190 protein-coding genes, 3 tRNA genes, 1 pseudogene and 1 riboswitch are annotated in these 219,398 nt (G+C 59.7%); of the genes and pseudogenes, 83 read left to right on the plus strand and 111 right to left on the minus strand.

Annotation, left to right across the window (positions count from 1 at the left end; all coding sequences use genetic code 11):
- The first annotated feature begins 588 nt into the window (after positions 1-588).
- The 4 genes and pseudogenes from hemB to ABD997_RS01415 all read left to right on the plus strand — a co-directional run bounded on the left by hemB (position 589) and on the right by ABD997_RS01415 (position 3,431).
- Complete coding sequence (gene hemB / locus ABD997_RS01405; protein WP_425557024.1) at positions 589-1,593, plus strand: porphobilinogen synthase; 1,005 nt, start codon at positions 589-591, stop codon at positions 1,591-1,593.
- Between the two features lie 118 nt (positions 1,594-1,711).
- Complete coding sequence (locus tag ABD997_RS01410; protein ID WP_345315226.1) at positions 1,712-2,263, plus strand: thioredoxin family protein; 552 nt, start codon at positions 1,712-1,714, stop codon at positions 2,261-2,263.
- Between the two features lie 323 nt (positions 2,264-2,586).
- Positions 2,587-2,772: pseudogene (locus ABD997_RS14955) on the plus strand (hypothetical protein); the annotation flags it as partial.
- A 308-nt stretch (positions 2,773-3,080) separates the two neighbouring features.
- Positions 3,081-3,431 (plus strand): DUF3718 domain-containing protein, encoded by a 351-nt coding sequence (locus ABD997_RS01415; protein WP_345315227.1) that lies wholly within the window; start codon positions 3,081-3,083, stop codon positions 3,429-3,431.
- Positions 3,432-3,538: 107 nt separating this feature from the next.
- Here the strand turns inward: ABD997_RS01415 and ABD997_RS01420 are convergent, their stop codons facing one another.
- From ABD997_RS01420 to rhlB, 4 genes are all read right to left on the minus strand, one after another.
- Positions 3,539-4,873: a CoA-disulfide reductase gene (locus tag ABD997_RS01420; RefSeq protein ID WP_345315228.1), complete on the minus strand. Its 1,335-nt coding sequence runs from the start codon at positions 4,871-4,873 to the stop codon at positions 3,539-3,541.
- Positions 4,874-4,945: 72 nt separating this feature from the next.
- Complete coding sequence (locus ABD997_RS01425) at positions 4,946-6,352, minus strand: L-cystine transporter (RefSeq protein ID WP_345315229.1); 1,407 nt, start codon at positions 6,350-6,352, stop codon at positions 4,946-4,948.
- Positions 6,353-6,541: 189 nt separating this feature from the next.
- A complete protein-coding gene (locus ABD997_RS01430; protein WP_345315230.1) occupies positions 6,542-7,474 on the minus strand; it encodes a Ppx/GppA phosphatase family protein in 933 nt (310 codons plus the stop codon).
- The gene (gene rhlB / locus ABD997_RS01435; RefSeq protein WP_345315231.1) at positions 7,449-8,729 is read right to left on the minus strand and encodes an ATP-dependent RNA helicase RhlB; all 1,281 of its coding nucleotides are present in this window, start codon (positions 8,727-8,729) and stop codon (positions 7,449-7,451) included. Before rhlB ends, ABD997_RS01430 begins: the two co-directional genes overlap by 26 nt.
- 166 nt (positions 8,730-8,895) lie before the next feature.
- On the opposite strand from rhlB, the gene trxA reads away from it, so the two are divergent.
- Positions 8,896-9,222: a thioredoxin TrxA gene (gene trxA, locus ABD997_RS01440; RefSeq protein WP_345315232.1), complete on the plus strand. Its 327-nt coding sequence runs from the start codon at positions 8,896-8,898 to the stop codon at positions 9,220-9,222.
- 205 nt (positions 9,223-9,427) lie between these two features.
- Positions 9,428-10,696 (plus strand): transcription termination factor Rho, encoded by a 1,269-nt coding sequence (gene rho, locus ABD997_RS01445; protein WP_345315233.1) that lies wholly within the window; start codon positions 9,428-9,430, stop codon positions 10,694-10,696.
- Between the two features lie 67 nt (positions 10,697-10,763).
- On the opposite strand, the gene ABD997_RS01450 is transcribed toward rho, so the two are convergent.
- The gene (locus ABD997_RS01450; protein ID WP_345315234.1) at positions 10,764-11,231 is read right to left on the minus strand and encodes a hypothetical protein; all 468 of its coding nucleotides are present in this window, start codon (positions 11,229-11,231) and stop codon (positions 10,764-10,766) included.
- A 118-nt stretch (positions 11,232-11,349) separates the two neighbouring features.
- Between ABD997_RS01450 and ubiD the strand changes: the two genes are divergently transcribed.
- From ubiD to ABD997_RS01465, 3 genes are all read left to right on the plus strand, one after another.
- Positions 11,350-12,831 (plus strand): 4-hydroxy-3-polyprenylbenzoate decarboxylase, encoded by a 1,482-nt coding sequence (ubiD, locus tag ABD997_RS01455; protein ID WP_345315235.1) that lies wholly within the window; start codon positions 11,350-11,352, stop codon positions 12,829-12,831.
- Between the two features lie 8 nt (positions 12,832-12,839).
- On the plus strand, positions 12,840-13,532 hold the full coding sequence (fre, locus tag ABD997_RS01460) for an NAD(P)H-flavin reductase (protein ID WP_345315236.1): 693 nt from the start codon (positions 12,840-12,842) through the stop codon (positions 13,530-13,532).
- A 347-nt stretch (positions 13,533-13,879) separates the two neighbouring features.
- A complete protein-coding gene (locus ABD997_RS01465; RefSeq protein ID WP_345315237.1) occupies positions 13,880-14,476 on the plus strand; it encodes a GNAT family N-acetyltransferase in 597 nt (198 codons plus the stop codon).
- A gap of 65 nt (positions 14,477-14,541) precedes the next feature.
- Here ABD997_RS01465 and ubiA read toward each other — a convergent pair whose 3' ends face one another.
- From ubiA to ABD997_RS01530, 13 genes are all read right to left on the minus strand, one after another.
- Positions 14,542-15,399: a 4-hydroxybenzoate octaprenyltransferase gene (ubiA, locus tag ABD997_RS01470; RefSeq protein WP_425557029.1), complete on the minus strand. Its 858-nt coding sequence runs from the start codon at positions 15,397-15,399 to the stop codon at positions 14,542-14,544.
- A 131-nt stretch (positions 15,400-15,530) separates the two neighbouring features.
- Entirely contained in the window at positions 15,531-16,046 is a 516-nt protein-coding gene (locus ABD997_RS01475; protein ID WP_345315239.1) for an aminoacyl-tRNA deacylase, read from the minus strand.
- Between the two features lie 50 nt (positions 16,047-16,096).
- Positions 16,097-17,080, minus strand: coding sequence for a glutathione S-transferase family protein (locus tag ABD997_RS01480; RefSeq protein ID WP_345315240.1), 984 nt, complete (start codon positions 17,078-17,080; stop codon positions 16,097-16,099).
- Between the two features lie 66 nt (positions 17,081-17,146).
- Positions 17,147-17,542 carry a DoxX family protein gene (locus ABD997_RS01485; RefSeq protein ID WP_345315241.1) on the minus strand — a complete coding sequence of 132 codons (396 nt, stop codon included), beginning with the start codon at positions 17,540-17,542 and terminating at the stop codon, positions 17,147-17,149.
- 189 nt (positions 17,543-17,731) lie between these two features.
- The gene (locus ABD997_RS01490) at positions 17,732-18,241 is read right to left on the minus strand and encodes a putative periplasmic lipoprotein (protein WP_345315242.1); all 510 of its coding nucleotides are present in this window, start codon (positions 18,239-18,241) and stop codon (positions 17,732-17,734) included.
- 197 nt (positions 18,242-18,438) lie between these two features.
- A complete protein-coding gene (locus tag ABD997_RS01495) occupies positions 18,439-19,371 on the minus strand; it encodes a formate dehydrogenase subunit gamma (RefSeq protein ID WP_425557030.1) in 933 nt (310 codons plus the stop codon).
- Positions 19,372-19,488: 117 nt separating this feature from the next.
- Positions 19,489-20,067, minus strand: a complete 579-nt coding sequence (gene fdh3B / locus ABD997_RS01500) for a formate dehydrogenase FDH3 subunit beta (RefSeq protein ID WP_345315244.1) — start codon at positions 20,065-20,067, stop codon at positions 19,489-19,491.
- Positions 20,068-20,085: 18 nt separating this feature from the next.
- Positions 20,086-22,950 carry a formate dehydrogenase subunit alpha gene (locus ABD997_RS01505; RefSeq protein ID WP_345315245.1) on the minus strand — a complete coding sequence of 955 codons (2,865 nt, stop codon included), beginning with the start codon at positions 22,948-22,950 and terminating at the stop codon, positions 20,086-20,088.
- 9 nt (positions 22,951-22,959) lie between these two features.
- Positions 22,960-23,157, minus strand: coding sequence for a twin-arginine translocation signal domain-containing protein (locus ABD997_RS01510; protein WP_345315246.1), 198 nt, complete (start codon positions 23,155-23,157; stop codon positions 22,960-22,962).
- Between the two features lie 125 nt (positions 23,158-23,282).
- Positions 23,283-23,906, minus strand: coding sequence for a TorD/DmsD family molecular chaperone (locus ABD997_RS01515; protein WP_345315247.1), 624 nt, complete (start codon positions 23,904-23,906; stop codon positions 23,283-23,285).
- A 13-nt stretch (positions 23,907-23,919) separates the two neighbouring features.
- Positions 23,920-25,626, minus strand: a complete 1,707-nt coding sequence (locus tag ABD997_RS01520) for a 4Fe-4S binding protein (RefSeq protein WP_345315248.1) — start codon at positions 25,624-25,626, stop codon at positions 23,920-23,922.
- Between the two features lie 120 nt (positions 25,627-25,746).
- Positions 25,747-26,286: a DUF3306 domain-containing protein gene (locus ABD997_RS01525; protein ID WP_345315249.1), complete on the minus strand. Its 540-nt coding sequence runs from the start codon at positions 26,284-26,286 to the stop codon at positions 25,747-25,749.
- Positions 26,283-26,738 carry a DUF3305 domain-containing protein gene (locus tag ABD997_RS01530; protein WP_345315250.1) on the minus strand — a complete coding sequence of 152 codons (456 nt, stop codon included), beginning with the start codon at positions 26,736-26,738 and terminating at the stop codon, positions 26,283-26,285. The genes ABD997_RS01525 and ABD997_RS01530 overlap by 4 nt, the downstream gene beginning before the upstream one ends.
- A 255-nt stretch (positions 26,739-26,993) precedes the next feature.
- On the opposite strand from ABD997_RS01530, the gene ABD997_RS01535 reads away from it, so the two are divergent.
- From ABD997_RS01535 to ABD997_RS01545, 3 genes are all read left to right on the plus strand, one after another.
- Positions 26,994-27,827, plus strand: coding sequence for a formate dehydrogenase accessory sulfurtransferase FdhD (locus ABD997_RS01535; protein WP_345315409.1), 834 nt, complete (start codon positions 26,994-26,996; stop codon positions 27,825-27,827).
- A complete protein-coding gene (locus tag ABD997_RS01540; RefSeq protein WP_345315251.1) occupies positions 27,824-28,729 on the plus strand; it encodes a substrate-binding domain-containing protein in 906 nt (301 codons plus the stop codon). Before ABD997_RS01535 ends, ABD997_RS01540 begins: the two co-directional genes overlap by 4 nt.
- Positions 28,730-28,838: 109 nt before the next feature.
- Positions 28,839-29,291: a glycine zipper family protein gene (locus ABD997_RS01545; protein ID WP_345315252.1), complete on the plus strand. Its 453-nt coding sequence runs from the start codon at positions 28,839-28,841 to the stop codon at positions 29,289-29,291.
- 122 nt (positions 29,292-29,413) lie between these two features.
- Here ABD997_RS01545 and ABD997_RS01550 read toward each other — a convergent pair whose 3' ends face one another.
- Both ABD997_RS01550 and ABD997_RS01555 read right to left on the minus strand, forming a co-directional pair.
- Positions 29,414-31,525 (minus strand): sensor histidine kinase, encoded by a 2,112-nt coding sequence (locus ABD997_RS01550; protein WP_345315253.1) that lies wholly within the window; start codon positions 31,523-31,525, stop codon positions 29,414-29,416.
- Positions 31,525-32,856, minus strand: a complete 1,332-nt coding sequence (locus ABD997_RS01555) for a sigma-54-dependent transcriptional regulator (protein WP_425557031.1) — start codon at positions 32,854-32,856, stop codon at positions 31,525-31,527. Before ABD997_RS01555 ends, ABD997_RS01550 begins: the two co-directional genes overlap by 1 nt.
- A 280-nt stretch (positions 32,857-33,136) precedes the next feature.
- Here ABD997_RS01555 and ABD997_RS01560 point away from each other — a divergent pair, with 280 nt between their 5' ends.
- From ABD997_RS01560 to ABD997_RS01625, 14 genes are all read left to right on the plus strand, one after another.
- Positions 33,137-33,970 (plus strand): ABC transporter substrate-binding protein, encoded by an 834-nt coding sequence (locus tag ABD997_RS01560; RefSeq protein WP_425557025.1) that lies wholly within the window; start codon positions 33,137-33,139, stop codon positions 33,968-33,970.
- A 9-nt stretch (positions 33,971-33,979) separates the two neighbouring features.
- A complete protein-coding gene (locus tag ABD997_RS01565; protein ID WP_345315255.1) occupies positions 33,980-34,690 on the plus strand; it encodes an ABC transporter permease in 711 nt (236 codons plus the stop codon).
- Positions 34,691-34,693: 3 nt separating this feature from the next.
- Entirely contained in the window at positions 34,694-35,368 is a 675-nt protein-coding gene (locus ABD997_RS01570; RefSeq protein ID WP_345315256.1) for an energy-coupling factor ABC transporter ATP-binding protein, read from the plus strand.
- A complete protein-coding gene (gene mobA, locus ABD997_RS01575; protein WP_345315257.1) occupies positions 35,365-35,955 on the plus strand; it encodes a molybdenum cofactor guanylyltransferase MobA in 591 nt (196 codons plus the stop codon). Before ABD997_RS01570 ends, mobA begins: the two co-directional genes overlap by 4 nt.
- Positions 35,956-35,970: 15 nt before the next feature.
- Positions 35,971-37,764 carry a bifunctional molybdopterin-guanine dinucleotide biosynthesis adaptor protein MobB/molybdopterin molybdotransferase MoeA gene (locus ABD997_RS01580; protein WP_345315258.1) on the plus strand — a complete coding sequence of 598 codons (1,794 nt, stop codon included), beginning with the start codon at positions 35,971-35,973 and terminating at the stop codon, positions 37,762-37,764.
- A gap of 9 nt (positions 37,765-37,773) precedes the next feature.
- Complete coding sequence (moaA, locus tag ABD997_RS01585) at positions 37,774-38,760, plus strand: GTP 3',8-cyclase MoaA (RefSeq protein WP_345315259.1); 987 nt, start codon at positions 37,774-37,776, stop codon at positions 38,758-38,760.
- A 359-nt stretch (positions 38,761-39,119) separates the two neighbouring features.
- On the plus strand, positions 39,120-42,041 hold the full coding sequence (locus ABD997_RS01590; RefSeq protein WP_425557032.1) for a VCBS domain-containing protein: 2,922 nt from the start codon (positions 39,120-39,122) through the stop codon (positions 42,039-42,041).
- Positions 42,042-42,057: 16 nt separating this feature from the next.
- A complete protein-coding gene (locus ABD997_RS01595; protein ID WP_345315261.1) occupies positions 42,058-44,253 on the plus strand; it encodes a type I secretion C-terminal target domain-containing protein in 2,196 nt (731 codons plus the stop codon).
- 7 nt (positions 44,254-44,260) lie between these two features.
- Entirely contained in the window at positions 44,261-46,405 is a 2,145-nt protein-coding gene (locus ABD997_RS01600) for a type I secretion system permease/ATPase (protein ID WP_345315262.1), read from the plus strand.
- Complete coding sequence (locus ABD997_RS01605; RefSeq protein WP_345315263.1) at positions 46,402-47,772, plus strand: HlyD family type I secretion periplasmic adaptor subunit; 1,371 nt, start codon at positions 46,402-46,404, stop codon at positions 47,770-47,772. The genes ABD997_RS01600 and ABD997_RS01605 overlap by 4 nt, the downstream gene beginning before the upstream one ends.
- A 31-nt stretch (positions 47,773-47,803) precedes the next feature.
- Positions 47,804-49,132 carry a TolC family outer membrane protein gene (locus ABD997_RS01610; RefSeq protein WP_345315264.1) on the plus strand — a complete coding sequence of 443 codons (1,329 nt, stop codon included), beginning with the start codon at positions 47,804-47,806 and terminating at the stop codon, positions 49,130-49,132.
- A gap of 10 nt (positions 49,133-49,142) precedes the next feature.
- The gene (locus ABD997_RS01615) at positions 49,143-49,736 is read left to right on the plus strand and encodes an OmpA family protein (protein WP_345315265.1); all 594 of its coding nucleotides are present in this window, start codon (positions 49,143-49,145) and stop codon (positions 49,734-49,736) included.
- A 20-nt stretch (positions 49,737-49,756) separates the two neighbouring features.
- Entirely contained in the window at positions 49,757-50,425 is a 669-nt protein-coding gene (locus ABD997_RS01620; RefSeq protein ID WP_345315266.1) for a transglutaminase-like cysteine peptidase, read from the plus strand.
- A 4-nt stretch (positions 50,426-50,429) separates the two neighbouring features.
- Positions 50,430-52,370 (plus strand): bifunctional diguanylate cyclase/phosphodiesterase, encoded by a 1,941-nt coding sequence (locus ABD997_RS01625; protein ID WP_345315267.1) that lies wholly within the window; start codon positions 50,430-50,432, stop codon positions 52,368-52,370.
- Between the two features lie 68 nt (positions 52,371-52,438).
- On the opposite strand, the gene ABD997_RS01630 is transcribed toward ABD997_RS01625, so the two are convergent.
- The 4 genes from ABD997_RS01630 to rep form a co-directional block, all read right to left on the minus strand.
- Positions 52,439-52,514: transfer RNA gene (locus tag ABD997_RS01630), tRNA-His, on the minus strand.
- 92 nt (positions 52,515-52,606) lie between these two features.
- Positions 52,607-52,682: transfer RNA gene (locus tag ABD997_RS01635), tRNA-His, on the minus strand.
- Positions 52,683-52,704: 22 nt separating this feature from the next.
- Positions 52,705-52,781, minus strand: a tRNA-Arg gene (locus ABD997_RS01640).
- Positions 52,782-53,110: 329 nt separating this feature from the next.
- Positions 53,111-55,123 carry a DNA helicase Rep gene (gene rep, locus ABD997_RS01645; RefSeq protein WP_345315268.1) on the minus strand — a complete coding sequence of 671 codons (2,013 nt, stop codon included), beginning with the start codon at positions 55,121-55,123 and terminating at the stop codon, positions 53,111-53,113.
- Between the two features lie 116 nt (positions 55,124-55,239).
- Here rep and ABD997_RS01650 point away from each other — a divergent pair, with 116 nt between their 5' ends.
- Positions 55,240-55,497 (plus strand): accessory factor UbiK family protein, encoded by a 258-nt coding sequence (locus ABD997_RS01650; RefSeq protein ID WP_345315269.1) that lies wholly within the window; start codon positions 55,240-55,242, stop codon positions 55,495-55,497.
- A 243-nt stretch (positions 55,498-55,740) separates the two neighbouring features.
- Here the strand turns inward: ABD997_RS01650 and ABD997_RS01655 are convergent, their stop codons facing one another.
- Together ABD997_RS01655 and ABD997_RS01660 are read right to left on the minus strand one after the other, a co-directional pair.
- Complete coding sequence (locus ABD997_RS01655) at positions 55,741-57,714, minus strand: BCCT family transporter (protein ID WP_345315270.1); 1,974 nt, start codon at positions 57,712-57,714, stop codon at positions 55,741-55,743.
- A gap of 224 nt (positions 57,715-57,938) precedes the next feature.
- Positions 57,939-59,924: a BCCT family transporter gene (locus tag ABD997_RS01660; RefSeq protein ID WP_345315271.1), complete on the minus strand. Its 1,986-nt coding sequence runs from the start codon at positions 59,922-59,924 to the stop codon at positions 57,939-57,941.
- A 450-nt stretch (positions 59,925-60,374) separates the two neighbouring features.
- Between ABD997_RS01660 and ABD997_RS01665 the strand changes: the two genes are divergently transcribed.
- Complete coding sequence (locus tag ABD997_RS01665; RefSeq protein ID WP_345315272.1) at positions 60,375-60,824, plus strand: hypothetical protein; 450 nt, start codon at positions 60,375-60,377, stop codon at positions 60,822-60,824.
- A 6-nt stretch (positions 60,825-60,830) separates the two neighbouring features.
- On the opposite strand, the gene ABD997_RS01670 is transcribed toward ABD997_RS01665, so the two are convergent.
- The 4 genes from ABD997_RS01670 to ABD997_RS01685 are packed head-to-tail and all read right to left on the minus strand — an operon-like array spanning position 60,831 to position 63,841.
- Positions 60,831-61,643 (minus strand): ATP-binding cassette domain-containing protein, encoded by an 813-nt coding sequence (locus ABD997_RS01670; RefSeq protein ID WP_345315273.1) that lies wholly within the window; start codon positions 61,641-61,643, stop codon positions 60,831-60,833.
- A gap of 9 nt (positions 61,644-61,652) precedes the next feature.
- Positions 61,653-62,342 (minus strand): molybdate ABC transporter permease subunit, encoded by a 690-nt coding sequence (modB, locus tag ABD997_RS01675; RefSeq protein ID WP_345315274.1) that lies wholly within the window; start codon positions 62,340-62,342, stop codon positions 61,653-61,655.
- Complete coding sequence (gene modA, locus ABD997_RS01680; protein WP_345315275.1) at positions 62,332-63,060, minus strand: molybdate ABC transporter substrate-binding protein; 729 nt, start codon at positions 63,058-63,060, stop codon at positions 62,332-62,334. Before modA (ABD997_RS01680) ends, modB begins: the two co-directional genes overlap by 11 nt.
- A gap of 16 nt (positions 63,061-63,076) precedes the next feature.
- A complete protein-coding gene (locus ABD997_RS01685; protein ID WP_345315276.1) occupies positions 63,077-63,841 on the minus strand; it encodes a Crp/Fnr family transcriptional regulator in 765 nt (254 codons plus the stop codon).
- A 299-nt stretch (positions 63,842-64,140) separates the two neighbouring features.
- Between ABD997_RS01685 and ABD997_RS01690 the strand changes: the two genes are divergently transcribed.
- The 4 genes from ABD997_RS01690 to ABD997_RS01705 all read left to right on the plus strand — a co-directional run bounded on the left by ABD997_RS01690 (position 64,141) and on the right by ABD997_RS01705 (position 68,323).
- Positions 64,141-66,603, plus strand: a complete 2,463-nt coding sequence (locus ABD997_RS01690) for a DMSO/selenate family reductase complex A subunit (RefSeq protein WP_345315277.1) — start codon at positions 64,141-64,143, stop codon at positions 66,601-66,603.
- A gap of 19 nt (positions 66,604-66,622) precedes the next feature.
- On the plus strand, positions 66,623-67,240 hold the full coding sequence (locus ABD997_RS01695; protein ID WP_345315278.1) for a DMSO/selenate family reductase complex B subunit: 618 nt from the start codon (positions 66,623-66,625) through the stop codon (positions 67,238-67,240).
- Positions 67,241-67,306: 66 nt separating this feature from the next.
- On the plus strand, positions 67,307-67,915 hold the full coding sequence (locus tag ABD997_RS01700; protein ID WP_345315279.1) for a TorD/DmsD family molecular chaperone: 609 nt from the start codon (positions 67,307-67,309) through the stop codon (positions 67,913-67,915).
- A gap of 144 nt (positions 67,916-68,059) precedes the next feature.
- On the plus strand, positions 68,060-68,323 hold the full coding sequence (locus ABD997_RS01705) for a hypothetical protein (RefSeq protein ID WP_345315280.1): 264 nt from the start codon (positions 68,060-68,062) through the stop codon (positions 68,321-68,323).
- A 42-nt stretch (positions 68,324-68,365) separates the two neighbouring features.
- On the opposite strand, the gene ABD997_RS01710 is transcribed toward ABD997_RS01705, so the two are convergent.
- Positions 68,366-69,274 carry a LysR substrate-binding domain-containing protein gene (locus ABD997_RS01710; protein ID WP_345315281.1) on the minus strand — a complete coding sequence of 303 codons (909 nt, stop codon included), beginning with the start codon at positions 69,272-69,274 and terminating at the stop codon, positions 68,366-68,368.
- Between the two features lie 182 nt (positions 69,275-69,456).
- Between ABD997_RS01710 and xapA the strand changes: the two genes are divergently transcribed.
- The 4 genes from xapA (at position 69,457) to ABD997_RS01730 (ending at position 73,399) form a co-directional block, all read left to right on the plus strand.
- The gene (xapA, locus tag ABD997_RS01715; protein WP_345315282.1) at positions 69,457-70,287 is read left to right on the plus strand and encodes a xanthosine phosphorylase; all 831 of its coding nucleotides are present in this window, start codon (positions 69,457-69,459) and stop codon (positions 70,285-70,287) included.
- 8 nt (positions 70,288-70,295) lie between these two features.
- Positions 70,296-71,558, plus strand: a complete 1,263-nt coding sequence (locus tag ABD997_RS01720; protein WP_345315283.1) for a NupC/NupG family nucleoside CNT transporter — start codon at positions 70,296-70,298, stop codon at positions 71,556-71,558.
- Positions 71,559-71,637: 79 nt separating this feature from the next.
- Positions 71,638-72,432, plus strand: coding sequence for a deoxyribose-phosphate aldolase (gene deoC / locus ABD997_RS01725; protein ID WP_345315284.1), 795 nt, complete (start codon positions 71,638-71,640; stop codon positions 72,430-72,432).
- Positions 72,433-72,493: 61 nt separating this feature from the next.
- Positions 72,494-73,399 (plus strand): DMT family transporter, encoded by a 906-nt coding sequence (locus tag ABD997_RS01730; protein WP_345315285.1) that lies wholly within the window; start codon positions 72,494-72,496, stop codon positions 73,397-73,399.
- A 56-nt stretch (positions 73,400-73,455) separates the two neighbouring features.
- On the opposite strand, the gene ABD997_RS01735 is transcribed toward ABD997_RS01730, so the two are convergent.
- The 7 genes from ABD997_RS01735 to ABD997_RS01765 form a co-directional block, all read right to left on the minus strand.
- Positions 73,456-73,821 (minus strand): nitrate reductase cytochrome c-type subunit, encoded by a 366-nt coding sequence (locus ABD997_RS01735; RefSeq protein WP_345315286.1) that lies wholly within the window; start codon positions 73,819-73,821, stop codon positions 73,456-73,458.
- Positions 73,822-73,831: 10 nt separating this feature from the next.
- Complete coding sequence (gene napA, locus ABD997_RS01740) at positions 73,832-76,312, minus strand: nitrate reductase catalytic subunit NapA (RefSeq protein ID WP_345315287.1); 2,481 nt, start codon at positions 76,310-76,312, stop codon at positions 73,832-73,834.
- Positions 76,309-76,578: a chaperone NapD gene (locus ABD997_RS01745; protein WP_345315288.1), complete on the minus strand. Its 270-nt coding sequence runs from the start codon at positions 76,576-76,578 to the stop codon at positions 76,309-76,311. The genes napA (ABD997_RS01740) and ABD997_RS01745 overlap by 4 nt, the downstream gene beginning before the upstream one ends.
- Positions 76,579-76,852: 274 nt before the next feature.
- The gene (modA, locus tag ABD997_RS01750; protein WP_345315289.1) at positions 76,853-77,563 is read right to left on the minus strand and encodes a molybdate ABC transporter substrate-binding protein; all 711 of its coding nucleotides are present in this window, start codon (positions 77,561-77,563) and stop codon (positions 76,853-76,855) included.
- Positions 77,564-77,654: 91 nt separating this feature from the next.
- Entirely contained in the window at positions 77,655-78,041 is a 387-nt protein-coding gene (locus ABD997_RS01755; RefSeq protein ID WP_345315290.1) for a nitrate reductase cytochrome c-type subunit, read from the minus strand.
- A gap of 10 nt (positions 78,042-78,051) precedes the next feature.
- Positions 78,052-80,532, minus strand: a complete 2,481-nt coding sequence (napA, locus tag ABD997_RS01760) for a nitrate reductase catalytic subunit NapA (RefSeq protein ID WP_345315291.1) — start codon at positions 80,530-80,532, stop codon at positions 78,052-78,054.
- Positions 80,529-80,792, minus strand: a complete 264-nt coding sequence (locus tag ABD997_RS01765) for a chaperone NapD (RefSeq protein WP_345315292.1) — start codon at positions 80,790-80,792, stop codon at positions 80,529-80,531. The genes napA (ABD997_RS01760) and ABD997_RS01765 overlap by 4 nt, the downstream gene beginning before the upstream one ends.
- Positions 80,793-80,999: 207 nt before the next feature.
- Here ABD997_RS01765 and ABD997_RS01770 point away from each other — a divergent pair, with 207 nt between their 5' ends.
- Positions 81,000-81,578 (plus strand): GNAT family N-acetyltransferase, encoded by a 579-nt coding sequence (locus ABD997_RS01770; protein ID WP_345315293.1) that lies wholly within the window; start codon positions 81,000-81,002, stop codon positions 81,576-81,578.
- 86 nt (positions 81,579-81,664) lie between these two features.
- Here ABD997_RS01770 and ABD997_RS01775 read toward each other — a convergent pair whose 3' ends face one another.
- The 6 genes from ABD997_RS01775 to ABD997_RS01800 form a co-directional block, all read right to left on the minus strand.
- The gene (locus ABD997_RS01775) at positions 81,665-82,795 is read right to left on the minus strand and encodes a pyridoxal-phosphate-dependent aminotransferase family protein (protein ID WP_345315294.1); all 1,131 of its coding nucleotides are present in this window, start codon (positions 82,793-82,795) and stop codon (positions 81,665-81,667) included.
- A 123-nt stretch (positions 82,796-82,918) separates the two neighbouring features.
- Entirely contained in the window at positions 82,919-85,984 is a 3,066-nt protein-coding gene (locus ABD997_RS01780; protein WP_345315295.1) for an efflux RND transporter permease subunit, read from the minus strand.
- A 9-nt stretch (positions 85,985-85,993) separates the two neighbouring features.
- Positions 85,994-87,076, minus strand: a complete 1,083-nt coding sequence (locus ABD997_RS01785; protein WP_345315296.1) for an efflux RND transporter periplasmic adaptor subunit — start codon at positions 87,074-87,076, stop codon at positions 85,994-85,996.
- 156 nt (positions 87,077-87,232) lie between these two features.
- A complete protein-coding gene (ilvA, locus tag ABD997_RS01790; RefSeq protein ID WP_345315297.1) occupies positions 87,233-88,825 on the minus strand; it encodes a threonine ammonia-lyase, biosynthetic in 1,593 nt (530 codons plus the stop codon).
- Positions 88,826-88,827: 2 nt separating this feature from the next.
- Positions 88,828-90,651, minus strand: coding sequence for a dihydroxy-acid dehydratase (gene ilvD, locus ABD997_RS01795; protein WP_345315298.1), 1,824 nt, complete (start codon positions 90,649-90,651; stop codon positions 88,828-88,830).
- Positions 90,652-90,660: 9 nt separating this feature from the next.
- Entirely contained in the window at positions 90,661-91,629 is a 969-nt protein-coding gene (locus ABD997_RS01800; RefSeq protein ID WP_425557027.1) for a branched-chain amino acid transaminase, read from the minus strand.
- 624 nt (positions 91,630-92,253) lie between these two features.
- Between ABD997_RS01800 and ABD997_RS01805 the strand changes: the two genes are divergently transcribed.
- The 9 genes from ABD997_RS01805 to prpF all read left to right on the plus strand — a co-directional run bounded on the left by ABD997_RS01805 (position 92,254) and on the right by prpF (position 103,246).
- Positions 92,254-93,777, plus strand: coding sequence for a YifB family Mg chelatase-like AAA ATPase (locus tag ABD997_RS01805; protein WP_345315299.1), 1,524 nt, complete (start codon positions 92,254-92,256; stop codon positions 93,775-93,777).
- Positions 93,778-93,842: 65 nt separating this feature from the next.
- Positions 93,843-94,316, plus strand: a complete 474-nt coding sequence (locus ABD997_RS01810) for a hypothetical protein (RefSeq protein ID WP_345315300.1) — start codon at positions 93,843-93,845, stop codon at positions 94,314-94,316.
- 81 nt (positions 94,317-94,397) lie between these two features.
- On the plus strand, positions 94,398-95,303 hold the full coding sequence (locus ABD997_RS01815) for a 1-acylglycerol-3-phosphate O-acyltransferase, YihG family (RefSeq protein WP_345315301.1): 906 nt from the start codon (positions 94,398-94,400) through the stop codon (positions 95,301-95,303).
- A gap of 11 nt (positions 95,304-95,314) precedes the next feature.
- Entirely contained in the window at positions 95,315-96,253 is a 939-nt protein-coding gene (locus ABD997_RS01820; protein ID WP_345315302.1) for a 1-acylglycerol-3-phosphate O-acyltransferase, YihG family, read from the plus strand.
- Positions 96,254-96,554: 301 nt separating this feature from the next.
- Complete coding sequence (locus ABD997_RS01825) at positions 96,555-97,220, plus strand: GntR family transcriptional regulator (protein WP_345315303.1); 666 nt, start codon at positions 96,555-96,557, stop codon at positions 97,218-97,220.
- Positions 97,217-98,104 (plus strand): methylisocitrate lyase, encoded by an 888-nt coding sequence (gene prpB, locus ABD997_RS01830; protein WP_345315304.1) that lies wholly within the window; start codon positions 97,217-97,219, stop codon positions 98,102-98,104. Before ABD997_RS01825 ends, prpB begins: the two co-directional genes overlap by 4 nt.
- Positions 98,105-98,144: 40 nt before the next feature.
- Entirely contained in the window at positions 98,145-99,266 is a 1,122-nt protein-coding gene (gene prpC, locus ABD997_RS01835; RefSeq protein ID WP_345315305.1) for a bifunctional 2-methylcitrate synthase/citrate synthase, read from the plus strand.
- Positions 99,267-99,332: 66 nt separating this feature from the next.
- The gene (gene acnD, locus ABD997_RS01840; protein ID WP_345315306.1) at positions 99,333-101,945 is read left to right on the plus strand and encodes a Fe/S-dependent 2-methylisocitrate dehydratase AcnD; all 2,613 of its coding nucleotides are present in this window, start codon (positions 99,333-99,335) and stop codon (positions 101,943-101,945) included.
- A gap of 110 nt (positions 101,946-102,055) precedes the next feature.
- Positions 102,056-103,246, plus strand: coding sequence for a 2-methylaconitate cis-trans isomerase PrpF (prpF, locus tag ABD997_RS01845; protein WP_345315307.1), 1,191 nt, complete (start codon positions 102,056-102,058; stop codon positions 103,244-103,246).
- 155 nt (positions 103,247-103,401) lie between these two features.
- On the opposite strand, the gene ABD997_RS01850 is transcribed toward prpF, so the two are convergent.
- Together ABD997_RS01850 and ilvC are read right to left on the minus strand one after the other, a co-directional pair.
- Positions 103,402-104,331 carry a cation diffusion facilitator family transporter gene (locus tag ABD997_RS01850; RefSeq protein ID WP_345315308.1) on the minus strand — a complete coding sequence of 310 codons (930 nt, stop codon included), beginning with the start codon at positions 104,329-104,331 and terminating at the stop codon, positions 103,402-103,404.
- Positions 104,332-104,496: 165 nt separating this feature from the next.
- On the minus strand, positions 104,497-105,978 hold the full coding sequence (gene ilvC, locus ABD997_RS01855; protein WP_345315309.1) for a ketol-acid reductoisomerase: 1,482 nt from the start codon (positions 105,976-105,978) through the stop codon (positions 104,497-104,499).
- A gap of 160 nt (positions 105,979-106,138) precedes the next feature.
- Here ilvC and ilvY point away from each other — a divergent pair, with 160 nt between their 5' ends.
- Positions 106,139-107,035, plus strand: coding sequence for an HTH-type transcriptional activator IlvY (gene ilvY / locus ABD997_RS01860; protein WP_345315310.1), 897 nt, complete (start codon positions 106,139-106,141; stop codon positions 107,033-107,035).
- A gap of 16 nt (positions 107,036-107,051) precedes the next feature.
- On the opposite strand, the gene ABD997_RS01865 is transcribed toward ilvY, so the two are convergent.
- Positions 107,052-107,825, minus strand: a complete 774-nt coding sequence (locus ABD997_RS01865) for a glutamine amidotransferase-related protein (RefSeq protein ID WP_345315311.1) — start codon at positions 107,823-107,825, stop codon at positions 107,052-107,054.
- A gap of 195 nt (positions 107,826-108,020) precedes the next feature.
- Here ABD997_RS01865 and ABD997_RS01870 point away from each other — a divergent pair, with 195 nt between their 5' ends.
- Positions 108,021-108,242: a cell division protein ZapB gene (locus tag ABD997_RS01870; protein ID WP_345315312.1), complete on the plus strand. Its 222-nt coding sequence runs from the start codon at positions 108,021-108,023 to the stop codon at positions 108,240-108,242.
- A 59-nt stretch (positions 108,243-108,301) separates the two neighbouring features.
- On the opposite strand, the gene ABD997_RS01875 is transcribed toward ABD997_RS01870, so the two are convergent.
- The 5 genes from ABD997_RS01875 to ABD997_RS01895 all read right to left on the minus strand — a co-directional run bounded on the left by ABD997_RS01875 (position 108,302) and on the right by ABD997_RS01895 (position 112,066).
- Positions 108,302-108,502: a DUF1107 family protein gene (locus tag ABD997_RS01875; RefSeq protein WP_345315313.1), complete on the minus strand. Its 201-nt coding sequence runs from the start codon at positions 108,500-108,502 to the stop codon at positions 108,302-108,304.
- A gap of 156 nt (positions 108,503-108,658) precedes the next feature.
- Complete coding sequence (locus ABD997_RS01880) at positions 108,659-109,267, minus strand: thiol:disulfide interchange protein DsbA/DsbL (protein ID WP_345315314.1); 609 nt, start codon at positions 109,265-109,267, stop codon at positions 108,659-108,661.
- A gap of 59 nt (positions 109,268-109,326) precedes the next feature.
- A complete protein-coding gene (locus ABD997_RS01885; RefSeq protein WP_345315315.1) occupies positions 109,327-110,322 on the minus strand; it encodes a serine/threonine protein kinase in 996 nt (331 codons plus the stop codon).
- Positions 110,319-110,642, minus strand: coding sequence for a DUF3630 family protein (locus ABD997_RS01890; RefSeq protein WP_345315316.1), 324 nt, complete (start codon positions 110,640-110,642; stop codon positions 110,319-110,321). The genes ABD997_RS01885 and ABD997_RS01890 overlap by 4 nt, the downstream gene beginning before the upstream one ends.
- The gene (locus ABD997_RS01895) at positions 110,606-112,066 is read right to left on the minus strand and encodes a protein adenylyltransferase SelO (protein ID WP_345315317.1); all 1,461 of its coding nucleotides are present in this window, start codon (positions 112,064-112,066) and stop codon (positions 110,606-110,608) included. The genes ABD997_RS01890 and ABD997_RS01895 overlap by 37 nt, the downstream gene beginning before the upstream one ends.
- Before the next feature lie 36 nt (positions 112,067-112,102).
- On the opposite strand from ABD997_RS01895, the gene ABD997_RS01900 reads away from it, so the two are divergent.
- The 3 genes from ABD997_RS01900 (at position 112,103) to ABD997_RS01910 (ending at position 113,714) form a co-directional block, all read left to right on the plus strand.
- On the plus strand, positions 112,103-112,462 hold the full coding sequence (locus tag ABD997_RS01900) for a DsrE/DsrF/TusD sulfur relay family protein (protein WP_345315318.1): 360 nt from the start codon (positions 112,103-112,105) through the stop codon (positions 112,460-112,462).
- A gap of 88 nt (positions 112,463-112,550) precedes the next feature.
- Positions 112,551-112,967 carry a nitrous oxide-stimulated promoter family protein gene (locus ABD997_RS01905; protein ID WP_345315319.1) on the plus strand — a complete coding sequence of 139 codons (417 nt, stop codon included), beginning with the start codon at positions 112,551-112,553 and terminating at the stop codon, positions 112,965-112,967.
- A gap of 210 nt (positions 112,968-113,177) precedes the next feature.
- On the plus strand, positions 113,178-113,714 hold the full coding sequence (locus tag ABD997_RS01910) for a porin family protein (RefSeq protein ID WP_345315320.1): 537 nt from the start codon (positions 113,178-113,180) through the stop codon (positions 113,712-113,714).
- A gap of 69 nt (positions 113,715-113,783) precedes the next feature.
- Here the strand turns inward: ABD997_RS01910 and leuD are convergent, their stop codons facing one another.
- The 4 genes from leuD to leuA are packed head-to-tail and all read right to left on the minus strand — an operon-like array spanning position 113,784 to position 118,467.
- Positions 113,784-114,386: a 3-isopropylmalate dehydratase small subunit gene (gene leuD, locus ABD997_RS01915; RefSeq protein ID WP_345315412.1), complete on the minus strand. Its 603-nt coding sequence runs from the start codon at positions 114,384-114,386 to the stop codon at positions 113,784-113,786.
- Positions 114,386-115,810 (minus strand): 3-isopropylmalate dehydratase large subunit, encoded by a 1,425-nt coding sequence (gene leuC / locus ABD997_RS01920; RefSeq protein WP_345315321.1) that lies wholly within the window; start codon positions 115,808-115,810, stop codon positions 114,386-114,388. The genes leuD and leuC overlap by 1 nt, the downstream gene beginning before the upstream one ends.
- A gap of 3 nt (positions 115,811-115,813) precedes the next feature.
- Positions 115,814-116,914: a 3-isopropylmalate dehydrogenase gene (gene leuB / locus ABD997_RS01925; protein WP_345315322.1), complete on the minus strand. Its 1,101-nt coding sequence runs from the start codon at positions 116,912-116,914 to the stop codon at positions 115,814-115,816.
- Positions 116,911-118,467, minus strand: a complete 1,557-nt coding sequence (gene leuA / locus ABD997_RS01930; RefSeq protein ID WP_345315323.1) for a 2-isopropylmalate synthase — start codon at positions 118,465-118,467, stop codon at positions 116,911-116,913. The genes leuB and leuA overlap by 4 nt, the downstream gene beginning before the upstream one ends.
- A 354-nt stretch (positions 118,468-118,821) precedes the next feature.
- Here leuA and ABD997_RS01935 point away from each other — a divergent pair, with 354 nt between their 5' ends.
- Positions 118,822-120,591: a tetratricopeptide repeat protein gene (locus ABD997_RS01935; RefSeq protein ID WP_345315324.1), complete on the plus strand. Its 1,770-nt coding sequence runs from the start codon at positions 118,822-118,824 to the stop codon at positions 120,589-120,591.
- A 16-nt stretch (positions 120,592-120,607) separates the two neighbouring features.
- On the opposite strand, the gene recQ is transcribed toward ABD997_RS01935, so the two are convergent.
- Entirely contained in the window at positions 120,608-122,440 is a 1,833-nt protein-coding gene (gene recQ, locus ABD997_RS01940; protein ID WP_345315325.1) for a DNA helicase RecQ, read from the minus strand.
- Positions 122,441-122,634: 194 nt separating this feature from the next.
- On the opposite strand from recQ, the gene rarD reads away from it, so the two are divergent.
- Positions 122,635-123,564, plus strand: coding sequence for an EamA family transporter RarD (rarD, locus tag ABD997_RS01945; RefSeq protein ID WP_345315326.1), 930 nt, complete (start codon positions 122,635-122,637; stop codon positions 123,562-123,564).
- Here rarD and ABD997_RS01950 read toward each other — a convergent pair.
- The 4 genes from ABD997_RS01950 to hemC are packed head-to-tail and all read right to left on the minus strand — an operon-like array spanning position 123,528 to position 127,765.
- Entirely contained in the window at positions 123,528-124,706 is a 1,179-nt protein-coding gene (locus ABD997_RS01950) for a heme biosynthesis HemY N-terminal domain-containing protein (RefSeq protein ID WP_345315327.1), read from the minus strand. The genes rarD and ABD997_RS01950 overlap by 37 nt on opposite strands.
- Positions 124,706-126,115, minus strand: a complete 1,410-nt coding sequence (locus tag ABD997_RS01955) for a uroporphyrinogen-III C-methyltransferase (RefSeq protein WP_345315328.1) — start codon at positions 126,113-126,115, stop codon at positions 124,706-124,708. The genes ABD997_RS01950 and ABD997_RS01955 overlap by 1 nt, the downstream gene beginning before the upstream one ends.
- Entirely contained in the window at positions 126,090-126,833 is a 744-nt protein-coding gene (locus ABD997_RS01960; RefSeq protein ID WP_345315329.1) for a uroporphyrinogen-III synthase, read from the minus strand. Before ABD997_RS01960 ends, ABD997_RS01955 begins: the two co-directional genes overlap by 26 nt.
- Complete coding sequence (hemC, locus tag ABD997_RS01965) at positions 126,833-127,765, minus strand: hydroxymethylbilane synthase (protein WP_345315330.1); 933 nt, start codon at positions 127,763-127,765, stop codon at positions 126,833-126,835. The genes ABD997_RS01960 and hemC overlap by 1 nt, the downstream gene beginning before the upstream one ends.
- A gap of 216 nt (positions 127,766-127,981) precedes the next feature.
- On the opposite strand from hemC, the gene ABD997_RS01970 reads away from it, so the two are divergent.
- Positions 127,982-130,306 carry a class I adenylate cyclase gene (locus ABD997_RS01970; RefSeq protein WP_345315331.1) on the plus strand — a complete coding sequence of 775 codons (2,325 nt, stop codon included), beginning with the start codon at positions 127,982-127,984 and terminating at the stop codon, positions 130,304-130,306.
- Positions 130,307-130,315: 9 nt separating this feature from the next.
- Here the strand turns inward: ABD997_RS01970 and ABD997_RS01975 are convergent, their stop codons facing one another.
- From ABD997_RS01975 to moaA (ABD997_RS02000), 6 genes are all read right to left on the minus strand, one after another.
- Positions 130,316-130,987, minus strand: a complete 672-nt coding sequence (locus tag ABD997_RS01975; RefSeq protein WP_345315332.1) for a TIGR01621 family pseudouridine synthase — start codon at positions 130,985-130,987, stop codon at positions 130,316-130,318.
- Between the two features lie 127 nt (positions 130,988-131,114).
- Complete coding sequence (gene moaE, locus ABD997_RS01980; RefSeq protein ID WP_345315333.1) at positions 131,115-131,561, minus strand: molybdopterin synthase catalytic subunit MoaE; 447 nt, start codon at positions 131,559-131,561, stop codon at positions 131,115-131,117.
- A 37-nt stretch (positions 131,562-131,598) separates the two neighbouring features.
- Entirely contained in the window at positions 131,599-131,847 is a 249-nt protein-coding gene (gene moaD, locus ABD997_RS01985; RefSeq protein WP_345315334.1) for a molybdopterin synthase sulfur carrier subunit, read from the minus strand.
- Positions 131,847-132,338, minus strand: a complete 492-nt coding sequence (gene moaC / locus ABD997_RS01990) for a cyclic pyranopterin monophosphate synthase MoaC (RefSeq protein WP_345315335.1) — start codon at positions 132,336-132,338, stop codon at positions 131,847-131,849. Before moaC ends, moaD begins: the two co-directional genes overlap by 1 nt.
- Positions 132,335-132,865, minus strand: a complete 531-nt coding sequence (moaB, locus tag ABD997_RS01995; protein WP_345315336.1) for a molybdenum cofactor biosynthesis protein B — start codon at positions 132,863-132,865, stop codon at positions 132,335-132,337. Before moaB ends, moaC begins: the two co-directional genes overlap by 4 nt.
- Before the next feature lie 47 nt (positions 132,866-132,912).
- Positions 132,913-133,893: a GTP 3',8-cyclase MoaA gene (gene moaA / locus ABD997_RS02000; RefSeq protein WP_345315337.1), complete on the minus strand. Its 981-nt coding sequence runs from the start codon at positions 133,891-133,893 to the stop codon at positions 132,913-132,915.
- Positions 133,881-134,039, minus strand: a riboswitch (molybdenum cofactor riboswitch). Its footprint overlaps the gene before it by 13 nt.
- Before the next feature lie 228 nt (positions 134,040-134,267).
- Between moaA (ABD997_RS02000) and ABD997_RS02005 the strand changes: the two genes are divergently transcribed.
- Positions 134,268-135,902 carry an electron transfer flavoprotein-ubiquinone oxidoreductase gene (locus ABD997_RS02005; protein ID WP_345315338.1) on the plus strand — a complete coding sequence of 545 codons (1,635 nt, stop codon included), beginning with the start codon at positions 134,268-134,270 and terminating at the stop codon, positions 135,900-135,902.
- Between the two features lie 53 nt (positions 135,903-135,955).
- On the opposite strand, the gene ABD997_RS02010 is transcribed toward ABD997_RS02005, so the two are convergent.
- The 8 genes from ABD997_RS02010 to ABD997_RS02045 all read right to left on the minus strand — a co-directional run bounded on the left by ABD997_RS02010 (position 135,956) and on the right by ABD997_RS02045 (position 147,188).
- Complete coding sequence (locus ABD997_RS02010) at positions 135,956-136,948, minus strand: GGDEF domain-containing protein (protein ID WP_345315339.1); 993 nt, start codon at positions 136,946-136,948, stop codon at positions 135,956-135,958.
- Positions 136,949-137,014: 66 nt separating this feature from the next.
- Positions 137,015-137,866 (minus strand): PfkB family carbohydrate kinase, encoded by an 852-nt coding sequence (locus tag ABD997_RS02015; RefSeq protein ID WP_345315340.1) that lies wholly within the window; start codon positions 137,864-137,866, stop codon positions 137,015-137,017.
- 93 nt (positions 137,867-137,959) lie between these two features.
- Entirely contained in the window at positions 137,960-139,312 is a 1,353-nt protein-coding gene (locus tag ABD997_RS02020) for a coproporphyrinogen III oxidase family protein (RefSeq protein ID WP_345315341.1), read from the minus strand.
- Between the two features lie 294 nt (positions 139,313-139,606).
- Positions 139,607-142,171 carry a TonB-dependent receptor gene (locus tag ABD997_RS02025; protein WP_345315342.1) on the minus strand — a complete coding sequence of 855 codons (2,565 nt, stop codon included), beginning with the start codon at positions 142,169-142,171 and terminating at the stop codon, positions 139,607-139,609.
- Between the two features lie 295 nt (positions 142,172-142,466).
- Entirely contained in the window at positions 142,467-143,453 is a 987-nt protein-coding gene (locus ABD997_RS02030; RefSeq protein WP_345315343.1) for a formate dehydrogenase subunit gamma, read from the minus strand.
- An 80-nt stretch (positions 143,454-143,533) separates the two neighbouring features.
- Positions 143,534-144,109 (minus strand): formate dehydrogenase FDH3 subunit beta, encoded by a 576-nt coding sequence (gene fdh3B / locus ABD997_RS02035; RefSeq protein WP_345315344.1) that lies wholly within the window; start codon positions 144,107-144,109, stop codon positions 143,534-143,536.
- Between the two features lie 17 nt (positions 144,110-144,126).
- Positions 144,127-146,985, minus strand: coding sequence for a formate dehydrogenase subunit alpha (locus ABD997_RS02040; RefSeq protein WP_345315345.1), 2,859 nt, complete (start codon positions 146,983-146,985; stop codon positions 144,127-144,129).
- A gap of 14 nt (positions 146,986-146,999) precedes the next feature.
- On the minus strand, positions 147,000-147,188 hold the full coding sequence (locus ABD997_RS02045) for a formate dehydrogenase (RefSeq protein ID WP_345315346.1): 189 nt from the start codon (positions 147,186-147,188) through the stop codon (positions 147,000-147,002).
- Between the two features lie 752 nt (positions 147,189-147,940).
- On the opposite strand from ABD997_RS02045, the gene ABD997_RS02050 reads away from it, so the two are divergent.
- On the plus strand, positions 147,941-148,231 hold the full coding sequence (locus ABD997_RS02050) for a hypothetical protein (protein ID WP_345315347.1): 291 nt from the start codon (positions 147,941-147,943) through the stop codon (positions 148,229-148,231).
- Between the two features lie 182 nt (positions 148,232-148,413).
- Here the strand turns inward: ABD997_RS02050 and uvrD are convergent, their stop codons facing one another.
- Complete coding sequence (gene uvrD / locus ABD997_RS02055) at positions 148,414-150,579, minus strand: DNA helicase II (RefSeq protein WP_345315348.1); 2,166 nt, start codon at positions 150,577-150,579, stop codon at positions 148,414-148,416.
- A 69-nt stretch (positions 150,580-150,648) separates the two neighbouring features.
- Positions 150,649-151,362: an HAD-IA family hydrolase gene (locus ABD997_RS02060; RefSeq protein ID WP_345315349.1), complete on the minus strand. Its 714-nt coding sequence runs from the start codon at positions 151,360-151,362 to the stop codon at positions 150,649-150,651.
- Between the two features lie 178 nt (positions 151,363-151,540).
- Between ABD997_RS02060 and ABD997_RS02065 the strand changes: the two genes are divergently transcribed.
- Positions 151,541-151,888, plus strand: coding sequence for a DUF2956 domain-containing protein (locus ABD997_RS02065; RefSeq protein ID WP_345315350.1), 348 nt, complete (start codon positions 151,541-151,543; stop codon positions 151,886-151,888).
- Between the two features lie 11 nt (positions 151,889-151,899).
- On the opposite strand, the gene xerC is transcribed toward ABD997_RS02065, so the two are convergent.
- From xerC to lptM, 5 genes are read right to left on the minus strand one after another with little or no spacing between them, the layout of a single operon-like run.
- Complete coding sequence (gene xerC, locus ABD997_RS02070; RefSeq protein WP_345315351.1) at positions 151,900-152,796, minus strand: tyrosine recombinase XerC; 897 nt, start codon at positions 152,794-152,796, stop codon at positions 151,900-151,902.
- 6 nt (positions 152,797-152,802) lie between these two features.
- Positions 152,803-153,462 (minus strand): DUF484 family protein, encoded by a 660-nt coding sequence (locus ABD997_RS02075; protein ID WP_345315352.1) that lies wholly within the window; start codon positions 153,460-153,462, stop codon positions 152,803-152,805.
- Positions 153,459-154,286 (minus strand): diaminopimelate epimerase, encoded by an 828-nt coding sequence (gene dapF, locus ABD997_RS02080; RefSeq protein ID WP_345315353.1) that lies wholly within the window; start codon positions 154,284-154,286, stop codon positions 153,459-153,461. The genes ABD997_RS02075 and dapF overlap by 4 nt, the downstream gene beginning before the upstream one ends.
- A 35-nt stretch (positions 154,287-154,321) precedes the next feature.
- Entirely contained in the window at positions 154,322-155,566 is a 1,245-nt protein-coding gene (gene lysA, locus ABD997_RS02085; RefSeq protein ID WP_345315354.1) for a diaminopimelate decarboxylase, read from the minus strand.
- A 31-nt stretch (positions 155,567-155,597) separates the two neighbouring features.
- Positions 155,598-155,768: an LPS translocon maturation chaperone LptM gene (gene lptM / locus ABD997_RS02090; protein ID WP_345315355.1), complete on the minus strand. Its 171-nt coding sequence runs from the start codon at positions 155,766-155,768 to the stop codon at positions 155,598-155,600.
- Between the two features lie 83 nt (positions 155,769-155,851).
- Between lptM and cyaY the strand changes: the two genes are divergently transcribed.
- A complete protein-coding gene (cyaY, locus tag ABD997_RS02095) occupies positions 155,852-156,169 on the plus strand; it encodes an iron donor protein CyaY (protein ID WP_345315356.1) in 318 nt (105 codons plus the stop codon).
- Between the two features lie 35 nt (positions 156,170-156,204).
- Here cyaY and moeB read toward each other — a convergent pair whose 3' ends face one another.
- Both moeB and moeA read right to left on the minus strand, forming a co-directional pair.
- Entirely contained in the window at positions 156,205-156,963 is a 759-nt protein-coding gene (gene moeB / locus ABD997_RS02100) for a molybdopterin-synthase adenylyltransferase MoeB (protein WP_345315357.1), read from the minus strand.
- Positions 156,963-158,189, minus strand: coding sequence for a molybdopterin molybdotransferase MoeA (gene moeA, locus ABD997_RS02105; RefSeq protein ID WP_425557033.1), 1,227 nt, complete (start codon positions 158,187-158,189; stop codon positions 156,963-156,965). The genes moeB and moeA overlap by 1 nt, the downstream gene beginning before the upstream one ends.
- Before the next feature lie 239 nt (positions 158,190-158,428).
- On the opposite strand from moeA, the gene ABD997_RS02110 reads away from it, so the two are divergent.
- The 3 genes from ABD997_RS02110 to ABD997_RS02120 all read left to right on the plus strand — a co-directional run bounded on the left by ABD997_RS02110 (position 158,429) and on the right by ABD997_RS02120 (position 160,379).
- Positions 158,429-159,109: a 7-cyano-7-deazaguanine/7-aminomethyl-7-deazaguanine transporter gene (locus ABD997_RS02110; RefSeq protein WP_345315359.1), complete on the plus strand. Its 681-nt coding sequence runs from the start codon at positions 158,429-158,431 to the stop codon at positions 159,107-159,109.
- A 131-nt stretch (positions 159,110-159,240) separates the two neighbouring features.
- Positions 159,241-159,924: an HD domain-containing protein gene (locus ABD997_RS02115; RefSeq protein WP_345315360.1), complete on the plus strand. Its 684-nt coding sequence runs from the start codon at positions 159,241-159,243 to the stop codon at positions 159,922-159,924.
- Positions 159,921-160,379, plus strand: a complete 459-nt coding sequence (locus ABD997_RS02120) for a GNAT family N-acetyltransferase (protein ID WP_345315361.1) — start codon at positions 159,921-159,923, stop codon at positions 160,377-160,379. Before ABD997_RS02115 ends, ABD997_RS02120 begins: the two co-directional genes overlap by 4 nt.
- A gap of 134 nt (positions 160,380-160,513) precedes the next feature.
- Here the strand turns inward: ABD997_RS02120 and elbB are convergent, their stop codons facing one another.
- On the minus strand, positions 160,514-161,170 hold the full coding sequence (elbB, locus tag ABD997_RS02125; RefSeq protein ID WP_345315362.1) for an isoprenoid biosynthesis glyoxalase ElbB: 657 nt from the start codon (positions 161,168-161,170) through the stop codon (positions 160,514-160,516).
- Between the two features lie 446 nt (positions 161,171-161,616).
- Between elbB and polA the strand changes: the two genes are divergently transcribed.
- Entirely contained in the window at positions 161,617-164,361 is a 2,745-nt protein-coding gene (gene polA / locus ABD997_RS02130; RefSeq protein ID WP_345315363.1) for a DNA polymerase I, read from the plus strand.
- Positions 164,362-165,117: 756 nt separating this feature from the next.
- Here the strand turns inward: polA and yihA are convergent.
- On the minus strand, positions 165,118-165,747 hold the full coding sequence (yihA, locus tag ABD997_RS02135) for a ribosome biogenesis GTP-binding protein YihA/YsxC (protein ID WP_345315364.1): 630 nt from the start codon (positions 165,745-165,747) through the stop codon (positions 165,118-165,120).
- Positions 165,748-165,918: 171 nt separating this feature from the next.
- On the opposite strand from yihA, the gene ABD997_RS02140 reads away from it, so the two are divergent.
- The 8 genes from ABD997_RS02140 (at position 165,919) to ABD997_RS02175 (ending at position 174,303) form a co-directional block, all read left to right on the plus strand.
- Positions 165,919-166,548 (plus strand): c-type cytochrome, encoded by a 630-nt coding sequence (locus tag ABD997_RS02140; protein WP_345315365.1) that lies wholly within the window; start codon positions 165,919-165,921, stop codon positions 166,546-166,548.
- A gap of 1,493 nt (positions 166,549-168,041) precedes the next feature.
- Complete coding sequence (locus tag ABD997_RS02145; protein ID WP_345315366.1) at positions 168,042-168,677, plus strand: class I SAM-dependent methyltransferase; 636 nt, start codon at positions 168,042-168,044, stop codon at positions 168,675-168,677.
- 36 nt (positions 168,678-168,713) lie between these two features.
- The gene (gene yihI / locus ABD997_RS02150; RefSeq protein WP_345315367.1) at positions 168,714-169,238 is read left to right on the plus strand and encodes a Der GTPase-activating protein YihI; all 525 of its coding nucleotides are present in this window, start codon (positions 168,714-168,716) and stop codon (positions 169,236-169,238) included.
- Between the two features lie 15 nt (positions 169,239-169,253).
- Positions 169,254-169,703, plus strand: coding sequence for a DUF2489 domain-containing protein (locus tag ABD997_RS02155; protein ID WP_345315368.1), 450 nt, complete (start codon positions 169,254-169,256; stop codon positions 169,701-169,703).
- Positions 169,704-169,869: 166 nt separating this feature from the next.
- Complete coding sequence (gene hemN / locus ABD997_RS02160; protein ID WP_345315369.1) at positions 169,870-171,240, plus strand: oxygen-independent coproporphyrinogen III oxidase; 1,371 nt, start codon at positions 169,870-169,872, stop codon at positions 171,238-171,240.
- A 104-nt stretch (positions 171,241-171,344) separates the two neighbouring features.
- A complete protein-coding gene (locus ABD997_RS02165) occupies positions 171,345-173,096 on the plus strand; it encodes a DUF885 domain-containing protein (protein WP_345315370.1) in 1,752 nt (583 codons plus the stop codon).
- Positions 173,096-173,401, plus strand: coding sequence for a DUF1244 domain-containing protein (locus tag ABD997_RS02170; RefSeq protein WP_345315413.1), 306 nt, complete (start codon positions 173,096-173,098; stop codon positions 173,399-173,401). The genes ABD997_RS02165 and ABD997_RS02170 overlap by 1 nt, the downstream gene beginning before the upstream one ends.
- Positions 173,398-174,303 (plus strand): alpha/beta fold hydrolase, encoded by a 906-nt coding sequence (locus tag ABD997_RS02175; RefSeq protein ID WP_345315371.1) that lies wholly within the window; start codon positions 173,398-173,400, stop codon positions 174,301-174,303. The genes ABD997_RS02170 and ABD997_RS02175 overlap by 4 nt, the downstream gene beginning before the upstream one ends.
- Positions 174,304-174,310: 7 nt before the next feature.
- On the opposite strand, the gene ABD997_RS02180 is transcribed toward ABD997_RS02175, so the two are convergent.
- Positions 174,311-176,815: a putative bifunctional diguanylate cyclase/phosphodiesterase gene (locus tag ABD997_RS02180; RefSeq protein WP_345315372.1), complete on the minus strand. Its 2,505-nt coding sequence runs from the start codon at positions 176,813-176,815 to the stop codon at positions 174,311-174,313.
- Positions 176,816-177,210: 395 nt separating this feature from the next.
- Here ABD997_RS02180 and ABD997_RS02185 point away from each other — a divergent pair, with 395 nt between their 5' ends.
- Together ABD997_RS02185 and ABD997_RS02190 are read left to right on the plus strand one after the other, a co-directional pair.
- Complete coding sequence (locus ABD997_RS02185; RefSeq protein ID WP_345315373.1) at positions 177,211-178,941, plus strand: zinc dependent phospholipase C family protein; 1,731 nt, start codon at positions 177,211-177,213, stop codon at positions 178,939-178,941.
- Positions 178,938-179,963: a hypothetical protein gene (locus tag ABD997_RS02190; RefSeq protein WP_345315374.1), complete on the plus strand. Its 1,026-nt coding sequence runs from the start codon at positions 178,938-178,940 to the stop codon at positions 179,961-179,963. The genes ABD997_RS02185 and ABD997_RS02190 overlap by 4 nt, the downstream gene beginning before the upstream one ends.
- Positions 179,964-180,352: 389 nt before the next feature.
- Here the strand turns inward: ABD997_RS02190 and ABD997_RS02195 are convergent, their stop codons facing one another.
- From ABD997_RS02195 to ABD997_RS02230, 8 genes are all read right to left on the minus strand, one after another.
- Entirely contained in the window at positions 180,353-181,357 is a 1,005-nt protein-coding gene (locus ABD997_RS02195) for a TniQ family protein (RefSeq protein WP_345315375.1), read from the minus strand.
- Positions 181,350-182,147, minus strand: coding sequence for a M48 family metallopeptidase (locus ABD997_RS02200; RefSeq protein WP_345315376.1), 798 nt, complete (start codon positions 182,145-182,147; stop codon positions 181,350-181,352). Before ABD997_RS02200 ends, ABD997_RS02195 begins: the two co-directional genes overlap by 8 nt.
- Positions 182,144-185,401: a type I restriction endonuclease subunit R gene (locus ABD997_RS02205; RefSeq protein ID WP_345315377.1), complete on the minus strand. Its 3,258-nt coding sequence runs from the start codon at positions 185,399-185,401 to the stop codon at positions 182,144-182,146. Before ABD997_RS02205 ends, ABD997_RS02200 begins: the two co-directional genes overlap by 4 nt.
- Positions 185,398-186,033 carry a retron system putative HNH endonuclease gene (locus ABD997_RS02210; RefSeq protein ID WP_345315378.1) on the minus strand — a complete coding sequence of 212 codons (636 nt, stop codon included), beginning with the start codon at positions 186,031-186,033 and terminating at the stop codon, positions 185,398-185,400. The genes ABD997_RS02205 and ABD997_RS02210 overlap by 4 nt, the downstream gene beginning before the upstream one ends.
- The gene (locus tag ABD997_RS02215) at positions 186,033-187,400 is read right to left on the minus strand and encodes an AAA family ATPase (RefSeq protein WP_345315379.1); all 1,368 of its coding nucleotides are present in this window, start codon (positions 187,398-187,400) and stop codon (positions 186,033-186,035) included. Before ABD997_RS02215 ends, ABD997_RS02210 begins: the two co-directional genes overlap by 1 nt.
- Before the next feature lie 105 nt (positions 187,401-187,505).
- Positions 187,506-188,738, minus strand: a complete 1,233-nt coding sequence (locus ABD997_RS02220) for a restriction endonuclease subunit S (protein WP_345315380.1) — start codon at positions 188,736-188,738, stop codon at positions 187,506-187,508.
- On the minus strand, positions 188,728-190,251 hold the full coding sequence (locus tag ABD997_RS02225) for a type I restriction-modification system subunit M (protein WP_345315381.1): 1,524 nt from the start codon (positions 190,249-190,251) through the stop codon (positions 188,728-188,730). Before ABD997_RS02225 ends, ABD997_RS02220 begins: the two co-directional genes overlap by 11 nt.
- A gap of 30 nt (positions 190,252-190,281) precedes the next feature.
- Positions 190,282-190,953, minus strand: coding sequence for a restriction endonuclease subunit S (locus tag ABD997_RS02230; RefSeq protein WP_345315414.1), 672 nt, complete (start codon positions 190,951-190,953; stop codon positions 190,282-190,284).
- 28 nt (positions 190,954-190,981) lie between these two features.
- On the opposite strand from ABD997_RS02230, the gene ABD997_RS02235 reads away from it, so the two are divergent.
- Both ABD997_RS02235 and ABD997_RS02240 read left to right on the plus strand, forming a co-directional pair.
- Positions 190,982-192,082, plus strand: a complete 1,101-nt coding sequence (locus ABD997_RS02235) for a ComEC/Rec2 family competence protein (protein WP_345315382.1) — start codon at positions 190,982-190,984, stop codon at positions 192,080-192,082.
- A gap of 5 nt (positions 192,083-192,087) precedes the next feature.
- A complete protein-coding gene (locus ABD997_RS02240) occupies positions 192,088-192,720 on the plus strand; it encodes a hypothetical protein (RefSeq protein ID WP_345315383.1) in 633 nt (210 codons plus the stop codon).
- On the opposite strand, the gene ABD997_RS02245 is transcribed toward ABD997_RS02240, so the two are convergent.
- From ABD997_RS02245 to ABD997_RS02280, 8 genes are all read right to left on the minus strand, one after another.
- Positions 192,721-194,127 carry a TnsD family Tn7-like transposition protein gene (locus ABD997_RS02245; protein WP_345315384.1) on the minus strand — a complete coding sequence of 469 codons (1,407 nt, stop codon included), beginning with the start codon at positions 194,125-194,127 and terminating at the stop codon, positions 192,721-192,723. It abuts the gene before it with no gap.
- 16 nt (positions 194,128-194,143) lie between these two features.
- The gene (locus ABD997_RS02250) at positions 194,144-195,598 is read right to left on the minus strand and encodes an ATP-binding protein (protein WP_345315385.1); all 1,455 of its coding nucleotides are present in this window, start codon (positions 195,596-195,598) and stop codon (positions 194,144-194,146) included.
- Positions 195,595-197,742, minus strand: a complete 2,148-nt coding sequence (locus tag ABD997_RS02255) for a transposase (RefSeq protein ID WP_345315386.1) — start codon at positions 197,740-197,742, stop codon at positions 195,595-195,597. The genes ABD997_RS02250 and ABD997_RS02255 overlap by 4 nt, the downstream gene beginning before the upstream one ends.
- Positions 197,732-198,532, minus strand: a complete 801-nt coding sequence (locus ABD997_RS02260; RefSeq protein WP_345315387.1) for a TnsA endonuclease N-terminal domain-containing protein — start codon at positions 198,530-198,532, stop codon at positions 197,732-197,734. Before ABD997_RS02260 ends, ABD997_RS02255 begins: the two co-directional genes overlap by 11 nt.
- A gap of 152 nt (positions 198,533-198,684) precedes the next feature.
- Entirely contained in the window at positions 198,685-199,881 is a 1,197-nt protein-coding gene (locus tag ABD997_RS02265) for a BaiN/RdsA family NAD(P)/FAD-dependent oxidoreductase (RefSeq protein WP_345315388.1), read from the minus strand.
- 92 nt (positions 199,882-199,973) lie between these two features.
- Positions 199,974-200,978, minus strand: coding sequence for an NAD(P)H-dependent glycerol-3-phosphate dehydrogenase (gpsA, locus tag ABD997_RS02270; RefSeq protein WP_345315389.1), 1,005 nt, complete (start codon positions 200,976-200,978; stop codon positions 199,974-199,976).
- A 14-nt stretch (positions 200,979-200,992) separates the two neighbouring features.
- Positions 200,993-201,487 carry a protein-export chaperone SecB gene (gene secB / locus ABD997_RS02275; RefSeq protein ID WP_345315390.1) on the minus strand — a complete coding sequence of 165 codons (495 nt, stop codon included), beginning with the start codon at positions 201,485-201,487 and terminating at the stop codon, positions 200,993-200,995.
- 133 nt (positions 201,488-201,620) lie between these two features.
- On the minus strand, positions 201,621-202,058 hold the full coding sequence (locus ABD997_RS02280) for a rhodanese-like domain-containing protein (protein WP_345315391.1): 438 nt from the start codon (positions 202,056-202,058) through the stop codon (positions 201,621-201,623).
- Positions 202,059-202,249: 191 nt separating this feature from the next.
- Between ABD997_RS02280 and gpmM the strand changes: the two genes are divergently transcribed.
- The 4 genes from gpmM (at position 202,250) to ABD997_RS02300 (ending at position 206,918) form a co-directional block, all read left to right on the plus strand.
- The gene (gene gpmM, locus ABD997_RS02285; RefSeq protein ID WP_345315392.1) at positions 202,250-203,785 is read left to right on the plus strand and encodes a 2,3-bisphosphoglycerate-independent phosphoglycerate mutase; all 1,536 of its coding nucleotides are present in this window, start codon (positions 202,250-202,252) and stop codon (positions 203,783-203,785) included.
- The gene (locus ABD997_RS02290; RefSeq protein WP_345315393.1) at positions 203,782-204,936 is read left to right on the plus strand and encodes a murein hydrolase activator EnvC family protein; all 1,155 of its coding nucleotides are present in this window, start codon (positions 203,782-203,784) and stop codon (positions 204,934-204,936) included. Before gpmM ends, ABD997_RS02290 begins: the two co-directional genes overlap by 4 nt.
- A 31-nt stretch (positions 204,937-204,967) precedes the next feature.
- Complete coding sequence (locus tag ABD997_RS02295; RefSeq protein WP_345315394.1) at positions 204,968-206,161, plus strand: S41 family peptidase; 1,194 nt, start codon at positions 204,968-204,970, stop codon at positions 206,159-206,161.
- A 76-nt stretch (positions 206,162-206,237) separates the two neighbouring features.
- Positions 206,238-206,918: a divergent polysaccharide deacetylase family protein gene (locus ABD997_RS02300; RefSeq protein WP_345315395.1), complete on the plus strand. Its 681-nt coding sequence runs from the start codon at positions 206,238-206,240 to the stop codon at positions 206,916-206,918.
- Here ABD997_RS02300 and ABD997_RS02305 read toward each other — a convergent pair.
- From ABD997_RS02305 to ftsY, 5 genes are all read right to left on the minus strand, one after another.
- The gene (locus tag ABD997_RS02305; protein WP_345315396.1) at positions 206,875-207,132 is read right to left on the minus strand and encodes a YkgJ family cysteine cluster protein; all 258 of its coding nucleotides are present in this window, start codon (positions 207,130-207,132) and stop codon (positions 206,875-206,877) included. The genes ABD997_RS02300 and ABD997_RS02305 overlap by 44 nt on opposite strands.
- A gap of 86 nt (positions 207,133-207,218) precedes the next feature.
- Positions 207,219-208,079, minus strand: a complete 861-nt coding sequence (rpoH, locus tag ABD997_RS02310) for an RNA polymerase sigma factor RpoH (protein ID WP_345315397.1) — start codon at positions 208,077-208,079, stop codon at positions 207,219-207,221.
- Positions 208,080-208,155: 76 nt separating this feature from the next.
- Positions 208,156-209,109 carry a permease-like cell division protein FtsX gene (ftsX, locus tag ABD997_RS02315; RefSeq protein ID WP_345315398.1) on the minus strand — a complete coding sequence of 318 codons (954 nt, stop codon included), beginning with the start codon at positions 209,107-209,109 and terminating at the stop codon, positions 208,156-208,158.
- Entirely contained in the window at positions 209,106-209,780 is a 675-nt protein-coding gene (gene ftsE / locus ABD997_RS02320) for a cell division ATP-binding protein FtsE (RefSeq protein WP_345315399.1), read from the minus strand. Before ftsE ends, ftsX begins: the two co-directional genes overlap by 4 nt.
- Positions 209,781-209,805: 25 nt before the next feature.
- Positions 209,806-211,173 carry a signal recognition particle-docking protein FtsY gene (ftsY, locus tag ABD997_RS02325; RefSeq protein ID WP_345315400.1) on the minus strand — a complete coding sequence of 456 codons (1,368 nt, stop codon included), beginning with the start codon at positions 211,171-211,173 and terminating at the stop codon, positions 209,806-209,808.
- Positions 211,174-211,288: 115 nt separating this feature from the next.
- Here ftsY and rsmD point away from each other — a divergent pair, with 115 nt between their 5' ends.
- Positions 211,289-211,912, plus strand: coding sequence for a 16S rRNA (guanine(966)-N(2))-methyltransferase RsmD (gene rsmD, locus ABD997_RS02330; protein WP_345315401.1), 624 nt, complete (start codon positions 211,289-211,291; stop codon positions 211,910-211,912).
- Positions 211,909-212,175 carry a DUF1145 domain-containing protein gene (locus tag ABD997_RS02335; protein ID WP_345315402.1) on the plus strand — a complete coding sequence of 89 codons (267 nt, stop codon included), beginning with the start codon at positions 211,909-211,911 and terminating at the stop codon, positions 212,173-212,175. The genes rsmD and ABD997_RS02335 overlap by 4 nt, the downstream gene beginning before the upstream one ends.
- 43 nt (positions 212,176-212,218) lie before the next feature.
- Here the strand turns inward: ABD997_RS02335 and ABD997_RS02340 are convergent, their stop codons facing one another.
- Positions 212,219-212,815: a YhgN family NAAT transporter gene (locus ABD997_RS02340; RefSeq protein WP_345315403.1), complete on the minus strand. Its 597-nt coding sequence runs from the start codon at positions 212,813-212,815 to the stop codon at positions 212,219-212,221.
- Between the two features lie 340 nt (positions 212,816-213,155).
- On the opposite strand from ABD997_RS02340, the gene ABD997_RS02345 reads away from it, so the two are divergent.
- Positions 213,156-213,923 carry a hypothetical protein gene (locus tag ABD997_RS02345; protein WP_345315404.1) on the plus strand — a complete coding sequence of 256 codons (768 nt, stop codon included), beginning with the start codon at positions 213,156-213,158 and terminating at the stop codon, positions 213,921-213,923.
- A 56-nt stretch (positions 213,924-213,979) separates the two neighbouring features.
- Positions 213,980-214,561: a lysophospholipid acyltransferase family protein gene (locus ABD997_RS02350; protein ID WP_345315405.1), complete on the plus strand. Its 582-nt coding sequence runs from the start codon at positions 213,980-213,982 to the stop codon at positions 214,559-214,561.
- A gap of 55 nt (positions 214,562-214,616) precedes the next feature.
- On the opposite strand, the gene ABD997_RS02355 is transcribed toward ABD997_RS02350, so the two are convergent.
- Positions 214,617-215,906, minus strand: coding sequence for a mechanosensitive ion channel family protein (locus tag ABD997_RS02355; RefSeq protein ID WP_425557028.1), 1,290 nt, complete (start codon positions 215,904-215,906; stop codon positions 214,617-214,619).
- A gap of 237 nt (positions 215,907-216,143) precedes the next feature.
- Here ABD997_RS02355 and mtnC point away from each other — a divergent pair, with 237 nt between their 5' ends.
- The gene (gene mtnC / locus ABD997_RS02360; protein ID WP_345315407.1) at positions 216,144-216,821 is read left to right on the plus strand and encodes an acireductone synthase; all 678 of its coding nucleotides are present in this window, start codon (positions 216,144-216,146) and stop codon (positions 216,819-216,821) included.
- Positions 216,822-216,879: 58 nt separating this feature from the next.
- Here the strand turns inward: mtnC and ABD997_RS02365 are convergent, their stop codons facing one another.
- Complete coding sequence (locus ABD997_RS02365; RefSeq protein WP_345315415.1) at positions 216,880-218,661, minus strand: AMP-dependent synthetase/ligase; 1,782 nt, start codon at positions 218,659-218,661, stop codon at positions 216,880-216,882.
- Between the last annotated feature and the right edge of the window lie 737 nt (positions 218,662-219,398).

Genomic DNA, 219,398 nt, shown 5'->3' on the forward strand with positions numbered 1-219,398 from the left:
TCTGCATGTTGTGCAGTCACTCAGTAGCATCGAGAAAATGATGATTTCTCAATCCTGCGTGAGTGCCCACACAGATTGTCTGACAAATTGTTAAAGAGCAGCCCGATTGGGCTTGGCTTCGTTGCCGAAGCAGGAGGCGTATATTACGCTGTTCTCCGTGGTCGTCAAGGCCGTTTTTCAACTTTCTCTCCAACCGTCTAGGTTTTAACCAATCGGGCCGAAACCCCTTTGGTGGCGCCGCTTAGCCTCTCACTGAGTGGCCCGCTGTGCCCCGTCGACAGGGAGCGCATTATAGGGAGAAGTTTCCCGGCCGCAAGAGGTTTTCGGTCGTTTTCTTTCAACCGCACAAACCCCCAGCAACTACCGGCTTATGTACAGAGTTATCCACAAAAGTTCGTACCTAAAGACAAGATCGAAGTGTAAATGGTCAACGTGACCACCAATTACCGCCTCACGTCGGCATACCCTTGGCGGGCCTGCAATTGTTTCTCTTGTGATGCACGACATTTCAGCGCAACAGCATTTTGCTAATATGCTGGCATCGGCAGTGAACCTCACTGCAACTTTATTCCATTCAAGGAGCGTATCGTGACTCTATCAGGAACCTTTCCCCGCCGCCGGCCCCGCCGTATCCGCAAACATGAGTTCTCCCGTCGTCTGATTGCCGAGCACACTTTGAGCAGCAGTGACCTTATCTACCCGGTCTTTGTGCTTGAGGGTAATAGTCGACGCGAAACCGTTCCTTCCATGCCAGGTGTGGAGCGTCTGTCGATAGACCTTCTATTAGAGGAGGCGGCAGAACTGGTCGCTTTAGGGATCCCTGCACTGGCGCTCTTCCCGGTAACCCCCTCTGAACTGAAATCGCTGCAAGCTGAAGAGGCATACAACCCAGACGGTCTGGCCCAGAAAGCGGTCAGAGCACTTAAACGCGCGCTCCCTGAGTTGGGCGTGATCACCGATGTGGCTCTTGACCCTTTTACCACCCATGGCCAAGACGGAATCATTGACGAATCAGGCTATATCCTCAATGACGTTACCACTGAGGTGCTGGTCAAGCAGGCCCTGTCACACGCCGAAGCGGGTGCTGATGTCGTTGCACCTTCAGACATGATGGATGGGCGTATCGGTGCCATCCGCGACGCGCTGGAGGCGGCGGGACACCACAATACACAGATCATGGCGTATTCCGCCAAGTACTCCTCCAGCTTCTACGGCCCATTCCGGGACGCTGTTGGTAGCTCTGCCAACCTCGGCTCTGGAAACAAACATAGCTACCAGATGGATCCTGCCAACAGCGATGAAGCTATCCACGAAGTGGCCATGGATATAGAGGAGGGCGCAGACATGGTGATGGTCAAGCCCGGCATGCCCTACCTGGACATCGTTCGCCGCGTTAAGAGTGAACTTCGCGTCCCCACCTTCGCCTACCAGGTCAGCGGTGAATACGCCATGCTCAAGGCGGCCAGTCAGAATGGCTGGCTGGATGAGCGCAAAGTTGTGCTTGAGTCCCTGCTCTGCTTCAAGCGTGCTGGCGCAGATGGGGTGTTGACCTATTTTGCGAAAGACGTGGCGCGCTGGCTGAAGCCGGAGTAATTCTCTTCAAACGCTCAGTACCAGCTAGATCACACTTTTGCATACCGGTTCGCACCCGTGCTGAGTTTCGTGGTCATATGCATGGCTTACTGCCTCGCTGAAATTTTAAGGAAAATCGATGAAAAAAGCGGTCTTGGCTGCCCTGCTCAGCCCTCTGATGTTCAACCCTGCCCTAGCAACGGAACACAATGGTGGCTGTGGCTTTGAAGAAGCCAGCGAGGGCAGCCTCTTTGCCACCTGCACCCAAAACGAAGAAAAGAAGGAAGTGATTTTGACCGGCATTCTTAGCTTCGATGACCTGCGCCAGCAGCCAGGTTATGACGATAACTTTGCGGCGTACGTCCCGGACGCAAACGCGGTCGCCCAACTCAAACAGATCACCACACCCACTGAGATCGTCGTGATTGTGGGCACTTGGTGCCCTGACTGCCACCGGGAAACACCACGCCTTGCCAAGATCCTGAACGAGGTGAACAATCCGGCGTTCACGATCACTTACATCGGTATCGATCGTACACGCACGGACCCCGAGGGTCTCTCCTCCTCGTACGACTTCCAGCGGATCCCCTCTATCCTGGTTCATCAAGAGCAGAAAGAGATTGGGCGTATCGTGGAATCTCCCGAGACCACGTTAGAACAGGACCTGCTGCGGATCCTCCAGGCCCAATAAAGGCTAATTGGAAGCCTGGCGGAGCGATACGGTCAGTAACCCCCTAAGGCACGCCTCCAGGCGTGCCTTTTTATGCGCGATTAACGTTTAGTGGCAACTGCTAACCTTGATCTTTAGGTAATGCCGCCTGAGTCGCCGTAAAGGTGAACGCCATGGTCAACCGCTCCTACTTTGTTGCTCTGCTGGTCGCGCTTCTCACCGTCCCGGCTTTCCCCCTCACTTTTGCCGAAACCTCTGTGGACAAGAAGTCAGTGAGACTCATCGCAGAGGATAATCAGCCTGCAACGCGCGTCGGTCTCAGTGCCGCTTGAGACAGCCCCAACCAATTTACCCGTACCCTACGCCGTGTTGGCCTCGGCTACTTAACCGCCGCTCGGGGAATCCGATGCAACGGTCAGTCACTTAATCAGTTTGCAGCCAAATACAACCCCAATACGGAAACCGTTCGTCGCCTAGATAGGTTTAGCCGCCCCAGTGAGCGGCAACGGCATCCCCTGAACAACCACTGATGCCCCCACGGACTGAGTCTTACGCCTGAGCCCAGCAACGGTCTCCGACACGTGGCTGAGGCTTTGCCTTTGCGACCGAATCAAGCGAATTTGTCCCGTTCAAGTTATGTCCATATGTGTCTGCGTGTGAATGCTTATGTTTGACGTCACAGGGCCGATTTCGTCACCCATATGGATAGTAAGGTCTTTTTGATATCCATCCATTCACACTCGTCTTACCCGCTTACATCCAAACACAGTTGCCTAACAGCATTTTTCCCCTCATGGGCAAAGCTTGATAGGCATTCCGACAAATAAGGATCGTTAAGATGAAATCCGTGATTTTTGCTTCTGTTTTGCTGGCTTCCGGCGCGGTTACCGCTACAGAGTTTGTTGCGGCCGACAACACTCGGGAAACCAAGCTCTGCATGGCTGCGGCAACTGGTACACCGCTCAAGATGATGACCACCATCAAGTATTCCGGCTACGATGATCGCAGCGTCGCTCGAGGCATTGCCTGCAACGACGAGCCAATCAACTTTTTCGCCGCGCGTTACAACGATGATGAGCGGGTAGTAAATCGCCTTAACCGATTCGCCCGGACTAAAGCCAATGTCAACATTATCGACCTGTCCCAGAACCAGAGCGGTACCTTGGTGATTGGAGGCCGTGCCAAGTAGGGTCCCTTTGAGATTCAGGTTCCTACGACAGTAATGACAACGCCGGCCTAGTGCCGGCGTTGCTGTCGTTTCGGGAGATGGACCTCTATATACGTCGTCACCTCGCCTTACTTGGCTACATTCCCGGCCACGTTAAGCGCATCCCAGGTTCGAGCAAAAGGAGGTGCATAACAGAGGTCCAGCATTCCCAGATCCTCTGTCGTCATGCCACCGTGAATGGCCGCAGCCAAAGTATCGACTCGCAGCACCGCTCCCAGCCCCCCGGCCACCTGGCCTCCCAGTATCACTTTGGTTTTGGCGTCATAGATCAACTTGATGCGTAGATCCTGCTGGTTCGGCACGTAATTAGTGGTGTTTTTATCGTTGATCACTACGGTCTTGGTATCGCGCCCCAAGGCTTTCGCTTCCTGCTCGCTCACACCGGTGCGCCCCGCTTCAACGCCCAGAACCTTGACTGCAGCACTGCCTAAAGTGCCGGGAAAACGTTTCTGGGCACCACAAAGATTCTCACCGATTAGCCGTCCCAACTTATTGGCAGTGGTCGCCAGTGGGATATAAACCGGCTGTTGGCGGATCCGGTGGAACACCGTGGCGCAATCTCCGGCGGCATAGATATCCGGCTCACTGCTTCGACCCTGGTCATCAATCACAATTGCGCCGTTCTCCAGCCTATCCAGACCACTGTCATCGAGAAACGCCGTCGTTGGCCGTACACCCGTGGCCACGATCACCAGGTCCGCCGGGTAGCTGCCTTTATCAGTGGTCACTTGTTCAACCGCCAATTGCCCCTTTAATGCGCGAACCTTTTCGCCTAGATGCATGGCGATCCCCTTCCGGGTCAGTTCCTGTTGGATCAGCTCGGACACCTCTTCATCAAAGGACTCCGCCAGGACCCTTTCAGCCAGCTCAATCAGGCGTACCCGCTTACCCTGCTCATGCAGCGCTTCGACCATCTCCAGGCCGATGTAACCCGCACCGATCACCACGACATCCTGGCACTCCTTCCGCTCGGCCAATCGACGCAGCGTGAGACCGTCCTCCAGTGTTTTGACAAAATGCACCCGCTCCAGATCCAAACCTTCTATGGGCGGTCGAACCACGGAAGCGCCGGTGGCGACCATTAATTTGTCGTAGGGCTGAACAAACTCCCTACCCTCGGACAGGTCCCGTACGGTAATTGCCTTGCGAGCCGGGTCGACCTTCAGCACCTGGTGGGCAGTGCGCAGATCGATACCAGACTCACGGAACTGCTCCACGCTGCGCTCTGCCATGTAGCTGGCGTCATCAAAAAAGCCGCCGACAAAATAGGGCAGGCCACAAGCGCCGAAAGAGACGACACTGCCCTGCTCAAAAACAGTTATATCGGCGTCGGGCGCCGTGCGACGGGCCTTGGCGGCGGCACTCATGCCTGCCGCTTCTGCCCCGATGATGACGATCTGCATCTGAGTTTCTCACTTAGCAAAAAAGAGAGAAGGCTGCACCCAGGCAGCCTTCGAGAACCACACTATGAACTCTTAGGATACGGATTCCATATCCAGTTCCAAGTCCTGCTCGCCATTGAACACCTCCATATCGGTTTGACCCAACAGGCGGCTGGTGACAAAACCGGTTGCGATGGCACCATTAACATTCAACGCGGTGCGCCCCATGTCGATCAGGGGCTCGATTGAGATCAGCAAGCCAATCAAGGCGATCGCTTCAGTGGGCAAGCCAAGGGCCGAAAAGACGATCAGAGCGGCGAAGGTGGCACCACCGCCAACCCCGGCAACACCGAAAGAACCGACGACGATAACCGCGATCAAGGTTGCGATGAATTCAAGACTCATCACGTCCAGTCCAATGACCGGCGCGACCATCACCACCAGCATCGCCGGATAGATACCGGCACACCCGTTTTGACCAATGGTGGCGCCGAAAGAAGCGGCAAAGTTTGCCACTCCATCAGAGACGCCCAGTTGACGGGTCTGGGTTTGGATGTTGAGCGGGATGGTCGCAGCGCTTGAGCGGCTGGTAAACGCAAAGGTCAGCACCGGCCAGACCTTCTTGATGTAGGTCATCGGATTACCACCCACCAGCGAGATCATCAGCAGGTGGACACCGAACATCAGTGCCAGCGCCACGTAGGAAGCCAGTACGAAATTGAACAGGTTGAGAATGTCCTGGAAGTTGCTGGTGGCCAGGACCTTAGTCATCAGGGCCAGTACGCCGTAGGGGGTAAGGCGCAAAACCAGGGTCACGATGCGCATCACAATGGCGTACGCCACTTGCATGAAAGCATCAAACTTCTCGGTCAACTCCGGCTGCTTCTTGTTGACGCCCAGGGCGGCCACGCCGATGAAAGCGGAGAAGATCACCACGGAGATGATGGAGGTATCTCGGGCCCCGGTCATATCCAGGAAGGGGTTTGCGGGAATGATTTCAACCAGTGTATTGGCAATGGAGATCCCCCCAGCCGTTCCTTCACGAGCCAGCAGGGCTGCCGCGCGCTCCGCTTCCCGGCCACCATGAACCAAACCTTCGGCGCTAAGGCCAAACAGGTGAGACACTACCAGGCCGATCAACCCGGCTATCGCGACAGTCACCAGCAGGATACCTATGGTCAGGGCACTGATCTTCCCCAGGGACTCCCCATCCTTGAGCTTCAGGATGGCACTGATGATGGACACCATCACCAGGGGAATGATGATCATCCGCAGCAACTGAACATAACCACGGCCGGCAATATCAAAATATTCAATGGACGCCTGCAGTGACGCGTTATCGCTACCGTAAACCAGTTGCAGCACAGCCCCTAGCCCAATACCCAGACCGAGTGCGACAAACACACGCCGGGTAAATTTCACATGGTTACGCTGCATCTTGTAGAGCATCGTAAACAGCAGCAACATCACCATGACATTCGCCAGGACATACAGATCCATAATCTACTCACCTTTTCGCCGAAATCGCCGGCGCAATCATCTTAACAGCGTAATTTATTGTTTGAGTTTATAAAGCCGGAGCATTGAACTCCAATAATCAGGCCCGGCAGGATACCCAAAGGAGCGAGCAGATAATATTCCCAAATGGAATAAGAAAGTGTGAAGAGATTGGCGGTATTCTTGTCGTGGTCAGCGGATCCGTCGATCCAGCTCGACCAGCACCCCCTCTCTCAGGGCACCGCCGGCGGGCAAGACAGCGCTGATCTTCAGCTCTGCCAACAACGATGAGAGGATCGCCACGCCAGCGGCAAAGGTCGCCCCTCGCTCTGGCTCCAGGTCATCCAGTTCGCCGCTTCCCAGCGCAATCAACTCCTGCTCAACCCGCATCAGTAAAGCCGGCGTCAGCGCAGTATCGGACCAACCCCGGTTCGCGATCAGCTCGAACAGGCTGCGGAAGGTACCGGAGATCCCGAGGGCCGCATCCCAGCCCCAGCCGTGAAGCTCCGCCAGTATCGGCTTTAGCGCCTGAGCAACTGACTCTTTTGCCTGCTCTAGCGCCGTGGCCGTGACGCCACCGGAGAAATAATGCTGGGTATAGAGCACAGCCCCCAAGGGCAGCGAGTGTTTGCAGCGGATAGAGGCATCTCCAATCACCAGTTCGGTACTGGCACCACCGATATCCAGAACCAGAGCTCGTCCCTCGACGGCGGTGGTGGCCCGCATACCCTGGTAGATATAGGTCGCCTCCCTCTCCCCCGAAATGATCTCGATGGGGTGGCCAAGCAGTGCCTGACCACGGTGGCAGAATGCCGCCGGGTCTTTCGACTGACGCAGCGCCGCGGTGGCATAGACCGCCACTTCGACAGGCCGATACTGCTTAAGGAGTTGGCCAAACCAGGCGAGGCACTCTAGGGCGCCCGCCTCGACCGATGGACACACAGAACCATCCGGCCCCAGCCCCTGGGCCAGCCGAACTTTGCGCTTATGTTTGGCGATGATGGTCGGGAGAGGCTGACCCGGACGGGCCAGCAAGAGGTTAAAGCTATTGGAGCCGAGGGTCACAGCGGCCAGCAACGGGCCGCTGTGTTCCAGCCCGTCAGCCGTGACGGCGTTGGCGCCCACCGCGGGAGCCTCCCTGCCGATCACCTCGTTGGCCGCCAGGGCGACGCTGTCGCGGAGCCTGACGCTTGGGTCGGCGCAGATCGGTCAGCAGGGCATCAGCATCGTAACCGCTCATGGGAATGCTGTGGCCAATGTATTCCTCAATGGCCGGCAGGTTCATGGCGTACTGCTCGCAGGCAAAACTGATCGACTTACCGGTCGCACCGGCACGGCCTGTCCGCCCGATACGGTGAACATAGTCCTCACAATCATCGGGCAGATCGTAGTTGAAAACGTGAGTGACATCGGGAATGTGCAGACCTCGTGCAGCCACATCGGTGGCAACAAGAAAGTCGATCTCACCGCTTTTAAACTGCTCAAGGATCTTGACCCGCTTCTTCTGCGGCACATCACCAGAGAGCAAACCCACACGATGGCCATCTGCGGCCATCCAGGCATAGATATCTTCACAGCGGTGCTTGGTGTTGGCGAAGACGATCCCCTTATCGGGCCACTCCTCCTCCAACAGGGTCAGCAGCAGTGCCATCTTATCGCGGTTAGAGGGGTAGAACAGCTCCTCCTCGACTCGCTCAGCGGTCTTACGCTCCGGCTCAATCTGTACATGCTCCGGCTCGTTCATATGCTCGTAAGCCAGCTCCTGCACCTTGAAAGAGAGGGTAGCGGAGAACAGCATATTACGTCGTTGAGCGGGTGCAGGCATGCGCCTAAACAGGTAGCGGATATCCTTGATAAAGCCCATGTCGAACATACGGTCGGCTTCATCAAGCACCATCACCTGGATCGCATCGAGGCTGTAAACACCCTGCTTGAAGTAATCGATCAGACGACCTGTGGTGCCGATCAGGATATCGACACCGTTACTCAGAGTTTCACGTTGGCTTTCGTAGCCTTCGCCACCATAGGCCAGGCCGAGCTTCAGCCCGGTCGCCGCCGCCAGTGGCTCCGCATCTTTGCAGATCTGTATCGCCAGCTCCCGGGTCGGCGCCATGATCAACGCACGAGGGCTCTTACCATCGTGGTTTTCCGGGGCACCTCGGGTCAGCAACTCGTGAACCGTCGCCACCAAAAACGCCAGGGTTTTACCGGTTCCGGTCTGGGCTTGGCCCGCGATATCTTTACCACCGAGGATAATCGGCAGCGTCAACGCCTGGATCGGCGTGCAATAGTGAAAACCGCTGCTCGCCAGCGCATCAACCACAGAAGATGCCAGCGGAAAATCAGCGAATTTCTTTTCAGTCAGATGGGTCTTTGTCATAACGAAAGCAGCATATAGGATGCGCTTGCCATTGGAAACAGATCCCGTCAAATTATCGCCATGAAACGACCTGTTTTCACCCACCTTGAAAGTGGACCAATTGGACCCCATGATCCTTTCACTGCCCTCAGGGTTCACCGGTCACACATAAAATCTGGAGCAAAGAATGAGCGAAAAACTGATTACGCTGTCCGATGACAGCTTCGAAAGCGATGTACTGAACGCCGCCCAACCGGTGCTGGTCGATTTCTGGGCGGAGTGGTGTGGCCCATGCAAAATGATTGCTCCCGTTCTGGACGAGCTGGCCGGTGAATATGAAGGCAAGCTGACCATCGGCAAAATGAATGTCGATCAGAACAGTGGCACCCCGGCGCAGTACGGCATTCGTGGGATCCCGACTCTGCTGCTGTTTAAAGGCGGCGAGATGATCGCCACCAAGGTCGGCGCTGCATCTAAGACCCAACTCAAAGAGTTCATCGACGCCCATCTGTAAAGGTGTGTCGACACAAGAGGGTGGCAGCCATTGCCACCCTTTTTTCCCTCCGGAGAAAGCGCTGGACGCCTCCAGGCATTGGTGCTAACTTTCTTAACCAGTACATTTCTCGGCCTTTTGGCCCCTATCTCCCAAATCATTCACAGTGACAGTGAAACGTTCGCGCTCCACGCCGGCGCGCAAAACCGATCGAAAAGACCCACCTATGAACCTTACCGAACTGAAACAGATGCCGGTCTCCGAGCTGGTTGCCCTGGCAGAGTCCATGGGGCTGGAAAACCTGGCCCGAGCCCGTAAGCAAGATATTCTGTTTGCCATTCTCAAAGCACATGCCAAAAGCGGCGAAGACATCTTTGGCGACGGTGTACTGGAGATCCTACAGGATGGCTTCGGTTTCCTGCGCAGCGCGGATTCCTCCTACCTGGCCGGCCCGGATGACATCTATGTGTCCCCCAGCCAAATCCGCCGATTCAACCTGCGTACCGGTGACACCATTGCCGGCAAGATCCGTCCGCCCAAAGATGGCGAGCGCTACTTTGCCCTGCTCAAGGTGAATGAGGTCAACTATGACCGCCCGGAGAACTCCCGCAACAAGATCCTGTTTGAAAACCTGACGCCGCTGCATGCCAATGATCGCCTGCGGATGGAGCGTGGTAACGGTTCAACCGAGGACATCACTGCGCGGGTCTTGGACCTGGCCAGCCCCATCGGCAAAGGTCAACGTGGCCTTATCGTCGCTCCGCCCAAGGCCGGTAAGACGCTGTTGCTGCAAAACATCGCTCAATCCATCGCTCACAACCACCCAGACTGTGAACTCATGGTGCTGCTGATCGATGAGCGTCCGGAAGAGGTGACCGAGATGCAGCGCCTGGTCAAAGGCGAAGTGGTTGCTTCCACCTTCGACGAGCCGGCTTCCCGTCACGTCCAGGTGGCGGAGATGGTTATTGAGAAAGCCAAACGTCTGGTAGAGCACAAGAAAGACGTCGTGATCCTGCTGGACTCCATCACCCGTCTCGCACGCGCCTACAACACGGTTATCCCCAGCTCCGGCAAGGTACTGACCGGGGGTGTTGACGCTAACGCCCTGCACCGTCCCAAGCGCTTCTTCGGCGCCGCCCGGAACGTTGAAGAGGGCGGTAGCCTGACCATCATCGCCACCGCACTCATCGACACCGGCTCCAAGATGGACGAAGTGATCTACGAAGAGTTCAAGGGCACCGGTAACATGGAACTGCACTTGAGCCGCAAGATCGCCGAGCGTCGGGTGTTCCCGGCTATCGACTTCAACCGCTCCGGGACTCGCCGTGAAGAGCTGCTTGCTGGCAGCGAAGAGCTGCAGAAGATGTGGATCCTGCGCAAGATCCTCAACCCGATGCAAGAGGTGGAGGCGATGGAGTTCCTTATCGACAAACTGGCCATGACCAAGACCAACGACGAGTTCTTCGAAGCGATGAAGCGCGTTAAGAGCAAATAACGTCAGGCGTCACCTGCAAACGCCCTGCTCAATCGAGCGGGGCGTTTTTGTTCAGTGCCAACCTGACCTACTCCGGGCAATCAGCAACCAGGTAACGGTCTTCAACCCAGTCCAAACGGTAACAGACTCCCTCCCACTCATGCAGGACCCCGTCCGGCCCAACCCGAGTGCGGGCATTGGCCGGAAGCGTTGCCCGACTGCCCACCGCCACCTGCTCCTGCCTCAGCGTCACCGGAGGTGGTATCACTCTCGGTCTGGGTGGGTCAGGAAGGATATAAGCCTGCGGGCGACGGTAGCGATAGTGGTGATAACGGTCGTGACGATAGCGATCGTGACGATAGCGATCAAACCAGGGGTCGTGGCGCCCCCAGAAGGGATCATGTCGATAGCGGCCGCCGTAATACCAGATCGGCCGTGGGCCCAGGTAGCCGGAGTGGTGCCCGGTGTGCCATTGGACGCCAAGATGCCAATCCACCTCAGCGACAGAGGGTCCACTGAGCAACAGGACACCCAGCCCGATCAAACCCCACTTCATCTGCTCCTCCCCACCGACAGCGCCTCACCGCCCGGTAGGGCGACGACAAGCCCGATTCGGCTCGTTATAATGGCCCGCACTGAGATGGACATCACATCATTAACGAGACCACACATTCATGAAGTTTAGGGATCTGCGCCAGTTTATCGAGCACCTCGAGGCCAATGGCGAACTCAAGCGGATCAGCACCGAGGTGGATCCCCACCTTGAGATGACCGAGATCAGCGACCGGGTATTGCGCAATGGCGGCCCCGCCCTGCTGTTTGAAAACCCCAAGGGCCACACCATGCCGGTTCTGGCCAACCTCTTCGGTACCCCAAAGCGGGTCGCCATGGCATTGGGCAAAGAGGATCCCAAAGCCCTGCGCCAGGTTGGCGAGTTGCTGGCTTTCCTGAAAGAGCCCGAGCCACCCTCTGGCTTCAAGGACGCCATCGCCAAGGTGCCGATGTTCAAGCAAGCCCTTAACATGCCCCCCAAGGTGGTCAAGAAAGCGCCCTGCCAGGAGATCGTGCTCAGTGGCGATGAGGTGGACTTGACCCAGCTGCCGATCCAGCATTGTTGGCCCGGCGATGTGGCCCCTCTGGTGACCTGGGGCTTAACCATCACCAAGGGACCAAACCAGAAGCGACAGAACCTGGGGATCTACCGCCAACAGCTGCTGGGTAAAAATCAGCTGATCATGCGCTGGCTCGCCCACCGCGGCGGCGCCCTCGACTACCAGGAGTTTCAGCGCCAGCACCCCGGTGAACGTTACCCGGTCTCGGTGGCTCTGGGGGCGGATCCCGTCACCATTCTCGGTGCCGTCACACCAGTGCCGGATAGCATGAGCGAGTACGCTTTTGCCGGTTTGCTACGGGGCGAGCGCACCGAAGTCGTGCAATCGGTCAGCAACGAACTTCAAGTCCCGGCCACCGCCGAGATGGTGCTGGAGGGTTACCTGGAACCCGGGTTGGAAGCGGATGAAGGCCCCTATGGGGATCACACCGGTTACTACAACGAAGTCGAGCGTTTCCCGGTGCTGACCGTCACCCACCTGACCATGCGTAAAGACGCCATCTACCACAGCACCTACACCGGTCGGCCGCCGGATGAGCCGGCGATGCTCGGGGTCGCGCTCAACGAGGTGTTCGTACCTATCCTCAAGAAGCAGTACCCAGAGATCGAGGATTTCTACCTGCCGCCGGAGGGTTGTTCCTACCGCATGGCGGTGATCACCATCAAGAAGCAGTACCCGGGCCACGCCAAGCGCGTCATGATGGGGGCCTGGAGCTTCCTGCGTCAGTTTATGTACACCAAGTTCATCATTGTCTGCGACGACGACGTCAATGCCCGAGACTGGAACGACGTAATGTGGGCCATCACCACCCGCATGGATCCTGCGCGGGATACGGTGATGGTGGAAAACACCCCAATCGACTACCTCGATTTCGCGTCACCGGTAGCCGGCCTTGGCTCCAAGATGGGGATGGATGCCACCAACAAGTGGCCCGGTGAAACGGACAGGGAGTGGGGCGAGCCCATTGTCATGGATGAAACGATCAAACAACGTGTCGACGCCCGGTGGGCTGAGTACGGATTCGAACAACAAGAAAAAGAATAAGGAACGTTATGAGCCGTATCTCATGCCAGGTCGTGTCTGTCACGCCCTTTAATGACACCGTCTACCGAGCCATCCTCAAACCGGCAGCCCCTCTGGCCTACCGCCCGGGGCAGTACCTCACCATCGTGATGAGTGAACAGGACAAACGTCCCTTTTCCATCGCCAGCGCACCGGGTGGCGATACTCTGGAGCTGCATATCGGCGCCGCCGTGGCCGAGGGCTACGCCATGCAGGTGGTTGACCGCCTCAATAGCGAAGCGCAAATCGAGATCGAAGCCCCTTTCGGTGACGCCTACCTGCGTCCCGACAGCAGCCGTCCCCGGGTATTGATTGCCGGTGGTACCGGCTTCTCCTACGTAAATAGCATGATGGAGTGGTTGATCCAACAGGGCGATAGTCAGACGACTTTCCTCTACTGGGGGAGCCGTGACCCCCAGAGCATGTATCTGCGGGAGGCTGCCGAGCGCTGGCAAGCCCAGCACCCGGCGCTGACCTTTGTGCCGGTCTTTGACCACCCGGTCGCCGGTGCCCGCCAAGGGACGGTGATCGACGCTGTCTGCGCGGACTTCATCAGCTTGCTGGATTACGACGTCTACATCGCGGGACGTTTCGAGATGGCGGGTGCGGCGCGGGAGCGGTTCCGCCAGCATGGCATCGACGAAGCACACCTCTTCGGCGACGCCTATGCCTTCATGAAGTAGCTCTAAGGCACCCACAGGGTGCCTTTCTTCTCTCTGGTTTCGGCTCTAGGACGTCAGAGAAGACAGGCAACGCAACCCGGGCTGCAATCACTCTCACCGATTTACCGGAATCGGCTCGCCACCCTCACACCGCCGAATCTGTCGTGCCGTACTCCGTGTTGCAGTCCCAACCACCATAACCGGGCTTCCACGCATCCATCGCAAGTTAAGCTACCGAAACGCTCATGCCGCCCCCGGTGCCGAGCCAGGCAAGGATGAGTTCGTTTTTTGTACAGCGATCACAGATCCGTGCTTGTCCTTAATGGATAATCCCGCCGCCTTTTTCTTCCCCTGTCGTTAGGAGCGTTATGACTCTGCACACACTGCTCAACGGTGATCGCCTGCCCCTGTCGGGTCAATACACCCTCGAACTGCTCAAGCCGAGTGACATGCCGGCGATCTGCTCCATGCTGGCGGATGAACAGGTAAACCGGCACCTGTTTTTTGCCCCCGCCTCCGAACAGTTGTACTACGACTACTTCCTACCCCAGTTTCAGGCCATGGACGACGCTATCGAGCAGCGTCAGCCGTCACAAGGGCCGCTGATGGTCGCTATCAGGGACGGAGCCAACACCTTCGCCGGCATGGCCGTATTGACACCCACTGAGGGCCAGCCTGGTCAGTTCAGCATTGGCTATCAGCTGCCTGCTGCTCATTGGGGCTTGGGCCTGGCGACGGCGGTTTGTCGCCTGTTGACGCGTTTCGCCTTTATCCACCTTGGGGCACAGAAGGTGCAGGCGGATCTCTACGATACGCATACCGCCAGCAAGCGAGTGCTGGAGAAAAGTGGTTATGGCCGCAGCCACAAGGTGTATGGCCACTTCGAACAGGGCCAGGTTGACCAGAGCTGGTTCGCCCAAACTCGGGCCCAGTTTTTGCGCTCGCGGGTCATTGCGGCAGCCTGAGTGACAGGCATCAAGAGCAAAAACGGCACCCTCGGGTGCCGTTTTGTTTGCTGATCTCACCTATCCTAAGACAGGGCATGGTCCAGCACCACGCCGGTAAAGAGAACTGCCCCGGCCCAGTTGTTGTTGAGAAACGCCTTGAAACAGTCTGGCCGTTGCCGGTCAAAGATCAACCGCTGCTGGTAAACAAACAGCATCGCCATCCCCGCCAGCGCCAGCGCATAGAACATTCCCAACCCGAGACGGAGCCCAACTCCGGAGAGCAAAACCAGGGTCAATACCTGGAAGACACCAACCCAGTGACGATCCCAACGGCCAAACCAGATTGCACTGGATCGGATCCCGATCTTTACATCATCGTTGCGATCCACCATGCCGTACATGGTGTCGTAAGCGACTGTCCAGCACCAGTTGGCCGCGAACAGGTACCAGGCGATGGTGGGCACCTCACCGGTCTGGGCGGCGAATGCCATCGGAATGGACCAGCTCCAGACCACGCCGAGAAACATCTGCGGCGCGGCAAGGAATCGCTTAGTGAAGGGGTAGATGATGGTGAGCAAAATGCCGACATACGCCATCTGCACCGTCAACGCATTGAGCTGCAGCACCAGAGCGAAGCAGACAAGGCCGACTACGGCGAAAAGGATCAGCGCCTCTTTTGCCCGTATCTCTCCATTGGCCAATGGGCGGTGTCGGGTACGCTCCACATGCCCATCCAGCTTGCGATCAGCAAAATCATTGATGATGCAGCCATTAGCCCGCATCAGCCAGATCCCGGCAAAGAAGATAAGGAACACATCAAGCTTGGGGAACCCACCCGCCGCCAACCAAAGGGCGGACATGGCGGGCCAGAATAGAAGAAAGGTGCCGATGGGGCGATCCAACCGGGTGAGGCGAAGATACGCATCCAAGCGCCCCTGCATTACTGCGAGCATGGTCCCTGCCTTGTTATCGTTATCGAGGTGGCCATTATGCGATAACCAGCAGGGAGTGTCAGCCCGTCGGCGAACTGCCCGGAGGTTTTAGAAACCGGAAAACGCCACCGGCACGGTCTCTACTGCCAGTCCCAGCCACGCTTTGGCTGGCCATAATCGGCACTGCGATCAACGCTAAAGCGACCATGGGGATGGTTGGCCATGACAGCAAGGAAGTCCGGGTGACTGAGGCGCACCAAGTTCTCATGATCCCCCGCCTCCATATACACCTCAGGCTCCTCCGCCAGCTGCTCGTCGTACACCGACTGAACATGATAGGGTTCACCGGTTGCCGGCAACGCACCCAACTCACAGTCGCTAAAGCTGCCTTTGAGCTTGGACTCAGGGATCAGGTGGAGCTCGCAACCCAGCTGCTCACTCAGTTTACGCAGGATCACCCGGTTGCCCGCCGGCACGACGGCAAGAATGCGACGCCCTTCGTGATCCTCCAACATCACCCCTTTCGCCGTTTGTCGGACAGGCACCCCGGCATTTAATGCGGACTGAACCGCCGACTGACTATGGGCATGAGGCACTAGGGAGTACCGCACACCAAGGCTTTCAAGATAATCACTGACTCGCATTGCTACGGCCATAACTGCCTCCCCCCTCTCGGGTGATACAGACCGATTCGCTCCCTTTAAGTTTAGCCTCCCAACGACTCCCTGCCATGGGGCGACTTGAAGTCGAGCACCGGCCCTTTCGGGATAATCCGAGTGGGATTAATCATGTCGTGGCTGTAATAGTAATGACGCTTGATGTGCTCGAAGTTCACCGTCTCTGCGACTCCGGGCCACTGGTACAACTCACGTACATAGCCGGACAGGTTAGGGAAACTACTCAGTGTCTGCCGGTTACATTTGAAATGGCCAAAGTACACCGCATCGAAACGGATTAGAGTGGTAAAGAGCCTCCAATCGGCTTCCGTGATCTGAGCCCCCACCAGGTAGCGCTGCCCAGACAAGCGCTCCTCCAGGCGATCCAGAGCCGCAAACAGGCGATCATAAGCGGATTCGTATGCTCCCTGTTCCGTGGCAAAACCGGCCCGGTAGACCCCGTTGTTGACGTTGTCGTACACATCTTTGTTGATCGCCTCGATATCGTCGCGCAGCGCTTTGGGCCAGTAGTCGTCGTGGTTGCCCGTCAAGTCATCAAAGGCGCTGTTGAACATGCGAATGATATCGCTGGATTCATTGCTGACAATGCGCTGCGAGTGACGATCCCAGAGTACCGGCACCGTCACCCGACCACTATAGTCGGCTTTGTTCTTGGTGTAGATCTGATGGTGATAATCAAAGTCGTGCAAGGCGTCCCCGGTAGAGCCGCTGGCCTTGTCAAAGCTCCAGCCCTGTTCCAACATCTCCGGACTGACAATAGACACACCGATATATCTCTCCAGTCCTTTGATGGCGCGGAAAATCAAGGTCCTGTGGGCCCAGGGGCAGGCCAATGAGACGTAAAGGTGGTAGCGCCCCTTCTCCGCCTTGAATCCCCCCTCACCGGAGGGGCCTGGGCTGCCATCTGCAGTGATCCAGTGCCGCAACTGGGCCTCCTCACGGACAAACTCACCATCGTTGCTTTCAGTGTCATACCACTCATCATGCCAAACACCGTTTACCAGTTGTCCCATCTTGTTGCTCCTGTATTCAGTCGGGTCATGAACGCGAACGCTGTCTTACCGCGTCCGTCCGTTCGCTCATTGGGTTCGTCGCGCGTCCAGGCTGAAGCGGCCAGGCCCATGAAGCACCAGCAGCAGGAATCCACCGGACATGGCGATATTCTTGGCAAAGCTGTTGAAGTCATTCGCGAGGTCACTGTGAAAGAGCATGGCGGACGCCACGCAAAAGGCGGCGAGCAAAGCGGCAACCAGTCGCGTCTGATAGCCCAGGATCAGGGCTATCCCGCCTCCCAGCTCCAGCAGCAAAACCGGGTAGAGCAGCACACCAGCTACCCCCATTGACTCCATCCAGCCCTGAGTTCCAGCAAAGTTACCGATCTTGTTATAGCCAGCCACCACAAAAATAAATGCCAGCGCCAATCGGGCCAGCAGGTCCGCTGCAGCATACGGAGTCGGGTTACGAAGGTCACTCATGGCCGTTCCTTTAATCATTAAGTGGATACCAAATCAGTTTAAACCCAACAAATAGAAACAAAATCGCAAATAAACGGCCCATTTATCTCATTTTATCGAACCTTTATCGCATGAACGCCGAGGTGGCACTGTCAGTCAGCGAGCTTGGGGATACGCTCCACTGATCGGCCATGCCATCCCTGACGAGGCTCAATAATCACAATTGAGGGTATTGTGGCGGTCACTGGTGCAGTAGCGCTCGACCACGGTATACCCGAGGTAATCTTCGCCTTCCCACTCGAAGGTCAAAAACTGCCGGTAGAGCTTGGGCGACGTTTCCAACTGATCACGGTTGTCATAACGCCCCTTCGAAGCCAAGTTCGCGAAAAACGAGAACCAGTTATAGCCCGTCACGAGTTGGTCGTCCCTGCTCAATACATAGCGTTGATCCAGAGAAACTTGGTAACGTTGGCGCGCCCCAAGGTTGGGCAAACGATGATGCCGGGGGAATTGACGACTGAAGTTGGTGACCGTGGGAGAGAGTGTGAATTGATGCAGGGGGTCGGCGTAGGCTTCCTCTATCCCTTGCAACTCTGCCATGCTGGTGATCACTTGGGGTTCGTAGCCGGGCAGCTGCCCACGGTTGGTCCGTGGCAGGTAGGGGGATGCACAGGCAGACAGCAGCATGGCGACCACCAGAGTCAGGACGAACTTTTTCATATCAAGGCCTCCTTGCCCAGAATAGAAGAGTTTCTCCGCATCGTATGACGTCTCTGTGTCTCAGACCCATACGGCAGATCCACCACTTCTTGAATAATCCAATCACAATCGACTGAGTGTTAATCCTATCTGGAAGGTGGGGTATAAAAAAGCCCCGCTAAGCGGGGCTTTAAAGGCTTATCAGCCGAGAGTCGGGATTAGGCCTCGCGATACTCGATGTTGCCCTTGGCCTTCAGTTCGTCGTACCACACATTGTGGTGCTGCTTGGCCCAGTTCTCATCGCAATACCCCGTGACCATGGACCGGAATCCCCCTTCCGACAGCACGGTGGCCATAAAGATATGCACCACAGTAAAGCCGGTCAGGATGATGGCAGAAGCGCCATGGATCATGATGGCGGTCAGGCTCGCCGTACGTGAGGGGTTGATATATTCCGGGAACAGCATCACCGCGCCCGAGCCTATCAGGGCCAACCCAAACAGCGTAAAACACCAGAACCAAAGCTTCTCACCGGCATTGGAAAATCCCGAATCGGGGTGTTTTCCCTTGAAGGGACCGAAATTCAGGTATCCCCCCACCACCAGGAACCACTTCAGATCATAGCGGGCCGGAATGTTGTGCTTCATCCACCGCAGCATCGCTAAAATCGCGAAGATGGAGAAGGGAACCGCCATATAGTCATGAACTGGCTTAGCGATACCGGCCAAGGCCCCTACCCCTTCGGCTCCAAGATAGTCACCGAAGACAAAGCGCCCGGAGAGCAGCGCCAGACCCGTCACGATCAGGAGCAGGCAGGGAATGGCCATCAGCCAATGGATCACGATGTCGACCTTGGGCCAACGCAGCACCTCCACACCGGAAAAGCCCTTCTCCAGTTTCGCCGCACCGTTAACCAACGAGAACACGGCGAAAACCAGGATCATTCCGAACAGCGCCAGCGCCAGTGCCGGTGCAATCCAACTTGGTCGGGCCTGAATCAGGCCGGGGTCGTAGGTGTTGATCAAACTGGCATGGAAGGACCCGTTAGACTGGGTCGTTCCGGTCTCGCCATTTTTCACCTGCAACCAGAGTGGATTCAGGCCCTCGGTCTTGGCTTGCGCTCCCTCCACTTCCGCCGCCTGAGCAGCCATGACCGCCTTGGCCACCAGCGCATCATTCGGCTCCGTAGAGGCGCCCCAGGCTGCGCCTGCCACTATGACAAGCAGCAGCACCAGGCCTCGCCTTAATGTCGCGTTCATACTGCCTCCTTAGCCATCCCAGCCGGCGTTCTCGGCACCACGCACTGCAACCCGCTGGCGGAAGATCCCAGAGATTACATCCGCATCACCGGCCAACAGGGCCTTGGTGGCACACACTTCAGCACAGAATGGCAGCTTGCCTTCGGCAATCCGGTTGGCCCCGTAGAGGCGCGCTTCCTTCTCAGAACCCACCTCCGCGTCTGGCCCCCCGGCACAGTATGTACACTTGTCCATCTTGCCCTTGCCACCGAAGGTGGTTTTCTTCGGAAACTGAGGCGCACCGAAGGGGCAAGCGTACAGGCAGTAACCGCAGCCAATGCATTTATCCTTGCTGTGGCGAACAATGCCGTCGGCGGTCTGCTCGAAACAGTCCGCCGGGCACACCGCCATGCAAGGGGCGTCGGAACAGTGCATGCAGGCCACCGAAATGGAGGCCTCCTCACCCACAACCCCATCGTTGAGGGTCACCACGCGACGGCGTGATACCCCCCACTGCAGGGAGCTGTCGTTTTTACTCTTACAGGCGACCGTACAACCGTTGCATTCGATGCAGCGTTTGGTGTCACACAGGAATTTCATCGTAGCCATAAGTCACGTCTCCCTTCCTTAAGCCTTGCTGATCTGGCAGATCGACACCTTGGTCTCCTGCATCTGAGTCACGATGTCATAGCCGTAGGTCATCGCCGTATTGGCAGACTCCCCTTGGATATAGGGCACCGTGCCATCCGGATAGCTGGGAACCAGCGACTCACCTTCGAAGATCCCGGCGAAGTGGTAAGGCATGAAGCACTCTCCGGGGATCACCCGCTCGGTGACCATCGCACTGATATGCAGCTTGGCACCCTCCGGCGAATGCAAAATCACGCTGTCGCCATCTCGGATGCCGCGGTCCGCCGCGTCTGCCGGGTTCATCTCGACAAACATCGTCTGCTGCAACTCGGCCAGCCAAGGGTTGGAACGGGTTTCCTCGCCACCCCCCTCATACTCCACCAGACGTCCGGTGGTCACGATCATCGGGAACTTGCGGTCCAGATCCTCGTTTCGCACCTTCTCCTGGATAGACTTGTAGAGCGTAGGCAGTCGGGCAACCTGGCGGTCATCGTAACTGGGATACTTGATCGCCAGTTCACGGCGCGGGGTATACAGGGGTTCACGGTGGATAGGCACTTCATCCGGGAAGGTCCAGACGCGGCAGCGAGCCCGGGCATTACCGAAGGGAATGCACCCATGCTTCATCGCCACACGCTGGATACCGCCGGAGAGATCCGTTTTCCAGTTGCGTCCCTCTGCCTGCTCCTTCTCCTCCGGTGTCAGGTCATCCCACCAGCCCAGCTGCTTGAGCATGTCGGCGGTGAACTCCGGATGGCCATCGCCGATCTCATTCCCCTTGGAACCGGGGTCTGCGGCCAGCAGGTTTTCCCCCTCGTACTCCACCCCGAAGCGGGCACGGAAGTTACCGCCCCCCTCAAGGATGTGCTTGGAGGTGTCATAGAGGATATGGGTTCCCGGGTGCTTCTGCTCCGGTGTACCCCAGCAGGGCCACGGCAAGCCGTAGGTTTCCCCTTTACAGGGACCCCCTTTCGCTTGCAGATCCTCAAACTCGAAGGTGCCCCAGTTTTCCTGGTGCTGCTTGAGGCGCTCCGGCGACTGCCCGGTGTAGCCGACGGTCCACATGCCGCGGTTGTACTCACGGACGATATCCTCGATCAGTGGCACACTGCCCTCAACCTTGATGTTCTTGAACATCTGGTCGGCGATCCCCACTTTCTTGGCGATCAAGTACATGATCTCGTGGTCCGGCTTGGACTCGAATACCGGCTCCACCACCTGGCTACGCCACTGCAGAGAGCGGTTTGAGTTGGATACTGATCCGTAAGTCTCAAACTGAGTGGCCGCCGGCAGCAGGAACACGTTGTCCTTGCGGGTGTGCATCACCCCGGCCATGGTCGGATAGGGGTCGACCACAACCACCGCGTCCATCTTGTTGAGGGCTTCACGTACCTCGCGCCCCCGGGTTTCGGTGTTCACGGATTGGCCGAGGAAGAACGCCAGGCGAATGTTGTCCTTCTGGCCGATCTTGGCCTTGTCTTCCAGTACCCCATCGTGCCAACGGGAGCAGGGGATCCCGGCGGAAAACATCGGCTGAGCGCCGAGGTAGCTGCCCTGGTCGAAGCGGGACTTAACCCACTCGTAATCCAGCTCCCACACCCGACTCCAGTGTTGCCAGGCTCCCTCCGCCAGACCGTAATAACCCGGCAAGTTGTCGAACAGCAGTCCGAAGTCGGTCGCACCCTGCACGTTATCGTGGCCACGGAAGATGTTTGCTCCACCACCGGACACCCCCATGTTACCGAGCGCCAGCTGCAGAATGCAGTAGGCACGGGTGTTGGCGTTACCTATGGTGTGCTGGGTTCCGCCCATGCACCAGACAATGGTGCCGGGACGATGTTCGGCCAGGGTTTTAGCAACCCGGTACACCTCCTTCTCACCGGCGCCACAGATGGTTTCCACTTCCGCCGGCGGGTAGTTTTTCACCTCCTCGCGGATCTTCTCCAGTCCCCAGACCCGGCGGTCGATGAAGTCCTGATCTTCCCAGCCATTCTCAAAAATGTGCCAGAGCAGGCCGTAGATGAAGGGGATGTCGGTACCGGGACGAATATGAACGTACTGGTCCGCATGGGCGGCGGTACGAGTAAAGCGGGGATCGACCACGATCATCTTGGCGCCCCGCTCTTTGCCTATCAAGACATGTTGCATAGCAACCGGGTGCGCTTCCGCCGCGTTGGAGCCGATAAACAGCATGCTCTTACAATTGTGCATGTCGTTGTAAGAGTTGGTCATGGCGCCGTAGCCCCAGGTATTGGCGACCCCGGCTACCGTGGTGGAGTGGCAGATCCGTGCAGAGTGGTCAACGTTGTTGGTTCCCCACATCGCCGCCAACTTGCGGTACAGATAGGATTGCTCGTTGTTGGTCTTGGCCGAACCCATGAAGTAGATGGAATCGGGGCCGGACTCCTCCCGAATGTTGAGCATGAGATCGCCAACCTGGTCGATCGCTTCGTCCCAGCTGAGTTTCTTCCACTTACCATTCTCCAGCTTCATCGGGTACTTAACCCGTTTCTCGCTGTGGGTGTGGTGAATGAGTGACGCCCCTTTGGCACAATGCGCACCCCGGTTGATGGGATGATCAAAAGCCGGCTCATGCTCGATCCAGACGCCGTTCTGAACTTTGGCGTAAACGCCACATCCCACGCTGCAGTGGGAGCAGATGGTGCGAACGGTGCTGATCTCGCCGGAACCCGCGGCATCTGCCGCCTGCGCTTTCTTTATCATGCCGGTGCCGAGCATGGAGGCGGCGGCGATGCCGCCGGTAGTGACCCCTGCCCGTTTCAGGAATTGACGCCGATTGAGGCCCAAACCACCACTCTCACAAGTGGATGCTTTGGCTTGTACAGAAGGTGTAAGTTTCATCCTGACCCCCTAAGAGTTACGCGCAGTGGCGTAGTAGGAAAGGATATGTTCGGTTTCGCGATAGCCTTGGGGCTTCGCGTCGGACGCGACTTCTACATCGCGGGGGGATGCGTGCACCGCTTTGCTGCCCAGGGCAACGGCGCCAGCTCCCAGGCCAAGGGCCTTGAGTGCGGCGCGGCGGTCCTTACGGGGCTGCCTGTCTTGCATAAACACCTCCTAAAGGTGTACGTGAGTTAAAGGTGAGGCGACAACCCACTGCCCCACCACCGGAACTCTCTGCCTGATGGCGTGTCCGTACTTCAACCCCGTCAGCGGGGCATGCCCATCAGGGCTTAACCAGTCTGCTGGACGTTCACGTCCAAAACCTGGTTGCCAAATGTGGTCTTCTCAGTGGCAAAAAAGGCGGTTCCCAGCGCTGCCACAGCGGCGTAGAAAGCTGCGTTCTTGGCCTTACCGAGGTCCGTAAAGAAGGTTTCTACCCAGGGGGCCAGGTGACGCTGCCAGAACGTCAACTGCTCATGCTGTCCAGCCTCAAGCAGCAGATGAGCCATCACCTCGCACAGGGCGGCCAGATGGTCCTCCGGCTCTTTCACTTCATCCTGTCGGGCGAATCCCAACCTTGCCAAGTCCTGACGCAACAGGGCCAGGGGCTGGTCCATCAGGGAGCCGGTCAGGTACCAACTGGTATAGGGAATCACCTCACCATGTCCCAGGCCGATGAACAGATTGAAATACTCATCTTCCAGCGGGGCCACCTCCTGGCCCTGAGCCGCCAGCTTCAAACCATGCCAGGCACGGTTCATCGCATTATCACTGTCGCTATCCAGCTCAAGCTCCGACAGAAACTGTAGCAGGTCTGCAGTTGGAGTCTGACGTAACAGCGCCGCCAGCAGTTGATAGATATCGGCGCGCAGCTGCTGGTGCTCGGTCACGACTCGGTTTTGTTGTTGTGTCATAGGTACCTCGGAGTCAAACCCGCAGTTGTTTTTCCGGATCATTGAGAAGGTCGGAAAAGAGATCCTTCACTCGACAGTCTTCGCACATTTTCAGTCGCTTCGCCGCATCACCAGCAAAGGCGCTGTGACTGGCCAGAGCAACGGTCATCTTCTCTATCACCGCCTTGGTGGCAAAAGGCTTACCGCAGGTGATGCACTCGAAGGGTTCCTCCTCTTTCAGCACCCGCTGCTGCTGACGCGCCTCACGATCCAGCAGCACCCTGGGCTGTAACGTGATCGCCTTCTCTGGACAGGCCTTTTCGCACAGCCCGCACTGGACACAGGGCTGCTCAGTAAATTTCAGGGCGGGCTTTTCACCTCCATCCTGCAACGCGCCAGTGGGGCAGAGTGCTGTGCAGCTCATGCACAGGGTACAGCTGTCGACATTCACCGAGACCTGGCCATAGGGCACTCGGCCCAGCTCCAGTATGGCCTCAGAGTTGGCGGCGGTGCCATTGAGATGGTCCAGCGCATTAAACAGGGTGTCCCTCTTCGCCAGGTCTTTGCCAAACGCCGCGACCGGCAGTGTCGGCCAATTCGCACTCTGTGCCACCATGCCGCCCAACTGCGCCAGCTGATCACTGTCCAGCAGGCAGAGGCGGTCTTTTTCAAGATCGATCGCCTCCAGCAGGGTGCGGGCGAGCGTCAATTCATTTTGCACCAGCGTCAGCAGGGTCGGTGGGGTAACCGGGGTAGTCAGGATGATCACCTGGCGAGCCCCCCAGGCCAACGCGGCCAGGCAGCTATCGATGCCTGCCACGGCCACCTCTTCCAGGGCAATAGGCAGAACCCCTCCGGGCAGCTGGTTGAGCCCGGCAATGGCCTGTTGGCCCAGAGTCTGATCATGCAGCAGCACGACCGGACGCTGATCCGACAAAGATTGGTAACGGGTGAGAAGGCGCTTGAGGTAATCCTTCAACACCGCTGGAGTAGGCTGGTCGTACTGAATAGCGCCGGTCGGGCAAGCGCTGGAGCAGCTTCCGGCGCCGTGGCAAAGGTAGGGATCAATCTGTATGGCTCCCTCCTGGGAGCTGATGGCATCCGCCGGGCACACGCTGAGGCAACGGGTACAGCCCTCAATGTTGCTGGAGTGGTGCGCACAGATATCGCTGTTGACCGTGACGTAGCGGGGCTTGTCGAACTGACCAACCAGCTCGGGCAGTTGCGCCAGCGCATCCGCCAGCTTGTCGCTGTCCTCTCCCGGGTGAAAATAGCCAGGGGGCAACAACTCCAGGCTGAGAACCGGCTGTTGGCCGAGATCCAGCACCAGATCGTAGTGCGGACGCCGAACCGCGCCCAGCGACAACTCAATGGGTGAACCGCCCTCCGACTCCCGGATAACCACTCGAAACTGACCGAGAAAACCGCTGATCTGCACATCCCGGCTGAAGTATGCCGGAAGAGCTTCTGTTGCTTCCGCCGCCGCCATCACCTGCTCCAGATACTCATCATCCTGGCAACTGATGGCATCCGTCGCGAGCAGGGTTACGCTGGCCAAGGACGCCGAAGAGGCCACCAGCTTGGAAGCCGCCAGGCGGATTCTGTCTTCGGACCCAAGGATCAACAGGTGCCCCGCTGTCTGGTAAGAGACAGTCTGGGGTATCAGATTTTCCAGCATGGTGATTTGGGCTAGGCTCTGCTCACGGGCCGGATCCGCTGCACCGATTTCAAGTTTGCTCACTGTGCGTTCCTAAATGATTCGTAGCTCTTATAGTAATTCTGTTGCCAGGGACGAGCGATGAACTGCATCAAAAGATGAGCAAGATTCGTACCGCGCTCGAGCTCGTTCCTGTCCTGTTGGTTACGCTGGAGTCTGTCCGTCGTCTGCACCACCCTCTTCAGATGCGACTTTTTGTCCAGGTTCCTGCTCCTGCCCGGTGGGTTCTGGTGACTTTTTGTCCAGTTGCGCAACCGCACTCTCAGCCCCCTCCTCGACATCTTTAACCATGTGACGAAAGACCTTCTCAGCCAGTTCAGCCGCCACTTTGGCGCTGAGCTTAGGTTGCGCGGCATAATCCAGATCGTACTCGCAGAGGCCATCCCGCACGTTGTAGTGCGGCTGCTTCCAGAGCGCCCTCAACGCCTCCTGGCGCTTGTCCGCTGCCACATCGGGACGCATAAAGGCCGCGAAGCTGCCGCCCTCTTCAATCTCTTCGGGGTCTGGCAGTGGTGCCTCGGGCTCCTCCTGTACCTCCGCGGCTTGGTCCGACTCTACGGCTTCAACCGCCTCTCCAGGCATCGCCGACGATTCGAGCTCCTCCGCTTCCTCTCGAGCCTGCTTCGCCTCCTCCTCGGCAACCGCCGCCCGGCGGCGCTGCCAGCGATCCAGAAATCCGCTCATGCCTTACCCCCTTTGGGCTTCATCTCGTCACGAACATCAATGTGCCGGCGCCGATGGGCCGTGATCGGCTGCTCGCCGTGGCGCGTCAGGAACGATTCCAGCCAGCAGCCGATGGCATCCGGAATGGGACAGGTCAACACCGGCGTGTCGCCCTCCAGAGCACCGGCCGCCACATTCTGGTTGGCAGTTATCTGCATCGGGATCGGGACGCCATCTCCCTTGTCATCACAGATGATGAAAAGCTTCGGATTGGGCAGATCCAGGTTAAGGCGGTAGTTGGCGCGCTCATCGAGAAACAGCTCCATCATCACCCGATACGCCCCTTCCGGCTTCTCCCCTCGTGCGGGGAGCAGTTGATCGACTTCCCAGCGTACCTGGCTCCAGCGGCCAACCTGAACGTGCTGAGATTTGAGCGTGACATCCAGTTGCCACAGAGATTCGCTATGTTGCATCGATCACCCGATATTCGGCTTCAGTAACTAACAGGGTATATGCAAAAATCGTTCCAACAATAGATAGCCTACTTTACCGGAGGATGGTCACACTATTTGGCAAGCTCTGGACATTCTGTCTGTTTTCACCAGACAACTTGGGGCGCTTCATCTCCTGAAGTGTGACCGCCAGCATGTTGTGACTCTGTCGAGTGATGGAACATATATTGCATCGCTCGTTTCTCACCGTTTCCCATGAGCCAGAAGATCACCACCATGAGCCCAGTGACCCACCGTCCCCGACTCTCCCAAACCCACACCGAAGCGCCTCTGACCCTGGCGGTGACCGCCGTCGATGAGCATGGCCAGGTCCAGGATAAGATGATCGCTTGTGAGCGCCCGCTCACCCTCTACCTGAACTGGCAACCCATAGTCACCCTGATGACCCTGGGTGCCCGGCCACAGGCACTGGCCCTGGGTTATCTGAAAAACCAGGGCTTTATCAGTGATATCGAGCAGGTTGAGTCCGTCATCGTGGACTGGGAGGTGCACTCCGCCGCGGTCATCACTCGCGAGGACACCACCCATGTGCGGGACAAACTGGCGGAGAAAACCGTCACCAGCGGCTGCGGCCAGGGCACGGTATATGGCAACTTTACTGCCGGTCTCGACCAGATCCGGTTGACCAAGCCGCACCTGAGCCAGAGCGGGATCTACGCCCTGCTAAAAAACCTCGGACAATACAATGACACCTACAAGAATGCCGGTGCCGTCCATGGCTGCGGGATCTGCCAGGACGACCAGATCCTTAGCTTTGTCGAGGATGTCGGTCGCCATAACGCAGTGGATACCTTAGCCGGGGATATGTGGCTGGATGGGCTGAAGGGCGACGACAAGATCTTCTACACCACCGGGCGACTCACCTCGGAGATGGTGATCAAGGTAGCGAAAATGGGGATCCCGGTCCTGCTCTCCCGGTCCGGGATCACCGAGATGGGCCTGAGCCTGGCTCAGCAGTTGGGAATCACCATGATCGCCCGTGCCAAGGGTCGCCACTTTCTTATCTACCACGGCGCCGACACCGTCGAATTTGATGGGGGCCAGGCATGAACGACCCTGTCGACAACCCCTTTTTGAATGCCCGACAGGTGGCGGATTATCTGGACCTGAACGAGAAGAAAGTCTATGCAATGGCCAACGAGCGACAGCTCCCGGGCACCAAGATCACGGGTAAATGGCTGTTTCCCAAATCCCTCATCGATCGATGGGTGATCGACTCCTGCCACAGCGGCATGCTGTCCGACCGCTTGATTATTACCGGTTCGGACGACCCCTTGCTGCACTGGGCGGTAGGTCGGGTCGGTCAGGAGCTTGGGGCCGCAGGCTTGGTCAACTACTCCCCGACTGACAGCCGGCTTGGCCTCTCTCACCTGTCCCAGGGTTACACCGACATCTGCTGCATTCACTGGGGCAGCGCGGCGGAGCGCGACCTGCGTCATCCGGCCCTGCTCAGTCGCTACCCGGCCCACAAGCAGTGGGCTCTGGTCCACGCCGCGTGCAGAGAGTTTGGTTTATTGATGCGAAACGAACATCATCACCTGGGACAGAGTGTCGACCAGGCCGTTTCGCTGCGCTACCGCTGGCTGACCCGCCAGGAGGGATCAGGAACGCGCTACCACTTCAATAACTGGTTAACGGAGCGAGGTCTGACCGTTGACGATATCAACCTGGTGGCCACCGTCCTGACCGAGCGAGAGATGGCGGCGGGTATCGCCCGGGGGGAAGCGGACTTTGGCTTCGGCTGTCAGGGGATCGCCGGTGAGTTCGGACTCGCCTTCGTACCCCTCGGGCGCGAGTCCTTTGACTTTGTCATGGCTCAGGGCGTGTTCTTTCGCCAGAATCTGCAGCAGTTATTCCGGATCATGCAAAGTCCCGATACCCAGGCCCAGGCCCAACGTCTGGGCGGCTACGACCTCACCGACTGCGGGAAGCTGCTCTGGAGCGGCAGTTAAAGGGGGGGATAAACCGGTCAAAAAGCCGATCGGAAGCGCATTTCTTTGAACGCCAAGGCGCTAAGCTTGCAGTCACAGACGCATTATTATTGATATTGACGAGGTACCCATGCGTTTCATTGTTCTGTTTGCATCATTGCTCTCCGTAGCCGCCTGGGCCAACCCCATCATCTATCCAGCCCAGGGGCAGACGCCAGAGCAGCAACGCAAGGATCAGGTCGAGTGCCAGCTGTGGGCCACGGATACCACTGGGGTAGACCCGATCGAACTGGCCGGTGAAGCGGCACCGGCCCGTCAAGAGGTGGGGGGCGAGCGAGCCCGGGGCGCCTTGGGCGGCGCAGCCAAAGGCGCCATCATAGGCGCGATCGCTGGCGACGCCGGAAAAGGGGCCGCCATCGGTGCCGGCGTTGGCGTACTCAGCGGCGGTGCCAAGCAGCGCCGTAAGAGCGAGCATAACGAGCAGATGCTGGAGCAGAACCAGCAACGACGCCAAGAGCAGATGGAACTGTATGACCGGGCCTTCAAGGCCTGCATGGAGGGCAAGGGGTACAGCGTCAGTTAACGCACCGGCGGCCGTTTGGCCCGACTGACGTCAACTCGGGAGTGAGCAGTGCCTTTGGTAAAAAGAGGCGCTCTCACTCCTCCCGTTCCTAACTGCCCCTTTTCGCGCCGAACCCGACCCTATCATCCCCTATCGTTGTCACCGCTCGGCAATCGCTGCTGCAGCGTAATGGGGGTTCCCTCGTTACCATTGAGCACGGGACAGTGCAGCGGTAAGCAAACCCTGAATGTGGAACCCACCCCAGGTGTGGATTCCACCTCCATCACCCCACCGAAACGACGAATGATCCCATAGCTGAGCGACAAGCCCAGGCCCGTCCCCTGCTTACGGGTTGTGAAAAATGGGTCGAAAATACGTGACTGCAGCTCCTCGGGGATCCCAGCACCGTCATCCTGAACCGAGATCCAGACCCCTTTCACCTGCTCACCGTCCAACCAGTTACCACTGCTGACCCGAACCTCACCCTTACCGTCCAGGGCATGTGCCGCGTTCACCACCAGATTGATCAAAACCTGCAACAGCTGCTGCCGGTTCACCTCCACCTGCTGATCGGCATTAAGATCCAGAATCACCTCCACCTGCTGCTTGCGCAGGGAGTGACGCACCAACACCAGCATCTCCTCGATAATGGGGTTGATCGCCTGGCGTTCCAGAGGCATTGCCAAGTCCCCCGGTCGGGCGTACTGCAGTAGGGACTGGATGATCCCCTTGATCCGCTGCACCTGCTGGAAGATGAGTTCAATCTCCTCGTCCACCTTGGCAGCATCCTCCCCAAGCTCCATCTGAATCAGTTCGATGTTGCCGAGTATCACCGCCGTCGGATTGTTGATCTCATGGGCAATCCCCGCCGTCATCTCGCCCAGGGCAACCAGTTTCTCATTGGTCACCAACTGCTGCCGGGTCTCCTCCAGCAGGGTGATATTGCGCTTAAGTTGCAGGGTCCGCTCCTTGAGGATGGCGGTACGCTGCTCCACTTTCTGCTCCAGCTGCTCGTTGGCCAGCTGGATCTGTCGGTTGCGCTCCTGCAACTGATCCAGCATGCGATCAAACTGGCGGCTGAGTTGTGCCAACTCGTTGGCAGGATCCAGTCCGAGATCCCCGATACGACGATCCTTGCCCTCTTGAACCTCCCGCACCACCGAGTGGATGCGGTCGATGGGTCGCAACAATCCCCGGGCACCGAAGTACACCGCCAGGCCGGATCCCAGGAGAACCAGGAGCAGGATGGTGCCCAGCTCGAAGATGTTGAGCAGGTAGTTGTAGACGAAAGGGGCCTCGGTGAATCCGGTGTAGATCATCCCAATGCGGTTGCCCTGGATATCCTCAAGCGGGGCGTAGGCGGAGATATACCAGTCGTTGTAGACAAAAGCCCGGTCCACCCACATCTGGCCCGCTTCCAGCACCTTCAGCCTCACCTGTTCCGAGACCAGAGTGCCCACCGCACGACCATATTCATCCTGAGAGGGCACATTGGTGCTGATCCGCACGTTATCCAGAAACAGGGTCACTGTCCCACGGGCGCGGGGAGGCAGCGTCCCCTCGGCGTAGGTCAGGGAGCGGATCTGATCCACCAACTCGGTATCATGGTTGAGCAGCAGGCCCCCATCGAGGAAACCGATGTGCCTTCCTTGCTGGTCATGCACCGCTACCAGGGAGCGCAGCACCATCCCCCGTTGCTCAAACCCCTTCAGCGGAACCTGCGCCATCGGAGTCGGTTCCAGCGCCATGCTGGCATCACGTGCCAGTACCGGACTGATCCTCAGCATCTGGGCCCGACTCAACACCTGTAAGCTGGATCGGCCAGGTTCACCATCAGAGGGAATAAGCGGCCTCAGCATCGCATCCTGCTGCACCGCCTCAATGGAGAGCAGACGCAGGAAGGTCAACCCCAGTCGCTCGCGGCTCTGTTCTAACAACCTATCCATAGCCCGATCCGAGCGGGTCAGCGTCTGAACCAGGCGATTAAATTCCCAACCGTATTGCAGCCCAGCCAATGAGCTCACCTGGCTGCGGGATTGGGCATCCACCACTCCTTGGGCCACCGCCAGGTCGGAGCGCACTTTCATAAACAGCTGGGTGCTGGTGTAGGTGACGTTCCAGTAGATGGTAATGAAGACGAGACTGGCCAGAGTCACCAGGACAGGCAGCAGCATCAGCACCAGCAGCCGGTAGCGAACCGTGCTGGTCAGTACTTTGATGTCGTTACGAAACAGTCGCTGCCAACGGTTCCACATTACTCCGCCAGATCCCATTCCTTAAACTTTCGATCCAACGTCTTTCGGGATACCCCAAGGATACGGGCAGCGGCAGACTTATTGCCGCCTTGTTCCTCGACCACCTTCAGCACGTGACACTTTTCCACCTCTTTGAGCGGCATATCCACCGGATACCCCTCCCCCAGCGGCTCCGCTTCCGGTGCGAGTTGCTGACTGCGCCAGTACTCCGCCGGCGGCTTGCCGAGCAGGAGACAGCGCTCCACCATGTTTCTCAATTCCCGAATGTTGCCCGGCCAGTCATGCTGCTGCATCACCTGCAGATCTTCATGGCTCCAAGCCACCTCCCGTACTCCCAGTTCAGCAGACAACTGGCGAGTAAAATGGTGCACCAAGTCCACCACATCATCCGGTCGCTCCCTCAGAGGGGGAATACGGATGTTCAACACGTTAAGGCGATAGTAAAGATCCCGGCGGAAGCGCCCCGCCTCCACCTCCTCAAGCAGCTCCCGATTGGTCGCCGCCACCACACGGACATCCACCGGCAGCTCCTTCTCGGAGCCTACAGGCCGAATGGTACGCTGCTCCAGCACCCTCAACAGGGAGGTCTGCATCTGCAGCGGCATCTCGCCGATCTCGTCCAGGAAGATGGTGCCGCCAGAGGCAAAACTGAACAGCCCCTCCCGGGCATTACGGGCGCCAGTAAAGGCCCCGGCGATATGACCGAACAATTCACTCTCCAGCAGCTCCGGCGCAATGGCGCCGCAGTTGACGGCCACAAAGGTGCCGCTGCGGCCCGACAACTGGTGCAGGGAGCGTGCCACCAGCTCCTTACCAGTTCCGGACTCCCCCTCGATCAGCACCACTGAGTTAGTGGGCGCCACCCGGCGGATCACCTCCTTGACCTGAAGCAGATTGATGCTGTTACCGATGATGGTGCTGGGATGACTCTGCGCCATCTCCCTGCGCAACATCAGGTTTTCACGCCGAAGCAGCCGCCGCTCAATGCAACGGTCCACCGCCTGCAGCATCTGCTCAAGCCGAAAAGGCTTAAGAATGAAATCCGCGGCTCCGGCCCTCAGGGCCCGGATCGCCGTGTCCATATCCGCAAACCCGGTCATGAAGATCACATCAGAGCGGCGGGTATCATGATCCAGCGCCTCGTGCCACTCGATACCATCACGGCCCGGCAGGCTGATATCAACAATCAGCAGGTCAAAATGACAACGACTTCGCAGCTGCTCCGCCTCCTCGACGCTCCCAGCGGTCTCCACCAGGGTGAAGCGGCGCGTCAGCGCCTTCTTCAGGAACGAGCGCATCCCAGCCTCGTCATCCACCACTAGCACCGACATCGCGGTTGTCTGTTTCAACTGTTCTGCCATCCTGAGATCTGCGCTCCCCTCGGCTAATGTCCGGTTCAAAATGACTCAGTCTGGTCATTTTGGCTGAGTTAATAGGTAAGTTGCGTCATTTTGACCCAAGTTGCCAATAAGAAACGTGACCCTTGGCAAAAAACACCACCCCTCGCTGATTTGGCACTATTTTTGCCTTTAAAACGGTAATGCGGCTGCCTCGTCACAGAGGTACGAAGTGACCGAGCCCACAGCCCCCTGACGTCAAGGATCCTGCACGATGAAACGATTGACCCTGCTGCTAATCGCCGGCCTGCTGGCTTTACCCCAGACGGTGATGGGGGCCGAGACATCGAACATCCGTTTGGCCACCACCACCAGTACAGATAACTCCGGCCTGCTCGCCTACTTGCTGCCCGAGTTTGAAAGTGATTCGGGTTACCAGGTACAGGTGATCGCAACGGGCACCGGCAAGGCCCTGCGCCATGGGCGCAACGGTGATGTGGATCTCGTGATGACCCACGCACCGGACGCCGAAGCCGAGTTTGTCCAGCGGGGTTACGGCCGTCTACCACGTCAGTTGATGGCCAATGATTTCGTGCTCTTAGGCCCAGTTGCCGACCCTGCCGGCGTCAGACAGGCTCCAAACGTCCAGGCGGCTTTTACCGCCATCGCCGAACACAGCGCGCCCTTCGTCTCTCGTGGGGATGAATCCGGAACCCACATCAAGGAGCTGGCCATTTGGCAAGCCGCCGGTATCCAGCCCGAGTTCACCGGTTACGCCGCCATCGGACAAGGAATGGGGCCCGCCCTGCTGACCGCCAGCGAGATGGGCGCCTATGTGCTGGCAGACAGGGGGACTTACCTGGCGTTTAAGGACAAGCTGGCGCTGGAGATCTGCCTCGAAAAAGACGCCGTGTTGCTCAACCCCTACCAGGTCATTTTGATCAGCCAGACCCGTTACCCTGATCTGAATCACAACGGCGCAATGGTGTTCAGCGATTGGCTGGTAAGTGATAAAGGTCAGCGTATGATTGACGATTTCAAAATCAACGGTGAGCGCCTTTTCCAGGCCACCTACACGCCGGCGACTCTCCCGGTCGGCGCCCAGTAAGGCAGGTTAATGAACGACGGTATGTTGTCCGTATTCCAGCAAGGACTCTCCCTGCTGTTCAGCTTTGACCCCGATGTCTGGGCCATCATTGCCGTGTCCTTCAGTGTCTCGATGCGGGCCATGGCCCTGACGCTGGTGCCCTGCATCCTGATGGGCTTCGGTTTGGCGGTGACCCGGTTCCCCGGCCGTCACGCCGTCATCTCCCTCTGCCAAACCCTGCAAGCTATCCCCACCGTGGTGGTCGGGCTGATCACCTATCTGCTTCTGTTCCGCCAGGGAGTGCTGGGCGACCTGCGTTGGCTGTTTAGCCAAAACGCCATGGTGATGGCCCAGGTCATGTTGGCAGCACCGGTGCTTATCTCTCTGAGTTACGGCGCCTTCTCCAGCGGAGACTGGCGTGCTTGGGAAACGGCCCGCACCCTGGGCGCTTCTCGCGCCCGAGCGTTCCTGACCCTCTGCCATGAACTTCGGGCACCACTGCTGGTGGCGATTATCGCCGCCTTCAGCCGCATCATTACCGAGGTGGGCGCGTCCATGCTGGTGGGAGGGAACATCCATAACCTGACCCGCAACATCCCCACGGCCATCGCCCTGGAGACCAGCAAGGGGGAGTTTGCACAAGCCGCCGCCCTGGGCATCGTACTGCTGATACTGGCCCTGATGATCAACTTTTCCCTGAGCTCCCTGCGTACGCAGCAGGAGAGCCTGCGCCGAGGATGAACTATGTCACTTGTCGCTACTGATATTGAGATGCAGTTTGGCCCTCGCCGACTGTTTGGGATCCCCCAGCTGATTCTGAACCGGGGAGAGCGGGTGTGGCTGCAAGGGGCCAATGGCGCCGGCAAAACCACCCTGTTGAAGATTCTTGCAGGCCTGCAGAGACCTTCGGGCGGAAGGGTTCATCTGCATCAGGACAATGCCGCCACCAACCGCTGGTGGCGAAACCGGGATCCGTTGCGCGGCCGGGTGATCTACCTGCACCAGACACCCTACCTGTTCAACGGCAGCGTTGAGGAGAACCTCGCCTACGGGCTTAAACATCTGGCGTTGACCGTCGAGGAGCGTCAATCTCGCGTCGAGCAGGCGGTCGCTATGGCACGCCTGACACCGTTGCGCCACCAAAGTGCTCAGGTCCTCTCCGGCGGTGAGCGTCAACGACTCGCCCTCGCCCGCGCCTGGGTGATGCGCCCGCATCATCTGCTCCTGGACGAGCCCACCGCCAGCCTGGACCCGGACTCCATCGCGGCCATGGCCGCCATGCTTGACGCCCTGCAATCACAAGGCTGCGGTCTCCTGCTCACCAGCCATCAACACACAGATTTAACCCTGTCCAGCCAGCAACAGTGGCTGCTTTCAGAGCAGCGGTTAACGGCACTGCCGAAGGAGCAACGCGCATGAATGATGTCACCCTGGCCGTACTGGCTGGAGGGCGCGCCCGTCGCATGGGCGGCCAGGACAAGGGACTGGTAACGGTCGCGGGCAAACCTATGATTCAGCATGTTCTGGATAGGATCAGTCAGCCCGATCAACCCGCCATGGTGATCGCCAATCGCCACCAGGACCAGTATGCCGAGTTTGGCTATCCGGTCTTTTCCGATGCCTTGGCGGATTTTCCAGGGCCATTGGCGGGCATCGCCGTGGCGCTGCAACATTCCGACACCGAGTGGGTATTGGTCTGCCCCTGCGACACGCCGCAACTGCCCCCGAAACTGATGGAGCAGATGCTGGCCACCCAGCGCGAGCATCAAGCGGAAGTAGTGGTGGCACACGATGGAGAATATGAACACTCCGTCGTCCTGCTGCTCTCGACCTCTCTCCTGCCCTCCCTGAGCGCCTATCTGGAAGGTGGGGATCGCAAAGTCGATCTCTGGTACGGGCAACATGCCGTTGCCCGCTGCTACTTCGAGGGTCAGGCCAGCGCCTTTGCCAATATCAATACGCCCGAGCAGCGACAACAACTCGAACTCGAGCTGCTTGGCCAGTAACCCCTAGGAACGATGATGACTCAGAATGATCTCCTGGCCGATTGCCGCGTCCCCGTACTGGGGCTTTGTGCCTACAGCGGTACCGGAAAAACCACCTTACTGCGCAAGCTTCTGCCGGAGCTGAATCGCCGGGGCCTGAAAATGGCCGTGCTGAAACACGCCCACTGCAACTTTGAAGTGGATAAACCCGGCAAGGACAGCTTCGAGCTGCGCAAAGCCGGTGCCGACCAGATGCTGATCGCCTCCTCCAAACGCCGCGCCCTGATGATGGAGCGGCCGGTCGAGGGAGCCCCGGATCTTAAAGAGCTGCTGGCGATGGTGGACCAGTCCCGAATCAACCTGATCCTGGTGGAGGGATTCAAAGCCTTGCCACTGCCGAAACTGGAGTTACATCGCGCCGCGGTCGGCAAGCCCTTTGTCTGGGACAAGGATCCGCTGGTTCAGGCCCTCGCCTGTGACGATCAGACACCCGTTCCGGATGACTGCCCCCTGCCCCGGCTCGATATCAACGATGTCGATGCGATTGCCGATTATATCCAGGACTACATCCTTCGCTGGCAGCCACCACAATCCGCCCCCTTCGGACCCAGCTGTGACGATGGCGACCGCAAACAACTCTCGGTCAGCCAGGGGATCGCACGGATCCTGGCACAGGTGACCCCCATCAGCGCAACGGAACCGCAGGACCTCACCGGTTGCCTCAACCGAATCCTGGCCGAGGACGCCACCTCTCCCATCGACGTACCTCAGCAAACCAACTCAGCGATGGATGGTTACGCCATCGCCCTCGGCGATCACACCCGTTACACCCTGGTCGGGGAGGTACTCGCCGGTTACGCCTTTGAGGGCACCCTGGAACCGGGTCAGGCGGTCAAGATCATGACCGGTGCCCCCCTCCCGGCCGGGGCCGATACCGTGGTGATGCGTGAGTTGGCGTCGGAGCAGGCGGGCCAGGTTCAGTTCGAAGGGGAGATTATTCGGGGTCAGAATGTCCGTACTGCCGGTGAAGATATCGCCCTTGGCCAGACCGCCCTGGCCGCAGGCCAGCGACTGGGTGCCGCCGAACTGGGACTACTGGCCTCCCTCGGCATCGCACGCCCCACCCTGTTGCGCCGCCCCAAGGTAGCAATCTTCTCCACCGGCGATGAGGTTTGCTCGCCGGAAAGGCCTCTGCAGCCAAACTGCATCTTCGATTCCAACCGCTTTACCCTGCACGGCATGCTCGCCAAACTCGGTGTCGAGGTGATCGATCTCGGTATCATCGAAGATAACGAAGCCGCGATGATGGCGGCGCTGAGTCGAGCGGCAGAGGAAGCGGATATGGTGATCACCTCTGGCGGCGTTTCTGTCGGTGACGCCGACTTCATCAAGGACGCGTTGGCCAAACTGGGTCACATCGACTTCTGGCGCATTGCCCAGCGTCCGGGACGTCCCCTGGCATTTGGCCGTATCGGCAATGCGCTGTTCTTTGGCCTGCCCGGCAACCCCGTGGCCGTCATGGTCTCCTTCATGCAGTTTGTCCAGCCAGCCCTGCGCAAAATGGCGGGGGAGACAAAGTGGCAGCCAAAACTCTTCAAGGCGATCGCCACAGAGCCGATGCAAAGCCGCCTTGGCCGCACAGAGTTTAACCGCGGGATCTTTTCCCTTGGGCCGGGAGGCCAGCTGGAAGTATCCACCACCGGTCATCAGGGTAGTGGCATGCTGAGCTCCATGGTGACGGCCAACTGCCTGATCGTCATCGAAGAGTCGATTGAGCGTGTTCAACCTGGTGACAGCGTCTGGGTTCAGCCCTTCGCCGATCTCCTATAGGAGCGACTGATGTCCCTGATTGATGGCTTTGGCCGCACGATTCGATACCTACGCCTCTCGGTGACGGATCGCTGTGATTTTCGCTGCGTCTACTGTATGGATGAGGATCCTACCTTTCTGCCACGGAACGAAGTGCTGACTCTGGAGGAGCTCCACCAGGTCGCCCGCGCCTTCACCGAGCTTGGCGTCGAGAAGATCCGGCTCACCGGAGGGGAGCCCCTGGTAAAGAGTGATCTCAGTTACCTGGTCGAGCAGATCGCCTCCCTGCCCGGACTCAAGGAGTTATGCCTGACCACCAACGGTTCCCGTTTGAAGAGATTCGCCGATCCGCTGAAGCAAGCGGGCCTGGACAGGATCAACATCAGCCTCGACACGCTGGATCCGGCCCGTTTCCGCACCGTGACCCGCAACGGCAAACTGGAGCGGGTGCTGGAGGGGATAGACGCGGCCATCGCCGCCGGTTTCAGAGGGATCAAACTCAATACCGTTGCCATGAAAGGCAATAATGATGATGAGATCCTTGACCTGGTGGCCTTTGCCCGGGACCGGGGGGTCGACATCAGCTTCATCGAGGAGATGCCGCTTGGTGTTCTGAGTGATGATCGCCGCGCTCACTCGATGCTTACCAGCGCCGAGGTTCAGGCCATCCTGTCGGAGCGTTATACCCTGATCCCCAGCACAGAAAACAGTGGAGGGCCTGCACGCTACTACCGTATGCCCGACAGCAAAATTCGTGTGGGCTTTATCAGCCCCCACAGCCACAACTTCTGCCATGAGTGCAACCGCGTCCGCGTCACCACCACAGGCGAACTGCTGCTGTGTCTGGGCAATGAGAACGCGGTGGATCTCAAGGGGATCCTGAGGCGCCAGCCAAATGACATTGAAGCCTTGAAGCGTGCCATCGTCGGCGCCATGGCCCAACGCCCAGAGCGACACCACTTCAGCAACGCCGGGGAAACCCATATTTTGCGCTTCATGAGCCACACCGGCGGCTAACCTCTCTCCCAAACCCGCTGCCGGGAGCCGTCAACAGGTTCCTGGCATCACTTCCCTACCCCACTACCAAAGCTCGACACCTTCCCTGTGCGGATTCATTGCCACATGAATACACCGCTGCCATGTCAAAAATATGGCGCTAACGCAGCAATTTAGTATCATGCACTTAACAAGTGGCCAACTTAAGTTGTTGTCGTACCGGCCCAATCTGGATATTGCCTACCAGAAGGATCTTCGGAGGAACGACCGTGCAAACACAGTTCGCAAGCACCACAGTCCAAATCACCGCACTGCGAGGTGCCAGCACCATCACCGTTCGGGCCAACGATGGCTCAGAGCGCCTCGTTAAGATCGGCGATGTGATCCATGCTGGCGAAACGATCCTCCTTCCTGAGGGCACCACCATCCAAACCCAGGAGGCCGGCAACCTGACCCAGCCGTCGCAAGAAGAGGCAGTCGCCACCTCAGAGGCCGATGCTCAGATCGAAGCGCTGCAACAACAGCTGCTCGCCGGTGTCGACCCCAACACCCTGCCGGAGACGGCAGCCGGGAATGCCAACTCCGAGGGCAGTCATGGCTACATCGCCATCGCCCGCGATGGCCTCGAGACTCAAGCCTCGGCGGGATACGACTCCGAACCGGTCACAACAGACAACGGCATACTCCCCGAGCGCGACCCCGGTGGCATCCTCAACGACGATCTGGTTGGACCCCAGGGATTGCCCCAGGCTTCCGACAACCAGGCCGGTGTGACGGAAGACACGCAACTCCTGGCTAACGGCAATCTTATCTACGATGACGATGGCTTTGGCATCGACAGCGACCCCGATGGCTCCGACACACTGCGGGTAAGCGGCGTCAATGGCAGCGATGCCGGCATCGTCGAGGGCCAATACGGTACCCTCACCTGGCATGCCGACGGCAGCTACAGCTATCAACTGAACAATGAACTCAGTCTGACCCAGGGGCTCGGAGAGGGCGAAACGCTCAGCGAAACCTTCACCTATACGGTGACGGATCCCGAGGGGAATACCAGCACCGCCACCCTCACCATCACCATCACCGGCAGCGACGACGCCCCGGTGATCAGCCAGGGCAGCGGCAGCGTCAGCGAAGATGCGGTACTGGAAACCTCCGGCACCCTCACCGCCAGCGACGTCGACAACCCGGAGCTGGGCTTCATCGCCGGCAGCGAGACCATCGATTACGGCACCTTCACCGTGGATGCCGAGGGCAACTGGCGCTTCGTGCTGGACAACAGCGCCGCCCAGTCCCTGGCCGAAGGCGAGGTCATCACCCGCACCTTCACCGTGGCCCTGAGTGACGGCGCCACCACCGAGGTGACCATCACCATCACCGGCAGCGACGACGCCCCGGTGATCAGCCAGGGCAGCGGCAGCGTCAGCGAAGATGCGGTACTGGAAACTTCCGGCACCCTCACCGCCAGCGACGTCGACAACCCGGAGCTGGGCTTCATCGCCGGCAGCGAGACCATCGATTACGGCACCTTCACCGTGGACGCCGAGGGCAACTGGCGCTTCGTGCTGGATAACAGCGCCGCCCAGTCCCTGGCCGAAGGCGAGGTCATCACCCGCACCTTCACCGTGGCCCTCAGTGACGGCGCCACCACCGAGGTGACCATCACTATCACCGGCAGCGACGACGCCCCGGTGATCAGCCAGGGCAGCGGCAGCGTCAGCGAAGATGCGGTACTGGAAACCTCCGGCTCCCTCACCGCCAGCGACGTCGACAACCCGGAGCTGGGCTTCATCGCCGGCAGTGAGACCATCGATTACGGCACCTTCACCGTGGATGCCGAGGGCAACTGGCGCTTCGTGCTGGACAACAGCGCCGCCCAGTCCCTGGCCGAAGGCGAGGTCATCACCCGCACCTTCACCGTGGCCCTGAGTGACGGCGCCACCACCGAGGTTACCATCACCATCACCGGCAGCGACGATGCCCCGGTGATCAGCCAGGGCAGCGGCAGTGTCAGCGAAGATGCGGTGCTGGAAACCTCCGGCACCCTCACCGCCAGCGACGTCGACAACCCGGAGCTGGGCTTCATCGCCGGCAGCGAAACCATCGATTACGGCACCTTCACCGTGGATGCGGAGGGCAACTGGCGCTTCGTGCTGGATAACAGCGCCGCCCAATCCCTGGCCGAAGGCGAGGTCATCACCCGCACCTTCACCGTGGCCCTCAGTGACGGCGCCACCACCGAGGTGGTGGTCACCATCACCGGCAGCGACGACGCCCCGGTGATCAGCCAGGGCAGCGGCAGCGTCAGCGAAGATGCGGTACTGGAAACCTCCGGCACCCTCACCGCCAGCGACGTCGACAATCCGGAGCTGAGCTTCATCGCCGGCAGTGAAACCATCGATTACGGCACCTTCACCGTGGATGCGGAGGGCAACTGGCGCTTCGTGCTGGATAACAGCGCCGCCCAATCCCTGGCCGAAGGCGAGGTCATCACCCGCACCTTCACCGTGGCCCTCAGTGACGGCGCCACCACCGAGGTGGTGGTCACCATCACCGGCAGCGACGACGCCCCGGTGATCAGTCAGGGCAGCGGCAGCGTCAGCGAAGATGCGGTGCTGGAAACCTCCGGCACCCTCACCGCCAGTGATGTGGACAACCCGGAGCTGGGCTTTATCGCCGGCAGTGAAACCATCGATTACGGCACCTTCACCGTGGATGCGGAGGGCAACTGGCGCTTCGTGCTGGATAACAGTGCTGCCCAGTCCCTGGCGGAAGGCGAGGTCATCACCCGCACCTTCACCGTGGCCCTCAGTGACGGCGCCACCACCGAGGTCACCATCACCATCACCGGCAACGACGACGCCCCGGTGATCAGCCAGGGCAGCGGCAGTGTCAGCGAAGATGCGGTACTGGAAACCTCCGGCACCCTCACCGCCAGCGACGTCGACAACCCGGAGCTGGGCTTCATCGCCGGCAGCGAGACCATCGATTACGGCACCTTCACCGTGGATGCCGAGGGCAACTGGCGCTTCGTGCTGGATAACAGCGCCGCCCAGTCCCTGGCCGAAGGCGAGGTCATCACCCGCACCTTCACCGTGGCCCTGAGTGACGGCGCCACCACCGAGGTCACCATCACCATCACCGGCAACGACGACGCCCCGGTGATCAGCCAGGGCAGCGGCAGTGTCAGCGAAGATGCGGTACTGGAAACCTCCGGCACCCTCACCGCCAGCGACGTCGACAACCCGGAGCTGGGCTTCATCGCCGGCAGCGAAACCATCGATTACGGCACCTTNCAGTGACGGCGCCACCACCGAGGTGGCCATCACCATCACCGGCAGCAATGACGCCCCGACGATCTCCTCCGGCAGCGGCGAGGTAACCGAAGATATTGATGTCACGGCACAGGGGCAGCTCACGATTGGCGGCGACCTTAACCTGGTGCCTGGCAGCGACGATGAGACCACCACGCTGACCTTCACGCCGGATGGCGACAACTACCTCGGCACACTGACGCTCAACCCCGACGGTTCCTGGCAGTTCAGCGTGGACAACAACCTGGCCGCGATCCAGGCCCTGGAGCCCGGTGAGTCCATAGTGCAAACCTACACCGTCACCGTCGATGACGGTCAGGGTGGCGTGAGTACCGACACCATCACCATCACCATCTTGGGTACCGGCGAGATCCGTGATGGCGAGAGCACCACCATCATCCTGGATGACGCCGATACCGCGGGCAACAGCGTCGACACGCACTCCGCCCGGATGCTGTTCACCGCCGGAGCCCTGGCGCTCAGCGGCTTCGCCTTCGGTGATACCACATCGATCCAGGTCAATGGGCTGGATGGCGAGATCAGCTGGAGCCTGGATGGCGATGGCAACCTGATCGGCACCATCGATGGCAACGCGGTGTTACTGCTGAGTCTCTCCGACACCTCCATAGAGGCGGGTCAGAGCGGTTCTGTGATCGTCACGGTTACCCTGCTGGATAACCTGCAACACAACATCGATGTGGATGCCCTGAGCATCGAGGGGATCCTGATCGAGGGCCAGGACGCCCACGCTAACATCGCCAGCGGCACCCTGGATCTCATTGTTCAGGATGATGGTGTTGAGTTGGTGGTCGGGGATCACAACGGCACCAATGAGATCGGCTACCAAGGGGTCGGCGCGCTCGATATCGATGGGGTCGATCAAGCTTTCAGCGCCGATTTGAGCGGCAACATCGATGGCTGGAACGGTTCCGATGTCACTTTCGCGGACTCCGGACTCAGCACCAATGGCTACACCATCTTCTACTACGTCGACCCCGCCAACCCCGACGTGCTGATCGCCTATATGGACACCAATGAGACCCCCAGTGCCTACAGCGGCGCCGATGGCCAGCAGCATGTCTTCACCCTCACCCTGGATGCACAGACCGGCAGTTACAGCATCGAGGTCTCCCAGACCATCGATAAGCTCGAAACCATTTCGGTGGCGGGGCTGATTGGGGGTGCGGGAGGCAATAACGAGGAGGTCTACGTCGGTTACGATGCGAATACCGGTGCCTTCGACGTCGATAACAATCTGGACGCGCTCGCCGCCAACTTCTCTCTGGCCTTCACCCTGAGCGCACGCTCCGCGGATGGCAGTAAAGGTTCGGTCAACGGCAATACCAATGGCTTCGGCGTCGACAACGCCTTCATCGACAGCGGTGAGTTTCTGATACTGGATTACGCCACCGATGTGGTATCAGCCTCGATCACCTTCAGTGGTGCCGACACCATCACCTACTACGCCTACGACGCTGCCGGTAACCTGCTGGGCACCGGCACCATGGTCTCCGGCGACACCATCAGTAACCTGGGCAGCATCAGTTACATCGAGCTGACCCCCACCGGCGATGCCAAAGGATTAAACTTCCAGTTTGATGGCACTTCGGCCCGGACCCTGATCAGCACCACCGAAGATGTCACCCTGGACCTGGTCGCTGATGTGATCGACAGCGATGGCGACAGCACCCGTGACGACTTTACGGTCAACCTTGATGCCCCCGACCAGCAACTGATCGGCGCCGAGCAGGATGACACGCTCGCCGGCCAGGGCGGGGATGACCTGCTGCGTGGTGGCCTGGGTGCCGACATTCTGACCGGCGGCAATGGCGCCGACACTTTCCAGTGGCTCAGTGGCGATGCAGACGGCAGCACCGATCGGATCACCGACTTCAATCCTGACGATGGCGACCAGTTGGATCTCTCCGACCTCCTCCAGGGTGCCAATGTGGCCAACCTCGACCAGTACCTCTCATTGAGCCTGGAGGATGGCAATACGGTGATCCAAATCGATACCAACGGCGGCGCCGATGGTGGCGATAGCCTCACCATCGTGCTGGAGGACGCCCAGTACGACAGCGTCGATGCGCTGATGAACGAGGGTGCCCTGATCATCGCGCCACCGACACCCGCCAGCGCAGTGGGCAACGGCAGCTCCGAGCCCCTGGATCATCACATCCAGGATCAGCTGATCCCCTGAGGTAACCATGGCCATGACCTCTAACCCCCAACAACATGCCGCCCCGGTTGCCAGCCCACTGCTGGACAACCTCTTGTGGCTGGCGGCCTACCACGGGTTGCAGGCGGAGCCCCACAGCGTAGTGGCCAACATTCCCCTGTTGGAGGGGGATCTGCCGCTCTCCCACCTCGAAGATGCCGCCCGGCGGGCCGGTCTCAACAGTCGCCGGCTCAGCATGCCGCTGGCACAACTGGGTGGTACCGCACTCCCCTGCCTGCTGGCACTGAGAGACCAGCCACCGATGGTCCTGCTCTCCCTGGCCGATGACCAGGCAACCCTGCTCGACCCCCTATCCCAGGGCGAGCTGGTGTGGCCCCGCTCGCAGCTGGAGGCGGTCTACCTCGGGCAGGCGATACTGGTTAAGCCCGCATTGAAACCGGATAACCGGGCCGATACCCCGAAGACCGCGGAGGGACACTGGTTCTGGCAACCGGTACGCCGCTCTGCCAGCCTCTACCGAGACATCATCATCGCCTCGCTGCTGATCAACCTGTTCGCCCTGGTCTCGCCCCTGTTCATCATGAACGTGTACGACAGGATCGTGCCCAACCTGGCCTACGACTCCCTCTGGGTCCTGGCTCTCGGGGCGGCCATCGCATACCTGTTCGATATCCTGCTCAAACAGGCGCGCGCCGCACTGATCGACTACGCCGGCAAGCAGACCGATCTCTCCGTCTCCCGAACCCTGTTCAGCCGCATGCTTGGGATGCAGATGCAGCACCGCCCCCTCTCCACCGGTGCGATGGCCCGGCAGTTCGGTGAATTCGATTCGGTTCGTGAGTTCATCGCCTCCACCACCATAGGGACGCTGGTGGACCTGCCCTTCTCCCTTCTGTTCCTGGCCATCATCGCCTGGGTCGCCGGTCCGCTGGTTCTCCCCCCGCTGTTGGCCATTGTGCTGATGATAGCGATCACCGCTGCCCTGCAGCCGAAAATGGCCCACGCCAGTCAGCAGAGCCAGCGCTTTGCCGATCTGCGTCATGCTCACCTGTACGAGTCCATCACCGGGCTGGAGACCATCAAGAGCGCCGGCGCTGAGGGCGCAATCCAGTACAGCTGGGAAAAGATGCAGGCCCACAGCGCCGACTGGCAGATGAAAAGTCGCAAGCTGACCAACCTCGCCAGCCACCTCTGTGCCTTCCTGGTCCAGCTGTCGGTACTGCTGGTGGTGATCATCGGGGTCTACCGGCTGGAGAGTGGGCTGCTCTCCATGGGGGGGATCATCGCCGCCGTGATCCTCACCGGCCGCGCCATCAGCCCCATGGCCCAGATGATCGGCCTGCTCAGCCGGATGCATCAAATTAAAGCCACCGTTGGCAAGCTGGATGAGCTGATGCAGCTGCCCCAGGATACGGAAGCGCACAAGCACTACCCGGATGTCGGCCGGTTACAGGGGCGACTCCAGGCCAGTGACCTGCACTTTCGCTATGACGATAACGGGCCCGACAGCCTGAGGCAGGTCAATTTCTCCATCAATGCCGGAGAGCGTGTCGCGCTGATCGGTCGCAACGGTTCAGGCAAGACCTCCTTGGCCAAGCTCTTACTGGGCTTGCTGCGCCCAAGCAGCGGCCAACTTCGCTTCGATGGCAAGGACAGCCTGCAACTGCACAGCAGCTTCCTGCGCCACCAGATCGGCTACGTGCCCCAGGACGTCAAACTGTTTTACGGCAGCATCCGTGACAACATCCTGCTGGGATCCCACCAGGTCAGCGACGCCCAATTACTGGCGGCGGTGGAACGCTCCGGCGTGGCCCTCTTCACCGATCTGGACGCCGATGGCCTTAACCGCCAGGTGGGCGAGTCCGGCAGCGCCCTCTCCGCAGGACAGCGCCAGTCCGTCGCCCTGGCCCGCGCCCTTCTCAATGACCCCCCCATTCTTATCCTTGATGAGCCGACCGCCAGCCTGGATGCCCGGGCAGAACGGCAGTTCACCCGAACCCTGGCCGCCCTGCCCAGGAACAAGACCATCGTCCTGATCACTCATAAGCAGCCGCTGCTGGAGCTGGTAGACAGGATCCTGGTACTGGAGCGGGGTCGCCTGGTGGCCAATGGCCCCAAATCCGAGGTGCTGAAAAAGCTGCGCCAGGACCAACCCAGCGAGGCGAGAGCATGACCACACTGCAGGCCAATCGCTACGACTGGGACGACCAGCTACTGTTTCATCCGCCCCGCTACAAGCGTCAGATGATCTGGCTTCTCGCCAGCTTTACCCTCTGCTTCCTGCTTTGGGCCCACTTCAGCCGCCTGGATGAGGTCACCCGGGCCAATGGCAAGGTGATCCCCTCCTCCCAGATCCAGGTGATCCAGAGCATGGATGGTGGGGTGATCCAGGCGATTCTGGTGGCTGAAGGACAACTCGTCAGTGCCGGAACACCGCTGTTGCGCATCGATGATACCCGCTTCCGCTCCGACCTGGCCCAGCGGGAGCTGGAAACCCTCAACCTCACCCTTTCCCGGGCCCGCCTGCAAAGCCAGCTGGCCAGCGTGATTATCCAGCCAGACGAGGGCCCCCAGATCTGGCAACAACAGGTCCAAGTGCAGCGCCAGCCATTGACCTTCCCGACCCATGCGGCCCAACAGGCCCCGGACATGGTGGCCCAGCAGCAGGCGGAGTACCGGCAGCGGCTGGCCCAGCTGCAAAACAAATTGGATATCCAGTCCCAGGTCATTCAAAAAAAGGAAAATGAGCTCAAGGAGTTGGCCAGTAGGCTTCAGAACCTGGGCACCGGCTACCAGCTGCTGACCCGTGAACTGGCTATCACCCGTCCGCTGGCCGATAAGGGGATCGTCTCCGAGGTAGAGCTGATCAAGCTGCAGCGTCAGGCCAACGAAGCGGAGGGGCAACTGGCCTCGCTGAGGCAGATGCGCCCCTCGCTACTGCTGGAGCGGGACGAAGCGGTGCTGCAGCGGCGGGAGATCGCCTTGGCCTTCATCAGCGAAAGCCAAACCGAGTTGAACGAGATCAGCGCCCAGGTGGCGAGGCTCAACGAGGCCAATGTGGGGGTTCGCGACAAGGTTGACCGGACGCTGATCGTCTCACCGGTCTCCGGCACCATCAAAGCCCTACACATCAACACGCTGGGCGGGGTTGTCCAGCCCGGAGAGCCGCTGATCGAGATCGTCCCCTCGGAGGACAAGCTGCTGGTGGAGGCCCGGGTGGCCCCCCAGGACATCGCCTTCCTGCGCCCCGGACTGGAGGCGACGGTGAAGATCACCGCCTACGACTTCACCCGCTACGGCGGCCTCAGCGGCACCGTGGAGCACATCAGTGCCGACACCATCAGCGATGAAGAGGGTAACAGCTACTACCTGGTTCGAATCCGCACCGAAGGCAGCCGCCTAGGCCGCTCCGACAGTCCGATGCCGATCATTCCCGGCATGGTCACCTCGGTGGACGTGCTCACCGGCGAGAAGTCCATTCTCGAGTACCTGCTGACGCCCATCCTCAGGGCCAAAGAGAGCGCCCTGAGAGAGAGATAAACACAAATTAATCATGCACTAAGGATGGAAGATGATGAAAAGTTCGATACCGATAATCGCCCTGAGTGCTGCCTTGGTGATGGCCCTGCCTGCCCGGGCAAAGACTCTGGAGCAAACGGTGGCAGAGACCCTGGACAGCAACCCCCAGGTGCGCCTCGAATACAACCAGTTCAAGGCTCGGGAGGAGCAGGTCAACCAGGCACGAAGCGACTATATGCCGCAGATCGATCTCTATGGTCGCTACGGCTATCGCCAGTCCGATACCCCCACCGGGCGAAGCCGCAACGGTGACCATGATTTGGAGACCACGCCGACCGAGGCCGGTGTCAGCATCAGCCAGCTGATCTTCGACGGCTTCGGCACCACCGCCAATGTGGACCGTCTGAGCAAGGAGGCCGCCGCCAACCAGTGGGCCCTGTTCTCCCGGGCCGAAGACACCGCGCTGGAGGTGACTCGGGTCTATCTTGGCGTGATAAAGGCGCAACAGCTGCTGGAGCTGGCGGAGCACAATCTGGCCAACCACCAATCGATCCACGACAAGATCCTGCAGCGCTCTCAGTCGGGCCTGGGCTCCAGCGCAGACCTGGCCCAGAGCTCCGGTCGTCTGGCGCGGGCCCAGTCCAACCGCATCGCCGCGGTCAACAACCTGCTGGATGCGCAAACCCAGTTTCGCACCGTCACCAATATGGATGCGGAGGAGCTGATCCTGCCGATGCCGGATCACGACCTGTTACCGGAAGACCGGATCAGCGCCATCGCCTCAGCGGACAACCATCCGCTGCTGCGCTCCGCCGAGCTGGACATTGCCGCCGCCCATGCCGAGCGTAAATCTGCCCGGGGCGACTACTACCCGGAGCTGAGCCTGAGGCTGGACGGAGGCTGGGGGGATGACCTGGGCGATTACGAGGGCCATAACAATGATCTGGCCGCCACGCTGGAGCTGAAATACAACCTGTTTGCTGGCGGGGCCACCCGGGCCCGGTCACGGGAAGCGGCCTACAAGATAGGGTCCGCCAAATCGATCCAGGAGCGGGCCTACCGAGACGTCATCGAGGGGATGCGCCTCTCCTGGAACGCTTATGAACAGCTGGGTGTGCAGAAAACCTACCTGCGCCAACACGTCGAAGCCAGCAAGGAGGCACAGCTGGCGTACAGCGAGCAGTTCCGTCTCGGCCAACGTACCCTGCTGGATCTGCTGGATACGGAAAATGAGCTTTTCCGGGCCCGGGAGGACTTTGTTCGCGCCGAAATGGATGAGCTGCTCGCCAAGTACCGCATTCTCAACGCCAGCGGCCGCCTGCTGGATTCCCTTCGCGTCACCCGCCCCAGCGAATGGGCCGCCGAGCGCGATTATGAGTAAGGAGTCAGGGATGAAATTCATACCAACGGCGCTGTGTGCGCTACTGATGCTGGGTTGTGCCAGCGAACCGGTCACCGATTGGGGCCAAACCGAACAACTCCAGGATCTCAGTGACGGGGATCAGGATGGCGTCATCATGGCGCGGGAAAACTGCGTGGGCAGCATCCAGGGGGCCAAAGTGGACAATGGCGGCTGCGGCTCCGTCAATGAGTTCTTGGCACGACGTGAGCTCAAGGTACTGTTTCCCAACAACAGTTCCATCATCGACAACCAATACCTCGGTGAGATCGAATCCGTGGCGGAGTTTCTCAATCGCTACCCAAAATCCAGTGTCACCATCGAGGGTCACTGCAGCAAAGTGGGCAGCCGGGAGTACAACCTATTCCTCTCCCAGCGGCGGGCGGATGCGGTCCGAACAGTACTGATCCAGCAGTTTGACATCGATGCCGGGCGGGTCAAAGCGATAGGCTACGGCTTCGATCGACCGGTGGACAGCGGCGACGACCCCCTCGCCCACAGCCGCAATCGCCGCGTGATCGCCGAGCTCAGCACCGAGGACAGCGAAGCGGCCAAACGCTGGACCATCTGGACGGTGGGGCGCTGAGCACGGTGGCATAACCCAAAGTGAGAGGGGGCTTATACGCCGTTTGTGCCCTTTGGCTGTGTGTCGGCAACGCCCTGTCGGCGCCCTTGCCGGAGTTTAGCGCGCCGCAGCAGGCGCGCCTTGTCCGTCACTACGGCGACCAGGCCGCGTTGCGATACGATGCCTGGCGTCGGCTGATGACGGAGTTAGCCGGCCAGCCTGTGTCGCAACAGCTGGATAAGATTAACGTGTTTTTCAACCAATTTAGGTTTGATGACGACCAGAGGCTCTGGGGTGAAAACAACCACTGGGCCACGCCGATGGAGTTTATCGGCCTGGGGGCGGGAGATTGCGAGGATTTCGCTCTGGCCAAGTTTCTGTCGCTTCAGGCGCTGGGAGTCGACGGGGATCAACTGCGACTGGTGTATGTCAAAGCACTGCAGCTGGACCAGTTCCATATGGTTCTGGCCTATTACCCCAGCGCTGGCAGCGTGCCTCTGGTCCTGGATAACCTGGATGGGCAGATCCGACCCGCCAACGAGCGGCAGGACCTAGCTCCCATCTACAGCTTTAACGGTAAACGTCTCTGGTTGAGCGGCCCGAGGGGGGGCCAGGTGTTTCACAACCAGCCGGCACTGGATAATTGGGGTCGCTTCAATCGGCGGCGCTACCAAGGGGAGATGCGCCGCCCTCCCGGACTCAAGGAATGACGCCATGACACTCTTCAAACAACTTTCACTGCTGATGCTGGCCGTGTTCATCACCGTCATCCTGGTATTGAGCTGGGGCCAACTGTCTGAGCTGCGCAGCTTTCTCTACCGTCAGATGCAGTCTGAGCTGGATAACAGCAGCCAGGCCCTGTCGCTGATGCTGCAGCCCTACATGGAGCAAGCGGACCGGGCCGGCGCCGAGACCATGATCACCGCCATGTTCGAGGGAGGCCTCTACCAGAGCATCACCCTGACCTGGCTGGCAGACGGCAGCAGCCAATCCTGGCAGGCAGACCCGTCCGCCGAGGGCGTCCCCCACTGGTTTCGCGACCTGCCCCTGTTTGTTCCCCCAACGCAGCAACGTCCCATCACCTCGGGCTGGCTGCAGCTTGGCGAGCTGGAGATCCAGGCCCATCCCGGCTATGGCTATCGTCAGCTCTGGAACAGCTTGCAGACCCTGCTCTGGCTCTGTGCCGGGCTTTTCCTGCTGATGCTGACCCTGGCCAAGTGGGGCCTGAGGCGGGTGCTTCATCCCCTGGAACAGGTGCGCCAGCACGCCGCCCGGGTGGCAGAACACCAGTTTGGCTGCCCGATCCCGGAGCCGCGCACCCAGGAGCTGGCAGCGATGGTGCGCAGCATCAACACCATGGAACACCATCTGAAATTGCAGTTTGATGCCCATAAAGACCAGGTCAATGCCCTCCAGCACAGCTTACTAACGGATCCGGTCTCCTCCCTGCCCAACCGCCAGCACCTTCAGAACCGGCTCAGTTCCTGGCTGCAGGAGGGCAGTGACGGCGCGCTCTTCCTGCTGAGCCTGCCGATGCTGGAGCAGATCCGGGCGCAGTTCGGTTACCAGTTGCGGGACGAAGCCCTGGTTCGCCTGGCCGATGCCTTGCAACGTCTGCTGCAGCCACACAGCGAAGCGGTGGCCTGTCGCATCAGTGCCCATGAATTTGTGGTCGTGGCAGAATCGCTGAACTCGGCTCAACAGCAGCAGCTTGCTGAGCAACTGCAGCAGTTAGTCCACCGGGCCGATCAGTCCAGTGGCCTTAACGATCCTGAGCCCAGTGCTATCGGCGCCGTTCGTCGCCAGGGCGAGCACTGCGCCCGCCAGATCCTGGCAGAATCGGACCAGGCGATGCGTCAGGCGCGGACTCAGAGGGAGTGCCTGGTCTGGTATGGCAACGCCGAGCGCACTCCGGTCAGCCTCGAGCAGTGGCGCCAACGACTGACCGAGGGATTGCAAAACCCCCTGGCGCTCCATCGCCAGCCGGTGATGGATGGGCACTCCCACCAGGTCCTGCACTGGGAGGTGTTCGGACGCCTGCGACAGGGCGACCAGGAGTTCGATGCCAGCAGGTTCCTCCCCTATCTCGTCCTGTTGGGCAAGGGGGCTGAGTTTGATCGTAGCCTCATCACCCAGGTCCTGGCGCTGCCCGAACTCAAACCCGGCGCACCCCGGATGGCGATTAATCTGACCAGCGAGGCGATCCAGGATGCGGAGTTCGGTCAATGGTTGATCGCCCGGCTGCAGAAGCGGGCCTACCCGGTGCAGTTTGAGATCAGCGAGCAGGTGGCACTGCATGGGGGGGAAAGCCTGATGGCTCTGCGGCGCGCCCTAAAAGAGATGGGCTACCCCTTCGGCGTCGATCACTTCGGACGTGCCCTGGGATCCCTGGATTACCTTGAACAGCTGGCACCGGATTACCTTCGACTCGATCACGCCTACGGCCGCGAGTCGACCCCCCAGCAACAGCAGCTGTGCCGAGCTTTGTGCCTGACTGCTTACGGCCTGCAGATTGAGGTGTTCCTGTGCGGGGTAGAATCGGTCCAGGCCCTGCAGGCCTGGCAACCGCTGGAGCTCACCGGCTACCAGGGCTTCATTCATCCACCCCAGCCGCTGCAGGCCACCCCGGTCGAGCCCGCAGAGCGGACCGACTGAGCAAGGTCAGTTTATGATGCTTAAGACAGCAAAACGCCGACCCTAGGGTCGGCGTTTTGCAAAGAAGATGGGGTGGCTAACGGGACTTGAACCCGCGACAACCGGAATCACAATCCGGGACTCTACCAACTGAGCTATAGCCACCACAGGAAAGGGGTAGAGACTCAGGCGAACGCTTCCGAACAAAGGGGATGATGCCTGAGACTTGCCGAGCACAGCGCTCAACAAGGGGAAGATGGGGTGGCTAACGGGACTTGAACCCGCGACAACCGGAATCACAATCCGGGACTCTACCAACTGAGCTATAGCCACCAAAGATGTCGAACCATGAAAATGGCGCGCCCAAGAGGATTCGAACCTCTGACCTCTGCCTCCGGAGGGCAGCGCTCTATCCAGCTGAGCTATGGGCGCATCCTTGACGGCGGGTATAATACTCAAGCCACCCTCAGGCGTCTACGGCAAAATCCATTTTTTCCTTCGGTCGCCGATTTTTTGACTAGCCCATGAAAGCCGGGCACAAGTTCGCACCCGCAATGGTAGTGGCATGGCGATTTTCTATCCAGATAAACTGACGTACTCTGGATCAAAGCGCTAAAAGGAAGGAACCTGTGGTTCAGGCTCGCCAAGACAGAGTGGCTTCGTCATGACAGCCGTTGCAGCGCCGTGCCCGACGCCTGCAGCACTGACCGGGGTCAACCTGCGGGTTCCCACCCTCTCCAGCAGCTCCTGACCCGCTCCCGCTACTTATTCAGCATCGCCCTAAGCATGGCGATATTGGTTTTGCCGCTTTGCTGCCGCTGCTCTGCACTGGGCTTGGCTTTGCGCGCCTCCCACTCCAGGTCGTCCTGGGGCAACTCCAGCAAGAAACGGGAGGGCTCGCACTTGATCTGCTCGCCATACTGGCGCCGCTCCTTGCACAGGGTAAAGATCAGCTCTCGCTGGGCCCGGGTGATCCCTACGTAGGCCAGGCGCCGCTCCTCCTCCACGTTGCCCTCATCCAGGCTGCTCTGGTGGGGTAGCAGGCCCTCCTCTGCGCCCACCAGGAACACGTAGGGAAACTCCAGCCCCTTGGAGGCATGCAGGGTCATCATCTGCACCTGGTCCGCCTCGTCCTCATCGCTGCTGCGCTCCATCATGTCCCGCAGGGTCAATCGGGTCACCACCTGCTCCAGGGTCATCGGCTCCTCCAACTCATCCCCGTCCAACATGTCGGTGATCCAGCGGTAGAGTTCAGACACGTTCTTCATCCGCATCTCCGCCGCTTTGGGGCTGGGGGAGGTGTCGTAGAGATGGTCTTCGTAGTTGATCCCACGGATCATCTCCTTCAGCGCCTCCAGGGTGTCACCGCGCACCGCCCGATCCCCCAGTTCCACCAGCCAGCGGGTAAAGATCATCGCCGTCTCGGCGGCTTGAGGCGGCAGTTGACGTTCGAAGTCCGGATCGAAGCAGGCGGCAAAAAGGCTGATCTGCTTGCTGTTGGCCAGACGTCCAATCTTCTCCAGGGTCGCCGGCCCCATGCCCCGCTTGGGCACGTTACAGATCCGCAGGAAGGCGTTATCGTCATCCGGGTTCACCAGCACCCGCAGGTAGGCCATGATGTCCTTGATCTCCGACCGGCTGAAGAAGCTGGTGCCGCCGGAGATCTTGTAGGGGATCCGGTTAGCCATCAGTGCCTTCTCAAATATCCGCGCCTGGTGGTTACCCCGGTAAAGAATGGCGTAGTCCTTGAAGTTGGCGTGATTCATAAACTTGTGGCGCACCAGGTTGGCCACCACCCGCTCCGCCTCGTGGTCCTCGTTATTGGCACTGACCACCCGGATCGGTTCGCCATAGCCCAGGTTGGAGCGCAACCTCTTTTCGTAGACATGGGGGTTGTTGGCGATCAGGATGTTGGCCGCCTTGAGGATGCGTCCCGATGAGCGGTAGTTCTCCTCCAGCTTGACCAGTTCCAGCTGGGGAAAATCCTTCCCCAGCAGCACCAGGTTCTGCGGCTTGGCACCACGCCAGGAGTAGATCGACTGGTCATCATCCCCCACCACGGTGAAGCGGGCCCGCTCGCCAACCAGCAGTTTGACCAGTTGGTACTGGCTGGTGTTGGTGTCCTGGTACTCATCCACCAGCAGGTAGCGGATCCTGCTCTGCCAGCGCGTTCGTACCTCTTCGTCATTGGCCAGCAGCAGGGTGGGCAGCATGATCAGATCGTCAAAATCCAGCGCGTTGTAGGCGGTCATATGCTCGCGGTAACGCTGGTAGAGCTGCGCCTGCAGCGCCTCTTGGGCGTCCCGGGCAGACGCGATCGCCTGGGCGGGTAACATGAGATCGTTCTTCCAGTCGGAGATCCGCTTAACCAGCTGCTGGAGTTGGTCTTTATCCTCCAGCAGTTCCGCCTCCGTCAGCTCTTTGAGCAGCGCCAGCGAGTCCTGATCATCAAACAGCGAGAAGCCCGGCTTGAGTCCCAGCACCTTGTGCTCGGCCCGGATCATATCGAGCCCCAGGGTGTGGAAGGTGGAGATCCGCAACCCGCGCGCCTCCGCCTTACCCAGACTGCCCGCCACCCGCTCCCGCATCTCCCGGGCCGCCTTGTTGGTAAAGGTGACGGCCGCGATGTGGCGGGCCTTGTAGCCGCACTGCTGGATCAGGTAGGCGATCTTGTTGATGATAACCCGGGTCTTGCCGCTGCCCGCCCCCGCCAGCACCAGGCAGGGTCCTGAGACATAGGTGACAGCTTGCTGTTGGGCGGGGTTCAATTTCATCATTGGGCTCATCTTCAGGCATTAGAGGCGCAGTTTACCCTAATCGCCAGCGGCAGGGATCAGGATAGCGAACGGGGATCTGATACTATATCGGCAAAACCTAGGAGACCTATTTGATGCTAACCCCACAGAAACTGGAAGAGCTGGCCAAACAGCTATCCGACACCCTGCCTCCGGGCCTGAAAACCGCCGCCGATGAGTTTGAACTCAAAGCTAAAGCGCTGATGCAGGCGCAGCTGACCAAACTGGACTTCGTCCCCCGGGAGGAGTTTGACCGCCAGGCCGCCGTCCTGGCCAAGACCCGCATGATGGTTGAAAAGCTGGAGCAACGGGTCAGCGCCCTGGAGGCACAGCACACCCAGGACGCCGAGTAAGCGCCGCAGTGGGCAAGAAGCTTCTCCTGCTGGGCAAGGCTGCCGGTAACCCGAAGGTGGCGGAGCGTCTTCGCCACCAGGCCGACAGGTTGCAGGCCCGCCTTGCCCAAGGAGAGTGAAGTCCGCCTGAAGGCCGGCTCAAGACCAGAGGCTGCAGCTGTTCGCTTGATAGGCCCGAGTACCTGGCCCATGAAGCAGAAAGAGCCCCACCGAAGTGGGGCTCTTTCTTTCACCTAAAGATCCTCAATCACGCACCAGGTGCAGGAAGTAGAGGTGTTTCTCGTACTGCTCGACGATGTCGTTCAGCACCTGCTCCCGGCTCCAACCCATGATGTCGTAATCCTGTCCCCCCTCCCGCAAGTAGACCTCGGCACGGTAATACTCTTCGGCGGACTCATCCCCAACGAAAGCGGGCTGGGCATGGGCTCGCGGGCGAACCTCGTAGTGGAAATCCACCTCCTCCCCGTGCAGCACCGCCAATCCGACCCGGCCACTGGCAAGATCTTCGTTGATCCGCACATCGATCTGTTCCCGCTGCAACAGCTCGGCCACGGACCCCATGGCCGGGCTGACCACCGTCTCGAGGAATCGCTCCACCTGGCCCCGACGGGAGCACTGGACCACGTTCCTCAGGCGATCATCCCAGCGCACACTGGCTGAAGCTGTCGTAGGCGTCAGGTTGGTCTGGCTCAGGCTGTCGCGCTTGGTCTGGTCACGCCGCAGTGCCTGGATCAGGCCGTAGGTGCACACCAGCAGGGCAAGAGAGAAGGGCAAGGCACTGGCGATGGTGGCGGTTTGCAGTGAAGCCAGGCCGCCGGCATAGAGCAGCACCATGGCCACCACGCCGATCATCACCGCCCAGAACACCCGCTGGTAAACCGGGGTCTCATCCTGGCCACCGGAGGCCAGCATATCCACAACCATGGCGCCGGAGTCGGCGGAGGTGACGAAGAACACGACGATCATCACCAGCGCTACCCCGGAAAGGAGTGTGCCCATGGGGAAGTGTTGGATAAAGGCAAAGAACGCCAGCGCCACATCCTCCTGGACCACCCTAGCCAGGGACTCTGCCCCCTGATTCAGGATCAGATCGATGGCACTGTTGCCGAATACCGACATCCAGAAACAGGTGAAGCCTACCGGCACCACCAGCACTCCGGTGACAAACTCACGGATGGTCCGCCCCCGGGAGATCCGCGCGATGAACATGCCCACGAAGGGAGCCCAGGAGAGCCACCAGCCCCAGTAGAGCAGGGTCCAGCCGCCGACCCACTCGTTGGACTCGTAGATATAGAGGTTGAAGGTCTTGTCCACCAGGCTAGCCAGGTAGTTACCGGTGTTGTGGACAAAGGCCTCCATCAGCCAGGCGGTGGGGCCCATTAACAGCACCAGCGCCAACAACCCCAGGGCCAGCAGGATGTTGAACTCCGACAGTCGACGGATCCCCTTCTCCAGCCCGGTTGCCACCGAGAGTGTCGCCATCGCGGTGATCCCGAGGATCAGGCCGATCTGGACCACACTGCCCACGGGCACATCGAACAGATGGTTCAGCCCGGCATTGATCTGCAGTACCCCATAGCCCAAAGAGGTCGCGACCCCGAAGATGGTGCTGATGATGGCAAAGATATCCACCGCATGACCGATGGGGCCGTAGATCCGCTCACCGATCAGGGGGTAGAGGGCACTTCGCAGGGTCAGAGGCAGGTTATGACGGTAGGCAAAGAACGCCAGCATCAGTGCCACCAGGGCATAGATCGCCCAGCCGTGCAGTCCCCAGTGGAAGAAGGTGAGCACCAGCGCTTCCCGTGCCGCACCGACCGTCTGGGCTGGCTGGTCCGGCGGGGTCAGGAAGTGCATCACCGGCTCGGAGACCCCGAAGAACAGCAGGCCGATCCCCATCCCTGCTGAAAACAGCATGGCAAACCAGGAACGGTAACTGAACTGGGGCTGCGCATGATCCGGCCCCAACTTGATGTCACCAAAGCGGGATCCGCCGAGATAGAGGGTGACCACCAGGATCAGCGCCACCGTCATCATGTAGAACCAGCTGGCACTTTCGAGGATCCAGCTTTGGATCTCGCCGAACTGGGTGGCAGTGGCATCGGGAAAGATAACCGCCAGGATCACCAGCAGGGCGATAAGGGCGGTGGCACCGGCGAATACCGGACGATTGAGGCTACCGGAGGGCACCGGCACCGTTTCAGCGTGGTCTTGCATACAACTCCCTTTCGACGCATCCAGGCGTCACTCCAAACAAGGACAACGTGGCGCCAACGGCGCCCCGGTGGGCATTCACCCCACCAATCCAGCCCCCGGGGCTGGGCCCGCTAACGCCTTCGGCAGTTAAGCGGGTTTACCACCGTCTCTCATGGTCCCGAAGGGCCCTGACGGTTTCGTAGAGCCGCGCCCGTTTGAGGGGCGCGGGCTCAAAGCTCTTGGATTTACTCCCGAAGGACGTGCAGGAAATGGAGGTGCTTCTCGTACTGATCGAGAATGTCTCCAATCACCTGTTCGCGAGTCCAGCCCATGATGTCATAGTCCTGGCCGCCTTCACGCAGGTGAACCTCGGCGCGGAAGTACTTGCTCTCGTCGTCCTCCTCGTCCTCCTCCGTGACCACGAAAGCCGGGCGCAGGAAGTCGCGTGGGCGGGCTTCATACTCGAAGTCCATCTCCTCACCCAGCACTACTTCGAAGCGAACCCTGTGGCTCCCATCATCCTTGATGACGTTGACCTCAACCATCTGCTTGCGCAGCTCTTCCGCCACCTGTTCCATCGCCGGTTCCACCACCTCATCAATGAAGCGGTTAACGTGACTGCGACGGGGAAACTGCATCATGTTACGCAGGCGACGATCCCAGGAAACCGGGTTTCGGGTCACCCGGGGGGCGAGGTTGGCCGCTTGCTGGCTGTCCTTCTTGTGCAGGTCCACCCGCAACGCCTGCAACAGGCCGTAGCTCGCCACCATCAGGATCGCGGCAAACGGCAAGGCGCTGGCGATGGCCACCGTCTGCAGGGCAGACAGACCACCGGCCAACAGCAGCACAATGGCCACCACTCCCATCACCGCAGCCCAGTAGATCCGCTGCCACACCGGGGTGTGGTCATCCCCACCGGAAGCCAGCATATCCACCACCATGGAGCCGGAGTCGGCGGAGGTGACGAAGAACACCACGATCATCAGCATGGCGATGCCGGAGAGGAGCGACGAGAACGGGAACTGCTCCAGGAAGATAAACAGCGCCAGGGAGGAGTCCTCACTGATCACCGTACCGAGACGATCCAGGCCCTGATGGAGAATCATATCGATGGCCGAGTTACCAAACACCGTCATCCACGCCAGGGTGAAACCGGCGGGCACAAAGAGCACCCCCATCACGAACTGGCGAATGGTGCGGCCTCGGGAGATTCGGGCGATGAACATGCCGACAAAGGGCGACCAGGAGATCCACCAGCCCCAGTAAAACAGGGTCCAGCCCCCCAGCCAGTCGGTCGGGTCGTAGGCGTATAGGTTAAAGGTCTTGGAGACGATCTCCGACAAGTAGCTGCCGGTGTTCTCAACGAAGGTCTGCAGCAGCAGTACCGTTGGCCCCAACAAGATAATCAGGGCCATCAGCCCCACCGCCAGCAGCAGGTTGAGCTCCGACAGGCGGCGGATCCCTTTCTCCAGCCCGGTCACCACGGAGATGGTGGCCAGGGTGGTGATCACGGCGATCAGGATCACCTGGGTCTGGGGCCCCACCGGAATATCAAACAGGTAGTTGAGCCCCGCATTCACCTGGGCCACCCCGAAACCGAGCGAGGTGGCCACCCCGAAGACGGTACCCAGCACGGCGAAGACATCCACCGCATGGCCGATGGGGCCATAGATCTTCTCCCCGATCAGGGGGTAGAGGGCACTGCGCAGGGTCAGCGGTAGGCCATGACGGTAGGCGAAGAACGCCAGGATCAGCGCAACAATGGCGTAGATCGCCCAGGCGTGCAGACCCCAGTGGAAGAAGGTGATCTTCATCGCCTCCTTGGCCGCTTCCACGGTCCCCGGATCTCCCACCGGCGGACTCATGAAGTGCATCACGGGTTCGGCGACGCCGAAAAACATCAGGCCGATCCCCATGCCGGCGGAGAACAGCATGGCGAACCAGGAGGAGTTATTGAACTTGGGCTCTGCGTGATCCGGTCCGAGCTTGATGTCGCCGAAACGGGACAGCCCCAAAAAAGCGACAAACAGGAGGATCAGGGCCACCACCAGGATGTAGAACCAGCCAGCATTGGCGATAACGGCGGCCTGAAGGGCGGAAAACTGGTTAGCGGCCTGATCAGGCGCAACGGCGGCGTAAGCCACCAGCAACAGGATAAGCAGGGTGGCAAAGCCAAAGACGGGGGGATTAATTTTACTGTTTATTTTGAGCTTATTTGGCTCATCAGACATGGTTCCTCCAAAACGAAGCACTCTGGCTTCGATACTTCTACACGCAATGCACCAATAAAGGGTCTGGCCTGAAGCGGGCACCTGAAGGAGAGGGAATAAGGAAGGAAAAGCCTGCCTTAGCCACTACGACAAGCCAACCGATACAGCATTGGCACATTGTAGGCAACGCGCTCCAGGGTGAGCACCCGAAACACCTTGCATCGACGACGGCGGGCCTACCCCACCGTTAAAAAATCGTTGATACCATACACAAGTTTAGTGAATGTAACCATTCACAAGTGAATGCTTGCTCACATTCTGTGACCCACGCCAACTCAGTACCTGCGCGACTGGCGCAAAATCCGACAGCCCATTCACTCTCCCGGCAGCGGATATGATGAGGATAACGGTTCCAACCGAGACGACCTGCTAGACTCGCTCCCACCTCCCCCTCCTGACCGGCATTTACCCATGAGCCTGATGCGAAACCTGCGTACCCAATGGAGCAGTAACGATCTCGCCGAGGCGTTGATTACCCTGTTCCAACGCTGCCCGCCCATCGTGGATCTGTTTGTCGGCGCCACACCGATGGACCAGGTCGCCCACAAGATCGCCACCATCGTCCAGGCGCAGGCGCCGGAGTTGGTCAGGGAGAGTCCTGTCGAACCGGCACACGCTTTGCCGATCCTTGCGACCGCCGTCCAAGCCGTGGTGCTCAAGAGTCTCCAGGGCGAGCAGCTACTCCAGGCGGAGTATCTGATCCTGCCCCTGACTCGCACACTGGTCGATTCACTGGACACCGCAAATCTGCCTGCTGCGCAGCAACGGCTTGCGGAGGGGATCCTGCGCCTCTATCGGCAGTGGGAGGAGGCATCACGCCAGCAACGCAGTACCCAGCGCAACATGATGCAACACCAGTAGGCCAGGCTAGCCTCGCCCTTTGAGCCAAGCGGGATCGCTCACCAGGCCCACGGTCTGGCGTGGCTGGAAGTCGGGGGCAAACTCATCCAGCTGCAGCACCAGCTCACCGCTGTCCGCGTCATAACGCACCACCCGACCATGACCTCGACGCCGGGGCAGGTACTGCCCCATGGTTTCCGGGCTGCCGATCCGCTCGATGCGCCCGCTGCTCATGGTGATGATGGGATCACAGAGGTGCAGCGTCTCCGATACCGAGTGGCTGATAAAGATCATCGGGATCCGCGCCGAAACCTCCTCCAGGAAGCCCATCAGGTGCTGCCGGCTGCTCAGATCCAGCGCGGCCAGGGGCTCATCCAGCAAAAGCAGTCGCGGTGAAGCAGCCAACGCCCGGGCTATCGCCACCCGCTGACGCTGACCAGCCGAGAGGGCGGGTGCCGGTTGATCCAGGAGTTCGGTAAAGCGGCACGCTTCGGCCAGCTCCTCGATCCCGAACAGTGGATTCATACTCTGACGCCGGGCCAGTTTCAGGTTTTGCCGCACTGTCAGGTGGGGGAAGAGGCGGCTGTCCTGAAACACCACTCCGATGCGGCGCCGCTCCGGCAGCACAAAGGTCTCCGTGGCGCTGTCCTGAAGCACCTCGCCATCGAGCAGGATTCGCCCCGGCAACTCCCTTTCCAGACCACACAGGGCCCGGAACAGGCTGGTTTTTCCCACCCCGGAGGGGCCAAAGAGACCGACGATACCCGCCAACGGCAGAGAGAGTTCAAGATCAAAGCCAAACTCGCCCAACTTCCCTTGCAGGGTCAGTTCCAGTTTCATCATCGTCCCTTACCAGTAACCCCAGGCACGTTTGCGCCTGTCCATGCCAACATAGATAAACAGCAGCAATACCAGGGAGATCAGCAGCAGCCCGCCGGCTAACAGGTGGGCACTGGCGTAATCCAGGGCCTCCACATGCTCAAACAGGGCGATGGCGATCACCTGGGTCTCCCCGGGGATGTTGCCGCCGATCATCAGGACCACGCCAAACTCCCCCAGGGTGTGGGCAAACCCCAGCATACCCGCCAGGACAAAGCTGTGCCGGGTCATGGGAAACACCACGTAATGAAACCGTTTCCATTTATTCATTCCCAGGGTTGCCGCGGCTTCCAGCTCCCCCCGACCCAGGGTGGCAAAACTGGATTGCAGCGGCTGCACCACGAAAGGGAGTGAGTAGATCATCGACCCCACCACCAGACCGGAAAAGGAGAAGGCCAGGGTGGTGCCGGTGAGCGCCTGGATCCACTGACCCGGAAGATAAAGCGGCGAGAAGAGCAGCAGCAGGTAGAAACCCAGTACCGTCGGCGGCAGGATCAGCGGCAGGGCGACCAGGGCCTCCACCACGGGTCGCCAGCGGGCACGGCTGTGGGCCAGCCACCAGGCCAGCGGCGGGGTTACCAACAGCAGCAGTGCAGTACTGATCGCCGCCAGTTTCAGGGTGATCCAGAGCGCTTCCAGATCAGCAGGATTAATGGTCATCGGGGATGTTGTATCCAGCTTGAGACAGTAACTCGTTCTGAGCCAGTAGGAATTCCAGCAGCGCTCCGGCCTCCTCGGGATGAGCGCTGCGGTTCAGCACCACCCCCTGCTGCGTCAGGCTACCGTGCCACTGGGGCGGGATAAGCCAGTACTGCTGGGGCGGGATCCCGGCCGCCTTAAGCTGAGCCAGGGACACCAAACCGGCCGGGGCATTGCCACTTTGTACATACTGAAAGGTATGCAAAATGTTGTTGCCACGCACGACTTTTCCTTTGAGTTTGCTGAGTATATCAAGATGTTGTGCCGCCTGTTCGGCCGCCGCACCGTAGGGGGCGGTGCGGGGATTCGCCATCGCCAGTCTCGACGACCAGTGGGTCAGCGTTGTCTCATCGGCCAGCCCACCGGGATTCCAGAATGCCAACACGCCCACCGCATAGTCACTCAGGGTCTCTTCTGACGCCAGCCCCTGTGCCACCAGTTGAGCCGGACGGAGATCGTCGGCGGCGAGGAAAAGATCGTAGGGCGCACCGTGGAGGATCTTGGTGTACAGCGCCCCGGTGGCACCGGCGGAGATCTGAACCCGGTTGCCGGTCTGCGCCTCCCAGGCGGCCACCACCTGCTCCAGGGTGGACTTGAAGTTGGCCGCCACCGCCACCTTCAGCGTCGCTGCCTGGACCGGCAGACCCAACAGCAACAAAAGAGGGAGTAAAATTCGCATCGATTTACACTTGTCCTTAAGAGGATTGAGGTTTGGCCCGGATCAGGTCGTAATGCCGACGGGCTTCACTGCCCATCTGCCCCTTCAGGGCGCCGTAGTCCACCAGTTCCAGTGAGCCATAGTGGTTGATCAGGATCTGCCGCTCACACAGCTCCGCCACCACCTTGGTGCAGTACTGTCGCGTTGTGCCTGTCATGGTACACAACTCATCCAGGGTGATGGGGATCACCCGCTCGTCACGGCGCAGCCGCGCGGAGAAAATCATACAGAGGGTAAAAATAAGGTGCTCTTTCTTGCTCAAAATGGAACGCAGGAGAAGATGGTCCTCCACCGTGCGGGAGTAGCGGTTCTTTTTCTGCAAATAGAATTCGAGAAAGCCATCCTGTTGCCGACAGAGTCGATAAAGGGTTTCCAACCCTAACCACTCGAGTTCACTCTTTTCCAGCGCGCGGTGGGTGACGTTATTTTCCACCTCCCTGTTCACGCCCCGGGGGAAAATAAAGTGCCCGGAAAACAGCAGTTCGGTACTCGCCAGGGTACCATCATGAAAACCCACCTGGCGCATCAGGGTTCCCTTGCGCAGCAGGGCCAGTCCGATCCCCAGAGACGAGGGGCACAGGGTTTCCCCCTTGGCGAGACTCAAACTGTGAATCATCCCCCCTAGCCGCTCGTTGCTGTCCAACCCCAAGGTTTCCAGTCGTTGCGGCAATGTCTCAGTAACCCAGTTGCCCACGACGATAACCTCAAAAATACAGTTCAGTCGCAGGATAATGCCTGCCACATCCTCAAACAGTGACCCAACCTCCACTTAACAATAGTGGTATCTGAAACTCCACTTTTAACATCTGCACAGAAATTTAACCTGGGTCACAGATACCGATATCCCACTTACAGAATGCAAACAGGGTGACATTTTCTTTTCCCCGGGCCGGGATAATTCCGGCTTCTCCGGCTGGGATAGCAATACGCAGATAGAGAATAAAAACAGTTTTTATTTATCGGTGACCATAAAACTCGCTCTTTTTCCGCGCGTGTACCAACAAGCCAAAAACCGAATCGCTTTAACCTTTGAGGTAACCTATGCAACGTCGTGAGTTTCTAAAGCTGAGTGCGACCGCAGGCGCCGTTTCCTACCTGACGGCCTGTGGCAGTAGTAAGAAAGAGACTGTGATCCCGGAGCTGCCCGCCGATCAGCAGGTGAACTATTCCGCCTGCCTGGTGAACTGTGGCTCCAACTGTCCACTGAGGGTGATCAGCCAGGACGGACGTATCCTCCGTGTGGAAACCGACCACTCCGGCACCGACCAATACGGTGATCACCAGGTGCGCGCCTGTCTGCGTGGCCGCTCAATCAAGCAGCGAACCTATGCGGCCGACCGGCTCAAGACGCCCATGAAACGCAAAGCCGGCACCAAGCGGGGCGATGGTCAGTACGAGGAGATCAGTTGGGACCAGGCGTTCCAGGAGATCGGCAGCAAGGTGATGGAGCTGCAAGCCTCCCACGGCCCCCGCGCCATCTACCACCACTACGGTACGGGTGCCTACTACGGCTTCGCCAGCAGTGCCTGCATCCACCGCGCCCTCAACCTGTCCGGCGGCCACCTGGGCTACTACGGCAACTACTCCTGGGCCGCGCTCAATGTCGCCGGCCCTGCCACCTTTGGCACCGGCGGCACCAGCGGCACCCGGTTGTCGGAGATCGTGCACTCCGATCTGGTGGTGGGCTTCGGCTTCAACCCCTTCGAGATCCGGATGTCCGGCTCCGGTGAGCAGATCGACTTCCTCAACGCCATGGAGCAGCGTCGCGCCAACAACCAGCCTCTGGATGTGATCATCATCGATCCTCGCTACACCGACACCAACCTGGGGAAAGAGGACCAGTGGCTACCGATCCGTCCCGGGACCGATGGGGCCCTGGCCGAGGCGATCGCCTACCTGATGATCAGCTCCGGCTGGGTCGAGCAAAACTCCAAGGCGTTCTTGGACAAGTACGCCATCGGTTACGACAGGGCCTCCCTGGAGCAGGCGAAGCTGGATAACCCGGAGTACGCCGAGCTCATCGACTCCGATGAGAACTACCACGACTACATCATGGGGCTGGGCCGGTACGCCGAGCAGGGCCCCCGTACCGCCGAGTGGGCCGCCGCCCGATGCGGTATCCCGGTCAACCAGATCCAGGCCCTGGCCGATAAGATCATGGCGGCCCAGACCCCCTACATCACCATCGGTGCCGGCTGTAACCGCCACGCCTGTGGCGAGCAGACCATGCGCGCCCTCTACATGCTGCCGATTCTCACCGGCAAGCTGGGTGAACACGGAGTCAACAGCGGCGAACTGCCGGCCAACTTCAGCCTGGGCGCCAGCGGCATGAGCGCCGGCAGCAACCCCGAATCCGCCCGCATCAGCTTCCACACCTGGGCCGAAGCGATCGAGCGCGGCGAAGAGATGACCGCCACCACCGACGCTGTCAAAGGCCTGGAAGCGGGCGAGAAGCTGGGCACCAACATCAAGGCGGTGTTCTCCTCCTCCGGCAACGCCCTGATCAACCAGCACTCCGACATCAACCACACCCGGGCGATCCTGGAGGATGAGTCCAAGTGCGAGATGATCGTTGTCACCGACTGCTGGATGACTGCCTCGGCGAAGATGGCGGACTACATCCTGCCGGACACCACCTGGGTAGAATCCAATGACCTGGCCAACGACAGCTACGCCTCCGGTGAGACCGGCTACCTGACCTTCCTCAGCAGCGGCATCGAGCCGATGTACAACTGCCGTAACCTCTACCAGATCGGCCTGGGCTTGGCCAAAGTGTTCGGCCAGGAAGCGGCCTACACCGAGGGGCGCACTGAGCAGGAGTGGCTTGAACATCTTTACCAGGGAACCCGCGAACGCAACCCTGAGCTCAGCCTCCCTGCGACCTATACCGAGGCGCAGAAACTGGGCTTTGTGCGTCGCCACAGCCCAAAGACCCACGTCGCGCTTCGAAGCTTCATCAAGGAGGGCCAGCCGCTGAACACCCCTTCAGGGAAGATCGAGATCTTCTCCCTCGATTGGGCCCGCAAGCGTGATGAGTGGACCCCACTGTCCGACAAGGCATTTGACCAGATCACCCCGCTACCCCACTACACCGAAGCCTGGCAGGGCTTCGAAGATGCGGAGACCCGGGACGAGTATCCGCTGCAGATCGTGGGATACCACACCAAGGGCCGTACCCACTCCAGCTACCACAATGTCGAGTGGCTGCGCGAAGCGGTGGAAGACGCCGCCTGGTTCAACCCCGTCGATGCTGCCAAGTACGGCGTCCGGGGCGGCCAGACGGTGACCCTGAGCAGTCCACAAGGGGCGATCCGGGTGCGTGCCAAGATCACCCCCCGGGTGATGGTGGGCGTAGTCGCCATGGCCCAGGGTGCCTGGTACAAGGGCAGCACCGCCGGTGCCGTGGATGCCGGGGGCTGCCTCAACACCCTGACCAAGTACCATCCGCTGCCGGTATCCAAGGGCAACCCCCAGCACACCGTCCGCGTAAAAGTGACCGCTTAAGATTTTGGAGAGAGTGACCATGAACGAGAACAAGCAGTACGGCTTTTACGTCGACACCAGCAAGTGCACCGGCTGCAAAACCTGCCACGTCTCCTGCAAAGATCGCAAAGATCTGCCCAAAGACGTGAAATGGCGCCGGGTCTATGAATACGCCGGCGGCAACTGGCAGGAGAACGGGGACGGGACTGTCGAGCAGAACATCTTCAGCTACTACGTCTCCATCGGCTGTAACCACTGCAGCAACCCGTTGTGTGTCAAAGCCTGCCCGACCGGCGCTATGTACAAGCGCCGCAGCGACGGCCTGGTACACGTGGACCAGGGGATCTGCATCGGCTGTGAGGCCTGTGCCCGTGCCTGCCCCTACGATGCCCCGCAGATCGACAGAGATCGCGGCGTGATGACCAAGTGCGACGGTTGCCACGAGCGCCTGGCCCTGGGGCGCAAGCCGATCTGTGTCGAATCCTGCCCCCTGCGTGCGCTGGATTTCGGCCCCATCGAGGAGCTGCGGGCGCAGTACGGCAGCAACGCCGACATCAATCCGCTGCCCGCCTCCAGCACCACGGAGCCAAACCTGTGCATTAAGCGCAACCGCAACGCGCGCTCCGGTGGCCAGGTACTGAACTGGTTCGAAGTGTAAGTCCCGGCAGGGGGCGGGCGATCATCCGTCCCCTGCTCTTCTCAACGTCATGACGTTGGAGACCCCATGAGAGACCTCTTTCCCTATGCAGCCGCCGCCTGTGGCGTTCTGCACAACGTGTTTTATCCCAAACCCAACCCCGCCTTTCTGGCGGAGCTGACCGATTCCGGCCTGCTGGCGCAGTGGCCCGGTTTTGGCCAGGACCCGGCCGATGCCGTGGCGTCCATTCTCGACAGCCTCAAGCAAGATGACTTCGATGCCATCGAGCGGGACTATTACCAGCTGTTTGTCGGCCCGGGTGGGATGGCCGCCTACCCCTGGGGATCCGTCTACACCGACAAGGAGAACCTGGTGTTTGGCGACACCACCCTGGCCTGGCAGCAGTTTTGCCAGCAGCAGGGGCTCACCTTCGAGCTTGACCATAATGAGCCCCAGGATCACATCGGTCTTATCCTGGCGGTCCTCTCTCAGCTGTTCGAACAGGGAGACGAAACCGCCATCATGACCCTGCTGTCCGACCACCTGCTGCCCTGGAGCCACCGATTCACCGAGGCGGTCACGACCCAGGCGCACACCGGGTTTTACCGGGGCTTTGGCCAGCTGACCGCCCTGCTCCTTGCCGACTGGCAGCAGCGACTGGAGGTGACTCCAGCGCCCCTCACGCTGTATCGATGAGTGCCGTCCCGGCGACCATCCCGGGCACGCACGCCAACACACCGCCTGTCCGGATCACCGGCAGGCGGTTTTTTCTCGGTCGGCAAGGGGTACACTGCCCTTTAAGATGCGCAGACGCATCCCCTCAAGCACGGGAGTCGGATCATGTCACCGGAGATCACCATAGGGCTGGCCATTGCACTGGGCCTCGTCATCATCATCGGCATCAAGGTGGGGTTGCATCGGGTGGTCCGGTTTAAGATGGATGAGAGCGCCATCCAGGCCTGCCTGAAGGCGCAACCCGAAGGAGAAACCGTCAGCGCCATCGCCAACCTCACCGGGATCGATGAAGCTCGGGTCGAGGCGGTGTGCCAACAGAGCAAGGGGATCCAGCCCGACGGCGGTAAGCGCTGGCGTCTGGATACCTGAGACCGGACCACCTGCCCCACCCTCTAACGGCACAATGCCGCGTTAACGCTTCCGCCAACTGGCAATGAACGCCTCGCCGGCAGCGGTCAGGGTACCGGGATCGTAGATGGCGTAGAGCCCCGCCTCGATGCGCTCCTTGAGCGGAACAAACCGGACCTGCTCCCAACGGTGGTTGGTGAAGCTGGACGGGACTATGGTGACATGGCCGCTATAGCCGATGAACGCCATCAGGGTGCCGGGCTCTACGAACTCCTTACCGATTCTTGGCAACACCCCCTGCTTGCGACACTGCGCCAGGAAGAGATCCCCCGAGGCGGAGTTCATGCGACTGAGCATACTTATCTCACAGTCCCGGAGATCCTCCAGCGACAGTCTGGCACGACCAGCGAGGGGGTGACCCTCCGCCATCGCCACCACGAACGCCTCTTCGGTCAGGGCAGTGGCGCTGAGAGGGTGGATATTCATCGCATCGGCGAAGCGCACCAGCCCCATGTCGATGCGGCCCTCCTGGAGCCAACGTTTCTGCGCCTGGGGCGGCAGCTCCTTCAGATCCAACTGCATATCCGGGTGTCGCTGCTGGAAACGGGTCAGTCGGCTGCCGAGCCCGGACCAGAAGGCCGAGCTGACCAACCCCATCTTGAGGGCAGTTCCCTGCGCCTGCCCCGCCCGTCGAACCCGGTTTAAGCCATGGTCCATCACCTGGAACAGGTGCCCACATTCGCTTTGCAACGCCTGCCCCGCCTCGGTCAGTTCCACGTTTCGGGAATCCCGGTGAAACAGGGTTACCCCCAGCAGGGCTTCGAGCTCCTTAATCTGGTTGCTCAGGGGGGAGGGGGTGATGTTGAGCTGCTGCGCCGCCCGGCCAAAGTGGCGGACTTGGGACAGCACGAAAAAGTAGCGCAGCATCCTCAGGGTCAGCTTATCGCTGGGCAGGGGGGTATCGTGATTCATCGAAAGTTCCACAGGCGGAACTTTCCACTGCAACGCGCCGGACGTGGCGGGTGGCAGACGTTCGTTCCGCAAACCTATCGACATATTGTACTGAAAAACAGAATGATCAGGGGGAATTTAGCAACGTTCTCGAGAAGGTTCTCTGCTACGTTGCGAGCTCCGGCAACCTCTGAGGAAAAATAATGAATAACGATCCGGTCAACCTGGCCCTCGAGACTATCCGTCAACGCAAACCCGGCTTTGAACCCAAAGCCGCTTTCATACTCGGCTCCGGCCTCGGCGTCATCGCCGACGCCCTGGAGGACAAGGTGGTAATCCCCTACGAGGAGCTGGCAGGCTTTCCCGTCAGCACCGTACAGGGCCACTCCGGCGAGCTGGTGCTGGGTAAGATGAACGGCATTGATGTGGCCTGCATGAAGGGCCGTGGTCACTACTACGAGCATCAGAGCATGAAGGTGATGACCACACCGGTTCGGACCTTTAAACGCCTCGGCTGTGAATTCCTGCTGGTGACCAACGCCGCCGGCTCCCTGCGTCCCGAGCGTATCGATGTCGGCTCCCTGGTGGTGTTCAACGATCACATCAACACCATGCCCGAATCCCCCATGTGTGGCCCGAACGATGAAGACTACGGCCCACGCTTCTTCAGCCTGGCCAACGCTTACGACAAGGATCTGCGCGCCGAGGCCCTGGCCGTGGCCGAACGCAACGACATCCAACTCAACGAAGGGGTGTTCGTCTCCTACACCGGCCCCAACTTCGAGACCCCGGCGGAGATCCGCATGATGCAGATCATCGGTGCCGATGTGGTCGGCATGTCCGTGGTGCCAGAGGTGATCTCTGCGGCCCACTGCGGCCTGCCGGTCCTGGCGGTCTGCGCCATCACCAACATGGCCGAGGGGCTGGGAGACGTGGAACTGTCCCATGAACAGACCCTGCGCTGCGCCAAGTTGGCCGAAGCCAACTTCATCCTTCTCATCGAACAGTTTATGGCGAACCACTTCGCCCGTTAGGAGCTCTTATGTTTGCCATTGGATTTGTTGGCATCGCGGTCCTGTTGCTGGTTGGCTTTATCGCCTCCACCAATCGTCAGGCCATTAACCTGCGTACCGTCGGCCTGGCCTTCCTGTTGCAGATGGGGATCGGTGCCCTGGTACTCTATGTGCCACTGGGCCGCAGGGCGCTGGAAGCGCTCTCCCACGGCGTCCACGCCGTCCTGGACAGCGGTAAGGCGGGGATCCAGTTCCTGTTCGGAAACTTGGTCAACTTCTCCGTCGAGGGGATCGGCTTCGTGTTCGCTCTCAACGTACTGCCCCTGGTGGTGTTCTTCTCGGCGCTGATCGCCGTGCTCTACTACCTGGGGATCATGCAGGCGATCATCCGCACCATCGGCGGGGGCGTCTCCCGGATGCTGGGGACCTCCAAAGCGGAGTCCATGTCCGCCGTGGCCAACGCCTTCGTCGGCCAGAGCGAGGCCCCACTGGTGGTCAAGCCCTACATGCCGAAGATGAGCGACTCCGAGTTCTTCGCCATCATGTGCGGCGGCATGGCGTCAGTATCCGGCACCGTACTGGCGGGTTACGCCATGATGGGGGTCGACATGCAGTACCTGTTGGCTGCCTCCTTCATGGCCGTCCCCGGCGGGATCCTGTTTGCCAAGCTGATCGTGCCGGAAACCACCGAGCCCACCTACACCGTCTCCAAGTCCACCCACTTCTCCGACAAGAAGCCGGAGAACGTGCTGGCCGCAGCGGGGGAAGGGGCTGCCAGCGGTCTTAAGCTGGCCGGTGCCATCGGTGCCATGCTGATCGCCATGATCGGCCTGGTCACCCTGGTCAACACCCTGCTCGGCGGCATCGGTGACACCATGGGGATGGAGCTTTCCCTGGAGCTGATCCTCGGCTGGATCTTCTCCCCGCTGGCCTTCCTGCTGGGTGTCCCCATGGTGGATATCGGCCTGGCGGGCAGCCTGATCGGCAAGAAGATGATCGTCAACGAGTTCGTGGCCTACTCCGATCTCTCCCCCTACCTGGCGGATGCCCAGAGCGTCGCCGCAGCGGGGCTGGATGTGCTGCAGGATAAAACCAAGGTGATCGTCAGCTTCGCCCTCTGTGGCTTCGCCAACATCGCCTCCATCGGCATCCTCATCGGTGGCCTGGGAACCCTCTGCCCCTCCCGCAGCGACTTCATCGCCAAGTACGGTGTGCGCACCCTGATCGCCGCCAGCTGTTCCAACCTGATGAGCGCCGCCATCGCCGGGATCTTCTTCTCCCTGGCGCTGTAAGCCAAACCGCTCGCCCCTAAAACGGCGGCGCCCGGTCCATCCGGTCGCCGCCGATTTTATGAAAAATCATGAGGACAACATGCACTCCCACGACCAGAAAGAAGCGTTGCAGGCCGCCGCTCGCCAAGCGTTGCAGCTGATGGATCTGACCTCCCTCAACGATGACGACAACGAAGTGCGGATCCGCACCCTGTGCCACAACGCCAACACCCCGGCCGGCACCACCGCGGCAATCTGCATCTACCCGGCCTTCATCCCGCTGGCCAGGCAAGTGCTGGCGCAGCAGGGAACGCCACAGGTGCGTATCGCCACGGTCACCAATTTTCCCCATGGCAACAGCGACGTGGCCCAAGCCGTGGCGGAGACTCGGCAGGCGGTGGCCGCCGGGGCAGACGAGGTGGACGTGGTGTTCCCCTATCGGGCCCTGATGGCGGGCGACAGCGCCGTCGGTCACGAGCTGGTACACCAGTGTAAGCGCGCCTGCGGTGACGCAGTACTCAAGGTGATCCTGGAAACTGGCGAGCTGAAAACCGCTGCCCTGATCCAGCAGGCCGCCCGCATCGCCATCGAAGCCGGCGCCGATTTCATCAAGACCTCCACCGGCAAGGTCGACGTCAACGCCACACCTGAGGCGGCCCGACTGATGCTGAAGGTGATCCGTGACATGAAGGTGGCAGATCGGGTTGGCTTTAAACCCGCCGGTGGGGTAAAAACCGCAGCGGATGCCGCCGACTACCTGGCCATGGCGGCCGAGATCCTGGGGCCAGAGTGGATCAGCACCGAACGTTACCGCTTCGGCGCCTCCAGCCTGCTGGGTAACCTGCTCCATACCCTGGAGCTGGCGCCCGCCCCGACCCCAAGCAGCGGATACTGATCTCCGGCGACCGACTCGACCCATACTTTGAGGGGGCAATGGCCCCCATCAGTGAGCCATCATGAACCTACTCCTTGCCATGATCGCCTCCTTCTTGTGGGGCACCACCTACGCGGTGACACAAGCCACCCTGCCGGACTGGCCCCCCCTGCTGCTCGGCGCCCTGCGGGCCCTGCCGGCGGGTGTGTTGCTGCTGGCACTGCGGCCCAGCCGACCCACTCGCAGTCAGTGGGGCACCCTGGCACTGGTGGGGCTGGTCAACATCGGGCTGTTTTTCAGCCTTATCTTCGTCATGGCCTTGACCCTGCCTTCCGCCGTCTCCGGCGTCGGTATGGTGTCGGTGCCGGTGTTTGCGATGCTCTACCACTACCTGCGCCATCGGGTGCGTCCAAGCGGCGTGCAGATGGCCAGTGGGGTGGCCCTAGTTGCGCTGGCATGGCAACTGTTTGATCCCGGTTCGCTGGCGCTCAGCGCGGTCGGCATGGCGGCGATGCTGGGAGCGATCCTCTGCATCGTCATCGGCAGTGGTATCGTCAAATCCCTGGGAGGAAGTGTGCACTGGTGGACGGTACTCACCTGGCAACTGGTGGTCGGGGGGAGCCTGCTCACCCTCGCCGCCCTGGTCCAGGGCATGCTGGATCCCGAGCCCTATCGACAGGCGTTGACCGGCATCACCGGCCTCAATCTCTTGGGACTGGCCTGGATCATCCTGCTCAACACCGCCCTCTCCTACGGCCTCTACGTCTGGCTGCTGCAGCGGATGACGGTGGTGGAGTTCACCTTCGGTGGCATCGCCAACCCCATCGCCGGCATCGTCACCGGCCTGGTGTTGGTGGGAGAGAGCTACAACCCTGGCCAGTATGCCCTGATGGCGGGAATGATCCTGATGTCCCTTAGTCCCCAGCTGGTGCTGCTGTGGCAGCGCCGCAAGCTCAGGCAATCCGCAGCCGAGGCGGCCATGAAGTAAGCCCGGCGACCATAAAAAAGCGCCCCGAAGGGCGCTTTTTTTATGGCAAGTCAGGCTTAGAAGTTCTCCGCCTGGGGAACGTGGCAGGCCTTGCACTGGTAGTACTGACCGTCAACCTGGCGGCCCTCGAAATGGTTCTGGGCCATCTTGTGCTGACCGCCCCGGTGACAGTTGATGCAACCGTTCTTGTCCAGGGTGATCGGGTAATCCACCTTATGGGGGATCACCGGCGGCTGAGCCAGAACCGAGCGCTCCAAGGAAACACCCTTCTCCGGGTAGGCCGGCATCGGGGCCACCGAGGAGGTTGCCGCTACCGGTACCTCACCCCGCATGGAGTTAGGTGCCGGCTCCGCCAGTTCACCACCGGACTGACACGCCGTCAGGGCGGCCACCAGGGGGATCAAAAACAGGATCTTTTTCATGGTGTGCTCCTTAGGCCTTGGTCACTTTCACCGGGGTCTTCTTAAAGTCGGTCTCTTTCGAGATCGGATCCGTCGCATCCAGGATCAGCTTGTTCACCAACTGACTGGAGTCGAAGAAGGCCATGAACACCACCCCTCTCGGCATGGTATTGCGGTTATTGGTGCTGACCCGGGTCCGCACCTCCCCGCGGCGGTTGGAGACGATCACCTCATCCCCCTCCACCAGGCCACGCTCGGCGGCGTCCTCGGCGTTCATCACCACCTGGGCATGGGGAACTGCCTTGCGTAGCTCTGGAACCCGGGCCGTCATGGTGCCGGTGTGCCAATGCTCCAGGACCCGGCCGGTGCACATCCAGAGGTCGTGCTCCTCATCCGGGCTCTCCGCCGGGCCCTCATAGTCGTTGGCGATGATCATCGCCTTGCCATCCGGCTTGCCGTAGAACTGGAAACCGGTGCCGGCCTCGACGTAAGGGTCCAGCCCTTCGCGGAAGCGCCACAGGGTCTCCTTGCCATTCACCACCGGCCACACCAGGCCCTCTCCGAAGTAGGCTTCGAAGTCGCCCAGGTCGTGGTGATGACCGCGGGTGAAACCGGCGTACTCCTCGAACAAGCCTTTCTGCACGTAGTAACCAAAGGCCTGGTTTTCATCGTTGTAGAGGCCTTTGCACTGGCGGCTCGGGTACTTGTTGATCTCCCCATTAGCGAACATCACCTCGTACAGACTCTTGCCGCGGTACTGCGGTGCCTTGGCCAGCAACTCTTCGGGCCAGACATCCTCCATCATGAAACGCTGGGAGAACTCCATCACCTGGCGCAGATCGGAGCGGGCTCCGGGCACAGGCTTCACCATCTGGTGCCAGTACTGCCCACGACGCTCACCATTGCCGTAGCCTCCCTCCTTCTCAACCCACATGGCGGTGGGCAAGACCAGATCCGCCATGGAGGCAGTGACCGTCATGTAGGCGTCGGAGACGGTGATGAAGTTGTCCGGGTTGGTAAAGCCCGGCAGGGCTTCCTCGTTGATGTTGGGCCCCGCCTGCAGGTTGTTGGTGCACTGGGTCCAGTAGCAGTTCATCACCCCGTCCTTGAGCATCCGGTTGTGCAAAACCGCATGGAAGCCCGGTTTTGCAGGGATGGTGCCGCTCGGTACCTGCCAACGCTGTTCGGTGGCGCTGCGGTGCGCCTCGTTCATCACCACCATGTCCGCAGGCAGTCGGTGGGCAAAGGTGCCCACTTCCCGGGCAGTACCACAGGCGGAGGGTTGGCCGGTGAGGGAGAAGGGACTGTTACCCGGCTCGGAGATCTTGCCGGTCAGCAGGTGCAGGTTGTAGATGGAGTTGTTTGCCCAGACACCGCGCACGTGCTGGTTGGCCCCCATGCACCAGAGGCTCATCACCTTGCGCTTAGGATCCGCGTACTGCTTGGCCAATTGAACCAGCGCCTCGGCCGGTACGCCGGACTGCTCAACGGTGTACTCCAGGCTGAACTTCTCCAGGAACTTGGCGTACTGGTCAAAGTCGATGGCCGACATCTTGCCGGACCCCGGATTCTTGGCCGCCTGCTCCCGCGGGTCTTCCGGCCGCAGGCCATAACCGATGTCCCCCTCGGCCATGGCGAACTTGGTGTGCTTGTTCACAAACTCCCAGTTCACCGCATCGTTCTGGATGATGTAGTTGGCGATGAAGTTCAGCACGATCAGGTCGCTGTGCGGTTTGAATACCAACCCGTTGTCCGCCACTTCAAAGCTGCGGTTTTGGAAGGTAGAGAGCACATGGACTTCACAGCCGGGGTGGGAGAGGCGACGGTCTGTAATCCGGTTCCACAGCACCGGGTGGGCCTCGGCGGCGTTGGAGCCCCAAAGGACAAAGGTGTCAGCGTAATCGATGTCGTCGTAACACCCCATAGGCTCATCGATGCCAAAGGCACGCAGGAAGGCCACCACGGCGGAAGCCATGCAGTGGCGCGCGTTCGGGTCGATGTTGTTGGAGCGGAAGCCCGCTTTCATCAGCTTGGCGGCGGCGTAGCCCTCCCACACCGTCCACTGGCCGGAACCGAACATGCCAACCGAGGTGGGCCCTTTGGCTTTCAGACTGGCTTTCCAGCGCTTGGCCATCTCGTCGTAGGCCCGGTCCCAGCTTACTGGCGTCAACTCACCCTCTTTGTGGTATTCGCCATTTTTCATTCTCAGCAGCGGGGTGCTCAGACGCCCTTCGCCGTACATCACCTTGGAGAGCATGGAGCCCTTCACACAGGCCATGCCTTTGTTGACCGGGCTATCCGGGTTGCCCTTGGTGGCAACCACCTTGTTATCCCGGGTGCCCACCAAGATGCTGCAGCCTACGCCACAAAAGCGACAGGGCGCCTTATCCCAGTGGATGTCATCGGGCCCCTCGGCGGCCTGCACCAGCTTGGTCGGCAGGGCCGCGCCGGCGGCAGTCGCCGCTGCCAGTGCCGCATTGGCTTTAATAAAGTGTCGGCGATCCAGTTTCATCCGTTTGTATTCCCCAGTTCGTCCAGGCCTTCTACCCGGTGGTAGGTCAAAGAAGCAGACAGCACACCGGAGAGCAGCGACAGGGCATGCATTCCGGTTTGCAGTTCGGCTCGGTTGTTCTGCTCCAGGGTCACCACCAGCTTTCCCTCCTCGGTGGCGGCATGTACTTCGGCACCGGCCATCTCATCGATGGCAGCCCGCACGGACGCTACCGCCTCGTCGCGGCAGTGCACCACCAAAGCGGCAATGTGATATTCGTTTGACACAAGGTTCTCCTATCGCGGAACGATCATCGTCATCATAGAAGTGAGGCAAAATCAGAAATATACCGGGAAGGGAGGAATGTGCGAGAACGCGGACGGGATCTCAATATGGGTACCGAAATGGAAAAGGATTTACTGTTAGCGCAATGCGTTAAGGGCCGTACTTCACCCTAATGCTGATGGCGTTCAGTCGATCACATCGACACATACTTTCGGCCGTCAAGGGCGGCTGCCGGACATCTTGGGCCCGTCAACGAAGAGCCGTGCACCGCAGTGACTACCGTTGCGCCACTGCCCCCGGCAGGGCATAGCCGGCCTGGGCCAAACGACGCTCCTGCTGAAGCAGGAAGGTCATCAGGGCCCGGGCGGCCTCCGGTTCACGGGTACGCTTTAGGATCACCCCCTGCTGCTCCAGACTGTCATACCAACTGGTGGGAACCGGCCAGTACTGCGCCGGCGGCACCCCGCGTGCCTTCAGCAGCGAGAGGGCCACCAGGCCACCGGGCACATTGCCACTGTCGATAAACTGGTACGCCTGGGACACGCTGTTACCCCGCAGTAACTTGCCCTTGAGTCTCTCGGTCATCCCCAGACGGCGCAACACCGACTCGGCCGCCGCACCGTAAGGGGCCAGCCGGGGATTGGCGATGGCCAGTCGTCCATGCCACTGGCGCAGCCTAAGCTCACTGGCCGGGAGCTGGCGATCCCAGAACGCCAGCACACCGATGGCGTAGGTGGTTCGGGAGCCCGGCACTGTCAGTCCCATCTGCTCCAGCCGTTGGGGGCGGGTTGCGTCGGCGGAGAGGAAAAGATCATAAGGCGCCCCATGGACAATCTGGGTAAAGAGGGCACCGCTGGCACCGCTGGCGATCCTTACCTCCACCCCGGACTGCCGCTCAAACTCCACCGCCAGATGCTCAAACAGGGGATGGAAGTTGGCGGCCACCGCCACCCGAAGTTCGGCAGCATCTGCAGCGCCCAGGCGCATCAGCAATACCAGCAACAGTGCGCAAGCTGGCAGTCGCGGTCGGCCGGCTAGACCCACTGAGCAGCGACCGGGTCGACTTGGCCAGCGAAGATCACTCAGCGGCCTCCGCCACGGTCTGTTGGGGCACATGGCACTGCTTGCACAGGTAGTAAGTATTTTTCAGTCCCCCCTCCTCGTCCAAGTGGGAGCTATGGGTCGGCGTCGCCTTCATCATCTTGGCGCGCTTGGGATCATGGCAGCCGGTGCAACCATTGCGCGCTGTGGTGATGGGGTAGGTGGGCTTATGGGGAATAAGCGGGGGCTGGTGGGCCAAGGAGCGCGGCAGCGCCTTGCCCTTATCAGGGTACTCCGCCATCTCGGGCGGCGGAGCACTGTCGGAAACGGGGGTTGCCCCGCGCAGGGACTGGGGCAGATCGCCGGCCCAAACCAAGCCGGAGATCAGGAGCAGCCCGAGGGCTGCCGGTGTGACATGTTTCATAACCGCCTCCTCAGGCTTTGCGGATATTGACCGCACACTTCTTGTAGTCGGTCTCTTTAGAGAGGGGGTCCGTCGCATCCAGCATCAGCTTGTTGACCATCTGGCTGGCATCGAAGAACGGCATGAAGGTCAGCCCTTTAGGCGGCTTATTACGACCTTCGGTTTCCACCCGGGTCTGGAGACTGCCACGACGACTGGTCACCACCACCGCATCACCGCGCTTGAGGCCCCGGACCTCGGCATCCTCAGGATGCATGTAGAGCTTGGCATGGGGGTAGGCGTTGTGCAGTTCAGGAACCCGGTTGGTCATGGTTCCGGTATGCCAGTGCTCCAGCACCCGCCCAGTGCTGAACCAGAGATCAAACTCCTTGTCCGGGCTCTCCGCCGGCGGTTCATAGGGGCTGGCGATCACCACCGCCTTGCCATCCGGATTACCGTAGAAGTCGAATCCATCCCCCTTGGCATAGGGGTCTCGGCCGACCTTGAAGCGCCACCGGGTCTCCTCGCCATTGACCACGGGCCAGCGTTTTCCCCGGTTGGTGTGGTAGGTATCAAAGCTGTCCAGGTCATGGCCGTGGCCCCGACCAAAGGTGGCATACTCCTCGAACAGCCCCTTCTGGACGTAGAAACCGAAGGCGTCCGCCTCATCGTTGAGGGGGGACTTGCAGTCCGAACGGGGAAACTTGTCCACCGTGCCGTTGGCAAAAAGCACCTCGAACAGCGTCTTGCCTCTGAGTTTCGGAGCCTTCGCCAGCAAGGCTTCCGGCCATACCTCCTCTACGGTAAAACGCTTAGAGAACATCATCAGCTGCCACAGATCGGAGTGGGACTCACCCGGTGCCTTCACCATCTGATGCCAGAGGTGAGTACGCCGTTCCGAATTACCGAACGCGCCCTCCTTCTCCACCCACATCGCGGTGGGCAGAACCAGGTCCGCCACTGTCGCCGTCACCGTCATGTAGGGATCGGACACCACCAGGAAGGTTTCAGGATTCAGGTAGCCCGGCAGCACCTCCTCGTTGGTGTTGGGCCCCGCCTGCAGGTTGTTGGTGCACTGGGTCCAGTAGCAGTTCATCACCCCATCTTTAAGCTTGCGGCAGTGCTCCACCGCATGGAACCCGGGCTTGGCGGGAATGGTGCCCTCCGGCACGCCCCAGCGCTTCTCGACCTTGTCCCGGTGCTTATCATTGGTCACCACCATGTCCGCGGGCAATCGGTGGCAGAAGGTTCCCACCTCCCGGGCAGTACCACAGGCTGCCGGTTGACCGGTGAGCGAGAAGGGACTGTTGCCCGGTTCGGAGATCTTGCCGGTCAGCAGGTGCAGGTTATAAACCGAGTTGTTGGCCCAGACCCCGCGCACATGCTGGTTGAAGCCCATGCACCACAGGCTCATCACCTTGGTATCGGGGTCGGCGTAGGCCTTGGCCAGGGTTTCCAGCTGCGCTACCGGCACCCCCGAGGCTTCCGAGGCTCGCTCCAGGGTGTATTCGGCGATGTAGCGCTTGTACTGGTCAAAATCCATCCCTTTCATCGCCCCGGAACCGGCATTCTTCGCCGCTTTTTCCCGGGGGTCCTCCGCCCTCAGGCCATAACCGATGTCTGGTGTCGCCTCGGCGAAGCGAACATGCTTTTTCACGAACTCGGTGTTTACCGCATCGTTCTGGATGATGTAATTGGCGATCGCGTTGAGGATCATCAGGTCCGACTGAGGTGCCATCACCATGGCGTTGTCCGCCAGGTCAAAGCTGCGATTCTGGTAAGTGGAGAGGACATGCACCTGGCAGCCCTCGTGGGAGAGCCGACGCGCAGTGAGGCGATCCCAAAGAATGGGATGCATCTCCGCCGCGTTGGATCCCCAGAGCACAAAGGCGTCAGCGTGCTCGAAATCGTCGTAACACCCCATCGGCTCATCAATGCCGAAGGCGCGCATAAAGCCCACCACCGCCGATGCCATACAGTGACGGGCGTTAGGCTCTAGGTTGTTGGAGCGGAATCCCGCCTTCATCAACTTCTGTGCAGCGTAACCCTCCCAGATGGTCCATTGACCGGAGCCAAACATGCCCACCGAGGTGGGACCCTTGGTCTTGAGACTGGCTTTCCACTTTTCCGCCATGATATCGAAGGCCTGGTCCCAACTGATGGGGGTCAGTTCACCACTCTTATCGTACTTCCCGTTTTTCATCCGCAGCAGCGGCCGGGTGATGCGCCCCTCCCCGTACATGATTTTGGCCAGGTAGTACCCCTTGACGCAGTTCTTTCCCTGATTGACCGGACTTTCAGGGTCCCCCTGGGTCGCCATCACCTTGCCACCCTGGGTGCCCACCAGCACCGAGCAGCCAACACCGCAGAAACGGCAGGGCGCCTTCTGCCAATTGAGATCCGGGCCAGATTGCGCCGCCCGCACCAGAGCAGCCGGCAGGGTCGCCCCGGCAACAGAAGCCGCGGCCAGGGCAGCCTTGGCTTTGAGAAAACTTCGACGTGAGACTTTCATGACAACAAATCCTCGCTCAGGTGAGCCACCTGCTGATACACCAAAACGGTACTGAGCACCCCATCCAGGGCCCCGATGGCCGCCACCTTGTCTTCGGCGGTACGACTGTCGGCGGACTCCAGGGTGACAACCAACTTGTGTTCGGCGGTATGGGCGTGGATCTCGGCCCCTTCAATGGCCGAGATGCCCGCTCGCGCCAGGGCCTGGCCGCTGGGGTGCACCTGCACCACCAGGCTGCTGATGTGATATTGAGAGGCCATGACGCCCTCGCAAGAAGAGATGGGTCTTAAGAAGATAGTTCAGTGAGCACTTTGGTCACTGCAGGAAGCGATTGGGGTAGCATTTTTAGCTCTACAGGAAGACGACGTCGTGGCCTGAAAAGGCACAACTCCCTCGCAAGGTCTGGAATCAACCCCGTCATGGGCTATGCCTAGAAGAGACCATGTCCACCGAAGCGGAGGGGGGAGATGAAGATAACGGCCGCCGAGCAAACCCAGGCCCGTGAACTGGCCTTTCTGATCAATCTTGCCGGCGAGGGGATCCCGGAATACCTGTGGAGCGCATTGGCCGAAGCGGGTGAAAGCCCGCTGGATGTCGGCGCTCGGCGGGCCGCGCGGGAGGAGGGCGGCTTCAGCTACCACAACGCCAGGGTTTGCCTCGACGACAGTGGCGAGCTGATGGGGATGGTGATCGCCTACCGGCAGCCCGACCCCTATGATCTGGACGCTCTGTCCGAGTACCCCGACATCGTGCGGCCACTGGTGCAACTTGAGGCGGAAGCGCCCGGTAGCTGGTACATCAACGCCATCGCCACCGACGCCCGTTTTCGCGGCCAGGGAGTGGCCACAGCCCTGATGAAGGACACAGAAGGATCCGCCCGGGAAGCCGGCTGTCGCCAAATGAGCCTGATCGTCGCCTCACAAAACCGTGGGGCCAGGCGACTGTATGAACAGCTGGGCTACCGGGGCACGCACGCCCGTCCCGTAGTCCCCTATCCCGGCAGCCCCCATGGCGGTGACTGGGTGCTGATGCTCAAACCCCTTTGACCCTCCGAGGCAGCAAAAAGCAAAACGGCACCCTTAGGGTGCCGTTGTTCACTGGCGTAAAGCCCTTGCGGCCTGCCAGATCAGTGTCAGCGTCGGGCCTCTGCCATTACCTGGGCCAGCGCAGCCAGGCAGAGGGTGACGTTTTCCTCCCGGGCAGCATACCCCATCAAGCCGATACGCCAGGCTTTGCCCGCCAGGTCTCCGAGGCCGGCCCCGATCTCAAGGTTAAACCGGTTAAGCAGTGCAGCGCGCACGGCAGCGTCGTCGATCCCCTCGGGAATATGGACGGTGTTGAGTTGAGGCAAGCGATGCGCCTCCTCCACCACGAACTTCAAACCCAGAGTATCCAGCCCCGCTTTGAGTTTCTCGTGCATGGCACGGTGGCGGGCCCAGGCGTTTTCCAGCCCCTCCTCTTTAAGCAGCCGCAGCGACTCGTGCAGGGCATAAAGGCTGTTCACCGGGGCGGTGTGGTGGTAACTGCGCTTGCCGGTGCCAGCCCAGTAACCCATCACCAGGGTCTGATCCAGGAACCAGCTCGGTACCGGTGTCTGCCGCGCTTCCAGCTTGGCAACCGCCCGGGGCGAGAAGGAGACCGGTGACAGCCCCGGCACACAGGAGAGGCACTTCTGACTGCCTGAGTAGATGGCGTCGATCCCCCACTCATCCACTTTCAGCTCCACCCCACCCAGAGAGGTGACAGCATCGACGATGCTCAGCACCTCGTGCTCCTGGGCCAGCGCACAGAGAGCCTGGGCATCGGAGAGTGCGCCGGTGGAGGTTTCCGCATGGACAAACGCCAGGAACTTGGCATCCGGATGGCGATTGAGCGCGTCCGCTACCTTGTCGACGGAAACCGGCGCGCCCCAGGCATCATCCACCACCACGGCCTCACCGCCGACCCGCACCACGTTCTGGCGCATTCGCTCGCCAAACACACCGTTGCGGCACACGATCACCTTGTCCCCGGGTTCTACCAGGTTGACGAAGCAGGTCTCCATGCCGGCGCTGCCGGGAGCGGAGACGGCGATGGTGAAGGGGTTTTCGGTCTGAAAGGCATACTGGATCAATGCCTTGACCTCATCCATCATCGCCACAAACTGGGGATCCAGGTGGCCCACGGTGGGTTTGGCCAGGGCTTGCAGCACCTGGGGATGGACATCAGAGGGACCCGGCCCCATCAGGGTTCGCGGGGTGGGGTGAAAGGGGGCAATGCTCATGTAGGCTCCTGCGCACTCGAATAACGAAATACCGTCCCCGAAGGTATCACAGATGGTGCAATGCAAAAAAAACAGCCGGACTCAATGTGATTCGGCCGGTTTCCAGGAGATGACGCTGACGGCTCAGCGGGTCGCCGCCAGCAGTTCCGCCTCCGCCTCGTTGTCGATGCGGGCCGCGAACAGGCTGTACATCACGGGCACCACGAACAGGGTGAACAGGGTACCGACAGAGAGCCCGACGGTGATCACCAGGCCGATGTTGAATCGGGATACCGCGCCGGCACCATCCGCCAGCACCAGTGGCATCACCCCCAGTACCATGGCGGCAGTAGTCATCAGGATGGGACGCAGGCGCAGCGCCGCCGACTCCACCACCGCCTCAGCCCGCTCCCGTCCCCGGCGTTGCAGCTGGTTGGCAAACTCAACGATCAGGATCCCGTGCTTGGAGATCAAGCCCACCAGGGTGATCAATCCCACCTGGGTGTAGATGTTGAGAGTCGCCGCGCCGAGGAACAGCGGGATCATGGCGCCGAAGATCGACAGCGGCACCGTCACCAGCACCACAACAGGGTCGCGCCAGCTTTCAAACTGCGCCGCCAGCACCAGGAAGATCACCAGCAGGGCCAGGGCAAAGGTGACGTACAGGGCACTGCCCTCCTGCTCAAACTGGCGACTCTGGCCAGCGAAGTCATAGGCAAACCCCTGGGGGGCGATCTCCGCCAGCGCGTCCCGCAGAAAGGCGTGGGCGTCCGCTACGGTCACGGCACCGGGCACCGGCATCGCCTCAATGGTGGCAGCATTGAGCTGCTGGAACTGCGTCAACGCATTGGGGATCACCTCATTGCTGACAGTCACCAGGGTGGAGAGCGGCACCTGGGCGCCGCTGTCGGTACGGACGTAGAGGTTGGCGATATTGTCCCGGGTCATGCGGAACTGCGCATTGGCCTGGGGGATCACCTCATAGCTGCGGCCGGAGATGTCGAAATAGTTGGTGCGGAAATCCCCAAGCTGGGTCGCCAGGGCAACGCCGATGGTCCGCATCGACACCCCGAGCTGGCCTGCCTTCTGTCGGTCGATCTGGATATGCACCTGGGGCTTGTTCATCTTCAGGGTGTTATTCACGACGATAAACTTACCGGATTCTCGGGCCCGCTGGGTCAGCTCCGCCGCCACCTGATACAGGGTGGCGTGATCCGCCGTGGAGGTGATCACGAAGGCGATGGGCAAACCGGAGGGCGCACCGGGCAGCGCCGGCGGGTTAACCGAGAAGACGTTCATGCCCGGGATCTTTTTCACCATCGCCTGCAACTCAGGCTGGATCGCCATCTGGGTGCGCTCACGCTCACTCCAGGGCTTGAGTACCAGGCCCCCCATAAACTGACTCTCCGCCGGATAGCCGGCAAACATGAAAGTTTGCTGATACTCCGGGAAGCTTTCCGCGATCTGCTGGAACTGCTTGGCGTACTCGAAGCTGTAATTCACGTTGGCGTTGTCCGGCCCCATGGCGATGTTGAAGATAAAGCCCTGATCTTCATCCGGCGCCAGCTCGGAACGGGTCAGCATGAACATCGCGGCGATGGCCAGAAGCAGCAGCGGCACCGACGCCAGGATGGGGCCCCGGTAGCCATGCACCACCTGGCCAAGCAGGGACTGATAGCCCTCCTTGAGACGGCCAAAATGGTGGTCGAGCCAGCGCACGAAACGCCCCTCCAGCGCCTGCTTGTTGAGCAGTTTGGCGCACATCACCGGCGACAGGGTCAGGGCGATGAAACCGGAGATCAGCACCGCACCCGCCAGGGTAAAGGCAAACTCGGTAAACAGACTACCGGTCAAGCCCCCCATGAAGCCAATGGGGGCGTACACCGCCGCCAGGGTAAGGGTCATGGCGATCACCGGCAGGGCGATCTCCCGGGCGCCGATCACCGCGGCCCGCACCGGCGACAGCCCCTCCTCCAGGTGGCGATGGACGTTCTCCACCACCACGATGGCGTCATCCACTACCAGCGAGATGGCCATCACCATCGCCAGCAGGGTCAGCAGGTTCAGTGAGAACCCCAGCCCCAGCATGAAGAGGCAGACACCGATCAGCGACAACGGCACAGTGACGATGGGGATCAAAACCGAGCGCAGTGATCCCAAAAACAGGAACACCACCAGAATCACAATGAGGACGGCTTCCACCAGGGTCATCAACACCTCATTGATGGACTCGTCGATGTACTCAGTGGAGTCGTGGGCGAGGATCTGCTGCATCCCCGGCGGCAGGTTGCGCTCGATCTGCGGCAGCACCTGACGTACCCCGTGGGAGACCTCCAGCGGGTTGGCATCCGGGGTGGTATTGATACCGATGTAGACCGCTTGCTGGCCTTTGAACACCACCTTAACCTTGTCGGACTGGGCGGCCAGCTCGATGCGGGCGATGTCCCGCAACTTCACCACACGCTGGCCATCGCTTTTCACCGTGATGTTGCCAAAGGCGTCCTCGTCCTGCAGCGAGGTCGAGGCCCGTACCGTGGTCACCGTCAGGCTGTCACGCACTTCACCGGCGGCGGACTGGAAGTTGTTGGCCCGCAGCGCCTGATTGACCTCGTCGGTGCCGACGCCAAAGGCGCGCATCCGCACCGGATCCAGCCAGATACGCATGGAGAACTGTTGGTCGCCAAGCAGCTGCGCCTCGGCTACGCCTGCCACCTCGGTCAGCTTGGGCTGCACCACCCGGCGCAGGTAGTCGGAGATCTGTACCCCGGACATCTGCTCGTTGACGTAAGCCAGGTACATGATGGAATCGCCGCCGGCGGTGGCCTTGGCGATCACCGGATCGTTGATCTCCGAAGGCAGCTGACCCTGCACCTTATTGAGCTTGGTGAGGATCTCCGCCATAGCGGCGTTGGCATCCACCCCCAACTGCAGGTAGACCTCGATCTGGCTCAGCCCGGCCCGGGAGCTGGACTTGATGTAGTCGATCCCCTCGGTGGAGGCGATCGCCTCCTGGATCGGGGTGGTGACAAACCCCTGCACCAGTTCGGCGTTGGCCCCGGGATAGGCGGTGGTCACATTAACCTGGCCAATCTCCATGTCCGGGTACTGCCGCACCTGAAGATCCAGCAGTGCCCGAACCCCGAATACCAGCAGCAGCAGGTTCAGCACCACCGCGAGGACAGGGCGGCGAATAAAGATGTCAGTAAACATGGCGCCGCCTTAACCTTGCGTCTCGGCAGCCAGCTGCACCGGCGCCTCATGATCCAGCTTGAGTGTACCGGCACTGATCACCTGCTCCCCCGCCTCCACGCCGGAGAGGATGGCAACCCCATCCCCGCGCTGCTCACCCAGCTCCACGTAGCGACGATAGGCACGCAACTGGCCCGCCTCATCCTCCTGCACCACGAAGACCGCATCCCCAAAGGGGCTGTAGGTAATCGCCGTGGAGGGCAGGACCACGGGCTCGATGGTGTCGCGCATCAGCAAACGGATCTCGGCATACATGCCGGGCCGCAGCCGCCCATCGGCATTGGGAACCTCCGCCCGGATGGCGATGTTACGGGTATTCTCATCCACCTTGGCTTCCAACGCGGCCACTTTGCCCGTGAAAGCCACCCCGGGGTAGGCACTGTTGTGAAAAATCACCTCCTGGCCGACATAGAGCGCCGGCAGGTGCTGTTCCGGCACGGAGAAGTCGGCATAGAGGCTGGAGAGATCCTGCAAACTCACTATGGTATCCCCCGCCTTGAGATACTGCCCCAGATCCACCTGGCGGATCCCCAGCTGACCGGAAAATGGCGCCACCAGGGTCTTTTTGGCGATATTCGCCCGGGTCTGGGCCACCGCCGCCTGAGCCACTTTCAGGTTGGCGCTGGACTCATCAAACTCGGTGGCAGAGACGTTACGGCGCTCGAAGAGGACCTTGATACGGTCATGCTTGATCTGCGCCAGTGACTCCTGGGCCAGCAGGCTGGTCAGGTTCGCCTGCTCAACGCTGTCATCCAGTTGCAGCAGCACCGTGCCCTTCTCCACCTTCTCACCACTGTTAAATGGCATCTTGGTGACGATACCCGCCACCTCGGTGGAGAGTTCAGTCCCTGCGATGGCGGTCAAGGTGCCGACGGTAGCGATCTGGGGGCGCCACCGCTCGGTGGTGGCGGTGATCGCCGACACCGTGGCCGGCGGCGGAGTAAAGTTGGAAAACCGCGCCATCCCTTCGCTGATCTGCCGGTACTTCAGTCCCGCCAGAACCGCCAGTACCAGCAATACGCCGCCGATAACGAGAACGCTTCGCTTGAACATGAGTGACTTCCTAATTCGATGATGCTGCAGGGTCAGCTAGAGTAAAGAGTCTATCGCCGGGCGCAATTTCGCCCAGCATTGGATTTGTAACAGGCTGTTTTAAAATTAAAACACCCCAAAGCTGTCGATTCACTGAACCGACAGCTTTGGGGTCCGCTACCCGCGCAGGAAGAAGCGGTAGGCGGCACTGTCGGTAACATCACGACAGTCCATGTTGAGGCTGGCCAGACGAGTATCGAGATCGGACAGCTCCGCCTCCTCCACCTCGAGTCCCAGCAGCACCCGGCCATTGGCGGCACCGTGGTTGCGGTAGTGAAACAGGGAGATGTTCCATCGATCCCCGAGGTCGGTCAGGAAGCGCTCCAGTGCTCCGGGGCACTCCGGGAATACCAGCTGGTAGAGCCGCTCCGACAGGGGCTCCGGTGGCAAGCCACCCACCATGTAACGCACATGCAGTTTGGCGGTCTCGTCCTCGGACAGGTCCTGGTGGGGGTAACCGGCCTCGGCGAGGGCGTTGCAGATCCCGGTCAACTCATCGTGCTGCTTGAGCCGGATCCCCACGAAGACGTTAGCCCTGTCGCGGCCGCTGAGGCGGTAGTTGAACTCGGTGATGCTGCGCTGACCCAACAGGCGGCAGAACTGCAGGAAGGCCCCCTGGCGTTCGGGGATGGTCACCGCCAGCACGGCCTCCTTGCCCTCACCCAACTCGCAGCGCTCGGAGACGTAGCGCAGGGTGTGGAAGTTGATGTTGGCACCGGAGAGGATCGCCGCCAACTGGGTCTGGCCCGAGAGACTTTCCCGCTGATCCTCCCGCTGGCAGTAACGCTTCAGGCCCGCCAGCGACAGCGCACCGGCCGGCTCGGCGATGGCCCGGGTGTCCTCGTAGATATCCTGCACCGCGGCACAGATCTCATCGGAGCTGACAGTAATCACCTCATCCACGCAGTGACGCGCCAGCTCGAAGGGCGCCCGGCCGATCCGCTTCACCGCCACCCCGTCGGCAAACAAACCGACCCGGGACAGGTCCACGGGCCGACCCGCCTGCAACGCCGCCTTAAGGCAGGCGGCGTCCTCCGGCTCCACGCCGATCACCCGGATCTCCGGTGCCAGCGCTTTGAGGTAAGCCCCGATCCCGGCGATCAGGCCGCCGCCCCCCACGGGGACGAAGACCGCATCCAGCTCCCGACGCTGCTGCAACAGCTCCATCCCCACGGTGCCCTGCCCGGCGATCACTGCGGCATCGTCGAAGGGAGGCACCAGGGTGAGCCCCTCCCGCTCGGCCAGCCGCATCGCTTCGCCGTAGGCGTCATCGAAGGCATTGCCGAACAGCACCACCTCGCCGCCATGACGACGCACCGACTGCACCTTGATCTCCGGTGTGGTGGTGGGCATCACGATCACCGAGCGGATCCCGCTGCGTGTGGCCGCCAGCGCCACCCCCTGGGCATGGTTACCCGCAGAAGCGGCCACCACGCCGGCGGCCCGCTGGGCCGGGGTCAAGCTGTGGATCTTGTTGAACGCGCCGCGCAGCTTGAAGGAGTGCACCGGCTGCTGATCTTCCCGCTTAAGCCAAACCTGGCAGCCGAGCCGGGCGGACAGCTTGCCCATCGCACAAAGCTCCGTCTGTCGCGCCACCTCGTACACCGGAGCCATCAGGATCTCGCGCAGCGTGGCCTGGACCAGGGCCTCTCCCCCGGGATGCTCGTCACCGGTGCCGTTCACCCTATCCTCTTTGCCAGCTGCCACCATACCTACTCCTCCAACAGGGCCCGGTTACGCACCGCCCCAAGATCCGCACTGGTGGCCAGATGGGCATAGGCCTTGAGCGCCAGGGAGACCTGGCGCTGACGATCCGGTTTGAAACGACACTGCTGTCTTCGGGCCGCCAGTTCTGCCTCCGACACCTCCAACACCACGCCCCGGCCGGGGATGTCGATGGCGATGGGATCCCCATCCTGTACCAGGGCGATGGGGCCCCCTGAGGCAGCCTCCGGCGACACGTGGCCGATGGAGAGTCCACTGGTGCCGCCGGAGAAACGGCCGTCGGTGATCAGGGCACAGGCTTGCCCCAGCCCCATCGATTTGAGGTAACTGGTGGGGTAGAGCATCTCCTGCATCCCCGGCCCCCCCTTGGGGCCCTCGTAGCGGATCACCACCACCTCACCGGCCTGAACCTCCCCATTGAGAATGCCATTCACCGCCGCATCCTGGCTGTCATAGACCCGGGCAGGACCGCGGAAGGTCAGGCAGCTGTCCGGTACCCCGGCGGTTTTCACCACGCAGCCGTCGGGAGCCAGGTTGCCACTGAGCACCGCCAGGCCACCATCGCGGCTGTAGGCATGGGCGATGTCGCGGATGCAGCCTTGCGCCCGATCCAGATCCAAGGTGTCCCAGCGGCAATCCTGCGAAAACGCACGGGTGGTGCGGATCCCCGCGGGACCGGCCCGGTAAAACTCGTGGGCCTGATCATTGCGGCACACGTCCCAACGGGAGAGCACCTCACCCAGGGAGTCGCCCCCCACATGGCCCACCCCGGTGTGCAGCAGCCCTCCCCGGGCCAGCTCGCCGAGCAGGGCCATCACGCCACCGGCGCGGTGCACATCCTCCATATGGTACTGGGGGGTGGCGGGCGCCACCTTGCAGAGGTTGGGTACCTCCCGGGAGAGGGCATCGATATCCGCCATGGTGAAGTCCACCTCCCCCTCCTGAGCCGCGGCCAGCAGGTGCAGGATGGTGTTGGTGGAGCCGCCCATGGCGATATCCAGAGACATGGCGTTCTGGAACGCCTCGCGGCTGGCGATGTTACGAGGCAGTACCGCCTCTTCGCCATCACGGTAGTAACGCTGAGTCAGGTCGACAATACGTCGTCCCGCCTCGAGGAACAGCTGCTCCCGGTCGGCGTGGGTGGCCAGCAGGGAGCCGTTGCCCGGCAGTGACAGTCCCAGGGCTTCGGTGAGGCAGTTCATCGAGTTGGCGGTAAACATGCCGGAGCAGGAACCGCAGGTGGGGCAGGCACTGCGCTCCACCTGCTCTGCCTGCGCATCCGAGACATTGGGGTCCGCTGCCTGCACCATGGCATCGATCAGGTCCAGCTTGATCACCTGGTCAGACAGCTTGGTCTTGCCCGCCTCCATCGGTCCACCGGAGACGAAGATCACCGGGATGTTGAGTCGCAGCGCCGCCATCAGCATCCCCGGGGTGATCTTGTCACAGTTGGAGATGCACACCAGGGCATCGGCGCAGTGGGCGTTGGTCATGTACTCCACCGAGTCAGCAATCAGCTCGCGGCTCGGCAGGGAGTAGAGCATGCCGCTGTGGCCCATGGCGATGCCGTCATCGACGGCGATGGTGTTGAACTCTTTCGCCACCCCCCCTGCCTCAACAATCGCCCCCGCCACCAGATCGCCCATATCCTTCAGGTGAACATGGCCCGGCACAAACTGGGTGTAGGAGTTGGCAATGGCGATGATCGGCTTACCAAAATCCTCGTCAGTCATGCCGGTGGCACGCCAGAGGGCACGGGCACCGGCCATGTTGCGGCCGGCGGTCGAGGTGCGGGAGCGGTAGTTGGGCATGGGAAGTCCTCAGAGTACGCTGGCTTGGGTGTGGGCGGCGAAGCTGCGCTGGTCATCCTTGCTGACCGGATCCAGCCAGCCCCACTTGTCCTCGGTGCTGCCATCAAACAGGCCGAAAAAGAGCGATTGCATCTGCTCAGTGATGGGGCCTCGGCGGCCGCTGCCCACGGTGATGCCATCGACACTGCGTACCGGGACAATCTCGGCGGCGGTGCCGGTCATGAAGATCTCGTCGGCCAGGTAAAGGGCTTCCCGAGCCAGGGCCTCCTCACGCACCTCCAGACCCGCATCCCGGGCCAAGGTGATGATGGAATCCCGGGTCAGTCCCGGCAGGATGGCGGCGGTGACCGGCGGGGTGATGAGCACACCGTTTTTGACCACGAACAGGTTCTCCCCCGCCCCTTCGGAGATATGGCCGTGGACATCCAGGGCGATCCCCTCTTTGTAGCCATGGCGCTTGGCTTCACCGGAGATCAGCTGGCTGGAGAGGTAGTTCCCCCCCGCCTTGGCCCCGGTGGGCATGGTGTTGGCAGCCAGGCGGTTCCAACTGGAGACGCAGACATCCACCCCGGACTCCGCGCTCCCCTCACCGAGGTAGGCATCCCAGGCGTAGGCGGCGATCATCAACTCTGCCTGACTGCCGGGCGGGACATTAACCCCCATCCCCACGAAACCGTAGAACGCCAGCGGGCGGATGTAGGCGGACTCCAGACCGTTCTGGCACACCGCATCGCGACACGCCTGCTTCACCTCCTCCAGCTCGTAGGGGATCGGCATACGGTAGATCTTGGCGGAGTCGTAAAGACGCTGGATATGGTCATGGAGACGGAACACGGCGGTCCCGCGGTTGGTCTTGTAGGCGCGGATCCCTTCAAACACCGACGAGCCGTAATGCAGTGCGTGGCTGAGAACGTGGACCTTGGCCTCGGCGAAAGGCACCATCTCGCCATTGAACCAGATGTATTGGGCTTGGATCACATTGATACTCCTTCATTTATGGTCAAGCCTGGGCCGCGGCCGAGGCGGTCACTGCCGGGATCAACCGACACTGAATACCGTCATATAATTTATTCGATGGACGTGTCAAATGGGCCCGGAAGCCGGTGCCGAAACCGGTCCTGATCCCGCGCTCCGCTCCCCTGGCCCCAGCCCCCTTTCCAGAGCCCGATCGCTTCCCATGCCGGGATCAAAAAGCCCCCCGGACCTCGGCGGTGCGGGGGGCTTGGAAACCTGGTCGCTAGCGGCGGCTGCCCTGCGCCAAGCTCCGACCCCCGCCGGTGATAATCACCAGCGCGGGCATCGAAATGGGTACTCGGGAGGGGGCATAAGGCGGCATCACTTCCACGTCCAGTCGGCGGTAAACGGCACCCGCCTTTGTACAATTTCTTTACAAGTACCACGACCCCAAGGGCAGTGCAAAGTTATATTGGCACCCATCCAAAATTTTATTTGTCACATTGGGTAGGGTCGCGCCGGGCGGTCTCCTCCGTTTCGCCAAGAGGCCGCAGTTGGCATCTACGGGTCGAATGGACGGCATAGTTGCCAATCTCCCTAACCTCATCCAATACTTTCAACTGTTTATGGTTCCACAAGGAGCGTGGAATGGCTGTGTCATGCGTCCTGAGCCGGGGACAACTCGGGGTCAGCGCCCCGCTGGTCACCGTTGAGACTCATCTGGGCGGTGGGTTACCCAGCTTCACCATCGTCGGATTGCCCGAGACCTCGGTGCGGGAAGCCCGGGAGCGGGTTCGGGCTGCCCTGCAAACCGCGGGGTTCGATTTCCCGCAACGCCGGATCACCATCAACCTGGCCCCGGCGGACCTGCCCAAGCAGGGGGGTCGCTTTGACCTGCCTATCGCCCTTGGGATCCTCGCCGCCTCCGGACAGATCCCCCTGGACGCCCTGCAGGAGGCCGAATTTTTCGGCGAGCTGGGCCTCAGTGGCGAACTTCGCGCCGTCTCCGGTTTACTGCCTGCACTGGTGGCCGGGGATCGAGCCGGCCATCGACTGTTTCTGCCCGCCGCTAACGCCGGTGAGGCCCGGTTGCTCGAGGGAGCCCAAACCCGTTGGGCGGCGACCCTGCCTGAACTGACCGCCGCCCTTCACGGTCAGACGGCTCTGCCGGAACTCCTGGCCGCTAACCCTCTCCCTGAACCCGAGCCTGTGACGGAACGGGATCTGGCCGATATCGTCGGCCAGGACCACGCCAAGCGGGCGCTGATGATCGCCGCCACCGGTGGACACCATCTACTGCTGGTGGGCCCCCCGGGAACCGGCAAGACCATGCTGGCCAGCCGTCTGGTAGACCTGCTACCTCCCCTGGAGCTGCCCCAGGCGCTGGAGGTGGCGGCCATCCACTCGGTCGCCGGGCTGCTGAGAGAGGGCTCCCGTTTCGCCCAGCGCCCCTACCGCGCTCCCCATCACTCCAGCTCTGCCGCCTCGCTGGTAGGGGGTGGCAGCGTGCCCCAGCCCGGCGAGATCTCCCTCGCCCACCTTGGGGTGCTGTTCCTGGATGAGCTGCCGGAGTTTTCCCGACCGGTGCTGGACAACCTGCGTGAGCCACTGGAATCCGGCCAGGTGGTTATCTCCCGGGCCAACGCCAAGCTCACCTTCCCCGCCCGCTTCCAGCTGGTGGCGGCGATGAATCCCTCCCCGAGCGGCGAGTTGGGGGAACAGAGCCGGGATACCCCGGACCAGGTCCGCCGCTACCTCTCCCGCCTCTCAGGCCCCCTGCTGGATCGTTTTGATCTCAGCATCGATGTGCCGCGACTTGCCGCCGGTCAACTTAGCCAGACCCACCGCAGCGGCCCGACCACGGCTGAGGCGCGGCAAGCGGTAGAGCGAGGCCAGGCGTGGGCACGCACCCGGCAGGCCTGCCTCAACCACCAACTGGCCGGCCATCAACTGGGCGAGGGGATCGGTATCCCCCGAGCAGTGTGCCAGTTCACCGAAACGGCAGTGGTCCGGCTCAACCTCTCGGTGCGGGCCTACCACAGGATTTTGCGGGTCGCCCGGACCATTGCCGATCTGGCCGAGGCCGACGAGGTGAGCAAAGCCCATGTCAGTGAAGCCCTGGGCTACCGCGCCATGGACAGACTTGTGGCACAACTGGGAGGTTCGGGTTAAAGTGGCGCAATGGCTGCGTCAAACTTCGGTTAAACGGTTGTCGGCCAGATGATAATGGAGATCAAATGCCGTATTTCAGGATCCTTCTGCTGTTACTCTTCACCTTTCCACTGAGCGCCAAAGAGCACCGACTGTTGATCAGCCAGGCGGCCAGTTGGCTGAGCGAAGAGAGTCGTGACGAGACCTCTCTTCAGGGGGCGCTGACGGGGCTGGAGTACCACTTCCGCTGGCACCAGGACTGGAGCCTGGTCACCGGCTACCAGTTTGGCCAGCTGGACGGCAGTTCGGTTAAGGAGTTGCCGGTGATGGTGGAGCGGAAGATCGCCCTGCCACGCCGCCACTCCCTCTACCTGCAAGGGGGCAACCAGTGGTTCTGGCAGAAGGGGGAGAAGGGGCTGGCACTGGCCTTTGCCGGCGGTTGGCAGTGGAAGGGCCGAAAGGGGGTGCTGACCCGCCTTGGCTATCAGCACAGCCAGCGACAGACCGAAGAGGAGCGCAGCGACTCCCGCCTCAATCTCGCCGTCGGCTGGGCCTTCTAACCCTTTTTTAAACAGGCACTTGCCCCCATAGGCAGCAACTCCTTAACATTGAAGCCAACACTCAAGTCGAGGAAAGTGCTCATGTTGTCGCTGTTTCGCGGTGTGGTGGCGTTATCCGGCTACGTCGCCAATACCCTGTTTTGCGCCCCTCTTGTCCTGCTGTTGGGCATGGTCAAACTCCTGCCCATCCCAACCCTTCGCCGGGGGTGCAGCATTCTGGTGGATGAGATCGCCACCTTCTGGATCAGCGTCAACAATCTCAATCAACGCCTGCTGAGCCGCACCCAGATGATCACCCATGCCCTGCCGCCGCTGAGCCCAAAGCAGTGGTACCTGGTGATCTCCAACCACCAGTCCTGGGTCGACATCCTCCTTCTGCAGCGCGTGTTTAACCGCAAGATCCCCTTCCTCAAGTTCTTCCTCAAGCGGGAGCTGATCTTCGTTCCGGTGCTGGGGCTGGCCTGGTGGGCACTGGACTTCCCCTTTATGCGCCGTTATAGCAAGGCCTTCCTGGCCAAGAATCCGCACCTAAGAGGCAGAGACCAGGCCACGACCCGAAAGGCGTGCGAGAAGTTTCACCATCAGCCGGTCAGCGTGATGAACTTCGTTGAGGGCACCCGTTTCACTCCGGTGAAGCAGCAACGCCAGGAGAGCCCCTTCCCGAACCTGCTCAAGCCCAAGGTCGGTGGCATCGCCCTGGCTCTGGACGCCATGGGGGGCAAACTGGATACCCTGTTGGATGTCACCATCCACTATCCCCATGGCATCCCGACCTTTTGGGACTACCTGTGCGGCCGCGTGCCCCGGGTGGAGGTGATGGTGGAGTCCCACAGTCTGACCGAGGTCAACCGGTGGAATTATCAAAAACGAGAGGAGAGGACGGTGTATCAAAGCTGGTTAAACCAGATTTGGCAGCAGAAAGCGGTTAAGCTTGCGTCCCTGACTCAATCCGGCCCCGACAGCCAACAGCCCGACTCCAAAGAGTAAGAGACGTTACGATGCCATTTTTGCCCGGACCCCTGAAAGCGGCCATCAATGCCATTCTGGCCACCGCCAACATCCTGTTTTGGGGATTGGTGATCCTGTTCCTGGCCACCTTTAAAGTATTGATCCCAGTGCCCGCTGCCCGTCGTCAGGTCACTCGGGCCTGCGACGCCTGCATGTCGGGCTGGGTTGCGATCAACCGTGGCATCCTGGGACTGACGACCCGGACCCAGTGGCGGATACGCGGTCTGGACCAGGCCCAACTCGACCGACAGGGGTGGTACCTGGTGCTGGCCAACCACCTCAGCTGGGCGGACATCTTCGTGGTCACGGCGGTGCTTCACAACCGGGTGCCGATGCTCAAGTTTTTCCTCAAACAGCAGCTGATCTACGTCCCTGTCATGGGTCTGGCCTGCTGGGCCGTGGATATGCCCTTCATGCGCCGCTACAGCAAGAGCCAATTGGCGAAAAACCCCAAACTCAAAGGGCGGGATATCGAGGTGACCCGGCGCAGCTGTGAGAAGTTCAAACACCTGCCCACCTGTGTCATCAACTTTGTCGAAGGGTCACGGCTCACTCCCGCCAAGCATCACCGCCAGCGCAGCCCCTTCCAGTACCTGATGAAGCCCAAAGCCGGCGGTATTGCCTTTGCCCTCAACACCCTGGGCGAACAGTTCGATCAGATCCTCGATGTGACCCTGGTCTACCCCGATGCACCGGAAAACATCATGTATGGCCTGCTGTCCGGTCGACTCAGTAGCATCGACGTGGCGGTGAAGACCCTGCCGATCTCTGAGGTTCCCCATGGCAACTACGACACCGACAAGGCGTTCCGGGTCGAGTTCCAGCATTGGCTCAACGGCCTTTGGCGAGAGAAGGACGCCACCATCACGGCGATCCTCAAGGAGCACGAGGCGGAGGCACCACTCTACCGCCAGCTGGCCCTGCCCTGAACCCATTCCAAAAGCGTTAACGGGGGCCACCATGGCCCCCTTTTTCTTTGCACGCCCTCATCTTGACTCGCCTAAGCAATCACCTGAGATTGTAGACAATCGCCCGAACCTCGCTCACTCCCGCGCTTGCGGTCACACCGTCCAAATATACCCGACTTATCGGTGCCATATTGTATGTGGAAGGGTTTCCATCTTGGGTGAAGCCTTAACGCAAAGGTTAACTCTTTGTTGACAATCCACCCTGTCGGGCGCAAAGTGCACAGCATTCGTTCACTATGAGCGCAGTGTCACAAGGAGCGTCATGGAGGCCAGACAGCCGACTCTTGCGGATCGCACCCTGACCCAGCTGCAACACGCCATCATTGGTGGTGAGCTGCGCCCGGGTAGCAAGATCAACGAGCAGGAGATCGCCACCCGCTTCGGCGTTAGCCGGGGCCCCCTTCGTGAGGCACTCCAGCGTCTCGAACAGCGCCGCCTGATCGAACGCATCCCCCATGTCGGCGCCCGAGTCGCCACCCTCACTGAAGCCCGGCTGAACGACCTCTACCAGGTTCGGGCCGAGCTGGAGTCCATGGCCTGCCGCCTCGCCGCCGGGCGCATCAAACCGGAGCAACTGGCTCAGCTGCACCAGTTGCTGGATCGCCAGGAAGCGGTCTTTTCCAGCCAGCCGGTCACCGAGTTCCAGGACGACATCGATTTCCACTACGGCATCATTCAAGCCAGTGGCAACCAAACCCTGATCGCCACCCTTACCGGCGATCTCTACCACCAACTGCAGATGTACCGCTATCAGTGCAGCAGCGGCCGCCGCCCCCTTGAGGCGCTGGCCCAGCACAGGGCCATTCTCGCCGCCATCGCCGACGGCGACGGTGAGATGGCAGCCCTGCTGATGCGGCGTCATATCGAAGCCGGCGCCCGCCACACACGGCAGGTATTACGGCAAAAAATGGAGGAATCTTCAGGATGAGTCAGACCACCACCCCAGGACAGCGCTTTCGCAGTGCCGTCGCCACCGCCAAGCCGCTGCAGATTGTCGGCACCGTTAACGCCTACTTCGCCCTGATGGCTGAGCGGGTTGGGCATCAGGCCCTCTACCTTTCCGGGGCCGGCGTGGCCAACGCCTCCTACGGCCTGCCGGATCTGGGCATGACCTCCCTCAACGATGTCCTGATCGATGCCGGTCGCATCACCTCGGCCACCGAGCTGCCACTGCTGGTGGACATCGATACCGGCTGGGGAGGCGCCTTTAACATCGCCCGCACCATCAAGGAGATGGAGAAAGTGGGCGTGGCCGCCGTGCACATCGAAGACCAGGTGGCGCAGAAGCGTTGTGGACACCGCCCCAACAAGGCGGTGGTCTCCATCGAGGAGATGTGTGACCGCATCAAGGCCGCCGTGGATGCCCGCACCGACGAAAGCTTTGTCATTATGGCCCGCACCGACGCCGTGGCCGGCGAGGGGATCCAGGCCGGCATCGAGCGCGCCCAGGCGTACCTGGAAGCGGGTGCCGACATGATCTTCGCCGAAGCCCTGACCGAGCTGGATCACTACCGCCAGTTCAAGGCGCAGGTGAACGCCCCTATCCTGGCCAACATGACCGAGTTCGGTAAGACCGAGCTGTTCAACAAGGAAGATCTGTTCGAGGCCGGCGCCGACATGGTGCTCTACCCCCTGGGGGCGTTCCGCGCCGCCAACGCCGCGGCCCTTGAGGTGTTTGAAGCGCTCAAGAACGACGGCCATCAGCGTAGCCAGGTCGCGAAGATGCAGACCCGTAAAGATCTGTACGACTTCCTCAACTACCACAGCTACGAAGATAAGCTCGATACCCTCTTTGCCCAGAACAAAGGCTGAGACGGCGGACGCCGCTCAACGACAATAAGGAGATTGTAAAATGACTAAACCTATTGGTGGTGCAGGCCTGCGAGGCCAGAGCGCCGGTGAAACCGCCCTCTGTACCGTCGGGAAATCCGGGACCGGCCTGACCTATCGCGGTTACGACATCGCGGAACTGGCGGACAAGGTCAGCTTCGAAGAGGTTGCCTATCTGCTGCTCAAGGGTGAGCTGCCCAACGCCGAGCAGTTGCAGGCCTACCGCACCAAGCTCAAGAGCCTCCGCGGCCTGCCCCAGGCGCTCAAGACCGTGCTCGAGCAGATCCCCGCCGATGCCCACCCGATGGACGTGATGCGCACCGGCTGCTCCATGCTGGGCAACCTGGAGACCGAAGCCGACTTCAGCGAGCAGGGCGACCGCACCGACCGTCTGCTGGCCGCCTTCCCCTCCATCATCTGCTACTGGTACCGCTACAGCCACGACGGCGTGCGGATCCACACCGAAACCGACGATGAGCAGATCGGCGCCCACTTCCTCCACCTGCTCCACGGCAAGGCGCCCTCCGAGCTGCACGCCAAGGTGATGGACGTCTCTTTGATCCTCTACGCCGAGCATGAGTTTAACGCCTCCACCTTCACCGCCCGGGTATGCGCCTCCACCTTGTCGGATCTGCACTCCTGCGTCACCGGTGCCATCGGCTCCCTGCGCGGCCCGCTGCACGGCGGTGCCAACGAGGCGGCGATGGAGCTGATCCAGGATATGAAGGATGAGCAGCACGCGGTGGCAGTGCTCAAGCAGAAGCTGGCCAACAAAGAGAAGATCATGGGCTTTGGTCATGCCATCTACCGTGAGTCCGATCCCCGCAACGCCATCATCAAGGGCTGGTCCCAGAAGCTGGCGGAAGAGTTTGGCGATGACCGTCTCTACAAGGTCTCCGTGGCCTGCGAGAGCCTGATGTGGGAGGAGAAGAAGCTGTTCTGCAACGCCGATTTCTTCCACGCCTCCGCCTACCACTACATGGGGATCCCCACCAAGCTGTTCACCCCGATCTTCGTCTGCTCCCGCCTCACCGGCTGGGCGGCACACGTCTTCGAACAGCGGGCCAACAACCGCATCATCCGCCCCAGCGCCGACTACACCGGCCCTGAGGCCCGCCCGGTTCCCGCCCTCGGCGAACGCTAAGGCCCCCGCCGCGGACGCACTCGTCGTCCGCGGCTCGCCCTACCTGTTTTGGGAGAGTTTTTCCTGATGAATACCCAATACCGCAAGCCCCTGCCCGGTACCGGACTGGACTACTTCGATACCCGCGCCGCCGTGGACGCGATCGAACCCGGTGCCTTTGCCACCCTGCCCTACACCTCACGCGTCCTGGCCGAACAGCTGGTGCGCCGCTGCGATCCGGCTACCCTGACCGACAGCCTCAAGCAGATCATCGGTCGCAAGCGGGATCTCGACTTCCCCTGGTACCCCGCCCGAGTGGTATGTCACGACATCCTCGGTCAAACCGCGCTGGTGGACCTCGCCGGCCTGCGGGACGCCATTGCCGAGCAGGGCGGTGATCCCGCCGCCGTGAACCCGGTGGTGCCCACCCAGCTGATCGTCGACCACTCCCTGGCCGTGGAACACGCCGGCTTCGATCCGGACGCGTTTGAGAAGAACCGCGCCATCGAGGAGCGTCGTAACGCCGATCGCTTCCACTTTATCGACTGGTGTAAAACCGCGTTCAAAAATGTCGACGTGATCCCCGCCGGCAACGGCATCATGCACCAGATCAATCTGGAGAAGATGTCCCCGGTGGTGCAGGCTCGGGACGGCGTTGCCTACCCGGATACCTGCGTCGGCACCGACAGCCACACCCCCCATGTGGACGCCCTGGGCGTCATCGCCATCGGCGTCGGGGGCCTGGAGGCGGAAACCGTGATGCTGGGTCGCCCCTCGATGATGCGCCTGCCGCAGATCGTCGGCGTCAAGCTCACCGGCACCCGACAGTCCGGCATCACCGCCACCGACATCGTGCTGGCGATCACCGAGTTCCTGCGCAGCGAAAAGGTGGTTTCCACCTACCTGGAGTTCTTCGGTGAAGGGGCGGCCAGCCTGACCATCGGCGACCGGGCCACCATCGCCAACATGACCCCGGAGTACGGCGCTTCCGCCGGCCTGTTCTACATCGATGATCAGACCCTGGAATACCTCACCCTCACCGGCCGTGAGCCGGAGCAGGTGGCGCTGGTGGAGCAGTACGCCAAGACCAACGGCCTCTGGGCCGATGACCTGAGCGAAGCCCAGTACGAGCGGGTGCTGGAGTTTGACCTCTCCAGCGTCGGCCGCAACCTGGCGGGTCCCTCCAATCCCCACCGCCGCCTGCCCACCTCGGATCTCGCGGCACGTGGCATCGCCCGGGACCTGGACAGTGCCAGGGCGGAAGAGGCTGAAGGGCTGATCCCCGATGGCGCCGTGATTATCGCTGCCATCACCAGCTGCACCAACACCTCCAACCCCCGCAACGTGGTCGCCGCCGGCCTGGTGGCCAAGAAGGCCAACGCTTTGGGGCTGGTGCGCAAACCTTGGGTGAAGACCTCCTTCGCCCCCGGCTCCAAGGTCGCCAAGCTCTACCTGGAAGCCGCAGGACTGCTGCCGGAGCTGGAGCAACTGGGCTTCGGCATCGTTGGCTTCGCCTGCACCACCTGCAACGGCATGAGCGGGGCGCTGGATCCCAAGATCCAGCAGGAGATCATCGATCGGGATCTCTACGCCACCGCAGTGCTCTCGGGCAACCGCAACTTCGATGGCCGCATCCACCCCTATGCCAAGCAGGCATTCCTGGCCTCGCCGCCACTGGTGGTGGCCTACGCCATCGCCGGTACCGTTCGGTTCGATATCGAGCAGGACCTGCTGGGTCATGACGCCCAGGGCAACCCGGTGACCCTGAAGGATCTGTGGCCCTCGGACGAGGAGATCGATGCCATCGTGCGGGATTTCGTTAAGCCGGAGCAGTTCAAATCGGTCTATGAGCCGATGTTCGACCTGGCGGTGGATTACGGCGACGACCCGGCGGCACAGAGCCCGCTGTACGACTGGCGCCCGATGTCCACCTACATCCGCCGTCCCCCTTACTGGGAGGGCGCCCTGGCCGGTGAGCGCAGCCTAAAAGGGATGCGGCCGCTGGCAGTGCTGGGGGACAACATCACCACGGACCACCTCTCCCCCTCCAACGCCATCCTGGCCAGCTCCGCCGCCGGGGAGTACCTCGCCAAGATGGGGCTGCCGGAGGAGGACTTTAACTCCTACGCCACCCACCGGGGCGACCACCTCACCGCCCAGCGGGCGACCTTTGCCAACCCCAAACTGCTCAACGAGATGGTGCGGGATGAGCAGGGCGAGGTGCGTCAGGGCTCCCTGGCCCGGGTCGAGCCGGAGGGCAAAGTGGTGCGAATGTGGGAGGCGATCGAGACCTACATGGCGCGCAAGCAGCCGCTGATCATCGTCGCCGGTGCCGATTACGGCCAGGGTTCCAGCCGCGACTGGGCCGCCAAGGGCGTGCGCCTGGCCGGGGTTGAAGCGATCGTGGCGGAAGGGTTCGAGCGCATTCACCGCACCAACCTGGTGGGGATGGGCGTGCTGCCGCTGCAGTTTGAGCCCGGCACCACCCGGCAGATCCTGGGGCTGGATGGTACCGAAACCTACGACGTGCTGGGCGAGCGCAAGCCAGGGGCCACCCTGACGCTGCTGGTTCATCGTACCAACGGCGAGACCCTGGAGGTGCCGGTGACCTGTCGTCTGGACACCTACGACGAGGTCTCCGTGTACGATGCAGGTGGTGTGCTGCAGCGCTTTGCCAAGGATTTCCTGGCGCAAAGCTAGGTACTAGGAAAGAGCCTAGGCACTAGGTACTGGGAAGAGCCGCTCTGGCTTTTCCTAGTACCTAGCAGGGCGAAGCCCGCCCTAATACCTAGCAACCTTTGGAGAGTTCTATGAGCTTCAAACCGCAACTTAAGATCCCCGCCACCTACATGCGCGGTGGCACCAGCAAAGGGGTGTTCTTTAACCTGAGCGATCTGCCCGAGGCGGCCCAGCAACCTGGCCCCGCCCGGGATGCCCTGCTGCTGAGGGTGCTGGGCAGCCCCGACCCTTACGGAAAACAGATCGACGGCATGGGTAATGCCACCTCCAGCACCAGCAAGGCGGTGATCCTCTCCCGGAGCCACCAGCCGGGTCACGATGTGGACTACCTGTTCGGCCAGGTCAGCATCGACAAGCCCCTGGTGGACTGGAGCGGCAACTGCGGTAACCAGACCGCCGCCGTCGGCGCCTTCGCCATCAGTAACGGTCTGGTCGATCCGGCGCGCGTGCCGGACAACGGGATCTGTACCGTGCGGATCTGGCAGGCCAACATCCACAAGACCATCATCGCCCATGTTCCCATCCGCGATGGCCAGGTGCAGGAGACCGGTGACTTCGAACTCGATGGCGTCACCTTCCCCGCCGCCGAGGTGAAGATCGAGTTTATCGACCCCGCCGATGGCGAGGGCAGCCTCTTCCCCACCGGCAACCGGGTCGACACCCTGGAGGTCCCGGGTATCGGTACCCTGGAAGCGACCCTGATCAACGCCGGCATCCCCACAGTATTCGTGGACGCGGAGGCGATCGGTTACCAGGGCACTGAGCTGCAGGATGAGATCAACAATGACCCCGAAGCGCTGACCCGGCTGGAAGCGATCCGCGCACAGGGGGCCATTAAAATGGGGCTGATCACCGACATCAGTGAGGCCGCCAGCCGCGGCCACACGCCGAAGATCGCCTTCGTTTCCGCCCCAAAAACCTACATCGCCTCCAGCGGCAAGGTGATCGAGGCGGAGCAGCTCGACCTCAATGTCCGCGCCCTCTCCATGGGCAAGTTGCACCACGCCATGATGGGAACGGCGGCGGTGGCCATCGCCACTGCGGCCGCCATCCCCGGCACCCTGGTCAACCGCGCCGCCGGCGGCGGGATCCGCAACCAGGTGATCTTCGGCCACCCCTCCGGCACCCTCAAGGTGGGCGCCGAAGCGGAGCAGATGGGTGAGCAGTGGCAGGTTACCAAGGCGATCATGAGCCGCAGTGCCCGGGTGTTGATGGAGGGCTGGGTGCGCGTACCCAACCCCTCGGAGAGCCCCACCAACTGAGATTCGTTAAGGCAACCCACCGTCTGCGATAGATACAGTGACGGGGCGCCCTAGGGTGCCCCGTTTTTTCCCATTAACGCGCCAATACAAAAATTGGAGCGATTAACACTGCGTCATTGCGTGGACTAAAGGTGGCCACTGCCTTTGAAACAGACTCAGGCCCAGTGGCGGTCATGGGTGAAGATGATATTGAGCCACAGTGACAGCCCCAGGGGCTTAAGGCGGGCCTCGATCTGCTCACGGATCTGGTCGAACTCGGCAATGCGGTAGCGGCGCTCCTTGTCATCCAGGATAAAGGCGATATCCACCGCCAGCTGTCGGCCGATCTTGGTGGAACGGACGAAGGGCTGACCCAGCTGGTGGGCATTGGCAATCGCCTTCGCCACCTCATCCAGCTCAGTCTGGATCGACTCCTCCGGGGTCATCTGCAGCAACTCCTGGAGGCTGGTAAGCAGCCGCTTTCCCGGCACCTGGATAAAGTAGAGCGACACCAGAATCACCGTAATGGGATCGACGTAGGGCGCCCAGTGGGCAAAGGCGGTTTGCTCCAGCAGGAAGCTGATACCAAAGGCGACCATCACCAGGACACTGAATACCGTATCGATCAGCCACTGCTCCGATTCCGCCTGCACCAGGTCCGGAAGCTTGCGCCCCTTGACCCGGATGTAGGCATAACTGCAGAGGCAGATCAGCGCGGTCAGGACGCCGTAGCCGATCCCCGCCACCGAGTTGTGCGCCCCCTTTGCACCCGCCATCAGGTCCAGCACCGCATTCGTCAGCCCGTAGAGGCAGATAACGATGATGACGATCGACTTGATGGTGATCACCAAAGGTTCAACGGCGGTGCGCCCCATCTGGAAGCGACTCTCCTTAACGTCCTCTGGGTGGGGGCTGTCGCTTTTGACCAGCTTCAGCGCATATAGGGAGAGGAAAGAGAGGACAATGGACACTCCGGAGTAGATGGCATCAAACAGGATGATGCCAGACTGGATCACCAGTCCCCAGGTCAGCCCGATGGTGGTGTAGATGACGGCCATCACGATGGAGAATCGCAGCAGCTTGAGCTCTTCGGCGTGTTGGTTCATCGGTGCTCCCCAAGGCAAAGAATCCCGGATAATCCCGTGCTCTGACGGGGTCGAGGCCCCTTAAGTAATAGACCACGCCACCGGGGTTCGGCGCACTCGGCCAACCGGTGGACCCAACAAAAAAAACCGGGCATCCGCCCGGCCAAACACGCCCACAGGAAGAAATTACTGCGGATCAACAATCCGCTTCATGGCGGTCATGTAGCCTCGCAGCCGCTTGCCAACGACCTCCACCGGATGACTCCGGATCGCCTCATTAACCGCGATCAACTGCTGGTTATCGACCCCGTTGCTCGGATCCGCCAGCCCCTGCCCCATCTCCTCCAGTGTCAACCCTGAGACCAGCTCTTTCAGCAGGGGCACCGCGGCGTGGCTAAACAGGTAGTTGCCATACTCGGCGGTATCGGAGATCACCACGTTCATCTCGTACAGCTTCTTACGGGCGATACAGTTGGCGATCAGGGGTGTCTCGTGGAGGGATTCGTAGTAGGCGGACTCCTCGATGATCCCCGCCTCGACCATGGTTTCAAATGCCAGTTCCACCCCGGCCTTGACCATCGCCACCAGGAAAAGGCCACGATCGTAAAAGGCCTGCTCGCTGATCGTTTCATCACACCCGGGGGCCTGTTCAAAGGAGGTCTGACTGGTCTGTTCACGCCAGGTCAGCAGGTCCCTGTCGTCGTTGGCCCAGTCGGCCATCATGGTGCGGGAGAAGGTACCGTCGATGATCTCATCCATGTGCTTCTGAAACAGCGGCCGCAGGGTGGCTTTCAGCTGCTCGCCCAGCTCGAAGGCGCGGATCTTGGCCGGGTTACTGAGGCGGTCCATCATGTTGGTGATGCCGCCATGCTTGAGCCCCTCGGTCACCGTCTCCCAGCCGAACTGGATCAACTTAGCGGCATAGCCCGGCGCCATGCCCTGGGCCACCATCTGCTCGTGGGCCAGGATGGCCCCGGTCTGCAGCATGCCACAGAGGATGGTCTGCTCCCCCATCAGGTCGGATTTCACCTCCGCCACGAAGGAGGACTCCAGCACCCCGGCCCGGTCGCCACCGGTGGCGGCGGCATACGCCTTGGCCACCTTCAGGCCGATCCCCTTGGGATCGTTCTCCGGGTGCACCGCGATCAGGGTCGGGACGCCGAAACCGCGCTTGTACTCCTCACGCACCTCGGTACCCGGGCACTTGGGGGCCACCATGATCACCGTGATGTCCTCGCGGATCGGCATCCCCTCCTCGACGATGTTGAAGCCGTGGGAGTAAGAGAGCACCGAGCCGGGCTTCATCAGCGGCATGATGGCGGTCACCACTGCGGTGTGCTGTTTGTCCGGCGTCAGGTTGAGCACCAGGTCCGCCTGGGGGACCAGCGCCTCGAAACTGCCCACCTCGAACTGGTGCTCGCGGGCGTTGCGGTAGGAGGCGCGCTGCTCGCGAATGGCAGACTCACGAAGGGCGTAGGCGACATTGAGGCCGGAGTCTCTCAGGTTCAGCCCCTGGTTCAGGCCTTGGGCACCGCACCCCACAATGACCACGCGCCAATCCTTGATGAAGTCACAGCCCTCGCTGAACTCCTCCCGCGCCATAAAGCGGCATTTGCCCAGCTGCGCTAACTGCTCACGCAAGCTCAAGGTATTGAAATAGTTCGCCATGGTCTGCTCCCTCTCACCGGTTACCGGTCGCGCCGAAAAAAGAAGATCGTCCTCCCGATCCTGCTCACCAGCATAGGGCAGACAACACGTTGCTAAAATTGATATGTTAGCAACATTAAGTTGTGCAATACGCAACATGGCATCATTCAGGACCTTGGCAATGGACACCCGCTCCCTGCAGCTCTTTACCCACCTGGCCCAGAGCCTCCACTTTGGCCAAACCGCACGGGCAAACCACCTGAGTCCCTCGGCGCTCTCCCGGGCCATACAGCGGCTGGAACAGGAGCTGGGCACACCCCTGCTGCAGCGAGACAACCGCAGCGTCAGCCTGACCCCGGCCGGAGAGCGGTTCGCCGAATTCGCCCGGGTGCAGTTAAACCAATGGCAGCAGTTTCGCGACACCCTGAGCCCGGTGGAGCAGACCCTCCGTGGCAGCCTGAAGATCTACTGCTCGGTTACCGCCGCCTACAGCCACCTGCCCCAGGTGCTGGATCCCTTTCGTCAGGCCCATCCGGAGGTGGAGATCCAGTTAACCACCGGTGACGCCGCCGGTGCCCTGAGCCAGCTCAGTGCCCAGCAGGCGGATGTGGCCATCACCGCCAGCGATGGCCCGCCCCCCGCCAGCTTCCAGATCACCACCCTGGACCAGATCGCCGTCGCGATCATCGCCCCGACCATCCCCTGTGCTGTTCAGCGCCAGTTAGATCGACCACAGATCGACTGGCAGCAGCTGCCACTGATCGTTCCTGAGCATGGCCAGACACGACAGCGCCTGACGCACTGGTACCGGAGCAAAGGTGTGAGCAAACCCAGAATCTACGCCACCGTGGCCGGGCACGAGGCGCTGATCAGCATGGTGGCGCTAGGATGTGGCGTCGGTATCGCCCCGCTGGTGGCGTTGGAGCACAGTCCGATGAAGTCGCGGATCCGCCACCTGAGCGCGCCGGGGGAGATCCCCCCCTTCCTGCTGGGGATAGGCTGCCTGAGCAAACGGCGACAGGAGCCGATCATTGCCGCCCTGCTGGCCGCAGCGGGCTCGGTGACGACAGGCCTCTGAGCATAACCCCCCGGCGCTAGCGCATCGCGCCCGCTGTCCCCTGGATGGTGTCCTCAGGGCCATTTGCCGGGGCCAGAACCACCCGTTCGACGAAACGACGCAACAGGTCATTGGAGAGCGGGGTCTCTTGGGCCGCACAGAGCACCTGCTGGAGATGCTCATCGCCATCGGTGTAGTGATGAGCAAACTGGGTCAGCCGCTCCACCAACACCGGCTTGTCCACCTCGGGGTGAAACTGGGTGGTCCAGAAGGGGGCCCCATCGACCTTGAAGGCGTGGATGCAGGGTTGGGTATAAGCCAGCAGGGTACAACCGTCGGGCACCTCGGTGGCGCGCTCCCGGTGCACGCTCACCGCAGCAAAGCCGTCGGGCATATCGTGGTAGAGGGGATCCTGGGCCGCCGCCTCCGTCAGGCGGATCGCCGGCGTGCCCATCTCGAAGTCGACCTGATCCCGGATCACCCGGCCACCCAGCGCCCGCACCGCTAACTGGTGGCCGAAGCAGGAGCAGAACACCGGCAGGCGAACCTCGATACAGTGGCGCAGCAACACCATTGCCGGCTCGATAAAGGGGTAGTTCTCCGGCTCCAGCACACTGGCCTCGGAGGAGCCCCCCACCAGCAGACCGTCATAACCCGCCAGCACATCGGGGCCAAACTCCGGGGTATCAAACAGGTTGAGAATGCCGATCTGGCTTACTGCTAAACCGCAAAAACGGGCAAAGCTGCGCCACTCCTCATCCCGCGTCTGTTGGGTCTGCCGGATCTGCATCAACAGTAACCGTGGTCTCACCTGCCGCACCGTCATCGTGCTCACTCCCTGATCAATTATTCTGCTTCCGGTTATACCGAGGCAGGGGCAGAGATACAATCCGCGCTAAAGCGCAAAGAAAGCGGGTTCATTTTTGCAAAATGGGCTGGTTAAGGCGTATCGCCGGAACGATGACGTTGTTAGAATCGGCTCATCAACCCTAGTAAGGACTAACCTATGAGCCTGGAGTTACTGGAAAAATTGGAGTCTCGGGTGCACAACGCCCTGGAGACCATGGAGCTGACACAGCTGGAGCTGGAAGAGGAAAAGCTGCGCACTGTGGAGCTGGAGCAGGAGCGCGATGCGCTGAAACAGGAGAACCAGGCTCTTCAGCAGCAGTTGCTGGCCTGGAACGATAAGCTCCGCAGCCTGCTCGGCAAACTGCCTGAACGCGGCTGAGTTTATTAAGGCAATAAAAAAGGTGGGTCTCCCCACCTTTTTTCTTTATCACCCACCGATTAGGCCGGTAACTGCGGATTCAACAGGCTATTGAGCTCGGTAACCGCAGCGCGGATCTGCGGCTGGCAGTGGCGCGGCATCACGAAACGACTTTCACGGAACTCCAGCTGACCCAGATCTTTGATCACCACGTTACCGTGGCGAAGGATCCGCGCATGCTTGGCAATGATTCGGGGGGCGTAAACGGGGAAACTTCTCACCTTGAGGTCCTTACGGTCTCTTACTTCATCCTTGAAGTCCGGCAAGTTAAACTACCTCTAACGCGGTTTCAACCGTAACTCTCTGGTAATACCAGTGCCCTCACAGAAGAACGCCCTGCCTGTAAGAGATCTACCAGCAGGGCGTACTGAAATGGCTTACTTGGCGGCCAGGTAGTTGAGCAGTTCGGTGAGCTCATCAAGGGAGCTCACCGAACCGGTGTTCACCAGGTACTTGTTGTTCACCATCATCGCAGGAACACCGCGAACGCCGCTCTCGGTCTGGGCCTTTTTCCACTGCTTCATCATGGCATTGACCATAAAGCTCGCCGCCGCTTTGTCGTAATCCGCCTCGGCGATGCCGTTATCGGCATACAGGCTCTTGATATCCCGCTGGGTAGCAAACTGCTTCTGAGCATCGTGGATGGCGCTGAACATCGCCAGCTTGATGCGATCTTCCACCTTCAGCACCTTGGCCACGGCAAAAGCACGGGCCATCTCAACCCCCATGGGGCCACCGATGAAATCCACATGGTACTGCTCAAACTTGACGCCATCGGACAGGCCATCCTTGATGGGGCCGACAAAGTTCTTCTCGAAGTTGTAGCAGTGGCCACAGTAGAAGGAGAAGAACTCGGTCACCTGGGGAGCGCCGTTGCTAGGGGCCTGGCTGAAGGTGGTGTAATGGGTCCCCTCCTGGAAGTCGGTCGCCAGGACGCTCATCGGCGCCAGGATCAAGGCAAAAGCAATGGATAGCAGCTTTTTCATATCAAATTCTCATTTATTATCAGTACGGTATGTAATTAGGTTGCCACAGTCCTTTGACTTTACCAACCCATCCCGGGCGACAGGGAGAGGGGCGCCTCATCCAGCGCCGCCAACTGCTCCCGCAGTGCCAGGATCTGTTCTTCCCAGAATTTGTCTGTCCCAAACCAGGGAAAGTTCCTCGGGAAAGCAGGATCTTGCCAACGTTTAGTCAGCCAGGCCAGATAATTGATCATGCGCAGTGAGCGCAGCGGCTCAATCAGGGCCAACTCGCCCGGATCCAGGCTGGAAAAGGTTTCATACCCCTCCATCAATATATCCAGTTGCAGCCTCTGGTTGGCCCGGTCGCCGGAGAGCATCATCCAGAGATCCTGGATAGCGGGCCCCATGCGCGCATCATCGAGATCAACAAAGCTGGGACTCTCATCCCGCCAAAGGATATTGCCCGGGTGCATATCACCGTGCAGACGCAGCAGCCTGTGATCACCGGCCAAGACGGGTGCAATACGCTCGAGCAGTTGATCAACGAGAGTCAGCAGGTTGGTTTCGATGTAGCCACTCAGACCTGCCTGGGTCGCCAGCACCGTTCGGGCCTGGAATCCGAACTCCTCCACCCCCAAGGTTGGCCGGTGGAGAAAAGCCTGCTTTCGTCCCTCCTGATGCAGCCGCCCAAGGAAACGTCCCACCCCGTCGAGTTGATCCAGGTTGTCCACCTCGAACTCCCGCCCCCCCACACTGTGCCAGAGGGCAAAACGGTAGCCCTGGTGCTGAAACAGGGTCTCCCCCTCCATCGCGATGGGCGCCGCCACCGGCACCTCGGCCTCGTCGAGCTCCCGGCTGAACTGGTGCTCCTCCCGGATCTGGGCGTCGCTCCATCGCTGGGGACGGTAAAACTTGGTGACATAGCGACGACCATCTTCCGCCCGAAACTGGTAGACCCGGTTTTCATAGCTGTTGAGGGCCAACAGGCCTGTTTCCGGGTAAACCCCGAGGGACTCCACCGCATCCAGCACCAGGTCCGGTGTCAGAGATTGAAAGTCGAACTTTGCCTCGGTCATGACCGCCGCTCCAGGGTGGCCAGGAAGGCCACCACCGCCTGACTCTCCGCATCCGGACGCTCTGGCTGGATCCAGAGGGATTCGCACAGGGCTTCGTAGTGCAGGCGTAAACTGACCCCTTCAAACTCCAGGGGCCAGTAGAGCCGGTCAGCCCCCTCGACCATAGTGCCCAGGCGGCAGTCCAGCCTGGCCGCCAGGGCCGCGGCCAACGGCGGCATCGACTCCTGGTCCAGCGGGCAGGGCCAGATCAACCGGCCGTGTTCGGCCTCCAGCGTGGCGGGGCCTAGCTGGAGCAGGAGAGAACGAGAGACTGGCTCCATTCGGGGGCTTCCTCGATAAAGGGATGATCCTGAGGGCGGGGATCATAGGGGCGACACAGGGCCCGGTGCAACCGTGCCAGCGGACGAAGATCACCGCGCTCCGCGCCGGTGATCGCCTCCTGGGCCAGATGGGTCCGCAAAATCACCGCCGGGTTGGCCTCGGCCCGATGACGTTGCCAGGCGCTGAGCGCGCCGACACCTCCAAGCCTGTCACGGTATCGGCGGTACCACTGGGCAAAGCCGGTCTGATGGCCCAGACGTTGGAACAGGGGGCCATCATCAACATTGGGATCCTGCTCTGCCAGCGCCCGGAACGTCAGGTGGTAATCGGCACCGGCGGCGGAGAACAGGCCCAGCAACTCGGTGATTAGGGGCAGGTCCTCCAGAGTCGCCCGCTCCAGGCCCATACGTGCGGCCATTCGGGACAGATAGCGAGCCAGCAACGCCGGCTCATACTCCGCCAGGATCCCCTGCAGCCGCTTGGCATCAATGAAGGGAGTCAGGGTCAGGGCCAGTTTGTTGAGATTCCAGAGGCCGATGCCCGGTTGCTGATCGAAAGCATAGCGGCCGTCGTGGTCCGAATGGTTGCAGATAAAGCCGGGCTCGAAGCGGTTGAGAAAGGCAAAGGGGCCGTAATCGAAGGTCTCCCCCAGGATCGACATGTTGTCGGTGTTCAGCACCCCGTGGCAAAAGCCAAACGCCTGCCAGTCTGCAACAGTTTGTGCCGTGGCCACCACGACCTGAAGCAACCACTGTTCAAGGGGTGCCTCGGTGCCGACCAAATCCGGATAGAGCGTCTCCAGGGTGTCCTCCAGCAGCGCCCGAAGCTTGGCCTGCTCACCGTTGTAAAACAGGTACTCGAAGTGCCCAAACCGCAAGTGGGTGCGACTGACCCTGACGGTAATGGCCGCCGTTTCCTGCTGCTCACGCCAAACCGGGGTATCAGAGCCCAGTACCGCCAGTGCCCGGGTGGTGCGGATCCCGAGGTGGTGCATCGCCTCACTGATCAGAAACTCCCGCACCGCACTGCGCAGCACCGCCCGGCCATCCCCGCCCCGGCTGAAGGGCGTGGGGCCACTGCCCTTGAGAAACAGCTCCCAGCCGTCGATCTGACCCAGGTGCAGGCCGCGACCATCGCCGAGCCGGGGAGTGTAACCACCGAACTGGTGACCGCTGTAAACCTGAGCAAACCCCTCGACCGGTATTCTATCCGAGTGCTGCCCGGCAAAGCGGGCCAGCAATTCTGGCGTACGTTGGATGCCCAGGGTGGCGGCCATCTCGTCACTCCAGCCCAGCCAGCGCGGCTGGGTCAAGGGTGACGCCTGCACCCCTTGCCCGAGCCAGGGCAGCCGCGCTTCGATACCCGGTTGCCAAGGGACCGCCTCATCCGGAGCAGGACGCGGGGCTTCCAAATTCGTTACCATGACCTTCCTTACCTGTTGAATACGGAGAGTTTCACCATGACATCCATCCTGATGGTCGCCCACGACAGTCCCTATGGCAGTGAGAAGCTGTACAACGCCCTGCGCATCGCACTGGCGATGCAGGAGCACGCCGAGGAGCCGATCCAGCTGCGACTGTTCCTGATGTCCGACGCCACGGTGGCGGCTATCAAGGGCCAACAGACACCGGACCTGAGTTACAACATCCAGCAGATGCTGGAGATCCTGTTGGCCCAGGGAGTTCCCGTCTCCCTCTGCCGTACCTGCGCCGAAGCCCGGGGCCTGAGCCTGGACAAGGTGATCGAGGATGTTCAGATCGGCACCCTGGTGGAACTGACCCATTACACCCTGGCTGCGGATAAGGTGATCCATCTTTGAGGGAGATCACGCTTTGTCGCTGTCGCGGTTAACCCGGTTCGCTCCCTGTGGCTATGATGACAACAAAACCCGACGGCTGCACTAGGTTATGGCAAAGCGTACTCCCCAACTTCAGGGCCGGCTGGCCCGTGAACACAACACTCTGGGCAAGATGCTGGCGATCTACTGTCGTGCCCATTGTGGTGCCAGTCGGCGCCAGCCTGGCCTCTGCCCCGATTGCCAGGCGCTGCTCGACTACGCGGCCCAGAAGCTGGATCGCTGCCCGTATGGCGAGGCCAAGCCCACCTGTGCCAAATGCCCCATCCACTGCTACAAACCTGAGCCCCGGACCCAGGTGCGCGCCGCGATGCGCTTTGCCGGCCCGAGGATGCTGCTGCGTCACCCCATTGCCGCCATCCGTCATCTCATCGAGGACCGCAGGGCCGTGCCCAAGAAGCCGCCGATGAAGAGCAACCGGGCCCGCCGCACCCAGCCGGGGTCTCGGCCAAACACCCGTCAGGAGTGATCCCCAAAAGCCCACCTTGGATAGACGCTCCGACTCAGTGTCTCTCCTCCACGCTGGCGCCGCTTTTCCCTGCAGAGATACCGAGTTTCCCCTCATGCATTCCCCGACAGCTTAAGCAACAAAGGGCCTGAGTACCGGGCGAAAATCACGCTGGCGCCTCGGCGTGAACCTGCCACGCTTAAGAGTGCGATCCCCAACGGAGAGATGCTTATGCGCGCCCTACTCCTTGCCCTATCGCTGGGCCTATTGACGATGCCGGCGGCGGCCCAGTGGCGCCTGGAGCGGGACCTGGGCGGACAGTGGTTTGTGGGTGCTCACCTGGGGTATGCGGAGGTGGAAACGGACACCGGCAGCGTCAACCCCCTGGTGCTCCATGCTCTCGGTGGCTACCACTTCAACCGCTTCTTCGCAGTGGAAGCGCGCATCGGCGCCGGGCTCAATGACAAGGAAACGGACGAAGGCGTCCGTGCCAAAATCCGTAATTACTACGGGCTCTATCTCCGTGGCCAGGTTCCCCTGAGCCAGTATGTGCATCTCTATGCCCTGGCCGGAGCCCTCAATATGTCACTGGAGCGGGACGACCAGCCCCTGCAGGCCCGGGACAGCGCCACCGATTTCAGCTACGCCTTCGGCTTAGACCTGCTGGCAAGCGAGCACCTGACGGTGCAGATCGAGGCGATGCGCTGGATCGACAAGGGTGACTTCGATGTCACCGGGGTCAACCTGGGGATCCGCTACGACTTCTAGCCCACCCACCGAGCACCAAAAAATAGAAAAAGCCCGCACTGCTGTGCGGGCTTTTTGCAACTCCTATCGCTAGCGCCAGCTCGGGGCAGCACGCTCGAAGGTATCGATCGCCGACGCCAGGGCCAGGCTCTGACCGATGGGGTCCAATCCATGCAGCAGGTTTTGGCGAGCCGCCGCATCCAGGCTAAAGGGGTAGGCTTGGCCATCGGGGCTAAACACCTGGCAGCGCTCCAGATCCACCGTTAACCGGGTGCCGGGCTGGGCACTGATCTGCGCCATCAACCGCTGCACCTCCTCCACCGGCAGCACCACCGGCAGCAAGCCGTTGTTGATCGCATTTTGGTAGAAGATGTCGGCAAAGCTGGGGGCAATCACCACCCGGAATCCGAAATCCTCCAGCGCCCAAGGGGCATGTTCACGGCTGGAGCCGCAACCGAAGTTCTCCCCCGCCAGCAGAATGGTGGCACCCTGATAGACCGGCTGATTGAGGACAAAATCCGGATTGGGCTGCTCACCGGCGTCATCCAGGTATCGCCAGTCATGGAAGAGATGAACCCCGAACCCCTGCCGGGTCACCTTGGCAAGAAACTGCTTGGGGATCAGTTGATCGGTATCGATATTGGCATGGTCCAGAGCCACCGCCACGCCCGAGTGCCGAGTAAAGGCTTGCATCATTGGACCTCCTCACAGGCCACCGGGGACAGGGTACGCATATCGGTAAAGTGACCACTGACGGCAGCCGCCGCCGCCATGGCGGGGCTCACCAGGTGGGTGCGACTGCCCCGCCCCTGACGCCCCTCAAAGTTACGGTTTGAAGTGGAGGCACAGCGTTGACCCGGCTTTAGCCGGTCTTCGTTCATCCCCAGGCACATGGAGCAGCCGGGCAGGCGCCACTCGAAGCCCGCGGTGGTGAATATCTTGTCCAGCCCCTCCGCTTCGGCCTGTTTTTTCACCTGGTGCGAACCGGGCACCACGATGGCCCAGACGCCGGATGCCACCTGTCGTCCCTCTGCCACCGCGGCGGCGGCACGCAGATCCTCGATCCTGGAGTTGGTGCAGGAGCCGATAAACACCGCGTCCACCGCAATATCGGTTAATGCCTGTCCGGGAGAGAGATCCATGTAGGCCAGGGCCTTGATCGCCGCACTCTGAGCCACAGGATCGCGGAAGCTGGCCGGATCCGGCACCAGCTCGTTGACCGCCACCACCTGGCCAGGATTGGTGCCCCAAGTGACCTGGGGGGCGATATCGGCGCCCTCCAGTTCCAGCTCAGCATCGAACACCGCACCGTCATCACTGCGCAATTGCGCCCAGTCTCTCTGTGCTTGTCGCCACGCCTCCCCGGACGGGGCATAGGGGCGACCGGCAAGATAATCGATGGTGGTCTGATCCGGCGCCACCAGTCCCGCCTTGGCCCCCAGCTCGATCGCCATGTTGCAAAGCGTCATCCGCCCCTCCATCGACAGGGCCCGGATCGCCTCGCCGGCAAACTCGACCACGTAACCGGTACCGCCGCCATGGCCAACCCGACCGATGATCGCCAGCACGATATCCTTGGCGGTGATCCCGGGGCCCACCTCACCGCGAACGGTGACCCTCATGGTCTTGGCGGGACGCTGACGCAGGGTTTGCGTGGCCAGCACATGCTCCACCTCGGAGGTGCCTATCCCGAATGCCAGAGCGCCGAACGCACCGTGGGTCGCAGTATGGGAGTCACCACAGACAATGGTGCTGCCGGGCAGCGTCAACCCCTGCTCCGGCCCCATCACGTGGACAATGCCTTGGTTCGGGTGATGAATATCGAACAGGGTGATCCCGAACTCGGCACAGTTTTTCTGCAGCGTCTCCACCTGGGTCCGGGCCAACGTCGGCAGCGCTTCGATGGAGGCGGTGGTGGTGGAGGTGTTGTGATCCATGGTGGCGATGGTGCGATCCGGACGCCGGACCGGCCGCTTAGCCTGGCGCAAGCCATCGAAGGCCTGGGGTGAGGTCACCTCATGTACCAGGTGACGGTCGATATAGATCAGGGGGGTTTCCCCCTCGGGGGTGGGGATCAGGTGCTGCTCCCAGATCTTCTGATACAGTGTTTTTGCCATAACTCAGCACTCCTTGTGGCTATCACTCAGACGGGCAACGATGGCATCCCCCATCTCGTCGGTGCTCAATGCTGTCTGCCCGGGGCCCGCCAGCTCTGCGGTCAAACATCCATCTGCCAGCGCCGCACTCACCGCCGCATCGATGGCATCGGCGGCTCTGTTTTCGCCCAAGCTGTGGCGCAGCATCAGGCTGGCGGAGAGGATCTGCGCCACCGGGTTGGCCACGCCCTGGCCAGCGATATCCGGGGCGCTGCCCCCTGCCGGTTCGTACATCCCAAACCCGGACTCGTTAAGACTGGCCGATGGCAACAGCCCCATGGAGCCGGTGATCATCGCCGCTTCATCGGAACAGATATCCCCGAACAGGTTGCCGCACAGCATCACGTCGAAGTCACCGGGGCGCCGCAGCAACTGCATGGTGGCGTTATCGATGTAAAGGTGTTCCAGGGCCACATCCGGATAATCGGCCGCAATGGCGATCACCTCCTCACGCCAGAGTATCGAAGTCGCCAGCACGTTGGCCTTGTCCACCGACACCACCTTCTTGCGCCGCTTGCGCGCCGCCTCAAACGCCATCCGGGCAATGCGGCGGATCTCAAAGCGGCTATACCTCATGGTGTCGAAGGCGTTTTCCGCTTCCCCCTCCCCCTCGCGCCCCCTCGGCGTGCCGAAATAGATGTCCCCGGTCAGTTCACGCACCACCAGCAGATCCATCCCCTCGGCGGCGATATCCGCCCGCAGCGGCGAGAGCCGCTCCAGCCCCGGATGGATCCGGGCCGGACGCAGATTACAGAACAGGTTGAAGTGCTTGCGTAGTGGCAACAGGGAGCCACGCTCCGGCTGTTCGGCCGGAGGCAGGTGTTCCCATTTTGGCCCGCCGACCGAGCCAAACAGGATGGCATCCGCCTGCTCGCAACCGCTTAGGGTTTCCGCCGGCAGAGCGCCAGCACCGCTGTCGATGGCAGCACCACCCACCAGGTAATCGTTCAACGTCAATTCGAATCCGAAACGGTGGCTTACCGCCCCCAGGACCTTTTTGGCCTGCGCCATGACCTCCGGGCCAATACCATCACCGGCCAGTACCGCTATCCGATGCACTGTCATGCCTCCTCCGTGAAGCGCTTGTGCGCTTTCTGCTGGTTAATTTTCTGCTGACGGTGGATCAGGTTGTAGATCCGCAGCAGAGCCTGTGCCGAGGCTTCGATAATATCCGTGGAGAGGCCCATGCCGTGGAAGGTGCGACCATCAAACTCCGCGGTAACATCCACCTTGCCCAAGGCATCATGGCCACCGCTCTGGGCGCCGATATCGAAACTCTGAAGGTCGATGTGCTGGCCGGTAGCCCGCTCTATCGCCTTAAAGACGGAGTCCACCGGGCCGTTGCCGGTGGCCGCTTCGGTGACGACCGTATCGCCGATCTGCAGCTCCACAGAACCGGTGGCGAAGTGATTGGTGCCGGACTGCACATTCACCTGGCGCAGGACGTAGTGGGCCTGGTCATCCCGCTGATTCTCGAAGAACAGCAGGGCTTCCATATCGTAATCAAACACCTGCCCCTTCTTATCCGCCAGCTCCAGGAAGCGCTGATAGAGCACATCGAGATCGAAGTCGCCTTCGCGGTAGCCCAACTCCGCCATGCGATGCTTGATCACGTGGCGGCCGGAGCGGGAGGTCAGGTTGAGGGTGTTGCGAACCAGGCCGATCGACTCCGGGGTCATGATCTCGTAGGTGTTTTGCGACTTAAGAACCCCATCCTGGTGGATACCGGAACTGTGGCTGAAAGCGTTGGCGCCGACGATCGCCTTGTTGGACTGGATCGGCATATTGCACAGGGCACTGATGGTCTGGCTGGTGCGGTAGATCTCCTTGGGTTCCGCACGGCATTGGAAGTCGAAACGGTCGCGGCGGGTTTTCAGGATCATGATGATCTCCTCCAGCGCCGCGTTACCCGCCCGTTCCCCGATACCGTTGATGGTCCCCTCCACCTGGCGAGCGCCCGCCTCCAGTGCTGCGATGGAGTTGGCCACTGACAGGCCGAGGTCATCATGGCAGTGCACCGATATCACCGCCTGATCGATATTGGGCACTCGCTCGAACAAGTTGGTGATGATGCCACCGAATTCGCTTGGGGTGGTGTAGCCCACGGTATCCGGGATATTCACGGTTCGTGCCCCGGCCTTGATTGCCTGTTCCACCATCCGGCAGAGATTGTCGATGGGCGTGCGGCCGGCATCTTCACAGGAGAACTCGACGTCATCGGTAAACTGACGGGCGTATCGGATGGCGCCGGTCGCCATCTCCAGAACCTGACCGAAATCCCGTTTCAGCTTGCTCTGGACATGAATATCCGAGGTGGAGATAAAGGTGTGGATACGGAACTGCTCCGCCGAGTTCAGGGCCTGGGCCGCGGCATCGATATCCCCCTGGACAGCGCGGGAAAGCGCGCAGACCCGACTGTTTTTGATGGTCGCGGCAATCTGGCGCACCGAGTCGAAATCTCCCGGTGAGGAGACCGGGAACCCCGCCTCGATAATGTCGATCCCCATCCGCTCAAGTGCCAGGGCGATCTGGACCTTTTCCTTCACCGATAGGCTGGCCGACAGAGCCTGCTCACCATCCCTGAGGGTGGTATCAAACAGAATGATTTGATCCGACATCGCGCTCTCCTTAGTGTCGTTTCGCCCTCAAGGAGCATAAAAAAACCCGCGCTGTGCGCGGGTTATTGGCTGTGTCCAAGCTGATCTGCCGTCGACACCCTCTAACCCACGCAGCGTCCTGCCAGGGCGAGTTCGAGTAGCTTGTCAACAATAGTGTACATCATGCAATCAACATCTTGGCGGTAGTGAGCTCATTTAGCTTGACTCATCTTTGGCGAAGGGGGTTCCCTTTGTCAACCAATTTGTGACCATTTGGTAGACGTGGCCGGGTCAGGATGTGAATCTTCTTGATCACCTCTTGTGACGGCGATAGCCTCAGCATTAACATATGGGAAACACAGACAAGGAGTGTCCGTGGCAGCCAAAATCTGGATGAGTTTTGCGGCACTCATGTTGTCACTCAACGCCCTCGCCGAGACTTCGGTGCCGAGTCTGGCTCCCGTCGCAGACGCCCTTGAAATTAATGACTTGGAGAAGGCAGAACGACTGAAGTCCGAACTGCAACCTTATCTGGCCCAAGCCCCTAAACCTTGGCAAATGCGCTGGCACATCTTAGGTTGCCAGTTTAAACAGATGATGTCTGATCGTTCCGCCCTAGCATTCCACACTGAGCAGCTTCACACTCTGCTGGGATCGAGCCCGGAACGCTCACACCCCGCCACCGGCTACCTACACCTCTGTCGTGCCCGACTTGCCGTGATGGATAAGGCTCTCCCTAGCGCACATGAGCATGTTTCCAAGGCGATCAGTGCTGCACAGGGGGAAAGGGACAACAACCTGGCCATCATGGCCCTGGTGATGCGTGCCAACATGCAGTCAAATCGCGCGGAATACTCCTCCGCGCTGGAGGACCTGTCCCAGGCAATGCTGCTGGCGGAACAGCCCCAGCCCGCCCGCTATCTTTCACTTCATCCCGCCATGCTCGACTTCTCCTTGGCCAGAACCTTTTTTTACCTGGAAAATTTCACTAGAGCCGACGAAGCGATGCTGGATGCCCTGGACAAGGCAACGGGGGCCCCCCAGATGACCTGGTTTATCCGCTTTAACTACGCCTCGGTGCTACAGCGCCAGGGACGCATCGCCGAAAGCCAGCAACAGTTGGATCAACTGAGCAATACCATCCCACACTTCGCGGCTCCGGATGAGGGCTATATTCGCTACTTCCGGGCGATCAACGCCTTCGGCCTGGCCCGCTATACCGAAGCCCTCGACTTCGCCCAGTCAGCGGCAGACACCTTCGTCCTGTCCGATCTGCAACCGGAATATGCCCAGGCCCGAGCCATTCAGGCCCAATCCCTGTTGATGCTGGGTCAGATCGATGCCGGTTGGCAACTCATGAATGAAGTACAGCCCCAACTGGAGACGTTGGAGGATTACCGCACCCTGACACAACTCCAGTACTGGATTGCGGATTATCACCACCAGCAGGGCGCCGACGAACTCGCCTACCAGGCTCTATTAAAGCATCTGAATTACCAACAGAGTTTTCGTGACCAGACCCAACAGGCCGCCCTGCTCAAGCAGCAACATGAACTGGGGCAACAGATGGACCAACACCGCAAAAGTTTGGCCCTGACCGCGGAAGCCCATTACCAGAATCAGCAATCGCTGATGCTGTGGCAGTCGCTGGCCTCGATATTCGGTGCTCTCCTGCTGAGCTCACTGGCGTTGAAGTTCTGGCCCAGGAAAAACAGTTCCACCGCGCCCGCACCGCCGCAAACCGCAGCGGAAGCGCTCAAAGCCCGGATCCAGCAGGCGAAGCATGAGGAGAGCCCACTGGCGGTGATCCTTATCCGAGTGCCCGGGTCCAAGGACAGTGAGCTCCGCCAACAGCTGTGTCAGGATCTGCGAGATCAGGACAGCCACCTGCAACTGACCCCATCGGATCACCTGCTTCTGCTGGCCAGCGCCAGCGATGGTGAACTCAGTTGGCGACTGGCAGCCTTACCCCGACAACTCTCCGGGCTCGGCATGGAACAGTTCGCCTTTGGCAAAACCCGGGTCCATAGCTTTGATAGTGTGGAGAGCCTGATGGCTCGGCTCGAGTATGACCTGCTGAGCCACCAAAGCGACTCAGATAAGGCGTTGAGCCTGGAGCAGCCCCGACTTCGTCGTATCCAGTAGCCGCCCAATACGCCCCTTACAGGGCGTCCAGGTACTCCCGGATCAGAGTGAGGAAGGGCGCCCCATAGCGTTCCAGCTTTCTCTCCCCAACCCCGTTGATCGCGAGCAGGGCCCACTCCGTCGTGGGTTGCTCCGCGGCCATCTCCGCCAGGCTGGCATCGTTGAACACCACGTAGGGGGGCACCCCATGTTCATCAGCCAGGGTTCGGCGCAGTTGTTTGAGTCGGGCGAACAGCTTGCGATCATAACTCTGCGGCAGTGCCCGGCTTCGGCGACCGCTCGACTTAGCCACCACCAGTCTAGGTTCTGCCAACTCCAGGCTGCGCTCTCCCCTAAGTACCGCCCGCGCCGCCGGTGTGAGTACCAGCACCGAGGAGCGGGTAATATCCTGCTGCACCAACCCATGGTGGATTAGCTGACGCAGCACCGACAGCCAGTGGTCATGGCTTTTCTCCTTACCGACCCCCCAGGTAGAGAGCTTTTGGTGGCCCCGCTCCTGCACATTCTGGCTTTGACTGCCCCGAAGCACCTCGATGATGTAGCCCATGCCGAAACGTTGACCCACCCGATAGATGCAGGAGAGGGCTTTTTGCGCATCCTCGGTTCCGTCGTAACGCTTGGGGGGATCGGTACAGATATCGCAGTTACCGCAGGGCTCATGGCTGGGCTCATTGAAGTAGTTCAGCAGCACCTGACGTCGACAGATCTGTGCCTCAGCAAACGCCGCCATGGCATTAAGCTTGTGCAGATCCACCGGGTTGGGCTCGCTCTCCCCCTGCTCGAGCAGGTGGCGCACCCGGGCGATGTCCGCAGGGTCAAACAGCAGCACCGCCTCCGATTCCAACCCGTCCCGACCGGCTCGGCCGGTCTCCTGGTAGTAGCCCTCGATGGACTTGGGTAGATCCCAGTGCACCACGAATCGGACGTTGGACTTGTTGATCCCCATCCCGAAGGCCACTGTCGCCACGACGATATCGGTGCGATCCCTGAGAAACGCTTCCTGAACCTGACTGCGCTCGGACGCCTCCATACCGGCGTGGTAACCGGAGGCGGCGAACCCTCGCTGACGCAGCTTTTCCGCCACCTCGTCCACCCGACGACGGCTCCCACAGTAAACAATGCCGGCATTGCCCTTCTGCTGCTTCAGGAAGGTCACCAGCTGCTCGAGGGGGCGCACCTTGTCCACCACGGTGTAACGAATATTGGGCCTATCGAAGCTGGAGAGGTGGGCATAGGGCTCCACCAGCGCCAGGCGCTGACAGATGTCGTGACGGGTCGCTAGGTCGGCCGTAGCGGTCAGCGCCATCACCGGCACCGAGGGAAACTCCTGTTTGATCCAGGCCAACTGGGCGTATTCAGGTCGGAAGTCGTGCCCCCACTGACTGATGCAGTGGGCTTCATCCACCGCCACCATGGAGAGGCGCCACTGCGGCAGCCGCATCCTTAGGTCACGGCTCATCAGCCGCTCCGGCGAGATATAGAGAAGCTTGATCTCACCCCTATGGATGGCGTTGAAGAGTTCGGCACTCTCCTCACGACTCAGGCTGGAGTTTAGGGCGGCGGCTGCCACACCGGACTCCCGCAACGCATCCACCTGGTCTTTCATCAGGGAGATCAGTGGCGAAATCACCAGGGTCAACCCCGGCAGCATCAGCGCCGGCAGCTGGTAGCAGATGCTCTTGCCTCCCCCGGTGGGCATGATTACCAAGGCATCCCGACCCGCCAGCACCTGCTCCACCACCTCCCGCTGCCCCTCACGGAACGCGCGGTAGCCAAACACCTGCTGCAAACAATCGGCAGCATCGGTGTTCAGGGGTGAAGTGGCGTGTTCGGAGATCGTAACTTCCATGGAGGAGCACCGGTGGCAAACGGGAACCGCATTTTACGTCAGCACCGGTCACTTTGTCCCGCCGCCTTACGGCGTTTTTTCCCGCTCAGACTTTTCTCATTAACCCGCATAAATTGACTAGGGTGATAGCGTCAAACGTGAGCAGGGCCGCTATAATGCCCCGCCCTTTTTACCATCAGGTACCCAGACCCTCCATGCCAGATAACTCCGTTCGCCAAGGTGTGATTTACGCCATTGCCGCCTACCTGATGTGGGGGATTGCCCCCATCTACTTCCATGCCATCACCGAGGTACCGGCGGATGAGATCCTGATGCACCGGGTATTCTGGTCCTTTTGGCTGGTGCTGATGATGGTTAAGGTGGGGGGGCAGATGGGACAGATCCGCGCCCTGATGGCGCAACCGAAAAAGCTGGGAATACTGGCACTTACATCGGTGCTGATCGCGGGTAACTGGCTAATCTTCATCTGGGCTGTCACCAACGGGCATGTCCTCGACGCTTCCCTGGGTTACTACATCAACCCGCTTCTCAACGTGGCGCTGGGACTATTGGTGCTGGGAGAGCGCCCCACCCGGGTACAATGGGCGGCAGTGATCATCGCCGCCATCGGGGTGCTGGTACAGTTGGTACAGTTTGGCTCGGTTCCCTGGATCTCCCTGGCACTGGCGGGTAGCTTTGGTGCCTACGGACTGCTGCGCAAGCAGGTCAATCTGCAGGCCACCACAGGACTGCTGATGGAAACCGCCCTGCTGCTGCCTTTGGCGCTGGTCTACTGGTTCTGGTTGGACTCGCCCACCGCCAACTTCGGTAATAACACCATGAGCCTGAACCTGCTACTGATCGCCGCCGGCGTGGTCACCACACTGCCCCTGCTGGCCTTTGCCGGTGCGGCGGTGCGGATCCCCTTCTACCTGCTCGGCATGCTGCAGTACATCGGGCCCAGCGTCATGCTGCTGCTGGCGCTGACCCTGTTTGGTGAATCGATGGCGCCGGGACAGATCTGGACCTTTGGCTTTATCTGGGCAGCCTTGCTTCTACTGAGCCTGGATGCCCTGAACCGGGCGCGGCAACATCGCCGCGCCCGACGTCAGACCCGCTCAGGTACCATCGACTCGACCAGCTGACGGTAGCTGTTGAGGGCCGCATCGCGCAGGCCCAGGCGCTCCTGTACCGCCCCGAGTGCCCGCCAGCGCGCCGGAGTGGGTTCCCCCTCCAGGGCCGCCTGGCGATGGGACAGGGCCTCCCGCCATTGCTGCTGTTGTTCCGCCAGTGCGGCATAGCAATCCAGCAGGGCCGGGGTACGGTGGTCGGGGTAGCGGCGTTGTAACACATGGGTCACGGACTCGGCGGCGTCGCCAGCGATCTCCGGTAGCAGTGCCAACAGCTCGGGCTGGGGCTGACTCCTGTCCAACTTCTCCAGCAGCAACTTGCGAGCCACCTCAACCGCCTCAAAGCGAGCCAACCCGCGCAGGTAGGCCAGTTGAACCCGGATGTCCCGACGGAGGGCCCGACTCAGCCCTTTCCAGCGCTGCTCCAACGCAGGCAGCGCGGTCTGCTGCGCCAGGCAGGCGACCTCCACTTCCGCCGGCAGCTGGGCCAGCTGTGCCTCCGGCAACACCTTGTGTCGCGCCAGTTGGGGAATCAAACGGGCCAGGGCATCCCAGTCCCCCTGTTTGCGATAGAGATTGAGGGCCTGGCGCAGCGCCTGGGGTTTCTGCCGCTGACGTTCACTGAGAGCGTCCCAGCGCTGACGTGCTTCCGCCAAGCGATCATCCTCGATGCAGTACCGGATCCGGGTCAGGGCGACGGCCGTATCCGCGCCCTTGATCGCCTCCGCCTTATCAAGGTAGGACTGGCAGGCCGCATCATCACCTCGGTGGTGTGCCGCCCGGGCGGCCGCGAGCAGATTGACCGCGGGCAGTGGCCCAGATTGGACGCCCCTTGCCATCAAGGTTTCTGCCCGCTGCCAATCCTGTTCGGCCAACGCCAGTGCGCCGTTGAGGGTCTGTTGACGGGCCTTCTTGCGCCGGCGGCGGGTGGGATAGGCCAGGGTGAAGCCGGTAACATTAACGCTTTTCACCACTACCCACTCCACCAGCTGCAGCAAGCCGAAGCCGACCACGGCGATCACCACGGCGGCGACCAGCGAGGTCTCAACAGTCCAGTCAGCAACGGAGATAAGCACATACCCCTTGTGCTCGATCAACGTTGGCCCGAGGAAGAGCCCCGCCAGGATCAGCACCGCGTAAAACAGCAAGCGGACCATCAGCGCCCCTCCCCGTGCAGACCCAGGCGTTCGGCAACCAACTCAGACAGGGGGTCGGCCACACCGAAACGGATAGGCTGGGGGGCGGCGATCTCGGTGCTTTGCCACTGTTCAAGCGCCACCAGCGCTCTCTGCACGCGACCATCGTCTAGGTCGAAGTAGTCGCGGATCCAGCCTTCGGCCGTACCCAGGATCTCCACGTAACTGGCTTGGTCGGCATGATAGAGCGCCAGCTGAGCCTGCATCAGCTTGCCCTTGATGTGCTCACGCAGGTACCAGTCCTGGTCCGGCGCCAGCAGCGGCTGCACCGCCCCATCCCGGCGACGGATGGTAATAAAATCATCCACCAGGGCATGCCAGCTCTTCACCAGGTTGCTTCGCCAATCGCTGGTTGCCGCACTCAGCGCCGTCGGATCCTCATCCGCTACCGGCTCCGGCAGGCTGACCTGGTTCAGCGGCAGATTGTCTACCTGCTGAATCAGGGCCTCCATCTGTGCCACCAGGCCGGCGCGATCCACCCGGGGCAACTTGGCCAGGGTGGCCAGGTCCGCCGCCAATGCTCTTCGAAGCGGCCCGATGCTGGGGTCGTCGAGCTGGGCCAGGCGCTGGTCGGCGTCACTGAGCAGTGCCTGGGCAGTCGCCGGATCCTGCTCAAGCCACAATTTACGGCCGGCCATCCGTACCAGGTAATCCGCTTCCGCCAGCATCCAGTCATGGGGCTTGCGCGCCTGCATGCGCCGGCGCTCCTGCTCCACGCTCAGCTGCAGCTGGTCTTGCTGATCCTGCAGTGCCGCCAGTTCAGAGGCCTGGGCTTGACGGGAGGCCGCGGCCTGCTCGATACGGCCCTCCAGCACCCGGGACTGACCCTCAAGGGACTGCTCCAGGGTGGCGATCCGGGCCAACAGGCCCTGAGCACTGGCCTGCTTGGCTTGCTCCTGTTGCCACTGCCACAGGGTGAACCCAGTTCCGCCCAGTGCCACCAGCAAAGCCAGCAGCGCCATCACCAGAGCCAGCGCTCCCCTTGGCCCACGATGAGCGGCGGATGACGTTTCATCGGTAGGGATAGAATCAGAGTGTGAAGCCGGGGCTCGGCGATCGGCATCGGCAGGTTGACCAACTGTAGGCTTGGCGGTGCTCTCTGGTTCAGAGGAACGCTCTGTCTTCTCCTCCTCTCCCGCGGCCTCATGGGCAGGGGCAGGACGAGACACGCCTTCGGTCGGTTTGTCCGAACCGGTGGGCTTCGGCGCTGTCACCTCACTGGTGGCTTGGGTCGGTGGCTCCTGGGGAGCGCCAGTCTCAGACGGGCTGCGCTCGATGGCGCCACTGTCCGGCGCACTGGAGTGAGCGCCGGCCCTTTTACGCCGGGTTCGGGGTTTGCGATCCTTAGGATCCTTGGGGGTGTTCTCCATAATGGGTCAGCTTTCCTATACAACCGAGAATGGCGTCATCTCCCGCTCCACCCAGCACGGTAACATGCTGACATCCCCGTTGCCGGGCCAGCTGTGCCACCCGCTCCACCGGCACCAGCCAGTGGCACTGTCGCAACCAGGCATGTTGCGCTAAGGGCAATAAGCTAAAGAGATTTTCAAGAATTTCGCCGCTGGTTGCCAGTATGGCGTCAACCCCGTCCCGATGCCAGCCCTGCACCAGAGTGGCACCATCAAGCTTGGGCGGAACCCGTCGGTACAGTATCCATGGGCGGATCTGAAAGCCCCGTTGGCTGAGCGATTCTGCCAGGGTTTCTCTCCCCCCCTCCCCACGGACAATGACAAAGGGCCCCTCCCGAAGGGCCTTGAGTTGGGAAAGCGCCAGGACACCTTCGCTGGTTTGCTGATCCTCAGCCGGGTAGAGAGCCTCGACCCCACAGTTCGCCAGCGCCTCGGCCGTCCCAACTCCCACAGCGAAGCAGGGCAACTCCGGCCAGCGGCCCCCCAACGCTTTGTCCGCCAGGGCAACCGCGGTACGGGAAACAAAAAACGCCCCCACCGCCCCGCTGAACGGCGCCGGTGGGGGCGTCAAAGCCTCGATCGCCACCATGGGGCAGATGCTGCTGGCCACGCCCCGTTCCGCCAGAGCTTGCCGTAACGTTTCGTTGCGCCCTTCCGGGCGGGTCAGCAGCAGATGCATCAGCGCTCGCCGTAGACCTTGGCCAGAATCGCACCGGCACCCTGTTCACTGAGCTTACCCGCCAAGGTACGTCCCAGCGATTCGGCTTCTGACACCGGCCCACGGATCTCATCCTGCAACAGCAGGCTGCCATCGGGATCCCCCACCATGCCGCGCAACCAGAGGGAATCCCCCTCGATCTCGGCGTAGGCCCCGATCGGCACCTGGCAGCCCCCCTCCAGAGCGGTGTTCATCGCCCGCTCCGCCAGCACCCGGGTGCGGGTCGGCGCATGCTCCAGCACGCTGAGCAGTTCGATCAGCTCGGCATCATCGAGTCGGCACTCGATCCCCACAGCACCCTGGCCGTTGGCTGGCAGGGATTGCTCTACGGTGAGGATGGAAGCGATGCGATCCTCCAGTTTGAGTCGCTTGAGCCCCGCCGCCGCAAGGATGATGGCGTCATACTCACCGGCATCGAGCTTGGACAAACGGGTGCCCACGTTACCGCGCAGATCGCGGATCTGAAGGTCCGGCCTCAGCGCCCGCAACAGACACTGACGACGCAGGCTGGAGGAGCCAACGACCGCTCCCTGGGGTAGATCTTCCAGGCAAGCGTAGTGGTTGGAGACGAAGGCATCACGGGGATCCTCCCGCTCACAGATCACTGTCAAACCCAACCCCTCGGGGAACTCCACCGGCACATCTTTCATGGAGTGCACCGCGATGTCCGCCCGACCCTCCAGCATGGCAACCTCGAGCTCTTTAACGAACAGCCCCTTACCACCCACCTTGGCCAGTGGCGTATCCAGGATAATGTCACCCTTGGTGGTCATTGGAACCAAGGTGACGGTTAAATCCTCGTGGGCAGCCTCCAATTCGGCTTTGACAAACTCGGCCTGCCACAGGGCAAGGGGACTTTTACGAGTAGCGATACGGATCTCAGTACGGGCCATCTAACATTCCTTGGCGAATCAAGTTGCACGCTTGCTATCAAGCGGTTGATGGCCCTCATGGTGCCACTGTTTTTTTGTTGGAAAAAGGCAACATGTCGCGCCCTTGAGATAAAAGTCGTTAATCCTGACTTAAAAAGGCGATCCCGTTCACGATTTTCTCTTGTCTGCCACTACTGTTAATCTTGTCACACTCCCCTCAACAGGCCCGGTTCCCACGTGCGTGATCCCTCCGCCGATATCGCCCTAAGCGCCGAACTGAATCGACAGCGGCTCGCTCGAGCGGAGCAGCAGCTGGGCCGTCACGCCGAACTGCTGCGGAAACTGCCCCTGTGGCTGCACCAGAACCGGCCGGACCAACCCGGCTACGTGGCGGGCGCACTCTGTGGCTTTGTCAGCCCGCCGCTGCTGTTTCCCGATGCGGCCGATACTGGCCCTCTGCTAGGCCTTTACACCATGGGCAGCACCGGCAGCTTCGGCCAGGCTGCCGATTCCGACATCGATTGCTGGCTGATCCATCCCGTTGACACCCCCAAAGGGGAACTGACACGACTGAGAACCAAGTGCGACGCCCTCACCGCCTGGTTTGAACGGCAGGGGCTGGAGCTGCACCTCTACCTGGTGTCTCCGGACCTGCTCCATCGCGGCCAGCAGGAGGGACTCTCGTTGGAACACAGCGGCTCAGCGCAGAACTGGCTGCTGCTGGAGGAGTTTTACCGCAGCCATATCCACCTCGCCGGACTGCCGCTGGCCTGGTGGCCCGGGGCACCGGAGGATCATCCCGAGCTGCTCAATCTCGGCTCACTGCAGCACCTGCCCGCCAGTGAGATCTTCGGTGCCGCCCTGTGGCAGCTGTTCAAGGGGCTGTCCCGACCGCATAAGGCAGCCCTCAAGGTTCTGCTGCTCGAAGCCTACGTGGCGGATTATCCGGACCTGAGGATCCTCAGAGACGAGCTTTGGTTCCGGCTGCGCTCGGGCCAGCGGGGGCCGGAGATCGATCACTACCTAATGCTGTACCAGCGCATCAACGACTACCTGCTGCGTCAGCATGACCGACAGCGACTCACCCTGGCCCGCCACTGCTTCTACCTCAAGTGCGCCTTGCCACTGAGTCGGCTGGAAAGCCAGGCAGACTGGCGTTACCCCGCGCTGCGTCGACTGGTCGCGAACTGGCACTATCCTGCCAGGCTGATGAAGGATCTCGATAACGCCCGCCAGTGGCATGCGGGCAAAGTGCAACGGGCGAATCGGCGGCTGGATAACCTGATGCTGACCAGCTACCAAAAACTGACGGGGTTCGTCACCCGTCTGAAGTGTCCCCCCCAGCTGAAGCTGGACGAGATGGCACTGTTGACGCGAAAACTCTACGCCCGTTTCGACGCCGAGCCCGCCAAGATCCCCATGCTCAACCACCTCTGGAGCCATTCACTCGAAGAGCCCGAGTTGACCATGGTCTCGGTGCAGGGCAGTGCCCACCTGGCGCCTGGGTGGTACCTCTACCGCACCGCACCGGATCCGCACCGGCTGTTTGGCGAGACGGCGCTCTACCACGGCGACAGCCGGCAGGCCTGTTTAATCTGGGCGGTCAGTAATGGTCTGGTCGGCGACAACACCCTGGTCCACTGCCATCAGGCCGGGAGGCACTGGCACAGCAAGCGGCTTACCGCCCTGGCCCAGCGGCTGCAAACCCATTGGCGCCAGCCACCGGAGCGCGCCCTGCAGGCCCTGGCTGAACCTTGGCGCTACACCCGGCTGAGCGTCCTGTGCAACCTGGAGTGGGATCCCAGTGCGCAGTGGCAGGGCTCGACCCGCTGGTTCAATCGCTCCCCCTTCAGCGTTGGATCGCCGGCCCGTAACCTGCTGGGCAGTGTCACCCTGCTGACCGAGAACTCCTGGGGGGAGCGTCACTGCTACGGCTTCCGGGATCCCGAGGGGGTGCTGAAGCTGCTGGCCCAGATGATCGCGGGGTTGAGCCGTCGTCATGCCCCCATTACGGTCCCAGTGTTCGGGGCTGCCCGGCGTCACAATGCCTGGTTGGAATCGCACCTAGCTGCGCTGGTCCAGCACAGCCTGCACTGCTTTGCCGAGACCCGTGCGGAACGGATCCCCTTCTGGCCACTGCAGCTGGGAGACCAGAATTATGGCCTCTACTTCGAGCCCCAGGGCCTGCGCTGGCAACGTCTGGCTCAGGATGCCGAGCCGCGGCAGCAGTTTCAGCAACATGGCGTCCTGCTGCTGCCCCAACCGGATCTCGGCGACGACCCCTACAGCAAGGCACCGGCGATCTTGCGCCACTATGTCCGCAAAGGGGTGGTTCAGGTCTTTGTTCGGGAGCGGGTAAAGGAGAGTGACCTCTACTTGGTGGATGCCCAGAACCGCATCAGTCAGCTGTGCAGTCCCAACAGCGAGCTCGGTGCGCTGATCGCCCGACTGAACAAGCCTACGCAAATCGGAACGCGAGAAAATGCCTTCGACCTGCCCCAGTTTTATCGGCTCAGTCCGGGCCCGGATGGTGAGCTGCGCGTGCTGCCGCTGAGCCTCTAGCTTCTGCTTTTACTGGCCTTTGGGCCATACCGGGGGCTGCTGTTGCCAGACCTCCAGTTGCGCCATCAACTCTGCGGTCAGGAAGGCTTCCCCCTGGCTGGGCGGGCTCCAGTAACGGTAGTGGTGTCCACCCAGCTCAAAGGCCAGGCTCAGGGCGTGCAGGTAGGTTCGATCTGCGGCCTTGCCGCCATAAAGGGGGTCCCCAAGAATGGGGGCACCTAAGCTTTTCAGCGCCACCCGGATCTGGTGGGTTCGTCCGCTGCGAGGACGCAACAGGAAAGCGCGCTCTCCGGGGCGAACGGAGGCGCTGACAAACTGGGTCAGTGCGTAGTTCTCCCTGCCCTTGGTCAGCTTCCAGGCACTGCGTCGGGCCTTGACCATGCCCCCCTTTACCGTGCCCTGCTTGCGCTTGGGCTTCTGGTGCGACAGCGCCAGGTAACGCTTCTCAACCTGATGTTCGGCGAAGCGCTCCGTCAATGCCGCCGCCGCCGCCGTTGTGCGGGCCAACAGCAGCAGTCCCGAGGTCGGAGTATCGAGCCGGTGCACCGCAAAGAGCTTCTCCCCCCGCTGCGCCTCCAACTGCGCCACCAGACCCGGTTGACCGTCCTGGCTGTGGAAGTGGACGCCGGCGGGCTTATCCACCAGCAGGAAGTCGGGGGTTTCATCGATCAGGGGGATCATCACAGCTCCGAATGGCAGAAAAGCGACGGGCAGTATAGCGGCATCCTCCCAACCTTTCCCGCCAGTGGCCTCCCGAAAAAACGACAAAGCCCGCGGTTGCGGGCTCACTGTCGATTCGGGAACAAGCTCAGCGTTGCCACTGCTCCGTCGCCTGTTGATCGGCATCCTTAGCGTCGACCCAGACGGTACCCTCATCACTGGTCTCTTTTTTCCAGAAGGGGGCCCGAGTCTTGAGAAAGTCGATGAGGTACTCGCAAGCGGAAAAAGCCGCCTTGCGATGGGCACTGGAGACGCCGATAAAGACGATCTGGTCACACAGCCCCAACTCCCCGACCCGGTGGATGATGGTGACTTGATCCAGCGGCCAACGAGCCCTGGCCTCCGCCTCGATCTGCTCCAACACCGACTCCGTCATGCCGGGGTAATGTTCCAGGGTCATGGCGCTGACATTTTTGCTGTCACCAAAATCTCTCACCTTTCCGACAAAGGTGACCACGGCGCCGCAGCCGGGATCCTGCGCCAGCTTGGCGTACTCGTCGGCGACGCTGAAATCCTGGGTTTGTACAGAGATCATAAATTTACCTTTAAAGAGCAGGCAGTTTGCCAGGGCCTTATCCGCCGGTCACCGGTGGAAAAAATGCCACCTCGTCACCGACACTCAGCTCCGTGTCCCAACCGGACAGGGTTTGGTTCACTGCCACCAGGACGTTGCGATCCTCCAGTGCCAGGCGCCACTTGTCGCCCCGCGCAAGCAGCTGTTGGCGCAGGTCATCCGCCGTCAGATTTTCAGTGGCTTCCACTTCCACCTTATCGACCCCGATCACCTCTCGGATCTGTGCAAAAAACAGGACCTTGATCATTACTGCTCCACCTTACTTTCTACCCGGAAGTGGCCGGACTTGCCGCCGCGCTTTTCCAACAGGCGCACCCCTTCAACCACCATATCCTTCTGTACCGCCTTACACATGTCGTAGATGGTCAGCGCCGCTACCGAAGCGGCGGTCAGGGCCTCCATCTCCACGCCCGTTTGACCCGCCAATTTGCAGACAGACTGGATCCGAACCCGGTGATGGTCCGGCTCTGGGATCAACTCCACCTCCACCTTGGTCAGCATCAACGGGTGACAGAGGGGGATCAGGTCCGAGGTTTTCTTGGCAGCCATGATCCCGGCGATGCGCGCCGTGGCAAAGACATCCCCCTTGTGATGGCGCCCCTCCATGATCATCGCCAGAGTGTCCGGCGCCATGGTGATGATCGCCTCCGCCCGGGCTTCCCGCTCGGTCACCGACTTTTCGGTGACATCCACCATGTGGGCGTCACCGGAGGCATTGATGTGGGTAAATCCGCTCATCCTTCCGCCTTGACCGTTTTGAGGTGGGTGACAAAGTTGCAGGGACGGTGAGTGGCGTCCAGCTGCTCCTTGAGGATCTTGGTCCAGCCGGTGCGGCAAGCCCCGGTCGAGCCGGGCAGACAGAAGATGGCGGTTTTGTTGGCCATGCCGCCAATGGCGCGGGACTGAACGGTGCTGGTGCCAAGCTCCAGGAAGGTGATATGGCGAAACAGCTCTCCGAAACCCTCGATCTGCTTGTCAAACAGGGGTGCCACCGCTTCCGGCGTGGAGTCGCGCTCGGTGAAACCTGTGCCCCCGGTGGTGATCACCACCTGCACATTGTCCGACGCGATCCACTCTGAGAGCACCGCACGGATGGTGTATTTGTCATCTTTGATGATGCGGCGGTCCACCAGGTTATGCCCGGCTTCCTGCAGGTTATCGACCAGGTACTGACCCGATTTATCGTTTTCCAATGTGCGGGTATCAGACAGGGTCAGAACCGCTACGTTGAGCGGTACAAAGTTGGCTTGCGACAAGTGTCCCATAAAGTGTTCTCATGTTTGGCGGCCCAACCATCGCGTGGGCCAAAGTGCTATCCGCCGATGGAGGCCAGGTGCGGCGTGGCACCGGAGTTTCCATCCTGCAGGTAATGGGTGGCTTCCTTTTGCCCCAGGGCAGCATGCAGGCGTGCGACCAGGGCGTCCTGCTGCTCCTCGGCGCCGAGGAGATCACGCAGCTCGATGCCCGCCTCGGTGAACAGGCAGAGGTGCAGTTTACCAATGGCGGAAACCCGTAATCTGTTACAGCTGGCACAGAAATCCTTGGAGTAGGGCATGATCAGTCCGATCCGGCCAGCATAATCTGGATGGCTGTAGTTGAGCGCCGGGCCATCATCGGCGCCACGGGGATCCAAGCGCCAGCCTTCAGCCAGTAGCTGCTTCTGTATCACGGTGCCACTGAGGTGGTGAGCCTGGAAATAGTCGTGGTGCAGCCCCGTCTCCATCAACTCGATGAAGCGCAGGTCCACCGGCGTTTGGCGGATAAAGCGCAGGAATTGCGGCAGCTGGTCGCCATTCAACCCTTTGAGTAGGACCACATTCACCTTCACGGCGTCGTAACCCACCTCCAACGCCCGGTCCAGCCCACGCATCACCTGGTCGAAACGGCTGTCCCCGGTGATCCGGGCAAAGCTGTCCTTCTCAAGGCTGTCGATTGAAATGTTGACCTGCCTGAGCCCCGCGTTGAACCAGGTCTGCGCCTGTTCCGCCAGGCGGTAGCCGTTGGTTGTGGTGGCGATACGCTCAACTCCGGGGGTGGCCGCCACCTGCTCCAGCACCGCTTCAAAATCCTTGCGCAGGGTAGGTTCACCGCCGGTTATACGCACCTTTCGGGTGCCAACACGGGCGAAGCCGGACAGCACCCGACGGATCTCATCCAGGTTCAAGAATCGGGATTTACCCGCGGGCTGGTAGCCGTTGGGCAGACAGTACTGACACTTGAAGTTACAGGCGTCGGTGATAGAGAGACGCAGATAATGGAATCGGCGCCCGAATCGGTCTTGCAGCTCTTGCATGTGTCACCTTTCCTAAAATCGAGGAAGGCAGGCCAACTTTCTCAACCTACCCCGGTGGCGAAATTGCCACGGCCAACGGGCCATATCCCACGAAGCGTTTCGGACGGGGACTTAGGTGCCGCAGGCTCGGCTCACAACTGCTTGCAGTGTAAAGTATAGCCAGCACCATGAACAATCGATGAAGTTCAAAGTTTTGCCCACCCTGACAGAGGATCCCCTATGGATCTCTCTTCTCACCGGCAAACCCAGCTACCCGGCCCTCGCTCAACGCACTGTGAAACCCTGTTACTTTTCAGTAAGCTGATGCACATTCGAACATCCCCTACTGAAGATTTAGCCCAGATATCGGGCGGTTGCCGTAACACGAGGTATTTATGGAACGCGAGTCAATGGAGTTTGACGTGCTGGTCGTTGGAGCGGGCCCCGCCGGGCTATCCAGCGCCATCCGGTTAAAGCAGCTAAACGCCGACCTTCACGTCTGCGTGGTCGAAAAAGGCTCAGAGGTAGGTGCCCACATCCTCTCGGGTGCGGTTATCGAGCCCCGCGCCCTCGACGAGCTGCTGCCGGATTGGCAGAGCCAGGGAGCTCCGCTTAAGACCGCCGTCAGTGGCGATGATATCTACCTGCTCAAGGCCGAGGGGCATCGCCGCCTGCCCAATGCCCTGGTGCCCAAAACCATGCACAACGAAGGCAACTACATCGTCAGTGTCGGCAACCTTTGTCGCTGGCTGGCCGAGCAGGCTGAGGCGCTTGGGGTTGAGATCTATCCCGGATTTGCCGCCGCCGAGTTGATCGAGCAGGATGGCATCATCGAGGGCATAATCACCGGCGACATGGGGCTGGATCACAACGGTGAACCCAAAGAGGGCCACATGCTTGGGATGGCGCTCAAGGCCAAGTACACCCTGTTCAGTGAGGGTTGCCGGGGACACCTGGGGAAGCAGCTCATCGCCCGCTACGAGCTCGACAAGAACAGCACAGCGCAGCACTACGGCCTTGGCATCAAGGAGATCTGGCAGGTGCCCGCCAACCTGCATCAGCCGGGGCTGGTGGTGCACACCGCCGGCTGGCCGCTGGATGAACACGGTGCTACCGGGGGTGGGTTCCTCTACCACGCCGATGATGGCCAGGTCGTGGTCGGCCTGATCACCGACCTCAACTACGATCATCCCTACCTGAGCCCCTACGAGGAGTTTCAGCGTTACAAAACGCACCCGGTGATCCGGCAGTACCTCGAGGGAGGCGAACGGATCAGCTACGGCGCCCGAGCCATCACCAAAGGGGGACTCAACGCCCTGCCCAAGATGCAGTTCCCCGGGGGGATCCTACTCGGCTGCGATGCCGGGACCCTGAACTTCGCCAAGATCAAAGGCACCCATACCGCCATGAAATCCGGCATGCTGGCGGCGGAAGCGGTTATTGAGAGCCTGGAGCAACACCCATCTGGGGGGCAGGTACTGGACAACTACTGGCAGAAATTCACCGATTCCTGGCTGTTTGACGAGCTGTTCCGCAGTCGCAACTTTGGACCTGCCCTGCACAAATTCGGCACCCTGATGGGTGGCGCCTTCAACTACATCGACCAGAACTGGTTTGGTGGCAAGCTGCCGGTCACCCTCAAAGATACCCGCGAAGACCATGCCCAATTGCGTCCGGCCAGCGAAGTGACCCCCATCACCTACCCCAGGCCGGACGGCAAGCTGACCTTCGACAGGCTCAGCTCGGTGTTCCTTTCCAGTACAGTGCACGAGGAGGATCAACCCTGCCATCTGAGGCTAAAAGATGACAGTGTGCCGATCCGGGTCAATCTGCCGCAATACGCTGAGCCCGCGCAGCGCTACTGTCCTGCCGGAGTCTACGAAATCGTGGAAGATGAGACTGGATCCAGGTTTCAGATCAACGCCGCCAACTGTGTGCACTGCAAAACCTGCGACATCAAGGATCCCAGCCAGAACATCGTCTGGATGGTGCCGGAGGGCGGCGGCGGCCCCAACTACCCCAACATGTGATCCTGCCTCGGCAGACCCACGCCCCGCCTTGCGCGGGGCGTTTTATTCCGGACTTAAGCCAGATGCCGATTGGCCCTGTCCGCCAGCCGGTCGTTGCATAGGTTGCGCTTAGCCTGGGCGATGAGCTGTGACGCACCGCAACCCGCCTGCCATTGCGCCAAGCCGTGGCTGACCGTCACACAGGGGTGGATGGGCGAGGCATCGTGTGGCAGGGATAACTGCCGCAGGGCGTGTCGGACCTGACCGCACAGCCGCTCCGCGCCGGCACGGTCGGTGGCGGGCAGCAGCAACGCAAAGGTACCCCCCTCGCAATGGGCAACGATATCTGACCGACGTCGGCTGATCGACATCAGCAGACGTGCCACCTGCCGCAAGCAGCGCTCTTCAGCATGGCGGCCGTAATGGCGGCGGTAATCGGAAAAGTAATCGAGTTCGACCAGGGCGATGACCAGGGGGGCCTTGCTGCGCCGCGCCTCGGAGACCGCCTGATCCAGACGGTTGAGGAAATAGCGGCGACTGGCGAGGCCGGTCAGTGGCTCTCGATGGGCGTGGCGCTGAAGCCGCCATCGCAACCGTCGCTGCTGCAGTTCCTGAAACTTCAGCCAGCGATAGCCGTGGCGAGCCAGGTAAAACGCCACCGCCACCAACAGCAACGCCACCATGACCAGGCGCCCCTGACCCTGAGCCAGCCCCACCACCAAGGGGGGCAGCATCAGGGCCGCTAACGGCCAGGGGTTGGGTACCCATAAGGGCACCATCGCCAGCACCAAAAGCAGGAATACCGGCAGATCCGCCTCTCCCTGAGACCACCAGAAGAGGGCGAAAACCACCCCTAGAGTTGCAGCCAGATAAAGGTCAGGAATGCTCCCGGGCCGAAACCACAGCAAGAGGCTTAAAGCGAGCGGCAGCAAGGTTGTGATCAACAGGGGCCAGGGGGACGATCCGTAAGAGGGGGCAATGAACATCAGCCAAAGCTGACTGAACGCCAGGATCAGCAGCAGGGCCTGAGTGGCGTGATGGCGGATGGCGAGGACGGGGGCCGACATAATGGACTGAGCACTTCCCTGTTCAATGCAGTCACTGCCAACTATAGCCCCTGCGCCCGGAAGCGCCTATGGCTTTTGTTGCGCCAGAAAGCGCTTGAGGCTTTCCGGCGGCAAGGAGCTGTCGCCACCAACGGCAAAAGCGGCCCAACGCGCCGCAGTGGCCATCGCCTCCACCAGAGGCTGCCGGGACAGAATGCCATGGATCAGGCCCGCCGCGTAGCAGTCCCCCGCCCCGGTACTGTCCACCACCTCCGCGGGATAGGCCGGGCAATATTGTTCGCCTTCGGCACTGTAGGCCGTGGCCCCATCGGCACCCCGCGTCACTATCAGGGCCTTCAGCTGGTTGCCGGCGATCATCCGGGCAGCGCTCCAGGGATCCGTCACCTCCTGCTGCGCCAAGTCATCCTGGGAGGTGAGCAGGTAGTGACAGGGACGGCGAGAGAGATCCTTGGGTAACTGGGCAAACAGCAGGGCGCCCTCGGCCATCGCCTGGCTCATCAGCTGAGGTAACCGCTCCGCCGACAGATTGACGTAGAGGGCATCGAAGGGGGAGGTATCCAGCTTGGGAGGCAGCAGCAGCCGGGGCCGGTTGGGGCGCAGAATGGTCCGCTCACCGCAGGGCTCCATCAGCAACTGCAGGGGCTGGGTGGCGCCTACATGGCGATGCACGTGTTGGCAATCCAGCCCTTGTGCCTGCGCCTCAGCCAGCAGCCAGTCGCCCCGTTCATCCTCACCGACCTGGCTGAGCAGAGAGACCTGATGCCCGCCCCAGACCAGTCCGAGGCCGGTGTTGGCGCCCCCTCCACCGAGACGGTACCCGACCTCCTCATAGTGGATGCGGGCCCCCGTTGCCAGCGGTCGGCTCAGCCGCAGAATATGGTCACAGTTGAGATTGGCGATGATCAGGATCTGGCTCATACCGACTTTCCTGGAAAAGGGTCTGTCGCCATTATGTCAGATGACCTGGACAAGTCACCGCGCCCAAAGACTCAGCGCGGAAATTTGCAGCAACTACATGTCATCGGCACGTAACGGGCGGCGCAGTTGCGCCCTCACATTGTCCATGCCGGTATAGAAATTCTTCATCATCAGCAGCCCCATCATCAGGCCGTTTGGGGTGGCCTGCAGCTTATCCGGGTCATAGGAACACTTTTCCACCCCCCCGATGCCGTGCATGAAGGCCATCTCTTTGGGCAGGCTGGTGTAGAGATTGCTGCCAAACTGCTCCTCGAAGTAGCGCTTCGACAGGCGTCCACCAAACACCTGGAGCAGGAACCGGTACTGCATCACCGCTTTCTTGCTGTAGTGCTTAGAAGATTCCACGCCCATGCGGCCATCGGCGATCTTCTCGTTGTAGCGGCGCAAAGAGAAACTGTTCACATACAGGTTATCGTGCAGGAAACTGAAACTGCCGGAGCCCAGTCCGAGGTAGTCATCGGCATTGACCACGTACTCGTCGAACCCTTCAGCGTTGGATTTGCCGAAGGACCAGGCGGTGAGCTGCTCGTACTGGCCACTCAAGCTGTTGAGGATCAGAGCATAATCTTCACGAATATCCTGTGCCTCATTGGCCAGCTGGGCCTTGCTACCGATCTTGGAGGCGGCATGGCGGCGGGTCAGGTCGGACACCATCAGGGGATAGGTGGTGATCTGGCGGGGATCCAGCCGCTTCAAGGTGGCCATATCCTGGGCCAGGACATCCGGGGTCTGACCCTCGAAACCGAAGATCATATCGACGTTGAGGATCGGAAAGTTCTCCTTGGCCCGCTGCAGTTTCTCAAACACCACCGCCGGCTCGCCAAACTTGCCAAGGCGATCAGTGCGGGCCAGGATGTCACGATCAAAACTTTGCACCCCGACCGACAGGCGATCCACCAGACCATGCAACTGGGTGAACTCAAGGGAGGTCAGGTGCAGGGGATCCGATTCGCAGGAGACCTGCTTGATGGAAGGGAAAAGCGTCTTGGCCAGCTCAATGGTCCGGGCCAGTTCATCCACCAGCACCGTGGTGGTGCCGCCGCCGATGTAGAGCTCCTCGAAGTCATAACCCAGCGCCTTAGCCATCTGCATCTCCTGACGCAGTGAGGCAAAATAGGTGCGGGCCTTCTCCTCTTTGAAGAGGAAACGGTGGAAGGTGCAGAAGGAGCACAGCGTGTGGCAGAAGGGCACATGCATATACAGGGTATACTTGCGTCCCGGCATGGGCGCAGGGATCGCATCACAGGCGCGGGTATCCATCTTCAGGTGGCGCTTGGTGTAGTACTCCATCAAGCGCTCCATGCCCGTCAGCATCCACTTGGGTGTGGTGATCTGCGCAGCATTTTGGATGGCGGCATTGTTAAGTGCGCGTTCGGCCAGTGACATTCCCGTAACCCCTTTAGAGATATGAACTTTTCGTCCTCGAGTCACGGGCGGTAGCGATCGCCGTTGCCAGTCACCCAGTGTCAGGAGGAGAGCCTTAGCATAGGGCGAACCCCCTTCAGGCACATCCGCCACCCAACGATTTTGTGAACAAAAGCCCGAAACATTTGCAAAAATGCGACCCTAATCCAAGCAGTTTGTTAAGGGGAGAAACACCCTCTCCTGCCCCGGCACTAAAGCACCGAAGAGAAAAAACAAACGGCGGCCCTGAGGCCGCCGCTTTCTAGACCGGTCGCTTTAGAAGGTGTAAGTGACCTTACCGTAGACGAAGCGTCCCTGGGCGGAATGCGTGGTCTGGTCATACCCCATGAAGTCCGCCGCGGAAAAGGGCGGTTCCTCATCCAACAGGTTGTTGGCACCCAGGGTAAAGCGCCAGTGGTCGGTCATGTAGCTGGCATTGAGATCCAATGTCACCATGCTGTCCACCGTTCCCTCGGCACCGGCGTCCACATTATCCTCCATCTCACCGATGTAGTTGACCCGGGCGGCCGCAAGCCACCGGTTATGGCTCCAATCCAGCGCAGCGGTCCAGCGTACCTCCGGGTGCTGGAACTCACCGTTGAGATCCCGTTCAGTGCCATCCTGACGCACCTCATCGAAGCTGGTGACCCAGGTCAGGTTGTAACTGAAGACATAGCTGCCAGCCCCCTGGCTCTCCCACAGGTAGCGGGTATCAAAATCGAAACCGTCGGTGTTCTGCCCCCCAAGGTTCAGGAAGCGATCATAGATCTCAATGATCTGACCCGGGACACCGTTCACGGTCGGCTCACGCTTGACGAAATCCGGGTTATTGCCCTGGGTATCCAGCAGGTACTGAGTATCCGAGGTGATCAGATTGTCCTGATCGTAGTTCCAGTAATCCAGCGCCAGGGACCAGTTCTCCAACGGCTCCAGTATGACGCCCACATTGTAGGAGGTGGACTCTTCCGGCTTGAGATCCGGGTTACCGGCGAAGATCACCGTGCGTTCATTGGGGTCACAGTCAAAATCATCCCCGGTGATGGCACAGCGCGTGGTGTCGACCAGGTTGGGGGACTCCTGAGTGGCACCCAATCCAATCTGAACCAGGGAGGGCGCACGGAACGCTTCCCCCCAGCTGGCACGAAACGCCACCATATCCAGCGGAGCCCAACGCAAAGCCACTTTCGGGCTGGTATTGTTACCAAAGTCGGAGTAGTCCTCGTAACGCACCGCCAGCTGGGCCTCCAAGGTTTCACCCAGTGGCAGAGCCAGCTCGGCAAACAGCGAAGACTGGTCCCGCTCCCCCTTGGCCTGGGTTGCCTCTGTGCCGAAGATCTCTCCGCGCAGGAACAGCTCATCGGGATTATCCTCCAGGCGCTCATCACGATACTCGAAGCCCACCGCCAGAGCTGCCGTGCCCAGTGCGTAATCAAAGATGTCGCCGGTAAACTTACCGTCAAATGCCTTGATGGTGGAGTTACCGTTACGGGTGGTATTCACGGTCACACGATCAATCACCTCGGGGGACTGCGTGGTGGCCAGAGGATTGAACGCTCCCTCGTTGATCGCCTCCTGCAGCTCGGAGGTCCAGACAAATCCGCGCAACCCATACTCGTTAGAGCGACTGCGGCTGTAGGTATAGGCCACCTCCCAATCCCAGTCACTGATGGATCCCTTCACACCGAACACCCCACGGGCGTTATCCGTTTCCACCTTCTTGAGTCGGTTACCCGCCTCGGTCAGGCGGCGACGCATGGTAATGTCCTCGCCGGGGAATGGGTTGACCGCCGTGCCCGAGGTGAACAGCGGGTTGTCCGCCAGCATATAGAACTCGCTGAAAGAGGGACTGGCCGCACCCTTCACCACGGTATTGTTGTGCTGGTAGGAGAGCTCACCGAAAAAAGTCGTGGTATCGGTGATCTCATAGCTTTGCAGCACCATCAGGCCTACTCGCTCAGTTTCCGGCACTGAGGTCATAAAGGGAGCATAGTCGTAGCGGCAGTAGGGGCCGACAGTCAGATCTGCAGGACAGTTGGGATCAGGCTGCCAGTTGCCGTCGGAGAGAATGGAGCCATCTTCACCAATGGTGGCGGAGCTGTAGGAACCAGGGTTACCGGCGGAGGAGCGAAGATCAGGCCCCCCATTGGGGGTCTGGTCTGCAGACTTGGAGTAGTCCCGATCCGCGAACAGGGTCTCCTCCCGTTTGAAGTAATCCAGCACCACAGTGCTATGGCTGCGATCGCCGCGGGTACCCCAGAGTGCCGAGGCGGAGATCTCCTCGCCGCCGCCATCCGTGGTGTCGCCGTAGCCCCCGGTCACCTCAAACCCTTCGAAATCCTTCTTCAGGATGATGTTCACCACCCCAGCAATGGCGTCCGAGCCGTAGGTGGCCGATGCCCCGTCCTTCAGAATCTCGATGCGGTCGATGGCCGACAGTGGAATGGCATTGATATCGACGAAGGCGGTATCGATCTCCTTGGCAAAGGCCGACACCGAGATACGGCGGCCATTAAGCAGCACCAGTGTGGAGTCGGCGCCGAGTCCCCGGAGCGACACCGCGGCACCCCCATTCCCGGTATCGTCGGAGTTGTTACCCTGAGTGGAGAAAGTCCCGGTACCGGAGACCGGCAGCTTGCGCAGCAGCTCAGAGATATCCTGCGCCCCGGCGTTGCGAATATCCTCATCGCTGATCGCCAGGATCGGCGAGGGCCCCTCCATATCCGTTCGCTTGATGTGCGAGCCTGTCACCTCGATACGCTCCACATCGTCGACCGCCATCGCAGCCGGCGCTCCGAGACTCAGGCTGGCCGCGATCGCCAAACACAAACGGGTCTTGTCCATAAGTTGCTTCTCCTTGGGTAATACAATTGGCTGGCTTTACCACTGGAAAAACAACAAACCTCTGATCCAAAGCCCTGATTTTCTGAGTTATCCGTCCTCGAAGTTACTGGTCTGACATCCAAAGTCAACGTCCCTTGTTGCCAACATGTTGCGAACGCGATGTGCGGAACAAAAAGAAAGCCCCCGGCCGTTAAAATAACGACAACGGGGGCTTTAGGGACGGGATCAATCTCTCCCGGATAGAATCAGGTGCCGACCCCGGACTTAACGGGCCAGATCCCCTGAAGTGGGAGACTTACTTCTCCATGTACTTCAGCGTGCCGTTGGCCTTGATCTCGTCATACCAGAGGTCGTGGTGCTGAATGGCCCAGTTCTCATCACAGTAGCCACTCACCATGCACTCCATGGCCCCTTCGGACAGCACCGTTGTCATAAAGATATGAACGATGGCAAAGGCACAGATGACGATGGCCGCTCCGGCGTGTACCAGCAGTACCGTCAGGCTCAGGGCCCGACTGGGTTCGACCAGGTTCGGGAACAGCAGGATGGTACCGGTTACGGACAATACGGCGCCGAACAGGACTAAGGTCCAGAACCACATCTTCTCACCGGCATTGGCAAACCCGGAGTGCGGGTGCTTGCCCTTGAACGGCCCGAAATTGATGTAACCACCGACGACCATGAACCAGTCCAGGTCGTACTTGGCCGGGATCTGGTTCTTAGCCCACTTCACGCTCATCAGCAGCCAGCCGATCATAAAGGGAATGGCCATGTAGTCGTGGATCAGCTTGGCAGCGCTGGCCATGCCGGCAAAGGCACCTGTGCCAAGCGCAGGCTCAATCAGCACCTTACCAGACAGCAGCACCAGCCCCGAGAGGATCAACAGCATGCAGGGGATCGCCCCCAGCCAGTGAATGGCCACGTCCGCCTTGGACCAGCGGTTAACCATCTTGCCGGAGAACCCCTTGCTCAGCTTGGAGGGACCGTTTACCACAGTGAAAGCGATAAACACCACGATCATGCCAAACAGGGCCGCGAACAGGCCATAGGAGAGCCAGTCGTTGCGCCAATCCAGCATCTGCAGGTCGTAGCTGTTGATCAACTGGGGATGGAACTCACTCTGGGAGGTGGTGTAACCCTCAACCCCTTGCTGCGCGGCCTGCCAGACCATTTCGGTCGGATTGCCGGCCTGCGGAGCGATCTCGCCCCCGTTGGCCAGGGCAAAACCGCTGAACAGCAAGGCCGCCAGCAGGGCCAGCGGTTGTAATGCTTTAAAGGTCATAGTGACTCCTCAAAGAGGCGAGCCAGACACAGCCGGCTCGCCAACGCATCGTCGATGAGGCCTGGTGGCCTCAAGACGACTTACTTCTCCCAGCCAGCAGCCGGGTGGCCACGGCCCACGACACGCTCACGGTAGATGTCGGACACCATGCCCGCATCCCCGGCCAGCAGCGCCTTAGTCGCACACAGCTCGGCACACATCGGCAGCTTGCCTTCGGCGATACGGTTGGCACCGTACTTGGCCTTCTCCTCGGCGGAGCCCGCCTCGGTGTTCGGACCACCGGCACAGAAGGTGCACTTGTCCATCTTGCCCTTGCCGCCAAAGGCGGATTTTTTCGGGAACTGGGGCGCACCAAAGGGGCAGGCATACAGGCAGTAGCCACAACCGATGCAGCGATCCTTGTCGTGCAGCACGATGCCATCTTCGGTCTTGCTGAAGACATTGGCCGGACACACCTTCATGCAGGGCGCATCATCACAGTGCATGCACGCCACTGAGATGGAGGCTTCGCCAGGCTGACCATCGTTGATGGTCACCACACGGCGACGCTGGATGCCCCACTCAAGGGCGGTTTCGTTCTCGTTCTTACAAGCAACAACACAACCGTTACACTCGATACAGCGCTTGGTGTCGCACATAAATTTCATGGTAGCCATGAGGGTTATCTCCTACCTTACGCTTTCTCGATCTGACACAGGGACGCTTTGGTCTCCTGCATCTGGGTTACCGGGTCGTAGCCATAGGTCAACGCAGTGTTGGCGGACTCGCCCACAACGTATGGCTTGGTGCTGACACCGTCGGACTCGGGGTATTGCAGCTCTTCGCCGTGCATCACACCGGCAAAGTGGAACGGCATCCAGGTCTGGCCAGGCAGAACCCGTGGGGTAACCAGCGCCTTGATCAGGATGCGACCCCCTTCGGCGCCCTCCAGCCAGACGTCGTCGCCGTTGCGAATACCGCGGTCGGTGGCATCGGCAGGGTTGATCTCAACGAACATCTCCTGCTGCAGCTCCGCCAACCAGGGGTTGGAACGGGACTCTTCACCACCACCCTCGTACTCCACCAGACGACCGGAAGTGACCGCCAGTGGGTACTTCTTATCCAGGTTGTCGCTGATCACTTTGTCCTGGATGGACTTGAACAGGGTCGGCAGACGGTGTACCTGCATGTCATCGTGGGTCGGGTACTTGGCGATCAGATCGCGACGCGGGGTGTACAGCGGCTCACGGTGAGTCGGGATCTCATCCGGGAAGGTCCAGACGCGACAGCGCGCCTTGGCGTTACCGTAGGGGATCATGTTGTGGGCCAGGGCCACGCGCACGATGCCACCACCGAGGTCAGTAGACCAGGTGCGACCTTCGGCGAGTTTCTTCTCCTCGTCGGTCAGCTCATCCCACCAGCCCAGTTGCTTGAGCAGCTGGTCATCGAACTGCGGGAAGCCGTCCTGGATCTCGGCATCTTTGGACGCGGAGTTGTCCGCCAGGATGCTTTCACCCTCGTACTCAACACCGAAGCGGGCACGGAAGTTACCACCGCCCTGGTTTACGTTGCGATCGGTCCGGTAGAGGATCTGGGTGCCCGGGTGCTTCTGCTCCGGAGTGCCCCAGCAGGGCCACGGCAGACCGTAGGTCTCACCCTTGTTGATGCCACCCGGGGCCTCCAGCGTTTCGCGGGAGAAATCACCCCAGTTCATGGTGTGAGCCTTAACCCGCTCCGGAGACCAGCCGGTGAAGCCGATGGAGCGCATGCCGCGGGCGTACTCGCGCATGATGTCATCCGGGCTCGGCTTGTTATCGATCACGGCGATGTTCTTGGTCCAGGCGTCGGCGATGCCAACGTGCTTGGCCAGGCGATACATGATCTCCAGGTCGTCCTTGGACTCGAACATCGGCTCAACAACCTGCTGACGCCACTGTACGGAGCGACCGGAGTTGTTGACGGAACCTTCCCCTTCGAACACGGTGGCAGCAGGCAACAGGTAAACGCCGTCGCTGCGACGGTGGGCAACACCGGCGATGGTCGGGTAAGGGTCAACCACAACCACGGTTTCCAGCTTGTCCAAAGCGTCACGCACTTCCATCTGACGGGTTTCGGTGTTCACCGACTGACCCCAGAAGAAGGCCAGGCGCAGGTTGTCTTTCTGAGCCAGCTTGGTCTTGTCTTCCAGTACACCGTCGTGCCAGCGAGAGCACGGCATGCCCGGGGTGGTCATAGGATCACGACCCAGGTACTGGTTCTGGTCGAAGCGGCCTTTTACTTGCTCAAACGGCAGTTCCCAGACACGGGACCAGTGCTGCCAGGCACCGGTAGCGACGCCGTAGTAACCGGGCAGGTTGTCGAACAGCAGGCCCATATCGGTGGCGCCCTGAACGTTGTCGTGGCCACGGAAGATGTTGGTACCACCGCCCTGAACACCCATGTTGCCCAGAACCAGCTGCAGGATGGAGTAAACGCGGGTGTTACCGTTACCCACGGTGTGCTGGGTACCACCCATACACCAGATCACGGTGCCCGGGCGATGTTGGGCCATGTGCTTGGCAGCAGCATAAACGGCATCGCGAGAAACGCCGGTGACGTTCTCCACCTCTTCCGGGGTCCAACGCTTGGCTTCTTCACGGATCTTCTCAACACCCCAAACTCGGGCATTGATGAACTCTTTGTCTTCCCAGCCGTTCTCGAAGATGTGCCACATCAGGCCGTACACCAGCGGGATATCGGTACCCGGGCGCAACGGCAGGTGCACATCGGCGTGCGCGGCGGTGCGGGAGAAACGAGGATCAGCAACAGTAATGGTGGCACCGCGCTCTTTTGCAGTCAGGATGTGCTGCATGGCAACCGGGTGCGCCTCTGCCGGGTTGGCCCCGATCAGGAAGATGTTTTTGGCGTTGCGGATATCGTTAAAGGAGTTGGTCTGCGCACCGTAGCCCCAGGTGTTGGCCACACCGGCCACCGTGGTGGAGTGACAGATCCGGGCGGAGTGGTCAACGTTGTTGGTGCCCCACATGGCCGCCAGCTTGCGGTACATGTACGCCGCTTCGTTGCTGAACTTGGCGGAGCCCATGAAGTAGACCGAATCCGGACCTGAGGTCTGGCGGATCTCCTCCATCTTGTCACCGATCTCGGCGATGGCGGTTTCCCAGGACAGCTTCTTCCACTTGCCCCCTTCCAGCTTCATCGGGTATTTCACCCGCTTATGGGAGTGGGTGTGGTAGCGCAGGCCGGCACCTTTGGCACAGTGGCCACCGCCGTTGAACGGATGGTCGAACGCCGGCTCCTGGCCAGTCCAGACACCGTTTTGCACCTCAGCGTAAACGCCACAGCCCACGGCACAGTGGGAACAGATGGTGCGCTTCACTTCAACCGGGCCGGATGCGGTCGCGGTTGCCGCTTCCGCTTTCTTGACCATGCCGGTACCCAGCATGGAAGCGGCGGCGATCCCACCGGTGGTCACACCGGCATTTTTCAAGAACTGACGACGGCTCAGGCCCAGGGCACCCGCTTTCACTTCAGTCGACTTTTGAGTCAGCTTCATGATGGTCTCCTGCCTTATTCGCCGCGCAGCGACGCGTAGTAGCGACGTACGTGGTCAGTTTCACGGTAACCCTGCTTGTCAGCAGCCACGGCAGTGGTGCTGGCAGTCGCAGGAGCGGCAGCCACGGCAGCCCCGGCGACCGGGGCCATCGCCATTGCCTTGAGCAGCCCACGGCGCTCCAGGTTGGTCTTGGTGGATTTCATCTCATCTCCTCATAGCGGACCGTACAACCGGTCCATTGCCGAATCGGCCTCCGGGATCCGAGGTCGGATCCGGAGCACGACTCAATGCCGTTGATTGAGTACTTGGCCGCACGCATTCTCCATAACCACCCAACTGAAAACGTGATCCAGATCTCTATTGACCCGTGCTGCAGGGTCAGATCGCGCACATTTTTGATACGGATCAACCACGGTTATCAAGCAGTTACTCCGTATATATCGAGACAACACCGAAGGTGTTAACAGATTGATCCCCCCCCCTGAAAATGGTGCAGATTGGGCCAGTCATGAGGGCGATTTGTGATCTGCCTCACCTTTCTCTCAAGGCGATGGCGGCAAGCTGGGGTGTCTGGAGGATCGCAGCGGCCGGTGGCCCCGCGACTTCCTATCTGCTCAAGGTTTCAGCGGGACAAATTGTCACACTGCCGACCTCCGGAGGGGAGGAACGCGAATAGTTCTTACCACGATCATTTTCTGTTGCGGCAGCGCACAGATTACCCCGAGCGGTCGGCATTGAAGCGATGCTGGTATGAGGGAACACCCCATTCCGAGAGGGTCTGGCGGGTGGCAGCGGGGCAGACAGGGCTCTGTTCACTGCGAGAGGCGGACAGGTTCGAGAAGCGCCATAGCCAAACTTGCATCGGACCATAACCAAGGCGACGGTTGGCGGCTCGAAGATCCGTGGCAAGATGGACTAATCTGAAGAAAAGTTCACCGATCAAGGAGGGATCGCCATGACCCAGAACTTCATCGTCGGCTTATTTATCAATCACGATCGCAAAGAGTTTTCCATGACCGCACGCCAGTGGGACGCCAAGCTCGACGCCATGATCGCCAAGGAGCAGACCCGGCAGCATGAGTTCCTCCTGCTGGTGCGGGACCTGGATGAGTGCACCGCGGAGCAGGTCAAGCGGGATTTCGTCGAAAGCTTCCAGCACGCCGGCTACACCCGCAGCCCCCGGCAGTACCTGGATGAATGGCGCGCCGGTCCGGACACCAGCCGCGGCTATGCGCCGGCGCAGTAACAACACACGGCTAAAACGATAACGCCCGCTCGAATGAGCGGGCTTTATGGCCACGGGGCAAAAGCACTCCTTACCGGTAGGTTGGGCCAAGCCTGCGCGGCCCAACACCCTAGAGTGCGATCAACCGAACTGAGGCTGTGTTGCGCCGTGCTTCGCTTGGCAGCAACCTACGCCAGAGCAACTTATCGCGCCTCCAGGCGTGCATAGGCCACCACCAACCACTTCACCCCCTGACCATCGAACGCCACCTGGACCCGACTCTGGGGGCCGGACCCTTCATAGTTGATGATCACCCCATCCCCGAACTTGGGATGATGTACGCGCTGGCCCAAAGCAAAGCCGGTCTCGTTAAACTTCTGCTCCGCCTGGTTAAAGCGATTGTACTGGCGAGGGGTTGCCACCGACGTCGATAAGCGCACCTCTTCCAGGTACTGCTGGGGGATCTCCTGAATAAAACGACTGGCCCGGGCCAGGGTCTCTTTGCCGTAGATCCGACGGCTTTCGGCGTAGGTGATATAAAGCTTCTTCATCGCCCGGGTGATGCCGACGTAACAGAGCCGACGCTCCTCCTCCAACCGGTTGCCTTCATCCAGCGCCATCTGGCTGGGAAACAGCCCCTCCTCCACCCCGCACATGAAGACCAAAGGAAACTCCAGCCCCTTGGCGGTGTGCAGGGTCATCAACTGCACCGCATCCTCCGATTCCCCAGCCTGACGCTCGCCGGCCTCCAGCGCCGCATTCGCCAGGAATGCATTGAGGTCGTCCATCTCCTCCGCCTCCTCCGCCTTGACGAAGGACCCCGCCGCGGTCACCAGCTCCTTAAGGTTCTCCACCCGGGCTTCCGCCTTCTCCCCCTTCTCCGCCTGGTACATCGCCAGCAGGCCGGAATGCTGGATCACATGGTCGGTCTGGTTCTTCAGGGTGTAGGTTTCGGTTTCCGCCTCCAGCTGGGCAATCAGCTCCATGAAGCGCTTCACCGCCGAGGCAGCCCGCCCGGCCAGGCCGGACTCGGTCAGCAGTCGCTGACAGGCGCGCCAAAGGGTGATCCCTTCGCTGCGGGCGGTCTGGCGAATGATCTCCACGGTGCGGTCGCCGATCCCCCGGGTCGGGGTGTTGATGATCCGCTCGAAGGCGGCGTCATCATCGCGATTGGCAATAACACGCAGGTAGCCCAGGGCGTCCTTGATCTCCTGGCGCTCGAAGAAGCGCAGGCCGCCGTAGATCCGGTAGGGCACACTGCGATGCAGCAGCGCCTCCTCCAGCACCCGCGACTGGGCGTTGGAGCGGTAGAGGATGGCGCACTCAGACAGCTTGCCCCCTTCCTCCAGGTGCTGCTGGATCCGCCCGACGATGTAGCGCGCCTCCTCCAGCTCGTTGAAGGCGCTGTAGAGGCTGATCGCCTCCCCCTCGGAGTCCTCCGTCCACAGCTCCTTGCCCATCCGCTCGCTGTTATGGCCGATCAGGGCATTGGCCGCATTGAGGATGGTGCCGCTGGAGCGGTAGTTCTGTTCCAGCCGCACCGTGGTGGCGCCGGGAAAGTCGTGCAGAAACTGCTGCAGGTTCTCCACCTTGGCGCCCCGCCAGCCATAGATGGACTGGTCATCATCGCCGACGATCATGATGTTGGCGTGCTCACCCGCCAGCATCCTAACCCAGGCGTACTGGATGGCGTTGGTATCCTGGAACTCGTCCACCAGCATATGGCGGAAGCGCTGTTGATAGTGGCGCAGCAGGGCAGGATGATTGAGCCAGAGTTCATGGGCCCGCAGCAGCAGTTCGGCGAAGTCCACCAGGCCGGCCCGGTCACAGGCCTCCTGGTAGGCCTGGTAGATCTTCAGATAGGTCTTCTCCACCGGGTGAAAGCCCGCATCGATGTGCTGCGGCCTCAGTCCCTCATCCTTCTTCGCATTGATGTAACCCATCGCCTGGCGGGGCGGCCAGCGCTTCTCGTCCAGCTCCAGGCTGCGGATGATCCGCTTGAGCAATCGCAGCTGGTCATCCGCATCGAGGATCTGAAACCCTTCCGGCAGCTTGGCTTCGGTATGGTGAGCGCGCAGCAGGCGGTGCGCCAAACCGTGGAAGGTGCCGATCCACATCCGCCCCACCGGCCCCCGAACCAGCTCCTCGATCCGGGAGCGCATCTCCGCCGCCGCCTTGTTGGTGAAGGTCACCGCAAGAATGGCGTAGGGGCTCTCCCCCTGCTCCTGCAACAACCAGGCGATACGGTGGGTCAGCACCCGGGTCTTACCGGAGCCGGCGCCCGCCAGTACCAGCGTTGCGCCCGGCGGCGACTCCACCGCGGCACGCTGTTTGTCGTTGAGGGTATCGAGCAGGGCAGAGCTGGACATGTCGTGGGGGCCCCTTCGGCTAATCAAAAGGGGGCCAGTATATCAGGCTGGCGCGGCCAGATCCGCGCCCTAGAGCATCAGTCGCAGCGCCTCCAGCGAAGCGATGGTGGCGGTGGGAAGCGAGGTTCCGGGGGGACGGGGACGCCCATCGGGGCGGGGGTTGAGCCAGATCGCCTGGCAACCGGCCGCCACCGCACCCGCCACGTCCGTTTCCGGGTGATCCCCCACATGCAGCAGCTGCGACGGCGTGATCGCCAGCTGCTCGCAGCAGCGCCAGAACAGGTCCGGCGCCGGCTTCTGCGGCCCATCCGGGCCCGCTCGAAGCACAGCGGCGAAGGGGATCTCCGTCATAAAGCGCGCCACGTCCGCATTGCCGTTGCTGATCACCGCTAGGGGATAACGCTTGGCCAGGTCCCGAAGCAGCACCAGTGTCGCCGCCGGCACCCGGATCTCACTGCGCCAATGCAGGAAATGCTCGAGCGCCTCGTCCGCCAGTGCTGCCGCCCGCCCCTCATCCCACCCCAGGGCTGCCAGTCCACTGCTGAGGGCATGACGGCGCCACTCGGTGCTGCAGTGGCGCAACTGGGGCCGCTCCATAAGCACACTCTGCTTGTGCTGTTGCCAATGTTCGGCGGTCACCGTCGCCAGGGTCGGGTGCGCCTTGGCCAGGAAGTCACCGAGACGCTGTTCCGCCCTACGCAGCACCGGCAGATTGTCATAAAGGGTGTCATCCAGATCAAAACTCAGGGCCCGCACCGGCTGCAGGCGGCGATAAAACGGCATCGACTTCCTCCTCATCGCCATGACGGCGTGGTGCCAGTCTGGCGCCAACGGGTCACTGCGGCAAGGGGTAAACCGTCAGACTGCTGGCTACCGAACCGGCACTCAGCAGGAATTCCCCCCGTTTTTCCATCCTTTTTCGCTACACTGGCCCCACATATCACGATAACAACAGGACACCATGGCCAAGCCCAGTCAAACCTACTCCCCGGAGGTGGTCGCGGAAGCGATGAAGATCGCCAAGGCGACCCAGAAGCCGGGCCAGACCAAAGAGCAGACCAAGCTGATCGCCAAGGGGATCGAGAAGGGGATCTTCGAGTACAAGAAACAGCAGAAGGCCCGGGCTCGGGCCGCCGACAGGGCGAAGAAACAGGAACAGAAAGCCAAGGCCCGGACGGTGGAAGCGGAGGAAACCGCTCCGACCCAGAAAGCCCGCACGGAAAACAGGAACACCCCTCCCCTGCCCTGGATCCTGCTGGCGCTCAGCTGGCTGGGCTTTATCTCCTACCTGGTGCTTCAAGCGGGATAAGCCGCTGACGTTTACTCGTCCGGCTTCTTCTTGGCCCTTGGGTGGGCGCTGTCGTACACCGCCGCCAGATGCTGGAAATCCAGGTGGGTGTAGATCTGGGTGGTGCTGAGGTTGGCGTGGCCCAGCAGCTCCTGGACCGCCCGCAGATCGCCACTGGACTCGAGCATATGGGTTGCGAAACTGTGACGCAGTTTGTGGGGGTGCACCCGGGCATCCAGTCCCTGCTTCTGTCCCCACTGGGCCAGCCGCTGCTGGACGCTGCGGCGACTCAACCGCGTCCCCCGCCGGGAGAGAAACAGCGCCTCAGAGGGCGCCTTCAACAGCATCGGGCGCAAACCGAGGTAACGCTCCAGCCAGCGCCGGGCCATCCCCGCCACCGGCACCACCCGCTCCTTGGCCCCCTTCCCCAGGACTCGCACCGTGCCGCCTTGGCGATCCAGCCGATTCAGATCCAGGCCTACCAGCTCCTCAAGCCGTAAGCCGGAGGAGTAGAAAAGCTCCATCATCGCCCTGTCGCGCACCGCCAGGGGATCGGTTTCATCGATCTCCAAGAGGCGATGGAGCTGGTCCGTATCCAGGTTTTTTGGCAGCGGGCGGGCCTGTTTCGGCGCCTGCAGATGGTGGGTCGGGTCCCGCTTGAGCGCCCCCTCACGTTGCAGGAAGCGCACCATCTGGCGCAGCGCTGACAGGGTCAGAGAGAGGGAGCGGGGGGAGAGGCCCTGGCGATGCAGCTTCGCCAGAACCGCCTCGACATGCTGAGTCTGTAATTGGGTCCACTGCGTCACGCCCTGCTCCTGCAACAGCGGCAGGCAGCGATCCAGCTCGCGGCCGTAGTTGCTCTGGGTATGGGGGGAGTATTGGCGCTCGCTATCGAGGTAGCGAAGGAAGCGGTCGACCGCCCTCTTCATCGACCATCAACCCTGTCGATGCTGCAGGCGGAAGCTGAGCAACTGCTTTAGCTGGTCCAGCAGCATGGTGCCCATCTCCGGCACAAAGTGGCTGGGATCATGCGAAGCGATAGCCAACAACCCGCTCCATCGGCCCGGTTCGCCCAGGCCAACCAGGGCCACGGAACCGGTTTCGATCCCCACCAGCCCCAATGCTTCCTGAGCCGGAAGACGCCCCAGGTAGTAACCACGACCATCGAGACGACGCTTCAGTAGCGACGCCACATCCGCCTCTGCAAAGCTGCCGGGGGCCGTGGCAACCATCAGTCGAACCCGGGTGAAGCGGAACTGTGCCCGCAACCGGCTCGCCAAGGCCTGCTGCACCTCGTCCAGGCTCTCCAGGGCCAGCAGGTCAAAAAGCAACTCACTGTAAAATCGGTAGATCTCTTCGTTTCGAGCGGCCACCGTCAGCAACGCGGTGATCTCCTCCTCCAACTGGTTGACCCGCTCCCGCAGCACCCCCTGTTGCCGCTCCACCAGAGAGATAGCACCGCGATCCCGGTGGGGGATCCGCAAGGTCGCCAGCAGTTCCGGATGTTCGACAAAGAACTCCGGGTGGTCCTGCAGGTACTCCTGCACCAGCAGGGGGTCAAGCTCCTGGATAGCTGGGAAGCTGTCCTGGCTCATAGCTCTATCTGCCCATCGTACACATGGGTCGCGGGCCCGGTCATCAAAACCGGTTTGCCCTCGCCCTCCCAGCGGATCTGCAGGCTGCCGCCGGGCAGATCCACCCGAACGTTTTGACCCAGCAGCCCCTGGTGCTGGCCGATCACCACGGCAGCACAGGCCCCGGTGCCGCAGGCGCGGGTCTCTCCGACACCACGCTCGAACACCCGAAGACGGATATGGTCGCGACTGAGCACCTGCATAAAGCCCACGTTGACCCCCTTGGGAAAACGCTCATGTCGCTCCAGCAAGGGGCCCAGCGTCGCCACCGGGGCCGACTCAACGTCGTCCACCTGGAGCACGCAGTGCGGATTGCCCACGGAGACCGCCCCGGCCAATACGGTTTGCTGCTCGGTCAGCAGCAGGTAGTTCTTCTCCGGCTTGTTGGCCCGAAACGGCAGCGCAGAGGGGGTGAAGTCCGGCACCCCCATGTCCACCTGCACCCGATCCTCACCCTCGAGCTTGAGGGTCAGGTTGCCGCGCTGGGTGGAGACGGTCACCACGTTGCGGTTGACCAATCCCTTGTTGCGAACAAACCGGGCGAAGCAGCGGGCACCATTGCCACACTGCTCCACCTCGCTACCATCGGCATTGAATATGCGGTAATGAAAGTCGAGATCCGGGTCGTAAGGGGGCTCCACCAGCAACAGCTGGTCGAACCCGATCCCGGTGTGGCGATCGGCCAGACGACGGATGGCTTCCGGCGACAGGTAGAGGTTCTGGGTCACCCCATCCACCACCATAAAGTCGTTGCCCAGCCCGTGCATCTTGGAAAACTGTATCAAAATTATCGCCTTAAACTTTCCCTATTGGCCCTAGTCTACGGCAACAGACGCTCGCCTTGCCACAACTGTTCCACCCGCTCACGAGCCCGCACCAGATAGGCGTTTTCGCCATCCACCAAAACCTCGGCGGCACGGGGGCGGCTGTTGTAGTTGGAAGCCATGGTGAAGCCATAGGCGCCGGCACTGCGCACCGCCAGAAAATCCCCAGGCTCCAGGGTCAGGGCGCGCTCCTTACCGAGGAAGTCGCCGGTCTCACACACCGGGCCCACCACGTCGTAGTGGCGCTCGGGGCCGGAGCGACGGATAACGGGAACAATCTGCTGCCAGGCGCCGTAAAGGCTGGGCCTGAGCAGATCGTTCATCGCCGCGTCGACGATGGCAAAGTGCTTCTCTTCGCCATGCTTGAGGAACTCAACTTCGGTGACCAGGATCCCGGCATTGGCCATGATCGCCCGGCCCGGTTCCAGGATCAGGGTTTGGGGCCGGTCGCCGATCTTGGCCCGCAGGGCGGCGGCATACTCCGCCGGCAGTGGCGGCTTCTCCTCGTCATAGCTGACCCCGAGGCCGCCCCCCACATCCAGGTGGGTCAGCGTTATTCCCTGGGCCGACAGGCGATCCACCAGTGCCAGCAGGCGATCCAGCGCATCGATAAAGGGCGGCAGGGTGGTCAGTTGGCTACCAATATGGCAATCAACCCCCTTCACCTCCAGGTGGGGCAGCGACACTGCGACCTGGTAAACCCGCTCCGCCTCCGTCATAGGGATCCCGAACTTGTTCTCCTTCAGCCCGGTGGAGATATAGGGATGGGTGCCCGCATCCACATCCGGGTTGACCCGGATAGATATGGGGGCAGTGCGGCCCATCTCCCCCGCCACCCTGTTGATACGTGCCAACTCTGGCTCCGACTCCACGTTAAAGCAGTAGATCCCCGCCTCCAGGGCAGCGCGGATCTCGGCGGAGGTTTTGCCCACCCCGGAGAACACCACCTTGGCCGGATCGCCCCCCGCTTCCAGCACGCGGGCCAGCTCACCGCCGGAGACGATGTCGAAGCCACTGCCCAGTCGTGCCAGCAGGTTGAGGATCGCCAGGTTGGAGTTGGCCTTGACCGCGTAACAGATCAGGTGCGGATGGTTACCCACCGCCTCGGTAAAAGCCCGGTAATGACGCTCAATGGTGGCGCGGGAGTAGATGTAGCAGGGCGTGCCGTGCTGACGGGCCAGCTCGGCCACCGGCACAGATTCGGCCCAGAGCTGGCCGTCACGGTAGTTAAAATGATCCACGAAGTTCCCTTTTCCTGATGATCTTGGGTAGTTACTCGACGTTCGATGCCTCGGAAGAAACCTCCTCTTCCGGGGCGTTCTCTGCCTCGGCGGCGGGGGCGTTGTCCTGCACAGGCTCAGACTCGGGCAGGTAGAGCGGGCCGGTCTGGCCACAGGCTGACAGCGCCATCAGCAGGGCCAGGACAAGGGGAGTTCGACGCATGGGATCCTCACGGGGTGCCGATTTTTTCTGGATTGGCCGTATAATCGCACTCAGTTTACGCCAAATGCAAAAGAGAGCCTGAAATGAGCCTGGACAGCAGCACCTTCCACCAACTCGCGGATGATGTGATCACCCGCATCACCGATGCCATCGACGACAGCGAGCTGGAGCTCGATTACGATCAGGCCGGCAGCGTGCTGGAACTGGAGTGCATCGACGGCACCCACATCATCCTCAACAAGCAGGAGCCGCTGCGCCAGCTCTGGCTGGCCACCAAGTTCGGCGGCCACCATTACGATTTTCGTGATGGTCAGTGGATCGATGACCGCAGTGGCGACGAGCTGTTCAGCTTCCTCAGCGCCGCCGTAGCCAAGCAGGGGGGGGAATCCCTCACCTTTTAACGCCCTGACCGGCGCACCCGTTCAGGGTGCGCCTCTCAACCGCACACCGGACAGCCCGGTCGCTTGGGCAGCTTCATCTCGCGAAACTCCATGGTCATGGCGTCGATCATCAGGATGCGACCAGAGAGGGTCTTGCCCATGCCACTGAGCTGCTTAACCGCCTCGGTGGCCTGCAAACATCCCACCATCCCCACTACGGGGGCCAGGATCCCGCTCTCGACACAGGAGAGCTGCTGCTCCCCGAAGAGGCTGGCAAAACATTGGTAGCAGGGCTTCTCTTCGGCATAGTCAAACACCGTTACTAGCCCCTCCATACGGATAGCGGCGGCGGAAACCAGGGGGACCCGATACTGGTGGCAGCAGCGGTTCAGCGCCTCACGCACCACCAGGTTGTCGGTGCAGTCGAGCACGATGTCATGGGCTTTGACCTGCTCGGCCAGCTCAGGATCCTCCAGCAGGCGATCGATCACCGAGATCTCCACGTGGGGATTGAGACCCGCCAACTCCTCGGCGGCAGACACGGCCTTGTTGACGCCGATACGCCGATCCCGATGCAGCACCTGCCGCTGCAGGTTCGACAGCTCCACGTGGTCAAAATCCACCAGGGTGAGGTGGCCGATCCCCGCGGTTACCAAATACTGGGCTGCGGCGCAGCCGAGCCCGCCAACCCCGAGCACCAGCGCCCTGGCCTGTTTCAGGGCCTCCTGGCCATCGATATCAAAAGCGCGGATCACGATCTGACGGTTATAACGCATCAGCTCCTGATCGGAGAGGATCTCCTCCATGTCGCTCATCACAGGCCTCCCCCCAGCTGACCGCTGAGGGCGGCGTTAAAGGGCTCGACCGTAACCTGTGCGCCGATCGGCTGATCGCCGCTGTCCCGGGGCAGCACAATGAAGCAGTTGGCGCGGCTCATGGAGGTGGTCATGTCGGAGCCCTGGGCGCCGGTGGTGGTCACTTCGAGCACCCCGGCGGCATTACGGGAAAGGATCCCGCGCTGGTACTCCTGTCGCCCGGGGCCTTTTTTGATGGGGTCCTGCAGCGTCGCCTCCAACGTCAGCGCCGGTGCCCGGCGCTCCCCACCCAGGTGAGCCAGCAACGGCTGCACTAGCTGGTAGCAGGTCACCATGGAGGAGACCGGGTTCCCCGGCAGACCACAGAACCAGGCGTTAGGGAGCCGACCGAAGGCGAAGGGTTTACCGGGCTTGATCGCCAGCTTCCAGAAGTTCACCTGCCCCATCTCATCCAGCACCGTCTTGATGTAATCCGCCTCCCCCACGGAGACGCCGCCGGAGGTGATCACCAGGTCGGCACGGGCATCCGCCTCGGCAAAGGCGGCACGCACCGCCGCCAGGTCATCGGGGATCACCCCGAGATCGATCACGTCGCAGTGCAGGGTCTGAAGCATGGTGCGCAGGGCATGACGGTTGGAGTCGTAGATCTCCCCCGGTGCCAGCGCTGTGCCCGGTGCTTTCAGTTCATCGCCGGTGGAGAACAGCGCCACCGTAATTTTTGGCCTTACCGGTACCTCCGCCACGCCAACCGTAGCCAGCACCCCGATCTCAGCGGCCCCGATGCGGGTGCCCGCTTCCAGCACCCGTGTGCCGGCTCTCAACTCGCTGCCCCTGTCGCGGACAAAGGCTCGGGGGCGGACCGCCTCGGCGAAGCTGGCCATCTCCCCCTCCCGGATCACCACCTCCTGCATCACGACACTGTCGAGCTCCGGGGGCAGAAACGCCCCCGTCATGATGCGGACGCACTCACCGGGGCCACATCCGCCCTCGAAGGGCACACCTGCGAACGCCTTGCCTACGACCCTCAACCGGGTCGGCCCTGTCACCTCTTCGGCACGAACCGCATAGCCATCCATCGCCGAGTTGGCGAAGGGGGGCAAGTCGATGGCCGCTTCAATATCCTGGGCCAGCACCCGGCCCGCGGCCTCTTCAAGGGGCACCCGCTCCACGGCTGTAAAGGGCGTCACCGCCGAGGTGATCTTCTCTATGGCATGGTGGGGCAGCATCAAGCCCGGTTGGTTGCAACAGTCTTGGCTCACGTGTGGGGTTCCTCGTTCGACCGGGAGTGAATATCTGAGTTATCGTCGATTATGCCACCCTGCCCTCAACTTGGAGCGGGGCGGATCACATTCGGCTTGCATTGCCTTCGACACTGCCTATAATTTCGCCCTCTTTTCATCCGGGAGCAAACTCCCGGGTCGTTTTCCATCGGGTTCCCTCACCCCGCCAATCAAAAAGGTGACAGATGCAACCGCTTCATCCGGCGCAAACCCGTCGCGCCCTGCTGATCCTGATCAGTTTCCATATCTTCATTATTGCTGCCTCCAACTACCTGGTTCAGCTGCCGTTTCAACTCTTCGGCTGGCATACCACCTGGGGCGCTTTCAGTTTTCCTTTCGTCTATCTGGCCACCGATCTAACGGTTCGGATCTTTGGGGCCACCGCCGCCCGACGCATCATCTTCGCGGCCATGGTCCCGGCGCTGGTGATCTCCTACCTGGTTTCCGTAGTCTGGCTTGATGGTCGCTACGTGGGCCTCGGTGGTCTGGCCGAGTTCAACACCTTCGTCGGCCGCATCGCCCTGGCCAGCTTCTCCGCTTACCTGCTGGGGCAGTTGATGGACATCAAGGTATTCGCCCGGCTCCGCCAACAGGCGGCCTGGTGGGTTGCCCCCGCCGCCTCCACCGTGGTCGGTAACCTGGTGGACACCCTGGTGTTTTTCTCCATCGCCTTCTACGCCAGCAGCGATCCCTTCATGGCGGAGCACTGGACCGAGATCGCCATGGTGGACTACGGCTTTAAGCTGATGATCAGCCTGATGCTGTTCCTGCCCGCCTATGGGCTGCTGCTGCGGGTCATGAGTGAGCGACTGCTCAAGCCTGCCCAGGCTCACGCCATCCTCGGCGAAACCCGCCCCGCAGCCTGACCAAGGTGCGCCACCCCGAGGTGGCGCACCACCGCCTCAAATCGGCTTCCCAAGGATGCAAGCTCAGTGATGGACAGGTAAACTCCGTCGCTCTTTGTCTCCCGATAGATGCTGAGTAGGAGCGCGTATTCATGACCCGGCCCAGTACCCCACCCCTTGATTCCATGCCCTTCAATCGCCAGTGGCGACTTCAGTGCCAACGCTGGGCCGAGGCCGCTGGCAGTGACGGTGCCCATAACCTGGCCCATATCCAGCGGGTAGTGGTGACCGCGCAGCGACTGGGACAGCAGGCCGGCGCCGAACTGGCGGTGATCCTGCCCGCCGCCTGGCTGCATGATGTGGTGCTGATCGACAAGCGCGACCCGCGCCGGTCACAGGCCTCGCTGCTGGCCGCCGACAAGGCGGTATCCCTGCTGACGGAACACGGCTATCCCCGGCAGTACCTGGACGCCATCCATCATGCCATCGCCGCGCACAGCTGGTCTGCCGGGATAGAGCCCACCACGCTGGAAGCGCAGATCGTTCAAGACGCCGACCGACTCGACGCCCTGGGGGCGATCGGCCTGGCGCGCTGCCTGATGCTCGGTGGTGAGTTCGGCAACCAGCTCTACCACAGCGAGGACCCCCTGGCGTCCTCGCGTCCCCTGGACGATGGCCAATACTGCCTGGATCACTTCTTTACCAAACTCCGGCACCTGCCCGGCCAGTTGCGCACTGAGGCGGGCCGCCAAGAGGGAGCGAAGCGCTGGGCACTGATGCAAACCTTTATCGATCGCCTGCAGCAGGAGATCGCCCAACCCGGAGAAACCTCATGATCCCGATGACGTTGCGGGATGCCCCGCTGGAAGAGATCGCCGCACTGACGGCGCAGATCCCCGAGTTCGATCTGCCCTATCAACTCCCCGATTACCAGCAACGTCTGGCCGATACCCCATATCGGGCCCGGGTGATGGAGGTGGCCGGGGAAGCTGCGGGTTTCATGGTGGGCTACGCTCGCGATGATTCGGAGTTCTACTGCTGGATGGCGGGGGTTCTGCCGGACTTTCGCCGCCTGGGTCTCAGTCAGCTGTTGCTGACCGACCACATGGAGGCCGCCGCCGAAGCGGGCTACCAACGCCTGACGGTCAAGAGTCGCAATCGCTACCCCGCCATGCTGCGCCTGCTTATTCAGAACGGCTTCCACCTGGTGGCGCTGGAGAAGCGGGGCGATGATCCGCAGGATCATCGCCTCCATTTGGAAAAAACTCCCTCCACAACTTGCGAAGGCTAATGATATTGATTATCGTTTGGGTGCGTTCCAAGCCGATGAAGTGCTCACCTTCATCTTCCATGACGCACATTGCTCAAGCTCACACCTTCGGCCAGCCCTGTGCTGGCCATTTTTTTGCCTCGATTTCCGGTGCTTCAATCACACCATGACAGTACCTTTGCCACCAGTGACTCAACGCTGGCCGCGGCCTCGGTGATGTCACCCGCCAGCATGTAGGCGGGGCTGGAAACGATCTTATGAGCCTCATCCACCACGACCTCATCCACCGGACAGTCGCAGTGTTTCCCCCCCATCTGGTTGTAAGCCTCAGCCACGCCAAGATCCGTGCCTATGGTGCCCAATACCCCCTCGCCCACGATCTGCGGCAAGAGCACCGGTGAAATACAGAGGTAACCGCTGGGCTTGCCGGCGGCAACAAACTCCCGGGCTACCCGGAGCACATCCTCCTCCACCTTGCAGTCGCTGCCCGCCACGGCAAAATCGCAGAAGTTCTTCGCAACCCCGAAGCCACCGGGCCAGATCACGCCGTCAAATTCCGACATAGACAGGGCGCTCAGGGGCTGGATCTCTCCCCGGGCGATGCGCGCCGACTCCACCAGGATATTGCGCTGCTCCCCCTCCATCACCTCACCACTGAGGTGGTTCACCACCTCGCGCTGGGGCCTATCCGGGGCAAAGCATTGGTATTTCGCTCCACTGCGGGCCAGGGCCAACAGGGTCAATACCGACTCATGGATCTCACTGCCGTCGAAGACACCGGATCCGCTCAACACTACCGCTATCGTTTTCATCCTGACTCTCCCTTGATTTTCAGTACCAAAAACTGATCGATATCCCCATTTAAAATTGTTTTAACATTTTTTGCACCCCCCTCTAGATCTGGTTATTTTCTATGCTACATTGATGCTCGACCATCAGGATGGAGCCTGGTGCTGTACCTCCTTCTCGACACCCTTTGCTGCCATGGATGACGCAGCTATCCACAAAGGGTTGATGATCACCTCGACAAACTGCTACTGCTTGCGATCTCGCGGCCAAGCCGCGCGGCTAAACGCTTTCAGATAATTGCAAGGATCCTCATCACGGATCGCCGATCGTTTGTCCACAGCATCTGTACACAAACTTATCCACAGCTTAATTGCTGCGTTTTGTCATGCGCTTACGGCGGCGCAAAAGCTGGTTTGACGCCCCCTGGCATGGCATCCTACTGGCCTGACTTACCAACCTGATCAGCCCAATGTCCGCGAGCGAACGCAAACCCCTCATCCTGGTCGATGGCTCCTCCTACCTCTACCGCGCCTTCTACGCGCCCCCCCACCTGACCAACTCCAAGGGCGAGCCCACCGGAGCGGTTTACGGTGTGGTCAACATGCTTCGCAGCCTGCTGCGCAAGCATAAGCCCAGCCACATGGCGGTGGTTTTCGACGCCAAGGGGAAAACTTTCCGGGACGAGCTGTCCGCCGACTACAAGGCACAGCGGCCGCCGATGCCGGACGATCTCCGCAGTCAGGTCAAGCCACTGCATGCCATCATTCGCGCCCTGGGCCTGCCGATGATCGTTCACGAAGGGGTGGAAGCCGATGACGTTATCGGCACCCTGGCGGTGGAAGCGGAGAAAGCGGGCTACGAGGTGCTGATCAGCACCGGGGATAAGGACATGGCCCAGCTGGTGACCGACAAGGTCACCCTGGTCAATACCATGACCGATACCTACCTAGACCCCGCCGGTGTGAAAGAGAAGTTCGGCGTCGGCCCGGAGTTGATCATCGACCTGCTGGCCATGATGGGCGACAAGGTGGACAACATTCCCGGCCTGCCCGGGGTCGGGGAGAAAACTGCCCTGGCGATGCTGCAGGGTATCGGCAGCCTGGAGCAGATCTACCAGGACGTGGATGCCGTCGTGCCGCTGGGGTTCCGTGGCAGCAAGAGCATGCCGAAGAAGCTGAGCGAAAACAAAGAACTTGCCTTCCTGTCCTACAAGCTGGCGACCATCAAACTGGATGTGGCACTGGAGGAACATCCTGAAGACCTGAAGATCGGGGAGCCGGATAATGATGCCCTCGCCAAACTTTACGGTGAGATGGAGTTCCGGCGCTGGCTCAGCGAAGTGCTGGACCAGGGTTCGGTCACCAGCCAGATCCAGCAGGATGACAGCACCCCGGCCTCCATGCAGCAAACGGAGCATGAGCTGATCCTAAGTGAATCACAGCTGGACAGCTGGATCGCGAGGCTTAAAGAGGCACCGCTGTTTGCGCTGGATACCGAGACCACCAGCATCGATTACATGGAGGCGGAACTGGTGGGTCTCTCCTTCGCCGTCGAAGCGAGTAAGGCCGCCTACCTGCCGGTGGCCCATGACTATGAGGGTGCGCCCCAACAGCTGGACAGGGAGCGCGTTCTGGCCAAGCTCAAACCCCTGCTCGAGGATGTCGACGCCAAGAAGGTGGGACAGAACCTCAAATACGACATGTCGGTGCTGGCCAAGTACGGCATCACCCTGCGGGGGATCGCCTTCGACACCATGCTGGAGTCCTACTGCTTCAACTCCACAGCGGGCAAGCACAACATGGACGACCTTGCCCTGAAGTACCTCGGGCATAAAACCATCCACTTCGAGGAGATCGCCGGCAAGGGCGCCAAGCAGAAAACCTTCAACCAGATCCCGCTGGAGCAAGCCGCCCCCTATGCCGCCGAAGATGCGGACATCACCCTGCGCCTGCATCAACACCTGATGCCGCGGCTGGAAGCCCTCGAGGGGCCACTTCGGGTATTCCGTGAACTGGAGATGCCCCTGGTTCCCATCATGTCGCAAATGGAGCGCCACGGCGTACGGCTGGACTGTGACAAGCTGCACCAGCAAAGCAGCGAGATCGCCGCCAAACTGACCCAGCTGGAGAGTCAGGCCCACGAGATCGCCGGTGAGGTGTTCAACCTGGGCTCCACCAAGCAGCTGCAGACGATCCTGTTCGATAAGCTTAACTGCCCGGTCATCAAGAAAACCCCCAAGGGGGCTCCCTCCACCGCCGAAGAGGTACTGCAGGAGTTGGCGTTGGACTACCCGCTGCCCAAGGTCATTCTTGAGCACCGCAGCCTGGCCAAGCTAAAGAACACCTACACCGATAAGCTGCCGCAGATGGTCAAGGGGGAGGGGCGGGTGCACACCTCCTACCATCAGGCGGTCACCGCCACCGGTCGCCTCTCCAGCTCGGATCCCAACCTGCAGAACATCCCGATCCGCAGCGAAGAGGGGCGTCGTATTCGCCAGGCCTTCATCGCCGAGCCCGGCTGCTGCCTGTTGGCAATCGATTACTCCCAGATCGAGCTGAGGATCATGGCTCACCTCTCCCAGGATCCGGGTTTGCTGGATGCCTTTGCCCACGGCAAGGATATCCACCGGGCCACCGCCGCCGAAGTGTTCGAAGTCCCCTTCGACGAGGTGACGACGGAGCAGCGCCGTCGGGCCAAGGCGGTGAACTTCGGCCTGATCTACGGCATGTCCGCCTTCGGCCTGGCTAAACAGTTAGGTATCCCGCGCTACGAGGCCCAGGCCTACATCGATACCTATTTCGAGCGCTACCCCGGTGTCCTGGCGTACATGGACCGCACCCGGGCACAGGCCCGGGAGGACCACTACGTCGAGACCCTGATGGGACGCCGCCTGCACCTGCCCGAGATTAACGCCCGCAACAAGATGCGTCAGCAAGCCGCCGAGCGCACCGCCATCAACGCGCCGATGCAGGGCACTGCCGCAGATATCATCAAGAAGGCGATGATCCTGGTGGATGAATACCTGCAACAGCAGGAGAGTTCGGAGATCCGACTGCTGATGCAGGTACACGACGAACTGGTGTTTGAGGTCCAGGAGGAGAAACTGGCGGCCCATCAAAAGGTGCTCTGTGAACTGATGGAGCAGGCCGCAGAGCTTGACGTGCCACTGATCGCCGAAGCCGGCAGCGGCTGCAACTGGGACGAAGCCCACTGATCATGGGGCCTGCAGCGCCGGGGGAGGGTGATCGACACCACAGAATTGTCCCCTCGCCCGGCCGAAGCCTATTCCACCTGGGGTCGAAACGTTATCCTTTGCGAGTAGGGTACAGAGGTAAGATGTTCTTCTTTCCAACCTGTTTTGACGGCACTGGCCGTCGCCAACATTTGGCCCCCGGTGACTTCAGTCACCGGGGTTTTTTATGCCCGAAGCGCTAAGGCGGCAGGGTGTGACCGGATCCACACGCCATTTTTAGAGTAAATGCTTTAACCTGGTTTTTTCCTGCGCTATATTGTCGCCACGTGTTCAATCCTCGCGGTTGGAGCGTCTTGTTATCGTTTATTGGAAGGCTTGTTCTAACAACACCTTTAACCCGGGGCCCCTTTGGCCACCGGGTTTTTTTATTCTCATTCAGGCGCTTCACGATGGCGTCGCGGGGCCCCGCTTCCAGGTCCAGGAACCGAAACGAAGAGGCCACGCCTCGCAATGGGCTTGCGCTCACCACGGCAGTGACTCCGCAGCCTCCCCCGGATAACGCCTCCGGGCACAGGGCATCGGGCAAAACCGGGTCGAGGTCCGTGAGATAAAACGGGAAAGCCTGAGGTTACCCAAGTCTCGGGTTCAGGCCATCACGGAGGATGAAGAGAGGGGGGAGAAGGGAGCTCATCACAGGGGGCATTGCCCCCCATCAGGTACTGCCGCCAGTGCCAACCCTCGGCCTGGAGACAGTAACCCAGGCTCTGGGTTGGCGCTTTAGAAAGGCTGCGTTTCGTCGTCGTGACGCTGGAACCAACCGTTAAGCACCGCCAGGGCCGGCTCGCGACCCGTCCCTTTGAGGGAGGAGAACAGCTGCACCGTGACCTCTCCCTCCAGTTCCGCCAAGGTTGCCTTCACGGTTCTGAGGGTTTTCTGCTTCTCCGCCTGCTTCAGCTTATCGGCCTTGGTCAGCAGCACCAGCACCGGCATCTGCGCCGCCACGCCCCAACGAATCATATTGAAGTCCAGATCTTTAAGCGGGTGACGGATATCCATCAATACCACCAGCCCCTTAAGGCAGCGACGCTCCTCCAGGTACTGGGCCAGCTTCTCCTGCCACTGCAACTTCATCTCCAGCGGCACCTTGGCAAAACCGTACCCGGGCAGGTCGATCAATCGCTTGTCATCGTCGAGCCGAAACACATTGATAAGCTGTGTGCGGCCCGGTCGCTTACTGGTGTGTGCCAGGCCGCGATGGTCGGTTAAGGTGTTGAGGGCGCTGGATTTACCCGCGTTGGAGCGGCCGGCAAAGGCGATCTCCATGCCCTGGTCGTCGGGCAGGTGGTGGATATCCGGCGCACTGGTTACAAAGTGCGCGCGGCGAAAATCGATGGTCTGTTCTGACACGTAAGTCTCCATGGGGCCGTGCTGCCTGAGCGGGATTAGGCTCACAAAATGCAGCAACTCTTAGATCTGGCATCGGTTTTGTGTAAAATGCCTGCAGCATGCTCCCTCCATTTTAACAGGCGAGTGATGCGGCAGGGAAAGAAACGCTTAAGAAGAAAAAGTTGGAACATCATGAAAAAGTTTGCTGTTGCCCTCGCTGTACTGTCCACCCTCTCCACCTCAGCCATGGCCGAAGGAGATCCGGTCGCTGGCCAAGCCAAAGCGGCCACGTGCATCGCTTGCCACGGAATGGACGGAAACAGTCCCATCGATCTTTACCCCAAAATCGCCGGCCAGCATCAGGACTACCTGATCAAGCAGATCAAAGAGTTTAAGCTGGCTGCCCAGACCGGTGGCGCACAAGGACGCCATGATCCTGTCATGAGTGGTATGGCCATGATGCTGGCCAGCGAGCAGGACATCGCCGATGTCGCGGCCTATTATGCCGGTCAAACCATCTCGCCTGGCGCGCCGGCCAGCGAAGAGGTGCAGAGCCGTGGTGAAGCCCTCTACCTGGGTGGCGACCTTGAGCGCCAGATCACCGCCTGTTCCGCCTGTCACGGTGCCGACGGCCAGGGCATGAGCCTGGCGGGTTATCCGGCCATCGCCAGTCAGCACAGTGCGTACATCAAAGGTCAGCTGGAGAAGTTCCGTCAGGGCCAGCGTCACAACGACCTCAACGGCATGATGGGCGATGTTGCTAAAAAGCTGAGCGACGAGGAGATCACCATCTTGGCCGACTACATCCAGGGGATGCAGTAATCCTATCGCCTCTACCGGCAGATAAACGGGCCTACGGGCCCGTTTTTTGTGGCCCAAGCTTCGTAAGAGCTCGAAGAATAGGCATCTCCGCCCCCATTTCCTCAATGGGTGGTTAAAATCACCACAAAAGTCGGACTTAAAGCGCGATTAAACTGCCATGGGAATGTAAGAGATTGTCCCTTTTTCCATACTGCGATCACGCTTTCATTTATCCAGAATTTGATATTTTCAAATAAATTTCAATGTTTTAATTGTTTAACAATTAAAATCATCCCTTTCACTGGATTTTAAAAAAGTTGCGATCTAGCTCAAACTGGGTAAAGTGAGCGTCAACAGGGCAGGGTGAGCGGTCATGGAATGGCTGTTACCTCCTTCGTCGAGGACTCGCAGGATGTGAGTCATGAGATCTGCAAGGCGCTCTGAAAGGACAACACAAGTCGCAGAGCTTGGCCCCAGGGAGTTGGGGAAAAGGAAGCTTCACCATCAGGACGATGTTGGCCACGGGGAAACGTGGCGATTGCCGTTAGGGAACGACGGACCCCCAAGGAAGACCCAATAAGCGTCAAGGCTGACCAAAAACAAGAAAACGGCACGGAAGCGCGCAAAAATAAAATGGAATCAGACCGGGAGCGTCACTAAGCAGGAAAGGATCCCCTGATTAACTATACAGAGGTGTGTCGATTGGCACCCCGACAAGGCGACAGGTTACCCCTGTCGCCTTTTTTATTTCCTGCCGAATCCCACCACAGATCCCTCCAAAATCGACGCGTTCTTCCAACGTTTACGCCAAGAGTTCAGTATCAAATGGCTGATACCACCAATGCATCCGCTTACGCCTTCGTTTGGGGTAAAGAATAATCCCAGCCAACTGTAAGAGATCGACCATGATATACCCCAACCATTTCTCGATCTGAGTCACAAGAAAACTGCTATCTACATATTTTTCAGCTATTTAGAGATTTAACAATTTTCATCCTTACCTTCAGGACTCAAAACCCAAGTTGCGGCAGTGCGTTATCTCGGTAAAGTACGCAGCAACAGGGAGGGCCACAGTCCAGGAGCGGCTGCTGGCGACGAGGGAAATGAGCACGCAGGATGCGAGCCATGAAACCGGATGTCACCCTGAGAGCGGAGCTCGCAAGCCGGAGGGCTTGACCCCAGGGAGTCAGGGGATGCCACGGAAGATATGACATCAGGACGATGTTGACCACGGGGAAACGTGGGAATTGCCGCCAGGGATCGACGGACCACCAGGGAAGATCCAATAAGCGTCAAGGCTGACCAAAAACAAAAAACAGCACGGAAGCGCCCAAAAATAAAATGGACCAGACCGGGAGCGTCACTGAGCAGGAAAGGAACCCCTGATTAGCAATGTAAAGGGGTGTCGATTGGCACTCCGATGAGGCGACAGGCTAACCTGTCGCCTTTTTTATTGCCCATGCCGACACGCCGGCACGGTATAATGGTGACTCGACCTAGCGCCAGGAAGTCCCATGCTCTGCCCTCTGTGCCACCACGACGACACTCCCCACTACCACCAGGACAAACGCCGGCACTATTTTCAGTGTGCCCGGTGCGCTTTGGTCTTTGCCGACCCCAGTGCGTTGCTGCCGACGGCCGCAGAGAAGCAGGTCTACGATCAGCACGAAAACCACCCGGATGACCCGGGTTACCAGCGCTTCCTATCCCGCCTGGCGGATCCCCTGCTGGCCCGTCTCTCCGGCTCACAACAGGGACTGGACTTTGGCTGTGGACCCGGTCCGGCCCTGGCGAACATGCTGCAGCAAAGCGGTCATAAGGTCGCCCTCTATGACCCCTACTACGCTCCGGATAGAACCCCTCTGCGCCAACGCTACGACTTTGTGACCTGCACCGAAGCGATCGAACACTTCTACCGTCCGGCACGGGAGTGGCAGTTACTGATGGATCTGCTCAAGCCCGGCGGCATACTGGCGATCATGACCAAGCTGGTGCGCAGCCCGGAAGCCTTTACCCAATGGCACTATAAAAACGACCCGACCCATGTGTGTTTCTTCAGCAAGGCGACCTTCCGTTTCCTGGCCCGGCAACACCACCTCAGTGTCGAATTCCACGGCAATGACGTCATCCTGCTGCAAAAACCGGCATAATCTGGTATAAACGCCGGCCCTAATGGAGGCTATCCCATGACCCGAATGAAAAAATCCCGCAAAGTGAACACCAACGGTCCGAACCGACCGCCGCGGGAAAAGAAACAAGAGAAGATCGCCAGCAAGAAGGCGGGCAAAGGCCAGAAGGCCGGTAATCGCCACAGCGGCACGGCTGTGAAACAGGCGGATAAGGCCAATGCGGCCCATGACCCGCGCCTGGGCAGCAAGAAGGCGGTTCCGCTGGTGCTGGACAAAGCGAGTGCCCCCCAGCCCCGGAACCCGGTGTCCCCGGAGAAGGAGCTGAGCAAGCTGGAAAACGACGCCCGCCTGCATACGCTGCTGGAGCGCGTTGAGGATGGCGAAGTGTTGGCCCAACATGACCAGTTCTACCTGGAAACCACGTTGGCCCGCATCGCCGTGCTGATGGACGAGCTGGGGATTCAGGAGTCGGCGCACGACGCACCTGATCCCTCTGCCGACAAGCGGGAGCAGCTCGATGACGAGGATCTCTTCGCCCAGTTCGAGCAGGGTGAAGACCTGCTGAAGCAGTTCAAAGAGTAAGGGAGGGAGACCCCCATGACATTACAGGGAAGTCTTGTCCTGCTGGGCAGCCTCATCATCCTGGCCCTGGCCGCTTATGCTGCCCGATTGCTCTGGCAGCTTCGTCAGCAGAAGCGTGCCCAACAAGCGGCCCGGGCTCAGCGCAGCAGCGAGCTGCACTCCCAGATCCTGCTGATCGCCAAAGCCTGCCACCAGGAGCAGTGCGAGCCCGCCGAAGGGGCATTACGCCTGGTCAACTTGTTGCGTGGCTTACCGGGACACACTCCGGAGCACTGGCGCGCCCTCTACCCGGACCTGCACGCGCTGTATGACAAGATCGCCGACCACCCGATTCTCGACGCCCGCAAGGCGCTCAAGCGCAATGAGCGTATGCGACTAGACTTGGAGCGAGAGCGATGGGAAGACCAGCTCGGGCCGGCCATGCTGAAGGATCTGGAGCGGTTGCTTGAGGCCCGGTGGCCCTGAGAGCAACGAATAGATGCAGTACGGTTCCCTCGGGAACCGTTTTTTATGGTCGAATGTTGAGTTTGATCGCACCTAAACAACAAAGTGGCAAAATCCCGCTCATGCACTGTGGTCTGACTCAACAAAAGCGGCATAATGCCAACAGATGCATTAAAGGAGTGACCCCGTGCAGGACAAAATCAGCTGGAACCAGGCCCTGATCGAGAAATATAACTATTCCGGGCCCCGCTACACCTCATACCCCACTGCGGTGGAATTTCATCCTGACTTTACCGATTCCCAGCTCGATGCAGCCATCCAGGGATCGGACAAAACTCACCTGTCGCTCTACCTGCATATCCCCTTCTGTCATAAGCTCTGCTACTACTGCGGCTGCAACAAGATCATCACCCGTCACGCCCACAAGGCGGATCAGTACCTTGACTACCTGGAGCAGGAGATCAAGAACCGGGCGGACAAGTTCCAGCACTACACAGTGACCCAGATGCACTGGGGCGGTGGCACCCCCACCTTCCTCAATGGTGATCAGATCCGGCGACTGACCGGGTTGCTCAAAAGCCACTTCCGTTTTGCCGATGAAGGGGAGTTCTCCATCGAGATCGATCCCCGTGAGATCGATCTGAGCTTGCTGGATGTGCTCAAAGAGGTGGGTTTCAACCGCATCTCCGTTGGCGTTCAGGACTTCGACAAGCGAGTTCAGGCCGCGGTGAACCGCGAACAGGATGAGCAGTTCATCTTCGACCTGGTCGATGCTGCCCGAGAGCGGGGTTTCCGCTCCACCAATGTGGACCTGATCTACGGCCTGCCCCACCAGACGCCGGAAAGCTTCCAGGCCACCCTGGAGCGGATCAAAGATCTCAGCCCGGATCGCCTCAGCGTCTTCAACTACGCCCACCTGCCGCACCGGTTCGCCGCCCAGCGCAAGATCCATGACGAGGATCTGCCCACCCCGCAGCAGAAGCTGAAGATCCTAGAGAACAGCATCAATACCCTGACCGATGCCGGCTACCAGTTCATCGGCATGGATCATTTCGCCAAGCCCGATGACGAACTGGCCCGCCTGCAGCGCGCCGGCAAACTGCACCGTAACTTCCAGGGTTATACCACCCAACCGGATGCGGACCTGCTCGGCCTCGGCGCCTCCGCCATCTCCAGCATCGGCAACGCCTACGCTCAGAATGCCGTGGCCCTGAAGGACTACTACCAGGCGATGGATCAACAGGGGCATGCACTGGCCAAGGGCTGCCTGCTCGAGCGCGATGACTTTATTCGCCGTGACGTGATCAAGCAGCTGATCTGCCACTTCACCCTGGACAAGCGGACCATCGAAGCCCAGTGGGGCATCGAGTTTGATGATTACTTCGCGGAAGACCTGGCCCTGCTGGCCCCCTTTATCGAAGACCAGCTGGTGACCCATGAGGGGCCGATCATTACCGTGACGGCCCAGGGCAACCTCCTGATCCGCAACATCTGCATGTGCTTCGATCGCTACTTCCGCGATAAGGCCAGACAGCAGCAGTTCAGCCGGGTTATCTAAACCGGGCTGGCATAGTAGCGCCACCGCCATACCGGCGGTGGCGCTTTTTTGTGCCCTTCGGGTACACTCAAGCCCTCAAGGAGAACTCGCAAAAGGATAGGATCATGCCCTCTCTCGGCAAAATGCTGCTCTGTAGCGGAGCCCTGCTCTGCAGCAGTGTGCTGGCCGGCTGTGCCGGAAACCCCACCTCGGAAGCCCACCTCGACACCCTGATGGACCAGGCTTGGCAGCTGCAGCTGACGCGCGACCCGCAACTGGCACAGCGCTTCGGCGATGAGGCGGCCGCCAGCCGATTGCCGGACCTGAGCCCCGCCACCCTGGCCGCGCAACAGGCGCTTGCTGAGGCACTGCTGGACCGGGCCACGGAGCTGGACCCGGCGCAACTGGACACCGAGCAGCAGGCAGACCTGTCGATGCTGCGCTACCAACTGCAGGACCAGGTTGACCGCTACCACTATGGCGCCCACACCATGCCGATTTCGGCAGAGAGCGGGTTCTACGCCTACATCGCCAGCTTTGCCCGAGGCACCCGGCTACAGACGCCGCAACAGACCCAGGCCTATCTGGATCGCCTGGCCGCCCTGCCGGACTATTTCGACCAGCAAACCCGCTGGATGCGCCAGGGGCTCAGCAGCGGGCATACGCTGCCCCGTGTCGTCCTTGATGGCCTGGAGCAGAGCATCGCCGCCTTTATCACCACACCGGAACAGAGCCTCTACTACCAGCCACTGGTCCCCCTGGAGGATGAGAGTGCCAAAGCCCGGGGGCTGGCGTTGATCCGTGATGGTGTGATCCCCGCCTACCGGGCGTTCTACCACTTTTTCGTCAACGAGTACCGTCCCGGGGCGCGGGAAAGCATCGCTGCCACCGCACTGCCAAACGGCGAGGCGTTTTACGCCAACCGGGTTCGCCACTACACCACCCTGGAGATGGACGCGGAGGAGGTGCACCAGTTGGGCCTGTCAGAGGTGGCACGGATCCGGGCCGAGATGGCGGCGGTGATCGCCGACGTGGGGTTCGAGGGCAGCTTTGCCGAGTTCCTTGCCTACCTGCGTACCGATCCACGTTTCTATCCAGACAGCCCGGATGAGTTACTGCGCTACGCCGCCTACCTCGCCAAGCAGGCCGACGCCATGCTGCCGCGTTTCTTCGCCACCCTGCCCCGCACCCCCTACGGCATCAAGCCGGTGCCGGCAGAGATCGCCCCCAAGTACACCACAGGGCGCTACGCCGGCCCCTCGGCGGATGATCAGCCCGGCTACTACTGGGTCAACACCTACGCACTCGACAAGCGTCCCCTGTACGAGATGGAAGCCCTGACCCTGCACGAAGCGGTACCCGGCCACCATCTTCAGATCGCCCTGAGCCAGGAGATGCCACTACACCCGCTGCGCCGCTTCAGCTACATCAGCGCCTTCGGCGAGGGTTGGGGGCTTTACGCCGAGAAGCTAGGGCTTGAAGGTGGTTTCTACCAGGATCCCTACAGCAATTTTGGCCGTTTAACCTACGAGATGTGGCGAGCCGCCCGCCTGGTGGTGGACACCGGTATGCACGCCAAGGGCTGGAGCCGACAGCAGGCGATCGACTTCCTCGCCGCTAACACCGCCCTGTCGCTGCACAATGTCACTACGGAGATCGACCGCTACATCGGTTGGCCGGGTCAGGCACTCTCCTATAAGATCGGGGAGTTAACCCTGTGGCGACTGCGCCGGGATGCCGAGCAGGCCCTAGGAGCCGAGTTTGATCTGCGCCAGTTTCATGACCAACTGTTAAGTGCAGGCAGCTTACCTTTGCCGCAGCTGCAACAGCGTATCGAAGATTGGATCCAACAACGCCGGGAGGGCACCGCCTCATGATGGAAAAACAGACCGAAACCGAGATCCAGGCTGCCGTGCTGCGGCGCCTGCTGAGCCACCTGGACAACCACAAGGAGGTTCAGAACATCGATTTGATGATCCTCGCCGACTTCTGCCGTAACTGCCTGGCCAAGTGGTACCTGGCGGAAGCGGAGCAGCGCGGAGTCACCATGGACTACGATGCCGCCCGGGAAGCGATCTACGGCATGCCCTACAGCGAGTGGAAAGAGAAGCACCAGAAAGCCGCGACGCCGGAGCAGTTGGCCGCCTTCGAGGCTCGCCAACAGGCTAAAGCCGAGCAATGACGCTGGATCAACTGATGGCAGGCTGTCCACTCTGGCGCCAGACAGAGCAGGGCCGCCTCATCGGCGTCGACGGCATCCCGCTGAGCTTCGGTATCCTGCGCCATCCTGACGCCCGCGGCGCAGTGGTGATCAGTAACGGGCGGGTGGAGAGCTACCTCAAGTACTGGCCCTGGGTACAGTGGCTGCACCGCCAGGGCTTCAGCGTCTACCTCTGGGATCATCGCGGCCAGGGACTCTCCGGCCGAATGCTCAGCAACCCCCATATCGGCCATGTCGAGCGCTTCGATGACTACATTGAGGACATGGCCCGGTTCTACCAACAAAAAGTGCTCCCGGATGGGCACCGGCATCACTACCTGCTAGGGCACTCCATGGGCGGAGCCATCGGCGCCCTCTATCTCGAACGCCATCCTGATCATTTCGAACGCGCCCTCTTCACCGCCCCGATGTTCGGGATCCGGCTGCCCGTACCCCGGGCGCTGATAAAGCCGGTCAGTGCGGTTTTAACGGCCCTGAAGCCCCACCATTACGTCCCTGGCGGACACGATTACGACCCCGTCCCCTTCGAAGCCAATGAGCTGACCACGGACCGACGGGAGTATGAGCAGTTTCGCCAGCTCTACCGTGACTGGCCCCCGCTGCAGCTCGGGGATCCCAGTAACCAATGGTTGCAGCAGGCCCTGAGGGCCACCGAACGTTTAGGTCGGGCCGAGATCGTCACGCCACTGAAGATCCTGCAGGCGCAGCAGGACACCATCGTCAGCAATGTCGCCCATCACGCCTTCTGCCAGCGCCAGTCCCAGCACCAGTTACATACCCTGGACGGGCGACATGAGCTGCTCATCGAGGCGCAGGCGGTTCGCAAGCAGGTTCAGCGGCACCTGCTGGAGTGGTTCCGATAACCACCGCTCACTGGGCATCCAAATGGGCCGGTCGCCCGCCCGGCGCAGCACGCCCATGGGACTTAAGCAGCGCCAGGAGATCATCCACCGGTTGTGGCGCCCCAAACAGGTAACCCTGGTAACGGGGACAACCTCCCTGGCGCAGCACTTCAAGACACCCTTCATCATCCACCCCTTCCGCCATCCACTCCAGCCCAGTGGCGGCCGCCAGCTCCATCTGGGCCACCAGCAGGGGGTGTCCATCCAGACCACCGGAACCGCACACGTAGCGAGTATCGAGCTTGAGCCTTGTGAAGGGGATCTGGGGCATTCTCGACAAGGGAACAAAGCCAGCACCGAAGTTATCCAGCGCCAGTCGGACGCCCAGCCCACGAAGCTGGACCAGCACCGACTCCAGCTCCGGCGTCAGCTGGGCCAGCTCAGACTCGGAGAGCTCCAGCACCAGCATCTTCGCGGTCAATCCGTGTTGGGCTAGGTGATGCTGCAGACGGGAGGCCAGGGGAGGCCAAAGCAGTTGTCTTGGGCTGACATTGAGCATCAGCTCATCCAGGCCGAAGCGCCTCAGCACCGCCAGATCCCGGCAGGCCCGCTCCAGTTGCAGCTCCACCAGATCGTGGCAAAGTCCGTAACGGTGCGCCACCGGCAGGAACTGCCCCGGTGCGATATCGCCGCGCTGGGGATGGTGCCACCGCAACAGCGCTTCGGCGCCGTGGATCAAGCCATCGGCGTCCACCACAGGCTGGTAGTGAAGCGCCAGCTCGCCCTCGCTCAGGGCTCTACCCAGGGCGTCACGCAGCCACAACCGGCGACGTACCTGCTGCTGCATCTCGCTGCGGAACAGGCAGTAACCGCCGCGCCCCCGGGACTTGCTCTGGAATAGAGCCAACTCGGCTTGCCCCAGCACCAGATCACTGTTCACCTCTGGACCCGGTTGCACCAGTGTCAGGCCGATGCTGGTGCCCATATAGAGGCTTTCCCCGTCCAGTAGCCAGTCGCGGCTGCAAACATCGAGCAACTGCTCTGCCAGGTTCTGAGCCTGGACCACCAGCGCTTCCTGGTGGGGATCCAATCCGGTGAACAGGAGAGCAAACTCATCCCCGTTGAGGCGCCTGACCAAGGCCACCTGGGGGTAATGCTGCTGCAACCGCGCCAGCAGCTGCGCTAGGAGTTGATCGGCGTTCCTGTGGCCATAGACGTCATTGACCAGTTTGAAATCATCCAGGTCCAGGTAGGCCAGCAGGGCATACTCACCCTCCGATGGCTGCTGAAGCATCGGGGTCAGCTGGGCCACCAGCCCGGTGCGGGAGAGGCTAACATCATTGCCGAACTGCCGGCTGCGCAGCGCCATCTCATCGGTAATATCCAGATGGGTACCCACCATGCGACTGGGTCGCCCCTGTGGGTCCCAGTCCACCACCATCGCCCGGTCCTGGACCCAGATGTAGTGGCCATCACGGTGGCGTAAGCGGTGGGTATTTTCAAACAGGCCACCCTGACCAGTCAGGTGGGTTCGAAGTGCCCCCAGCACACGATCGCTGTCTTCCGGGTGCAAACGCTTCTCCCAGGCCCCAAAGCTGCCCACCAGCTCATCGTCACGAAAACCGAGCATCGCCTTCCAATGATGGGAGAAGAAGACCCTGTCCTGGCCAATCTGCCAGTCCCACACCCCTGCCTTGATACCCTCCAGTGCATACAACCAGCGCTGCTCGCGATCCGACAACTGAACATACCCCTGCCGTAGACGGTGATTTGCCTGCTCCATGGTGTCGCTCAGCTTGGCGATCTCGCCGACCTGCCAGCCAGAAAGTGATTGCCAGCGGGGCTCACCCAGACGCAGCGCCTGCTGACGCAGCTGCTCCAGGGGGCGAGCCAGGTAGTAGTAGCCCAGCCAGAGCAACCCAAGAAGCAGCGCCAGGGCGAAGCCCCACAGCCGGCCTAATCGTTCGAGAAACAGAGACTGGCTAACGGCATTAAGCGGTGTCAGATCCTGCTCAAGGTAGATGAGGCGGGGCGCCATATCGGACTTAAGCTGGGCCAGGGGGAAGTAGAGCTGGAGACTACCCCTCTGTAGCGCGGGTTGAAAGTGGTGACGACCGCTGAGTACCGCCGTCCGTGCCAGCTCCGAGCGGTAGCCATCGAGCAGACGTTCGGCCTGGCCGCCACGCCAGACCAAGCGGCTGCCGAAAAATATTCTCTGTTCCCGATCGATCACCGCGGCCGCCAGCAGCTCCTCCTCCTGGGTCCAATGAAGCATCGCCATCTCCACCACCTCGCCCGCTTTGCGCGGGCCGGCGGAGACCAAAAGCTGCTCCATCTGACGGGCGCGCTGGAGCAGCAGGTAGCGCTGCGCTTCCTGCAGATGCTCCCGCATCTGGTCGCGCCCCTGAACAAAGTCGAGCATCACCAGGCTAACGAGGCAACCTGCGAGCAACACTGCGATCAGCAGGGGCAGAGAGAGGGGTGGGAGGCGACGCCGAACCAGGGATTGGCCATCATTCCGTGTCGTCGACAAAGGGACTTTCCTTCACTTCCTGTGTGTCGCCCTAGCATAACCGTGTCTGTGTATGAGGCAAGCCTGTCGGCATCCTTAGCCCTAAAGCCCACCTCGGCACTAGTGTATCGGCACAATAGAGTTTGTACACAAGGCAGGGCCAGGAGCAAAAAAGTTTGTACATAGTGAGTCTGGGCATCTCTTTGGTGAGGTCTTGAACAGACCTGACCGACCTAATCATCTACGGATTCTCATGTTGCCACGCTAGACTCCAAAAGCAATCAACAGAACCTCGTGGTGTACTACAGTTGCCCTGTGCACTTTATATCGGAAGCATCCTAATTATTTAACATATTGCATCCTTAGACTTTTCGCTCTCTCCTTCCGAGTACTCTATCTAATTTGGACAACTAATTATGGCTGGTTTCTTCACTCACTACCTTGCACTTGAACAAGCTATATTAAGCAAACAATTAAATCCTGACATAATAAAATTGATTCAGCAAAATAGGATGTACGCCAATTGGGGAAGCATCGGCCCAGATTACCTTTACTTCCATCCTGATGATTGGCAGCAAGTCGGCCATGTATATCGGTTATGGCGCGATATAATGGGGCCATTATCAGAAGTCATGCAAGCATTGCATTATCTGAGCAATAAAACATCATTACCAATAAACGATTTAACCCAAGGTGCTGTCGATGACGCAAAAGCAGTAATACTATCAGTCAAAGCATTATTTTTCACCAAGCTGTTCGAATATGTAAATGAAAGATTTGACATGTATGAAAAATTTGCCCCTCCGATATATAAGAACCCACAAGGAGATAAAAGCAATAAAAACGGCCTTTGGTGGTGGTCAGACATAGCTCACTCCAAATCAAGTACTGACTACTTAAGATGCATGTGGAAATATGCATCATCCACACATGGACGTACGAGGAAAGAACTCTTTGCATATTGCTTTGGCTATGCCAGTCACATGGGTGTGGACATAATTGGTCACCCTTACGTCAATTATATCGTTGGAGGTCCATACAGACTCCACTGGAGAAGACATGCTTACGTAGAAAAGATTTTAGATGCTTATCTATGGAACCAAATAAAGAATCAATCAGTTACTGATAGCAGTTTACATCACCAGTTCATATTTGATCCTGAAAAACTAAGGCAGGACATGCCCGGCAATCTGAATAAAATGATCACACACTGCATGAATTCAGTTTACAACTCATATGGAAAACCAGTAATGAGATCAGATGACGTTGATGCCATGTATGAGTTATATAACTCTTGGATAAAAGGAACGACTCATTTTGGCATGTTCAATTTGCCAAAACCTGATTTTGATTTAGGTGATATAGAAGAAAGTATTAGAGATAGCGTTAAAAAAATAATAGATAATATAACCAAACATAACCCGCCGCTACCTCCAAACCTCAATCCAGCGACCATACTGGCTTTTCTTATAGGGTTGGTGGGATATATAGAGAAGCTACTTGAAGCAGCCTATGAAATAATAAAGATAGTTGTGACACCAGCTTCAGTGGCCGTCAAATTTATATTATACCAAGTTCTAACACTGCTCTTCGATGCATTTAAAAATATACAGCTAGGGTTAGCTATAAAAGGTTGGCTGTATCCCAGGCCAGAATGGCTAAGTCAATATTTCAGCCATATTATTTACCCCCAGAAATGGCCTGAAGGCGGCAACAGCATATATCCATATGAACATTGGACAAATGGTGCCAATGAGCAGACATATCATATCTATCATCCCGCAGCTTGGATGGCTAGCAACAGCAGCATAAAAATAAACCAAGAACTTCCCCCAAAAGAACCTTATATAAAAAACACAGCAGTTGATTATTCTGCATATAGAAACTTGATTTTTACAGATAGCAATGATGTTAGTCATGCATATTTATTAAAGAATAGTTGCGGAGTACACACTATATCAAGTCAATGTTCTGCAACTTCAGCAGCAATATGGCTAATGAATTCTTTAGAGGAAAATGGGGCAACCGATATACCAAACTTTAACTTAGATGGTGATCGAGGATTTTTGCATGGACCATGGACCGCAAGCAGAGATAACAAAAAAAGCCAATGGAAACCTGGAGATATATCGGAGAGCTGCATATGATTATTTCAGAGGATTCCTCTACCCCTCCTGTGCACGTTTTACTAACGCCTGCAGATTCAGACTTTCTTAACGCATATAATACATGCAACGGCTCTTTTAACGAATTGGTAGATACATCACAACACTCTCGGTTCAACAATCATTGGTGTGAGTCAAGGTCAATCCAGCCTAGTATAAAAAATGGTGTCTTGAATATCGGTTACCAGATTTCCAACACAGGCAACGGAACTTCCGTTTTCCCCAAGATCACGGTTGTAGTTATCTCGCCAATATTATCAGTTTCGTCAAATAGGGCAATTATCAAGCATCATGTTGCAGAAGATATCATGGTTGATGGCGGTCCATTACTATCCGGGGAGTCAAGAACTGGAAATATATCAATTGAAGTAAGAGAAATTTCATGGAAAGTTGACAAGGCAGATGATATTGACCAGATCTATATTATTACTCATGACCCCATATATGACAAGATAGATGCTAACACATTACACTTTATCAACCATGTTAAAAGCATCCCAAGTCGCTCTTTACCTGACAGAAGGCATTTTCTACTTCCAGAATCAGGTTATCGATCTAGTATTAGAATATCATGCTGGAGTAACCACAACCGCAAGATAACATTTTCCAATTCAAAAGTTACCTTCGAAAAAAACACTGCATATTGGTACCATATTGATGCAAGCTATAAGCTGGATGCATCAATGCGATATAGGTTATTCATCCATAACAAAGGATTAATTATCGAACCCTTTGAAATAGATGATTCATTAGATAACAAAAGTATCTTTGGTGGCGAAGTGACTAAACATGACATACATGGTAAGGACTTATCTCTGGCTGTACTTGAAAGGTACCGTCCATTACTTCGAATTGATTCATCCGACACAAGCAGATGTACAAGCAGCTTAGTTAATTATGGTTCGTCAGAGTTTATATCATTTCACTTCCATAGTTTCCCCCAAGATCTCATCCCCATACATTATGTTAATGTGAGGATATATAAAACACGGTGGGTAGATTAACTTATAATCAACAAATGAATTCTCACTTCAATTAAAGGTATTAATCTTGAGCATTACCTGTTTTCAACCTATTTAAAATACTGCCCTTAGCTATGGGTTGCATCCTGTTTAATTAGTATTATTCTTGTGTATAGTAAATTTGTACGCTGCAATTGTGTTCGACAACTCTACATCGTTGTCGGGGATTTTCTTGTCGTAACGCGATACTAAGTTGAAGCAGAGGCAAGGGTTGTCCCAACTTCGCTGCTCACCAGCCAAGTCTGAACTCAGCTTCCATCGACGAATACTATAGCACCTATCAGTAACAACCCATGGGCTGTGTGCTGACCTGACCTCTGAAAGGGGCCCTTACAGACGCAAGTTCGTAAAATTATCCTTCAATTACTAACTCACAATGAAGTGTCCAAGCTCTCCCCACCAATCGTGAACTTGGAACCCTTATCATAATCATTCGCCAGAGCCAGGCACTTATCACATTGAACGCAACTCCGATATTTAGACTTCAATATCGCCCCTGAGGCTCTGCATATATCATCTTCATAAGAGTAGAATGAATTAACAAATCGACTCTCAATCAAACTATATAATTCTGAGCTGAGTCTTTTCTCAATCAAGCCCATTTTCTTCTCTAACCTAACTTCAAACTCCAACATTGTATTAGATTTATTAATCGACCTCCCATCAAACCGACTAGCAAACTCATACCAATCATCAGGAAAGTTATACAAGATGTCTTTCTTAATCCAAGAAGCAAATGCAGAAAGATGAACAAATATCTCATGCTTTGCACAAGAGGCAATTTTATAGTTTTCCTTCTCTAGGTAATTTTCTTTTAGAAAGCTCATGTATCGATGTGGTTCCGAGCTTAGCTGCAGGCTTGGCTCACCAACATACCGCATTGGATTGGCTGCAATAGCCACTGCAGAATCCCTGCTATCAGGTACAAAGTAGCTTAACTTTATCTTGTGCTTATGGCACACATTACTCATCGTCCAATCACGTTTGAAGTAGCAAAAGCCAAACTCACTCAACTGCTCTTCAAAGCATTTTTTGCAAAATCCAATAGGGCCTTCTCCAAGACTTTTTCTCTCTCGTGGTTTTTCTGGAGCAAACACCTTTCTATAGTTTTTTATCGCCATGATTGGACTATCAAATACGCCACCTAGCCTCGCAGAGCCTGAATTCTCTCGAAAGAAGGAAAACAACTCTGGCTGTCTGCTTTTATCAAATAGCCACTTAGTATTATAAGGAACTGAAAAATCAAGGATCCAGCCGCTAGATGATATAACCCATGAACATTCCTTATGGTAGCCATTAACAGCCAGTGTTCTAAGTACAAAGCTATTTAGAGACTCTTCCGGCATTGGAGCAAACGGGTTAAAACGTTCACTCATTCAAATACATCTCAGCCATACCATCGAGTTCGGCTTTCACCACCTTCCAGTCCGGCATCTGCTGACCAAGCAGCCGCCAGAACTGCTCGCTGTGGTTATGCTCAGCGATATGGCAAAGTTCATGGGTTAGGACGTAGTCGACACAGTCCCTCGGGGCTTTAACCAGATGAGGGTTCAGCATTAGTCGCCCTTCTCGAGAACAGCTTCCCCACTGCTTTTGCATCGGCAGAACCCGATAGGGCGGCAACTCGCTAATCCAGCTCATCTGCCGGATCAGCGCCTTCATACGTTGCCGGAACACGCGTCGAGCTTGGGTGTGATACCACTTATCCAGCAGCCCTTTGACCACTTCACGCTGGTTATGCAGCGGTTTGGGCAGCGTTACCTCTAGCCGACCTCGAGCCATCTTGATGCCTACAGAGGCTTCAGGCTCGATCTGCACCTTAAGCTGATATCGGCGCCCGAGATAGAAGTAAGTCTCTCCACTGATGTACTGACGCTCGTGGACATCGTCCATCTGGCTTTGGAAATCCTCCAGATGCTGCCAGATCCAACGAGCACGTTTGTACACGGCATCGCGGATCTGCAGCTCCGTAGCCTCTCTAGGTACTGCTACGACGACACGGCTATCCGGATGTACCTTGATGGTGACCTTATTCTGAGAAGGTTTTTCGGGGCAAAAGCGAACCACCTGGTATTCCACCTTCTGGTCGCCATAAGCAAACACGCCACATTCAGACTGACTTTCTGCAGCGTGCTTGCCCGCCTGCCGGGACAGGATGTCACTCATCGGCGCTGAGCTCCAAAACGCACGATCTTAATGACCTCTTGGATCAACTGCTCAGCCTTATCAATACCCAGAGGCGCGAACAGCAGTGGTAACAGTTCACGGCTGATCGCATTCTCAATCTCATGAGGGTTAATGGAGTACTCGGCCACGGCCTTGGTGACGACGTTGTCGATATCAAAGGCCAACTGCACCAGCTTGTCTTCCGTCAGCTCAGCCGTAGTTAAGACTTCGCTCTCGAACAAGTGCTTGAATAGACCGAAGTAAGCCTGGGCGTGTCGGTTACCGTCGAAGCGATCCGGCAGCTCATCCACCTTGCGCTCTTTCACCTGCTCTTCCAGATCTGCAAACAGCAGGTACTGCTTCACTGGTGCATCAAACATCGCCTTTGCATCGTCGATCGCCTGTTTGAGCAGCTTGGAGAAGTACTCTTGGGCATAAGGGTCATCCGCCAGGTCCTGCTCAATCATCTTGGTGATACGACCGGTGATCTTATCCTTACGGTTACGGGCCTCATCGTCGGACATATCTTCCGGTTTGATGTCCTTACCCAGCTTGTCGACGCGGTACACACCAGCAGGCTCTTGGATCTCAACCCCAGCGACGTGCTTATCCAACAGGGCTTTGATCTCCTCCGCATACTGGTCGTAATCCACCGTTTCTTCGGCGTCCTCCCTTACCAGCTTGCGTAGGTTGCTCATCTGCTTCAGCGTCTCCTTGTAGTGACGACGCTTGGCTTCATCAAAGCTCTTGTCTTCAAAGAAGCTGGCCGACTGCAGCGCCACCTTCAGGCAGTTAGCAAACGCCGATAGGGCGCCATAGAAGTCATCCCGCTTCTTCAGGTTAAGATCAATAAACTGACCGTTTTGCTCCTCAATCTTTGGCGCCAACGATTGCCGCAACGCAGCACCATCTTGCTTGTTCTTCACATCCGCAAAGATGGTCCAGAGGTCGTCATACAAGCCCGGCAGTTTCTTGTATTCGGTATCCATCCGGTCATAGAGGCCTTTCAGGTCATCGATATCGAAGCCGTCCTGAGTGCGCTCAGCGAGGTCCTGATACTGCTCGATAGTGGTATCCAGCTCTTTCAGGATCCCACGGTAATCGATGAGGTAGCCAAACTGCTTGGCCTTATGCAGCCGGTTAACCCGGGCAATGGCCTGGATCAGGTTATGCTGCTTCAACGGCTTATCGATATAGAGCACCGCGTTCTTCGGCTCATCGAAACCAGTCAGCAGCTTATCCACCACAATCATCAGGTCCGGCCCTTCGTCGGTGCCGTAATCCTCAATGATGCGCTTGGTGTACTTCTTCTCATCCTCGGAGCCAACGTTCTCTTTCCACCAACGCTGTACCAGATCTTTGCTCTCCCCATCCACCTCGCTATTGCCCTCACGGGTATCGGGTGGAGACATGGCGATCACCGAAGTGACCTTGCCGATCTTATCCAACGCCTGCTTATAGCGAATGGCTGAGGCTTTGGAATCGCAGGCCAACTGGCCCTTCAATCCAAGTTTCTGAACGTTCTGGAAGTGATCCGATATATCGTGAGCGATCAGCTCAATACGCCCTTCGGTCTGGTGGATCTGCCCTTTCCTGGCGAACTTGCGTTTCAGATCTGTCCGCTGCTTCTCACTGAGCTTATCAGTGATACGGTCAAACCAGGCATCAACCGCCTTCTCGTTGAGGTTGAGATCGGGGATACGCTCCTCGTACAGCAAGGGCGTCACCGTCTTATCAGCCACCGCCTGCTGCATGGTGTAGGAGTGGATGATGGAGCCAAACTTGTTCTCGGTCTTGTCATCCTTAAGCAATGGGGTACCGGTGAAAGCCACAAAGGCCGCTTTCGGTAGTGCCTGGCGCATCAGGGTGTTGTTCTCACCGTTCTGACTGCGGTGCCCTTCATCCACTAAGACCAGAATATTGGGGCTGTCGTTGTAGCACTGCTTCAGCTTAGCGGCGGCGCCAAACTTGTTGATGATGGTGAAGATCACTCGCTCATTGCCACTGCCGATCTGCTCCGCCAAACGTCGCCCAGAGGTCGCCATCGCTTCCTCTTTGTCCCGCTTAGACAGGACGCCACCGGTGGCAAAGGTGCCGGAAAGCTGCTCCTCCAGATCCACCCGGTCGGTCACGATCACCACCCGGCACTGTTTCAGGGCTTCAAGCCAGATCAATGCCTTGGACAGGAACACCATGGTGAAGGACTTGCCACTGCCCGTGGTATGCCAGATCACCCCACCATTACGGGTGCCATGCTCATCAAAGCTGGTGATCCGCTCAACCAGCGCCTTGATACCGAACACCTGCTGATAGCGTGCGACGATCTTACCGGCCTTGGCATCAAACAGGGTGTAGAAGCGCGGGATCTCCAGTAGTCGGTCTGGCCGCAGCAGACTGACCAGCAAACGGTCCTGATCGGTTACCACCAGCTCGCCACCGGCGATCAGGCTCTGATAGTAGTCCCATTCAGCACGGGAGCGGTGATCGAAGATCGCCTTCAACTGCCCATCCGACAACGGCTTGTTCTTCAGCCGCAGCATCTCCGCATCGATGATCTCCTCTTCTTTCCACTTGGCCCAGAACTTCTCCGGAGTGCCGCAAGTGGCGTAGAGGCCATCGTTGCCATTGATGGAAAGCAGCAACTGGCTGTAAGCGAACAGATGGGGGATCTCCGCCGAGCCCTGGTTACGGATGTTCTGCGACACCCCTTCAGCAATGGTCGGCTTTCCTTCCTTTACTGAATCAGGGCGCTTGGCTTCAATCACCACCCAGGGCAGGCCATTCACAAAGCAGACGATATCGGGGATACGATGGCCAGTGCCCTGAACGTTCTGCACCTCCATCTCTTCAGTGAAATGGAATTGGTTTTTTTCGAAGTTCTCCCAATCCACCAACTGCACCGTAGGAGTGGCCTTTTTGCCATCCACAAACTCGGTCACACCGATGCCGTACATCAACGCATCGTAGATCTTCTCGTTGGCAGTCCGCAGGCCCTCGTTGATGGCTGGGTTCGACAGCTCTTGGACCAGCTTGTCGATGGTCGCAGCAGAAAGCGGATGTTGCTTGCCGTTAAAGTGGAACCGACGTTTAGCCAGCTCAGCACGCAACACCTCTGGCAGGATCACTGTCGCCAGTGAGCCGCGCATCGCTGTGCAGCGCTGTGGCGGCACAAACTGATAGCCCAGGTTGGTCAACAGCGTTAGCGCTGGCACCTTGGCCGCGTATTCTTCTTTAAAATTTGGGAGCTTACTCATCGGTTTATCCGTTTTTCTAGGTAGTACGCCATCGCTCCCCAGAACGGCTTAAGCTGATTCTTGGCATTTTTCGAGGTAACCTCAGCTAAGTAAGCTCTGAGCTGATCTTTCGTTCTGGCTCCAGCCCTACGAGCCAAACGATCTTTAAGGGCATCGACAGCCGCTCGCCGGTTAGCAACAAGACGAGTTTCATTAAGGTTGAGTACCTGATTAAGTTCTGTATCGAATGCCACATTCGTAGACTTAATCTTTCCGTTATCCAGGTACCTAATTCGACTATCCACTCGATCCAGTGGTTTCGCTGGCGAATATGTTAAAGGGTCGTTCCCCTTTAGCTTATCGCACGTATAAGTATCCTTTGGTTGTCCTTCATTCCCCGTACAACAAGCAAGCATATTGCTATAAGAAAGCTGTAAGCCTGGATGCTCATCTTGGCTAGCCCAGTGCTCAACACGCATAGCTGTAGATTTGATTCGCTGCATACAATAAGCACAAACCATTCCTTGCTCTGTGAGCAAAGAGTTTTTTAAATCAGTACGCATTTGTTGCGGCAATCCTGCATATGAGGCATGGCCTTGCTGTTTATACTGCGTTAGTGACTGAGGCTCTCTGGACTTAGTGATTTGCCGCATCAGTCTGACCACTCATCAAAATCGAGTGAAAGCTTGGCGCGCAGTAGCTCAGGAATCTCTCCTTGTAATTTTTCTTCTAGCGCTGCAATCGCTATCTCGGCCTGCTCTTTATCTTCCTCATCAATTAACTCGAAGATACGTTCAAGCTCAGCCTCAACTTCTTTATTACGCGTAATCTGACTACTAACGTGGCGATCTCGCATAATCTCATTCAGTACTGTATCACTGCTTAAACCGAAGCTTTGCGCCGGGTTACTTGCTGATACAACTCCATGCTCATCTTGCCGCAACAACACAACTTGAGATGGCTTAAGCTCCCCGATTATATGTGGGCTATGACTAGTAACAATGAACTGTATCTTAGGAAATGCCTTACTAAGATTGGAGGCAATAACTCGCTGCCATTGAGGGTGCAAATGCATATCGACTTCATCAATTAGCACCAACCCTTCCGTTTCCTTGACCGCATGTCGACCCAAAAATGGATTCAGGCGAATTGCACGGTGAGCGATATCTGCAACCATACCCACCACATTACGAACGCCATCGCTAAGCAGGGCAAGAGGCATATCACCTTGCGTCGTATGGGTAGCGATATGACGTTTTTGATTTGGTGAATAGCGAACATTAGACCAACCAGCAGGCTCGAGTACTGTATCCAAAGCCTCTCGCAATGCTCTAAGATGCTCATTGTGTATATTGCCAGGAACGAGGCTGACGCCCTGAGTACGAAGTTCATCAATTTCCATGTTTCGTTCAGAACTTGCTAGCGTTTCGAGATAAAGCCAGTTAGAAAATGTCTCATAGCTAGATTTTGGTCTAAACCAATCCTTATATCCCTCCAATCGACTTGACTTAGCAAGTTCTGGCTGTTCACGCCGAGCTCCAGAAGGCTCAAACTCATGCTCGCCTAATCGGTCGGTCCCGTAAAATGCAATAAGAGGCAGCGCAACATTTGCACCTTCCTGAACCATCTTCTGCAACGTATAAGCTGCATTTTTTAGTTCTTTAACCTGGGTTGTGCGGCTATTCTTTTTGGTGCTGTTTTTCTGTCGACTCCACGACTCTGGAAAGTCCGGGATAGAAGATGGGTAACACGATGCACCGACAACACTCGGTACCTGATACTCCATAGTGACGGGTGCAGTAGAGACTTTTGCTAAATGCACCTCTTTAATATGAATGCCACGGTCGATACTGGTCCCGAAGCCACTCATAAATTGGCCATAAGCGACGGAAATGGCATCAAGCAAAGATGTTTTGCCGAAACCGTTTAAGCCAACCAGCACATTCAAATTTTCATGGAACTCGCACTTAAAGTGCTTAAAGCCCCTAAAATTTTCTAGCGTTAACGTTCTTAGTTTCATCTTCTATCACCAACCCGACTGGCTCGGGATTGTCTAAATATCGGTCACCATGATAGCAAGCAAAAGTCATTAACTGTCTGCTTACTATCAGGTTTACACCTAAAGCTATGTCGCCTCGGGGTCGTCAACCACAACGCGGCGCTTACCGGTCAGCAGTTGCTGCATCAGCGCCTGCTTCTCCTGCTTTAAGTGCTCAAGCTTGCTATTCAGAGCTTTCAACTCCTCAGAAGCCGCGTGCAGGACATCTGCGATGCGCTCCTGCTCGTCAAAGCAAGGGACAGGCACTTTTGTATTCATGAACTCAGCCGGTTTGATGTTGAGCAGGCCGTTGTTCCGCACTCCGGTGTTTACCAGAGCGCCAAGCTGTGGCTTGAGGTAGTCAGCCTCAAACAGGTACTTGAAGTAGCGATGACTCAGCCCTTCGTTGAGCTTGAAACAGACGTAAACATGGGGGACTAAGCCAGTTTCGAAGCCTTCCAAATCGAAGATGCAGCCAAACTGATAGGTCTTAGAGTTACCCTTGTTGTAAGCGAACTCTCCCTGCTTCAGCAGGGTGTAGTTTTTCACGCTTTCCCCCGCCATATAGCGGCTGTACTTGTCTGCCTGGGTCACAAAACCTGATAGTGAGGAGATGGTCAGCACCGGATGGTCTTCACCGTCGGACTTGCGCTGGATGCGCGTCGCGATCTCATTGATGGTCTTGTAAGACCACTCTCCCTCAAATCCGGCAAAGCGCTTTTTGCCGGTCAGCAGTTGCTGCATCAGTGCCTTTTTCTGCTGCTGGCTGTTGGCAATCAGGCACTCGGTGGTGGCGATGGCCTTGTCCCAGCTAGCTAGGATCTTTGCGATTTTGCGTTGCTCGGCCACTGGTGGAAGCAAAATTGGAAGACTCTTCACATCCTGCTGGCTAATACTCGCCTGAGCCACCGCACGCTTAGCGACCCGTTGAAAGAAAGTTCGCGAAGGCTTACTTTGCAGCACCCGAGCTAAGAACTCCGGTGTGATATCAGCCCCTTCGACCTGAATTCGCATCATATTTGATTCGTATACAGGTGAGCTGTCATCACTCCAAAGCACCGATTTCCCTAAATGAGTCAAGCTGTTTACGCGATTGACGACAACATCGCCCTTATTGAGTACATAGCCTCGCACCTCTGACTCGGATAGCTGCACGAGCGAAAGCTGGCCGGAAGTAACTTCACCCTCATTGTTGAAGTCATTGATTCTCAGAATTTCTGTGCCTGAACCATAGAGATCTGCGCTTTTGTAAATTCCATTTTTGTATGGCTGAGGCAAAATTTGGCCTAGCTTCTTTTTTGACCATCCATTAGGCACCATAACCCAGCTCCTTTAGGTAACCTGCCATCTCCGTTTCCAGAGTGGTCAGTTCAGCCTGCAGCTTCTGACGCTCGGCCCGCACTTCCATCAAATCGATCTCGTCTTCTTCCTCAAAGGTGTCCACATAGCGCGGGATATTGAGGTTGTAGTCGTTCTCCTGGATCTCCTTCAACGAGGCCAGATAGGCATACTTATCAACGCTTTCACCAGCTTTGTAGGTGGCGACGATCTTGTCGATATTGTCCTGGGACAGCAGGTTCTGATTCTTTCCAGCTTGGAACTCGCGGCTGGCGTCGATAAACAGCACGTTGTCGTCGTACTTGTCCTTCTTGAACACTAGGATCGCCGCCGGAATGCCGGTGCCAAAGAACAGTTTCTCCGGAAGGCCGATCACTGCATCCAACAGATTCTCATCGATCAGTTGCTTACGGATCTTACCTTCTGCCGCGCCACGGAACAGCACGCCGTGAGGCACCACCACACCCATACGCCCGGTCTTTGGCTTCAAGGTCTCGATCATATGGGAGATAAAGGCGTAATCGCCCTTGGTCTTCGGCGGCAAGCCACGACGGAAGCGCCCAAACTTATCGGCTCCGGCACTTTCATGGCCCCACTTATCCAGTGAGAACGGCGGGTTGGCGGTAACGATATCAAAGTGCAGCAAGGCATCGTCGCCGTCACGCAGCAAAGGGTTGCGGATAGTATCGCCCCACTCGATGCGATGGTTATCCTCGCCATGCAGGAACATGTTCATCTTGGCCAATGCCCAGGTGGAGCCGATCGCCTCCTGGCCATACAAGGCGTAGTTCTTAGAGCCGTTATGGTTTTCCCGCACCTTACGGCCACACTTCATCAACAGCGAGGCAGAACCACAGGCTGGGTCGCAGATCTGATCACCCTCTTGCGGGTCCAACAGAATGGCCAGCAAGTCGGACACCTCGGGTGGGGTATAGAACTCACCGGCAGACTGACCGGAACCAGCGGCAAAATGCTTGATCAGGTATTCATAGGCGTTACCAATCACATCCAGGTTGCCTACACGATCAGCACGCAGGTTCAGCGACGGCTTGGCAAAATCCTCCATCAGGTGACGCAGCAGTTCGTTCTTCTGCTTCTCTTCACCGAGCTTGTTGGAGTTAAAGCTGATGTCCTGGAACACAGAGTGGTTCAGATGCTTCAGCTTCTTACCGTTGGCCTCTTCAATGGCGTGCAGCGCAGTATCGATGCGCTCACCAATGCCCGGTACCGCACGGTCTTCGTACAGATCCCAGAAGCTGGTGCCCTTAGGCAGCACAAAGCGCTGCTTGGCCATCATGGCGTCGATCAACGCCTCATTGTCACCGTACTGCTGCTCCAGCTTCTCACGCTCATCCAGATGCACATCAGAGATGTACTTAAGGAACAGCATGGTGAGGATGAAGTCCTTATAGGTATCGGCACTCACTGTCCCACGAAAGGTGTCACAGGCGGCCCATACCGCTTTGTTGATCTCGTCTTGGCTAATCTTTGGCATTGTTCTGTTCCCTAACTCAATTTCTGTTCTTTACTTCAATAGCTCTCTGGCAACTGCTTCAATTTCTTGCTGCCTGAGTTCGATAAGTCTTTGGTGGATTTGCTTCTCTTTCAAGGCTCTCTCTACAAGCTCCATAACCATTCTCTGCTGCGCCAATGGGGGAATGGTCAGAGGAGCTTTTTCTAATTCGGTCTTTCGAATGCTCACCTGAGCTGAACCTTCTGCGCACTGATGAAAGTACTTCTGTAGCTTGGGCTGATTCAGTTGCCAGGCAAGAAAGCTCGGTAACACCTGACTTGAATCGAGCACCTCCATCACGAAGAAGTGGGGAGAGCATACTGTTGGCTTAGCGATGTCAGTGATCACCGAGGCCAAATTTCTTGAACCTCGAGCAGAAAAAATCACGTTTCCATCCCTGAGCCAGTCGGGCTCTTTGCGTCCCGAAACCTCAGTGCAGACCAATGAATTCCAGGCCACCTGGCCATCAGAGTCTTGATCTCGAGTCTGGATGACATATCCATTTCCTAAGCTCACTTCTTTAATCGCGCCCCTGAAGGGATGACTCGCCCTTACCTCTGCGATTTGCTCTAGTGTTGCCTTCATAGCCATATGCATCATTCCAAAGATGCACAAACAGTGCTTGACTCTGGTCGAGAAGTCAACATAACCTACAAATAAATCAGCATCATCGCAATGATGCACTTTATCCAAGGGGAATACAGGAGGTTTTATGGGATATGAAGTTGACGTACTTGCAGTTGGGGAAAAATCGAACAGCGGCGACGCCATGGCGGTCCGCTACGGTGACTTGTCGGGCGACCGAGAGGCGCAGACAGTTGTCGTCATTGATGGAGGTTATAAGGACGATGGAGCAAAGCTGGTTGATCATATCAAGGAGCACTACCAAACGGAAAAGGTCGACTTGGTTATCTCTACCCATCCCGATCAGGACCACATCAATGGCTTAACGACGGTGATCGAAGAGTTGGAAGTCTCGGAATTGTGGATCCATAAAGCGTGGGAGCACAACCAGGGGATTGCCGACAAATTTAAGGATGGTCGTATTACCGACAGCAGCATTGGCGAGCGTTTGAAGGACAGCTTGGAGGCTGCTTACAGCCTTGTTGAACTGGCTGAGACCAAAGGGATCACTGTCCGCGAACCCTTCACTGGCGAAGCCTTCGACGCAATCAAAGTGCTCGGCCCAAGCTTGGAGTATTACGAGGAATTGATTCCCCAGTTCGACGGGATGCCAGAGGCCAAAAGTGCTGAAGACGCTCGTGCTGAAGTTGGTTTATTCGAAGGTCTATACAAAGCCGCAGAGAAGGTCATGAAAAAGATCTTTGCCGCATGGGGCGACGACAAAATCGACGATGAAGACACCACCTCGGCAAAGAACAACTCAAGTGTCATCACGCAGATCATCGTAGACGGAAAGCGCTTGCTGTTTACCGGTGATGCAGGGATCACCGCCTTGGATAAAGCTGCAGACCAACTCGATAACTGCTTTTCAGGCGCGGAACTTCGATTCATACAGATCCCCCATCACGGCAGCAAACGCAACGTTGGTCCCTCCGTATTGAATCGCATCATCGGAGACCCAATTGCTGAAGGTGAAAGTCGTGGGATCACGGCCGTTGCCTCGGCCGCAAAGGAAGGTGAGCCGAAACACCCGCATAAAGCAGTGCTCAATGCCTTTACCCACCGTGGGGCAAAAGCACTGGCAACGCGTGGAGGCGGTATTTGCCACCATTCCGGAGCTCAAAGCCGAGCAGGGTGGACAAGTTTGAATCCCGAGCCCTACCACTACGAATACGAAGAGGAGGCTTGATCGTCATGCAGAACCTGAAAGACAAGAATAAATTGTCTCTTGCTGGGTTGATGGGGGCTCCACTGTTGATCAACCTGGTGCTTCAAGTCGGCATCTCCGATGCAAAAGGTACTATCGATTACTTTGTTGCAGCCGCAGGGCTTGCAGCTCTGACAGGGACGGTGCTGGTGATGCTCTCGGATGTTTTACCACAGAGATTTAAACATAAGCTCGTGTTCCTTCGGCTCTGGAATGAACTGCCCGGGCACCGCTGTGACAAGCTTTGCTTCGCGGAGCCTCGACTAGTAACCGACGAACTCACAACTTCGTGGCATCACGTTTTTGGCAGTGAAATCCCAAGGAAGGAGCGAAATAGCCTCTGGTACAGGCACATCTATAAGCCGGTTATGGACGAGCCACAGGTACAGTCGGCACACCAGAAGTTCCTGCTGTATCGAGATGCAACTTCAGGCTCTCTGATCAATTTACTTCTTTTGGTCACCTGGTCTTTGAGTGGGCTTGAGCTGCCTTACCTTGGAGCATTACACCCATGGGCAATCGGTATACAGGCTTTCTTCATCATTTGTACGCTGGCTAGCGCTCAGTCTTACGGCAACCGAATGGTAGTCAACGCCACCGTGCTCAGAACGGCCACATAACTACCGCGATCTGCCTGTCGCCGCCTTCGGCGGTGGCAGAGCCTGTTGCAGCCATTCTCGATCGTTACCGTAGAGCCAGAAGAACTCAGCATTACAGTCTTTCTTAATCACTTGCCGAATACCGTCTGGGTGCCGTTGTCGGTACCTGGCAATCCGAACCCGACAGCGTCTCCGCTTCGACTCCCAGTGACACTGTTTTCGCCGAGCAACAAGCCCTGGCTCACTTGCGATCACCTGCTCTACAGAGCCGATGCCGATGCCACAGCGTTCAGAAATCGCCTTACGATGAGTGCCTGCTCGCGCCATTCGGATGATCCTTTGCTGAAGATCAGAAATCAGCTCCCTAGGCTTCAGGTTCAGTGGCACTCCCTGTCGGATCGCCAATCGTTTGAGGTAACAACGACTCTTCCCTGTCAGTCGGTAGACCTCGGCCATAGATCGTCCTTCCCTGAGCAGTCTCAAGCATCGTTGCTCCAACGCCAGCCTCTCCCCGGTACCATCCTTAATTGATAGAGGCTTTGCCTGAGACGGCTTGTAGTCCAGCAATTTCTCAGGTTCATGGAACAGCCAGGTACCAAACAGAAGGTGCCGGAAGGGATGGTGGCTCCCGCCATGCTCGAGTAGCTCGGATATGTACCGGTAATCATCTCGGCTGCGTAACAGGGGCACATCAGGGCCTGGGCGGTATTGTTCAACTTCAACGGCAAAGCGCTGAAGCAAGTGCTGTCGACGCACCTGGTTCCCGATAGTAATGAAACCAAGCTCTCTCAACCGATGCCGGTAGGTAGTAGTGAACTCAATCTGCGGCAGGTCTGCCCCGAGACGAACCAGAAGGTTCTGGCCAAACGCTGCAACGCGACTTTCAATACCAGATGCAGGACGCGGATACCCGTTACAAGTTGGCAGCAAGCTCGCTATCAACCTTTGTCGGCGCTCCAGTTCCACTCGCTGCAACAACACAGGGTGCTTAAAGCAGGCCGTGATGCCAGGAATTTGGTGAGAACGATGCCAGTAAGTCACACCGAACTCGCGTAAGTCATGTGTTGCACATAGGGGGCACCACTTCAGGCACACAGAGGAACCGGCCCCGAAGGAAGGAAGCTGGCTCTCTCTTAGAGCTTTAGCCCCCTCGTCAGCCAGGACAAGTGTTTGGAGCCTTTCGGCATGACTGGGTAAATAGAAGAAAAACAGGGGTGCTAAAGTCTGTTGGAAAAGCAGGACTTCGGCATCCTCCTGTGACGAATCTGCCAAGCTACGCAGCCCTGCAGTCAGGAAAGGGTGAATGGATGCACGATTGGACCCAAACACCCTTTTAGCTAATGCACCCGCCGTCTCCCCAGATACCGTTACATGGCGGATTAACCGTCCAAGTAACAGCTCATCGGGAAAAGGAGACGGCAAGCGCATGCTTCATACCCAGCCGCTAGGCAAACACCTTAAGCGGGTCTTCGCAGAACACGCCGGCTTTCCTCAACGAGTCGAGAGGGTCGTCCTCTTCAGAGGCACGTTGGATCAAGTCCGGGTCAGGGATCTGCTCATACAAATCATCGGCATGCTGTAGTGCAGTGAGCATATCTGCAAACTCGGGGTGATGGGCACGGCTCAGATCTCCAGGGATCTGTACAAGTTTGCCATCCATTGCTGCAACAGCTGCCTTCTTTGAAGAGTTGGCTTTGGTCTCTTCCGAACGTTCCGCTTTTGCCTTTTTCTTTCGTTTAAGGAGGTTGAGCTTTTTAACATGGGCCAGTTCATCTCTCGCGCTCTTTGAGGCTCGGATGGCGATACTTGCCCCCTTCTCTAGCACCTCCTCCGTTAGCCTCTCATCCAACGAGCCAATGATCACCTGCTGCGCCTCACGAAAAGTCCGAACCGCCAAATCCATGTTACCCACCGACAGTTCGTAGAGTTTATTGCTTAATGCCTCTGTAAGGGGCGTAACCACATTGGTCCACTGCAACTCCCACAACTCCTCAACGAAGAGCTCCCACTCTCCATTTCTCTGTCCTAGGAGATTGACGTCAAAGTAGCCACCACTTTCGGCCCGCCTTGCTGCCTTCAAACTCTTACTTAGCAACTCATCGAACGGAGGGTTGGCACAAAACAGAAGTGGGATCCCAAGGTTATTCACCAGGTTGTGCAGAAACCCGAGTAGCCGATCAGAACCACCCGACTTCGCTAAGTTGAGATTCTGCATCTCATCGATGACCAAGATGCCAAGGAAGCTGGATTTGATTTTTGCTTCAATCTGACTGATCAGCAGTGCGATTGTGCTAGCAGGCTTTGTGGGGTTAACCCCAAGCTTTCTATCCAGTTCCTCAAGAATTCGATGGCACAGTCCTTTGACACTCGAGTCATCGGGGCAATCGACCTTTAGCCATACGACTTGCCGTAAAGGCAACAAACCAGTCGAGCTTTCCTCATGGACAATTACATCGGGAAAATATCCCAAAACCTGCTCAAGCATTGAAGTCTTGCCGACTCCACTTTCTCCGATCACCGTGATGCCTGAACCCCTAGGTTTAAAGAACCCTGTCCGAGGCTCGATCTCGGGGCGCTCATCCAGAGAGTAATGCAGGTAGTTCATCGTGGTTGGAGAGTGTGGATTCTTGGTAGAGTACCCCTCCTTCAAGGCGCGCTCTACGGCCCGAAACACATCCAAATGAACGAGCTGAGGCTGGCGAAGCTCCTTGAGTCGGGTCAAATACTCAACTCGCTCAAATGCCTCTTTTTCACGCTCTTCTGCAGAACAATCGGGATAGAAGCGCAACCCCTCAATGAGTTCGTCATCCTGTAGCTTCGCTGGCAGTGCTTCAATTAATGGGTTTTCTCGATGCTCTGGCAGGAGAGCCGTTTGATACTGCGCTTTTACAACTCTCATGTACTGCGATCCTTTTTCCGCTTCAGCAGCGATATCACGTTTTGCTGACGCTCTTCAGCCCATTGCTCCACATGGGAAGGAGTTTCCAATGACTGCTTGGATACAGGTAACTCACTCTCACCCCGCGCTTGTTGTATCGCCTCACGCCTCCGGTCCTTCATGCCACGGGTACGCTCAGCTTTAGAGGATAATGGCGGTGCCTTTTTGGCCTCATCCTCAGCATTTTTCACAATGCTTTTACGCCGTCTGTACCGCTCCACCGATTTTGCGGAGGGTTTGGTACGCTTCTTTTCCATTTTCTTCCAGTCTTCGAAATGTAAGATGTCGGCTTGGTGTCGTTGACTAAAGTTGGATGACCCCAGCATCAACTCACATCGGCTAAAGCCCTCCTGCTCTTGTAGACGCACATAGATAATCGAGGAATTATCCTGATTAAAGCGCGCCTCCAATCGCCAACTACGGCCAGCCCGGGCAATAACCTTCCAGTCTTCAAAGTTCGGGTGATTCACCTCATAAAACATCTCATCGTTACGCCAGAGCCCTTTACTGGTCATGGTGACTGTCTCAACGGGCAGCAGTCGGGCATGCACCTCAGCCTCATTGGCTTTGGTCAGTGCATGCCTATGCTTCTGCATATGAACGTTCCAATAGTTCAATGGTGTAGGAGCAAGGCCAGATTCAATCAGGAGCGTGGTCTGGCCCGATAACGACTCAAAGATGGCGCTGTTATGATCGAGAACAGCGTCAATTAGCAGCTTGTTTATCTCTTTAAGCGTTAACGCAGCGTCCAGTCTTGGGTCTTTATCTCCCCGAATGTACTGACGACCTTTCGTGGTTCCCTTCAGTTCATGAACCAATTTACTGTTCAAGATATTGAAGCGTTGCTCAACGATCCCTTTGAGCTCAGCACGGTAAGGAGGGGCAAGACTTAAGTGCCCGACAAGGGGCACAGCAAGGTTTTCTGCATCTTTACAGATGAACTCCCCACGGTCACACAGCAGCCGTTGGGGGATGTGGTGACATGGCCACTCAGCCTCCTCGATCTCAATACCATACATCGCACAGTATTCTTTCTTCGGAGTGAAGCTGTTCACGAGTGCCTGACGCCCAGCTCTCCAAGACGCATACTCCATGGAAACATGAAGCCCTACGATCATGCGGCTTTCCTTGTCGACAACGCAGTAAACTGTTGGTCGGCCAAGCACGTAATTACGACGAAATTCAGACACAACGTGTACATCGAGTACCGTGGCATCAAGTTCAAAGCAACTACCTGGCACTTCCGTATGAACAGTTGCGGAGCCACGCAACCCCCGGCGGTTACGAGCGAAATCTCCCGATGATGTTTGCTTTCGAATGAGTTCCTGCTTGGGAATAAGCTTTTTCACCCAGTAGACGAAGGCTCGATAGCTAGGCACCTGTACCTCACGAACTTCACTCTCCGCAGACACCAGTTCCTCTGCGTATAACTCCTTGAGCATCTGGTCATAAACCCGACTGAACGTCGCCTTTTTACCTTTTAGGCCATAGCGTTTCATCGCCTTCAGGAACTTAGCCTTATCCTCTTCGCTCGTGTTTACACCAAGCGGAACATCCATACTTGGCGTGGATACTTGTATCGGCGAGCCGCGCTTTACACTTCCTGCAATACGGGGTTTCCCGGCACCTCCCGAGTACTTGTAAGCAGGCAACAGCGCATTGCGCTCCTGTCCATACTTCCAAAAGAGATTGAGCGAGCGGTATAGCCCTTGAACATAAGTTCCTTTCTGCCTTGCGTGTGCAACCACCAAGTTACAGCGCGGGTTAAGTGCAAACTCAAGCAGAAAGTTGGGTGAAGACACTAACTCTCGGATCAGGTCAAAGCGATCATCCCGCTTCTTGCGATGAGATGTAGAGATCTCCTCCTCTGCCACAAGCTGATAAAAAGGCGCCGGGAAGTCGGTATGCGTGATCTGACCGCTTTTTATCTCATCCGTGAACTGAGAAAGCGAGATCACAATTGGGCGTTGAAGCCCTGACGTATCTTGAAGTCGAAACAGAACCAAAAGATTCACATCTGCATAGTGTCCAAGAACGCGATAGGTCCCATCCTCTACACCATCAACCTGCAGTACCTGCCAGACACTGTTTTTTTCAACTTGCATGGTGGCACTCCATGTCTTGGCTCAACACATTGAGCACCTCTACGATGCCGGTGTCAGCGATTGGCTTGTCGAGATTTACGACAACTTGTTTAGTGGCCAGCAAAACCTTAAAGAGCACCAAGGCATCGTCATGCTCAATCCCAATTTCTTGAACGAAGGTGTTGCACACTTCCTCAATCAGCACAGTTCCATGGTGGGTAAGAGCTCTTGCATGATCCATCAAGTCATCGGGGAAACTAGCTCCATGACGCAATGGTGCGGTAAACCACTGAATGTTTTTTGACTGGATTTTGTTCTGTTCTGTCATCACAAAGACGTGAAACGGGATCCCCTGCAACTGCCACCAGGTCCGCTCGATATCGAGCTTTTCAGCCGTACGCTGGTCTTTGAGTTTATCCTCTGGCTTCACGCTAACTGCTTCGTACCAGGTGGTCGTTCCATCCGTTCTCGTAAGCAAGAAGTCTGTCGTCATGACATTGATCTCCTTGCCTGGCGACTGCGGATTAACGGGATGATCTACCCCCAGTGTCTGAGCGATCTTGACCGATAGATCGAGTGGTAAGAGGGGAAATTGTTCACGGATGTCGATGATTGAATCACTGAACTCTGCAATATAGAAGAGGCAGGATTCATGCTCAGAGAGGGTGTGGTGGGTGCGGCCAAATTTGAGTCCTTCAATCTTACCGCTATTACCGCAAGAATTGACGTCTTGTACTCGTAGCCAAGGCATGTACTCACACCTTTCGCCTAACCCAAACTTTTTCTTCAAGGCGCGCTGATAATCAGACAACGTCTCTAACTTCCTACGTCGTGCCAAGACACTTCACTCCATAACAGCAACTACAGAGCGAAGTGTAACGCAGTGTACAAACTTTATTGTTCCAAACCGGCCTTATGTACAAACTTTAAGGCTTATGTACAAACTTTATTGTGCCTAAACAACTAGGCGTTCTGACCCGCCACGTAGCCACTGCTCCAGGCCCACTGGAAGTTGTAACCCCCAAGCCAGCCGGTAACATCCAGCACCTCGCCCACAAAGAAGAGCCCGGGAACGCGCTTTGACGCCATGGTCTTGGAGCTGATCTCGTCCGTATCCACCCCACCCAGCGTCACTTCAGCGGTGCGATAACCTTCATCGCCAGCGGGCCGCAATTCGAAACGGTTAAGGGTCAGGGCGATGGCCGACAGCTGGGCCTTATTAAGCTGGGCCAGCTGCTCATTTTCCCACCCCTGGTGAGCCATCAGCGCCTCCGCCAGCCGGGCGGGCAGCCACTCGGAAAGCACCGTCAGCAGTCGTCGCTTGGGGGTGCGGGACTTGGCTTCTGCCAGACATTCGGCTGCGTCGTCCGAGGGCAGGAGATCCACGGTCACCGGCTCCCCCACGCCCCGGTAGTTGGAGGCCTGCAGTACCGCCGGGCCGGAAACACCCCGATGGGTGATCAGAAGCTGTTCGGTGAAGGCGGGGCCTACCGGTTTGTCGCGGGGACCGGCCTGTACTCTGGTGGTCAGGCTGATACCGGACAGCGGCTCGAAGTGCTGTTTATCCTTGGGTTGCAGGGTCAGCGGCACCAGGCCGGCCCGGGTCGGCAGCACCCGCAGTCCGAACTGTTCTGCCAGCTGGTACCCCAGGGGCGTCGCCCCCAGTTTGGGCATGGAGAGTCCGCCGGTCGCCACCACCAGCGACTCGCACTGGATCCGTCCAGTGGAGGTGGCCACCGAAAAGCCCCCCTCTCCCCGACTGACGGACTCGACCTGGCAGCGCAACCTTAACTGCACGCGCTGCTGATCACACTCCGCCAGCAGCATCTGCACGATCGCCTTGGCCGATTCATCACAAAATAGCTGGCCATGCTCCCGCTCGTGATAGGGGATCCCGTGTCGGGCCACCATGGCGATAAAGTCCCAATGGCTGTACTGGGCCAGGGCGGATTTAACGAAGTGCGGGTTACCGCACAGATAGTTGGCGGGCACCACATCCAAATTGGTGAAGTTGCAGCGGCCGCCGCCACTGATCAGGATCTTCTTACCCGCCTGCTTGGCGTGATCCAGCACCAGCACCTGGCGTCCACGGGCGGCGGCCGTCGCCGCACACATCAACCCCGCTGCTCCGGCCCCAATCACCACAACATCCACGTTCATCGAACACTCTCTCGGCTTATTGGTCACAATAACCAGCAAAAGGGGGTGCCTGAGCACCCCCTGAGTTCACAGTAAAGCAGCCCCAGGCCGATTTACTCCTGTTTCATATCTCGACTGAGCAGATCCCGTGCCGCTTCCTCCACCGGCTTACCCTGGTACAACACCTGGTACAGCTGTTCGGTGATCGGCATCTCCACCCCCTGACGCTTAGCCAGCTGGTAGACCTCCTCGGCGTTACGGTAGCCCTCGACCACTTGGCCTATCTCCGCCATCGCCTGCTCCACCTCTTTGCCCTGGCCAAGGGCCAGGCCGAAGCGGCGGTTTCGGGACTGGTTATCGGTACAGGTGAGCACCAGGTCCCCCAGGCCGGCCATCCCCATGAAGGTGGCCTTATCGGCCCCCAGGGAGCAGCCGAGCCGGCACATCTCCACCAGGCCCCGGGTGATCAGGGCGGTGCGGGCATTGGCACCGAACCCGATGCCATCGGACATGCCGGCGGCAATGGCGATGACGTTCTTGACCGCCCCCCCCAGCTGCATACCGATAAAGTCCGGATTGACGTAGACCCGCATCCAGCTGCCGCAGTGCAGCAGACTCGCCAGGTCTTTGGCAAAGTCCGGATCCGTCGACGCCAGGGAGATGGCGGTCGGCAGTCCCTTAGCCATCTCCTTGGCAAAGGTGGGCCCGGAAAGGATCGCCAGCGGGATCTGCTCACCGAGTACCTCCCTGGCCACATCCTGCAACAGACGACCCGTCTTGGGCTCCAGCCCCTTGGTGGCCCAGACTAGGCGGGCATCCTCCCGCAGCAGCGGCTTCGCCTGCCTGAGCACCTCGGCAAAGACATGGCTGGGCACCACCACCATCACATTGCGGGAGGCGGTCAGCGCCTTGGCCAGGTCGGCTTCGATCACCAGGGGGTCGGGGAACGCCGCCCCGGGCAGAAACGCCTCGTTGCTACGGTCTGCCTGCAGAGTCGCCATATGCTCGGGTTGGTGACCCCAAAGCACGGTCCGGTGGCCGTTGCGGGCGAGAGAAATGGCAAGGGCGGTGCCGTAAGACCCCGCCCCCAATACCGTGATATCGGCGTAATCAGTCAACGGAACGACTCCGATCAGGCCTCAGCCTGCTCTTCGGCAGCGGCCGATTCCTGCTGGCGTTTCTGCAGGTACTGAGCAAACAGGGCGTCAAAGTTTACCGGTGCCAGGTTCAGCGGCGGGAAGGTGCCACGGTTCACCAGGCTGGCCACGGCTTCGCGGGCATAGGGGAACAGGATGTTTGGACAACCTGCGCCCAGGGCGTGGGCGAGCTGCGCATCCGGCAGGTTGGAGATGGTGAAGATACCGGCCTGCTGAACTTCGCACAGGAACGCCACTGCTTCTTCCACCTTGGTGGTCACGGTGATGGAGATCACCACCTCGTAAGTGTCATCCGCCAGCTTGTTGGAGCGGGTATCCAGGTCCAGCTTCACCTCGGGCTTCCACTCTTTCTGGAAGATCGCCGGAGAGTTGGGAGTTTCGAAGGAGATGTCCTTGGTGTAAACACGTTGGATCTGGAAAGCGGGAGCGGCTTGCTGCTCGGAAGCGGCGTTGTTCACTGCGTCAGTCATTATCTGTTACCTGTTTTAACGGTTTGAAGTCTCGGGCATCCGTTCGCCGATCCGGCAACCTGTCATAAGGCGCCAAAACTGCAGGGCCGATGCCGGACACTGGTGCGATGGGTCGGGAGAGCCGAGTCAAAACTCAGCGCTTTTTGCCCCGAACGGTCGGCATGTTGGCGGCGTTCCAGTCGGTCATACCCCCTTTGAGGTTATAGACCTGAGTGAAGCCCGCCTTTACCAGCGTGTTGGCAGCCTGGCTGGAACTGATCCCAGCGTTACACACAACAATGATGGGGGTGTTCTTAAGCTTTTCAACCGCCGACAGCTGATTATTTTTGATCTGGGAGAGCGGCAGGTTGATAGCATCAACGATGTGGCCTTTCTTGAACTCATCCTGGCCACGGACATCCAGGACACGGGCCTCCTCTTTGTTGATCAACAAAGTAGCTCGCTGATGATCGACAGTGGTGACCTTGCTCAGCTTGCCCTGAACCAGGGTAAACAGGAACATCACCAGCAGCGCGACCCAAAGCAGGCTCAGCACCGGATGCTGAGACAGAAAAGTAAAAATCTCGTTCATGAATTGGCCTGTGAATACGCTTTGTGGCAAAAAATAAGGGGGCAGTATACCCCGAGTCACGCCTCGGTGCAGCGTCCCGGTGCACGGGTCAGGCGAGAGACTGGTGGCGAGGATTAAGGCTGTTGTAAACTTTCAACCTGACGCCCATAAACTGCCAGCAACCCTGCCGGCGAACTGATCAAGGAATTGTCATGACTGTCGCCACCAAACCCCTTGCCCTGCTGATTCTCGACGGCTGGGGTGCCCGGGAAGCCACCCCGGACAACGCCATTGCCGCGGCCCACACCCCCAACCTGGATCGTCTCTTTGCCGAGTCCGCCAGCGGCCTTATCTCTGCGTCAGGGTTGGATGTCGGCCTGCCGGAGGGGCAAATGGGGAACTCCGAGGTGGGCCACATCAACATCGGTGCCGGCCGGGTGGTGTACCAAGAGCTGACCCGCATCGGCAAGGCGATTGACGACGGTGAGTTTAACCACAATCCTGCTCTGGTCGAGGCGATCGAGGCCGCCAAGGCGAAGGATGGCGCGGTTCACATCATGGGCCTGCTCTCCCCCGGCGGGGTTCATAGCCATGAAGATCATATCGAGGCGATGATCCGACTCGCCGCCGATCGGGGTGTCGAGCGACTCTACCTGCACGCCTTCCTGGATGGCCGTGACACCCCGCCTCGCAGCGCCGAAGCTTCACTGAGCCGCTTCTCCGAGCTCTTTGCCAAACTGGGCAGGGGCAAGATCGCCACCCTGGTGGGTCGCTACTACGCCATGGACCGGGATCAGCGTTGGGAGCGGGTTGAGAAGGCCTACCGACTGCTGACCGGGGGGCAGGGCGAGCAGCAGGCCACGGATGCCGTCACCGGCCTTGAAGCGGCTTATGGCCGTGACGAGAACGACGAGTTTGTTGCACCCACGGTGATTGGTGACGCCGTACCGATGCAGGATGGGGACGCCCTGATCTTCATGAACTTCAGGGCCGACCGTGCCCGCCAGCTGACCCGTGCCTTTGTCGATGACAGCTTCGACGGCTTCCAGCGCCAGGTCCGTCCCCGTCTCTGTGGCATGGTGATGCTGACCCAGTACGCCGCCAACATCGAGACCGCCTGCGCCTTCCCACCCACCGATCTGGTCAACACCCTGGGTGAGACCCTGTCCCGGGCGGGCAAGCGTCAGCTGCGGATCAGCGAAACCGAGAAGTACGCCCACGTCACCTTCTTCTTCAACGGTGGCGTCGAAACTCCCTTCGACGGCGAAGATCGTTGCCTGATCGACTCGCCCAAGGTCGCCACCTACGACTTGGCCCCGGCCATGAGCTCCGAGGCCCTAACCGATCAACTGGTGGCCGCCATCGAGGCCGGTCAGCATGATGTGATCATCTGTAACTACCCCAACGGGGACATGGTGGGCCACACCGGTGACTTCGATGCCGCCGTCAAGGCCTGCGAAGCGGTGGATCGGTGCATCGGACGGGTCATCACCGCCCTGCAGAAGGTGGGCGGCGAATGCCTGATCACCGCAGATCATGGTAACGCGGAGCAGATGAAGGACGCCAGAACTGGCCAGGCCCATACAGCGCACACCAGTGAGCCGGTACCCCTTATCTACGTAGGTCGCCCCGGCGAGATCCGCAGCGGCGGCACCCTCTCTGACATCGCGCCCACCATCCTGACCCTGATGGAGATGCCGGTGCCGGAAGAGATGACCGGTCGCCCACTGGTCACCCTTGCTTCGTGACACAGCCCTCCTACCTCGGCCCACTGCTTTTGGCGCTGACACTCTCAATGTCGGCGCCCGCTGCCCTGGGCAAGAGTGACGAAATCACCGAGCAGCAGGCAAAGCTCGACGCTCTCGCCAAACGGATCCAGCAACAACAGGCGCAGTTGACCCAGGCCCAGGTGGAGAAGAACCAACACCTAAAGGCGCTGCGGGAGGCGGAAAAATCGGTCTCCGACAGTGCTGCCGCCGTTCGCCAGAGCCAACAGGCCCTGCAAGCGGCGGAAGCGGCGTTAAAGCGCTTGGATGCGCAGCAGAAGAGTCTGGAGGCTCAACTTAAGAGCCAGCAGGATCGCCTTGCGATGCAGCTACGAACGGCTTGGATGAGCGGCAGCGCCGATCATACCGCCTTGCTGCTGGGTAACGAGGACCCCGCTCGGCTGGAGCGGATGCTGGTGTATTACCAGTACCTCAACCAGGCCCGCATCAATGCCATCGAGGCCCTGGCACAAACCCGCGAAGCCCTGGCGTCACTGCAGGAGGAGCAGCAGCGAAACCGGGATCAGCAAGCCCAGCTTCATCGCCAGGCCAAGCAGCGTCAATCCGAGCTGGCTCGGCACCAGCAGGAGCGACAGCGGGCGCTGCAGCAGCTTGAGCAGCAACTCAAGCGGGGAAAGGGTGCCCTGGCCAACCTGCAGGAGAACCGGGATGTCCTCAGCGCCGCCATCGAACAAGCGTTAAGGGCACTGGAGCAGAGCCAGCAGCACCAAGGTCTCAGTGGAAGCCGAGGAAAGCTCCCCTGGCCGATGAAGGCCCGTATCGCCCACGCATTTGGCGCCCCCCGGCAGGGGCAGCTGCGCTGGAACGGCTGGCTGCTCTCCGCCGCCAGTGGCCGGGAGGTGGCCGCCATCGCGCCGGGCCAGGTGATGTTTGCTGACTGGCTGCGGGGCTTCGGCCTGGTGCTGGTGGTGGATCATGGGGACCAGTACCTGAGCCTCTACGGCCACGCCCAGGCACTGCTTAAGCAGGTGGGTGACCAGGTCCGTGCCGGCGAGATCATCGCCCTCTCCGGCGACTCCGGTGGCCTCGACCGACCCGGTCTATACTTCGAGATACGCCACCGAGGTCGGGCGGTGGATCCCATCCTGTACCTGCGTAAACGGGGATCCTAATTAGCCCCCTTAGGATCAGTAAGGAGCGTCTATGCGTCGCACTGCCTTGCTGGTCGGCCTCCTGTTCGCCGCCTGGTTCAGCTGGGCGGGGCAGGAGCTCCACAGGGACGAGGCAGCGCCGACCCCAGAAAGTGCCCAGCAGTTGGTGGGTGCCATCGCGGAGCTGATCCGCGATTATTACGTCGACGATGTGCCCGAACAGGCGCTGCTCGACGGCGCCCTGCGCGGCATGCTGGAGTCTCTGGACCCCCACTCCTCCTATCTCAGCCCCACCACACTGGCCCTGCTGCGCGATAACAACCGGGGTCAGTATTACGGTTATGGGCTCGAAGTTGCCGTGGATGAGGGTAAGATCCGGGTGATCACCCCGCTGGGGGGATCCTCCGCCGAGGCAGCGGGCATCCTCCCGGGTGATATCCTACTGCAGGTGGACGACTTGGTAGCCAGCGCCGACAACCTGGATCCGCTGATCGCCTACATCAAGCAATCGAGCTTGGAGGATCGTCGCCTGCTGCTCACCCTGGCTCGCCAGGACAGTGACACCCCGCTGCAGATCCGCCTCTCCCCGACGCAGATCCAGATCGCCTCCAGCAACAGCGATACTCTGCCCAACAATGTCGGCTACTTGCGGATCTCCAACTTCAGTCAACGCACCGTCTACGAGGTGCGTGATGCCGCGCTGCGGCTGCAGCGCGGCCCACTGGCTGGCCTGGTGGTTGACCTGCGCAATAATCCCGGCGGCCTGCTGGATGCCGCAGTGCAGGTGGCGGACATGTTTCTCACCCAGGGCACCATAGTGACCACCTCGGGGCGCTTTTACGACGCCAACAGTGAATACCGGGCCAGCAGCTTCGCCCTCTTTGGTGACGTTCCCCTGGTGGTACTGATCAATCAGGGCAGCGCGTCCGCCGCGGAGATCCTTGCCGGCGCGCTGAAAGACAATGAGCGCGCGCTGCTGGTAGGGGAGCGCAGCTACGGCAAAGGCACCGTACAAAGCCTGATCCCTTTACTGGGTCAAGGGGGAGCCATCAAGCTGACCACCGCCCGCTATGCCACCCCCGCAGGGAGGGAGATAGACCAGATCGGCATTGAACCGGATTTCATTATCCCATTGGATGATCAACAACTTGAAGATATAGTGAGTGGCATCGACGAGCTTAAGAGTTGGAAGGATGACCGACAGCTGCTGGCCGCTTACGACATTCTCGCCCCCGCCCCCCACTGAACCCCGATCTCCTCGACGCCTCTGGCGCCTGCTGGCATGGTTAAGCTGCTGGGCACTGCCCCTGCCGGCCAGTCAGATGGCGCTGATCCTGGACGACATCGGTGCCCGTCACCGGGATGCGGCGGTATTTGAACTCCCCCAGGCCATCACTCTCGCCTTCCTGCCCTACACCCCCTATGGCCATACGTTGGCCCAACGGGCCCGGGAGGAGCAGCGCGAAGTGATGTTGCACCTGCCGATGCGCCCCCTTGGCGACAAAGCGCCCGGCCCCTGGGCCATCGAACCCCAGATGGCCCAACAAGAGGTGATTGAGCGGGTTCAACGGGCCCTGGCGGCGATCCCCTTTACCAGCGGCGTCAATAATCACATGGGCAGCGCCGTCACCGGGGATGCCGAGATGATGGGCTGGGTGATGGCCGAGCTGGCCAGACAGGGGAAATTTTTCATCGATAGCCGTACCACCGCAGACAGTCAGGCTTATGCCGCCGCCCAGAAGCTCGGCCTGCCCAGCCTGCAGCGGGATGTGTTTCTCGATCCCCTGCCGGATCTCACGATCCTGCAGAAACAGTGGCGCCTCGCCATCAAGCAGGCCAAGCAGCGGGGCCAAGTGGTGGTGATTGCGCATCCCTACCCGGAAACCCTGGCCTTTCTGCCCGCTGCCCTGGCCCAGTTGGAGCAAGAGGGGATCCGCCTGGTTCCGGTCTCGGCGCTGCTCAGCGACGAAGGGTGGCCGCCTCCAGCTCCGTCAGCACCCTGAGCGCCGCCTGGTCTGTGCCGCCACAGATATCGGAGTCAGGCTTGAAGGCGGCACACACCTCCGGGCGCTCCGGACGACCGAATAGCCGGCAGAGGTTGCGCTCATCCAACTGGATACAGCGCACCCCGGCGGGCTTGCCCGCTGGCATGCCGGGGATAGGGGAGCTGATGGAGGGGGCGATGCAGCAAGCACCGCAGCCTAAACGACACTGCATAGGTTCTCTCGGTTACAAGGGGGTTGAGCCCGACGGCAACAAAAAACGGGCCCTATTCGGCCCGTCCCTGGCATCACGTCATTGACTCAGTTGGCCATGGTGGCCTTGAGTTTTTTCATGGCGTTCTTCTCCAACTGACGGATGCGCTCCGCCGACACCCCGTATCGATCCGCCAGCTCCTGGAGGGTCTGCTTGGGTTCCTCCAGCCAGCGGGCACGCAGGATATCTCGGCTGCGCTCATCCAGGGTATTGAGTGCCGCCTGCATACGGTCCTGAGCCTGCTGCTCCCAGTCCGCCGCCTCGATCACCTCAGCAACGTTGGAGCGCTGATCCTCCAGGTAGAGCGCCGGGGCGTAACTGCCCTCATCATCATCCTGGTCTGGCCCCAGATCGAAGGCCGCATCCTGCGCGGACAGACGGGCCTCCATCTCCATCACCTCTCGCTCGCTGACGCCAAGCTCCTCCGCCACCGTCGCGACCTCGTCGGCACTGAACCAGCCCAGACGTTTCTTGGCTTTGCGAAGGTTAAAGAAGAGTTTGCGCTGAGCCTTGGTGGTTGCCACCTTGACGATGCGCCAGTTCTTGAGCACGTACTCGTGGATCTCCGCCTTGATCCAGTGCACCGCAAAGGAGACCAGGCGAACGCCTACATCGGGGTCAAAGCGTTTCACCGCCTTCATCAGGCCGATGTTGCCCTCCTGGATCAGATCCGCCTGCGGCAGGCCGTACCCGGAGTAGCTGCGGGCAATGTGAACCACGAAACGCAGGTGGGACATGATCAGCTGCTTGGCGGCATCAATATCGCCGTTGTGCACCTGACGGGCGAGGTACTGCTCCTCCTCCAGAGAGAGCATGGGGATCGCGTTGACACCCTGGATGTAGCTCTCCAGGCTGCCGTGCCCCTGGGGCACCACCATCAAAGCCATGTTTTTGCTGGTGTCGCTCATGCCGTACCTCGTGTGGATCGTGGGGGTGCAGTCTAGCACGACTGGATGCGGGGATCATGGGCCTGGATCAAGCCCTTTATTGTGGCTCAATGGCCCTCAGATGGCGACGCACCGAGATCCAGGCGCCACACCAACCCAGGGCACAGGAAGCGGCCATCACCGCCGCACCCTGCCTCACATCGAGGCCATCAAGACGGAACTGGCTGCGGTAGAGACTCAGCAACTGGGCCATCGCCCCATCGAGCCACACCAGCATCACATTGACCAGCACCAGGGCCAGTAGGGCAGACATCAGCCCCAGCCAGAAACCACCGTAGAGGAAGGGGCGACGGATGAACGCCTCCGTGGCCCCGACCAGCTTCATCACCTTGATCTCATCGAAGCGCTGCAGGATGGAGAGCCGAATGGTATTGGCGCTGATCAGCACCACCGCCACCAGCAAAAGGACTGCCAATGCCGCGCCGGCGCTGCGCCCGGTCGCCGACAGGGCCTCAAGTCGGGTCAGCCAATCCAGGTCGAGTCGCGCCATCGCCACCCCGGGCAGTTGTGCCAGCTGGTCACGAAGGGCAGCGGCGGCCACAGGATCGGCATGACGCACTGAGGGCAGCACACGAATCACGCCAGGCAGGGGGTTTTCATCCAGGTAGTCGAGGGCTTCGCCAAACTGGGCGTGCTGACGGAACTCCGTCATCGCCTCCTCCGGACTGTGGTAGGTCACCTCAATCAGCTCCGGCATGCCACGGAGTTGCGTCAGCAGGGTCTTCAGGCGGCCGTCGGCGATCTCCTCGTGGAGAAACAGGCTCACCTCCGCCGCGCTCTGCCACTGGGATTCCACCTTCGCAGCATTGTTGGCCAGCACCCAGAGCAGGGTGGGCAGGCTGAGGCTGAACCCCAGTACCAACATCGTCATCAGCGAGGTGACCGGCGTCCGCCACAGCTCTCCGAGACTCGACAGAAAGTGGCGCAGATGCTGACCGAGGCCGCTACGCCAGCGCCGGAAGCGGGAGACCTTACGACGACCGCGACTCATGCCGCCACCTCCGGCTCACAGCTGAGCAAACGCCCCTGCTTAAGGGTAAGAGTGCGGTAGCGCATCCGGGCGATCAGGCCCAGGTCGTGGGTGGCGATCAGTACCGTGGTACCGGCCCGGTTGAAGGTCTCAAACAGGCGCAGGATCTCCATCGACAGTTTGGGATCCAGGTTACCGGTGGGCTCATCCGCCAGCAGCATCGGAGGCCGGGCCACCACCGCACGGGCAATGCCCACCCGCTGCTGCTCCCCGCCGGAAAGGTGGATTGGCGCGTAAGCCAGCTTGTCCCCGAGGCCCACCATGTCCAGTGCCGCCTCCACCCGCTTGCCGATCTCGCGATTACTGAATCCTTCGATCAACAGCGGCAGCGCCACATTGTCATAGACACTGCGATCCATCAGCAGGTTGTGATCCTGGAAGATGATACCGATATCCCGTCGCAGGAAGGGCACCGCTCGGCGGGAGAGGGACCCGACATCCGCGCCGTTAATCAGCACCTTACCCATGGTAGGCCGCTCGATGGCGGTGATCAGCTTGAGCAGGGTGCTCTTGCCTGCGCCACTATGGCCGGTCAGAAACGCCATTTCACCCGGGGCGATATGGAAGTCGACATTGTCCAGGGCACTACGACCTCCGGAGTAGACCTTACTGACCTGCTCGAATCGGATCATCTGGGGCTCTTATCCTTAGGGCCAATCAGGCCTGGCTATCGTCACTGAACAGGGCCTCGATAAAGGCCGCACTCTCGAACGGGCGAAGATCATCAATGCCTTCGCCAACACCGATGTAACGTACTGGTATACCAAACTTATCTGCCAATGCGAAGATCACCCCGCCCTTGGCGGTGCCATCCAGCTTGGTCAGGGTCAGGCCGGTAAGGCCCACCGCCTCATTGAATAGCTGCGCCTGACTGATGGCGTTCTGGCCGGTACTGGCGTCCAGCGTCAGCATCACCTCGTGGGGAGCCTTCGGATCCAGCTTGCGCATCACCCGGACAATCTTCTTCAGCTCCTCCATCAGGTGCGCCTTGTTTTGCAAACGCCCTGCGGTGTCGGCGATCAACACATCCACGCCCCGGGCCTTAGCGGCCTGCAGGGCATCAAAGATCACCGAGGCGCTGTCGGCACCGGTGTGCTGGGCAATCACCGGGATGGCATTGCGCTCCCCCCAGACCTGCAGCTGCTCAACCGCGGCGGCACGGAAGGTATCCCCCGCCGCCAGCATCACGCTCTTACCCTCGGCCTGGAACTGCTTAGCCAGCTTACCGATGGTGGTGGTTTTCCCCACCCCATTCACGCCAACCATAAGGATCACGAAGGGGCCATCGGGGTTGTCCAGCTGCAGCGGCTGGTCAACCTTGCTCAGGGTTTGCGTCAGTTCGGCTTTCAGGTGGCCAAACAGGGCATCGGAGTCTTTCAGGTCGCCGTAGTCGGCCCTTTCTGTCAGGGTGTCGATGATGCGGGTGGTCGTCTCTATCCCCACATCCGCCAGCAGCAGTTGAGTCTCCAGCTCCTCGAACAGCTCCTCATCGATCTTTTTGCCCTTGAACAGGGCGACGAAGCCGCCACCGATATTTTCACTGGTTTTTCGCAGCCCCGCTTTGAGGCGAGCGAAGAATCCCAATTTTTTGCCCTCATCGGACACGGGCTCGGGCTCGGCAGGCGCCTGGAGATCCTGCCCCGCGGCGAAGCGCTCCACCTCCGCTTGCTCTTCTGCCGCCTGCTCGGCCGCCAGACGTTCCGCTTCGAGGCGCTCAGCCTCTGCCCGTTCACGGGCTGCCAGCTCGGCCGTCAGGCGTTCTGCTTCGAGGCGCTCCGCCTCCAAACGCTCAGCCTCTGCGCGTTCACGGGCCGCCTGCTCGGCCGCCAGGCGTTCTGCTTCGAGACGCTCTGCCTCAAGGCGCTCGGCCTCCGCTTGTTGATCGCTTACCGGCTGGGAAGGGGCTACATCTTTTGCCTCAGGGGCAGCCTCCAAGCCCTGCGGCTGGGCTTCAGTGGCCTCCGGAGCAGCCGGTTCGTCGGGCTTTTTCTCTTTGCGGAACCAGGAAAATAAGCCTTTGGCCATACTTTGTATCCTCTACCTCAGCCTTATCCTGCCCATTGCGGCGGAAGGCTTGCTAAAATGGCGAACTTTTCTGGGGCGTAGTGTACCCAGAATTGGCTAAAAAACCGAGGTCACCATGGCGAGAGCGCCCCGTCGAGAGAGCAAACCCCAAAGCCGCAACAGGGCCGCCGGACAGATCCGCATCATCAGCGGCCAGTGGCGTGGCCGACGCCTGCCCGTCGGGGACAAGGAGGGGCTGAGACCTACCACGGATAGGGTCAGAGAAACCCTGTTTAACTGGTTGATGGGGGAGATCAGCGGCGCCCGGGTATTGGACTGCTTCAGCGGCAGTGGTGCCCTGGCCCTGGAGGCACTCTCCCGCCACGCTGCCCACGCCACCCTGATGGAGCTGGATCCTGCAGTCGCCAGTCAGCTTAAGCGCAACCTGGCCGCACTGGGCACCCACTGCGGCACCGTCTCTCAGGGCGACACCCTGGCCCAATTGGCCCGGCCGGCATCCGTCCCTTACGACATCGTCTTCGTCGACCCCCCGTTTCGCCAGGGGCTGGTCTCGCCATGCCTGACACAGCTGGAGCAGCAGGGCTATCTCAAGCCGGGGAGCTGGATCTACGTCGAAAGCGAGAGCGAAGCCGGCGCGCTATCGGTACCCGCTCACTGGTCACTGCACCGGGAGAAGAGTGCGGGGCAGGTCACCTACCGGCTCTACCAACGTCAAGAATCACAAGGAGAGGAACAATGAACGGACTGTTATCCTGGGCCAAAGCGGGAATGGTTGCCGCCTGGCTGATCATGCTGGTCAACCTGATCTTCCCCTGGCCCCAGCCCTACCACTTGCTTCTGCAACTGCTGCTGCAAATCACCCTGGCCGGACACTTGGCGATCTGCGCCGGTGTGCGGTTCCGTCAGGGCAAGCCGCTGCCCGGATCCCTCTACCTGTCGCTAGCGCTGTATGGCGTCTTCGCCCTATTGGAGTGGAGCCGCGCCAGCCGGGACCAGCACTAAACGTGTGAACCGGCCCCAAGTCGTCCCTTCCGACTCGTCGCCGCTACTTACCGTAAAGTGCCAGGTAAGCGGCGATACCATCGAGGAACATCTGCACGGACAGCATGACCAGCAGCATCCCCATCAAACGCTCAGAGGCCAGCAGCCCCCGCTCGCCAAGCAGACGATGAAACAGGTTAGAAAACATCAGAATGATCGCGGTTAGGGCCCAAGACCCCAGCAGGGCAAGGGACCAGTCCACCATACGTTCGCCATCGGTATGGGCCAGCAGAAGCAGGGCCGCCAAGACCGAGGGCCCCGCGATAAGGGGGATCGCCAAAGGAACCAGGAAGGGCTCCTGACCCGCATCCAACCCTGTGACTCCACCCGGTGTGGGGAAGATCATGCGGATGGCGATCAGGAACAGGATGATCCCACCGGCGATGGAGACGCTTTCCGCCCTCAAGCCCAAAAAGGAGAGCATCGCCTCACCGGCGTAGAGAAACAGCAGCATGATTCCGAGCGCAAACAGCAGTTCGCGGACCAGGATAATTCGGCGGCGCTTCGGCTCAACATGACGCAACACGCTAAGAAAGATGGGCATGTTGCCCAAGGGATCCATGATCAGGAACAGCATCACTGCGGCGGAAAGAGTATCCATGACCAAAAGGCTCCTTAAGCTATTTTTAAACCTGGAATTTTAAGCCGCACAGTATAAATTAACCGGTGGCGTTAAACAGGGGGGCTGAGGACATGGCCGAGGCTTTTAGATCCCCCCTGCTGTAGTCATCACGCTCCAGTGTGTCAGCCCACCACTACAGCGGTTGCCTCTTGGCACCGGTCCGTGCAGCGGCACAGCGGTGGATTGAAGCCATTCCGGTGAAGAAGCATTGCAGGCTGGGGGGGAAAGCGACTAAAGTCTGCGGATCCCGCCGCGGGCGGCACGCCCTCGATAACTTCTCGCTCCCCACACTTGGGGCCAACCAGATGAGCCGAAGACCATGCATTACCTTATCGCCAGCCTGATAAGCCTCACCGTCGGCCCGGTGCTGCACCACGGTCTGCGCCGCCAGGCCCAGTTTCTCGATGGTCTCTCCGCTTTTGTCGTCATCACCCTGGTTGGCCTGATTGGTTTTGATGTGCTGCCGGAGCTCTGGCAGCAAGGTGGCGTGTGGATCTTGCCCTTCCTGTTTCTGGGGATTGCGGGGCCAACACTGGTGGAGAAAGCCTTCTCCCGCTACTCCAGCACTACCCACCGCCTGACCCTTCTGCTGGGGATGCTGGGCCTTCTACTGCACACGCTGACCGATGGCAGCGCCATGGCGCTGACCCAGGCCAGCCCAACCCTGGCGATGAGCGTCGTGCTGCACCGACTGCCAGCGGGGTTGGCGGTATGGTGGCTGCTTCGTCCCGCCTTCGGTCGCGCCTGGGCGGCCACGATGCTGGCCTTGATGATGGCGTTTACCGTGCTGGGCTTCACCTTGGCTGAACCGATCCAGGCCCACATGGCCGCCAATCAGATGCTCTGGCTGCAAGCCTTTGTCACGGGCTCCCTGGTTCACGTGGTCCTGCACCGTCCCCACGAACACCCCCACCGGGAGGGGCACCATCACCATGGCCGGGCACGCCTGCATTTTCGTCCCGGTCACTACATGGGGGCAGCCTTGGGGCTGTTGCTGCTGGTGTTGCTCCTGATCTCCCACGGTCATCAGCATCACCACGCACAGGACCAGGCCGATGCCAGCGTCGTGGAGTTACATTCGCACTGAAGTTCGGCGCTGTCATTTCCTATGATTGACAGAACACCCCGATCAAGGAGAGCGAGATGCTGAGCAAAATCGCAGCCAGCCTGCTCAGACTGGGAGGCTGGCGGATCCAGGGCCAGCCTCCCAGCACCCATAGATACATCGCCATTGTCGCCCCCCACACCAGCAACTGGGATTTCATGATTGGACTGCTGGTCAGAACCGCACTCAAAATACCGGCCCGATTCATCGGCAAACATCAACTGTTTCGCCCCCCTTTGGGCTGGCTGATGCGCGCCTTGGGGGGACGCCCGGTAGACCGGCGGCGAAGCAATAACTTGGTGGAAGGGGTGGTAAAACTCTTTGAGGGGGAGTCAGAATTTGTCCTGGCACTGACACCGGAGGGAACCCGCAGCCAGGTCTCACGCTGGAAGACCGGTTTCTACCATATCTCGCAAGGTGCCAATGTGCCGATCCAGCCGGTGGCACTGGACTATCGTCAGCGACGGGTGGTCTTCGGGCCGCTACTCTGGCCCGGTGACAGCAAAGCCGCCGACATGGCGCAACTGCTGGCCTTTTTCCGCTGCCACCCAGGCCGCTTCCGCCAGGCCATTCCCCACTATCAACACCAAGATGCGCCACCGCGCCAATCGCGCCAATGAAGAGCGGCGGTAGAATGTTTTATGAGCCAAGGGGCCGAGCCCCCGTCGCCGTCCGTTAAGCTGTCTCACCGGGGCGCACGGACTGGGCCAAAGCCCGCACATCCGCCCCCGTGGGTTGCTGCATTGGCCGAAGACCAAACTCCGGCAACACCGCCAGGGCATGATCGAAGATGTCCGCCTGGATCCCTTCGTATTCGGTCCAGCGGGTGTCATTGGTAAAGCAATAGATCTCCATCGGCAGCCCATGCTCGTTCGGTGCCAATTGGCGAACCATCAGGGTCATCTCCTTATGAACCCTGGGGTGCGCCTCCAGATAAGCCTGCAGGTAGGCTCGGAAACAGCCCACATTGGTGAGGCGGCGGCCATTCGCCAGTCGCTCTGGCCGGGAAAGCGTAGCGTTGGCCTGAGACAGCTCCCGCCGCTTTCGCTCAATATGGGGTGCCAGCAGGTCGATCTCCATCAGGCGCTCTACCATCGCCTCGTCCGCGAAGCCGACCGAGTTAAGATCCAGCAACAGCGCCCGTTTAATGCGCCGGCCACCGGAGGCCATCATCCCCTGCCAGTTCTTGAACGCATCGGAGACCATGGCATGGGCTGGAATCATGGAGATGGTTTTATCCCAGTTCTGTACCTTGACGGTATTGATGTTGACCTCCAGCACTTCACCATCGGCGCCGTACTGGTCCATCTGGATCCAGTCCCCCCGGCTGACCATGCGGTTCGCGGAGAGCTGGATCCCCGCCACAAAGCCCAGGATGGTGTCTCGAAACACCAGCAGCAGCAGGCCCGTGGCCACACCTAGGCCGGAGAGCAGGTAGAGAGGCGACTTATCCAACAGGATGGCAAAGAGAATGATGGCACTGATCAGGGATAGGAACAGCTTGGCCAACTGCACCATGGAGTGCACCGGCAGACGGCGACTCAACGGCCGACCGGAGGCCACGGCCAATGCCACATCGAGCAAAGAGAAAAGAAAACGGGCAACCGAGAGCACCATGACCGCTTCCAGAGTCTTGGTAACGCCGGATTGCCAGGCGGGCCACTGCCCCAGTACCAGAGGGGTAAAGAGATCCAGCACTACCAGCGGGACCGGCTCCAGAAGCTTCTCGACACTGCGGTAACGGCGGATCTCCACGGCCCACTCGTTGCCGGAGCGGTCCAGCAGCCCTTTCATCGCCCGCCCCACCAGGTGAACGGCAACCAGATAGACCAGCAACGCCAAGGCCAGCCCCATGCCGGAAAGAATCACCAGCTGCAACAGGTCGTTGGACTGGACCGGTAATCCCCAGTTGGCCAACCAGTCCACCAGGACAGATCGCATCTCCGAGCGCAGTTCTTGCTCCAAAAGTGCCTCAACTCATTAATTTTTAGGATGAATGGCTAGAATAACTGTCTCACCGAAAAGAGAAAACTCTCGGGGAGATGGGCTCAGGATCCGGGTTGTAAAGTGCCGCTGGCCTCAGGAGGAGGGAAGCGCACCGAAGGACAGGCGCCCCTTGTGCCGCTCAGCGGCTAAGAGGCTGGTCAGCCCGCGTCTGCGGCGCTACTATCCGTAACCTAAACACTTCGAAAGGCAGGGAACATGGGTATCAAAGCCATCATCGTGGATACCGCAGGTACCACCACGGATTTCCAGTTTATTAAGGAGATCCTGTCATCCTATTCCAAACAGGCCATGGCGGCCTTCATAGCCGAAAACCGCCATGACTTCGCCGTCAGCACTCTGCTCGATGACGTTCAGGAACTGGCCGGGGTCGAAGATCTCGGTGATGCCGAGCTGGCGCAGTTGCTGGTGGACTGGATCCAGGACGACAGCAAGGCCACCGCGGTGAAGGGCCTGCAGGGGTTGATCTGGAAGCAGGGCTATCTGGCGGGCGAGTTCAAAGGTCATGTCTACGAGGATGCGGCGCGCGCCCTGAAACAGTGGCACAGCAGCGGCAAGCGCCTCTATAGCTTCTCCTCCAGCTCCGCCGATGCTCAGGAGCTCCTGTTCCGTCACAGCAACCAAGGCGACCTGAGCGGCCTGTTTTATGGTCACTTCGATACCAACATGGGTCAGAAGACCACAGCCCAGGCCTACAAGAACATCCTCAACACCCTGAGCCTCAGGCCCAAGCAGGTGATCTTCATCTCCGACGACATCCGCGAGCTCAACGCCGCCCGGGAAGCGGGGCTCAATACCCAGCAGATCGTCCGCGAACCCGGCACCCACCAGGGCAGTCACCCGGTGGCCGAAAGCTTTCAGCAGATCCGTCTATGAAGCCGGACAGGTCATAAAAAAGGCGCCCAAGGGGCGCCTTTTTTGATGTGTGAAGGGGTCAGCCCTTCATCGAAGAGACTTTTCGATACATCGCATCGATCTGGGCGGCAAAGCGCTGGTTGATCACCCGGCGGCGCAGCTTCATCGTCGGAGTCAGCTCCCCCAGTTTCATGCAAAACTCCCGGGGCAGCAGAGTGAACTGCTTCACCTGCTCAAACCGGGCCAGCTCCTTCTGCACCGCCTTCAACCGCTCCTCAAAGTGTGCCTTTACCCGGGCGTGCTGAACCAGCTCAAGCTTGTCCTTGTACTGGATCCCCGCCTCCTTGGCCCAGCTCTCCAAGGCTTCAAAGGCTGGGACGATCAAAGCGGAAACGTAGTTACGTGCATCGGCGATGATGGCGACCTGCTCCACCAGAGGATCCCGTGAGACCATCCCTTCAACCCGCTGAGGAGCGATGTACTTGCCGTTCGACGTCTTCATCAGCTCCTTGATACGGTCCGTGATCATCAGGCGACCCTGCTCATCCAGGTAGCCGCAGTCACCCGTCTTGAGCCAACCATCTTCGGTAAAGGTCGCTGCGGTGTCCTCCGGGCGGTTGTAGTAGCCCCGCATCACCGTATCCCCTTTCACCTGGATCTCATCGTCGGCACCGATCCGCACCTGCATCTCCGCAAGTGGGTTACCGTTGGTACCTATCCCGATCCGGCCCGGCATGTTGGCGGTCACAGAGGCAGTGGTCTCGGTCATACCGAACCCGCAAAGTACCGTCAGGCCCACCGACTGGAAAAACTCATTCACCTTGGGATCCAGAGCTGCGCCACCGGCGGGCATGAAGCGGATCCGCCCCCCCAGCTTTTCACGAACCTTGGACAACACCAACTTATCGGCAATCGCCAGTTTAAGGCGATCCAGAATGGTCAGAGAGCCGTGACCCTGCTCCGCCTCGAAACGCTTGAGACCCTGCTTCAGTGCCCAAAGGAAGAGTGCTTTCTTCTTGCCAGGGGCCGTTTCCAGCTTCTCCATCACCGCAGAGAAGATCTTTTCATAGAGGCGCGGGACCGCACAAAGCACGTGGGGCCGCACTTCCGCCAACGCGTCCTGAACCCTCATGGGATCATTCAGGTAGGCATTAGTGCCACCCTGGATAAGCACATAAAGCGTCCAGCAGCGCTCGAAGACATGGGACAGAGGCAGGAAAGCCAAGGAAACGTCCCCTTCACCAAAAGGCACGAAGGAGATGTGCTGTCGCACGGCACTGGCGAAGTTCTTGTAGTCCAGCATCACCCCTTTGGGCTCACCGGTGGTACCCGAGGTGTAGATCAGGGTCAGCAGGTCATCGAGTCGGTGATCGCCAATCCGCCGATCCAGCTCAGCTTGCTGAGCCCCGTTATCGGCAACCAGCAGCTCGGAAAGGCGGTGGATGCGAACAGGCGCCTCTACGGGAGTTAAATCCTCCTCCAGCAGCACCAGATCGGTCAGAGTCGGACAGTCAGACAGCAGGTTTAATGCTTTCTGGTATTGCTCCTGACCCGCCACGAACAGGACGCGCGCGCCGGCATCATTGATGATATAGGCCGATTGCTGCTCGGTATTGGTAGGGTAGATGGGGGCGCTGACGGCACGACACTGGGCGGTAGCGAGATCGGCAATGGTCCACTCGGGGCAATTATTGGCAAAGATTGCGACCTTATCCTGGACCGCCAAACCCATGGCTAAAAGGGCACGAGACAGGGCATCAACGCGACGACCAAAATCGATCCAGCTAATCGTCTGCCACTGGCCGTTGGCCTGATGACGCAGTGCCGGTGCATTTCCCATACTGGCAAAGCGTTCACGCATGCCTTTGACCAAGTGCAGTTGCTCAAGCGGTGTTCTCAAAGCTTCTCCCCCAAGGGTCTAATTATTCTTTTGGCGTACAGGCGTACGCTGTATGGGGCACATATTACTCCTGAGGACGCAATTTAGCAGGCTGACTTGGTCATTTTGCGCGCGATCACACACTTTTTTTTCGGAAAACTTTCCAATAACTGTCAGACGATATCTAACTTTTCAAAGGCTTTGCCACAGCGGAGCCGGTCGGTTAACGCCTGTTCGCAAAGAGGTCTAGAGCCATAATTCTAAATCTCATCAGCGAATGCACTGGCCCACTGCCAAAACTGACCAACGCCTCAGGGACCGCCCAGGGACCTATCAACACAATGCCACCACTACCGACCACGAAGAGCTTGATTGATGAGTCGTTCCCACGGGACCGTGCACAAAGCGGAGAAGGATTGAGTCCGGCCGTGATGCGAACGGTGGAACTGCCAGAGAAGGGCCAACTTATGGTGTAACTAGTGATTCTGTGCCTTGTTGCCGTTGCACAGCAGCAACGCACCCGCAGCGATGTAGGGGAAGATAGGAGGGTGCGTTGGAGGAAGTGGCCACGGAGACAGATACGTCGCTCAGTGTAAGGCCCCAAGAGAGAATCGGTTGAGACACCCTCGAGTCTGATGAAGAAATTGCAGATACGAAAAAGGCCCTGTCCGAAGACAGGGCCTTTTTCTGAATAAGCGTCTGGCGATGACCTACTCTCA

It is taken from the genome of Ferrimonas gelatinilytica, assembly GCF_039544205.1.
In the GTDB taxonomy this organism is placed as follows: Bacteria; Pseudomonadota; Gammaproteobacteria; order Enterobacterales; family Shewanellaceae; genus Ferrimonas; species Ferrimonas gelatinilytica.

Coding starts and splice junctions, on each gene's coding strand:
- ABD997_RS02190 (WP_345315374.1), top strand. CDS start 178,938: ATGATTATTTCAGAGGATTCCTCTACCCCTCCTGTGCACGTTTTACTA.
- modB (WP_345315274.1), bottom strand. CDS start 62,342: ATGACCATTAATCCTGCTGATCTGGAAGCGCTCTGGATCACCCTGAAA.
- moaD (WP_345315334.1), bottom strand. CDS start 131,847: ATGATCAAGGTCCTGTTTTTTGCACAGATCCGAGAGGTGATCGGGGTC.
- ABD997_RS01710 (WP_345315281.1), bottom strand. CDS start 69,274: ATGAATCACGATACCCCCCTGCCCAGCGATAAGCTGACCCTGAGGATG.
- ABD997_RS01950 (WP_345315327.1), bottom strand. CDS start 124,706: ATGGTCCGCTTGCTGTTTTACGCGGTGCTGATCCTGGCGGGGCTCTTC.
- rarD (WP_345315326.1), top strand. CDS start 122,635: ATGCCAGATAACTCCGTTCGCCAAGGTGTGATTTACGCCATTGCCGCC.
- moaA (WP_345315259.1), top strand. CDS start 37,774: ATGTCCCTGATTGATGGCTTTGGCCGCACGATTCGATACCTACGCCTC.
- ilvY (WP_345315310.1), top strand. CDS start 106,139: ATGGACACCCGCTCCCTGCAGCTCTTTACCCACCTGGCCCAGAGCCTC.
- ABD997_RS01665 (WP_345315272.1), top strand. CDS start 60,375: ATGAGCCTGATGCGAAACCTGCGTACCCAATGGAGCAGTAACGATCTC.
- ABD997_RS01565 (WP_345315255.1), top strand. CDS start 33,980: ATGAACGACGGTATGTTGTCCGTATTCCAGCAAGGACTCTCCCTGCTG.
- moeB (WP_345315357.1), bottom strand. CDS start 156,963: ATGAGCGACATGGAGGAGATCCTCTCCGATCAGGAGCTGATGCGTTAT.
- moaE (WP_345315333.1), bottom strand. CDS start 131,561: ATGATCTCTGTACAAACCCAGGATTTCAGCGTCGCCGACGAGTACGCC.
- ABD997_RS01910 (WP_345315320.1), top strand. CDS start 113,178: ATGCGCGCCCTACTCCTTGCCCTATCGCTGGGCCTATTGACGATGCCG.
- ABD997_RS02255 (WP_345315386.1), bottom strand. CDS start 197,742: ATGCAAGTTGAAAAAAACAGTGTCTGGCAGGTACTGCAGGTTGATGGT.
- ABD997_RS02010 (WP_345315339.1), bottom strand. CDS start 136,948: ATGTCGGCCCCCGTCCTCGCCATCCGCCATCACGCCACTCAGGCCCTG.
- ABD997_RS01820 (WP_345315302.1), top strand. CDS start 95,315: ATGCCATTTTTGCCCGGACCCCTGAAAGCGGCCATCAATGCCATTCTG.
- lptM (WP_345315355.1), bottom strand. CDS start 155,768: ATGCGTCGAACTCCCCTTGTCCTGGCCCTGCTGATGGCGCTGTCAGCC.
- ABD997_RS01600 (WP_345315262.1), top strand. CDS start 44,261: ATGGCCATGACCTCTAACCCCCAACAACATGCCGCCCCGGTTGCCAGC.
- ABD997_RS01490 (WP_345315242.1), bottom strand. CDS start 18,241: ATGAAAAAGTTCGTCCTGACTCTGGTGGTCGCCATGCTGCTGTCTGCC.
- uvrD (WP_345315348.1), bottom strand. CDS start 150,579: ATGTCCAGCTCTGCCCTGCTCGATACCCTCAACGACAAACAGCGTGCC.
- ABD997_RS02235 (WP_345315382.1), top strand. CDS start 190,982: ATGGGATATGAAGTTGACGTACTTGCAGTTGGGGAAAAATCGAACAGC.
- ABD997_RS01780 (WP_345315295.1), bottom strand. CDS start 85,984: ATGTTTACTGACATCTTTATTCGCCGCCCTGTCCTCGCGGTGGTGCTG.
- ABD997_RS02295 (WP_345315394.1), top strand. CDS start 204,968: ATGCGTCGCACTGCCTTGCTGGTCGGCCTCCTGTTCGCCGCCTGGTTC.
- ABD997_RS01410 (WP_345315226.1), top strand. CDS start 1,712: ATGAAAAAAGCGGTCTTGGCTGCCCTGCTCAGCCCTCTGATGTTCAAC.
- ABD997_RS02045 (WP_345315346.1), bottom strand. CDS start 147,188: ATGAAATCCACCAAGACCAACCTGGAGCGCCGTGGGCTGCTCAAGGCA.
- rsmD (WP_345315401.1), top strand. CDS start 211,289: ATGGCGAGAGCGCCCCGTCGAGAGAGCAAACCCCAAAGCCGCAACAGG.
- ABD997_RS02065 (WP_345315350.1), top strand. CDS start 151,541: ATGGCCAAGCCCAGTCAAACCTACTCCCCGGAGGTGGTCGCGGAAGCG.
- ABD997_RS01625 (WP_345315267.1), top strand. CDS start 50,430: ATGACACTCTTCAAACAACTTTCACTGCTGATGCTGGCCGTGTTCATC.
- ABD997_RS01900 (WP_345315318.1), top strand. CDS start 112,103: ATGACATCCATCCTGATGGTCGCCCACGACAGTCCCTATGGCAGTGAG.
- acnD (WP_345315306.1), top strand. CDS start 99,333: ATGAATACCCAATACCGCAAGCCCCTGCCCGGTACCGGACTGGACTAC.
- ABD997_RS02040 (WP_345315345.1), bottom strand. CDS start 146,985: ATGAAGCTGACTCAAAAGTCGACTGAAGTGAAAGCGGGTGCCCTGGGC.
- napA (WP_345315291.1), bottom strand. CDS start 80,532: ATGAAAGTCTCACGTCGAAGTTTTCTCAAAGCCAAGGCTGCCCTGGCC.
- modA (WP_345315289.1), bottom strand. CDS start 77,563: ATGCGCCTGGGCGCTGCAGATGCTGCCGAACTTCGGGTGGCGGTGGCC.
- ABD997_RS01960 (WP_345315329.1), bottom strand. CDS start 126,833: ATGCATCTGCTGCTGACCCGCCCGGAAGGGCGCAACGAAACGTTACGG.
- ABD997_RS02240 (WP_345315383.1), top strand. CDS start 192,088: ATGCAGAACCTGAAAGACAAGAATAAATTGTCTCTTGCTGGGTTGATG.
- ABD997_RS01655 (WP_345315270.1), bottom strand. CDS start 57,714: ATGCAAGACCACGCTGAAACGGTGCCGGTGCCCTCCGGTAGCCTCAAT.
- moaC (WP_345315335.1), bottom strand. CDS start 132,338: ATGAGCGGATTTACCCACATCAATGCCTCCGGTGACGCCCACATGGTG.
- ABD997_RS01670 (WP_345315273.1), bottom strand. CDS start 61,643: ATGAAACTGGAACTGACCCTGCAAGGGAAGTTGGGCGAGTTTGGCTTT.
- ubiA (WP_425557029.1), bottom strand. CDS start 15,399: ATGCAGGGGCGCTTGGATGCGTATCTTCGCCTCACCCGGTTGGATCGC.
- ABD997_RS02265 (WP_345315388.1), bottom strand. CDS start 199,881: ATGAACGTGGATGTTGTGGTGATTGGGGCCGGAGCAGCGGGGTTGATG.
- ABD997_RS01530 (WP_345315250.1), bottom strand. CDS start 26,738: ATGCAACATAGCGAATCTCTGTGGCAACTGGATGTCACGCTCAAATCT.
- ftsX (WP_345315398.1), bottom strand. CDS start 209,109: ATGAGTCGCGGTCGTCGTAAGGTCTCCCGCTTCCGGCGCTGGCGTAGC.
- ABD997_RS01615 (WP_345315265.1), top strand. CDS start 49,143: ATGAAATTCATACCAACGGCGCTGTGTGCGCTACTGATGCTGGGTTGT.
- ABD997_RS02350 (WP_345315405.1), top strand. CDS start 213,980: ATGCTGAGCAAAATCGCAGCCAGCCTGCTCAGACTGGGAGGCTGGCGG.
- ABD997_RS02015 (WP_345315340.1), bottom strand. CDS start 137,866: ATGAGCCAGATCCTGATCATCGCCAATCTCAACTGTGACCATATTCTG.
- ABD997_RS01485 (WP_345315241.1), bottom strand. CDS start 17,542: ATGAGTGACCTTCGTAACCCGACTCCGTATGCTGCAGCGGACCTGCTG.
- mtnC (WP_345315407.1), top strand. CDS start 216,144: ATGGGTATCAAAGCCATCATCGTGGATACCGCAGGTACCACCACGGAT.
- ABD997_RS02220 (WP_345315380.1), bottom strand. CDS start 188,738: ATGGTGCCTAATGGATGGTCAAAAAAGAAGCTAGGCCAAATTTTGCCT.
- ABD997_RS02175 (WP_345315371.1), top strand. CDS start 173,398: ATGACGCTGGATCAACTGATGGCAGGCTGTCCACTCTGGCGCCAGACA.
- ABD997_RS01850 (WP_345315308.1), bottom strand. CDS start 104,331: ATGAACCAACACGCCGAAGAGCTCAAGCTGCTGCGATTCTCCATCGTG.
- ABD997_RS02005 (WP_345315338.1), top strand. CDS start 134,268: ATGGAACGCGAGTCAATGGAGTTTGACGTGCTGGTCGTTGGAGCGGGC.
- ABD997_RS01415 (WP_345315227.1), top strand. CDS start 3,081: ATGAAATCCGTGATTTTTGCTTCTGTTTTGCTGGCTTCCGGCGCGGTT.
- deoC (WP_345315284.1), top strand. CDS start 71,638: ATGCACTCCCACGACCAGAAAGAAGCGTTGCAGGCCGCCGCTCGCCAA.
- rho (WP_345315233.1), top strand. CDS start 9,428: ATGAACCTTACCGAACTGAAACAGATGCCGGTCTCCGAGCTGGTTGCC.
- ABD997_RS01770 (WP_345315293.1), top strand. CDS start 81,000: ATGAAGATAACGGCCGCCGAGCAAACCCAGGCCCGTGAACTGGCCTTT.
- hemC (WP_345315330.1), bottom strand. CDS start 127,765: ATGGCCCGTACTGAGATCCGTATCGCTACTCGTAAAAGTCCCCTTGCC.
- ABD997_RS01550 (WP_345315253.1), bottom strand. CDS start 31,525: ATGTGGAACCGTTGGCAGCGACTGTTTCGTAACGACATCAAAGTACTG.
- ilvD (WP_345315298.1), bottom strand. CDS start 90,651: ATGCCCAACTACCGCTCCCGCACCTCGACCGCCGGCCGCAACATGGCC.
- elbB (WP_345315362.1), bottom strand. CDS start 161,170: ATGAAAACGATAGCGGTAGTGTTGAGCGGATCCGGTGTCTTCGACGGC.
- napA (WP_345315287.1), bottom strand. CDS start 76,312: ATGAAACTGGATCGCCGACACTTTATTAAAGCCAATGCGGCACTGGCA.
- ABD997_RS01785 (WP_345315296.1), bottom strand. CDS start 87,076: ATGTTCAAGCGAAGCGTTCTCGTTATCGGCGGCGTATTGCTGGTACTG.
- ABD997_RS01705 (WP_345315280.1), top strand. CDS start 68,060: ATGTCACCGGAGATCACCATAGGGCTGGCCATTGCACTGGGCCTCGTC.
- ABD997_RS01895 (WP_345315317.1), bottom strand. CDS start 112,066: ATGGTAACGAATTTGGAAGCCCCGCGTCCTGCTCCGGATGAGGCGGTC.
- ABD997_RS01810 (WP_345315300.1), top strand. CDS start 93,843: ATGCCGTATTTCAGGATCCTTCTGCTGTTACTCTTCACCTTTCCACTG.
- ABD997_RS01975 (WP_345315332.1), bottom strand. CDS start 130,987: ATGATCCCCCTGATCGATGAAACCCCCGACTTCCTGCTGGTGGATAAG.
- moaB (WP_345315336.1), bottom strand. CDS start 132,865: ATGGGACACTTGTCGCAAGCCAACTTTGTACCGCTCAACGTAGCGGTT.
- ABD997_RS01885 (WP_345315315.1), bottom strand. CDS start 110,322: ATGACCGAGGCAAAGTTCGACTTTCAATCTCTGACACCGGACCTGGTG.
- ABD997_RS01695 (WP_345315278.1), top strand. CDS start 66,623: ATGAACGAGAACAAGCAGTACGGCTTTTACGTCGACACCAGCAAGTGC.
- leuA (WP_345315323.1), bottom strand. CDS start 118,467: ATGTCGGATCAAATCATTCTGTTTGATACCACCCTCAGGGATGGTGAG.
- ABD997_RS01805 (WP_345315299.1), top strand. CDS start 92,254: ATGGCTGTGTCATGCGTCCTGAGCCGGGGACAACTCGGGGTCAGCGCC.
- moaA (WP_345315337.1), bottom strand. CDS start 133,893: ATGCAAGAGCTGCAAGACCGATTCGGGCGCCGATTCCATTATCTGCGT.
- trxA (WP_345315232.1), top strand. CDS start 8,896: ATGAGCGAAAAACTGATTACGCTGTCCGATGACAGCTTCGAAAGCGAT.
- ABD997_RS02300 (WP_345315395.1), top strand. CDS start 206,238: ATGGCGCTGATCCTGGACGACATCGGTGCCCGTCACCGGGATGCGGCG.
- ABD997_RS01815 (WP_345315301.1), top strand. CDS start 94,398: ATGTTGTCGCTGTTTCGCGGTGTGGTGGCGTTATCCGGCTACGTCGCC.
- moeA (WP_425557033.1), bottom strand. CDS start 158,189: ATGCTGCCCCACCATGCCATAGAGAAGATCACCTCGGCGGTGACGCCC.
- ABD997_RS01555 (WP_425557031.1), bottom strand. CDS start 32,856: ATGTCGGTGCTAGTGGTGGATGACGAGGCTGGGATGCGCTCGTTCCTG.
- ABD997_RS02250 (WP_345315385.1), bottom strand. CDS start 195,598: ATGAGAGTTGTAAAAGCGCAGTATCAAACGGCTCTCCTGCCAGAGCAT.
- ABD997_RS01425 (WP_345315229.1), bottom strand. CDS start 6,352: ATGGATCTGTATGTCCTGGCGAATGTCATGGTGATGTTGCTGCTGTTT.
- ABD997_RS01545 (WP_345315252.1), top strand. CDS start 28,839: ATGCGTTTCATTGTTCTGTTTGCATCATTGCTCTCCGTAGCCGCCTGG.
- ABD997_RS01735 (WP_345315286.1), bottom strand. CDS start 73,821: ATGAAAAAGATCCTGTTTTTGATCCCCCTGGTGGCCGCCCTGACGGCG.
- prpC (WP_345315305.1), top strand. CDS start 98,145: ATGACTAAACCTATTGGTGGTGCAGGCCTGCGAGGCCAGAGCGCCGGT.
- ilvC (WP_345315309.1), bottom strand. CDS start 105,978: ATGGCGAACTATTTCAATACCTTGAGCTTGCGTGAGCAGTTAGCGCAG.
- ABD997_RS01690 (WP_345315277.1), top strand. CDS start 64,141: ATGCAACGTCGTGAGTTTCTAAAGCTGAGTGCGACCGCAGGCGCCGTT.
- ABD997_RS02225 (WP_345315381.1), bottom strand. CDS start 190,251: ATGCCAAAGATTAGCCAAGACGAGATCAACAAAGCGGTATGGGCCGCC.
- ABD997_RS02020 (WP_345315341.1), bottom strand. CDS start 139,312: ATGTCACTGGCCGAACGCGCACTTAACAATGCCGCCATCCAAAATGCT.
- ABD997_RS02030 (WP_345315343.1), bottom strand. CDS start 143,453: ATGACCTTTAAAGCATTACAACCGCTGGCCCTGCTGGCGGCCTTGCTG.
- mobA (WP_345315257.1), top strand. CDS start 35,365: ATGAATGATGTCACCCTGGCCGTACTGGCTGGAGGGCGCGCCCGTCGC.
- ABD997_RS01955 (WP_345315328.1), bottom strand. CDS start 126,115: ATGGAGAACACCCCCAAGGATCCTAAGGATCGCAAACCCCGAACCCGG.
- ABD997_RS01525 (WP_345315249.1), bottom strand. CDS start 26,286: ATGAGCGGATTTCTGGATCGCTGGCAGCGCCGCCGGGCGGCGGTTGCC.
- ABD997_RS01535 (WP_345315409.1), top strand. CDS start 26,994: ATGAGCCCAGTGACCCACCGTCCCCGACTCTCCCAAACCCACACCGAA.
- fdh3B (WP_345315244.1), bottom strand. CDS start 20,067: ATGGCTACGATGAAATTCCTGTGTGACACCAAACGCTGCATCGAATGC.
- ABD997_RS01880 (WP_345315314.1), bottom strand. CDS start 109,267: ATGAAAAAGCTGCTATCCATTGCTTTTGCCTTGATCCTGGCGCCGATG.
- ABD997_RS01755 (WP_345315290.1), bottom strand. CDS start 78,041: ATGAAACATGTCACACCGGCAGCCCTCGGGCTGCTCCTGATCTCCGGC.
- ABD997_RS01610 (WP_345315264.1), top strand. CDS start 47,804: ATGATGAAAAGTTCGATACCGATAATCGCCCTGAGTGCTGCCTTGGTG.
- ABD997_RS02120 (WP_345315361.1), top strand. CDS start 159,921: ATGATCCCGATGACGTTGCGGGATGCCCCGCTGGAAGAGATCGCCGCA.
- ABD997_RS02115 (WP_345315360.1), top strand. CDS start 159,241: ATGACCCGGCCCAGTACCCCACCCCTTGATTCCATGCCCTTCAATCGC.
- leuD (WP_345315412.1), bottom strand. CDS start 114,386: ATGCAAGCCTTTACTCGGCACTCGGGCGTGGCGGTGGCTCTGGACCAT.
- ftsE (WP_345315399.1), bottom strand. CDS start 209,780: ATGATCCGATTCGAGCAGGTCAGTAAGGTCTACTCCGGAGGTCGTAGT.
- ABD997_RS02200 (WP_345315376.1), bottom strand. CDS start 182,147: ATGAGTGACATCCTGTCCCGGCAGGCGGGCAAGCACGCTGCAGAAAGT.
- xerC (WP_345315351.1), bottom strand. CDS start 152,796: ATGAAGAGGGCGGTCGACCGCTTCCTTCGCTACCTCGATAGCGAGCGC.
- rhlB (WP_345315231.1), bottom strand. CDS start 8,729: ATGACAAAGACCCATCTGACTGAAAAGAAATTCGCTGATTTTCCGCTG.
- ABD997_RS01515 (WP_345315247.1), bottom strand. CDS start 23,906: ATGACACAACAACAAAACCGAGTCGTGACCGAGCACCAGCAGCTGCGC.
- ABD997_RS02165 (WP_345315370.1), top strand. CDS start 171,345: ATGCCCTCTCTCGGCAAAATGCTGCTCTGTAGCGGAGCCCTGCTCTGC.
- leuB (WP_345315322.1), bottom strand. CDS start 116,914: ATGACAGTGCATCGGATAGCGGTACTGGCCGGTGATGGTATTGGCCCG.
- leuC (WP_345315321.1), bottom strand. CDS start 115,810: ATGGCAAAAACACTGTATCAGAAGATCTGGGAGCAGCACCTGATCCCC.
- fre (WP_345315236.1), top strand. CDS start 12,840: ATGAGCCGTATCTCATGCCAGGTCGTGTCTGTCACGCCCTTTAATGAC.
- ABD997_RS01650 (WP_345315269.1), top strand. CDS start 55,240: ATGCTAACCCCACAGAAACTGGAAGAGCTGGCCAAACAGCTATCCGAC.
- ABD997_RS01605 (WP_345315263.1), top strand. CDS start 46,402: ATGACCACACTGCAGGCCAATCGCTACGACTGGGACGACCAGCTACTG.
- ABD997_RS02340 (WP_345315403.1), bottom strand. CDS start 212,815: ATGGATACTCTTTCCGCCGCAGTGATGCTGTTCCTGATCATGGATCCC.
- ABD997_RS02140 (WP_345315365.1), top strand. CDS start 165,919: ATGAAAAAGTTTGCTGTTGCCCTCGCTGTACTGTCCACCCTCTCCACC.
- ABD997_RS02280 (WP_345315391.1), bottom strand. CDS start 202,058: ATGAACGAGATTTTTACTTTTCTGTCTCAGCATCCGGTGCTGAGCCTG.
- ABD997_RS01475 (WP_345315239.1), bottom strand. CDS start 16,046: ATGGCCGTAGCAATGCGAGTCAGTGATTATCTTGAAAGCCTTGGTGTG.
- ABD997_RS01870 (WP_345315312.1), top strand. CDS start 108,021: ATGAGCCTGGAGTTACTGGAAAAATTGGAGTCTCGGGTGCACAACGCC.
- modA (WP_345315275.1), bottom strand. CDS start 63,060: ATGCGAATTTTACTCCCTCTTTTGTTGCTGTTGGGTCTGCCGGTCCAG.
- ABD997_RS02210 (WP_345315378.1), bottom strand. CDS start 186,033: ATGCGGCAAATCACTAAGTCCAGAGAGCCTCAGTCACTAACGCAGTAT.
- fdh3B (WP_345315344.1), bottom strand. CDS start 144,109: ATGGCTACCATGAAATTTATGTGCGACACCAAGCGCTGTATCGAGTGT.
- prpF (WP_345315307.1), top strand. CDS start 102,056: ATGAGCTTCAAACCGCAACTTAAGATCCCCGCCACCTACATGCGCGGT.
- ABD997_RS01905 (WP_345315319.1), top strand. CDS start 112,551: ATGGCAAAGCGTACTCCCCAACTTCAGGGCCGGCTGGCCCGTGAACAC.
- xapA (WP_345315282.1), top strand. CDS start 69,457: ATGAATAACGATCCGGTCAACCTGGCCCTCGAGACTATCCGTCAACGC.
- ABD997_RS02155 (WP_345315368.1), top strand. CDS start 169,254: ATGACATTACAGGGAAGTCTTGTCCTGCTGGGCAGCCTCATCATCCTG.
- ABD997_RS01510 (WP_345315246.1), bottom strand. CDS start 23,157: ATGCAAGACAGGCAGCCCCGTAAGGACCGCCGCGCCGCACTCAAGGCC.
- ABD997_RS02075 (WP_345315352.1), bottom strand. CDS start 153,462: ATGAGCCAGGACAGCTTCCCAGCTATCCAGGAGCTTGACCCCCTGCTG.
- ABD997_RS02025 (WP_345315342.1), bottom strand. CDS start 142,171: ATGGACAAGACCCGTTTGTGTTTGGCGATCGCGGCCAGCCTGAGTCTC.
- cyaY (WP_345315356.1), top strand. CDS start 155,852: ATGAGCCTGGACAGCAGCACCTTCCACCAACTCGCGGATGATGTGATC.
- ABD997_RS02205 (WP_345315377.1), bottom strand. CDS start 185,401: ATGAGTAAGCTCCCAAATTTTAAAGAAGAATACGCGGCCAAGGTGCCA.
- secB (WP_345315390.1), bottom strand. CDS start 201,487: ATGACTGACGCAGTGAACAACGCCGCTTCCGAGCAGCAAGCCGCTCCC.
- ABD997_RS01775 (WP_345315294.1), bottom strand. CDS start 82,795: ATGAGCATTGCCCCCTTTCACCCCACCCCGCGAACCCTGATGGGGCCG.
- ABD997_RS01540 (WP_345315251.1), top strand. CDS start 27,824: ATGAACGACCCTGTCGACAACCCCTTTTTGAATGCCCGACAGGTGGCG.
- ABD997_RS02195 (WP_345315375.1), bottom strand. CDS start 181,357: ATGAGTGAACGTTTTAACCCGTTTGCTCCAATGCCGGAAGAGTCTCTA.
- ABD997_RS01580 (WP_345315258.1), top strand. CDS start 35,971: ATGACTCAGAATGATCTCCTGGCCGATTGCCGCGTCCCCGTACTGGGG.
- ABD997_RS01420 (WP_345315228.1), bottom strand. CDS start 4,873: ATGCAGATCGTCATCATCGGGGCAGAAGCGGCAGGCATGAGTGCCGCC.
- ABD997_RS01890 (WP_345315316.1), bottom strand. CDS start 110,642: ATGGAGCCAGTCTCTCGTTCTCTCCTGCTCCAGCTAGGCCCCGCCACG.
- ABD997_RS02215 (WP_345315379.1), bottom strand. CDS start 187,400: ATGAAACTAAGAACGTTAACGCTAGAAAATTTTAGGGGCTTTAAGCAC.
- ABD997_RS02060 (WP_345315349.1), bottom strand. CDS start 151,362: ATGCCGTTTTATCGCCGCCTGCAGCCGGTGCGGGCCCTGAGTTTTGAT.
- recQ (WP_345315325.1), bottom strand. CDS start 122,440: ATGGAAGTTACGATCTCCGAACACGCCACTTCACCCCTGAACACCGAT.
- prpB (WP_345315304.1), top strand. CDS start 97,217: ATGAGTCAGACCACCACCCCAGGACAGCGCTTTCGCAGTGCCGTCGCC.
- polA (WP_345315363.1), top strand. CDS start 161,617: ATGTCCGCGAGCGAACGCAAACCCCTCATCCTGGTCGATGGCTCCTCC.
- rep (WP_345315268.1), bottom strand. CDS start 55,123: ATGAAATTGAACCCCGCCCAACAGCAAGCTGTCACCTATGTCTCAGGA.
- ABD997_RS01560 (WP_425557025.1), top strand. CDS start 33,137: ATGAAACGATTGACCCTGCTGCTAATCGCCGGCCTGCTGGCTTTACCC.
- ABD997_RS01450 (WP_345315234.1), bottom strand. CDS start 11,231: ATGAAGTGGGGTTTGATCGGGCTGGGTGTCCTGTTGCTCAGTGGACCC.
- ABD997_RS01720 (WP_345315283.1), top strand. CDS start 70,296: ATGTTTGCCATTGGATTTGTTGGCATCGCGGTCCTGTTGCTGGTTGGC.
- yihI (WP_345315367.1), top strand. CDS start 168,714: ATGACCCGAATGAAAAAATCCCGCAAAGTGAACACCAACGGTCCGAAC.
- ABD997_RS01825 (WP_345315303.1), top strand. CDS start 96,555: ATGGAGGCCAGACAGCCGACTCTTGCGGATCGCACCCTGACCCAGCTG.
- ftsY (WP_345315400.1), bottom strand. CDS start 211,173: ATGGCCAAAGGCTTATTTTCCTGGTTCCGCAAAGAGAAAAAGCCCGAC.
- ABD997_RS02170 (WP_345315413.1), top strand. CDS start 173,096: ATGGAAAAACAGACCGAAACCGAGATCCAGGCTGCCGTGCTGCGGCGC.
- ABD997_RS01660 (WP_345315271.1), bottom strand. CDS start 59,924: ATGTCTGATGAGCCAAATAAGCTCAAAATAAACAGTAAAATTAATCCC.
- ubiD (WP_345315235.1), top strand. CDS start 11,350: ATGAAGTTTAGGGATCTGCGCCAGTTTATCGAGCACCTCGAGGCCAAT.
- ABD997_RS01730 (WP_345315285.1), top strand. CDS start 72,494: ATGAACCTACTCCTTGCCATGATCGCCTCCTTCTTGTGGGGCACCACC.
- ABD997_RS02245 (WP_345315384.1), bottom strand. CDS start 194,127: ATGCGCTTGCCGTCTCCTTTTCCCGATGAGCTGTTACTTGGACGGTTA.
- ABD997_RS02110 (WP_345315359.1), top strand. CDS start 158,429: ATGCAACCGCTTCATCCGGCGCAAACCCGTCGCGCCCTGCTGATCCTG.
- ABD997_RS02050 (WP_345315347.1), top strand. CDS start 147,941: ATGACCCAGAACTTCATCGTCGGCTTATTTATCAATCACGATCGCAAA.
- ABD997_RS01495 (WP_425557030.1), bottom strand. CDS start 19,371: ATGGCTGCTCAGGCGGCGGAAGTGGAGGGAGCGCAAGCCAAGACCGAG.
- ABD997_RS01465 (WP_345315237.1), top strand. CDS start 13,880: ATGACTCTGCACACACTGCTCAACGGTGATCGCCTGCCCCTGTCGGGT.
- ABD997_RS01505 (WP_345315245.1), bottom strand. CDS start 22,950: ATGAAACTTACACCTTCTGTACAAGCCAAAGCATCCACTTGTGAGAGT.
- ABD997_RS01480 (WP_345315240.1), bottom strand. CDS start 17,080: ATGGGACAACTGGTAAACGGTGTTTGGCATGATGAGTGGTATGACACT.
- ABD997_RS02345 (WP_345315404.1), top strand. CDS start 213,156: ATGCATTACCTTATCGCCAGCCTGATAAGCCTCACCGTCGGCCCGGTG.
- ABD997_RS01765 (WP_345315292.1), bottom strand. CDS start 80,792: ATGGCCTCTCAATATCACATCAGCAGCCTGGTGGTGCAGGTGCACCCC.
- ABD997_RS02305 (WP_345315396.1), bottom strand. CDS start 207,132: ATGCAGTGTCGTTTAGGCTGCGGTGCTTGCTGCATCGCCCCCTCCATC.
- ABD997_RS02185 (WP_345315373.1), top strand. CDS start 177,211: ATGGCTGGTTTCTTCACTCACTACCTTGCACTTGAACAAGCTATATTA.
- rpoH (WP_345315397.1), bottom strand. CDS start 208,079: ATGAGCGACACCAGCAAAAACATGGCTTTGATGGTGGTGCCCCAGGGG.
- ABD997_RS02335 (WP_345315402.1), top strand. CDS start 211,909: ATGAACGGACTGTTATCCTGGGCCAAAGCGGGAATGGTTGCCGCCTGG.
- ABD997_RS01570 (WP_345315256.1), top strand. CDS start 34,694: ATGTCACTTGTCGCTACTGATATTGAGATGCAGTTTGGCCCTCGCCGA.
- ABD997_RS02145 (WP_345315366.1), top strand. CDS start 168,042: ATGCTCTGCCCTCTGTGCCACCACGACGACACTCCCCACTACCACCAG.
- ABD997_RS02365 (WP_345315415.1), bottom strand. CDS start 218,661: ATGCGTGAACGCTTTGCCAGTATGGGAAATGCACCGGCACTGCGTCAT.
- ABD997_RS01700 (WP_345315279.1), top strand. CDS start 67,307: ATGAGAGACCTCTTTCCCTATGCAGCCGCCGCCTGTGGCGTTCTGCAC.
- ilvA (WP_345315297.1), bottom strand. CDS start 88,825: ATGGTGGCAGCTGGCAAAGAGGATAGGGTGAACGGCACCGGTGACGAG.
- gpmM (WP_345315392.1), top strand. CDS start 202,250: ATGACTGTCGCCACCAAACCCCTTGCCCTGCTGATTCTCGACGGCTGG.